Raw genomic sequence first — 201,214 nt, 5'->3', positions numbered from 1 at the left:
GCCCTCCTCCGCCTTGCATCTGCACGCACCAGACCCCGCTCGGGCCCGCCGAGACGCACCGTCACTCGGAGCCGGCCAGATCCGAAAGAAAGGCCCTAGAGCCGGTGCGGCTTGGAGCGGCGGCGCAGGAACCAGGCCGCGCCGATCACCCCGGTCCCCACCAGCGCGCCACCGACCGCCATGGTGACCGGTCCGGCGTCGCGGGCCGCGCCGCCCAGACCGCCCATGACCCCGCGCGAGGGCGAGGCCGACGCGGTGACCGTCGGGCTGGCGGTGGCCGTCGGCGTCGCCGGGGGCGCCGGTGTCGACACGATCACCGACTGGCTGCCCGCCGTGCTGCCGTTGGAGCACATGACGACCACGGTGTAGGTGCCCGGGTTGACGTCGGACCAGGCGGCGGACTGGCTCACGGTCGTCCCCGACAGCGCCACCTGCCGCCCCTGGGAGAAGTTCGCCTGACCGCCGGCCAGCAGGGACGCGGTGCCCCAACTGCCGTTGACCAGCGTGCAGGCACCGGTCACCACCGACACGGTGGTGCCCGTCGTGCTGACGGAGATGCCGGAGACCGCGGCGGCCGGTGCCGCGACGGCGAGCGGCAGCGCGGCGACCGCCGCCAGGGTCATTCCTGAGCGGGCGACGAGAAGACGGGAAGTGCGCATCGGATGTCCTCCGGCGGCACGGTTGGCGGTACATCCCTTGCGCCGCCGAGGGGTCGGGTACGCCCGTGCTGCCTCTCACGGGCAGCCAACGCGCCCCGCCGGGCCGCCGCATGCGGACCGCATCCGGGCAGGTGAACGATTCCATCGGACGGCCCAGACGGGACGGCCCCGGCGCGCGCGTCAGCCACTGGCCCCCGTGGTCACCGTCCGCAGCGCCGAGAACGCCCCCCAGGTGCCGTCCGGGAGCCGGGCCCGCAGCCGCACCCGGTGCTCGACGCCCTTCTCCCGGCCCGCGTAGAAGCTGTACGTGGCCCGCCCGCGCGGCGGGTCCCCGCCCCACACCAGCGAGGTGGCGGGCTGCCCGTCGAGCTGGATCTGGTACTCGGTGACGACCCCGTCGACCCGGGGCGCCACCCAGGACAGATCGAGGTAGTAGGCGCCGTCGGCGTCCAGGCGCGCGGTGGCGCGGAAGCCGGACGGGGCGGTGTCGGTGTTCCCGTCGGTGCCGGGCGCGGTGGTCAGCCGTAGCGGCGGTCCGGCGGGCGAGAGGTTGTCGGCCGCGTCCCGGGCCCGGACGGTGAAGGAGTACCGGGTGCCCGGCCGCAGCCCCGTGACCACGGTCGCCGTCTGCCCGCCGCCGACGCTGTGCACCTTGGTGCCGCCCTGGTAGACGTCGTACGACACCACCTTGCGGTCGTCGGTGGAGGCCGACCAGGAGAGCTGGACCGCCCGGCTCCCCGCGGCCCTGCCGGTGAGCCCGCCGGGACGGGTCGGCGCCGAGCGGTCCGCCGCGACCGCCGCCGGGGTCGTGGCCCGCACCTGACGGCTCTCGGGCCCGAGCCGCCCGTCGGTGTCGCGGGCCCGCACGGTGAACACGTAGGCGGTGCCGGGGGAGAGCCGGACCACGTCCAGCATCCGGGCGGAACCGGGCACCTCCGCGACCTTGGTGCCGCCCCGGTGGACCTCGTACGCGGCGACCGGCGGATCACCCCGGACCGCGTTCCACATCACGTGCACGCTGGTCGCGCTCCCCGCCTCGGCGGTGACCCCGGTCGGGGCGCCGGGCGCCCGCCCCTCGTCGCCGCCGCCCGCGGCACACCCGCAGGTGAGCGCCAGCGCCAGCACCGGCCCGCACAGCACCACGCGTCGCACGGCCTCGCCTCCCGGCCCGGCACGGGAATTGGTCCGGACCAATATCGCGCGTCGACGCGAACACATCAAGAGGGCGGACCCGACGGCGCCCATCGACCGGACCGCCGCGGAAACTTACGTATGCTGAAGCCCGTCCCGGCATGAACTCTCCCCGTTTCACGTCGAGTTCGTGCCGGCGGCGCGGGCCGCTGTCGTCGCTGTTCCCGCGCCGGCGGGGCGGCCGGGCGGCCGGTGCCGCACCACGCGCACCGGCCCCCGTCCCCTGTCGTCCCGTCACGGGCGTGCACCGTACGGCCCCCTCGGGGTGGCCGGGTGCGAGGACCGGCACCAGATTGGGCTGGGTGTCCGTCACCGTCCCCGGAGAGGGTCCCCCATCGTGCGCGTCCAGTCGCTGACCCTGGCCGCGGCCGGCCTCGCCCTGCTGGCCCCGACCACTTCATCCGTAGCCGTCCGCCCGGTGCCGGGCGCCCAGGGGGCCGAGGCGCCGCGTCAGGAGGGTTCGGTGCGCGCCGCCGACCTCCTGGCCCGCGTCCAGGACTGTGCCCCCGTCTCCCGCGGCCGCTACCGCACCGACGACGGCACCCCGGCCACCGTCCCCGTCTGCGGCACCCGCGAAGCGGTCTTCTGGAAGGCCGACATGGACATCGACTGCGACGGGCGGCCCGGCCCGCACTGCAACAGCGTCACCGACCCGCTGTTCTCCGACGCCACCGCCTTCACCCAGTCCGACGGCCGCTATCTGAGCGCCGAGACCCTGCCCTACATCGTGGTGCCCGGGGCCAGCGACATCTGGAACTACCGCGACCACGGGGTGCGCGGCGGCTCCGTGGCGGCGGTCGTCTACAAGGACCGGGTGCAGTACGCCGTCGTCGGCGACGTCGGGCCGAGCGACATCATCGGTGAGGCGTCCTACGCCACCGCCGAGGCGCTCGGCATCCGCCCCGACCCGCACGGCGGCGGCACGCCCTCCGGTGTCACCTACATCGTCTTCAAGAACTCCCAGGCGACCCCGATCGAGAGCCACGCCTCGGCCGTGGCGGTGGGCGAACGCCTGGCCCGCCTGTTCGCCGAGGGCGCGACGACCCCGTCCCGGGCCCCCGGAACTCCGGCCGCCCCGAAGGACACGGCGCCCACGGCACCGGATCCGGACGGCACGGCCCGGCCCGGGGAACCGGCCGGGTCCGGCACGGCGGAGGTCGTGAAGGACGCCGTCGAGGAAGCCGTGGCGGAGGCGGCGGACGAGTCCCCGGCCGAGGACCGGGCCGATGAGCAGACCGGGGAGCAGCAGGAGGAACAGCCGGAGGACGCCGCGTCCGAGGAGGAGTGACCCCCAGCGTCACACCTTCCGGTAGGAGTACGCCTCTTCCGCCGCCGCCGCCACTTCGTCCAGGCCGCCTCCGGCCGTGGCCGTGACCACCGCGGCCACCGCGCCCTCCACGAACGGCGCGTCCAACAGGCGGGACCCGTCCGGGAGTTCGTCGCCCTCCGCGAGCAGTGCCTTGACCGTGAGGACCGAACTGCCCAGATCCGCCAGGAGGGCGACACCGGCGCCCCGGTCGACGGCCGCCGCCGCGGCGGCGATCAGCTCCGCGCTGGTGCCGAGGCCGCCGTCCTCCGTGCCGCCCGCCGTGGCGACGGGGACGGTGTCGCCGCCGCCCGCGAGACCGCGCGCCAGCTCGGCGACGGCCGTGGCCACCGCCGCGCTGTGCGACACCAGCACGATCCCGACCGGCTGGTCGCCGCTCATCCCGCCGCCTCCGTCAGTGCGGCGACCAGCAGCGCGGCCGAGGTGGCGCCCGGGTCCCGATGGCCGATGCTGCGCTCGCCGAGATAGCTGGCCCGGCCCTTGCGGGCCCGGAGCGGCACGGTCGCCTCCGCGCCCCGCTCGGCCGCCGCGGCCGCCGCGCCGAAACCCTCACCGAGCGCGGCCACCGCCGGGACCAGCGCGTCGATCATCGTCTTGTCGCCGGGCGCCGCGCCCCCGAGCCGCATCACCGCGTCCACGCCCGCGTCCAGCGCCTCGGCGAACCGCTCCTCGCTCACCTCGGCCGCGTTCCCGAGCGCCTTTCCGGTCCGGCGCAGCAGCGTGCCGTAGAGCGGTCCCGACGCGCCGCCCACCGTCGAGATGAGCTGCCGTCCGGCGAGGACGAGCACGGCCCCCGGGGTGTCCGGTGCCTCCTTCTCCAGGGCGGCGGTCACGGCCAGGAAGCCACGGCGCAGATTGCTGCCGTGGTCGGCGTCCCCGATGGGCGAGTCCAGGGCCGTGAGGTGCTCCGCCTCACGGTCGACGGAGGCGGCGGTAGCCGTCATCCAGCGGCGGAAGAAGTCGGCGTCGAGCACAGGATCTCCTTGCGTGGTCGGTACGGTCCCGGCGGCGGGGCTCACATGCCCCAGCGCAGCCCCGGTGTGCGCACCGGCGCGTCCCAGAGCCGCAGCAGCTCCTCGTCGATCTGGCACAGGGTCACGGACGCGCCGGCCATGTCGAGGGAGGTGACGTAGTTGCCGACGAGGGTGCGGGCGACGGCCACCCCGCGCTCGCCCAGCACCCGCTGCACCTCGGCGTTGAAGCCGTACAGTTCCAGCAGCGGCGTGCCGCCCATGCCGTTGACCAGGACGAGGACCGGGTTGCGCGGCGTCATGTCGTCCAGGATCGCCTGGACGGCGAAGTCGGCGATCTCCCGGGACGTCATCATCGCCCGCCGTTCCCGGCCCGGCTCCCCGTGGATGCCGACGCCCAACTCCAGTTCGCCCGGCGGCAGATCGAAGGTGGGGCTGCCCTTGGCGGGGGTCGTGCAGGCGCTCAGCGCCACCCCGAAGCTGCGGGAGTTCGCGTCGACCTGCCGGGCGAGGGCCTCGACCCGCTCCAGCGGCTGCCCCTCCTCGGCGGCGGCACCGGCGATCTTCTCCACGAACAGCGTCGCGCCGGTGCCGCGCCGTCCGGCGGTGTAGAGGCTGTCGGTGACCGCCACGTCGTCGTCGACCAGCACCTTGGCGATCTGGATGCCCTCGTCCTCGGCCAGCTCGGCCGCCATGTCGAAGTTGAGGACGTCACCGGTGTAGTTCTTCACGATGAACAGCACCCCGGCCCCGCTGTCCACGGCGGCGGCCGCCCGCACCATCTGGTCGGGCACGGGCGAGGTGAACACCTCCCCGGGGCAGGCCGCCGAGAGCATCCCGGGCCCCACGAACCCGCCGTGCAGCGGCTCGTGCCCCGACCCGCCCCCGGAGACCAGCCCCACCTTCCCGGCCACCGGCGCGTCGCGCCGTACGATCACCCGGTTCTCCACGTCCACGGTCAGCTCGGGATGCGCCGCCGCCATCCCGCGCAGCGCGTCCGCGACCACGGTCTCCGGAACATTGATCAGCATCTTCACGGGTACCTCCTGGTGAGACAGCCTCCGGTCTCCACCCTTCCAGGTCGGACGGCGGCGGGCGAGCCCCGGTGCGTAGAGTGGCGTCACGTGCGCACAGGGGAGGGGTGGCCGTGTTCGGCATGGCGGGACAGAGACTGCAACGGGCTTTCGCGGACCTGGGGGACCTCACGGGCCGCACCCTGGACGACATCGTCTCGGTGGCGGGCGCCCCGGTCGCGCAGAGCATGGCCGGACCCGGCCAGACCCTGGTCCAGTGGCAGAGCGACGGCTACCACATAGGGATCCTCTTCGAGGGGGACCGGTTCGCGGGCATCCTCAGCGAGGACTCCGGACTGCTGCCCGGCGGGCGGCGGTTGGCGCAGGGCTTCGCGGGTCTCGGTGTCCTCACCGGCCGGACCAAGGGCGAGATCGTGGCGGCGGTCGGGCCCCATTCCGCGTTCAGCGTGACGGGGCCCGACCAGGTGCTCCTGCAATGGCAGAGCGACGTCTACCACATAGCGCTGCTCTTCGAGGGGGACATCTGCGTCGGGATCACGCACGAGTTCGCGATCTGACGCCCCCGGCGCCCGTGCCGGGCGCGCTACTTGAGGTACGGCCCGTCGGACCCGATCCGGCCGGGGCCGTTCAGGACGTAGACGCGCAGGTTGCCCTTGCCCGGCGCGGCCACCGACAGGGTGCCGTTGGCCACGGTCCTGGTGTCGCCCGTCACCGCGTCGGTGTACGTGCCGTTGGGGATGCCGGTGAAGGTGGCGGCACCGGTGACGGTCACGAGCGCGAAACTGTCCGTGCCGCCTGATGTGTAGCGCCGCTTGAAGGCCATCGGGCCGCTGATGCCCTCCGTGGAGTACTGGCCCATCTGGAGCGCGGGCACGGCCCGGCGGATCAGGTTCAGCCGCTGGAGATGCTTGACCAGGGGCTGCGCCAGGGTGTTCGCGACCTCACCGCTGGCACTGGCGACCGTACCGAAGCCCGAGGCGGTGACCGAACCGGCCAGATGGTCGCCGTAGTAGGCGCGGCCGGTGGAGGCGAGCGGGCAGGACGGGCCGCAGTCGATCTGCTTGCCCTTCTGGAACTCGATCTCCGAGCCGTAGTACAGGGTCGGGATGCCGCGGAAGGTCCACATCAGGGACATGTTCTCGGCCCAGGCGTCGGTGCCGCCCGCGTAACGGGTGCTCGACTTGTTGGGCCCGTAGTCGTGGCTGTCGACGTAGACGACGTTGTACGTGGCGTCGTTGACGCTGTCGTCGGAGTCCCTGCCGTTGTTGTAGGCGTTCTGCGCGTCACCGAAGTTCATGTGCATACGCATGTCGATGATGTTCATCCCGGAGAACCGGCTGTGGTCCGGGGTGCGGTAACTGTTGCCGTCGAGGAAGGCGTTGGCGGACGTCGGCTGGTCGCCGGTGCCGCGGCCGTTCTCGTAGTCGAACTGCTCGATGGCCGCCACCTCGTCGTCCGCGCTGTACTCCTTGCGCTCCTTCCAGGTGTAGAACTGCGCGGAGTGGTTGACCGAGCCCCGGTTCCACTTGTCGTTGACGAAGGCCGCGACCTCGCCGAACACGAAGAAGTTCCGGGCCGCCTCGGCGCCGAACCTCTGGGTGACCCGCTCCTGGATCGCGGGCAGGAAACGCCGGTTCCAGGTGACGCGCGGAATGTGGACGGCGGTGTCGACCCGGAAGCCGTCCACGCCCATGTCGATGTACTTGTCGTAGGCGCCGATCAGGTAGTTCTGTACGGCCGTCGACTCGGTGTTGAAGTCCGCCAGGTCCTCGTGCAGCCAGCACGAACGGGCGTCCTCGCCCTCCCAGTTGCCGATCCAGCACCGGTGGTAGTACGCCTTCGGGAACATGCCCGAAGTGGGGCTCGGCCACTGGCAGTTGTAGACCGTGTACCCCTCGGCGCTCTTACCGCCGGTGGGCACGCCCCAGTTGACGCAGGTGTTGCCGGTGGGCTCGGCGGTCGACCACAGGTCGCCGTTGTAGTACGACTTCCCGGACTTGGGCTCGACGGTCAGCCCGTCGTACTCGAAGCCCTCGCTGCGCTCGTCGTAGTACCAGCTCCACTGGCTGTCGCGGACCCCGTAGACCGTCGGCGTGAACAGGCCCTTGGCGCCCCAGCGGGAGCTGTGGTTGTAGACGACGTCCTGGTAGATCTTCATGCCCTTGGCGTGCGCCGCGTTGATCAGGTCCTGGTAGGAGGCGCCGGCCGACTCCAGGCGCGGGTCGACCTTGTAGAAGTCGTAGCCGTGGTAGCCGTGGTAGTCGTAGTCCGAGCGGTTGAGGACCACCGGGGTGATCCAGACGGCGGAGAAGCCGAGCGCCTTGATGTAGTCGAGCTTCTCCACCAGACCCTTGAAGTCGCCCCGGAACATGGGGTCGTCGTTCGCCGCGTTGCCGGACTTCACATGCTGGCTGCCGCCCCGGTTGTTGGAGCTGTCGCCGTCCTGGAAGCGGGCGGTGAGCACGAAGTAGATGGGGTCCTTGCGGGGATCGGTGCCGAGCGGGGTGCCCGGGTCCGGCGCCGGGGCGTTCGCCCCGGTGGTGGCGCTCGCCGTCGCCGAGGCCGGGGAGGTGTTGCCGGCCGCGTCGACGGCCTTCACCGAGTAGGTGTAGGCGGTGTGTTCCGCCAGTCCCGTGTCCGTGAAGACCGTCGCGGAGACATCGGTGACGACCGTGCCCGTGGTACCGCCGGTGCGGGTGACCTGGTACTTCGTCACGGCCTTGTTGTCGGTGGCGGCGTCCCAGGTCACCAGCACCGAGGTGTGGGTGGCGGCCGCCTTCACGTTCGCGGGGGTGCTCGGGGCCTCGGTGTCGGGGACCTCGGCCGCGCAGGGGTCGGCGGCGCCGGTGGCGACCACGCGGTCCTTCACCGTCGTCGTGCCGGTGGGCACGGTGTAGTCGGCGCTGTTGTTGTTGTCCCACACGCCGTTGCCGTTGTTGAAGGCGGCCTTGAGCGAGGTGGCGGTGCCGATGTCCAGGGTCCGCTTCCACCAGCCGGTGCAGGCGGCCTCCATGCCGACGCCGGGGACGGTCGTCCAGGAGCCGCCCGTCGGGGCGTAGTGGATGTTGGCGGTGGTCCAGCCGGTGGTGGCGGTGGAGTAGTAGACGGTCGCCGTGTTCCCGGAGCCGCCGCCGGTGTCGGCGCAGGGGTCGCTGTGGGCGATCACTCCGTCCTTGACGGTGATGTTGCCGGTGCCCAGGGCGTAGTTGGCGCCGCCGTTGTTGTCCCAGGTGCCGGCGCCGTTGTTGAAGGTGGCCTGGAGGCCCTCGGCCGAGCCCAGGTCGACGGTCTTCTTCACCCAGTCCGTGCACGCGGCTTCCATCGTGGTGCCGGGGACGGTCGTCCAGGAGCCGCCGTCCGGGGCGTAGTGCAGATACGTGGACGGCCAGTTCTTGGTCTTCGTGTAGTAGAAGACGGTCGCGGTGTTCGCCGCCTCGGCGGCCGTCCCCAGCGGGACGGTGCTCGACGCGGGCGGGCTCGTGAGCAGCCCGAGGACGCCCGCCGTGGCCAGGGCGAGAGCGAGCGGACGTGGGCGTGGGCGTTTGGAACGCCCGGGGGTGGGGTGCATGGCCTCTCCTGAAGCGGCTGCGGAGACGGGGGAGGTGGGGGGTGCAGCAGGAAATCCGGTGGGGCCGGGAACCGGCTGAAAGGGCAACCGGTAAATTCCTGAAAGGGCTTGCAGTCGCAGAAGCTACAGGCGCATGACAACCGCGTAAAGGGACGCGTCACGACCGGCTGCGGCGCGAATGGCAGGATGCCTCTGGGGAGTTGATCGAACGAGGGTGCGGGGGCATGTGGTGGCGGGGACGGTCCTGGCGGCACTGGACACCGTGGCGTGGGACGGGCTGGAGCCCGCGGTCGCCCTCCACCCGGCCGACCGGATGCGCCGGGCCCTGCGACGGCTGGCCGAACAGGGCGCCGCGGCGACCGAGGACGACGCCTACGAGGTGTACGAGTGCTTCGCGCCCGGCGCCCGCCGGCTGCCCGCCCTCTCGGCTGCCGCGCTGCCGTTCGTCGTCGCCCTCGCCGGGGACCCGGACCTCGGCTCCCCCGCCTCCCGCGGCGTCCTCGTGGAACTCCTCGTCGACCTGGCCGGGGTGGCGGCCGCGGCCGGCCCGGACGCCGTGGACCCCGGATGGCACGGGCAGTGGCGGAGCCTGCGGCCCCGGATCCGGGCGCTCCTCGCCGACCCGCTGCCCCGGGTGCGGCGCGAGGCCCTGCCGCTCGCGGAGGGACCCGGCGCCCTGCTGGAACGCTGGCACACCGAACCGGACCCGGCCGTACGGCTGCCCCTGCTGCTCGCCCTCGGCGCCGCCGCGCGCGGCGGGGACGGCGACACCGGACCGGTGCGGGCGGTGGTGGCCGAGGTGCTGCGGACCGGCGACCCCGTGCCGAGGGTCGCGGCCGTGCACGCCCTGGCCGCCTTCGACGCCGAGGGCGCGGTCCACGAGCAGGACGTGCTGGTGGCGGTCCTGTCCGACCCGGCCGGCGCCCCGGCCTTCGAGGAGACCTGGTACCTGCCCGGCGTCGAGCACGCCCTCACCCGCGAGGACGTCGTGGCCGCGTCGGCCGACCTGTACGGCGACCACCCCGGGGCCCAACTCGCTCTCGCCGTACGGCTCGTGACGGCCGCCCGCCGCAGCGCGGACGCCCCGCTGTGCCGGGCCGCGCTGGACGTGGGCCGGCACCTGCTCACGCTCCGGCCGTCCGCCGCGTCCGCCCTGCTCCCCCTCGCCGGGGATCTGCTCACCGACCCGGACGACGGCGTACGGTACCGGGCGGCCCATCTGCTCGCCCTGCTGGGCCGCCGGGCGGCGCCCTACGCCGACGCCCTGGCCGCGCGGCTGGACGACCCGGGCGCGGACGAGTGGTACGAGGGCACCGTGGGCGATCACGCCCGTTGGGCGCTGACCCGGATCGGTGATCCGCGCGCCCTGCCGGGGCTCGTCGAGCGGCTGTACGAGCCCTATCGGGGCTCGTGGTCCCGCGCGTACTGCACGGGCGACCCGCGGCTGCCCGAGGTCGAGGACGTCCTGCTGCCGCTGCGGGCGCACGCGGCGGCGCTGCTGCCCGCGATCCGGCGGCTCCTCCGGGAGGACGGCGTCGGCGGCACGCTGACCTGCCCCCTGCTCCGGGTGCTCACGGCGTGGGGCGAGGCGAGCGCGCCCGCGCGCCCGGAGGCCGTGGCTCTGCTCGGCGACGCCCGGAACTCGCTGGACGCCGTCCACGCGCTGGTGGCGATGGGGCCGGCCGCGGCTCCGGTGCGGGACGCGGTGCGCCGGTGCACGGTGCTCGACCATCCCGGCAACCACCGCCTCGTCGCGTGGGCCGTCTGGCGGCTGGGCGGCGACCGCGACGCGGCACTGCGCACGATCGGCGAGGCGGTGTCGGCCGCCGAACCCCCGCTGCACGGTCCCGTCGACCTCCTCGGCGCGTTCGGCCCGGCGGCCGCGCCGTACGCCGACGACGTGCGGCGGCTCATGGAGCGGGGCGACGGCTGGACGCGGCAGCGGGCGGCGCTCGCCCTGTGGTCGATCACGGGCGAGCCCGAGCCGAGCGCGACGGTCCTCGCGGAGGGTGTCCGCGCCGAGCACGTCCTGCCGGACGACAAGGATGGCGAGGGCGGCGAGCACGGCGAGTACGGCGGTCTGTACGGCGTCTTCCACGACGCGCTGCGCGGCCTCGCCCGCATCGGCCGGGCCACCCCGGAGGTGCGCGCGACCCTGCGCACGGTACGCGCGGCCGACCGGCGGCTCTCGCCGTACCGGGACCACCGGGCGGTCCTCGACGACGAGGCGATCCGGGCCACGATCGACGAGGTGCTCGCCCTGCCCTGACGCCCGCCGGGAGGTGCACTCCGACGGACGCGCGGAAAAGCGGAATGCCTGAATGATGAGCCTATGGTGATTCCGTGTGCGGAATTCCGTCGTGCGGAAGGAAGTGGGCGGATGAGAGCGCTGGGCGTCGAGGGCGCGTGGGTGGACACGCCGAAGGTGTTCACGGACGACAGGGGCCGCTTCCACGAGTGGTTCAAGGACCGCGCCTTCCGGGACGCCGTCGGCCAGGACCTTCGGCTCGCCCAGGCCAACTGCTCGCGTTCGGTGCGCGGGACGCTCCGCGGCATCCACTTCGCCGAGGTCCCGCCGGGCCAGGCCAAGTACGTCACCTGCGTCAGCGGCGCGATCCTCGACGTGGTGGTCGACCTGCGGGTCGGCTCCCCGGGGTTCGGGACCTGGGACGCGGTGCGGCTCGACGACACCACCCACCGCAGCGTGTACCTCTCGGAGGGGCTCGGCCACGCCTTCATGGCACTGGAGGACGACTCCACCGTCGTCTACCTCTGCTCACAGGGGTACGCCCCCGGGCGCGAGCACGGCGTCGACCCGCTCGACCCGAGCCTGGGCATCGACTGGCCCGAGGATCTCGTACCGCTGCTCTCCGACAAGGACGCGGCCGCGCCCTCCCTGGCGGAGGCCGAACGGCAGGGTCTGCTGCCCTCGTTCGAGGAATGCGCGGCCTATCGCAGAAGCCTGGTGGGGGACGGGCAGGAGATCGGCGGGTGACATGCGCCGGGTGAATGCGAGCCGCGCACATCACTTTCCTCCAGAGACACCTACGGCGTGCAAGGCGTCCTCGGCGGCGGGTGTCCGGTCCGCGCGCCGGGCGCGTTCCACGGCCTGCCCCCAGTAGGTGCCGACGACGATGAGGACGGCGCCGAGCGCGGCCGCCGCGGTGAGCCGTTCGGAGCCGAAGCCGATACCGACCGCGAGCGCCCAGACCGGTTCGGTGCCCAGCAGCAGACTGGCCCGGGTCGGGGAGGTGCGCTGCACCGCCCAGGTCTGCGCCAGGAACGCGAAGAGACCGCAGAACAGGGCCAGATAGAGCAACTGCGCCCAGGCCGTCGCGTCCGTCCGGGCGAGCAGCGGCAGCCCGGCCGCCGCCGGCGGCAGGAACAGCACCGTCCCGACGACGCTCTGGACGGCGGTCAGGTGCAGCGGGCGCAGCGACCGGCCCGCGGTGAGCCGCCCGACGAGCACCACATGGCCCGCCCGGACCACCGCCGCCGCGAGCATCAGGAGATCCCCGACGCCCGGCGCGCGCAGCCCCGTCCCCGAGACCAGCAGGCCGACACCGCCGACGCACAGGCCGGCCGCGAGATAGAACCGCACCGGCAGCCCGCCGCCCCGCCCGGCGCGGTCCAGGAGCGGGGTGAGGACCAGGGTGAGGCTGATGATCAGCCCCGCGTTCGCGGCACTGGTGTGCGCGACGCCGTACGTCTCCAGGACGAGGACGGCGGCCTGGGTGACGCCGAGCAGGGTGCCGCGGGCGAGTTCGTCCCGGGTCAGGGGGCCGGAGGACCGTACCGCCGCGGCGACCACGGCGACACAGGCCACCGCGGAGATCGCGTACCGCAGGAACAGGACGAGGAGGACCGAGGTGGCTTCGGTGGCCGTCTTCGCCGTCAGATAGCTGGAGCCCCAGACGACGGCGACGGCCAGCAGCACCACGTCCGTACGACGGGTGGATGGCATGACGCCACCCTCTCCGACCAGCACGTTGAAGTAAACGACGAACTACTGAAACGACCTTGTAGCGGAGCTACACTGTGCCGGTGGACGAGAGACAGCTCCGTATCCTGCGGGAGCTGGGCGAACTGGGCAGCGTCACCGCGGTCGCCGAGGCGCTGCGGGTGACGCCCTCGGCGGTCTCCCAGCAACTCCGGCTGCTCCAGCGGCCGATCCCGGTGCCGCTCACCGAACGCGACGGACGGCGGCTGGTCCTCACCGCCGCCGGACAGGCGCTGGCCGACGCCGCGATCGGCGTGGAGACGGCGCTCGCCCGGGCGCGGCACGCGGTGGACGCGTTCGTCGACCTGCCCGACGGCACGGTGTCGGTGGCCGGCTTCCACAGCGGGGCCGCCGCCTTCTTCCCGCTCCTCCTGCGCGGCCTGACCGCCCCCGGCTCGCCGCGGCTCACCCTCCACGACGAGGACGTGGCGCAGGACGACTTCCCGCCGCTCACCCGTGACTACGACCTCGTCCTCGCCCACCGCCTCGACCACGCGCCGGCCTGGCCCCGGACCACCACGGTCACGCCCCTGCTGCGCGAACCGCTCGACATCGCCCTGCCCGCCGGCCACCCCCTGGCCGCCCGGCCCCGGCTGACCCCGGGGGAGGTCGCGGACCAGCCGTGGATCACCGTCCACGACGGCTTCCCGCTGCTGGCCACCGTCGAGGCCGTCGCCGCGGCCGCCGGACGGCGCCTCGACATCGTCCATCGCGTCAACGAGATCTCGGTCGTCGCCGAACTCGTCGCCGCGGGCGGCGGAGTCGCCCTGATGCCGCGCTGGACGGCCCGCCCGCACCCCGACGTCGTCCTCCGACCGCTCGACGGCGTCCAGGCCCTGCGCCACGTCGACGTCCTCCACCGCCCCGAACGCACGGCACGCCGAGCCGTCCGCACCGTGCTCACCGCACTGGTGAACGCGGCGGAGACGGTGCGCGGCCGCGGCTAGCCCCGTTGGAGAGCGGGCCGGGGGCCTCAGGACGGCTCGGTGCCTCCGAGGGCGTCCAGGATCCGGCCGGCGGCCAGGGTCGCCGTCAACTCGCCGTCCCGCACCTGCTGTTCGAGCACCGGCGCCAGGGCCCGTACGGCCGGGTCGGAGTGCAGGCGGCCGAGCAGTTCGTCGCGGACCATGGTCCAGGTCCAGTCGACCTGCTGGTCACGCCGCTTGGCGGTGAGCCGCCCGGTCGAGTCCAGCAGGGTGCGGTGCTGTTCGAGCCGCTCCCAGACGGTGTCCAGACCGGCCGACTCCCGCGCGCTGCAACTGAGCACGGGCGGAGTCCAGACGGCGTCCGCGCCGTGCATCAGCCGCAGCGCGCCCGCCAGTTCACGGGCCGCCGCGCGGGCGTCCCGTTCGTGCGGGCCGTCCGCCTTGTTGACGGCGATCACGTCGGCCAGTTCCAGGACGCCCTTCTTGATGCCCTGGAGCTGGTCGCCGGTGCGGGCCAGGGTGAGCAGCAGGAAGGAGTCGACCATGTTCGCGACCGCGGTCTCGGACTGGCCGACGCCGACCGTCTCGACGAGGATCACGTCGTAACCGGCCGCCTCCATCACCACGATGGACTCCCGGGTCGCCTTGGCGACCCCGCCGAGCGTGCCCGCGGTGGGGGAGGGGCGCACGAACGCCGCCGGGTCGACCGCCAGGCGCTCCATCCGGGTCTTGTCGCCCAGGATCGAGCCGCCGGTCCGGCTGGACGACGGGTCGACCGCGAGCACCGCCACCCGGTGCCCGCGCGAGGTCAGCAGCGTGCCGAAGGCGTCGATGAACGTCGACTTGCCGACGCCCGGCACCCCGCTGACCCCGATCCGCCGCGCCCGCCCGCTGTGCGGGAGCAGCTCGGTCAGCAACTCCTGGGCCAGCACCCGGTGCTGGGGCAGGGTGGACTCGACGAGCGTGATCGCGCGCGCGATCAGCGCCCGCTTCCCGTCGAGCACACCCTTCACATAGGCGTCGACATCGATCACAGGCTGTGCCCCAGGCCGGTGGCCAGCCGCTCGACCAGGTCGTACGCGGCGTCCGGGATCACGGTGCCGGGCGGGAAGACGGCGGCGGCGCCCATCTCCAGCAGGGTCGGCACGTCCTGCGGCGGGATCACCCCGCCCACCACGATCATGATGTCCTCCCGGCCCTCCTCGGCGAGCTGCTCGCGCAGCGCCGGGACGAGGGTGAGGTGCCCGGCGGCCAGCGAGGAGACGCCCACGATGTGCACGTCCGCCTCGACGGCCTGGCGGGCCACCTCGGCCGGGGTCTGGAACAGCGGGCCGACGTCGACGTCGAAGCCGAGGTCGGCGAAGGCGGTGGCGATGACCTTCTGGCCGCGGTCGTGGCCGTCCTGGCCCATCTTGGCGACCAGGATGCGGGGCCGGCGGCCCTCGGCGTCCGCGAAGGCGGACACCAGGCTTCGGGTGCGTTCCACGGAGGGCGACTCACCTGCTTCGTTGCGGTACACGCCGGAGATCGTACGGATCTGGCTCGCGTGCCGCCCGTACACCTTCTCCAGGGCGTCGGAGATCTCGCCGACGGTGGCCTTGGCGCGGGCCGCGTTCACCGCCAGCTCCAGCAGGTTGCCCTCGCCGCCGGCCGCCCGGGTCAGCGCGTCCAGCGCGTCCTGGCAGGCCCGCTCGTCGCGTTCGGCGCGCAGCCGGCGCAGCTTGGCGATCTGCTGGGCGCGCACCGAGGAGTTGTCGACCTTGAGGACGTCGATCGCCTCGTCGTTCTCCACCCGGTACTTGTTCACGCCGATCACCGGCTGGCGGCCGGAGTCGATCCGGGCCTGGGTGCGGGCCGCGGCCTCCTCCACGCGCAGCTTGGGGATGCCGGCGTCGATGGCCTGCGCCATGCCGCCCGCCTGCTCGACCTCCTGGATGTGCTGCCAGGCGCGGCGGGCCAGGTCGTAGGTGAGCTTCTCGACGTAGGCGCTGCCGCCCCACGGGTCGATGACGCGGGTGGTGCCGGACTCCTGCTGGATCAGGAGCTGGGTGTTGCGGGCGATGCGCGCCGAGAAGTCGGTGGGCAGCGCGAGCGCCTCGTCCAGGGCGTTGGTGTGCAGCGACTGGGTGTGGCCCTGGGTGGCCGCCATCGCCTCCACACAGGTACGCGTGACGTTGTTGAACACGTCCTGCGCGGTCAGTGACCAGCCGGAGGTCTGCGAATGCGTGCGCAGGGACAGCGACTTGGAGTTCTTCGGGTCGAACTGCCTGACCAGCTTCGCCCACAGCAGGCGGGCCGCGCGCAGCTTGGCGACCTCCATGAAGAAGTTCATGCCGATCGCCCAGAAGAACGACAGGCGCGGTGCGAACGCGTCGACGTCCAGGCCGGCTTCACGGCCCGCGCGGATGTACTCCACGCCGTCGGCGAGGGTGTACGCCAGCTCCAGGTCGGCCGTCGCGCCCGCCTCCTGGATGTGATAGCCGGAGATGGAGATGGAGTTGTAGCGGGGCATCCGCTGCGAGGTGTAGGCGAAGATGTCGGAGATGATCCGCATCGACGGCTTCGGCGGATAGATGTAGGTGTTGCGGACCATGAACTCCTTGAGGATGTCGTTCTGGATGGTCCCGGCCAGCTTCTCGGGCGGTACGCCCTGTTCCTCGGCGGCCACGATGTACAGCGCCAGCACCGGCAGCACGGCGCCGTTCATCGTCATCGACACGGTCATCCTGTCCAGCGGGATGCCGTCGAAGAGCTGACGCATGTCGTAGATCGAGTCGATCGCCACGCCCGCCATGCCGACGTCACCGGTCACCCGGGGGTGGTCGCTGTCGTAGCCGCGGTGCGTGGGCAGGTCGAAGGCGACCGACAGGCCCTTCTGGCCGGCCGCGAGGTTGCGGCGGTAGAAGGCGTTGGACTCCTCGGCGGTGGAGAATCCCGCGTACTGGCGGATCGTCCACGGCTGGTTGACGTACATCGTGGGGTACGGGCCGCGCAGATACGGCGTGGCGCCCGGGTAGGTGCCCAGGAAGTCCAGGCCCTCCAGGTCCTGCCCGGTGTAGAGCGGCTTGACGCCGATGCCCTCCGGGGTCTCCCAGAGCAGGTCGTCACCGCCCGCCGCCCGCTTGACGGCCGTACGCCATTCGTCGGCGCCGCCGGCGGGGGTGGGGGTTCCCAGTTCGATCCCGGAGAAGTCGGGGATGGAAGGGGTGGTCATCACGACACTCCCATACGGTCGAGGGCGGCGGTCAGGACGGCGACGGCGTCACAGCCCGCGAAGACGTAGGCGTCGACATCGGCGTACGCACCGGGACGGCCGGCCAGGAGGACCTGGCGGGCACCGGCGGCCTTGAGCCGGCCGGCGACGGCGGCCGCCTCCTCCTCGTACACGGTGTCGCTGGAGCACAGGACGGCCTCGCCGGCGCCGCTCTCCTCGAAGGTGCCCTCGGTGACGGGTTCGATGCCGCCCGCCTGGAAGAGGTTGGCGGCGAAGGTCAGCCGGGCGGTGTGCGCGGCGGCCGGGCCGAGCGCGGCCAGGTAGACGCGCGGGCGGGCGCCGGTCGCGGCCAGATGGGCGTCGGAGCGGGCGCGCAGCGCCTCGTACGCCTCGTCGCGCCGCACCCGCGGCAGACCGCCGGACGGCTGTTCGGGCGCGGGAGCGCGCACCACGGGCTTCTCGCCGAGGAACGGGAACTCGCTGACGCCGGTGACGGGTTCGCGCCGCTTGGCGAGCCGGGCGGAGCGCGCCGCCCAGGTGTCGGCCAGGTCCCGGCCGAGGTCGCCGGAGCGCAACGCGGCGGCCTGGCCGCCCAGTCGCTCGATGCGGCGGAAGAACTCCCAGCCCGCGTGGGCCAGTTCGTCGGTGAGCCGCTCGACGTACCAGGAGCCGCCCGCCGGGTCGACGACCCGGGCCAGATGGGACTCCTCGACCAGGATCGTCGAGGTGTTGCGGGCGATCCGGCGCGCGAACGCGTCGGGCAGGCCCAGGTCGTGGTCGAAGGGCAGCACGGTCACGGCGTCGGCGCCGCCCACCCCGGCCGCCAGCGTGGCGATGGTGGTGCGCAGCATGTTCACCCACGGGTCGCGGCGGGTCATCATCACCGGCGAGGTCACCACGTGCTGGAGCTGGGCACCGGCGGCGGGCGCCCCGGACGCCTCGGCGACCCTGGCCCACAGCCGGCGGGCGGCGCGCAGCTTGGCGACGGTCAGGAACTGGTCGGCGGTGGCCGCGTACCGGAACTCGAGCTGGGCGAAGGCCTGCTCGACGCTCAGCCCGGCCTCGGTGAGCGCCCGCAGATAGGCCGCACCGGTGGCGAGGGACGCGCCCAGCTCCTGCGCGGCGGAGCCGCCGGCCTCGTGGTACGGCAGGGCGTCCACGGTCAGGGCCCGCAGCCCCGGGTACTCCTCGGCGCACAGCCGGGCGAGCGTGGTCGCGGCGGCGAGGTCGCCCGCGCGGCCGGTGCGGGCCTCGTGGCCGAGGGGGTCGGCGCCGAGGTTGCCGCGCGCCGCCTCCTTGGCGACACCCCGCTCCCCGTACAGCCGCAGCAGCTCGCGCGCGGCGGGCTCGGTGGCGTCGCCCGCGTCGAGGACGACGGGCGCCAGGTCGAGGAAGACGCCGTCGAGGACCGGGGCGAGCGACGACACGGGAAGGCCCGCGTCGCCGACGGTCAGCCACAGGGAGGTGACGCCGTTCTCCAGATCGGCGAGGACCGCCTCGCCGTCCGCCGTCGTGTGGCGCTGCCGTACGTCCCAGCCGCCCGCCGTGTTCCCCTCGGCGCGGCTGCCCCGTACGAAGGGGGCGAAGCCCGGGAAGCCGGGATCGGGCGCGGTGTCGCGCGCGGTGTAGAGAGGGCGGGTGCGCAACCCGTCCTCCAGCGTGGTGGACAGGGCTTCCTCGGCTTCGGCGCCCTCGACGTCCTTGCCCGTTTTGCGTAGTACGCCTGCTACCAGGCGCTGCCACTGCTCGTGGGTGGTGTCGGGGAACTCGCCGGCCAGCTCGAGCCCGTCGTCAGGCAGGACCGTCATGCTCGGATGCTAGGACAGAGAGCCAAAGGAGCAGCAGTGGGCACACTGTGACCTTGCACTCTTCGCGCTTGTGACCTTGACCTCCAGAGCCCTGAAAGGCCCGTCCGGGAGCCGATTCGGAGGCCGGTTCAGGGGCCGGTTCAGGTGGGAAAGGCGCCGCCGCGCGGACCGGGAGATCCGCGCGGCGGCTGGTCGGCCGGCCCCGTGACCGTAACGGGGCCGGCGCGTTCTGGGGTGGGGCGGGCTCAGGGGCGGGCCGTGAGGTAGCCGCCCATGGTGGTGAAGTACTCGGCGGCGCCCAGCTCCACGCCGTCCTCGGTCCGTACGCGCGTGACGGCCAGTCCGTGGTTGCGGCCGGTGCGCGCGTCGGCGCCCGCGACGATCACCACGCCGTCGCCCTCGCGGTAGAAGATCCGGCCGGGCGTGCCGCCGTAACGGCCCTCCGAGACCACGGCGCTCAGGATCTCCAGGCGCTTGCCCCGGTGGAAGGTGAACGCGCTCGGGTACGGGGCGGACTGGGCGCGCACGAGGCGCTCCAGGTCCTCGGCGGGCCAGGTCCAGTCGATCCGGCTGTCCTCCAGGGCCCGCTTGTGGAAGAAGCTGGCCTGGGAGCGGTCCTGCCGGGTGAACTCGGTGCGGCCGGAGGCGATCTGGGCGAGCGCGCCCGTGGTGACCGGGGCGATGAGGTCGACCGTCTTGTGGAAGAGGTCGGTCGCGGTGTCCGTCGGCCCGACCGCCACGGCCTGCTGGAGGACGATGTCGCCGGCGTCCAGTTCCTCGTCCATCAGATGGGCGGTGACGCCTACTTCGGACTCGCCGTTGATGAGCGCCCAGATCAGCGGAGAGAAGCCGGCGTACTTCGGGAGCAGCGAGTCATGGACGTTGAGGGTGCCGTGCCGGGGGAGGCCGTAGATGCGCGGGGGGATCCAGGTCCGCCAGTTGTTGGCGACGATGATGTCCGGGTCGGCGTCCTTGAGGCGCTCGAACAGCTCCTCGTCGTCGGGGCGGTTGCGCAGCAGGACGGGGATGCCGTGCTCCTCCGCGAGGTCGGCGACCGAGTCGCTCCAGATCCGCTCGTAGACGTGCTCGCTCTTCGGGTGCGTCACGACCATGACCACGTCGTGCTCGGATTCCAGCAGGGCCTGGAGGGTGCGGTGGCCCCAGGTCTGATAACCGAACATGACGACCCGCATGGGGGCTCCTCCTCAGGGCAGGAATAGGACGGTGCAAGTAAAGCAAGGCTTACCTAACGAGGCAATCCCGGGCACGTGAACGCGGTCTGAGGCGGTGTCAAAAATGCGGAGAACGGCAGGGTGTCCGTTTTGCCCGGTCGACAGCTTCACAAGATAAGCTTAGGCTTCCCTAAGTTATGTGGGTCTCGCGGAAGCGTGCCCTCCTCCCGCTACTTCCCGCGCCGATCACGGCTGCCCCCGCACGAATGGGAGTGACATGTCTCAGGTTCTTCCTGGCGACGCACCACTGATACACGACCTCATCGGCATCGGCTTCGGGCCGTCCAATGTGGCCATGGCGATCGCTCTCACCGAGCACAACGCACGCGTAGGCAGGCAGGAGGCCGTCACCGCCCACTTCTTCGAGCAGCAGCCGGAGTTCGGCTGGCACCGGGGCATGCTCATCGACGACGCCACGATGCAGGTGTCCTTCCTCAAGGACCTGGTGACCCTGCGCAACCCCACCAGCGAGTACAGCTTCCTGAGCTATCTCCAGAGCAAGGGGCGGCTGATCGACTTCGTCAACCACAAGAACTTCTTCCCGCTGCGGATGGAGTTCCACGACTACTTCGAGTGGGCCGCCGCGAAGGTCGACGACCTGGTCTCCTACGGCCATGAGGTCATCGGCGTCGAACCCGTCGTCCGCGACGGTGTGGTGGAGTACCTGGACGTCACCGTCCGGGCCGGCGAGGGCCTCGTCGTGCACCGCGCGCGCAACCTCGTCATCGGCACCGGCCTGCGGCCGCGCATGCCGGACGGCGTCGAGCGCACCGAGCGCATCTGGCACAACTCCGACCTGCTCGGCAAGGTCGACGCCCTGGAGGGCACCGACCCCACCCGGTTCATCGTGGTCGGCGCCGGCCAGAGCGCCGCCGAGAACGTCGCCTATCTGCACCGCCGTTTCCCGCGCGCCGAGGTCCACGCCGTCTTCTCCCGATACGGCTACAGCCCCGCGGACGACAGCAACTTCGCCAACCGCATCTTCGACCCCGAGGCGGTGGACGAGTACTTCTCCGCGCCCGAGGACATCAAGCGGAAACTGATGGACTATCACGGCAACACCAACTACTCCGTGGTGGACATCGACCTCATCGAGGACCTGTACCGGCGGGTCTACCAGGAGAAGGTCCAGGGCACGGAGCGGCTGCGCTTCCACAACGTGTCCCGGCTGACCGGGGTCGTCGAGACGCCCGAGGGGGTCCTGGCCACCGTGCGCTCACTGGTGACCGGCGAGGACACCGTCCTGGAGGCCGACGTCGTCGTGTTCGGCACCGGGTACCGGCCCGCCGACGGCCTGGCGCTGCTGGGCGAGGTCGCGGGACTCTGCCACCGCGACGACGAGGGCCGGGTCCGCGTCGAGCGCGACTACCGGGTGGCGACGAGCCCCGAACTCCACTGCGGTGTCTACCTCCAGGGCGGCACCGAGCACACCCACGGCATCACGTCCTCCCTGCTCTCCAACACGGCGATCCGGGTCGGCGAGATCCTGGACTCGATACTCGCCCGCGGTCTGAAGCCCGTCGAGCCGCTCACGGACGGCATCGGGACCACCGCGCGCTAGGTCTCCGTCACCTGCTCCGGGGCACCTCTTGCGGTGCCCCGGCGCTCCGGTGCGCCGGGGTCCGGACGCCCCGTGGTGCCTCGGTGCCGACCCGCGCCCCCACTTCACCGCCCGCCCGGGGCACGGAAGGAACACCCCGCCTTGTCCATCGCGACGCCACCCGCTGCCCTGCTCCCGGCCCGGTCCGCCGTACGGTTCGCCCGCCCGGAGGACGCCGAGGAACTCGCCGCGCTGTCCCGCCCGTTCGCCCGTACCGGCGCGCTCCGCGAGCGCCCGGTCGCCCTGTACGCCTCCCGGGCGGCGGACTTCGTCGTCACCGAGGCGCCCGACGGCACCCTCGACGGCTGCCTCGCCCTCCAGGTCCACGCGCCGGAACCGGCGGGCACCACCCACCTGTTGTCGGGTGTGCTGTACAACTTCTGCGTCGCGCCCCACCGGCAGGGCCACGGCATCGGCACCCGGCTGCTGCGCGCCGCCGTGGCGAGGGCCCGCGCGCGGTCGGTGGGCGCGCTGTTCACGGCGACCGTCGGCGGGGGCGGCCTCTTCCTGCGGCACGGCTTCGGCCCCGCCGACCCCGGCACGGCCCCGGCCGCCTGGACCGCGTCCCTGGACCCGCGCCGCAACGCCCGCGTGCTCGCACGGGTGTTGTGATGCCGGGGCCGCAAGTCCGTTACCCAGTAAGGCTGTTGTGCCGTACCGCTCAGTGGACGTCCGCGCCGATCGCCGGCACCGCCGCGCCGGGGACCACCGTCGTCCCCGGTGGTGTGTCGCCGAGGACCCCGTCGAGCACCGCGTGCGGTACCCGGCCGTCCAGCACCTGCGCCTGGCGCACCCCGGAGCGGACGGCCCGCAGGCAGCCCTCCATCTTCGGCAGCATCCCGCCCGCCAACCCGGGCAGCAGCGCCTCCAGTTGATCGGCCGTCAGCCGCTCGATCACCTCGGCGCTGTGCGGCCAGTCGGCGTACAGCCCCGCCACGTCGGTGAGCATCACGAGGCGTTCGGCGTCCAGGGCGGAGGCCAGCGCGGACGCGGCGAGGTCGGCGTTGACGTTGTAGACCTCCCCGTCCGTGCCGCGCGCCACGGGGGAGACCACCGGGATACGGCCCTGGTCGAGGAGCGCGCGCACGGTGTCCGCGTTCACGTCGACGACCTCGCCGACGAGCCCGATGTCGACCTGCCGTCCGTCCACCCAGGCCGGCCGCCGGACGGCGGTCATGGTGTGCGCGTCCTCGCCGGTCATCCCGACGGCGAACGGGCCGTGGGCGTTGATGGAACCGACCAGTTCGCGCTGCACCCGGCCGGTGAGCACCATGCGCACCACCTCCATGGTCTCCGGGGTGGTCACCCGCAGCCCCGCCGTGAACCGGGTCTCCAGGCCGAGGCGGTCGAGCATCGCGCTGATCTGCGGTCCGCCGCCGTGCACCACGACCGGGAGCAGCCCGGCCCGCCGCAGGGCGACCACGTCCTCGGCGAACGTCCGCCGAAGGGCCTCGTCCACCATGGCGTTGCCGCCGAACTTGACGACGATCACGCCGCCAGCGTGTCCCACGTGTCCCACTCCGTCCGCTCAGGCTCGTCCGTTCGAACCGGTGTTGCGCCGCTCCCGGTGCAGGAGCAGTTCACGCAGCAGTCCGTCCGTCGTACGGACCACACCGCTGCGCGCCACCCACCGCAGAGCCATGGTGTGCTCCTCGGCGGAGAAGTCGGCCACGGCGTCCGCGACCACGAAGGGCTGGAAGTCGTTCATGGCGGCGTCCGCGGCGGTGAGCAGGACGCCGAGGTGCGCGTACAGCCCGCAGACGATGAGCTGGTCGCGGCCCTGGGAGCGCAGCAGCCGGCCGAGATGGCTGCGCAGGAAGGCGTTGGGGCGCACATTGCGCAGCAGATGCTCGCCGGGGCGCGGGGCGAGCCGCTCGATGACCGCCGTGGCGTCCGGCTCGGGCTCGGGGCCCTCGGACGTCGCGGCGCGGTGCTTCACCGAGCCGTTGCGCAGTTCGACCGGCTCCGCGCTGAAGACGACCGGCATGCCCAGCGCCCCGGCGAGCCCGCGCAGGGCCGCGACGTTCTCGACGAGTTCCCGCACGGGCGAACTGCCCGCCGGGAACGCGTCGATGAACTGGTTCTGCATGCCGTGGATCAGCAGCGCGGTGCGCTCCGGGGCGATGGTCCAGGCGACATGCGGCGCGGGAAGGGAGGAACGGTCCGGCATGGGATACGACTCGATGGCCGGAAGACCCATGGACGCCCTCCTCCCCGTGCGGCGCGCCGGTGTGCCCAGCCCCTCCTGGTGTCCTTCTTAGCTTAGCCTAACCTTAGTCGTTTGTAATGGGATTGAGGGTGCCGGCCGGGACGGGGGAGCAGTCCCGGTGCGGGGGCCTACAGCGGGTTGCTGCGGGTCTCCGCCAGCAGGTACCAGGCGGTGGCGCCGGTGTGCCGGTACGGGTAGTAGCCGAACCCGAAGCCGGTGTCGATCGGACTGCTCGCCGAGACGATCCCGGACCGCTCGGCCAGGGCCCCGCCGCCGAACGTCTGCGCCCCGCCGAGCCGGTCCTGGGCGCGCTCGGCCGACGCCAGCAGCCGCCGGGCGCGCGCCTCGTCGCCCGGTGCCCGCCGCACGCGCAGGGCGAGCGCCAGATGCGCCGTGCCCTCGAACCAGACGCCGTTGCGGTTCGGCCGGGGCTGTCCGTCGGCGATCGGGCGGTCCTCGTCCGCCACCAGACTCGCCGAGCTGAAGGTGACACCCTCGTACGACTGACCCGCGGGCACCGTGCTGTTGGGGCGGTCGGCCCGGTCCAGGACGGCGAGTTCGGCCGCCGCCCAGTCCAACGACCGTGCGTGCGTGCGGGATCGGAGCGCGAGGTGGGTCCAGGTCTGGGTGTCCTCGGGGATCGGCGACTTGTTGATCGTCACCCCGTCGTCGGTGCCGGTGTAGAAGAAGCCGCCGGCCGGTTCCCACATCTTCTTGACGAACGCCTCGGCCCGCGCCTGCCGCTCCCGCCACACCCGTGCGCCGGTGAGCTGCCCCAACTGCCCGAACAGGCCGACCAGATCGGTGTTGTGCTCGGTCGAGGTGAAGGGCAGCGGGCGGTTCGCCCCGTCGACCCCGAACTTGTAGCCGCCGAGCGGTTCGTCGGTGCGTCCCGTCCGGTCGATCCATTCGCCGATCCGTACGGCACCGGTGCGGAAGCGGCGTGCGCCCGTACGGCGGGCGAGGGCGGTGAGCGCGAGCCCCGCCCAGGCCATGTCGCCCACCGCGGTGCCCGTGAAGCCGAACTGGGTGCCGACGTTGGCCGTGCCGTCCGCCCGCACGAACCCGTCCGGCTGCGGTGTGCCGTCGTAGAAGGTGTACGGCCCGACGTTGTACGCCTGGCGCAGCCGGCCGTCGTCGTGCGCCGGGTCGTGCGCCTGGGCGAAGAGCAGCGCGTCGCCGAGGGCGATCGCCCGGGCCCGGCCGCGCTCGGTGCGGGTCGCGAGCAGGGCGAGGATCGTGAGGGCGTTGTCGTAGGTGAACGCCGTGCTGAACAGGCCCGCCTGGTCGGTGTAGCTCTGGGCGAGCCGGAGCGGGCCGTGGTCGGGGTAGGCGTCCATGGCGGCGGCGAGGAAGGCGGCCGCGCGGTGCGGTGCGGGGGCGGCGGGCGCGGGGTGCGCGGGGTGCCGGGCGTCGGAGCGGGCCGGGGTGGCGCCGGCCGCGTGGGCCGGGACGGCGTTGGCCGCGGCGAGGACGGCGACACCGGCGCCGAGGCCGGTCCCGATGAGCGCGCGGCGGCTGATGGCCGGGCCTTGGCTGCCGGTCATGGGTCTCCTAGGGAATACGGATGCGGGAGTGGCGGGAGCCGACCTTCGCTTGAGAGCGCTCTCAAGCGAAGGTCGGCTCATTCTGCTGGCGGTCCGGTTGCGGGTCAACGCCTGTGCACGGAGAGGCGGTTGGGGAACGGGGACGGCCCCGCCGCCGAAGGGCGAGCGGGGCCGCTTCTGCCAGGCGGGGTGTCAGGCGGCCGGGTGGACGAGTCCGGACTCGTAGGCGAAGGCCACCGCCTGGACCCGGGCGCGGGCGCCGATCTTGGTGAGGATGTGGCTGACGTGGGACTTCACGGTGGTGGGGGCGATCGACAGCCGGGAGGCGATCTCGGCGTTGGACCAGCCGGACGCCACGGCGACGAGCACATCGCGCTCGCGTCCGGTGAGGGTGTCGAGGTCGACGTCCCGACCGGCGGTCCGGACGGTGTCCTGGCGGCGGACGGCGTCGATGAGGGCCTGGGTGAGCGCCGGGGTGATCACGGCCTCACCGGCGGCCACGTCCCGTACGGCCGCGATGAGTTCGTCCGGGGTCGCGTCCTCGGAGAGGAACCCGGTGGCTCCGGCGCGCAGGGCGGCGTAGGCGTGACGCTCGTGACCGGGCGGGGCGAGGACGAGGATCCGGGGGTGCGGCGGCGCGGGCGACGGGGGCGCGGGATGTGGGGCGGGCGACGGATGCGCGGGGTGCGCGATGCGCCGGACGGTGTCGAGGCCGTCGGAACCGGACGCGTGGGCGTCGATCAGGACGACGTCGGGCCGCAGGGCGCGGGCCAGACGGACCGCCTCGGCGCCGCTCGCGGTCTCGCCGGCCACGGTCAGCCCGGGCGCGGCGCCCAGGAGCATCCGCAGGCCGAGCCGCTGCAGGGACTGGGCGTTGACGATGAGTACGGAGACCATGTCAGTCGTTCTCCACGCTCCTGAACGAAACGGTTTCGTTCATATGAGGCTCAGGCTACCCCGTCCCGCTATCGAAACGACATCGTTTTTTGGTGGCCTGGATCACAATGCCGGACGGTATGACCGCTGTCATGATGGATCCTGCCGCCAGGGACGGTCCGGCACCGACAAGCCGAGAGGGGCACGCCGTGGGGGAGAGCGTCGCGCGGGCGATGTGGGAGCGGTTCGAACCGGTGCACGACCTGGTGTACTTCACCCCCGAGGTGCGCCAAGTCGCCGACGGGCTCGGGCTGCGCGGCTACTGGATGGGCTACTTCGCCCTGCGCGCGGCCCCGTTGGGACCCGCGTCGGCCGCCGTCGTCACCAGCTCCTTCTACGTCTTCCACCCCGACCGGGTGGCCCGCGCGCTGCCCGACGCCTGGGGCCACGCGGACCCGGCGGAGGTGCTCGCGGCCCGCGCGCGGGGCGTGGACGCGGCGATGACCGCCCTCTACGGCCCTCAGGTCGTCGCCTCCGACGCGACGGCCGAGGCCGCCGAGCTGGCGTGGACGGCGGCACAGGCGGCCGACACGGCCGGGCGGGTCCTCGGCGGCGCGAACCAGGCCCTCGCCCGCCCCGCACAGCCGCACGTCGCCCTCTGGCAGGCCCTCACCACCCTGCGCGAGCACCGCGGCGACGGGCACATCGCCGCCCTCGTCGGCCACGGGATCGGCCCGGTCGCCGCGATGCTGCTGAAGTGCGCGGCGGGCGAGTGCGACGAGGAGTTCCAGCGGCGGACCCGGCAATGGGACGCGGAGCGCTGGGAGAGGGAGAAGACGGGTCTGCGGGAACGCGGGCTGGTCGGCGCGGACGGCCGGCTCACCGCGGCCGGCGTGGGCCTCCGCGAGCGGATCGAGGCGGCGACGGACACGGCGGCGGCCGGGCCGTGGGAGGCCCTGGGCCACGAGGGCACGGCGCGGCTCGCCGAACTGCTCACCCCGCTCGCCCGGACCGTCCTGGACTCCGGCCTGATCCCGGAGGGCAACCCGGTCGGAACACCGGGCGGCACGGGGTTCTCGCCCGTCTGAGCACTCCGGGTTCTCGCCCGTCTGATGCACTCCGGTTGCACCATCATGTGCGGATGGCCCACGACATCGTGTTCTTCCTCGCCCCCGACGACAGGACCGCCGCCTCGACGCGTCTCGGGGGACCCGGGCGGGCCTTCGACTCGGTGGCCTGCCGTTTCGTCGAGCCGGACAGCGCCATCACCGAGTGGGACGTGTATTTCGAGGAGCCCTCGGCGGAGCTTCCGCCGGTCGAACGGCTCCATCGGCAGCCGCAGCCCCAATACGTCACCGCCCCCCTGAACGACGGCGTCGAGGTGTTCGCCGTGCCGCCGAGAGTCATCCGGGCGCTCGCCGCCGCGAGCCCGGCCGCACTCGAAGAACTGGCGGACCGGTGGACCGCGCGGCTCCGGTCCCAGGACGGGGACGACATGACCGACGACGATCTCCTCGCCGTCCTGCGCGGAGTCGCCCGGCTCGCGGTGGCTGCCGTGGCCTCCGGCGGCGGACTCTATAGCTGGAGCTACTGATCAGCCTCTCTGAGCTGGAGCCACTGACGGGCGTGTCCCCGTGGGCGACACCTCCCGCCCCCGGTCAGTAGGCTCGCCGGTATGCGGATCTCCGTCTCCTCGGACATGGACGAACCCGTCGCCCGCGCGCTGGTCTCGGAGCTGCGGGGGCGCGGGCACGACGTGCTGGTCTACGGCGCGCTGCGGCCCGGGACGGATCCGCAGTGGGCGGTGTGCTCGGAGGCGGCCGCGCGGGACGTGGCCGACGGGACGTCCGGGCAGGCCGTGGTCTGCTGCTGGACCGGCACCGGCGCGTCGATCGCCGCGAACAAGGTGCCCGGCGTCCGGGCGGCCCTGTGCACCGACGCGTACACGGCGGACGGCGCGCGCCGCTGGAACGACGCCAACGTGCTCGCCCTGAGCCTCCGGCTGACCTCGGAGCCGCTGCTCAAGGAGATCCTGGACGCCTGGTTCGGCGCCGACGTGAGCCCGGACGCCGAGGACCGGCGCAACATCGCCCACATCGCGCGGCTCGACCAGGGCCGCCCCTCCTGAGAGCGGCGGGAATGCGCCGGATGGGCCGTTCGGCACTGTCGGGGTACCCGATCGCGGGGCAGGGTGGGAGGTACGGACCGGCACGCACCTCCGAGCGCCCCCGACCCGGAAGGGAACCGAGATGCCCGTCGAACCCCCGCAGTCCTCCGCCGCCCCGCTCACGGACGACGAACTGCGGACCCTGAACGCGCACTGGCGCGCCGCCAACTACCTGGCCGTCGGCCAGATCTACCTCATGTCCAACCCGCTGCTCACCGAGCCCCTGCGCCCGGAGCACATCAAGCCGAGGCTGCTCGGCCACTGGGGGACCTCGCCCGGCCTCAACCTCGTGTACACCCACCTCAACCGGGTCGTCCGCACCCGCGACCTGAACGCCCTGTGCGTCTGGGGCCCCGGTCACGGCGGCCCCGCGGTGGTCGCCAACTCCTGGCTGGAGGGGTCGTACACCGAGACCTACCCGGACGTCACCCGGGACGCGGCCGGCATGGCCAGGCTGTTCAAGCAGTTCTCCTTCCCCGGCGGCATCCCCAGCCACGTCGCCCCCGAGACGCCCGGCTCGATCCACGAGGGCGGCGAACTCGGCTACGCGCTCTCCCACGCCTACGGTGCCGCCCTCGACAACCCGGACCTGCTGGTCGCCTGTGTGATCGGCGACGGCGAGGCCGAGACCGGCCCGCTGGCCGCCTCCTGGCACTCCAACAAGTTCCTCGACCCGGTCCACGACGGCGCCGTCCTGCCCATCCTGCACCTCAACGGCTACAAGATCGCCAACCCGACGGTGCTGGCCCGCATCCCCGAGCCCGAACTCGACGAGCTGCTGCGCGGCTACGGCCACGACCCGATCCATGTCACCGGCGACGAGCCGAACGCCGTCCACCGCGCGATGGCCCAGGCCATGGACACCGCCCTGGACCGCATCGCCGCCCTCCAGCGCGCCGCCCGCGAGGACGGCGCCGGCGAGCGCCCCCGCTGGCCGGTGATCGTGCTGCGCACCCCCAAGGGCTGGACCGGGCCCGCGCACGTCGACCGGCTGCCGGTGGAGGGCACCTGGCGCGCCCACCAGGTGCCGCTGTCCGCCGTCCGCGACAACCCCGACCATCTGCGCCAGTTGGAGGCGTGGCTGCGCTCCTACCGGCCCGAGGAACTCTTCGACGAGCAGGGCCGCCCCCGGCTCGACGTCCTGGCCTGGATCCCCGACGGCGACCGCCGTCTGGGGTCCACCCCGCACGCCAACGGCGGACTGCTTCTGCGTGAACTCCCGCTGCCCGGCCTGGACACCTACGCCGTCCCCGTCGACAAGCCCGGCGCCACGCTGCACGAACCCACCAAGGTGCTGGGCGAGTTGCTGGAGGACGTCATGCGGTCCACCGCCGAGCGCCGCGACTTCCGCCTCGTCGGACCCGACGAGACCGCCTCCAACCGGCTCCAGGCCGTCTACGGCGCCAGCGGCAAGGCATGGCAGGCCCAGACCCTCCAGGTCGACGAACACCTCGACCGGCACGGCCGGGTGATGGAGATCCTCTCCGAACACACCTGCCAGGGCTGGCTGGAGGGCTATCTGCTGACCGGCCGGCACGGACTGTTCTCCTGCTACGAGGCGTTCGTGCACATCGTCGACTCGATGGTCAACCAGCACGTCAAATGGCTGCGCGTGACACGGCGGCTGCCCTGGCGCGCCCCCATCGCCTCCCTCAACTACCTGCTCACCTCGCATGTGTGGCGCCAGGACCACAACGGCTTCTCGCACCAGGACCCCGGCTTCGTCGACCACATCCTCAACAAGAGCCCCGAGGCCGTCCGGGTCTATCTGCCGCCGGACGCCAACACCCTGCTGTCCGTGGCCGATCACGCCCTGCGCAGCCGCGACTACGTCAATGTGATCGTCGCCGGGAAGCAGCCCTGTTTCGACTGGCTCTCCATGGACCAGGCCCGGGCGCACTGCGCGCGCGGCGCCGGCGTCTGGGACTGGGCCGGCACCGAGAACGGCAGCCGCGAACCCGATGTCGTCCTCGCCTGCGCCGGTGACGTCCCCACCCAGGAGGTGCTGGCCGCCGCCCAGTTGCTGCGCCGCAACCTGCCCGAGGTCGCCGTCCGCGTCGTCAACGTCGTCGACATCGCCCGGCTGCTGCCCGCCGAGGAACACCCGCACGGCATGAGCGACTTCGAGTACGACGGACTGTTCACCACCGACCGGCCCGTCATCTTCGCCTACCACGGCTACCCGTGGCTCATCCACCGCCTCGCCTACCGCCGCACCGGCCACCGCAACCTGCATGTGCGCGGCTACAAGGAGATCGGCACCACGACCACACCGTTCGACATGGTCGTCCGCAACGACCTCGACCGCTACCGGCTCGTCATGGACGTCATCGACCGGGTGCCCGGCCTCGCCGTGCGCGCCGCCGCCGTACGGCAGCGGATGGAGGACGCGCGACTGCGCCACCACGACTGGATCCGGGTCCACGGCACCGATCTCCCCGAGGTCGCCGACTGGTCCTGGGACGGCTGAGACAGCAGGTCACGGCCGTCCGGCGAGGGCGCACGGGCCGGTGCGGACGGCGCAGGGCGCGGGGCAGAGCGCGGCCGGGCATGCGCCCTGTCGGTGCGCGCCGCCCGGTGCCTACAGTGGCCGCCCGGCCCCGCGACACGGAACCCGCGGGGCCCCTCGGGCCACCGGCCGTCCCCGGCCCGGCAGCCGTCCCGCGGACCCGGGACGGGCCGCGCACCCCCGCGGCCGCCGGCGCGGCGACGGACGCCAGGCCCCCCGCGCGACAGGCACCATCCGTGATCCCGCTCGGACCACGTGCCGGCCGGCCCGCGGCACGAGCGTGCGTCGACAGCCACTGGAGGCCGCTGTGTCCCGACCGAACATCGCCCTGATCGCCGATCCCAGCTCCCCCGAGGGGTGCCGGGAGTACCTCGCCGAGGCCGTGGAACTGCTCACCGGAGCCCCGCCCGTCCGGGTCGACTCCCGGCACTTCGCGACCGGAGGATCCGGCCGCTGCGCCCCGGACGGCGGCCGCTTACGCCTCCAAGTCGCCGAGGAGCGGCTGGACTTCGTCCCCGACGTCGTCCTGCTCTACGAGATCCCGCCGCACCGCAGGCGGGATCTCGCCGCCTTCCAGGAACTCCTGGAATCCCACGACGTGGTGACCCTCGCCGCCGGCCCGGAGGCATGGCGGACGGCGACGGAGAAGAACCTCACCGTCGCCCGCTTCGAGCGCGACGGCGTCGCCCAGATGGAGACCGTCGTCCTGTCGGACCCCGCCCCGGCGGAGGCGGCCGAGGCGTTCGAGCGGCTCGGCGGCGACACCTGGGCCCGGCCCGTCGTCGGCACCGGCGGCGACGACACCTTCCATGTCACCACCCCCGCACGGCTGACGGAGGCCACCGCCTACTACGCCGGGCACGGCACCGACTGGATGCTGTCGCGCGACGCGGGCAACGTCACCGCCGACGGACTGCGCCACCAGTTCCGGGTGTTCGTGCTCGGTGAGCAGGTCGTGCACGCCCGCGAGCACCTCCAGCCCGAGCCCGACACCCCGTGCAACACCTGCCGGGGCGCCACCCCCGTCCACATCGACCCCGCCGACCTTTCGCCCCGTCTCGCCGAACTGGCTGTCGCCGCCACCGCGTCGGTCGGGCTGCCCTTCGCGGGCGTGGACCTCGCCCCCGAGAACGGCGGGGTGGTCTTCGAGGTCAATGTGCAGCCCGCTTTCGTGGACGGCGCGGTGGAGGTGGCGAAGGTGGCCGTGCCGTACGTCCGGGCGCATCTGGACGCCTTCGACCTGGCCGGCGGCGGCTCGCCCCGGGGGCTCACCGCCTCGGCGTAGCGACGACGGCGCGGCGTTGTGCAGCCGCGGTGTGAGGAGCGGCGGCGGTACGGGCGCCCTACAGCCGCAGCGTGAACCAGGTCGTCTTGCCCTCGTCCGTCGGCCGGACCCCCCAGCCGGTGGCGAGGGCACGCACCAGGATCAGACCCCGCCCGGACTCCTCGTCCTGGCCGGCCATGCGCGGCTGGGGCAACTGCGGGCTGCGGTCGCTGACTTCGACGGTGAGATCGGTGGCCGTGCGGTGCACATGCAGCCCGAGCGGGCCCTCGGCGTGCTGGACGGCGTTGGTCAGCGTCTCCGACAGCAGCAGGAGCGCGTCACCGGCGACGGCGGCACAGGTCCACGAGTCGAGCGCCTTGTGGAGGAACGCCCGCCCTTCCCGCACCGAGGCCGGGACGGCCGGCAGGGCGGTGCTGACGGCGGCCAGCGGAGGCGCCGGGAGCTGCGCGAACAGCAGGGTGACGTCGTCGTTGTGGCTGTCGGGGTCCGGCAGCAGACCCGCCAGCACTTGGTCCGCCGCGTCCTCCAGGGACGGCGTCCCGGAGAAGAACTCGTCCAGGAGGAGGGAGAGTTCGTCGATCCGGAACTCGATGTCACTGCCCGGCGTCTCCACCAGGCCGTCCGTGTACAGCACCAGCGTGGCACCCGGCGCTATCTCCGAACTGGACTCCTCGTACAGCACGTCACCCACCCCGAGCGGCGCGTTCACCGGGCACGGCAGGGCGCTGACACCGCCGGCCCCGGCGACCAGCACCGGCAGATGCCCCGCCGAACAGACCGTGACGGTGCCCGTGTCGGGGGCGATCACCAGATAGCAGCAGGTGACGAGCTGATCGGGGACGTCGAGATCGGCCACGCAGCGGTCCAGCGCCCGCATGAGCTGACGCGGCTGCATCCCGGTCTTCGCCAGCGCGTGCGCCGCCGACCGCAACTGGCCCATGACGGCGGCGGCTTCGAGACCGCGGCCCATCACATCGCCGATCAGCACGCCCACCCGGTCGGCGCCCAGCGGTATCAGGTCGAACCAGTCGCCGCCCACCCCGGCGCCCTGGGTGGCCGGCCGGTAGCGGCTGGCGGTGGCCAGGCCCGGCAGGGCGGGCGGTGTGCCCATCAGGCTCCGCTGGAGGGTCAGCGCGATGTGCCGCTGCTGCTCGTACAGCGCGGTCAGTTCGGCCTCCGCGCGCTTGCGGTCGCTGATGTCCCGCACGATCGCGCAGGCCCCGACGACGGTGCCGCGCGTGTCGTGGGTCGGCCACAGCGTCACGTCCACGTCCAGCAGGGCGCCCGTGCTGGTCAGCCGTAACGTCTCGAAGTGCTCGACCTTCTCGCCGTGCCGCAGCCGCCGGAGCAGGGCGCGGATCTCGCCGCGCAGCTCCTGCGGGGCCAGCAGCGAGACGTGCCGGCCGATGACCTCCTCGGCCGTGTAGCCGTACAGGCGCTGCGCGGCCGCGTTCCAGTAGGTGATGTACCCGTCGAGGGTCTTGGCGAGGATCGCGTCCTGCGACGACTCCACCAGCGCGGCCAGTTCGTTGATCCTGGCCTCGGCCGCCTTGCGGTCGCTGACGTCGCGCACGGCCGCCGACACCAGCAGCCCGTCCGCCGTCTCCAGCGGGCTCAGGCTGATCTCGACGGGGAACTCCTCGCCGTTCTTGCGCAGCCCGTGCAGCTCCAGACCGGCGCCCATCGGACGCACCTGCCGGTTGGCCGTGTAGCCGCCCCGGTGCCCGGTGTGCTGGTCGCGGAAGCGGTGCGGGATGAGCAACTCGACCGGGCGGCCGAGGAGTTCCTCACGGCCGTAGCCGAACAGCGCCTCCGTCTGGGCGTTGACCAGACGTATGACTCCCGTGTCGTCCACGATGACCATGGCGTCCGGAGCGGCCTCCAGCAGACCCCGGAAACGCTCCTCGGCCCCGCCCGGTTCCCGAGCGTCCTCGGGTACGCCACAGGCGCACCGTTTCTGCTCCGCGGTGCTCGCGAACCGCGCCGGACCTGCCTGCATCACGTCGGCCATCTTCCACCTCATCTGCGCGACGGTTCAGGCCATCCCAGCGCTTTTCGGTCGCCTCCGCTTCGTGAAGTCGTTTACTGTCCGTTCACTTACGATCCTGAACGACCGTTCACAGGCTCGCCGCGTGATCCGGAACGTAGTTCTGCAGTTCTCGCGGGGTGCGCAGGTAACCGGTGGACTCCGGGCGCTCGGGCAGCTCCAGCACCTGCGGCGGCACGTCGTGGTAAGGCACCGAGTCCAGCAGATGGGCGATCATGTTCAGCCGGGCCCGTCGCTTGTCGTCGCTCTCCACGATGTTCCAGGGCGACTCGGGGAGATCGGTGTGCACCATCATCTCGTCCTTGGCCCGCGAGTACGCCTCCCAGCGGGTGAGGGACTCCAGGTCCATCGGCGACAGCTTCCAGCGGCGCAGCGGATCGTCCAGCCGCTTGCGGAAGCGGGCCTGCTGCTCGGTGTCGCTCACCGAGAACCAGTACTTGCGCAGCAGGATGCCGTCGTCGATCAGCATCCGCTCGAAGACCGGGCACTGGCGCAGGAAGAGCTGGTACTCCTGCTTGGTGCAGAAGCCCATCACATGCTCGACACCGGCCCGGTTGTACCAGGAGCGGTCGAACAGCACGATCTCCCCGGCGGCCGGCAGATGCTCGACGTACCGCTGGAAGTACCACTGCGTGCGCTCGCGCTCGGTGGGCTTGGGCAGCGCGGCGATCCGGGCGACGCGGGGGTTGAGATGCTCGGCGACCCGCTTGATCGTGCCGCCCTTGCCGGCCGCGTCACGCCCCTCGAAGACGACGACCAGCCGCGCGTTCTCGGCCCGCACCCACTCCTGGAGTTTGACCAACTCGGTCTGGAGACGGAGTAGTTCGGTCTCGTAGGCGGCGCGGGGCACGCGTGCCTTCGTCTTGCCGGCCTTGCTGTTCGTGCTGTCCTTGCCGTCCTTGGCCATCCGTTCGCACCCCTCGTCGACGTGTCGATCCGAGCAGTGCCACGGTACGTGATCACCCGGCTTTCAGCGGGTGCTCAGTGGGCGCCCAGTCCGCCTCCGCCGAAGGAGCCGCTGCTGCCCTTGCTCCAGCGCGGGCGGTCCTTCGAGGCGCTGGGCTTGGTCTGCATGTTGGACAGTTCGTAGGGGGTGAGGGGACGGCCGCCCTTGGGGGTGACGGGCACCTCGTCCGGCTCACGGTTCTCACGGATCTCGTGCACGGGGCCGCCGGGCGGCATCTGCGGCTGCTCCTCGGGCCGTGGCCTCGGCGACTCGCGCTGCTTGATGCGCGAACCCATCCAGAAGCCACCGGCCAGCAGGGCGATGACCGCGATGCCGACCACGAACAGCATCAGACTGAGCAGGCCGCTCGGGGCGGCGAGCTGGACGCTTGCGGTAGTCATATCGGCTGAATACCCAGGTAAAGGTGCATAAACCGCACTTCGGGTCATGTTGCTCAGCGTGTGCGGGGTGCTGCGCAGCGCTGGTTTCGTGGGGCGTGCGGCGGCTACCCGCAAGGGATGACTCCGATGACTCCTACGACGTCCGGGACCGCCCAGGCTTCCCCGCAAGAGCTGTTCCGGTTCCTGGAGGACCGCTTCGGCTGCGCACTGGCGTGCACCGAGTGCGCGCAGGCGTGTGCGCTGCGCGCGGGCCTCGTGGATCCGGACGGTTCCCGCGAACACGAACACCTGCGACGCAAGGGCATCCTGTGCGCGGAGGTCTGCGACGCGACCTGCCGCGCGCTGTCCGAGGACCACCAGATGAGCGAGGCGGCCCTCCGCGTCCAACTGGAATGGTGCCGAACGGTCTGCCTGGAGACGGCCCACGCCCTCGACGGGCACCCGGGCGCCGAGGAGACGGCGTCGGCGTGCCGGGCTTGTGCCCGGGCGTGCTCGGACTTCATGGCGAGCCTGGTCTGAAGGCGGCGGGGCGGGCGGCAGGCGGCGGGGGCCTGGGGTTGTGCGTCGTGCGCCGTGCCGGACCGTGAGTCTCCGGACCGCGCACGCCGTCGACGGGCACGCGGGTGCCGAGGGCGGGCGGCTTCCCACTCGGGGTATGCGGGGATTTCATGGCGAGCCTGGTCCGAGGGCGCCGGGGTCCGGGGGCCGGAGTCTTGCGCCGTGCCGGACCGTGAGCCTGCGAACCGCGCACGTCGTCGACCGGCATGCGGGTGTCGTGGAGACGGCGGCGGCGTGCCCTGCGTGCGCTCGGGCGTGCGCGGATTCCGCGGGGAACCTGACCTGACGCTGTACACCGTGCCGGACCGGGTGCCTGGAGACGGCGCACGCCCTCGACCGCGAGGGGACGTGCGGCTGCATGCCGCACCTGTGCCCGGGCGTGCGGGGACTTCATGGCAAGCCTGGTCTGAGCGTCGTACCGCCTCGTCGGCTACAGCGGTCGTCCGACCCGCACGTTCCACCGACCGGACCGTCCGCTGAGTTCCACCGCCGTCAGCGGGGGCACGTCCGTGCGCCAGAACGCCGACTCGGGAGCGTCCAGCGCGCGTACCACGGCCGCCCGGACCACCTCCGGCTCGGCGACCACGAGGGCCCGCCCCGCGTCCCGGGCCGTCGCCTCCAGCCAGGCGGCCACGCGGTCGCACACCGCCCGCACCGACTCCCCGCCGTGCGGTGCCGCCTCCGGGTCCGCGAGCCACACCCCGAGAGCCTCCGGCTCCCGCGCCCCTACGACCGACAGCGCCTCGCCCTTCCACCGGCCGGCGTCCAGCGCCGCCAGCTCGGGCGCGTCCACCGCGTCGATCCCGAGCGCGGCGGCCGTCTCCCGGCAGCGCGCGGTCGGCGAACACCAGGCCCGTTCGACGTTCGGCACCGCACCTGCGGCTGCCCCGGCCTGGCGCAGTCCGGCGGCGTCGAGCGGGGAGTCGTCGCCGAAGCGGGCGTCGGGGGCGGGGGTGGTGAGGGCGGGGGTGATCAGGGTGAGTCTGGTGGTCATGGGGGCGCTTCCTTCGGGCGTCGGGGCTGCCGTTCGGTGCGTGCCGGGCGCCCTGGTGGGTGACCGTCGGGCCGATGCTCGAGTCGGGCTCCGGGTGTGGAGGTGCTCAGGGTGTCATCGCGGAACGCGCTCCGCTGTCGCCGCCGCCATGCGCCGCATCACCGCCACCGGAATCGCGGGATGCCGGGCCGCCTCCTGCGCGCTCTCGAGGTCGCGCAGCAGCTTGACCAGGGTCCGCGCGGGCAGCCGGGGATGCCGGGCGGCCTCGTACCGTACGCCCTCGTGGGGATCGCTGAGCAGCCGTACGGCCGAGGCGGCCGACAGCCGGGGGGTCGCTCGCGGCCCGGCGTCGGACCTCCTCGGCCGGGTCACGGCCGAACCGTTCGACCAGCTCGGCCGTGGAGTCCGGGTCGTCCAGGGCCAGCCGGCGCATCCGCGGGCTGGGGTCGTCGGCGTAACGGAGCAGGTCGTGGCGGGGAAAGTTGCGGTGGCCGTGCGGCACGTCGGGGTGGCTGAAGCTGCCGGTCCACCAGCGCCAGACCGACAACAGCATGTCGGCGGGCGCGTCCGCGCAGGACTCGGCGAGGAAGAGTTGTACGACCCGGTCCTCGTCCCGGGCCAGCAGCTCGACCACGTCCGCCGGGAGCCGTCCGACGCGGGCGACCGCGCTCCGGACGTAGGGGTGCGCGGAGGCGGCCAGCCGGCGCAGGGCGTCCGGGTCGTCGCGCAGGTCCTCCACCCAGTCGAGGCCGCGGCGGATGAGGTCGCGGGGGAAGTCGATGCCCGCGCGTTCCTCCTCGGTGAGGACGGGGTGGACGGACGCCTGAAAACGCACCGAGGGGTCCGGGTCCGCGCCGAGCCGGAGGACCAGCTCGCGGTGGAGACGCGGATTGCCGGCGAGGACGCTGCGCTGCTCCGGCCGGGTGTCCGCAAGCCACTCGGCGAGGTCCCGCTCCAGCCGGCAGTTCGCCACGGCGTCGACCGTGAACCCCTCCGCCTCGAACACGGACCGGGGCATCGGACGGTTCTCGTGACGGCACAGCAGGGCCGCCGCCCGGACCGCGCCGTCGGGGTCCTCCAGCAGGCGCCTCCGCGCCTCCTCGTCCAGATGCGGCCAGGCGGGCCCGCACGCCGCCACCCGGACGCGGGCGTCGGGGTCGGAGACCAGACCCGTCAGCAGGGCGCCGGACAGCCCGGTGACCTGCTCCCGGACCAGGGACGACGGATCGGCGGCGAGCCGCTCCAGCACCGGGGCGGGCAGCTCGGCCCCGCGGTGCCCGGCAGCCAGCAGGACCAGCGTCGCTCGATGCCGGGGATCGTCCTCGGCCAGGATCTGCCGGGCCCGCTGCTCGCCGGTGAGGCCCCGCTGATACTCGGCCATGGCCCCCGCACCTCCCAGCTCTCATGGGCCAGCGCGGCCGCGACGACCGCGGGCGGCTGCGGCAGATACGACAGGTAGTCCGACCTCTCCAGGAGGGAGATGCGCAGGTCGTCGGGGGCGGCCGGATTCCCGCCGAGCCCGTTCGCCCACAGCGCGCGCAGCCGCCGCGAGGGCGACGGCTCCTCGAACAGCGACTCCCACGCCGCCGCCCGCTCGTCCGGGGTCTCCTCGGCCGCAGCCCGCGCGTCCGCCTCGACGCGGTCCGCGAGCCGGTCGACGACGATGATCCGGACCTCGCCGCTGTCCGCAACCGCCGTCACACCCAACACGAGATCCCCACCCACCGGCATGGTGACGAACTCCGGCTGCGGGCCAGCCCGTTCGGCGAGCACGCGGGCAAGTCCCCAGCCGGGGGTGAGCCGCACGCGGGTCCAGCTCCGCGGCCGGCGCGCGGGACGGTCACCGTCGACATCGATCAGGAACACACCGTCCGCGTCGAACAGGCCGTGTGTGAGGGCCAGTTGATGCCAGCCGGCGTCGATCTCGGCGGGCTGGTCCGCGCGGACGGTCGGCGTGGGGGCATGGGCGGCGGCCGCGGTGATCCGGCGCCAGGCGGCCCGGGCCGGCAACACCTCCTCGGTCCGCCAGTGCTCGGCGGCCACCAGCCCCGCCCGCCCCAACAGCGCCTTCAGTTCGTCTCCGCTCATGGAGGACATCCTCCCTGTCCCTCTGAGCGCCCCCGAAAGCCCCGGCACCATTCCCAATTTCTGGAACACGTTCTACGGTGTGCGCCGTCAGGACACCGGCCTTGGGAAGCCAGGAGGCGCCGTGCACCTCGACCACACGCCCGAGCAGCAGCGGCTGCGCGCCGAACTGCGCGCCTACTTCGCCGAGTTGGTGCCGGACAACGCCTACGCCCGGCACGCCGACCCGGTCGGTGCGAAGCGCTTCTACCGCGCCACCATCCGCAGGCTCGGCGCCGACGGCTGGCTCGGCGTCGGCTGGCCCACGGAGTACGGGGGGCGGGGCCTGACCCCGACCGAGCAGTTCGTCTTCTTCGACGAGGCCGCCCAGGCGGGCGTCCCGCTGCCGCTGATGGCGCTGAACACCGTAGGCCCGACGATCATGCGGTACGGCACGGAGGAGCAGAAGGCGTGGTTCCTGCCGAAGATCCTCGCCGGTGAGATCGACTTCGCCATCGGCTACAGCGAACCCGACGCGGGCACCGACCTGGCCGCCCTGAAGACCCGCGCCGTCCGCGAGGGCGACGAGTACGTCGTCAACGGCCAGAAGATCTGGACCACCAACGGCGACACCGCCGACTGGGTCTGGCTCGCCGTGCGCACCGACCCGGCGGCACCGCCGCACAAGGGCATCACCATGCTCCTGGTGCCGACCACCGACCCCGGCTACTCCTGCACGGTCATCCGCACCCTCGCCTCCCACGACACCACCGCCAGCTACTACGAGAACGTCCGCGTCCCCGTCTCCCACCGGGTCGGCGCCGAGAACCAGGGCTGGCGGCTGATCACCAACCAGCTCAACCACGAGCGCGTCACCCTCGCCGCCCACGGCACCATGGCGATCCGCGCCCTGCACGACGTCCAGCGCTGGGCCGCCGAGACCAAACTCGCCGACGGCCGCCGCGTCATCGACCTCCCCTGGGTACGCCGCCGGCTCGCCCAGACCCATGTCCGCCTGGACGCCCTCAAACTCCTCAACTGGCGGATGGTCGGCGCCCTCCAGGACGGCACCCTCACCCCCCAGGACGCCTCCGCCGTCAAGGTCTACGGCTCCGAGGCCCGCCGCGACGCCTACGCCTGGCTCCTGGAGATCGCCGCCGCCCCGGGCACCCTCCAGGAAGGCTCCCCCGGCGCAGTCCTCCACGGCGAACTCGAACGCGGCTACCGCTCCGCCGTCATCTTCACCTTCGGCGGCGGCAACAACGAGATCCAGCGCGAGATCATCTCCTGGATCGGGCTGGGGATGCCGCGGGTGCGGCGCTAGCCTGCTTGTGACTAAGCGTTTTAGTTGGCGCTTCACCGGGCTGAGCCTCGTGTCTTCGGCAAGCTGGTGACGGCCCTGCGCTGCGAAGGCGTGGAGCAGGTCCGCAACGGCCGCATGAGGTCGACGGTGATGGCGTTGACGGAGTTGCATCCGAACGGAGTGTCAGCGGGTGGCAGTACTGTCGGGGCATGACTGCATGGCCGCCAGTTGATCGCGACGATCTTCGCAAGGCACGTGGTGACGCGGGCTTCGACACCGTGCTCCCGCTGTTGGTCAGACGCTTGATAGCCGAGACCGCAAACGGGTTGGAATCCTTGGACATGCCGGGAGGCTCCGGCACCGCGGTCGGAGGCTTCGACGGCATTGTCACGACGTCGGGGCCGTCGGCGTTCGTGCCGGAAGGAACCTCGGTATGGGAATTGTCTGTTGGCGGTGGCAACAGCAAGGCTGCGGAAGACTACGAGAAGAGGACTAAGGGACCGAACGGGCTCGCGACCAAAGACGTCACCTATGTAGAAGTCATCCTCGACGCGTGGAGAGACGCTCGAACCTGGGCCGATCGCCACACCGAGGACGGTCGGTGGCGGGACGTACGCGGGTACAACCTCGACGTGATTGACGTGTGGCTGGAACAAGCACCCGCCACCACGGCATGGCTTGCTGCCCGGCTGGGGAAGGCGCAGCCGGGCGTGCGGTCGCTGGAGTCGTGGTGGGCTGACAGTTGGCTCCGATCGACGCGCATCCCACTGGGCCGGACGGTGGTGCTGGCAGGAAGAGAGACGGCGGCTGCGGACTTCAGCGCCCTACTCGCCACCGGACGGTCGGTGATCAAGCTAGGTGGCGATCTGCGCCCTGACGAAGTCTGCGCCTTCGTTGCTGCTGCGCTAGAACAAGAAGGCATCCTGGGGGCCACTCAGGTGGGGGCGCGGGTTCTGTTCGTTTCCGACAGGAGCGGTTTTGAGCAACTGCTGACGCTACGCCAGCCATTGATTTTGGTCCTCGCGGATCCGGTGCTGGCGCGGGACATTCCACAGCAGCACTCTCACCAGCTCGTGTGGGCTGCGATGCCCGGCGGCCCGTGCGACGTGAACGTGCCTAGGGTCCACAGCCAGGTCATCGAGTCCCTGCTGCGCTCTGACGGCATGCCGAGCGAGCGTGCGGCCCGGCTCGGTGCGCTCGGTCGCCGCAGCCTGCTCGCGTTGCGGCGAGCCTTGGCCCACCACCCGGAGCCACTCACACCGGAACGGGCCTCGACGCTCGATGTGGTCCGCCGGCGGCTGCTCCTGCTGAATTCCTGGAATGGGGACAATCGGGAAGACCGTCGTGTGGTTGGACAGTGCTCGGGGTTTGAATACGAAGAGTTGCAGGAACGGGCCCGGGAGCTCGCGGCTGGGACCGACATCCCTTTCCTCGGCCACCAGGCAGAGATCTGGCACGTGCTAGCTGCCGAGGATGCCTGGACCTTGCTCGGTACATCCCTCACCGGCGATGATCTCCAGTTCTTCCGAACGGCAGTCTTGGAGGTACTGACTGAAACGGACCCGATCCTCGACCTGGACCCTGGCGAACGCTGGAGGGCCGGAGTGATGGGTGTGGGGCGCCGCTTCTCCGACACCCTCCGCGCAGGGCTCGCCCAGTCGCTTGCTCTCCTGGGCACATTGGGCGCGGATCTACGGGGCCCCGGAGGCGTCACGGGAGATCGATGGGCTCGGTTGCTGGTTCGTGATCTGCTGGAACAGGCAAACAATGATGACACATACAGCCTGTGGCGTTCCCTGGGCGATGTGCTCACCTTGCTGGCTGAAGCCGCTCCGGAGGAGTTCATAGAAGCGATGCACGAGGGCCTCAGTGGCACCAGGTCTCTTCACTCCGCCATGTTCACCGACAACCAGCCTGACAACATGGGGCTTGGATCTAGCTCTCCTCACACAGGATTTCTGTGGTCCTTGGAGATCCTGGCATGGTCTCCGGAGCACATCGATGACGCAGTCGACGTACTCACTGCGCTGGCTCTCGTCGATCCGGGCGGTCGGCTGTCGAATCGTCCCCTAACGAGTCTGGTGGGAATTCTCAGTGCATGGGCCCCCAACACGACCGCCAGCGCCGAGGACCGCATCAGAGTAATCCGACGCCTGGTGCGGAGGCGGCCAGCCCTGGGCCGCAAGTTGCTTCTTAAGCTCATTCCAGACGGCCGTTCCATGCAGATGAGTCATCCTGGTCCGCGTTTCCGTGGCTGGAAAAGGGACACCGTTGTAACACCAGATATCCGACGGAGTGTAATCACCGCCGTAGCCGACCTGCTCCTGGACGAACTCAACGGCGCTCCCGAGCTGTATGTCGACCTGATCGGAAAAATCGACGTACTCCCTTCCAAGCACCGTACTGAGGTCGCGCAACGGCTGACCGAGCTGGGAGACGATTTGGAAGATGATGACCAGCGTGCGGTTCTCCACCGCGCACTGCGCGATCAGGTTTCTCGGCACCAGGAGTATGCGGACGCGGCGTGGGCCCTTTCCGCGGACGAGCTTCGCCCCCTCCAAGCCGCGCGCGAAGCGCTGGAGCCTCGGAGTCCGGTGAAGCGGTACGCATGGTTGTTTCAATCTGGCAGGATCACGCTTGGCGACATCAGACGCCGTGACGACTCCGCCGCCTACGACGCGGAAGTCTTCGCCCGGCGGGCCGTAGCGGTCGGCGAGACGGTCGCGAACGGAGGGCTGGCAGCTCTCGTCGAGCTGGCCTCCGCAAGCAGAGTCCCCGACCTGGTGGGCATCGCTCTCGCAGAGCACTCCGAGGACCATGACCAAGAGCTGCTGTCCTGGCTTGAGGAAGAGGACGCTTCGCTAGCCAAAGAGGTGGCGGCTGGGTACCTGCGTCGGCGCATGCGGGCCCAGGGGGACGATCTCCGTGACAGGCTTCTTTCCCTTACAGAGGATCCGCAGACCCAGGCAGCGATCCTGCGGCTTGCTCCGGATCCGGCCTCCTCGTGGTCCAAGCTCGCTGAACTAAGTTCGGATGTAGCGGGATTTTATTGGCGTGAATTCTCGTACTTCGGGCTCGGCTCCGATTTCCCGCGAGCGCTTGATGCGGCCCGGTCGCTGTTGAGTGCGGGCCGTCCTGCAGCGGCGCTCGACCTGATCCTCTTGTACGACAGGGAAGGGGACAGCTCGGAGGCTGCCGAGGTCGTCGTCGCCGGGCTGGAAGACCTCATCGCATGTCGGTTGAGCGACCCTGAGATCGGGCGACTCAGTGCATATTTCCAGGATCTATTTGCGCTGCTGGACCGGCACCACGAGCGGGTGGGGCGTCAACGCATCCTCAGGCTGGAGTGGCAACTTCTGCCTGCGCTCGGGTTCGATGGTGCGGCTCCAACTCTCCACAAGACGTTGGTTGAGGACCCTGAGGCGTTCGTGGATTTGGTGACGTGGGCCTTCCGGCCCAGCACCACCTCCGAAGAAGAAGCGGAAGATGCTGTCGAGCAGGAGAACAGGCGCAACATCGCGAACTATGCCTACAGAGCCCTTCACACTTTGCGTACCTGTCCAGGGCTCACGGCCGACGGGGACCTCGACCCTGTTGCACTACGTACGTGGGTCGTGGCGGCCCGGGCAGAACTGGCGGCCAGGGATCGTGCCGAGGTAGGTGACGTGCAGATCGGTGAGGTACTTGCTTTCGCCCCGCGCGATGAGGACGACTTGCAGGTTCCGGAAGCTGTCCGAGAGCTACTCGAAGAGATCAATAGCAGCGATCTTGAACAAGGTCTCAGCATCGGGATCTACAACAAACGAGGTGTGACCAGCCGGGGACTCCTGGATGGCGGAGTTCAAGAGTCGGAGTTGGCCCAGTCCTTCCGGGAGCAGGCTGAACGCGCACGCGCTTGGCCGCGAACCAGGAAGTTGCTCAAAGGGCTTGCGGAGTCGTACGAAGCTGATGCCCGGCGGGAGGATCAAGAGGCAGAGCGACGGCATCAGGGCTTGGAGTAGGCGGGACCCGCTCCGGCACAGGTGGAGTGGCTTCTCAAGGTTGCGCGGCACCTGCTGCCCGAGAATCTGTGTCAGGGGGATGAGACGCCGCCGACCGCGCAACTCCCCGGCAGATTGCCGGAGTGACGGGCGGTCCGGGTGATCAGCGGTTTCATGACTATGCGGAGTGGGTCAGGCAGGTGGTGTCACGGCTCCCGACATTGACGGCATCTGGAGCCCAATGACCTCCTGCACGGCACCACATGGGCCGCACAGGAGTCGTACAAGGGGGCATTTTGACTGCCCGGGTCAGCGGGGCTTCTCGCCGAGGGCGGTGCGTAGCCAGTCCAGGGGGTCCATGTCGAGGAGTTGGTCGGCGAGGGCGGCGCCGGATTTGGTCACGATGCGCTTGCGGCTGTTGTCGATCCATCGCTGGGCCAGCTCGTAGCCCTGGGCTTTGTACTCGATGCCCTGGAGCAGGCACTCCAGCTTGTCCGCGTCGCGGGCGCAGACCGCCTCGGCGGACTCCCGGTCCTCGTACTCGTCGACCAGGTCGCGGATCGTCTCGGCGAGGGCCTCGGGCATGCCGGCCACCTGGTCGGCGGTGACGGCCCGCGGGTCGGCCTCGCCGGCGTACCTCTTCCCGAGGTGGTTGACGTCCCCGGTCCGTGTCTCCTGGGAGTCGTGCCACACGGCCAGGAGCGCGGCGCGGGCGGGGTCCGCGCCCTCCAGCTTGGCGATGATCGACGCGAGGAGCGAGGTGCGCCAGGCGTGCTCAGCCACGCTCTCCGGGTCCCGCACACCGGCCATCCACCAGCCCGTGCGCCTGGACGACTTGAGCGTCCCCGCCTCGAACAGGAACTTCGCCACCTGGGCCAGTTGGTCGTCAGCCACCGTCGGACTCCTCTCACGCCTCGGCGAGGCGTACCGCATACCTGATGCTCTCCAGCTCGCGGCGTGCGCGGGCGGAGATCTCCCGGCTATCCAACATCACGGGCAGCCCGGCGCGCAGGGCACGGGCCGCGGTCCCCGACCGGAGGAGGTGCGGGCGGACGGTGAGGAGGGACCACAGGGTGCGGATGTTGAGATCGACGTAGCCGTGCTCCGGGGCCAGGCCCTGAGCGAGGTGGGCGAGCAGCTTGTCGCCGGGCCAGGGGCCGGGCGTGCGGGAGGCGATGAAGCCGTCCGAGAGTTCGAGATGCGACATCTCGCCGAGCCAGTACGCCCAGTAGTTGAGGTTGGCGGCCTCGCCGGCGTCGTCGGCCAGGGCCGTGTCGATGAAGTGGCTCATCCGGTCGCGGTCGCCCTGGCGGCCCGCCACGGCCGCCACGGAGCGGGAGTTGAGCCAGTCGGTGAGCCAGTCGCTGGGCCGCTCCGTCGCCTGCTGGTGGGCGAGCCAGTCCGCGGTGTCGGACTGGTCGTCGTAACCGGCCAGGTACAGGGCCTGGCGCCGTAAGAGGAACTGGCCGGGCCGCTGCGCCCGTTCGGCGGTGTCCCGCATCCGGTCGAAGAACCGGCGGCGATCGGTGTCCGAGATCTCGGGGGCCGTCGGCACGGGGCCTCGGCGCGGCCGCGCAGGCGTGGGCAGGTCTCGTACGGGCTGTGGGGGCACGCCGTTGAGCGGCCACGCAAGGACGCCGACCAGGTCGCGCTGCATGACCCAGGCGCCCAGGGGAGACTCCTCGACGTCGGCCTCCTCGTCCAGGGCACTGGCCAGGAGCACGTCCGCCTCTATCGCACGATCCAGCGCCTGGAGCAGGGCCGGAGAGGTGCCCAACTGCATGAGCCGGTGCCGGTGGACGTGCTTCTGGCCCACGGACACGGCGGTCAGCGGCCGGCGTCCGGACTCCCACCCGGCGACGGTGTCGGCGGACACGCGCAACTGCTCCGCCATGGTGTCCTGCGTGTGCCCGAGTTGCTCGCGCATCACCCGGAAGGTGTACCCGGAGATGACGCCGGAGCGGGGCCGTGAGGACGAACCCTGACTGCCGGTCCGGGGTCCTCCTGGATTCGACGGCATGGCACCCCATCCTTCGCAGCGCTTCCCGCGCCTACCCGTACCGGCGGTCACTTCAGTGGGTCGGCCCCGCTTTCTACCGTCCACGTAGTCACCTGAATTCAGAGCGTATAGGGACGGTGCAGTCGTGGATGCCGGTATGCGGGCGAGTACCCAGAACGATCACAAGCCGCGGGGACGAGCCGACGCAGTCGTGCACAGTGCCGCCGATCGGTGCCTGGCCGTCGAGCGCTGGTTGCTCTCGACATTGCCCGATGTTCGGGGACGCGAGGTGGCTCGCAAGCAGTGGCGGGAGTTGGGTGCCGCCATGCTGCCGCTGGGTGGCCTGATTTCCGCCGTGCGGATTCCCGCCCGCCTGGTGCACGCCGTCGCCGGGACCGCCGTGCCGGCCGATGTCGACGAGTTCCTTGAGCACGCCCTCGACGGCGGGCCGGTCGTCTGCGTGCTGCACGGTGGCCCGCGGTACTACGCCCTCGTGCCGGGCAGTATGCCCCGTACCTGGCACGACGCGGCCGAGGAATGGCGTGCGGTCGAGGTCGACTGTCTCGGTCGTGACGCCCTGCTGGGCGTGCCGCCGGTGACGCGGGTGGACCACGACCCCGCGACCTGGGCGTCGTACTGGTCGGTGCCTATGGCCTCCGCGGGGGAGTTGTGCGCGCCGTTGTCCGTGGCCCGGCTGGTCGCCGCCGGCGTGCACTGGATCCGCGAGGAGGAGGAAGACGCCGACGCCGATGCGTGAAGCCAACTCGCATACGGGCGGGCAACAGCCCAGCCGTCGGAGCGTCGCAGGACCGACCGGCGGTATCTTGCAGCCGTGCCGCTCTACTTCGATCCCGTGCCGCTGCTCGGTGACGCGCGCGAGTTGTTCAAGGGGCGGTGGGCCGACCGGACATGGCTCAACGTGCCCGGCCCGTTCTACGGGGCCGACACCGACAACTGCGGTACCGGCCGCATCCACGCCCCGGGGCTCGTGCTGTACGAGGGTGAGCACTTCACCGAGTACGTGTACCGCCAGCCCCGGACGACGGACGAACTCCGGCACATGCTGGCCGCCGCCGAGGAGGACCCCTTCTCCGGCTACGGCTGTGACGGTGACGAGCACTGGACGGTGGCATCGGTCCGGGAGTGGTGGAGTGAGCGAGGGCGGATCCGGGAGTATCTGGCGGACCGGCGTGACGTGTGGGAGGACGACGACGCGACGTCGGGGCAGGGCACGGCGGCCGCCGCCCGCGACTACGTCGCCTATCTCGACGGGGAACTGAGCACCCACCTGCGGATCTATCTCTTCTGGCTGGACGCACGGCGCGCTCCGACCCCGGGGGACCGTCTGCCGCGGCTCTAGGTGTCGGCCACCGCACCGTCGCCGATCGGCGACCGCCGTGTTACCAAGAACCCATGTCACCTCACGAACCCCACCCCACCTACGACGCCGTCATCGTCGGCGGCGGGCACAACGGACTTGTCGCGGCCGGCTATCTGGCTCGGGCCGGGCGGTCCGTGCTGGTGTTGGAGCGGTTGGACCATACCGGTGGGGCCGCCGTGTCGACGCGGCCGTTCGCCGGGGTGGACGCGCGATTGTCGCGGTACTCGTACCTGGTCAGCCTGCTGCCGGAGAAGATCGTGCAGGATCTCGGGCTGCGGTTCCGGGTCCAGGGGCGGACCATCTCGTCGTACACCCCCGTGGAGCGGGACGGGCGGCCGACCGGGCTGCTCGTCGGCGGGGGCGAGGAGCGCACCCGGGACGCCTTCGCGCGGCTGACCGGCGGGGAGCGCGAGTACGCGGCCTGGCGGAGGTTCTACGGGATGACCGGCGAAGTTGCGCGGCGCATCTTCCCCACGCTCACCGAACCGCTGCCCAGCCGTGACGAGCTGCGCCGTCGCATCGACGACGACGAGGCGTGGCGGGTCCTCTTCGAGGAGCCCATCGGCGTGGCCGTCGAGGAGCGCTTCGCCGACGACCTGGTGCGGGGCGTGGTCCTCACCGACGCGCTCATCGGCACCTTCGCCGACGCCCACGACCCCTCCCTCAAGCAGAACCGCTGCTTCCTCTACCACGTCATCGGCGGCGGCACCGGCGCCTGGGACGTGCCCGTCGGTGGCATGGGCGCCCTCACCGACGCCCTGGCCGCCGCCGCCCGGGACGCGGGAGCCGTCATCGCCACCGGCCACGAGGCCGTACGCATCGCCACCGACGGCCGTACCGCCGAGGTCACCTATCGGACCGGGGACGGGGAAGGGGTCGCCAGTGCCAGGCATGTGCTGGTCAACGCCTCCCCGCAGGCGCTCGCCGAGCTGACCGGTGACACCCCGCCCGGTCCCGCCGAGGGCGCCCAGCTCAAGGTGAACATGCTGCTCACCCGGCTGCCCCGGCTGCGGGACTCCGCCGTCGACCCGCGTGAGGCGTTCGCCGGTACCTTCCACATCGCCGAGGGCTACCGGCAGCTCGCCGCCGCCCACGCCCAGGCCGCGGCAGGAGAGCTGCCCACCGCACCGCCGTCCGAGATCTACTGCCACTCCCTGACCGACCCGTCGATCCTCGGCGCCGATCTCGTCGAGCGCGGCTACCAGACGCTCACCCTGTTCGGGCTGCACACCCCCGCCCGGCTCTTCGAGCGGGACAACGACGCCGTGCGCGAGGAGCTGCTGAAGGCCACCCTCGCCCAGCTCGACGCCCATCTCGCCGAACCGCTCGCCGACTGCCTGGCCCTGGACGCCGACGGCCGCCCCTGCATCGAGGCGCGCACCCCGCTCGACCTGGAGCGCGACCTCGGACTGCCCGGCGGGAACATCTTCCACCGGGACCTGTCCTGGCCCTACGCCGACGAGAGCACCGGCCGCTGGGGCGTCGAGACCCCGCACGCCAACGTCCTGCTGTGCGGGGCCGGAGCCGTGCGCGGGGGAGGGGTGAGCGGGGTGCCGGGGCACAACGCGGCGATGGCCGTCCTGGAGGCCGGCCAAGGGTGAACCACCTGTAGCCACCTCCATCGAGGAATCTGACGGTGTATCAGAAAAGGTCTTCCGTCGTCCGGAGGACTGCGGCATCCTGCGCCCATGCAGACGGAGCTGAGCAAGCAACTGGGCGTCGAGCACGCCGTCTTCGGCTTCACGCCGTTCCCGGCCGTCGCCGCGGCCATCAGCCGCGCCGGCGGCTTCGGCGTGCTCGGCGCGGTCCGCTACACCGCCCCCGACGAGCTGGAACGCGACCTCGACTGGATCGAGGCGCATGTCGACGGACGGCCGTACGGGCTCGATGTCGTGATGCCCGCCCGCAAGGTGGAGGGGGTGACCGAGGCCGACGTCGAGGCCATGATCCCCGAGGGGCACCGGCGGTTCGTGCGGGAGACCCTCGCCAAGTACGGGGTGCCGGAACTCGCCGAGGGCGAGGCGTCCGGCTGGCGCATCACCGGCTGGATGGAACAGGTCGCCCGCCGCCAGCTCGACGTCGCCCTCGGCTATCCGATCCGGCTGCTCGCCAACGCCCTCGGCTCGCCGCCCGCCGACGTCGTCGCCCGCGCCCATGAACGCGGCGTGCTGGTCGCCGCGTTGGCCGGCAGCGCCCGGCACGCGCGCAAGCACCGGGAGGCGGGCATCGACGTCGTGGTGGCCCAGGGCTACGAGGCCGGCGGGCACACCGGGGAGATCGCCTCGATGGTGCTCACCCCGGAGGTCGTGGACGCCGTCGCCCCGCTGCCCGTCCTCGCCGCCGGCGGCATCGGCAGCGGACGGCAGATCGCCGCCGCCCTCGCCCTCGGCGCCCAGGGCGTCTGGCTCGGCTCGCTCTGGCTGACGACCACCGAGGCCGACCTGCACTCACCGGCCCTGACCCGCAAACTCCTGGACGCCGGCTCCGGCGACACCGTGCGCTCCCGCGCCCTCACCGGCAAACCCGCACGCCAGCTCCGGACCGAGTGGACCGACGCCTGGGACGACCCGCACGGACCCGGCACCCTGCCCATGCCCCTCCAGGGCCTGCTGGTCGCCGAGGCCGTCTCCCGCATCCAGAAGCACGAGATCGACCCCCTGCTCGGCACGCCCGTCGGCCAGATCGTCGGCCGGATGAACGACGTCCGCAGCGTCCGCGCCGTCTTCGACGACCTCACCCGGGGCTTCGAACAGGCCGTGGACCGTGTCAACCGCATCGCCGGAAGGAGCGGCCAGTGACGAGCGCACCCCCCACGGGCTTCTGGGCCCAGGCCACCGCCGACCCCGACCGCACGGTCCTGATCGCCCCCGACGGCGAGGAGTGGACGGCCGGACGTCTGCACGCCGCGTGCAACCGGCTGGTGCACGGACTGCGCGCGGCCGGGATGGAGCGCGGCGACGCGTTCGCCGTCGTCCTGCCCAACTCGGTGGAGTTCCTGACCGCTTATCTCGCCGCCTCCCAGGCCGGGTTCTACCTCGTGCCCGTCAACCATCATCTGGTCGGCCCCGAGATCGCCTGGATCGTCTCCGACTCCGGCGCCAAAGTCCTTGTGGCGCACGAGCGTTACGGCGAACAGGCCGCCCGCGCCGCCGACGAGGCCGGTCTGCCCGCCGCCCGCCGGTACGCCGTCGGCACCGTCGAGGGATTCCGCCCGTACGCCGAACTCCTCGACGGACAAAAGGAGTCGGCGCCCGACGACCGCACCCTCGGCTGGGTCATGAACTACACCTCCGGTACGACGGGCCGCCCGCGCGGCATCCGGCGCCCGCTGTCCGGCCGGCTTCCCGAGGAGGCGTATCTCGGCGGTTTCCTCGGCATCTTCGGCATCCGGCCCTTCGACGACAACGTGCACCTCGTCTGCTCGCCGCTCTACCACACGGCCGTCCTCCAGTTCGCGGGCGCCTCGCTGCACATCGGCCACCGGCTGGTCCTGATGGACCGGTGGACGCCCGAGGAGATGCTGCGGCTCATCGACACCCGGCGCTGCACGCACACCCATATGGTCCCGACCCAGTTCCACCGTCTGCTGGCCCTCCCGGAGGCCGTCCGGGCGCGCTACGACGTCACGTCGATGCGGCACGCCATCCACGGCGCCGCCCCCTGCCCCGACCATGTGAAGCGCGCCATGATCGAGTGGTGGGGCGACTGCGTGGAGGAGTACTACGCGGCCAGCGAGGGCGGCGGCGCCTTCGCCACGGCCGAGGACTGGCTGAAGAAGCCCGGCACCGTCGGCCGGGCCTGGCCGATCAGCGAACTGGCCGTCTTCGACGACGACGGCAACCGGCTGCCGCCCGGCCGACTGGGCACCGTCTACATGAAGATGACGACCGGCGGCTTCGCCTACCACAAGGACGAGGCGAAGACCCGGAAGAACCGCATCGGCGACTTCTTCACCGTCGGCGACCTCGGTGTCCTCGACGAGGACGGCTATCTCTTCCTCCGCGACCGCAAGATCGACCTGATCATCTCGGGCGGCGTCAACATCTACCCGGCCGAGATCGAGTCCGCGCTCCTCGCCCACCCCGCCGTCGCCGACGCGGCCGCCTTCGGGATCCCGCACGACGACTGGGGCGAGGAGGTCAAGGCGGTCGTCGAACCCGCCCCCGGCCATCTGCCCGGGCCCGGCCTGGCCGCCGCCCTCCTCGCGCACTGCGCGGAGCGGCTCGCCGGCTACAAACGGCCCCGGAGCGTCGACTTCATCGCCGAGATGCCCCGCGACCCCAACGGCAAGCTGTACAAACGGCGGCTGCGGGAGCCCTACTGGGAGGGCCACGCCCGGCCGCTGTGACAGCGGAAGCCGGTTGCTGGGACAGCGGGCGCCAGCCACTGGGACAGCGGACGCCGGCCGTTGCGACAACGGACGTCGGTCGCCGTGACAGCGGGCGCGCGCCATGACTTGACCCGCCCCCGCGGCCCGCCGAAGATCATGCGCATGACCCCAGGACACGGCAGTACCGTCGACGGGGTGCTGCGGCGCAGCGCCCGCCGCACCCCGGCCCGCGTCGCGGTCGAGTACCGCGACCGCACCTGGACCTACGAGGAACTGGACGAGGCCGTCTCCCGCGCGGCCGCCGTCCTGCTCGCCCAGGGCCTCGCGCCCGGCGACCGGGTCGCCGCCTACGGCCACAACTCCGACGCCTATCTCGTCGCGTTCCTCGCCTGCGCCCGGGCCGGCCTGGTCCACGTCCCCGTGAACCAGAACCTCACCGGCGACGACCTCGCCTATCTGGTCGGCCAGTCCGGCAGCGCGCTCGTGCTCGCCGACCCCGGCCTGACGGACCGGCTCCCCGACGGCGTCCCGACCCTGCCCCTGCGCGACGCCGACGGCTCCCTGCTCGCCCTGCTCGCCGACACGGCGCCGTACGACGGTCCCGAGCCGCGCGGCGAGGATCTCGTGCAGCTCCTCTACACCTCGGGGACGACGGCCCTGCCCAAGGGCGCGATGATGAGCCACCGCGCGCTGGTCCACGAGTACCTGAGCGCGATCGCCGCCCTCGATCTCAGCGCCGGTGACCGCCCCGCGCACTCGCTGCCGCTCTACCACTCCGCGCAGATGCACGTCTTCCTGCTGCCCTACCTGGCGGTCGGCGCCACCAGCCTGATCCTCGACGCGCCCGACGGCGACCTGCTCTTCGACCTGATCGAGGAGGGCCGCGTCGACAGCCTCTTCGCCCCGCCCACCGTGTGGATCGGGCTGACCAACCGCCCCGACTTCGCCACCCGCGACCTGAGCGGGCTGCGCAAGGCGTACTACGGCGCGTCGATCATGCCGGTGCCCGTGCTGGAACGGCTGCGCGAGCGGCTGCCGAAGCTGGGCTTCTACAACTGCTTCGGCCAGAGCGAGATCGGCCCGCTCGCCACCGTCCTCGCCCCCGACGAGCACAAGGGCCGGATGGACTCCTGCGGCCGCACGGTGCTGTTCGTGGACGCCCGCGTCGTGGACGAGCAGGGCGAGGACGTCCCCGACGGCACACCCGGTGAGATCGTCTACCGCTCGCCGCAGTTGTGCGAGGGCTACTGGGACAAGCCCGAGGAGACCGCCGAGGCGTTCCGCGACGGCTGGTTCCACTCCGGGGACCTCGCCGTCCGTGACGCGCACGGCTACTTCACGATCGTCGACCGGGTGAAGGACGTCATCAACTCCGGTGGTGTGCTGGTCGCCTCGCGCCAGGTCGAGGACGCCCTCTACACCCATGACGCGGTCGCCGAGGCCGCGGTGATCGGTCTGCCCGACGACAAGTGGATCGAGGCGATCACCGCCGTCGTCGTGGCGCGCGGCGAGGTCGGCGAGGACGAACTGATCGCCCACACCCGGGAGAAGCTGACCGCGTTCAAGGCGCCCAAGCGGGTCCTCTTCGTGGACGAACTCCCGCGCAACGCCAGCGGGAAGATCCTCAAGCGGGAACTCCGGGAGCGGTTCGCCTGATGCCGCACCTCACCGCACCGGACGGCACCCGGCTCGCCTACCACCTCCGGGGCGACGGCGATCCGCTCGTCGTCCTGCCCGGCGGGCCGATGCGCGCCTCCCGCTATCTGGGCGATCTCGGCGGGCTCGCCGAGCGCCGACGGCTCGTCCTGCTCGATCTGCGCGGCACGGGCGACTCCGCGGCGCCGGCCGATCCGGCGTCGTACCGCTGCGACCGCCAGGTGGAGGACGTCGAGGCGCTGCGGGTGCGGCTGGGGCTCGAACGGATGGACCTGCTCGGGCACTCGGCGGGCGGCAGCCTCGCGACGCTGTACGCGGCGCGCTACCCGGAGCGGGTGTCCCGGCTCGCGCTGGTCACCGTCATCCCCTGGGTGATCGGCGCACCGGCGACGGCCGAGGACCGGCTGACGGCGGCCCGACTGCGCGCGGGGGAGCCGTGGTTCGCGACGGCCTTCCCCGCCCTGGAAGCCTGGCTGGCCGGCGAGAGCGAGCCCGACTGGGACCTGCTCGGCGCCTTCTTCTACGGCCGCTGGGACGACGCCGCCCGGGCGCACGACGCCGCCGCCGAGTGGGAGACCAACGAGGAGGCGGAGACACGCTTCCACGACCCGGCCGCCTTCGACCCGCCCGCCCTGCGCGGCGCCCTCGAACGGCTCACCGCGCCCGTCCTGGTCCTCGCCGGTGCACTCGACGGCGGCCCCACGCCCGCCCTGGCCCGGCGTCTGGCCGCCGCCTTCCCGCACGCGGAGTGCGCCGTGCAGCCGGGCGCGGGGCACTACCCCTGGCTGGACGACCCGGAGTGGTTCACGGCGCGGATCGCCGCGTTCCTCGGTGCCCCCGCGCGCCGCGACTGAGCCGGTCGGTCAGTCGCCCGCCGCCACCTGGCGGTGCCGGTCCGTCAGTCGCCTGCCGCCACCTGGCGGGCCCAGCGGTAGTCCGCCTTGCCGCTGGGGGAGCGGCGGATGGTGTCGGTGAGGACCAGCCGTCGCGGGATCTTGTAGCCGGCCAGCCGGGCGCGGCAGTGGGTCTGGATGGCCTCCAGAGAGGGGCGCGGCGCGCCCGTGCGCAACTGGACCACCGCCGCGACATGGCTGCCCCAGGTCGCGTCCGGCACCCCGGCCACCAGCGCGTCGTACACGTCCGGATGTGATTTCAGGGCTTGTTCGACCTCCTCGGGGTACACCTTCTCGCCCCCGGTGTTGATGCACTGCGAGCCCCGGCCCAGGACGACGACCACGCCGTCCTCGTCGACGGTGGCCATGTCGCCGAGCAGCACCCAGCGTTCGCCGTCCTTCTCGAAGAACGTCTCGGCGGTTTTCACCGGGTCGTTGTAGTAGCCGAGCGGGACGTGGCCCTGCTGGGCGACCCGGCCGACCTCGCCGGGGGCGATCGGCTCGTGGGTGACCGGATCGACCACGCGGGTGCGGGAGTTGACCCGGATGCGGAAGCCGCGCGCGGGGCCGGAGTCGTCCGTCGCCGTGCCGTTGAAGCCGGATTCGGAGGACCCGAAGTTGTTCAGGAGCAGCGCGTTCGGCAGCAGGGCCCGGAACTGGGCGCGGACCGTCTCCGACATGATCGCCCCGGAGGAGGACACGCTGAACACGGACGAGCAGTCGGTGCCGCGCAGCGGGCCCTCCAGCGCGTCGATCAGGGGGCGCAGCATCGCGTCGCCGACCAGGGAGACGGCGTTGACCTTCTCCCGGGCGATCGTGCGCAGCACCTCCTCGGGTACGAACTTGCGGTGCAGCACGACGCGTTGGCCGAAGTTGAAGCCGATGAACGCGGTGAGGGTGGAAGTGCCGTGCATCAGCGGGGGAGTGGGGAAGAAGGTGATCCCCGAGCCGCCGGCCGCGACCCGTTCGGCCAGTTCCCGGGGGGACTTGACCGGCTCCCCGGTCGGGGCCCCGCCGCCCAGGCCGGCGAAGAACAGGTCCTCCTGGCGCCACATCACGCCCTTGGGCATCCCGGTGGTGCCGCCGGTGTAGATGATGAACTGGTCGTCGCCCGAGCGGGCGGGGAAGCCGCGGTGCGGGGAGCCGGCGGCCTCGGCGTCCGTGAACGCGGTGACCGCCTTGCCGAGCCGGTCGTCGTCGTCAGGACCCACCCGGATCAGATGCCGCAGGGCCGGAGTCCGGGGCAGCGCCGCCGCCACCCGGTCGGTGAACTCGGCGTCGAAGACCAGCGCGGTGAGATCGGCGTCCCGGTAGAGGTAGACCAACTCCTCTTCCACATAGCGATAGTTGACGTTGACGGGGACGATCCGCGCCTTCAGGCAGCCCAGCACGGTCTGGAGGTACTCCACCCCGTTGTAGAGGTGCAGGCCGAGGTGTTCGCCGGGGCGGATCCCGCTGTCCAGGAGGTGGTGGCCGATCCGGTTGGCCGCCGCGTCGAGCGCGGCATAGGTCAGCCGGCGCTCCTCCCCGGTGCCGGGATGGTCGACGTACACGAGCGCCTCACGGTCCGCCGCCACGTCGACGACCGACTCGAACAGGTCGGCAAGGTTGTACTCCACCGCTCCTCCTCCACCGCTCCTCCTGACCTCGCGCACGGCCGACGGCCCGGCCACCGGCGGGATGCCGGTCATCAGAGCAAAGGGAGCGACAAGTGGGAAGGGCTCGCGCAGCCCGAATCTGATGTCCTGTCAGAAATGAATCTGACTGAGTGTCAGAAAACCCTTGAAGTGCCCTCGCGCCTCCTGCAACCTGTTCTCGTTCTGTGCGAGGGGCGACGAGCGGAGATGGCCGATGGGCGGAACCGAACACCTCACCGTGCACCGCGAGGGCGCCACCCTGGTGCTCACGCTCAACCGGCCCGAGGCGAAGAACGCCCTCTCGCCGGCGATGCTCGTCGGCCTGTACGACGGCTGGACCGAGGCCGACGAGGACGACTCGGTCCGCTCGATCGTCTTCACCGGCGCCGGCGGCTGCTTCTGCGCCGGGATGGACCTCAAGGCCCTGGCCGGGCGGGGCATGGCGGGCGACACCTACCGCGACCGCCTCAAGGCCGACCCCGACCTGCACTGGAAGGCGATGCTGCGCCACCACCGCCCCCGCAAGCCGGTGATCGCCGCCGTCGAGGGCCACTGCGTCGCCGGCGGCACCGAGATGCTCCAGGGCACCGACATCCGGGTCGCCGGCGAGTCCGCCGTCTTCGGCCTCTTCGAGGTCCGGCGCGGACTGTTCCCCATCGGCGGCTCCACCGTCCGCCTGCCGCGCCAGATCCCGCGCACCCACGCCCTGGAGATGCTCCTCACCGGCCGCCCCTACACCGCCCGCGAGGCCGCCGGCATCGGACTCGTCGGCCATGTCGTCCCGGACGGCACCGCCCTGGACAAGGCCCTGGAGATCGCCGAACAGGTCAACGCCTGCGGCCCGTTGGCCGTCGAGGCCGTCAAGGCGTCGGTGTACGAGGCCGCCGAACTGACCGAGACCGACGGCCTCGCCGCCGAACTCGCCCGCGGCTGGCCCGTGTTCGACACCGCCGACGCCAAGGAAGGCAGCCGCGCCTTCGCGGAGAAGCGGCCGCCCCGGTTCAAGCGCGCCTGAACTCCCAAGGAGGCACCGCCCGATGCCCGACGTCCTCAAGGCCCCCCTCGTCGTCGAGTTCCCCTTCACCCGCTCCCTCGGCCCCGTCCAGAGCGCCTTCCTCACCGGGCTGCGCGAGCAAGTCGTCCTCGGCGTACGGACCACCGACGGCCGCGTCCTCGTCCCGCCCGTCGAGTACGACCCCGTCACCGCCGGCGAACTGGACGACCTCGTGGAGGTCGCCCCCACCGGCACGGTCACCACCTGGGCCTGGAACCACGCCCCGCGCCGCGGCCAGCCCCTCGACACCCCCTTCGCCTGGGTCCTGGTCCGCCTCGACGGCGCCGACACCGCCCTCCTGCACGCCCTCGACGCCCCCGGCCCCGACACCGTCCGCACCGGCATGCGGGTCCGGATCCGCTGGGCGGCCCGGCGCACCGGCGCCATCACCGACATAGCCTGCTTCGAGCCGTACGACGGCGAACCCGCCCAAGTCACGGGCAGCACCGGTGCGTTCGAGGACCCCGTGACCGGCATCGTCGCGCCCGCCCGCCTCGACTACACCTACACACCCGGCCGCGCCCAGAGCGCCCACCTCGACGCCCTCACCGAGCACCGCACCGTCGGCGAACGCTGCCCCTCCTGCCGCAAGGTGTACGTCCCGCCCCGCGGCGCCTGCCCCACCTGCGGCGTCGGCACCGCCGAACAGGTCGAGGTCGGCCCGCGCGGCACCGTCACCACGTTCTGCATCGTCAACATCAAGGCGAAGAACCTCGACATCGAGGTGCCCTACGTCTACGCCCACATCGCCCTCGACGGCGCCGACCTCGCGCTCCACGCACGCATCGGCGGCATCCCGTACGACCAGGTCCGCATGGGACTGCGGGTCGAACCCGTGTGGACGCCGGGCGTCCGCCACCCCGACCACTACCGGCCCACCGGCGAACCCGACGCGGACTACGACACCTACAAGGAGCTGTTGTGACCCGGGAGATCGCCGTCGTGGCCTTCGCGCAGACCGACACCCTGCGCACCACCGAGGAACACTCCGAGGTGGAGATGCTCATGCCCGTCCTGCACGCCGTGCTGGAGCGCACCGGCCTGAAGACGTCCGACATCGGCTTCACCTGCTCCGGCTCCAGCGACTACCTCGCCGGCCGCGCCTTCTCCTTCACCCTCGCCCTCGACGGCGTCGGCGCCTGGCCGCCGATCTCCGAGTCCCACGTCGAGACCGACGGCGCCTGGGCCCTGTACGAGGCATGGACCAAACTTCTCACCGGCGACGCGGACACCGCGCTCGTCTACTCCTACGGCAAGTCCTCGCCCGGCTCGCTGCGCGACGTCCTCACCCGTCAGCTCGACCCCTATTACGTCGCCCCGCTGTGGCCCGACTCCGTCGCCCTCGCCGCCCTCCAGGCCCAGGCGCTCATCGACACCGGCGCCACCGACGAGGACGCCCTCGCCGCGATCGCCGCCCGCAGCCGCAACACCGACAACCCGCACGCCCAGCTCCGCGGCACCCGTCCCCACGGCGACTACCAGGTACGCCCCCTGCGCACCGGCGACTGCCCGCCGGTCGGCGACGGGGCCGCCGCCGTGATCCTCGCGGCCGGCGACCGCGCCCGCGAACTGTGCCCGCGCCCCGCCTGGATCCGCGGCATCGACCACCGCATCGAGGCCCACGCGCTCGGCGTGCGCGACCTGACCGACTCACCCTCCACCCGGCTGGCCGCCGAACGTGCCGGTGCCTTCGAACGCCCCGTCGACACCGCCGAACTGCACGCGCCGTTCACCTCCCAGGAGGTCGTCCTGCGCCGCGCCCTGGACCTCGGCGACGACGTGCGCGTCAACCCGTCCGGCGGCGCCCTCGCCGCCAACCCCATGATGGCCGCCGGCCTCGCCCGCATCGGCGAGGCCGCCGCCCGCATCCACCGGGGCGCCTCCGACCGCGCCCTCGCCCACGCCACCTCAGGACCGTGTCTCCAGCAGAACCTGGTCGCCGTACTCGAAGGGGATCCGCGATGAGCAAGGAACCGGTGGCCGTCGTCGGGATCGGCCAGACCCGGCACGTCGCCGCACGCCGGGACGTGTCCCTCGCCGGACTCGTCCGCGAGGCCGCCCGCCGCGCCCTCGACGACGCCGAACTGACCTGGGCCGACATCGACGCCGTCGTCATCGGCAAGGCGCCCGACTTCTTCGAGGGCGTCATGATGCCCGAGCTGTACCTCGCCGACGCCCTCGGCGCCGTCGGCAAACCCATGCTCCGGGTGCACACGGCGGGCAGCGTCGGCGGCTCCACCGCGCTGGTCGCCGCGAACCTGGTCGCCGCCCGGGTGCACACCACCGTGCTCACCCTCGCCTTCGAGAAGCAGTCCGAGTCCAACGCCATGTGGGGACTCTCCCTGCCGATCCCCTTCCAGCAGCCCCTGCTGGCCGGCGCCGGCGGCTTCTTCGCCCCGCACGTACGCGCCTACATGCGGCGCAGCGGCGCCCCCGACACCGTCGGCTCCCTCGTCGCCTACAAGGACCGCCGCAACGCCCTCAAGAACCCCTACGCCCACCTCCACGAGCACGACATCACTCTGGAGAAGGTCCAGGCGTCCCCCATGCTGTGGGACCCGATCCGCTACTCCGAGACCTGCCCCTCCTCCGACGGCGCCTGCGCCATGGTCCTCACCGACCGCGCCGGCGCGGCCCGCGCCCCCCGCCCGCCCGCCTGGATGCACGGCGGCGCGATGCGCAGCGAACCCACCCTCTTCGCCGGCAAGGACGCCGTCTCCCCGCGGGCCGGGCGGGACTGCGCGGCCGACGTCTACCGGCAGGCCGGCGTCAGCGACCCGCGCCGCGAGATCGACGCCGCCGAGATCTACGTACCGTTCTCCTGGTACGAGCCGATGTGGCTGGAGAACCTCGGCTTCGCCGCCGAGGGCGAGGGCTGGAAGCTCACTGAGTCCGGCGTGACCGAACTCGACGGCGACCTGCCCGTCAACATGTCGGGCGGTGTCCTGTCCACCAATCCGATCGGCGCCTCCGGCATGATCCGCTTCGCCGAGGCCGCGCTCCAGGTCCGCGGCCTGGCCGGAGAACACCAGGTGGAGCGGGCCCGCAGGGTCCTCGGCCACGCCTACGGCGGCGGCTCGCAGTTCTTCGCGATGTGGCTCGTGGGAGCGTGGCCACCCGAGTCCTGAAACGTCCTTTCCACGTGCTCTGTCCGCACCCGTGGGCGATCGCTAGGCTGGCCCGCGGACGACGAACCGGGAGGAGCACGGACGTGGCCGAGAGCACCATCCAGCAACAGCCGCTCACGGGCTGGGACAAGCCGGAGCTGGACCTCAGCAGCGCCGAGTGGCAGTCGAGCAGCCAGGGTCGGGGGGATGTCCAGATCGCCTTCGTCGAGGGATTCATCGCGATGCGCAACAGCGGCCGCCCCGAGAGTCCTTCCCTGATCTTCACCCCCGCGGAGTGGGGCGCGTTCGTGTCGGGCGCGCGGGAAGGGGAGTTCGACCTGACCTGAGCCGGCCCCCGAGCCGGCCCGGACCGTCCTTCGGACCGGTTTCCGGTCCCATTTTCCGGACACGCGATCACGGACGCCCTCCTGGGGCCCCGCCTGGGCAAGGCTGGCCCCAGCAGGACACCGGTCGTCTTTCCGGAGGTGAGGACCATGAGCACCCTGCCGGTCGTCGTGGCCGTCGACGGTTCCGAGCACAGTCTGCGCGCCCTGGACTGGGCCCTGGACGCCGCCCGCAGACGCGGCGCTCCGCTGCGCGTCGCCCACGTCCGCCACCACGTCGCCTGGACGCCGCCCGGCGCCCCCGTCGTCGTACCCCCGCCCGCCGACGACGACCCGGTGCTCGCCGACGCCCGCGCCCGTGTCGAGGCGGCCGGTACGGCCGGCGCCGGGCCGTCGGCGCAGTACCTGGCCCTGGACGGCGCGCCCGGCGCGCTGCTGCCCGAACTGGGCGCCGAGGCCCAGCTCCTGGTGCTCGGCTCGCGGGGCCGCGGCGGCTTCGCCGGGCTGCTGCTCGGCTCCAACGGCATGACCGCCGCCCGGGACGCCGAGTGCCCGGTCGTGATCGTGCCGCCGCCCGGCCGCGAGGTCGACGACCTGCTGCCCTCCGAGCCCGGCGCCCGGGTGGTCGTGGGCCTCAAGGCCGACGCCCCCGACGACGCGACCCTCGCCCTCGCCTTCACCGAGGCGGCCCTGCGCGACGCGCGCGTCCAGGTGATCGCCGCCTACCCGTGGCCGATCCAGACCTGGGTCGCCCCCGGTGACCTGGTGCTCCCGGTCTACGACCAGGACGCCGTCGAGCACGAGACCCGCACCCTCGCCGACGGCTTCCTCACCGCACACCGCACCCGCCACCCCGAGGTCCCGGTGGAGGTCCGCCCGGCCCCCGGCGACGCGGCCGGCCTCCTCGTCGCCGCCTCCAAGGACGCCGCCCTGACCGTCGTGGGCCGCCACCGCCGCCGCCTGCTGGCCCCCGCCCGCATGCTCGGCTCGGTCACCCACGCGGTGCTTCTTCACGCGGCGAGCCCGGTGGCCGTGGTCCCGCCTGCCGCGGCGGAGGAGTGAACGCGGAGGGGTGAGGCCCCGCACCCGAGGTCCGCGTGGCGGTCAGGTCGGTTTCCGGTGATGCCGGGGGCCTGTTCGTCGCTGTTTCCGAGGACGTGGAGCCGGCCGTCGTGGGCAGCCCCGCCAGCGCCTGCCGGCTCCCGCTCGCATGCTCGGGTCGGTCACCCACGCGATCCTCCTCCACGCGGCGAGCCCGGTAGCGGTGGTACCGCCTGCGGGGGCGGAGGAGTGACGTCGGAGGGTCCCGCACCCGGGGTCTGCGTGGAGGTCGGGCGGGTTCCCGGCGGTGCAGGTTCGGTCACCCGGGCGCGGCGGATCCGGTGGCGGTGGTGCCGCCTGTGGGGGGGCGTGAACCAGGCGAGCGAGGGTGAACCGACACCCGCCGGAGGCCCGCCCGACCTCTACGCGGACGCGGCGGGTCCGGTCGCCGTGGTGCTGTCCGCGGCGGTGTAAGAGTGAACCCGTAGGGTCCCGCACCCGGGGTCCGAGCGGACGTCGGGACCGGTCCCGGGCCGTGGCCGTCGGCCGTCCGCCGGGGTCGAGGAAGGAAACCCGGAACGGCCCCGGGCGGCGGGCCGCCCGCACGACGTTCATCGGGTCCGGGCACGTACCATGGCCGCATGTCGTTCCTCCGTCGCCGCAGCGCCACCCCCGCCGGCCCCGACTTCGACGTGCTGGCCATGGATCCGGGCGACTGGCCCGGCAATCTCGGCGCCGGGCTGCTGCCCGCCCCCGACGGCACCTGCCAGGGCGTCTTCCTGCGCTACGACCTGTTCGGCGGCCGCGGCCCCGCGATGATCATCGGCAATCTCCCCGAGGGCTCCCCGGCCCGTGAGGTCGCGGAGGGCGAGGTCCCCTTCGAGGTGGCGCAGCTCCTGCTGGCGCTGGAGAACGACGAGGAGGTCACCGTCGTCGGCGTCGAGGACATGCCCGTCATGCAGGGCGACAACCTCCTCATCGTGCGGCGGCTGAAGCTCTCCGAAAGCCGGATCTCCTGCGTGCAGTTCGACCGCAGCGACAACGTCCTGGTGACGATCGCCGCCTGGGACCGCCCCATCACCGACGACCTGTACGCCCTGCTGAAGCCGCTCCCGGCGGAGCTGTTCCAGCAGGGCTGAGGCCCCTGCGTCAGGACGCGGCCGGGACGGGATCGACGTCGGCGGCCCGGACGAACGCCACCCGGTGGCCGTACTGGATCTCGTAGTACTGCTCCTCGCCCACCACGACCCGGTGCGAGGCGGTGTCAAAGGTGACGGAGTAGTAGTACTCGCCCGCCACCTTGCCGCCGGTCACGTACCGCTGCCCCTGCGGCAGGGTGTACGGCAGCGGGGACAGCGGCTGGACGGGGACGCCGGAGGGGTAGGCGGACGCCTCCGGGTAGGCCCGCCCGTACACCGGGACACTGCCGGCCCCCGCCTTGGGGGTGATCAGCGTGCCGTCCGAGGGCACCGCCGCCGGCTGTCCGGACGGGTTGCGGAACCACGCCTTCTGGCCGAGGTACCAGATCGCCGTCCAGTCGCCCCAGGTGTCCGCGACCGCGAACTGCTGGCCGGTGGAGACCCGTGAGGACAGGTCGTTGACCCCGGTCGTCGGGGCGGAGCCCATCGCCGGGTCCTTGATCAGGGCCGATGTCTCGTCGTGGTCGGAGTACAGCCGTACCGCGCTCGACCCGTGCGCGGGACACGGCTGCCCCTGGCCCGAGCAGCCCGTGTAGGGCGGGCGGTTCGCGGCGTAGTCCGGGCGGATCGTCACCACCCCGGTGCCGCCGCCGGGCGCCGCCTCGAACGGCTTGCCGAGCAGGTCGAAGTAGTGCCGCCAGTCCCAGTACGGGCCCGGGTCGGTGTGCATGCCGGAGACGGCCGCGGTGGTCGGGCCGGGCACCGTGTCGTGGCCCAGGATGTGCTGCCGGTCCAGCGGGATCCCGTACCGGGCCGCCAGGTACGACACCAGCCGTGCCGACGAGCGGTACATCGCCTCCGTGTACCAGGAGTCCGGCTGGGCGAGGAAGCCCTCGTGCTCCAGGCCGACCGACTTGGAGTTGACGTACCAGTTGCCCGCGTGCCAGGCGACGTCCTTCGCCTTCACATGCTGGGCGATGTGCCCGTCGGTGGAGCGCAGGGAGTAGTTCCAGGAGACGTACGTCGGATCCTGCACCGACTCGATGACACCGGCCCAGCCGCCCTCGGTGTCGTGGACGACGATGTACTCGACGGCCTGGGACGCCGGGCGGTCGGCCAGGTCGTGGTTGCCGTAGTCGTCGGTGCCGAACCGCTCGTAGGGCGCCGGGATCCACTCGCAGGCCACGGTCGCCGGGCACTCGGTGTCCGCGGCGGACGCCGTGCGCAGCCCGGTCCGGCGGAGCTGGGCGGTGTCCGGCCGTACGGCGGGACGCGCGGCCAGTGCCATCGCCTGGCCGGCGTCCGTGGTGCGGCGCTGCCCGGTGCGCAGGACGTCGTACACGTCGTCGGCGTACCGGGCGGCCGTCGCCGTGTCGTCCGCGCCGGAGAAACGGGCCACCGCGCCGTACCAGTCGGCCGGGTCGGCGCTCGCCGGCTCGCCCAGGTCGCGCTGGGCGGCGGCGAGCAGGGCGGCGCCGCCGCGCACGTTGGCCGCGGGGTCGGAGCGCAGCTTCTCGGGGCTCAGACCGGTGAGTTCGGCCGCCCTCGGGAGCGTGGTCAGCCGGGCCGGCAGCGTCGCGGGCGCGGGCGTCCGGGGCGGCGCGGGGTGCAGCGGGGCGCGGGCGCTGTCACCGCGCGGGTCCTCGGCGCCCTCGGTGTGGTGGGCGGCCTCGGCGAGGGCGGTGCGGGCGTCGGTGAGATGCATGGGGCCGTAGCCGCCGGTGACGCTCGGCGCGCCGGCGTGCCCGTCCCAGCGGGACTGGAGATAGGAGACGGCGAGCAGCACGCCCGGCGGCACGTGGTACTCGGCGGCCGCGGCGGCGAACGAACGCTGGAGGGACTGCGCCGGGGGTCCGGCGGGCGGGGGCGGTCCGGCCGGGGGCCGGGCCGTGGCGGGTGCCGCGCCGAGCAGCGGCAGCAGCAGAGCCGCCGACGCCACGGCGCCTGCGGCTCTGCGCGGAGTGGGGGGTGTGCGCAAGGCGGTCTCCTGGGCCGGGGGTGGGGGAGTGCGGCGCCGGAACGCGGCGCTTGTCGCACCGGCTTGCCGACGACCCGTCAATCATGCCCACCCACGGGGGATTTCCGCCGCCGGGACACATCGCCCGGACCCGCCCACACGAAGGCCGCACACACGAGGGCCGGACACACGAAGGTCCGCGGCGCGCCGCCGTTCCGGCGCACCGCGGACCTCGGTCCCCTCAGCGAGTGCCGACCGCCGCCCGCACGGCCCGGCGGGCGAGCTGGCAGTCGTCGTGCAGCCGCCGCAGGAGCAGCCGCTGTTCCTCACCGGACGGCGCGGCGCCGGGCTGGGCCGCTCCCGGCGCCGTCGGGGTCGCGTCGTGCATCGAACGCTGCACGGCGGTCTCGTAGGTACGGATCTCCCGGGTCAGCACCAGCATCAGGTTGACCAGGAACGCGTCCCGGGACGCCGGTCCGGCCGTCTGGGCGATCTGGGCGATCTGACGGCGCGCCACCGGCGCGTCGCCCAGCACCGACCAGAGCGTGGCGAGGTCGTAGCCCGGCAGGTACCAGCCCGCGTGCTCCCAGTCCACCAGCACTGGACCGGCCGGGGACAGCAGCATGTTCGACAGGAGGGCGTCGCCGTGGCAGAACTGGCCCATGCCGTGCCGGCCCGCGGAGGTCGCGATGCCGTGCAGCAGCTTCTGGAGGTCGCCCATGTCCCGGTCGGTGAGCAGGCCCAGCTCGTGGTAGCGGGAGATACGGGACGGGTAGTCGAGCGGGGCGTCGAAGGCGCCCGCCGGCGGCCGCCAGGCGTTCAGCCGGCAGATCGCGCCGAGCGCCGCCCTGATGTCCGCGCGGGCCGGGGCCTCGGCCGGATGCCGCTGGAGTGCCGCCACCCGGCCGGGCATCCGCTCGATGACCAGGGTGCAGTTGTCCGGGTCCGCCGCGATCAGTCTCGGCGCGCGCACCGGGGGGCGCTGCCGGACGAACGTGCGGTACGCCGCTATTTCGTGCCGGATCCGCTCCGACCACACGGGCGAGTGGTCCAGTAAGCACTTCGCGACGGCCGTGCTGCGGCCGGTGGTGCCGACCAGCAGGACGGAACGGCCGCTGCGCCGCAGGACCTGGACCGGTGCGAACTCCGGACAGATCCGGTGCACCGAGGCGAGCGCGGTGCGCAGTTGGGCGCCCTGCGGGCCGGACAGGTCGAGCCGTCCGCTGAGCTGCTGCGCGCCGATCCCCGCGGGGCGGCGGACACCGGCCGCGCCGAGCGCGGGGGCCGCCGGCCGGGCGGGAGCGAGGTAGGGGCCGCCACCCCCGCCCGGGCGGGGGTGCAGCGGCCGGGGCGGGGCGGACACGGAGGACGATGCTGCGTACATGGGCGAAACAGATCCCTTCGTGTGCCTGACGTCAGAACGCTGCCCCGACCGGTCGTCCCGGGTGCACCCTGGGGAGTGTCCCTCGGCGACCTGGTCGGGGTGGCGCTTTCCTACCTGACACCCGGCGCCCACTGGCACACCATCTGGCGGGCCCTGGCGAACCCTGGCGAATAGTCGCCCGGCACCTTCCCCCGGGCTACTGTCAACTCAGCCGAGAACCTGGGGGCTTGACGTGAGCGGACAACCCAACACCCGCCTTGCGGACCTGTTCGGCCTGGCCGGCTGGTCCAAGGGTGAACTCGCGAGGCTGGTCAACCGGCAGGCGGCGGCCATGGGCCACCCCCAGCTCTCGACCGACACCTCGCGGGTGCGGCGGTGGATCGACATGGGAGAGATCCCGCGCGATCCGGTGCCGCGGGTGCTGGCGGCTCTGTTCACCGAGCGTCTCGGCCGTGTCGTGACCATCGAGGACCTCGGTCTGGTCCGGCACGGGCGTACAGGGAAACGGCCCGGCGGCGGGAGTGCGGAACATCCCGACGGCTTGCCGTGGGCGCCCGAACGGACTGCCGCGGTCCTCACCGAATTCACGGGAATGGACCTCATGCTCAACCGACGCGGCTTGGTGGGCGCGGGTGCCGCGCTCGCCGCGGGATCAGCACTCAGCACAGCCATGTACGACTGGCTCCACACCGACCCCACTCTCTCCGCCGACGCTCCCGTCATCGACCACCCCCTTCTGCACCACGCCGACCCGTCCGGGTTCGACCGCTACGAGGCCGCCCCCATCGGGACGGAGGAGATCGAGGAGCTGGAGCGCTCGGTCGAGGTGTTCCGGGCCTGGGACGCGGCCCGCGGCGGCGGGCTGCAACGCAAGGCCGTCGTGGGACAGCTCAACGAGGTGGGCGGCATCCTCGCCTACCATCACCCCACCCATCTCCAGCGGCGCCTGTGGGGCGTCGCCGCCAACCTCGCCGTCCTCGCGGGCTGGATGTCGCACGACGTCGGCCTGGAGCCCACGGCCCAGAAGTACTTCGTCATCGCCGCCCACGCGGCCCGTGAGGGCGGTGACCGGCCGCGGGCCGGCGAGGCGCTCTCCCGGGCGGCCCGTCAGATGGTCCATCTGGGCCGGCCCGACGAGGCGCTCGACCTGATGAAGCTCGCCCAGTCCGGCGCCGGTGACAACGTGCTGCCGAAGACCCGGGCGATGTTCCACACCATCGAGGCGTGGGCGCAGGCGTCCATGGGCAAGGGCCAGGCCATGCGCCGTACCCTCGGCCGGGCGGAGGATCTGTTCGTGTCCGAGAGGGGCGACATGGAACCGCCGCCCTGGATGCAGACCTTCAAGGACGAGGACCTGTTCGGGATGCAGGCCCTGGCGTACCGCACGCTGGCCGAGTTCGAGCCGCAGGCGGCCACGCACGCCCAGTACTACGCGGAGAAGGCGCTCGCGCTGCGGGTGGACGGGCGGGAGCGGTCGAAGATCTTCGACCATCTCTCCATGGCCTCGGCCTGCTTCATCGCCGACGATCCGGAACAGGCGGACCGCTACGCGCGGCTGGCGCTGGTGTCGATGGGCTCCAACTCCTCCCGCCGCACCTGGGACCGGCTGCGCGAGATGTACCGGCTGACCGCCGAGTACGCGGGCTACCCCAGGATCAGCGCCCTGCGGGAGGAGATCGCGCAGGCGCTGCCGAAGCCGAGGGGAGGCCGGGGCGGCGGCGGGACCGTGCAGGCGTAGCCGGACACGGGGAGCGGGACGGGAAGGGAGACCGGCCGGTCAGCCGGTGACCCGGGCGAGGAGGACGCAGGCGTCGTCCGTGCGTTCGCCCGCCTCGAACTCCGTCATGACCGCCCGCAGGCCGTCCTGCGCGGTGCCGGCCTCGCACAGGAGGGGAGCGAGGCCGAGGAGCCGCCGCGGTGTGTCCGCGTCCCCCAGCCCGGCGGTGTGCAGCAGGAGCACATCGCCCGCTTCGAGGGTCACTTCGGCCTGTCCGTAGACGGCGCCCGAGGTGGCGCCGAGGAGTACGCCCTCGGGGGTGTCCAGCCGTCGCCCCGTCCCGTCGCGGTACAGCAGCGGGGCGGGGTGTCCGGCCTGTGCCCAGGTCAGGGTGCGGGTGTCGGGCCGGTAGCGGCAGCAGACGGCGCCGGCCAGGGCGGGTTGCACGGTGCTGTCCAGCAACTGGTTGAGCAGGGACATCAGTTGGGCGGGGGCGGTGCCGGTCATCGCCATGCCGCGCAGGGCGCCGAGCAGCATCGCCATGCCGGAGGCGACGGCCGGGCCGTGTCCGGTGAGGTCTCCGACGCTCAACAGGGTCTGGCCGTCGGGGAGTTCGAGCGCGTCGTACCAGTCGCCGCCGAGCAGGGGGTCGGCGGCGGCGGGCAGACAGCGTGCGGCGAGGTCGAGGGAGCGGGTGCCCCGGCGCGGGAGTCGCAGGGAGCCGCGCCAGGGCGGCAGCACGGCCTCCTGCAACTCGACCGCGAGCCGGTGTTCGTGCTGCGTGTGCCGGTGGTGGCGGTGCAGCGAGTCACGGGTCTCGCGCTCCTCCCGCCGGCGGTCGCGCAGTTCGCTCACGTCGCGCAGGACCGCCCACATGGTGGCGGTGGCGCCGTCGGCGTCGAGCACCGGTTCGCCCATGACGTGCAGGGTGCGCACCTCGCCGTCGGGCCGGACGACGCGGAACTCGCCGTCGATGGGCCGGGCGTCCACGAGACAGTCCGTGACCATGGCCGTCAGCTTCGACCGGTCCTCGTCGAGGACCAGGGACGGCAGTTCGTCCAGGGTGAGCGGGGGTGCGGCCGGATCGCGGCCGAGGATGCGGTACAGCTCCGCGGACCATACGGCGTCGTCCGTCAGCAGGTTCCATTCGGCGCTGCCGACCCGGCTGAGCAGCGAACCGCGCCGGTGCACGGCCGGTGCGACGGCGGCCACCGCGGCGGGGGGCACGGGTCCGTCCCGTAACTGGGCCAAGTGCGTGTCGAGGTCGTTGAGTTGATGCAGCGCCAGATCGTAGAGCGCGCGCTGCCAGCGTCCCTGCGGGTCCGCGGTGTCCTTCGGCGCGTCCCGTCGTACGGCGTCCACGTCGCCCCGGAGCCGTCGCGTCTGCGTGATCAGCGCGTCGACCGGGCCGCGTCCCGGCGGCCGGCCGGCGGGATGGTCCGCGGAGCGAGGGGACGACATGACGCGACTCCGATGCCGGAACGGTCCGGCGGGAAGGGGACGGGGTGGAAGGGGACGTAAGGGGGACGGAAGGGCCGTTACGACTGTTGCACAGCGCGCGACGCCGTGTAAGGGATTTGGCAACACACGATTCGGTGGTGCTTCTGGCATATGCCAGAGTCCCTCGGGGGTGGTGGGAGGCAGTGGATCGTCGCTCGCGCATGGCTGCAAGTCGTAGGTGACGTACGTGACTTGAGGGACGCGTGGGGAGCCTGGAGGGGGTGTCCGGCGCCTGTTCGACGGCTGTGTGTTCGGTCCGGGGTGCGAAGTGACGCAGGTCACAAAATTTGTCGGCGGTTCCGCGTAATGCGAAGGGGCCCTTCGAGGTCGTACATGCATGGACATCACCCTCGAACAGCCGGTCCGCGCCCGCCTGATCACCGGCGAGGACCAGGAGCTGCCGGTCTCGGCCACGCTCCGTTACGCGTCGGCCGAACCGTTCGCCGTCTCCCTCGACTTCCCCGCCGAGGTCTCCCTCGCCGGGGAGCGGGTCACCTGGACCTTCGCCCGCGCGCTGCTGGAGGAGGGGCTGCGCGGGCCGGCCGGCAGCGGGGACGTGCACATCTGGCCGTGCGGCCGCTCGCGGACCGTCGTGGAGTTCCACTCGCCGCTCGGCATGGCCCTGCTCCAGTTCGACAGCCCGGCCCTGGACCGCTTCCTGCTGCGCAGCTACGCCGTGGTCGCGGCGGGCGAGGAGGACGTCGCGGCCGCCGTCGACGAAGGGCTCCAGACCCTGCTCGGCAACGTCTGAGAGCGTCTGAGACGGAGATGCGGCTGTGGGGGCCGGCGTGTGCGGCGCCGGCCCCGTCGGGCTCAGCGTCCGGCCGGCGGGTACGGATCCGGGCGTGGCGCGAGGTCCACGCTCACCCGCCGCCCGCTCTCCAGGGCGGCGACACCGGCCTCGGCGACGGCGGAGGCCGCGTAGCCGTCGTAGGCGCTCGGGCCCGTGACACGGCCGCGCCGGGTCGCGTCGACCCATGCCTGCACCTCGCGGTCGTAGGCGTCGGCGAACCGGACCAGATAGTCCTGGGGGACCTGCGTGCCGGCCGTGCCCGCGGTGGTCACCAGCGGGCCGCGCTCGTCGCCGATCCGTGCGCTGCCCCGCTCGCAGACGGCCTCGCAGCGCACCTGGTAGCCGAACCCGCAGTTGACGAAGACCTCCACGTCGACCAGCGCGCCGCCCTCGCTCTCGAAGACCACGAACTGCGGGTCGAGCAGACCCGAGGGCGCCCCGCCGGAGGGGCGCGGGCGCAGCACGCTCACCGCGGTCAGCTCCTGTCCGAGCAGCCAGCGCGCGGCGTCGATCTCGTGCGACACCGAACTGTCGATCAGCATGGCGCTGGTGAAGTCCGGCGGCGAGGAGACGTTGCGGTGGACGCAGTGCAGCATCAGGGGGCGCCCGAGGCGGCCGTCGTCCAGCAGCGTCTTCAGTCCGCGGTACTCGGCGTCGTAGCGGCGCATGAATCCGATCTGCGCCAGCCGCCGCCCGAGCCGGGCCTCGGCCTCGACCACGCGCAGGGCGCCCGCCGCGTCCGGCACCATCGGCTTCTCGCACAGGACCGGGAGTCCGCGCGCGAACGCCGCGAGCAGCGCCTCCTCGTGGGCCGGGCCGGGGGAGGCGATCAGGACGGCCGCGACGCCCGGCGCGTCGAGCGCGGCCTCGGTCTCGGTGTGGACCGAGGCTCCCTCGATCCCGGCGACGGCCTCACGCGCGCGGGCGGCGTCGGGGTCGGCCACCGCCGCGACCCGGGCGCCGTTCACCACCCGGTCCAGGCGCCGTACGTGGTCGGCCCCCATGTGTCCGGCGCCCAGCACCGCGACGCCCAGCAGGTCACTCACGCGCCCTCTCCCTCCCGGCCGGTGATCACGCCGTAGCGTACGCCGGTGCGGGGCGGAGGGCCGGTGGGCGGGGTCAGTAGCGCAGGACGCCCGCGATGCCGTCCGAGTCGGCCAGGGTGCCGTCGGGGACGAACCGCACGTCGGCGCCGGTCTCCAGGCACTGTTCGACGATCTCGTCCACGATGTCCTCGCGGGCGTCGAGGTCGTCGCTGAGGGCCGGGATCAGATGGTCGCCGTCGTCGCGGACGGTCACCCGGTAGTTCTCCTCGACGGCCAGCAGTTGGACGCGGCCCTCGCGCGCGTTCTGCCAGATCTCGTCGACGCCGGCGGCGAACCGCTTGCGGCCCAGGGCCGATTCGAGTTCCTGGTGGACCGTGTCCACGCGCCGGCGGGCCTCGGCGTCGACCACCGGACGCACCGCCTGCCACACCGCGTCGGCCGGGCCGTGCGAGAGGCCGCCGTGCGGGACGTGCACCGCGTCCCGGGTGACGGTGCCGATCTCCTCGAGCGCCGACAGCGCGGCCTGCTCGCCGGTGACGTACAGGGGACGCGGGTCGGCGCGCAGCATCCGGCCCATCGCCGTGTCCGCCTCGCGCAGGAAGTGCCGGGTGTCCTCGTCGCGGAAGGCGCTCGGATGGTCCCCGATCCGTTCCTGGCGCTCGGCGTCGAAGTTCTCGCGGTGGTCGCTGGTCAGCGGGAAGCCGCCGGAGCGCTGTTCGGTGACGCGGTCGACCCCGCCGTTCCACAGCGTGACGCGGTCGGGGGAGACCGACAGGACCCAGAACGGCCGTTCGGCGGCCTGGGCGGAGACCAGGTTGCGGGTGAGGAAGGTGTCCGCGAGCACGACCCGCTCGGGCACCGACCGGCCCAGCGACCACACCTGGTGCTCGCCCGGCGCGGCGAAGATGACCAGGCCGTCCTCGGCGTGCGCCAGGTCCACCTCGGCCAGGGCGCGGTCGAGCTGGTCGGAGACGTCGGCGCGCCGCTCGCGGGTGACCGACGGATCGGACTCCAGTTGCTTCTTCGCCTCGGCCACGACATTGCGCAGCCGGACCCGGTCCTGGGCGTTCTCCGGTTCCCTGCGGTGGGTGGGTGTCAGGACGGACACCGCTGGATAGGGGCGCGGGCGCCGCAGTTCGGAGAGGGTGGCGGGGCTGAGTGCGTGCTCCATATGAGCACCATAGGACTGATGGGACCGGTTCGCCGTTCGGGCCCGGTGTCCGGTTCGACCGTCGATCGGGTTTCCGAATCCGTCTGCGGCAACCCCGTTGGATACGTAGGGTTTACAAGTGTTCGACATACTGTGCGAGGCGAGTTGATAGGGTGTTACTCGTCAGTAGCACAATTGCACGGGGGGCACTCGGGGTGGGTCGACGCGGACCCCCGACGGTTGAAAATCGCACTAGAGTTCCCCCTTCGTTCTCCAGACAGGTGAGACTCGTCAACATGGCTCGTTCCCTGGTCGACACGCTGACCACGCACGCCACGCACCAGCCCGACCGGACCGCCTACCGCTACCTCGTCACCGGGGATCTGGACGGGGAGATCCAGGAGATCACCTACGCCCGCCTGGCCGACCGGGTCCGGGCCGTCGCGGGCCGGCTCCAGGAGGGCGGCCTCACCGGCTCCCGCGCGCTGCTGCTCCATCCGCCCGGCCTGGAGTTCATCTCCGCCTACCTCGGCTGCCTGGCCGCCGGTGTCGTCGCCGTGCCCGGCATCCCGCCGCAGGGCCACTCCTGGAACAGCCGTGCCCTGACCCGCACCAAGCGGCTGATCGCCGACGCCGACGCCCGCGCGATCCTCGGCAGCCGCGAAGTCGTCGCCTCCCTCGGCGCGTTGGCCGACCAGCTCCCCGAACTCGACGACGTGGCACGGGTGGTGACGGAGGACATACCCGACGAGGCCGCCGCGCACTGGCGCCGGCCCGACCTCACGGACGACTCCGTCGCCTTCCTCCAGTACACCTCCGGCTCCACCTCCGCCCCCCGCGGGGTCGTCGTCACCCACGGCAACCTCATGGACAACGAGCGGATCATCACCACGAGCATGGGCCACACCCCCCAGGTCATCGAGGAGTACGGCCATGAACTCCTGGTGAGCTGGCTGCCCGTCTACCACGACATGGGACTCATCGGCCCGGTCCTCAACACCGTGTACCTCGGTACCACCGCCACCCTGTTCTCCCCGCTGCACTTCCTCCAGCGGCCCGCCCGCTGGCTGGAGGCGATCAGCCGGTACCGCCCGCACACCAGCGGCGCCCCCAACTTCGGCTACGAACTGGCCCTGAAGCACGCCACACCCGAACTCCTCGACGGCCTCGACCTCAGCTCCTGGCGGGTGGCCTTCAACGGCGCCGAACCCGTACGGCCCGCCACCCTGCGCCGCTTCGCCGAGACCTTCGCCCCGGCCGGCTTCCGGCGCGCGTCCTTCTACCCCTGCTACGGCCTGGCCGAGGCGACCGTCATGGTCACCGGCGGCACGGTGGCCGAGGCGCCGGTCCTGCTGCACCGCGAGAACCGCGACGGCAACCCGGCCCCCGACGCGGACGCCCCCGACGCGGACGCCGCCGCCGTCGGCTGCGGACGGCCCGGCGAGGGCATGACCGTCGTCATCGCCGACCCCGACCGCAAGGAGGAGCGGCCCGACGGCGAGACCGGCGAGATCTGGGTCCAGGGCGCGAGCGTCGCCCACGGCTACTGGCGCAACACCCTCGCCACCCGCGAGACCTTCCGCGCCACCCTCCCCGGCCGCGAAGGCCGCTTCCTGCGCACCGGCGACCTCGGATTCCTGCGCGACGGCGAACTGTTCGTCACCGGCCGGCTCAAGGACCTCCTCGTCGTCGACGGCCGCAACCACTACCCCCAGGACCTCGAACTCTCCGCCGAGCTGTGCCACCCCGCACTCCGGCCCGGCTGCACCGCCGCGTTCTCCGTCGACAGCGGAGCCGAAGGCGAACAGCCCGTCCTGGTCGCCGAGTTGACGCCCGACGCGGCCGGTGAGACCGAACAGGTCGCCGATCTGGTCCGGGCCGCGATCGGCACCGCGCACGGCCTGACCGTGCACGACGTCGTCCTGGTCCACCCCGGCACCATCCCCAAGACCTCCAGCGGCAAGATCCAGCGCCGCGCCACCCGCGCGGCCTACCTCGACGGCACGCTCGCCCCGGTCGACGCACCCGTCGCACGCTGACGACGGCGGCTGCCGGCCCGCCCGTACGGCCCGGCAGCCCGCCCCCGGCGGACGCCAGGCGCTCCGCCCTCCCCGCGCGCCGACGACACGAAGGCGCCGGGAATCCATCGCGCACCCCCGTTCACGAGGACACCTTCCGATGCCTGCGAACGCCTCCCACTCCCCGACTCCCGCCCCGTCCCTGACGACCCCCGAGGACGTCCGCGACTGGCTGGCCTCGGCCGTGGCCGAGTCGGCCGGCCTCGACCCCACGGCCGTCGACCCGCACCGCCCCATCGCCGAACTGGGCCTGGGATCACGCCGGCTGGTCACCCTCGGCGCCGAACTGGCGGAGCGCACCGGCCGTCCCACGGACCCCTCCCTGATCTTCAACCACCCCACGATCGCCGCCCTCGCCGACGCGCTGTTCGCCCCGCAGGCCACCACCGCCCCGGCCCCCGCCCCCGAGCGCGAGGCGCGCACCGGCGACGACATCGCGATCATCTCCATGGCCTGCCGCTTCCCCGGCGGCGCCGACGACCCCGAGGCGCTGTGGCGGATCCTCGACACCGGCCGGGACGTCATCACCGAGGTCCCCGCGGGCCGTTGGGACACCGAGGGCCTCCTCGACCCCGACCCGGAGACCACCGGCACCGCGTACACCCTGCGCGGCGGCTTCCTCGACGCCATCGACCGCTTCGACGCGCCCTTCTTCGGCATCTCGCCGCGCGAGGCCGCCGCCATGGACCCGCAGCAGCGCCTGCTGCTCCAGACCGCCTGGGAGACCCTCGAACGCGCCGGACTCGTCCCCGGCACCCTCACCGGCAGCGACACCGGCGTCTACCTCGGCCTGTACGACAGCGGCTACCTCGCCGCCGCCTCCCTCGGACAGCTCGACGGGCACATCGGCACCGGCACCGCCCCCTCCGTGGCCTCGGGCCGCCTCGCCTACACCCTCGGCCTCCAGGGCCCCGCGGTCACCGTCGACACCGCCTGCTCCTCCTCCCTGGTCGCCCTGCACCTCGCGGCCCGGGCGCTCGCGGCCGGCGAGTGCGACCTCGCCCTCGCGGGCGGCGCCACCCTGCTGGTGACCCCGCGCGGACACGTCGAGTTCAGCCGGCTGCGCGGACTCTCGCCGTCCGGGCGGTGCAGCCCCTTCTCCGCCGACGCCGACGGTGTGGTCTGGGCCGAGGGCTGCGGCCTGGTCCTCCTCAAGCGGCTCACCGACGCCCGCCGCGACGGCGACCGGATCCTCGCCGTCGTCAAGGGCTCGGCCCTCAACCAGGACGGCCGCAGCCAGGGCCTGAGCGCACCCAGCGGACCCGCGCAGGAACGGGTGCTGCGGGCCGCCCTGGACGCCGCCGGACTGCGCCCCGAGGACATCGACCACATCGAGGCCCACGGCACCGGCACCCGGCTCGGCGACCCGATCGAGGGCGGCGCGCTCGCCGCCGTCTACGGCCCCGGCCGCCCCGCCGGCCGGCCGCTCGGTGTCGGCTCCCTCAAGTCCAACCTCGGGCACACCCAGGCGGCCGCCGGCATCGCCGGGGTGATCAAGACCGTGCTGGCCCTCGCCCACGAGCGCGTCCCCGCCTCCCTGCACGCCGAGCACCTCACCGAGCACATCGACTGGGAGGGCGGCGGACTCCGCGTCCAGCGCACCGCCGAGGCGTGGCCGCGCCGCGCGGACCGGGTGCGCCGGGCCGGCGTGAGCGCGTTCGGGATCAGCGGCACCAACGCGCACGTCGTACTGGAGGAGGCGCCCGCGTCGGCCGACACCTCCCCGGCCGCCGCCGGGACCCCGGCAGGGCCCACCCTGTTCCCGCTCTCCGCCCGCACCCTCCCCGCCCTGCACGGACAGGCCGAACGCCTCGCCGCGACGCTGCGCGAGCGACCCGGCACCCCGCTCGACGCCGTCGCCGCCACCCTGGCCCGCCACCGCACCCACTTCGCCCACCGGGCCGTGATCCAGGCCGCCGACACCGACGAACTGCTCGCCGCCCTGGACGAGTTGGCCGCCGGACGGCCCGACCCCGACCGCACCACCGGACCGCGGCAGGCCCTTCCGCCCGGCAAGCTGGCCTTCGTCTTCCCCGGCCAGGGCGCCCAGTGGACCGGCATGGCCCGCGACCTGCTCGCCACCGACCCCGTCTTCGCCGACGAACTCGACCGCTGCGACAGCGCGTTGCGCCCCTACACCGAGTGGTCCGTCACCGCCGTGCTGCGCGGCGACGCCGACGCGCCCCCACTGGACCGCGTGGACGTCGTCCAGCCCGTCCTGTTCGCCGTGATGGTGTCCCTGGCCGCCGTCTGGCGCGCCCGAGGGATCCGCCCGGACGCCGTGATCGGACACAGCCAGGGTGAGGTCGCCGCCGCCTGTGTCGCCGGTGCGCTCAGCCTCAACGACGCCGCCGCCGTGGTCGCCCTGCGCTCCCAGGCCCTCACCGCGCTCTCCGGCACCGGCACGATGGCCGTCGTCGGCCTGCCCCACACCGAGATCGAGACCAGGCCGGCACTGCTCGACGGCCGGGTGTCCGTCGCCGCCGTCAACAGCGGCCGCTCCACGGTCCTGGCCGGCGAGGTCGAAGCCCTCCAGGACCTGCTCGACCGACTCGACCGCGAGGGCGTCTTCGTCCGCCGGCTCGACGTCGACTACGCCTCGCACAGCGCCCAGGTCGAAGCGGTCCGCACGGAGATCCTCGACGAACTCGACGGCGTCACCGCCCACCCCGGACGGATCGCCTGGTACTCCACCGTCACCGGCGCACCCGTCACCGGTGAACTCGCCGCCGACTACTGGTACACCAACCTGCGCGAGCCCGTCCGCTTCGCGCCCACCGTGGAGCGGATGGCGGCCGACGGCTACCGCCACTTCGTCGAACTCGGCCCGCACCCCTCCCTGTCCACCGCCGTGCGTACGGTGGACGAGGACCTCGTCGCCGTCGCCTCCCTGCGCCGGGACGCCGACGGCCGCGCCTGCCTGGACCGCGCCGCCGCCGAACTCCACGTCCACGGAAGGGCGGTGGACTGGCGGCGCATCGCGCCCGCGGCCGCCCCCGCCGAACTGCCCACGTACGCCTGGGACACCCAGCGGTACTGGATCGAACCCGAGGGCACGGCGGGCGCCGGGACCGGGCTCTTCGAGCGCTCCGCGCACCCGTTGCTCGGCGTCCAGCTCCAGTCCGCCGACGCGACCCGCTGGACCTTCCGCGGCGAGTGGTCCCCGGCCACCGCCGACTGGCTGCCCGACCACACCGTGTTCGGCAGGACCGTCGTCTCCGGCACCACCCTGCTGGAACTCTGCCGCGCCGCCCTCGCCACCGCCCGCCCCGACGAACCCGCCTGCCTCACCGGCCTGTTGCTGCTCGCCCCCCTCACCCTGCCCGCCACCGGCACCGTCGAGGTGTCGGTCGAGGTCACCGGCGACGGCCCCGCGCCGGAGGTCACCGTGCACAGCCGCCCGCGCGGCCACGAGGGCACCGGCTGGACCCTGCACGCCACCGCCTCGGGCGCCGAAGGGTCCTCGCAGACGGACGGCGGCGGCACACCCCCCGCCTGGCCGCAGGACGCCGACCCCGCCTGGGACCCCGAGACCTACGAGCGGCTCACCGGCGCGGGCCTCGGCTACGGCCCCGCCTTCCAGGGCGTACGGGAGGCCGTACGCACCGCGGAGAACGAACTGCTCGCCCGGCTGTCCCTGCCGCCGGGCGCGCGGGACGTCGCCGACCCCTACCCGGTGCACCCGGCACTGCTGGACGCCGCCCTCCATGTGGCCGCCGCGTTCGAGGCGCCCGAGGGCGCGGTGCTGCTGCCGGCCGCCGTCGGACGCTGCACCCTGACCGGCACCGCCGCCCACGATCTGACCGTCTCCGTCCGGCGCACCGACGCCACCACCCTGGACGTCACCCTGTGGGACGCCGACGGCTTCCCGGCGGGCCGGCTGGAGGACGTCCGCCTGCACGCCGTGACCCCGGCGGACCTCAGCGGCACCGCGGAGAACGCCCGGCATCTGTACGAGGTGGCGTGGACGGCGGTCGAACCGACGGCGGTGTCCCAGACCGAGGCCGTGATCCGCGTCTGGGAACCCGCCGACGGGGAACTCGCCGCATCCGCACATGAGTTGGCGAAGGCGGCGGTGGCCGAGCTGAAGGAGCTGATCGCCGCCGACGCGCCCGTCCGCACGGTGTGGGTGACCCGGGGCGCGGTCGCCGCCGCCGACGGGGACCGGGTGCCCGGACTCGCCCAGTCCGTCCTGTGGGGCCTCGCCCGCAGCGCCCGCGCCGAGCACCCGGACCTGGGGCTCACCCTGCTCGACGTCGAGGATCCCGGTGACCTCGACGGTGCCGCCGCCCTCGCCCTCCCCGTCGAACCCGAACTCGCCCTCCGTTCGGGCGCGTTGCTCGCCCCTCGTCTGGTCCGCGCCCGCCCCGGTGAGCACGGCACCCTACCCGCCGACGGCACCGTCCTGATCACCGGCGGACTCGGCGCCGTGGGCCGCCACCTCGCCGGCCTCCTCGCTGAACTCGGCGTCCCACGCCTGCTGTTGACGTCCCGGAGGGGGCCCGAGGACCCGAGGGCCGCCGAAGCCGTCGCCGAACTCGCGGCCCTGGGCGCCGAGGCGGAGGTGGCCGCCTGCGATGTCGCGGACCCGCGGGAACTGGCCGCCCTCCTGGCCCGGTTCGGGGAGGAGGCGCCCCTGCGCGGTGTCGTGCACTGCGCCGGACTCCTGGACGACGGGGTCGTCGCCGACCTGACCCCCGAGCGGCTCGCCCGCGTACTGCGGCCCAAGGTCGACGGCGCCGCCCATCTGCACCGGCTCACCGCGCACCTGCCCCTGGAACTGTTCCTGCTGGTGTCCTCGGCCGCCGGTGTCGTCGGCAACCCGGGCCAGGGCAACTACGCCGCCGCCAACGTCTTCCTCGACCAACTCGCCCATCACCGGCGGGCGCACGGGCTGCCCGCCGTCTCCGTCTCCTACGGCGCCTGGGCCGGCGAGGGGCTCGCCGCCGAGCACGCCGACCTGGCCCGGATGGCCCGGCTCGGCCACCGCGCCCTCACCCCGGCGCAGGGCCGCGACCTCACCGCCCTCGCGCTGCGGCGCGGCACGGCCCACCAGGTCGCCTGGATCGTGGACCTGCCGCGCGTCCGGGAGGCCGTGGGCGACACCGCGCTGTGGCGCTCCCTGCTGCCCGCCCCGCGCGAGGCGTCCGCCGGTCCGGCGGGCGGGCTCGCGGAGCGGCTGGCCGCGCTGCCCGAGGCCGACCGCGCCGAGCGGGTCCTCGCCCTGGTCCGCGAGGAGGCCGCGCGCGTCCTCGGCCTGCGCGCGGCGGAGGCCGTCGCCGACGACCGGCCGCTGCGCGACCTCGGCATGGACTCGGTGACGGCGGTCGAACTGCGCAACCGCATCGGCGCCCGCCTCGGCACCCGGCTCCCCGCCACCCTCCTCTTCGACCACCCCACCCCGGCCCGGCTCACCCGCCATCTGCTGGACGGCGTGCTCGCCGGCGCCCCCCGCACCACGCCCGGTACCGCTTCCTCCCGCCCCGCCACCGCCGTCCCCACCGACGAGCCGATCGCCGTCGTCGCGATGGCCTGCCGGCTGCCCGGCGGTGTCCACGACCCCGAGGACCTGTGGCGCCTGGTCGCCGAAGGCCGCGACGCCGTCGGCCCCTTCCCGGCCGGCCGCTGGGACGTCGAGTCCCTGTACGACCCCGACCCGGACGCCCCCGGCAGGACGTACGCCCGGGAGGGCGGCTTCCTGGACGACATCGCCTCCTTCGACGCGGGCTTCTTCGGCATCACCCCGAAGGAGGCCGCCGCCATGGACCCGCAGCAGCGGCTCCTCCTGGAGACGGCCTGGGAGGCCCTGGAGCGGGCCGGCACCGTCCCCGCCACCCTCTCCGGCAGCACCACCGGCGTGTACGTCGGCATGTTCGGCAGCGACTACCTGTCCGGCTCCCGGCTGGACCAGCTCGACGGCTACGTGGGCACCGGTTCCGCGCTCAGCGTGGCCTCCGGCCGGCTCGCGTACGCCCTCGGCCTGCACGGACCCGCGCTCACCGTCGACACGGCCTGCTCGTCGTCGCTGGTCGCCACCCATCTCGCAGCCCAGGCCCTGCGGTCCGGCGAATGCGACCTCGCGCTCGCGGGCGGGGTCACCCTCATGGTCACCCCGGGGACCTTCGTCGAGTTCAGCCGGCTGCGCGGACTCTCGCCCACCGGCCGCTGCCGCTCCTTCTCCGACGCCGCCGACGGAGCGATCTGGGCCGAGGGCGCCGGAATGCTCGTCCTCAAGCGGCTCTCCGACGCGCGCCGGGACGGCGACGAGGTGCTCGCGGTGCTGCGCGGCACCGCCGTCAACCAGGACGGCCGCAGCCAGGGCCTGTCCGCGCCGAACGGGCCCGCGCAGGAGCAGGTCGTCCGGCGCGCCCTGGAGCTGTCCGGGCTCACCCCCGCCGACATCGACTACGTGGAGGCGCACGGCACCGGCACCACCCTCGGCGACCCGATCGAGGCGAACGCCCTGTCCGAGGTCTTCGGCGCCTCCCGGCCCGAGGGGCGGCCGCTGTACCTGGGGTCGCTGAAGTCCAACCTCGGTCACGCCCAGGCCGCTTCGGGCGTCGCCGGACTGATCAAGGTGGTGCAGTCGATGCGCCACCGGACCCTCCCGGCCACCCTGCACGCCGGAACGCCCAGCCGGCACGTCGACTGGGAGGACAGCGGCCTGCGGCTGCTCACCGAGGCCCGCCCCTGGCCGGTGGCGGGGGACCGGGTACGGCGCGCCGGGGTCAGCGCGTTCGGGATCAGCGGGACCAACGCGCATGTGATCGTCGAGGAGCCGCCCGCCGCCGAACCGGTCGCGGACGAACACCCCGCGGCGTCCGAACCCGGCGGCGGCAAGACGCTGTTCGTGCTCTCCGGGCGGTCCGCGACCGCCGTCCGCGGCCAGGCCGCGCGGCTCGCCGCACACCTGGCCGCCGACGACACCGCCCTGCCCGACCTCGCCCACACCCTGGCCCGGCACCGCAGCCACTTCGAGCACCGGACGGCGGTCGTGGCCGGCGACCGGGACGAACTGCGCACCGTCCTCGACGCGTTGGCGTCCGGCCGGGCCCCCCTGACCGCGCCCCGCGAGGACCGCGGCGGCAAGGTCGCGTTCGTGTTCTCCGGGCACGGCGGTCAGTGGCCCGGCATGGGACTGGGGACGGCCGCCGGCTCGGCGGCGTTCCGCGAGGAACTCACCCGGATCGACGCGGCCGTCGAACGGCACGCGGGCTGGTCCGTGCTCAACGCCCTGCGCGCACCGGAGGAGTTCTCCCCGCTGGAGCGCACCGAGTACCTCCAGCCGGCGCTCTTCGCCGTCAACGCCTCCCTCGCCGCCGCCTGGCGCACCCTCGGCGTCACCCCGGACGGGGTCGTCGGACACAGCCTCGGCGAGATCGCCGCCGCCTACAGCGTGGGCGCGCTCGGGCTGGACGAGGCCGTGGCCGTGGTGACCGGGCGGGCCGAGACGGTCGTCCCGCTCGTCGGACGCGGCGGCATGATCGCCGTCGAACTCCCGCACACCGAGGTCGGGGAACTCCTCGCGCCGTACGCGGGGCGGCTGTTCGTCGGCGCGGTCAACAGCGCCCGCGCGACCGCCGTCTCGGGGGACGCCGACGCGCTCGCCGAACTGCGCGCCCTGCTCACCGACCGGGGGATCGCCGTACGGACCCTGTCGACGCCGTTCGCCTCCCACAGCCCGCTCATGGAACCCCTGCGCGACGCCTTCCTCGACCGGCTCTCCGGGGTGCGCGGCGCGACGGCGGACACCCCGCTCTACTCGGCCGTGCGCGCCGCGCCGGTCGGCGGGGACGACCTCGACGCCGGGTACTGGTTCGACAACCTGAGCCGGCCGGTCCGCTTCGCCGACACCGTCCGCCGGATGCTCGACGACGGCTACCGCCACTTCGTGGAACTCAGCCCGCACCCGTCGCTGACCGCCGCCGTGGCCGCCGTCGCCGCCGAGGCCGGGGTCGACGCCGTCACCGTCGGCTCGCTGCGCCGCGGCCAGGACGGCCCGGACGTCCTGCTGCGCCGCCTCGGCGAGCTGTACACGGGCGGGTACGAGCCGGACTGGGCCGCGCTGTTCCCGCGCGGCCGCCGGGCCGCCCTGCCGACCTACGCCTTCGCCCGCGACCGCCACTGGCTCGCCCCGGCGCCCGCCGGATCGCCCGGCGCCTCCCCGCTGCTCGGCACCCATGTCGAGGCCGGCGACGAACCCGGCCGCCATCTCTTCCAGAGCGAAATCGACCTGCGCGACAGCCGGTTCGCGCACCTCGCCGACCATCGCGTCACCGGCGAGGTCTGGCTGCCGGGCGCCGCCTTCCTCGGTATGGCCCTGGAAGCCGCCGCCACGCTCACCGACGGCGACGACGAGATCCGGCTCGCCGACGTGGACTTCCTCCAGCCCCTGCGGCTGCCCGAGGACCGGCCGGTCCGCCTCCAGCTCGTGCTGCGGCCCGCCGACGGCGACGGCTCGCGTGCCTTCACCGTCTTCTCGTCCGCCGCCGAGGGGCAGCGCTGGGAACGCCATGTCACCGGCTCCGTCGTGACCGGGGGACCCGCCGCGCGGGCCCGCCTCGGCGAGCTGCGCGAGCGCTGCCCCGAGCCGGTCGAACTCGGCCCGGTCTACGCCGGGTTGAGCGCCCTCGGCATCGACTACGGCCCCGCCTTCCGCAATCTGGAGACGGCCCACCGCACGGACACCGCCGCCGTCGCCCGGCTCACGGAACGGCCCCCGGCCGGACATCTGATCCACCCGGCCGTCCTGGACGCCGCGTTCCACACCGCCGCCCTGCCCGGCGACGCCCCCGAAGGACGGGCGTTCGTGCCCGCCGGGTTCGGTCGCGTCCGGTACACCGGCCGGCGCACGCAACCCGCCTGGGCGAGCTGCGAACTGCGCTCCGTCGCCGGCGACACCGCCCTGCTCGACCTGCGCCTGTGGGACGCCGACGAGCAACTGCTCCTCGAAGCCGAGGAGTTCCGGCTCGCCGCGCTCTCCCCGCTGGACGGCGCCCTGTTCGAGACCCGCTGGCAGCCCCGCCCCGCCGCACAGGAACCCCCGGCCGACGGCTCATGGCTGATCCTCGCCGACGGCACCGGCACCGCCGAGGCCCTGACCGGCCGCCTCGACACCGACGGCGTGCCGTACGTCGTGGCCCGCAGGGGACCGGAGTTCACCGCCGAGGGCACCGGCCGCTACGTCCTCGACACCGCCGACCCCGCGCAGCTCGCCCGGCTGCTCGACGCGGCGTACCCGGACACCCCGCCCGCCCGGATCGTGCAGCTCGCCGCGCTGGACGCCCCGGCCGTCGTGGACTCCCGCACGGCCGAGGAGGCGGCCCGGCTGGCCTGCCTGGGCACCCTGCACCTGGTGCGCGCGCTCACCGGACGACGCGGCCACGCCCCGCGCCTGTTCACCGTCGTCCGGGGCACCCAGGCCGCCGGCGGCAGCGAACAGGTCGCCCATCCCCAGCAGGCCCTGGCCTGGGGCTTCGGCCTCGCGCTCGCCCAGGAACACCCCGAACTGGCCGTCACGCTCGTCGACCTGCCGCCCGTCGGCGGCGCCGACGCCCTGTGGACCCAGCTCCGGCACGCCGACGACGAACGCCTCGTCGCCCTGCGGGAGTCCGGCCGGCTCGTCCCCCGGCTGGCCCGCACCCGCCCGGACACCGACGGCGGCGGCACATCCGACGGCGTCCACCTCGTCACCGGCGGACTCGGCGGCCTCGGCCGGATCGTCGCCGAACGCCTCGTCCGGCGCGGGGTGCGCAGCCTCGCCCTGATGAGCCGGGGCGCGCCCGCGCCCGACGCCCGGGAGTGGATCGCCGGCCTGGAACGGCGCGGGGTCACCGTGCTCCTCGCCCGCGCCGACGTCGCCGACCGCGCCTCGCTCGGCGACGCCCTGGACGCCGTACGACGCGAGGCGGGACCGCTCGCCGGGATCGTGCACGCGGCCGGTGTCCTGGACGACGCCACCGTGGCGAACCTGACCGACGAACGCGTCCTGCGGGTGCTCGCCCCCAAGGTGCTCGGCACCGCCCTGCTCACCGAACTCGCCCCCGAAGCCCGGCACATGGTCCTGTTCGCGTCGGCGGCCGGACTGCTCGGCTCGGCCGGACAGAGCCCCTACTCGGCGGCCAACGCCTTCCTCGACGCCTGGGCCCACCATCTCTCCCGCACCGGACGCCGGGCGCTCAGCCTCGACTGGGGCGCCTGGTCCGGCGTCGGCATGGTCGCCGAGTCCGGCACCCGGGCCGCCGAGACCGGCCGCTCCGGACTGGTCGCGTTCTCCCCGCAGGACGGCGGCGAACTCTTCGACCGGCTGCTGGACACCTCGCGCCGCCAGCTCGCCCCCATCGCCCTGGACCGGGAACTGCTCGCGCTCGCCCCGGACGCGGTCCGCTCCCGCCCGCTCCTCGCCGACCTCGTCAGCCTCCCCACGGGCACCGGCGACGCCGACGCCCTGGTGCGCAAGGTGTTCGCCGCCACCACCGCCGACGACCGGGTCGGCTGGCTGGAGGAGTACGTCCGCGCCCGGATCGGCGAGGTCTCGGGCGGACTGGTCGACGTCTCCGCCGGCACCGCGCTCAAGGAACTCGGCCTGGACTCCCTCATGCTGGTCCGGCTGCGGAACGCCTTCGCCCGCGAACTCGGCGTCGAACTGCCCACCGCCGAGATGTTCTCCGCCGCCGATGTACGCGGTCTGGCGAACACCCTGGCCGCCGGACTGCCCGACCGCCCCGTCACCGCACCGGCCCCCGGCACCCCGGCCGAGGAGCCGGCCCAGGTCCCGGAGACCGAACTCCTCCCGGTCACCCGGGACGTCGTCCGGCTGCTGCGCAGCGCCCGCCCCGGCATGCCCCAGGCCGCCCACGCCGTCGGCCTCGCCTTCCGGCTCACCGCCCCCACCACCCGCGAGGCGCTCACCGCCCTCGTCACCCGGCTCGTCGCCCGCCACGCGGCGCTGCGGACCTCGGTGGTCACGGTCCCCGACGGCGGCCGCCGGCTCCACGTGGTCCGCGACCTCACCGCACCGCCCCTGCGCTGGACCTCCGTCACCGACGGGCCGGACGCCGGTGACCGGCTGCGCGCGCTCCTCGAACCGCCGTTCGACCTGACGGCCGCCCCGCTGTGGCGCCTCGAACTGCTCGACGGCGGCACCGACGGCCAGATCCTCCTCCTCGGCGCCCACCACGTGGTCAGCGACCTCCAGTCCCTGCTGCTTGTCGCGGCCGAGATCGACGCCGAACTGTCCGGCACCGCCCTCGACGCCGACGTCACCAACCGGGACGTCCGCCTCCTCGTCGAGGCCCAGCGGTCGGGCGAGGGCACCGCCGACGCCGACTGGCAGGCGGCCTTCGACGGCAGCGCACGCCTCGACCTCACCCTCTCCCGCCCGCGCCCCGAACAGCGCACCTACCGGGCCGGCAGCGTCACGGTGGACGTCCCCGAAGGACTCATGGACCGGGTCGCCACGGCCGCCGGAACCCTCGGCGTCACCCCGGCCGCGTTCTGCCTCGGCACCCTCACCGTGCTCCTGGCCCGGCTGCGGGAACGCGACCGCTTCGTGCTCGCCGTCCCCGTCGACACCCGCATCCACGCCGACGCCTTCGACGCCGTGGGCTTCTACGGCGTCCCCGTGCCCTTCCCGGCCGAGGCGCGGGCGGGCGAGACGGTCGAGGACGTCCTGCGCCGCACCGACACCCGGCTGCGCCGCATCCTGACCAAGGGCGCGATGTTCTCGGACGTCCTCGCCACCCTGGCCCGCCAGGGCCTCCACCGGGACCAGGCCCCGCTGGTCGAGGTGTACTTCAACTACGTCCGGCACGGCGGCCGCCTCGCGCACCTGGACGTGCTGCCGGCCGGCACCGGCTACTCCGACCTCGACCTGATGATCACGATGACCCCGGACGCCGACCGGATCCGGCTCGACCACAACCTCGACATCCTCGACCCGGCGGACACGGCCGCCCTGGCGGACGACTTCCTGCGCCTGCTCGGAGAGGCCGCGCAGGACGCGACGCACCCCGCCCGGCCCGGGGAGCGGGCGGCCGACGCCGTGCGCCCCGTGCAGGACGTCGCGCCCCCCGTCCCGGCTACCCCCGCCGGACGCGGCTCCCTGGCCCTCGCCGCCACCTTCGCCCTCGGCAACCTCCCGCTGATGTGCGCGACCGCCCTCGGGGACGACGGCCCCACGGTCGCCGAGGCGCCCTACCACCAGGTGCTCGCCGCCCTGCGCGACCCGTCCGGAGTCTTCGCCGACCCCGCCACGACCGTCGGCGTGGTGCTGCTGCGGGCCCACGACCTGGAACGGTTCGGGCCGGTGGACGACACGCTCCTCGCCGAACTGCGCACCGAGTACCCGGCCGCCCTGCGGGCCCTGGCCGAACAGACCCGCAGGCCGCTGATCGTCGGCTTCCTGCCCTCGCAGGACACGGACGGACGCCTCGCCCGCTGGGAGCGCGAGGTCGCCGCCGACCTCACCGACCGCCCCGGCATCGCGGTCCTCGCCGCCGACGACTGGACCCGCCGGCACCCCGTGACGGACCTCTTCGACGCACGCACCGAACGGCTCGCCCACCTCCCCTTCACCCCGCCCTTCCAGGCGGCCGTGGCCCTGCGTCTCGCCGACGTCGTACGGGCCGTGCTGCGGCCCGCGCCCAAGGTGATCGCCGTCGACGGCGACGAGACGCTGTGGAGCGGTGTGGCCGGCGAGATCGGCCCGGACGCCGTGGACCTGTCCGGCCCCCGCGCGGTGCTCGCGCGCCGGCTGCTGCGCTGGCGCGAGGCCGGGGTGCTGCTGGCGCTCGTCAGCAACAACGACGAGGACACCGTACGGGCCGTCCTCGACCGGCCCGACAGCCCCCTCAAGGCCGAGCACTTCAGCGTCCTGTCCGCCGCCTGGGGCCCCAAGCCCGCCCGGCTGGCGGAGGCGGCCCGCACCCTCAACCTCGGCCCGGACAGCTTCCTCTTCCTCGACGACAACCCGGCCGAGATCGGCAAGATGCGCGCGGCCCTGCCCGAGGTGCTCGCGGTGACCTGCCCGGCGGAACCCGAACTGGAGGCGTTCCTCGACCGGTTGTGGCCGCTGGTCCCGGTCGCGGGGACGGCGGAGGACGTCCTGCGGGCCCGCTTCTACGACCAGGAACGAGAGCGGGACGCCGTACGGGACAAGACGGAGGAGGCCGGGTTCGAGGAGTTCCTCGCCCAGTTGGAACTGACCGTCGACGTCCGGCCGCTCGGGGAGGACGACATCCGGCGCGCCGAACAACTCGTGCGCCGCACCAACCAGTTCACCCTGCGCGCCCGCTCCGCCGACGGCGGCGACCTCGACCGCTGGCGGAACCGCGGCGAGGTGTGGACGGCAGCGGCCCGCGACCGCTTCGGCGACTACGGCCAGATCGGCCTGCTCGCGGTCCGCGCCGAGGGCGACCGGCTCGACGTCCTCGCCTGGCTGATGAGCTGCCGTGCGCTGGGACGCGGCGTCGAGGAACGCCTGCTGGGCTGGCTGGCCGACCGCGCCGACGAACTGGGCTGCGCCAAGGTCCGGTTGACGGCCGAGCGCAGTCCGCGCAACGCCCCGGCCCGGAGGATCGTGGCCGCGCTCGGCGGCGGCGACCAGGACGACGACCTGCTGGAGGCCGTGGCGACCCCGGAACACCTGCGGGCGTTCCGGTCGTGGGAGCAGAGGTGACATCGGCTGCGGCGACGACAGCGAACGGACGGAACAGGAACGTGCACATCGTGAAGGGCTCTGATGCGTGACATGAACGAGGACCCCACGGCGAACGCCGGACAGCGGGCCGTCGCCGAGTCGATCGAGCGGGGCGGGGGAGACGCGGGCGGGCTGACGGTGACGGACCTGCTGGCCATGGTCACCCGGAAGGAACCGGAACCCGAGGCGGCCCCCGCCGACGCCCCCGTGCCGCACGGAGTGCCGGACGCGGAGGGGCTGGCCGCCGCCATCGCGGAGGCCGCCGGACGGTATCTGCCCGAGGGGCGGCTCGCCCCGGACGCCGACTTCTTCGACGCCGGCGGCAGTTCCGTGCACGCCGTCGAACTGGCGGCGGAGCTGGAGCGCGACCTCGGCGTGGAGCTGGACCTCGACGACGTCTTCGCCGACGCCCGCCCGATCGGTCTGGCCCGCCGCTGGCTGGAGACGGCCGGGGACGCGGCGAACCTGGCACTCCCGGCGCCGGCACCCGTGTCCGTGCCGGTGGCGGTGCCGGTGGCGGTGCCCGCGCCGCGTCCTGCGGTCGTCGCATCCCCGTCCACCACGGCCGCCTCCGCCCGGCAGGACGACCTCGACCAGATCCTCGCCGACCTCGCCCTCGCCGACCGGCTGCCGTTCGTCCGGCGGCCCGAACCCGTCGCGCCCCGGCGGATCCTGCTCACCGGGGCGACCGGCTTCCTCGGCGGCCATATGCTGCTCGACCTGCTCCGGCACAGCGACGCCCACGTCTACTGCTTGGTCCGCGCGGCCGACCTGGCGGCCGCGACCGCCCGGCTCGGCGAGAGCCTGCGCCGCCATCTGCTGCCGTGGAACGCGGAGATCCGCCGTCGGGTGACCGTGCTCCCCGGTGACATCCGCAGCCCGCGCCTCGGCCTCTCCGACGAGCTGTGGCACACCCTCACCGAGGAACTCGACAGTGTGGTCGGTGTCGCGGCGGCCGTGGACTTCCTGCGCGGCTACCGGTCGCTGCGCGGCAGCAACGTCATCGGCGCCCTCACCCTGGCCGAACTGGCCGCCACCGGACGCCCCAAGCCGCTGCACCACATCTCCTCGATCGCCGTCTTCAACGAGGTCGGCATCACCTCCCTCGGCGAGGACGACCCGCTGGCCCATGTGGACCGGCTCGTCGCGGGCTACGACCAGTCCAAGTGGGCCGCCGAGGTGGCCCTGCGGCGCGCCCGCGATCACGGTCTGGTGGTCTCCGCGCTGCGCCCCGGCGGCATCGGCGGCCACAGCAGGACCGGCGCCCACAACCCGCAGGACCTCAGCAGCGGTCTGATCGCCGCGTTCGGCCGCTTCCGGACCGTACCGGCGTTCCGCCACCTCAACGTGGCGCCCGTGGACTGGGTGAGCCGGGCCGCCGTCGCCGTCGTCTGCGAACCGGATGCCTGGGGCTTCGACTACAACCTCACCGGCGTCCCGCAGACCCTGGACGACGTGGTGCGGGACATGGCGTTCGGCGGGATGCACGTGCGCGTCCAGGACTGGGAGGAGTGGCGCACCGACACCCTGGCCCGTCTGGAGGCCGAGCCCGTCCCCGAACTCACCTTTCTCACCCGGGTGTTGAACAGCCCCACCGCGCTGAAGCTGTGCGAGGCCACGCTGACCGGACCCGCCGCCGAGGGCACCCGCACCGCCGCCCTCGTCGAGGCGCTCGGGCTGCCGCCCGCCGCCCGCTACGACGCCCGGGCCCAGTTGAAGACGTTCGAGCAGCTCGCCGACGACGGACTCGCCCGGCTGCCGCACAAGGACGACCAGCCCTACCTGTGGTTCTCCGAGACCACGGAGGGCGGTGTCCGCCCCGTCGACGGCAGCACCGGCGGCACCCCCTGCTCGATGGCGCTCACCCTGTCCCTCGCGAGCATGTACCAACTCGTGCGCGAACGGCGGCTGGACGTCACCGGCACGCTCGACTGCCCGGCCGCCCACCCCGAACCGCTCACCGTAGTCCGCGGCGACGTCTGGGTCCGCCCCGAGGAGGGCATCCCGCAGAGTCACGGCCTCAAGCACCAACTCCTGCGTTACCGCCTCCAGTTGCGGGACGTCGAGGGTGAACTGTGGTGGCTGGAGGGGCACAAGTACGCCCGCGCCCGCCGTGACCTGTGGCGCCAGACCCGCGCCCTCACCGTCGAACTCGGCCGCGAGGGCGCACCGGCCGCGTTCACCGGGGAGGTCGTCGTCCCCGCCGACTCCTACGTCCGCGACCAGGTCGACGGCATCCGGGTCGCCCCGCACCTCACGGCGCAGGAGAAGCGCGCGGCCAAGCTGACCTGGCTCGCCTGGTTCGGCGTCGAGATGGGCCGGGGACTGCTCGGCCCGTTCGCCCGCGCCGGTGCCGACCTGCTGGACCTGCGCCGCACCACGAACCCCACGGAGCACCGCCGATGATCTTCCGAACCGCCTCCGCGACGGCCCGCCCGGCGCTGCGCAGGGTCAGGACCGAGCCCGCCCTGCGCCCGCTGCGCCACCGCCTCGACCCGGCCCGCGTCGAGGACATCCCCTTCCGCGCGCCGGACGGCGTCCGCCTCGGCCTCACCCGGATCGACCCCGGGGAGAGCGGCCGGCCCGTCGTGCTCCTGCTGCACGGCCACACCGCCTCCGCCGACATGTTCCTGCTGCCCGAGACCCGCAACCTCGTCGACTCGCTGCTCGACGACGGCTACGAGCCCTGGCTCCTGGACTGGCGCGGCAGTTGCCGGCTGCCCTACAACGAGACCGGGCAGCGCTACACCTACGACGACGTGGCGCTGTACGACATCCCGGCCGCCGTGTCCCGGATCCGTGAACGCGTCGGCGAGCGGCCGCTGTTCGTCGTCGCCCACTGCGTCGGCGCGCTCGCGCTGTCGCTGTCCCTGACGGCCGGACTGGTGCCAGGACTGGCCGGCGTGGTGACCCAAGGCGTCTTCCTGACACCGAAGTTGAAGGGCAGCACCTCGCTGCGGATGTCCCTGGCCGGGGAGTTGCTCCGGTCCCGGATGGACCACATCCCCGTCGACTTCCGCAAGGTCGGCCTGCGCTCCCGCTACACCCCGCTGTTCGCGCTCGCCTCGCGCAAGGCGGGCTGCCCCGACCCGACCTGCCAGATCCTGCACAACTCGGCCTGGGGGACCGGCGCCTCGCTCTTCGTGCACGAGAACCTCACCGAGGCCACCCACGACCGGCTCGCCGAACTCCTCGGCCCGGCGCCGCTGTGGATCCTGCCGCATCTGCGCCGGATCGAGCTGGCCCGCACGGTGGTCCGCTGGCACGACACCGACCACCGCTACCGGGCGCTGCCGGCCAACGCCCTGGACGCGGCGGGGCGGATCGACACCCCGCTGCTGCTGCTCTCCGGCAGCGAGAACGGCCTGTGGGGGGACTCCCAGCGGCTCTGCCACGACGTCCTCGCCCACCGGCAGCCCGGACTCGACGTGCGCTACACCGAGATCCCGGGCTACGGCCATCTCGACGCGTTCCTCGGCCGGGGCGCCGCGCTCGACGTCTTCGGTCACATCCTCGAATTCCTCGGCGAACGACGGTGACGGCCGGCCCGCTCGCCCGTTACCGTACGCGTCAGTAACCAGGACCCGCCGCACCACACCCCGGACACACCGCAGGAGGCACCCATGCCGCAGCTCGAAGTCGACGGCGCCGCACTGACGTACGACGACGAGGGGCCGCGCGACGGCGGCGGGGTGCCGCTGGTGTTCGTGCACGGCTGGACGGCCAACCGGCACCGCTGGGACCACCAGCTCGCCCACTTCGCGGAGAAGCGCCGGGTGGTCCGGTTCGATCTGCGCGGCCACGGCGAGAGCGGCGGCGCCGGTGTGAAGACGGTCGCGGAGCTGGCCAACGACCTGATCGCCCTGCTGGACCACCTCAAGATCGAGCGGTGCGTCCTGATCGGCCACTCGATGGGCGGGATGATCTCGCAGACCGTCGCGCTCACGCATCCCGAGCGCGTGGAGCGGATGATCCTGGTCAACTCCATCGCGAGGATGACCTTCAGCCGGGGCCGCGGTCTGCTGATGGCCGCCTCCACCCTGGTGCCGTACAAGCTGTTCGTGGCCACCAACATCCAGCGCGCCTTCGCCCCCGGCTACCCGCGTGACGAGGTCCGCGCGTACATCAAGTCCTCGGCGGACACCCCGCGCGAGGTCGTCATGACCCTGTACGGCGCCATGCGCGCGTTCGACGTCCTGGACCGGGTGGGGGAGATCCGCACGCCCACGCTGATGATCCACGGCTACCACGACGTGCAGTTGCCGGTGTCGCAGATGCTGCGGATGGCGAAGGCGTACCCGGACGCCACCGTCCGCATCATCGACGCCGGGCACGAGCTGCCCGTCGAGAAGCCGGCCGAACTGACCGCGGCCATCGACGCGTTCGTGACCGCGGGCTGATCGCCGGCCGACCGCTCCGGGCTCGGGGGAGGCGCGTCAGTCCGTCTCCTCGGCCCCGCAGGAGCTGCCGTCGGGCGGCAGGGAGCCGTACAGCAGGAAGTCGTCTATCGTGCGGTGCACGCACTTCGAGGAGCCGTACCCGGTGTGCCCGTCGCCCTTGTTGTCCAGGACGACGGCCGAGTCCCCGAGCCGTTCGGCCGTCTCCTCGGTCCAGCGGTACGGGGTCGCCGGGTCGCCCCGGGTGCCCACGAGCAGCATCCGCGGGGTGTCGACGTCCTTGACCTCCTCCCGTATGAAGTCGGTGCCCTTCGGGCGGCCGTAGCAGAGCAGGACCTCGGAGAGGCGGTACCGGCCGAAGACCGGTGACGCCTCCTCGTAGGCGGCCCGCAGCCGCTGGAGGTCACCGGTGATCTGCTCGGCGGTGGGCCGGTCGGGGTCGTCGGCGCAGTTGATCGCCATCAGCGCGGCGGGCAGGTTGTCGAGGGGGACGTCCTCGGGCTCCACCAGCGGGGAGGGCTCGGCGGCGCCCGGCCGCCCCGCCGGGAGCGCCGGGAACGCCATGCCGCCCGTCGCGAACGCCATCACCCCGCTCGCGTCGCCGTCCTCCACGAGCAGGGCGAGCGCCCGCTCCAGCGACGGCCACAGCTCCTTGCTGTACAGCCCCTGCCCGAGCGCGGCCACCAGGTCCTGGCCGGTGAAGTCGTCCCCGTAGTCCGACGGGAGCGGGTTCTCGTCCAGCGACCACACCAGCCGGACGACTGCCTCCCGGGCCGTGCGGGCGTCGTGGCCGAAGGGGCAGGCGATGTCCCGCACACACCAGTCGACGAAGTCGTCGAGCGCGGTCTGCTGGCCGCGGGCGCCCGCGACGCCCTGCTCGGTGAGCGGCTCGGTCAGCGTGTCCACACCGTCCAGGACGACCCGGCCGACCTTGCCGGGGAACTGGGCGGCGTACACCGCGCCGAGCCGGGTGCCGTAGGAGAAGCCGAGGTAGTTGAGCTTCTTGTCGCCGAGGGCCGAGCGCAGGACGTCCAGGTCGCGGGCCGCGTTGACGGTGCCGATGTACGGCAGGACGGGCCCGGAGTTGCGGACACAGGCCGCGGCCGCCTCCCGCAGCCGGGCCAGCACCGTCGCGGGGTCGCCGAGGGCATCGTCGTCGTCCAGCGCGGACAGCCCGCCCTGCTCCTCGTCGCCGCAGCTCACCGGCGAGGAACGGCCGACGCCGCGCGGATCGAACGAGACCACGTCGTAGCCGTCGGTCAGTTCCATGAACGGCTTTCCGCCGTAGGCCAGTTCGGGTACGCCCGCACCGCCGGGACCGCCGAAGTTCAGCACCACCGAGCCCCGCTTGTCGCCGGTCGCCCGGTACCGGGCGAGCGCCAGGTCGAGCGAGCCGGACCCGGGGCGGGCGTAGTCGAGCGGGACGCTCACCGTGCCGCACTGGAGGTCGTCGGGCACGCCGTCGACGTCGCACTTCGACCAGGAGATCTTCTGGTCGTAGAAGCGGGACAGGCCGGGATCGTCGTCGCCGTCGGCCCGTGCCGTCGGCAGGCTCGCGCACCCCAGCGTCAGGGCCGCGGTCGCGGCCGCCGCGACGAGCGCGCGGCGGCGCGGCCCGGACCGGGTGGACAGCATGGCCTGCATGGATGCCTCCAGGGACGCCTCTCAGCGGACCGGGAACGGCGCCTCGGCACCCCACGATAGGTGGCACCCGCCGGGGCCGCCTCCGGAGCCCCGGCGGCCCGGGAAACGGCCCCGGCACCGTCGTCCACCCACAAGATCGAAGGCATATGGGGTGCTTTTGTGATGAGTTCGCGGTTGTGGCACCCGATGGGGTGAAAGGTTGTTTGGCCATTACTTGGTCGGTTCGCCCGCGTTTTAACGGATGCGGGTGAGTGCCCGCGACCAAGTCTGGAAGGCAGGGACCCATGAGACGGGTTACCCGAAACGGTGTGCTCGCCGTCGCAGCCGCATCGGGCGCGATGGCGGCAGTGACCATGCCGGCGTTCGCCGACTCCGCAGCGACCGGCACCGCGGCAGGTTCGCCCGGTGCGGTCTCCGGAAACGGAATCCAACTGCCGGTGAACCTCCCGGTGAACCTGTGCGGCAACACCGTGAATGTGGTGGGCGCGCTGAACCCCGCGATGGGCAACGCCTGCGCCAACAAGGGCGGCGGCGGGGGCGCGACCTCGTCGTCCGGCACCTCGTCCACGTCCTCCACCGGGTCGACGGCCGAGGGCGACACGGTCGGCTCGCCCGGCGTCGTCTCCGGCAACGGCATCAAGCTGCCGGTGGACGTCCCGGTGAACGCCAGCGGCAACAGCGTCAACGTCGTCGGCGTGCTGAACCCCGTGTTCGGCAACGAGTCGGTCAACGGACCCGGCAAGAAGCCCCCGGTCACGCCGCCCGTCAAGCCCGCCCCGCCGGTGCGTCACACCCAGCCCGCCGAGCCCCAGCCGGCCGGGCCGAAGGCGCCGCCCGCCCACGAGCCCCAGGCCCCGGGTGTCCCCTCGCTGGCGCAGACCGGCAGCGACGCCGCCCTGCCCGCGATCCTGGGCAGCACGGCCATGCTGCTCGGCGGCGCGCTCCTGTACCGCCGCTTCCGCGTCGGCGCGCAGAGCTGAACCACCGCCGTCGCGGAGTTCCGCGGGCCCCCGCCGGTCGCACCGGTCAGGGGGCCCGCGGCCGTGTCAGGCCCCGTGGAACCGCAGATGCAGCGCCCGCACCTCCTCCACCAGCTCGGGCACCGGCCCCTCCACGGTCACCCCCGGGGCGACCTCCCGGACCGGCAGCGCCCGGACGGGCGAGGCGGGCACCCCCAGCTCGGCCAGCCAGCCGCCGAGCTGCTCGGACGACGCGACGTACACGATCCGCCCCAGACCCACCCACGCGTGGGCGGCCGAACACATCGGACAGTGTTCGCCCGAGGTGTAGACGGTGGCCGCCGCCCGCTCCCCGGGCGACATCCGCTCCGCCGCCCAGCGGGCCAGCTCGAACTCCGGGTGCCGGGTCTCGTCCCCGGCGGCCACGACCCGGTTGCGGTCCTCGGCGAGGACCGTGCCGTCCCCGCCGACCAGCACCGAACCGAACGGCTCGTCCCCGGCCCGCACCGCCTCGTCGGCCAGCTCGACACAACGACGCAGATACGGCAGCTCGGCGGCCTCGACCATGGCGTACGGCTCCCTCGGCGCTCTTCCCGTTTCCCTGGACACCGATCACCCTAGGCACGCCGCTCCGTCCCCCGCCCGGCCGGAAACGCGTGCCGCCGGCCCAGCGCGACCGCCGTCAGGGCCGCCGCGAGCAGCGGGAGGGCCGCCCAGGGCAGGGCCGCCGGGCCCAGGCGGTCCAGCACCAGACCGCCCGTCAGGGACCCGCCCGCGATGCCGGCGTTGTAGACCGTGGTCTGGAGCGAGGTCGCCACGTCCGCGGCGGACGGCCCCGAGGCGTCCACCAGCGCCGTCTGGATCAGCGTGGGCGCCCCGCCGAACGCCGCTCCCCACAGCGCGACCGACACCAGGAGCACCGCGGGCACGCGCGCGTACCCGCCCAGCGCGAGCATGACGGCCGCGCACAGGACGAGCGCGCCGAGCAGCGTGGCCCGCGGGCGCCGGTCGACCAGCAGCCCCGTCGCCCAGATCCCGGCCACCGTGGACGCGCCGAACATCAGCAGCACCACGTCCGTACGGCCGAAACCCGCGTGCGCCGAGAACGGGGCCACGTACGTGTACATCACCTGGTGGCCCAGCAGCAGGAACAGCGTCACGGAGAGGATCACCGGGATCCCCGGGAGCAGGGCCACCCGGGCGAGCGGCACGCGCGTGGCCCGCTCCTCGCCGGGGAAGCCGGGCACCCGCCATCGCACCCACGCCGTCAGCAGTGCCGCCACCCCGGCCAGCAGCGCGAACGCCGCCCGCCAGCCGGTGATTCCGGCCAGCGCGGTGCCCGCCGGGACGCCCAGCGACAGCGCCAGGGTGATCCCGGCGAGCACCACCGCGATCGCCCGCCCGCGCCGCTCGGGCGGCACCATCCGGGCCGCGTACCCGGCGAGCATCGCCCACAGCGTGCCGCCCATCACCCCGGCCAGCAGCCGCGCCGCGAACGTGACGCCGTAGGACGACGACAGCGCGACCACCGCGTTGCTCAGCGCGAAGCCCAGCAGCGCGCCGATCAGCACCGGCCGGCGCGGCAGCCCGCGCAGCAGTGCGGTCACCGGCACCGCCGCGACGAACGAGGCGGCCGCGTACCCCGTGACCAGGAAGCCCACGCGCGCCTCGGACACCCCGAGCGCGGGTGCCATGCGCGGCAGCAGACCGGCGGGCAGCAGCTCGGTGACGACGGCGGTGAAGGCGGCCGTGGACAGGGCGAGCAGCCCCGACCAGGGCAGGGCGGCGGGCACGGCGGCGCCCTTGACCAGGGAAGACGTGGACATGCGACCATGGTCGGACGTTCACATCAGTGTGAAGGCAAGCATGAAGGCAAGCGTGCGGGCGTGCGTGCCCCGGAGGTCGGCGTGAAGATCGGCGAACTGTCCCGCCGCACCGGCGTCCCCACCCGTCTGCTGCGCTACTACGAGGAGCAGGACCTGCTCCACCCCGAGCGTGGCGAGAACGGCTACCGCGTGTACGGCGAGGCGGCCGTCCGGGACGTCGGCCAGATCCGCGGGCTGCTGGACTCGGGGCTGACGACCGAGATGATCCGCGCGATCCTGCCGTACCTCTCGGGTCCGGAGGAGATCCTGCTGCCCGCCGGGCATCTGAGCCCCGAGACCGCCGGCCTCCTCCAGGGGCACCTGGACCGTATCCAGGCCCGGATCGACTGCCTGGCCCGCAACCGCGACCGGCTCGCCGCGTATCTGGAGGCGGTGCGCCCGGGCACGGAGCCGGGGGAGCGCGGCTAATTCCGTTGTGGGGCCCGCGCCGGGGTGCTGGAGTGGGGGCCATGGATCACGCCTCCGTACTCGCCCTGTACGACCGGGACATGCGCGAAGGCGCCCGCCCGGAGAGCCCCGACGCCCGCGTCGAACGCACCGGAGGCGTGGTGCGGCACATCGGCGGCGAGGGCGGCTGGAACGGCGTGCTGTGGTCCGGTCTCGACCCCACGGGCGCCGACGCCGACGCGGCGATCGCCGCCCAGATCGGCTTCTTCACCGGCCTCGGCCGCGAGTTCGAGTGGAAGCTGCACGGCCATGACCACCCCGCCGACCTCGGACGACGCCTGACGGAGGCCGGTTTCACGGCCGAGCCGGAGGAGACGCTGATGATCGGCGAGACCGCCGGCCAGCTCACCGGCGGCGAGCCTCCCGAGGGCGTCCGGATCGTCCCCGTCACCGACCGCGCGGGCGTCGACCTCATGGTCGAGGCGAACGAACGCGCCTTCGGCCGCGACGGCGCCTGGCTGCGGGACCTGGTGCTCGCCCGGCTCGCCACCGACCCGGACGGCATCGTCGCCGTGGTCGCCCTCGCCGGGGACGTACCGGTCAGCTCCGCCCGGATGGAGATGATCCCCGGCACCCGCTTCGCCGGTCTGTGGGGCGGCGGCACCGTCGAGGAGTGGCGCGGGCGCGGCGTCTACCGCGCGCTGATCGCCCACCGCGCCCGGATCGCCGCCGAACGCGGCTACCGCTACCTCCAGGTCGACGCCTCCGACCGGAGCCGCCCCATCCTGGAACGCCTCGGCTTCGCCGCACTCACCACGACGACGCCGTACACGTACGTGCCGTAGCCGCGCATAGAGGTCCTGCGGCAGTCACGTCCTCGGGTTGCTCCTCGCCGTCGTGAGGGCGCACAGGGCTCCGAGGCAGATCGCCAGGGCGCCGATGACGATGTTGTTCACCACGACGCCGGCGTCCGGGCTGTCGCCGACGATCCACGGTGCGACGATCATCCAGATGCCCAGCGCGCACATGGCCCAGCTCAGGCCGTACATACGGGCGGGGGCGGCGGTGAACCCCAGACCCAGCAGGCCGATCGCGATCCCGACGATCAGATTGTGGGTCACGAGGGCGGGCTGACTGGTGGTGTAGTGCAGGATCCACGGGGACACGGCGCAGTACAGACCGAGCAGGAACACCGGTCCGTCCACGAGCGCCACATCACGACCGCCGAGCATGCGGTCGTACCGTGCCCGCATCTCGGAAACATCGGGGTGGGTCGACATGTCACCCCGGGTGGGCGAGACGTTGGCCATGACTCGACTCCTTCGACTCGCTGGCCTGACCGCGTGGTGCGGTGTGCGGTGAAAAGCCGCGCATATGTATGGTGCTCTTATTTTTCCCTTATGTGTAGGGGTGCGGGGACTCGGTCGTGGTGCGGCGCCGATATCGTCGTGGTGTGAGCGAACCCGCGCGCCCCGCCGAGACCGACGGCCTCGGTGACACCGCCGACACCGGACTGACCACGGGGTCCCTGGCCCGGCGGCTCGGCGTGGCGCCCACCACCCTGCGGTCCTGGGACCGGCGCTACGGCATCGGACCCGCCGTCCGCGCCGACGGCAGGCACCGCCGCTGGCGGCCGTCCGACGTGGCCGTCCTGGAGGCGATGTGCCGGCTGACGTCCTCCGGTGTGCCGCCCGCCGAGGCCGCCCGCGCCGCACGCGAGGGCGCCGGACGGACGGCCGGCGAGAGCGACGGCGGGCCGCGCGACCGCTCCCGGGCCGCCGGGGCGCTTCCGCTGGGCGCCGACGTCCGCCAGGAGTGCCGGGGCCTGGCCCGCGCCGCCGTACGACTCGACGCGCCGGCCGTCGCGGACCAACTGGACGCGGCCGTCGAACGCCACGGACTGACCGTCGCCTGGCAGGAGGTGATGGTGCCGACCCTGCACGCCGTGGGACGCAAGTGGGCCTCGTCCGGCGACCGTTACGTGGAGGTCGAGCACCTGCTGTCCTGGCATGTCTCCACCAGCCTGCGCCGCGCCACCCGCCCCTCGCCGGCCGCGGGCGCGGCGGGCGGACCGGGCCCGGGGCCGGTGATGCTGGCCTGTGTCCCCGGCGAGCAGCACACCCTGCCGCTGGAGGCGCTCAACGCGGGACTGAGTCGACTGGGCGTCCCCACCCGGATGTTCGGCGCCGCCGTGCCCGCCGAGGCGCTGACCGCGGCCGTGCGGCGGCTGGGCCCCGCGGCCGTCGTCCTGTGGGCCCAGGCCCGCACGACCGGCAGTCCGGCCCTCGCCCAGCAGCTCGCCGGCGCCCGCTGGGGCGTCAGCGGCGCCCGGCGCACCCCGGCCGTGCTGCTCGGCGGCCCGGGCTGGGCGGGCCGCTCGGCACCGGGCCTGCTGCGCCCCACCGGCCTGCGCGACGCGCTCGACACACTGGCGGGGCTGTACGGGGCGGGGTGAGACCCCGGGGGGGACCGCCGGTTCTCAGCCCAGCTTCTTCAGCAGTTCCGCCGCCAGCGGTGCCGAGGACGCCGGGTTCTGGCCGGTGACCAGGTTGCGGTCGACCACCACGTTCGGCGCCCACGGCTCGCCCACCGCCACCTCGACGCCCGCCGCGGTCAGCCGGTCCTGGAGCAGCCACTTCGCCCTCTCGCCCAGACCGGCCGCCAGCTCCTCGGCGTTGGTGAAGGCGGCCACCCGGTAGCCGGCGAACGCGTTGGAGCCGTCCGGCGTCACCGCCGCGAGCAGCGCGGCCGGGCCGTGGCAGACGACACCGAGCGGCCTGCCCGAGGCGAGGGTGTCGGCGAGCAGCCGGCCGGAGGCCGCGTCCACGGCCAGGTCCTCCATCGGGCCGTGGCCGCCCGGGTAGAAGACGGCCGCGTAGTCGGCGAGGTCCACGTCCTCCAGCCGGAGCGGCCGCTCCAGCTCCGTCATCGCGGCGAGCCCGGCGGCGATCCGGTCGGCGTTCTCCCGGCCGCCGTTGGCCTCGGCCGACAGGCTGCCCTTGTCCACCGGCGGGACCACACCGCCGGGCGTGGCCACGACGACCTCATGACCGGCCGCCCGGAACGCCTCGTAGGGGGCGACGGCCTCCTCCGCCCAGAAACCGGTGGGGTGCAGGCTGCCGTCGGCCAGCGTCCAGTGGTCGGCGCCGGTCATCACAAAAAGGATCTTGGCCATGGAGTGTCTCCGGAAGAGTCGTGGCCGGAGGCTCCCGGTGGGGAGCCCCGGCGTGCGGACACCGTCGAGCGTAGGTCGCCGAGACATAGGGAACCAATGAGGAAACCGATCCCGGACATAGGAATTCCTATGGAGGATCATGGCGGCTCCGGGAATACTGGGAGCCGTGGAACACGCCGGTCACCTGGACCTGAACCTGCTGCGCACCTTCCTGGCCGTCTACCGCTCGGGCTCCTTCACCGGGGCCGCGCAGCTCCTCGGACTGTCGCAGCCGACCGTCACGACACAGATGCGCACGCTGGAGCGGCAGGCCGGACGGGAGCTGTTCGAACGGCTTCCGCGCGGAGTCGCCCCGACGCCCGTCGCCGACGCGCTGGCCACCCGGATCACCGCGCCCCTCGACGAACTCGCCGCCGTGGCCGGACCGGACCCCGCGGCCACCGGCCGGACCGACCCCGTCCATCTCGCCGGCCCCGCCGAACTGCTCTGCGGCCGGGTGCTGCCCGCACTGGCGCCCCTGGTGGCCGACGGCGTGCGGCTGCGGGTCGCGCCCGGCCTCACCGACCCCCTCCTGGAGGAGCTGCGGGCCGGTCGGCACGACCTGGTCATCGCCACCACCCGCCCGCGCGGCCGCACCCTGACCGCGGTCCCGCTGATGGACGAGGAGTTCGTCCTGGTCGCCGCGCCGGTCTGGGCCGACCGGCTCCGGGAGCGGCTGGCCGCCGAGGGGCCCGCGGCGCTGCACTCGGCGCCGCTGGTGACCTACGCCGAGGATCTGCCGATCGCCCGCCGCTACTGGCGGCACGTCTTCGGCCGACGGCTGTCCGGGCCGGCCGCGCTGACGGTGCCCGACCTGCGGGGCGTGCTCGCGGCGGTCGTCGCGGGCGCCGGCTTCACCGTCCTGCCCCGCTACCTCTGCCTCGCCGAACTGGCCTCCGGCGCGCTGGTCCCGCTCCACGAACCCGACGACCCGCCCATCAACACCGGCTATCTCGTCCAGCGTCCAGGCGCCCAGGAGAACCCCGACGTGCGCCGGGTCCGCGAGCGACTGCTGAGCGTGGCGCCCACATGGTGAGCACCCCACAGGACCACTTATCTGATTAGTCAAAAAACTGAGTAAGGTGGGGCGGCAGACCGAGGACAACCACGGAGACCGCTTCTCGAACGGGGGCCGGCCATGGCCGACACGGAGACCACCCACGACGCCGTCCCGCGCTACGCCCGCTACGTCGCCGTCGGCGACAGCCAGACCGAGGGGCTCGGCGACGGCGACGACACCACCGGGCTGCGCGGCTGGGCCGACCGCCTCGCCGAGACGCTCGCCCGGCACAACCCCGGCCTGCGGTACGCCAATCTGGCCGTACGCGGCCGGACCGCCGAGCAGACACACGCCCGGCAACTGGCTCCCGCCCTCGCCCTGCGGCCCGACCTCGTCACCGTCCTCGCCGGGATGAACGACCTGCTGCGCCCCCGCTTCGACCCCGACGAGGTCGACGTCCATCTGCGGGCCATGTTCGCCGCGTTCACCGGACAGGGCGCCCTGGTCGCCACGCTCACCTTCCCGGACGTCGCCCGGATCTCCCCGCTGGCCCGCCCGCTCAGCCCACGGGTCGCCGCCCTCAACGCCCGGGTCCGGCGCTCGGCCGAGGAGTACGGCGTGGTCGTCGCCGAGACCGCCGGCCATCCCGTGGTCACCGACCCGCGGCTGTGGAGCCAGGACCGGCTGCACGCCTCCCCGCTCGGCCACGCCCGGATCGCCGCCGCCGTCGCCCACGCCCTCCGGATCCCCGGCAGCGACGACAGTTGGAGCGGCCCGCTGCCCACCGCGTACCCGGCACCGAGGGGCTGGCGGGCCGCCCGCACCGAACTCCGCTGGGCGGGCACCTTCCTGGGCCCCTGGCTCGGCCGACGGCTGCGCGGCCGCTCCTCCGGCGACGGCCGCACCGCCAGACGCCCCGAACTCCTGCCCTGGACAACCGAGTCGGGACACAGCGTCGGCGTCGACGACCGGAGCTAGTCCCGTTCGCGGGCCCGTCGGAAGCGGGCCAGGCCGTCGGAGAGTTCGATCAGGGGGTCCGGGTAGTCCGGCGCGGGATCGTCCGGCTTCCGCAGTTTCCAGGGCTCGTGGACGGCGGGCCCCGCCACCTCCGCCAACTCCGGCACCCAGCGCCGTACATACGCCCCGTCCGGGTCGTAACGCTTCGCCTGGGTCACGGGGTTGAGGACCCGGTTGGGGCGGGAGTCGGTGCCGGTGCCGGCCATCCACTGCCAGTTGAGCTGGTTGTTGGCCACGTCCCCGTCCACCAGCAGGTCCAGGAAGTGCCGGGCGCCCACCCGCCAGTCGACGTACAGCGTCTTGGTGAGGAAGCTCGCGGTCAGCAGCCGGCCCCGGTTGTGCATCCAGCCCTCCTGCCGCAACTGCCGCATCGCCGCGTCCACCACCGGATAGCCGGTACGGCCCTCCCGCCACGCCTCGATGTCCTCGCCCGCCGTCCGCTCGGTGCGCCAACGGTCGTGCTTGGTGCGGTAGTCGGCGCTCGCCGCGTCCGGCCGGGCCGCCAGCACCTGACGGTGGAAGTCGCGCCAGGCGACCTGCCGTACGAACGCCTCCGCGCCCGGACCGCCCGCGGCGCGCGCCCGGTGGACCAGTTCGACGGGGGACAGGGTGCCGAAGTGCAGATGCGGCGAGAGCCGGGAGGTCGCGTCGCCCGCCAGATCGTCGTGCCGGTCCTCGTACGCCGCGACACCCGAGCGCAGCCAGGCGGTGAGCCGCTTGCGGCCCTCGGTCTCGCCCCCGGCGGCCAGGTCGGGCGACAGACCGGCCAGGCCCCGGCGCGCGGGCAGCTCCTCCGAGCTGACGCCGTCCGGCACCGCCACCTTCCGGGGCGCGCCCAGCACCTCGCGCAGTCCCCGCCGCGACCAGTGCCCGAAGTACGGCGTGAAGACGGCGAAGTGGTCCGAGGAGGCCGGGGCGACCGCCCCCGGGTCGACCGCCGAGGTCACCGTGTCGTGGACGTGCAGCCGGACGCCCTCGGCCTCCAGCGCCCGCCGCAGCCGGGCCTCGCGGCGCTGCGCGTAGGCGCTCGCGTCGGCGGCCAGATGCACCTCGTCGGCGTCCGCCTCGGCGGCCACCCGGCACACCTCCTCCACCACGTCCCCGGAGCGCACCACGAGCCGCCCGCCCCGCTCGCGCAGCCCCGCGTCGAGGTCGCGCAGACAGTCGGCGAGGAACGCCAGCCGGTTGGGGACCGCGAACCCGGCCCCGTCCACCGCCCGGTCGCGCACGAACAGCGGCACCACCTGCCGCGAGCCCTGAAGGGCCGCGCGCAGCGGCGGATGGTCGTGCAGCCGCAGATCGGAGGTGAACAGGACGACCGAGACGTTCATGAGCGGGCTCCGCTGAGAGGAGAAAGGGCGTACGTGTGTCTTCCGGGCGGCGGGGCGCGGCGGATGCGCCGGACACCGCCGCCCTCGTCAGCCGTCCCCGGTGGCCGCCCCCTCCCGCACCGGCCGACCCGCGTCCGCCTCGGCCGCGCGGGCGATGTTGCGGGCCATGCCGCCGAACACGACCGCGTGGAACGGCGAGACGCTCCACCAGTACGCGTGCCCGAGCAGCCCGCGCGGATGGAACAGGGCACGCTGGCGGTACCGGGTGCGCCCCGTGCCGTCGGTCTCCGCGTACATCTCCAGCCAGGCCGGGCCCGGCAGTCGCATCTCCGCCCGCAGCCGCAGCAGATGCCCCGGCTCGATCTCCTCCACCCGCCAGAAGTCCAGCGAGTCGCCGACCCGCAGCCGGGCGGCGTCCCGGCGCCCCCGGCGCAGGCCCACCCCGCCGATCAGCCGGTCCAGCCAGCCCCGTACGGCCCAGGCCAGTGGGAAGGAGTACCAGCCGTTGTCGCCGCCGATGCCCTCCACCACCCGCCACAGCGCCTCGCGCGGGGCGTCCACGGACCGTTCGCGGCAGTCGGTGTAGAGGCTGCCGCCCGCCCAGTCGGGGTCGGTGGGCAGCGGGTCGCTGGGCGCGCCGGGCAGCGAGGCCGACGACCAGCGGGTGGTGACCTGTGCCTCGCGCACCCGGCGCAGCGCGAGCCGTACCGCCTCGTCGAAACCGAACGGACGGCCGGGCGGATCCGGCACGTACCGCGCGATGTCGTGCTCGTGGCAGACCACCTCGTACCGCAGCGACTCGGTCAGCGGCCGGGCGATCGAGGCCGGCACCGGCGTGACCAGGCCCACCCAGTGGCTGGACAGGCCGGGGGAGAGCATCGGGACCGGCAGGATGAGCCGCTTCGGCAGCTCGGCGACGGCCGCGTAACGGAGCATCATCTCCTGGTAGGTCAGCACGTCGGGGCCGCCGATGTCGAAGGTCCGGTTGACGTCCGCGGGCAGTCCGGCGCAGCCGACCAGCGCCCGCAGCACGTCCCGGACCGCGACCGGCTGGATCCGGGTGCGCACCCAGCTCGGGGTGACCATCACCGGCAGCCGTTCGGTGAGATGGCGCAGCATCTCGAAGGAGGCCGAGCCCGAACCGATCACCACCGCCGCCCGCAGCACCGCCGTGGGCACCCCGGAGCCCAGCAGGATGCGGCCGACCTCGGCGCGGGAGCGCAGATGCGGCGACAGCTCCCGCTCCGGCACACCGCGTGGGGTGAGGCCGCCCAGATAGACGAGGCGGTGCAGCCCCGCCGCCCTGGCGCGCTCCCCGAAGATCCGCGCGGCCCGCCGGTCGGTCTCCTCGAAGTCGTCGCCGGTGCCCAGCGCGTGCACCAGGTAGTAGCCGACGCCGACGCCCCTCATCGCCCGCGCCACCGAGTCGGCGTCCGTCACGTCCCCGCGGACCACCTCCACGTCACCGGCCCACGGATGGTCCCGCAGCCGCTCCGGGGAACGGGCCAGACAGCGCACCCGCAGCCCCGCCGCCAGCAGTTCCGGAACGAGCCGGCCGCCGATGTAGCCGGTGGCCCCCGTCACCAGACAGAGCGGCCCGGTGCCGCGGTCGTCCTCCGTCATCACTGCTCGGCCCTTTCGCGTCGGTGCCCCCACGGATCCCTGCCACGCATCACCCTCCGTGGATCACTTCCACCCCGGGGGCGGTCCCGGATGCGCCGGCCGGCAGGTCACGCGCGATCGGGTGAACGACGGGGTGCGGAAGCGGACGGCTACGCTGGCCGCGTGGCCACAGTGAACGACCGGGAGCGGCAGTCGGGGGACGGGGGGTCCGGCGCGCCCGCGGCACGCGGCGACCTGCACGCCTTCGCCGTCGCCCTGCGCCGGATGAACGGCGAGATCAACCGGCTGGTGTACGCGTTCGCGGGGGACCAGGGACTGCATCCGACGGACGTCCAGGCGCTCGCCGCGATCCTGGACGCCGACACCCCGATGACGCCGAAGGGCCTGCGCGAGCACCTCGGACTGACCTCCGGGGCCGTCACCGCCTGTGTGGACCGGCTGGAGCGGGCCGGACACGTGCGCCGGGTCCGGGAGAGCGCCGACCGCCGCGTGGTCCACCTGTACTACGCCGCCGACGCGCGGTCGGCGGCCCGCAGCTACTTCCGGCCGCTGGCCGAGGCGGTGGAGGGGGCGCGCGCCCGGTTCACCGAGGAGGAGCGGGCGGTGGTGCTGCGCTTCCTCGCGGCGATGAACGACGAGTTGACGCGCCCGCCGGTCTAGCCGGGGGTGCATCCGGGGGCCGGGTGACGACGGAAGAGAAGGTGACCTCTATGATCAACGCCGTCAACAATGTCAATCATTGAGATTGTTCACCGTCGAGTCTTCGTGACTCCTCCCGTGATCCTCTTCGCCCGGAGCCTGGAGCCCCATGTCCACCACCCCGCGACGCGCCCGCCTGCTCGTCCCCCTCCTCCTGATCGCCGTATGGCTCGGCGTCGGCGGCGTCCTCGGCCCCTACGCCGGACGCCTCGGCGAGGTCGCCACCAACGACCAGGCCGCGTTCCTGCCGCGCAGCGCCGAGTCCACCGCGGTCGTCACCGCCCAGCGCGCCTTCCGGCAGAACGAGACCCTGCCCGCGATCGTCGTGTGGACCGGCACCGGCACAGGCACCGACACCGGCACCAGTACGGACACCGGCACCGGCCTCGCCGGGCGGCGGGCCGACGCCGACGGCGTCCTCGCCTCCCTGGCGGACACCCCCGGCGTCGCCGGACAGGTCTCGCCCGCCCTGCTCTCCGAGGACGGCGAGGCCCTCGAAGGCGTGGTGCCCCTGCGGACCGACCTCGGCGACGACCTCGCCGGCACCCTCGACCGGATCCGCGCCGCCGCCGAACGCGTCCCCGGCACCACCGTGCAGCTCGCGGGCCCCGCCGCCGCCCAGGCGGACCTCTCCGACGCCTTCGCCGGCATCGACGGCCTGCTGCTCGTCGTCGCCCTGGTCACCGTGCTGGTGATCCTGCTGCTCGTCTACCGCAGCGTGCTGCTCCCCCTGGTGATCATCGTCGCCGCGGTCCTCGCCCTCGGCCTGGCCTGCGCGATCGTCTACGCGCTCGCCGACCACGACCTGGTCCGCGTCGACGGACAGGTCCAGGGCATCCTGTCCATCCTCGTGATCGGCGCCGCCACCGACTACGCCCTCCTCCTGACCGCCCGCTACCGGGAGGAACTCGCCGCCCGCACGGACCGGACCGACGCCATGCGGGCGGCGCTGCGGCAGTCCTGGGGTGCCGTCGTGGCCAGCGCGGCGACCGTCGTCCTGGGGCTCCTCGCCCTGCTGCTCAGCGACCTCACCAACAACCGGGCGCTCGGGCCGGTCGGCGCCATCGGCATCGTCTGCGCCGTCGTCGCCACGCTGACCTTCCTGCCCGCCGTCCTCGTCGCCCTGGGCCGCGCCGCCTACTGGCCCGCCAAGCCCGGCGCCCGGCCCGCCTCCGGGGGCACCGGCGAAGGGGTGTGGCGGCGGGTCGCGGACCTGGTCGACCGGGCGCCGCGCCGGGTCTGGGCGGTGACCCTCGCCGCGCTCCTGGCCGGCGCCGCCTTCGCGCCGATGCTGACCTCCAAGGGCGTGCCCCTGGACGAGACGTTCGTCAACGACGCCCCCTCCGTAGCCGCCCAGCGCACCCTGAGCGAGCACTTCCCCGGCGGCTCGGGCAACCCCGCCGTCGTCATCGCCGCCGCCGACCGCCTGGAGCCGGTCCTCGCCGCCGCCCGCCGCACCGAGGGCGTCGCCGGGGCGGCCGGGACGACCGCCTCGGGGCGGCCCGGCGGCGCACCGCTGGTCGTCGACGGCCGGGTCCGCGTCGACGTCACCCTCGACGACGCCGCCGACAGCGAGGCCGCGCAGCGCACGGTGGCCCGCCTGCGGACCGCCCTGCACGCCATACCCGGCGCGGACGCCCTCGTCGGCGGCTACACGGCCCAGCGCCACGACACCCTGCGCACCGCCGAACGCGACCGCACGCTGATCGTCCCCGTCGTCCTCGCCGTCATCTTCCTCATCCTCACCGGGCTCCTCAGGTCCCTGCTGCTGCCCGCCCTGCTCGTCGCCACGGTCGCGCTCAACTTCCTTGCCACGCTCGGCGTGTCCGCGCTGGTCTTCCGCCATGTGTTCGGCTTCGGCGGCACGGACCCGTCAGTGCCGCTGTACGGGTTCGTGTTCCTGGTAGCGCTGGGCGTCGACTACAACATCTTCCTGATGTCCCGGGTCCGCGAGGAGTCCCTGCGGCACGGCGTACGGCAGGGCGTCCTGCGCGGCCTGGTCACCACGGGCGGGGTCATCACCTCCGCCGGCGTGGTGCTCGCGGCGACCTTCGCCGCGCTGGGCGTGATCCCGCTGGCCTTCCTCGTCCAGATCGCCTTCATCGTGGCCTTCGGCGTGCTCCTCGACACCCTCGTGGTGCGCTCGCTGCTGGTGCCGGCGCTGGTGCGGGACATCGGCGCGCCGGTCTGGTGGCCGAGCCGCCTCGGCCGCTCCGACCGCTCGGACGGATGAACATGCTCGTACGGATCCGGGGCAGGCGGATCCGTACGACGCTGTCCGCCGCGGGGGCGGAGGGCGCGAGGACGGAGGTGCCACGGCCATGGGTGCGAAGGTGCTGGAACGGTTTCCCGCGGGGTCCCCGCGCGGTTCATGGCCGGCGGAGGAGTACGCGGCCCGGCGCCGCGCCGAGGGCCTGCCCGCCACCGTGGTGATGGATCTGAGGTCCGACGCCTTCCTCGTGGTCGTCCCGGCGAACGACGAGGACTGAATTCCCTGGTCATTCGCTGGTCCGGGATGCGAGACCGGTCGACTCGTCCTTGACTGCCGCGGCCGGCGGCTGCCACGATCGACGACATGATGATGCGACTGGACCTCACGCGGCGACGCCATGTCGATCTCGCGCGCGTCTCCAGCAGCTCCTGTCGCAGCGCGGCCTGATCACGCTTTTCCCTTCCGGATCCGCCGCCCTTCTCGCCTTCCTTCCCTCCCGTGCGCTCGACGCGCACACCATCAACTCGCCCTTCCGCGCCCGGACTTCGGCATGCGTGCGGTGCGAGCGGAAGGAACCGGACCACGGGCCCCGACTACGGAACCCAGACCGCCGCCACCACCGGAACGCCCCCGCACGGGCGCCCCCGGCACCTTCGAAAGAGGACCCATGGCCACCGTCCTGTCCGTCTCCGGCAGCCCCTCCGCCTCCTCCCGCACCGGCCGACTGCTGCGCCACCTCGACCAGCGACTGGCCGCCCAGGGCCACCGGGTGATCCCGCTGGACGTCCGGACGATCCCGGCCGAGGCCCTGCTGGGCGCCGACTTCCGCCACCCGGCGATCGTCGAGGCCACCGAACTCTTCGCCCGCGCCGACGGAGTCGTCGTCGGCACCCCCGTCTACAAGGCGTCCTACTCCGGTGTGCTCAAGGCGCTCCTCGACCTGCTCCCGCAGTACGCGCTCACCGGAAAGACCGTGCTGCCGCTGGCCACCGGCGGCACCACCGCCCATGTCCTCGCCATCGACTACGCCCTGCGGCCCGTCCTCAACTCCATGGGCGCCGCCCACATCGTGCAGGGCTGGTTCACCCTCGACAAGGACATCACCGCCCACGACGACGGCACGGTCACCGTCGCCCCCGCGGCCGCCGAGGCGCTCACCCAGGTCGTCGACCAGTTCTCGGTCGCCCTCGGGCACACCCCGTACCTGGCGGCGGCGAGCTGAAGGCGATGACAGCCCCCGCCCCCGGCGCCCATGTCATCGCGGACGACGCCGAGGCGCTCGCCGTCGCCCGCGCCCTCGCCGCCGAGTTCCGCCCCGGCGCCTCCGCACGGGACGCCGAACGACGGCTGCCACGCCCGGAGTTGGACCGGCTCTCCGCCTCCGGGCTGCTCGCCGTCACCGTCCCCGCCGAGCACGGGGGCGCGGACGTCTCCGCCCTGACCCTCGCGGAGATCTTCCGGCTGCTCGGCGCCGCCGACGCCAGCCTCGCCCAGATCCCGCAGAGCCACTTCGCCTACGTCAACGTGATCCGCCGCCAAGGCACCGAGGAACAGCGGAAGTTCTTCTTCGCCGAACTGCTCGCGGGCCGCCGCTTCGGGAACGCCCAGTCCGAGGCGGGCACCCGGCACGTCCAGGACATCCGCACCCGCCTGGAGCCCCGGCCCGACGGCTCGTTCACCCTGACCGGCGTCAAGCACTACTGCACGGGCGCCCTGTTCGCCCACTGGATCCCGGTCCTGGCCCGCGCGGCGGACGACCGGCTCCATGTCGCGTACGTGCCCGCGGACGCGCCCGGGGTGACCGTCGTCGACGACTGGGACGGGCTGGGCCAGCGCACCACGGCGAGCGGCACCGTGCGGCTCGACGCCGTACAGGTGCCCGGCGACCGCGTCCTCCCGCACCACCTCACCTTCGAAGGCCCGCAACTCCACGGCGCGGTGGCCCAGTTGCTGCACGCCGCGATCGACGCCGGTCTCGCCGCGGGCGCGCTCGCGGAGGCGGCGGAGTTCGTACGGACGACCAGCCGGCCCTGGTTCGAGAGCGGCGCCGAGACGGCCGCCGAGGACCCGCTGCTGATCCAGCGGTTCGGTGAACTCTCCCTGGAGGTGAGGGCGTCGGAGGCGCTGCTGCGGGAGGCGGCCCGCACGGTCGACGCGGCCGCCGCCGGCCTGGACGACGACACGGCCGCCGAGGCGTCCCTCGCGGTCGCCGCAGCGAAGGTCCAGGCCGCCCGGGCCGCCGTCGAGGTGTCCAGCGCCCTGTTCGAGGTGTCCGGCACCCGCTCCGCGCTCGCCTCCCTCAACCTCCACCGGCACTGGCGCGACGCCCGCACCCACACCCTGCACGACCCCACCCGCTGGAAGATCCAGCACCTCGGCCGCCACACCCTGAACGGCACCCGGCCGCCCCGCCACGGACTTCTCTAGCGCCCCGATCGGAGAGCCTCCGCATGTCCCTCACGTTCCACTGGTTCCTGCCCACCAACGGCGACAGCCGGCATGTCGTCGGCGGCGGCCACGGCACCCCGGCCACCGCCTCCGGACGGGACCGGCCGCCCACGGTCGCGTACCTGAGCCAGATCGCCCGCGCCGCGGAGGACCTGGGCTTCCTGGGTGCGCTCACCCCGACCGGCGCCTGGTGCGAGGACGCCTGGCTGACCACGGCCATGGTGAGTCGGCACACCGAGCGGCTGAAGTTCCTCGTCGCCTTCCGGCCCGGCTTCGTGTCGCCGACGCTGGCCGCGCAGATGGCGTCCACCTTCCAGCGGCACTCCGGCGGACGGCTCTTCCTCAACGTCGTCACCGGCGGCGAGAGCCACGAGCAGCGGGCCTACGGCGACTTCCTCGACAAGGACGACCGCTACCGCCGTACGGGCGAGTTCCTGGAGGTCGTGCGGGGGCTGTGGGAGGGCGGGACCGTCGATCTGAAGGGCGAGCATCTGCGGGTGGAGGACGCGCGGCTGGCCCGGGTGCCCGAGGTGTACTTCGGGGGGTCCTCGCCGATCGCCGGGGAGATCGCCGCCCGGCACGCCGACGTCTACCTCACCTGGGGCGAGCCGCCCGCCCAGGTCGCCGAGAAGATCGAGTGGGTCAGGGGGCTCGCGGCCCGGCACGGGCGCGCGCCGCGGTTCGGGATCCGGCTGCACGTGATCACCCGGGACACCTCCGAGGCGGCCTGGGCGGAGGCGGACCGGCTGCTCGCCGGGTTCGACCCCGAGACCGTACGGTCCGTGCAGGCCGGGCTGGCGCGCAGCGAGTCCGAGGGACAGCGGCGGATGCTCGCGCTGCACGGCGGCGGCCGGGACGGTCTTGAGATCCACCCCAATCTGTGGGCGGGCATCGGACTGGTGCGGGGCGGCGCGGGCACGGCCCTGGTGGGCAGCCACGCGGAGGTCGCCCAACGGATCCGGGAGTACGCGGCGCTGGGCATCTCCGAGTTCGTGCTGTCCGGCTACCCGCATCTGGAGGAGGCGTACTGGTTCGGCGAGGGCGTCCTGCCGCTGCTGGCCGGAGCCGGGCTGTGGCGGCACCCCGACGAACGGCGGGACACCTCGGTGCAGGTGCCGTTCGCCGGCTGAGACGTCCTCAGGGGGCCAGTGCGTCGAGGTGCGACCGGCGGGACTCGCGGGTCTGGCCCTGGACCATCAGGAACAGGGCCTCCCGCGCGAGCCGTTGGGCCCGGTGCGACAGGAGCATCGTGCGGCCGCCGCCCGTCACCACGGCCGCGGTGGTCGCCGCCTGGAGGACCTCGTACGCCTGGGTCCGCAGGGCCAGCCGGTCGGCGAGGTGCTCGTCGGGTGCCGCCTCGTCGGCGAGCGCGTAGGCGTCGCGGCGGACCCGGGCCAGCCGGTCGCGCAGGGCGGCCGCGTGGTCGTCGTCCACCAGGCCGAGGGCGGCCTCCGCGACGCCGAAGACGGCGGGGTTGGCGTTCACGGTCTTCAGCCGGTCCGCCGCCGCCCAGGTCGCCAGCGGCGTGCGCAGGGCCACCGCCTCCTCCGGCAGCCGCAGCCCGTCCAGCTCCAGGGAGACCGTGCGGGCCGCGGTCAGGGCGGCGAGGCGCATCGGCTCGGACGCCCGCAGGCCCGGCTGGTCCCGGGCCTCGGTGACGGCGAACAGCGCCTCGTCCTCGTCCGTCACCCCGGCCAGCAGCATCACGTCGTTCAGGCCCCACCCCGTGTACCAGGGCACCGTGCCGTCGAAGCGCCACCCGGTGCCGTCGCGGGTGACCCGGACGGGCCTGCGCGGGGCGGCCCGCAGATGCGCGTAGGCCACCCCCGAGAGCAGCTCGCCGCTCGCCAGCCGGCGCAGCAGCCGCTCGCGCACCGGGCCGTCGCTCCCGGCCACGGTCTGGACCGGGGTGTGGTGCTGGGTCTGCACGAACCAGGTCGAGCAGCAGGCCCCGGCGAGGATCTCCGCCGTCTCGCGGAACACCGCGCCGGACACCCCCGTCCCGCCGTACGCGACGGGCGCGTTCAGCCCGAGCAGACCCGAACGCCGGATCTCCCGCAGATGGCTCTCGGGCACCTGCGTCCGGTCGACCTCCTCGGCGTACGGGGCGAGAAGGTCGTCGGCGAGACGGCGGGCCCGGGTGACGAGGGGGTGCGGTGCGGTCGCTGCGGTCATGACCAAGATTCTCGGCCAGGACTCCCGAGAAGCACCGCACGCCTCACAGGTGAAGCACCGGGAGCCTCACACGCTGAGCGCCTCCCGCACCGACCGTTCTGCCTCCCGGCCGCCCGCCCCGGACGAGGTGACCCGGCCGGCCTCCAGGACGCAGTACCGCTGCGCGGCCCGCATCGCGAAGCCCACGTGCTGTTCCACCAGCAGCACCGACAGGCCGCCCCGGGCCGCCAGAGCGAGGATCGTCTCCTCGATCTCGGCGACCACCGACGGCTGGATGCCCTCGGTCGGCTCGTCCAGGAGCAGCACCCGGGGTTCCGTCACCAGGGCGCGGGCGATGGCCAGTTGCTGCCGCTGGCCGCCGGAGAGCAGCCCCGCGCGGCGCCCGGAGAGGGCCCGCAGCGCCGGGAACAGGTCCAGCGCCTCGGCCACCGCCGCCCGGCCCCGCCGCCGCCCGTCGGCGACCAGTTGGAGGTTCTCGGCGGTGGTGAGATGCCCGAACGACTGCTGGCCCTGCGGGACGTACGCCATCCCGCGCGCCACCCGCTCGTGCGGCCGGCGCCGGGTGATGTCCTCCCCGTCGAGGCGGACCGTGCCCGCGGTGGGCGTGAGCAGTCCGACGGCGGCGCGCAGCAGGGTGCTCTTGCCCGCGCCGTTGTGCCCGAGCACCGCCGTCACCCCGTCGGACGGCACCGTCACGGAGACGCCGTGCAGGACCGTGCTGCGGTGGTAGCCGGCCCGGACGTCCTCGATCTCCAGCATCACGCCTCCTGCCCGGCCATGTCACCGGCGTCCTCGGTGGCCGTGTGCCCGAGGTACACCTCCTGCACCTTCGGATCGGCCTGCACCTGCGCCACCGTGCCCTCGCTGAGGACCCGGCCCGCGTGCAGCACGCTGACGCTGCGCGCGAAGGACCGCATGAAGTCCATGTCGTGCTCGATGACGACGACCGTGCGCTCGGCGCTGATCCGGCGCAGCAGTTCGCCGGTGGCCTCCCGCTCGTCGTGGCTCATGCCGGCCACCGGTTCGTCGAGCAGCAGCAGCCGGACGTCCTGCACCAGCAGCATGCCGATCTCCAGCCACTGCTTCTGTCCGTGCGCCAGCGTCCCGGCGGGGGAGTCCGCCAGCTCGGTGAGTCCCACGGTCGCCAGCGCCTCGGTGACCTCCGGCGGGACGCTCCTGCGGCGGCGCAGCATGGTCCACGCGCCGCGGCCGGCGCCCGCCGCGATGTCCAGGTTCTGAAGGACCGTCAACTCCTCGAAGACGGTGGCCGTCTGGAAGGTGCGCCCGATGCCCGAGCGGGCGATCCGGTGCACACTGCGCCCCAGCAGCTCCGCGCCGCCGAACCGCACCGAGCCCTGGGCCTTCACCAGTCCGGTGACGGCGTCCACCAGGGTGGTCTTGCCGGCCCCGTTGGGTCCGATGAGGAACCGCAGATCGCCCGCGCGCACCTCCAGGTCGACGCCGTCGACCGCGGTGAACCCGTCGAAGGTCACCCGCAGTCCACGAATCTCCAGCTCGCTCATGCCGCCTCTCCCACCGCCACGACGGGCGCCTTGTCCGGGGCAGTGGCCCGGCGCCGCCGTACCGTCTTCGCCAGTGAGGCGAGGCCGCCCGGCAGGAAGGCCAGCGCCACGATGAACAGCAGGCCCTGGAAGTACGTCCAGCCCGCCGGGAACTCCTCCGACAGCGCGGTCTTCGCCCAGGCGACCGCGAGTGCCCCGAGGACCGCCCCGACCAGGCTGGCGCGGCCGCCGACCGCCGCGCCGATCACGAACTCGATCGACGGGACGATCCCGATGAGCGCCGGCGAGATGATGCCGACGGCCGGCACGAACAGCGCGCCCGCCAGACCCGCCATCCCGGCGGCGACCACGTACGCGACCAGCTTGACGTTCGCCGGGTCGTACCCGAGGAAGCGCACCCGCTCCTCCGAGTCCCGTACGGCGACCAGGAGTTCGCCGTAGCGGCTGTGGATGAGCTGGCGGGCCACCGCGATCAGCAGGAGCAGGGCGGCGGCGATGACGAGGTACACCATCCGCTGGTTGACGGGATCGTCCAGGGCGTAGCCGAAGAAGCCCTGGATGTCGGTGAGTCCGTTGGTGCCGCCGGTGGTGGCCTGCTGGCCGACCAGCCAGATCGCGAAGGCGGCGGCGAGCGCCTGGGAGAGGATCGCGAAGTAGGCGCCCCTGACCCGGCGGCGGAAGATGAACAGGCCGAGCAGCGCCGCCACCGCCATCGGCAGCAGCACGGTCGCCGCCAGCGCGAACACCGGGTTCGCGAACGGCCGCCACCACCAGGGGAGTTCGGTGGCGGTGCCGTAGAGCTGCATGAAGTCGGGCAGATTGCCGGGGCCCGCGTCGGCGAGCTTGAGGTGCATCGCCATGGCGTAGCCGCCGAGGCCGAAGAAGACGCCCTGGCCGAGGGTGAGCAGCCCGCCGCGGCCCCAGGCCAGGCAGATGCCGACGGCGACCATGGCCATGCACAGGTACTTGGCGAGCAGCCCGAGCCGGAAGTCGGACAGCAGGGCCGGGGCCACCGCGAAGAGCAGCACCGCCCCGGCGGCGAACCCGGCCCAGGCGGTACGTCCCTTGAGAACTTTCACACCAGACTCCTCGTGCGCAGCGTGTACAGCCCCTGGGGCCGCCACTGGAGGAACGCGACGATGCCGACCAGGACCAGCACCTTGGCCACCGACACGGTGGTGGAGTACTCCAGCACCGACTGGAGGACGCCCAGCACGAAGGCGACGATCACCGTGCCCTTGAGCTGTCCGATGCCGCCGACCACGATCACCAGGAAGGCGTCGATGATCACGTTGGTGCCCATCGTCGGCCCGATCGGACCGACCAGGGTCAGCGCCACCCCGGCCACCCCGGCGAGCCCGGAGCCGAGGAAGAACGCGGTGCGGTCGACCCGCGCGGTGGAGATGCCGGACACCTCGGCGAGGTCCCGGTTCTGCACGACGGCCCGGATCCGGCGGCCCAGCGGGGTCAGCCGCAGGGTCAGCGACAGCGCGACCACGGCCGCGACGGCGAGGCCCAGGATGAACAGCCGGCTGGTGGCGAAGGTCAGCGGATCGGCGCCGCCGATCACGGTGATGTTCCCGGTGAGCGCGTCCGGCGCCCGGGTCTGCACATTGGGCGCGCCGAAGACGTCCCGGGCGAGTTGCTGGAGCATCAGGGAGACGCCCCAGGTGACGAGAAGCGTGTCCAGGGGCCGCAGATACAGCCGGCGGATCAGCAGCCATTCCAGCAGCGCGCCGAGCGCCCCCGACACGAGAAATGCGACGGGCAGCGCGACGAGCAGCGAAATTCCGGCGCTGGAAATGGACTTCTGAAGGACGTATGTGGTGTAGGCGCCCGCCATGATGAACTCGCCGTGGGCCATGTTGATGACGTTCATCTGGCCGAAGGTGAGCGACAGACCGAGCGCGATGAGCAGCAGGACGGCACCGATCGAGATGCCGGTGAAGGTCTGACCGAGGATCACGGTCATACGGCGGCTCCGAGGGGAGACGGGGCGGCGGGGGACCCGCGGCTGGACGCGGGTCCCCCGGTGACGGGCGGTCAGGACAGGCCGGCGGCCCAGGGGTAGCCCTTGAGGAACGGGTCCGGCTTGACGGGCTCGCCGGAGTTCCACACCTCGGTGATCAGTCCGTCGGTGCCGATCTTCCCGATGCGCGCGGTCTTGTGGATGTGCTGCGAGGCGCCGTCCACGGTGACCTTGCCCTCGGGCGCCTCGAAGGTGATGCCGTCGGAGGCCGCCTTCACCTTCTCCGGGTCGAAGGACTTCGCCTTCTCCACCATCGCCTTCCACAGGTAGACCGAGGTGTACGCGGCCTCCATCGGGTCACTGGTGGGCTTGTCCGCGCCGTACTTCGCCTTGTACGCCTTCACGAACTTCTCGTTCGCCGCGCCCGGGGTGGTCTGGTAGTAGTTCCACGCCGTCAACTGGCCCGCCAGGTACTGCGGTCCGATGGACTTGACCTCCTCCTCGGCGATCGACACCGAGACGACCGGCATGGACTTCGCGGTCAGGCCCGCGGACTTGTACTCCTTGAAGAACGCCACGTTGGAGTCGCCGTTGAGGGTGTTGAAGACGGCGTCCGCCTTCGACGCCTTCACCTTGTTGGCGATCGTGCTGAACTCCGTGGATCCCAGGGGCGCGTAGTCCTCGCCGAGGACCGTCATGCCGTTGGCCTTCGCGTACGCCTTGATCTCCTTGTTGGCGGTGCGCGGGAACACGTAGTCGCTGCCGACCAGGTAGATCTTCTTGAGGCCCTCGGCCTTGAGGTAGTCGAGCGCCGGGATGATCTGCTGGTTGGTGGTGGCGCCGGTGTAGAAGATGTACGGCGACTCCTCCAGGCCCTCGTACTGCACGGGGTAGAACAGCAGCGACCTGTTCTTCTCGAAGACCGGCTTGACGGCCTTGCGGCTGGCCGAGGTCCAGCAGCCGAAGGTGGCCGCGACCTGGTCCTCCTTGATGAGCTTGGCCGCCTTCTCGGCGAACGTCGGCCAGTCGGAGGCGCCGTCCTCGGAGACCGGCTCGATCTTCTTGCCGAGCACCCCGCCGGAGGCGTTGATCTCGTCGACGGCCAGCAGCAGCGAATTGCGTACGGTCACCTCGCTGATCGCCATGGTGCCGGAGAGCGAGTTGAGCAGACCGACCCTGACCTTGTCACCGCTGACGTCGATCTTCGCGGCCTTGTCGGACGACGAGCCGGACGCGTCGGTCTTGGCGCCGCAGGCGGAGAGTGCGACGACCGCCGCGAGCGCGGCACCGCCGGCCAGGAAGCGGCGGCGGGGAAAACGTGAACCGCTGGACAAGACAACCCCCTCGGGTGTGCTGGAGAGAAACCTCCCCAAGTGCGGTCCACAGCCTCAAGTCGCCCTGTTTCCACGGTGTTTCACGCGACTTTCCCGGAGGCAACAAAAAACGCCCCGCGGCGTTGTGACATGCATTCGAACCACGTTGAGCATCCGAATTCACAATTCGCCCGAGGCATTCTAATTACTTTCCGTGGGAAGTATCTTGACGGTCTGAGGAACTGTCAAGGGCGGGTGCCGTGGGGATCCAGTTCGGTGAGCACGTCGAAGTCCAGTCCGTCCGCGCGCGCCAGATAGATGCGCTGGCGGACATGACCGCCGCGCAGCCGCAGCAGCCCGCGCGGCCCCTCGTACGACACCGAGTCCGCGGCCGCGCCGATCGCCGCCACGTCCACCGTCCCCGCCCGGCGCAGCAGCGCGGCGAGCAACAGGACGCCCTCGTGGCAGGATTCGCCGAGACTGCCCGGGGCCGGCGCCTCCACGCCGAACCGCGCGGCGTACCGGCCGTGGAAGTCGAGGGTGTCCGCGGTGGCGAGCGAGGCGAAGAATCCGGCGGTGCTGTAGAGGTCCACGGTCGCCGAAGGGCCGCTGGCCAGCAGCATGTTCTCGTCCATCAGGGTGCTCAGCCGCAGACAGCGCGCGTGCAGCCCGTACGCGGCGAACGCCCGGTTGAAGCGCACCGCGTCGCTGCCCACCAGCAGCAGGAGCACCGCGTCCGCGTCGGAGCGCTCGATGCGCCGCAGCACCGGCTCGAAGTCGTGGGTGCCCAGCGGCAGATACACCTCGCCGCCGATCCGGCCACCCGTCTCCCGGGCGTAGGCGTGCGCCGCCCGTGCCGTCCGCCGGGGCCACACATAGTCGTTGCCCACCACGAACCACCGGCGCACCCGCCGCTCGTGCGCCAGCAGCACCATCGCGGGCCGCAGTTGGTCGCGCGGCGTCTCGCTGGTCAGGAACACCCCGGCGGTGTGCTCGCCGCCCTCGTACAGCGCCGTGTACACATAGGGCACCCGGTGCGCGATCCGCGGCGCCAGCGCCTGCCGCACCGAGGAGATGTGCCAGCCCGTGACGCCCTGCACGACCCCCAGATCCACCAACGCCTCGACCTGGTCGGCCACTTCGCGCGGCGGCGCGCCCCCGTCGACCGGCACCAGCCGCAGCTCGCGGCCGAGCACCCCGCCCGCCCGGTTGACCTCCTCCGCCGCCAGCCGCGCGCACAACTCGCAGGCCGGCCCGAAGATGCCCGCCGGTCCCTGCATCGGGAAGACCAGGGCCACACCGAGCGCCGACGCGTCGGCCGTGAACCAGTCGGAGGCGGGGGAGTCGTGCCGGACCATGGCGACATGCTTCCGGCTCGGCCCGCCGAACTCCAGTGTGTCTCCTACGATGTACGCACCCCGTGACCTAGGAGCGGATGCCCGGATGCCCACCTCCTCGACTCCTCGCAGGCCGCAGGATCTGATGCGGCTCCTCACCCGGGCCGAGCGGCTGGCCGAACGCAGGCTCCGGACCGCCCTGGAGGAGGAGGGCTGCTCGGTGGACGCCTGGCGGGTGCTCGCGCTGCTCTCCGACGGCACCGGACACCACATGTCGGCGATCGCCGAGGCCGCGTTCCTGCCGGCTCCGACGCTGACCAAGCTGGTCGACCAGCTCGTCGACCAGAACCTCGTGCACCGCCGCGTCGACCCGCTCGACCGGCGCCGCATCCTCGTCTACCTCACCCCGCGCGGCCAGGACCACTGGCGGCGCGCCGACCGCGCGGTCCGGGCCGCCTGGCCGGCCGGGAGCCCGGCCGACGAGGACCTCCTCGGCGCCCTCCTCGACCGGCTCGCCGAGAACCTGGACGACTCCTCCCGGGTGTGACCGGGCGCCCCCGTATCGGACGTACCGTGCGCAGAGTGGACTGGTCACCTGTCCGGCAATTCCCGTCTGCCCCGCGGCGTCATGTAGGCCTCCCCACTGCCTCAGGGTGTGGGAAATACCATCCCTCGCCGCACCGGGCGCAGACCCAAGTGTGTCCAGTGCGAGGGACTACGCCCGTTGCGGCGAGAGCACGCACCTGACGCATCGTGGAGCACTGCCTTACGCCGCTGCGCGCCTCCGCGTAACTGCCGACCGGACCGCCCCGCGACCCGCAGTCCGGTCCATGTCGATCCGTAGCCCAACGACGGCGGCCCTCGGCAACCACAGCGCGTATACCTGCTCTACCTCAGCGAACCGATGCAGGCAGACCTCCCTCGACGGCTCTGCCCCTCCTAGCCCGGCGCGGGCTGAGCGGATCGTCGTCACCCTCGAAGAGTTGGCCGAAGTACACGTCGGAGTGGACGCTTTTGCTGCTCCCGTGCATGAGGGCGTGGTTGATGCTTCCGGTGAACTCCTGTCGGCCTGTTGTTGATTTGCCCCTTAGATGAGACCAGCCGTCGTAGGATCTTGGCGATGCAGCTTCGCTACAACTACCGGGCCTACCCGGACGCTTCACAGCGCCGTGCGCTGGCCAGCGCGTTCGGGTGTGTTCGCGTGGTGTGGAACGACTGCCTGCGTGACCGCAGGGAAGCGCACGCGGCGGGGCTGCCCTACGTCAAGTCGGCCGAGCTGTCCCGGCTTCGCATCACACAGGCCAAGCGCACCGTGGAACGCGCCTGGCTCGCAGATGTGTCGGCGGTCGTTCTGCAACAGTCCCTGCGGGACCTGGACACCGCCTACAAGAACTTCTTCGACAGCCTCAAAGGCAGGCGGCAGGGCCGCAAGGTCGGCCCTCCGCGCTACAAGTCGAAGAAGGACCCCCGGCAGTCGATCCGCCTCAACACCAACGCCTTCTCCCTCCGGGACGACGGCACCGTGTACGTGGCCAAGGTCGGCAACCTCAAGGTCAAGTGGTCGCGCCGGCTCCCGGCAGCCGCGACTTCTCTGACCGTCACCAAAGACAGTTGCGGCCGGTACTTCCTCAGCTTCGTCGTCGACACCGAGCCGAACATCCTCCCGGAGCTGGACGTGGAGTCCGGTATCGACCTCGGGCTGTCGGCCTTCGCCGTCCTGTCCGACGGCCGCAAGATCGACAGCCCGCGTTTCCTGCGGCGGGCGGAGAAGAAGCTCAGGCGCCTTCAGCGGGAGCTGTCCCGCAAGGCCAAGGGATCGAGGAACCGGGCCAAGGCCCGCGTCAAGGTCGCACGCCAGCACGCGCGTGTGGCGGACCGGCGCCGGGACTTCCACCACAAGGCATCCACACAGATCATCCGCGACAACCAAGCGGTGTACGTGGAAGACCTCGCGGTGTCCGGTCTCGGACGCACCCGGCTCGCCAAGTCCGTGCACGACGCGGGATGGTCCGCGTTCGTCGGCATGCTGGAGTACAAAGCGGCTCTGCACGGCCGTACCTTCGCCAAGGTGGACCGTGCCTTCCCCTCCTCTCAGGTCTGCTCGGCCTGCGGATTCCGGGACGGCCCCAAACCCCTGCACGTCCGTGAGTGGGCCTGCGCCGAGTGCGGCACGGTGCACGACCGCGACCACAATGCAGCCCGCAACGTCCTCTTCGAAGGACGCCGTATCGTCGCCGCCGGACGGGCGGAGACACCAAACGCCTGTGGAGCGCCGGTAAGACGGGCACGCGTGCCCGCGCAGCGCGGCGAAGCAGGAAGCCCCCGGAAGGGTCGGACGACCCAGGCCGGAATCCCTGGACTTTAGGCCAGGGAGCACGTCAACCCAGCGGCGAGGACGGACTTCACCCACCAGGTCTCCTTCCTGCTCCAGGTGAAACGTGGCGCGGCCAGCTCGGCTTCTTCGGACAGGAGAACTAAGCGGATCTCTGCCGCACTCAACTGGCCTGCGGTGACGTGCCGTTGTCGGACCTCGTCATGGTGGTGGCCAACGCTGACGTCAGCCTGTCCCCGGAGGCGGCGCTCGACGGAGGCGACCCATGAACCGGACGACCCGCGTCGACCGCCGGCACCCGGCCTGTTTCATCCTGCTCCTCGACCAGTCGTACTCCATGTCCGCCCCCATGCTGGGCGCCGTCGGCCGCTCCAAGGCCGAGGCCCTGGCCGACACCACCAACCGGCTGCTGATGCAGCTCGTCCAGCGCTGTGTGGTCGACGACAAGGGGCCCCGGCACTACTTCGACATCGCCCTGATCGGCTACTCCGACCGGGTGCGGCCGCTGCTGAAGAACGGCGACGGATTCGCCAACCCGATGGTCTCCACACCCCAGTTGGCGGACTCGTTCCTGCGGATCCACGAGGAGCCGGACGGCCAGTCCTGGCCCGTCTGGCTGGAGCCGGTCGCCGACGGCCAGACGATGATGTGCGCCGCCCTCGACCTGGCGCACGACTTCGCCGCCGGATGGGTCGCCGCGCACCAGGACTCCCCGGCGCCGGTCGTCATCAACATCACCGACGGCGAGGCGACCGACGGCACCCTGGACGACGTCGCCGGGCGTGTCGACCGGCTGGTGGCGCTGCGGACGACCGAGGGGCCGCTCAGCATGTTCAACGTGGCCGTGGCCGCGCGGGCGGCCGAACCGGTCCTCTTCCCCAGCGACCCGGCCGGACTGCCGGACCGCTACACGGCGGGCCTGTTCCACACCTCCTCCGTCCTGACCTCCCGGATGCTGGAGTACGCCAGGACCGACGCCGAACGGCACGGCCAGTCCCGCCCCGGGGAGGGCGCGCGCGGGTTCGTCTGCAACGCCGACCTCGCCGCCGTCGTCAAGGCGCTGAACGTCGGCACGCTGTGAGCGAGCCGGGGGTGGGCGTGGGGGCGGGCACCGGCGTGGACGTGCATGTGTACCGGGTCCCCGCCACCCCGGAGTGCCCGGAGGAGTGGCGGGACGCGGTGGCCGTCTCCGGCGACCGCCGGGCCTTCGCCCTCTGCGACGGGGCCAGCTCCGCCTTCCGGGCCGGACCGTGGGCCCGGCTGCTGGCGCGGGAGTACGTCACCGAGGGCCCCGACCACTCCCCGGAGTCCCTGGTGCACTGGGTGGACCGCTGCCGCGAGAAGTGGAGCGAGCGGGAGGCCGAGCGCCGCAAGGGGAACGCGGCCGCCGCCGTCATGGGCGCCGACGGCCAGGAGACGCACCGCAGGCCGGCCGACTTCTGGCTGGAGGACGCCGAGGCCCGGGGCGTCGCCAAGGCCACCTTCCTCGGCGTGCGGCTGCGGCCGGCGCCCGAGGGGTGGAGCTTCGAGGCGGTGGCCGTCGGCGACTCCTGTCTGCTCCACCTGCGGGGGGACGCGCTGCTGCGGGCCTTCCCGCTCGGCGACGCCGCCCTGTTCGGCTCGCACCCCGACCTGCTCAGCGCCGCCGAACCCCTCGCCGCCGACCGGATCCACCACTACCGGGGCCGGCTCGACGGCCAGGACACCGTCCTGCTGGTCTCCGACGCCCTCGCCGAGACCCTGCTCACCCACGGCCACACCGGCGCGGGGCCGGGCGCGGCGGCCTGGTGGCAGGTCGTCCGGCAGGTGGACGAGCCCGCCTTCGAACGCCTGGTCACCGAGTTGCGCGAGGCCCGCGCGATCGAACGGGACGACACGACGATGATCAGGATCCGCCCGCGGCCCGAGCACTGAACCCCGAGCACGGCGGCAGGGGCCGTAAGGGATTGGCATGCCGTACGTTTTACGTATAACCTCTCCCGTCAATCACCTCAGTGCACGCACTGCCCGCAGGCTCACGGAAGGCCCCGATGTCACGCATCGCCCTGGTCACCCTTGTCGTCGACGACTACGACGAGGCGATCCGCTTCTACACGGAGGCGCTCGGGTTCGCGCTCGTCGAGGACGCGCCGCGCCCCGACGGCTCCCGGTGGGTCGTCGTGCGCCCCGGCGCGCACCAGGAGGGCACCGGTCTGCTGCTCGCCCGCGCCAAGGACGACGCCCAGCGGGCCAGGGTCGGCGACCAGACCGGCGGCCGCGTCGGCTTCTTCCTGCACACCGGGGACTTCGCGGGCGACCACGCCCGGATGCTCGCCGCCGGGGTGACCTTCCTGGAGGAGCCCCGGCACGAGCCGTACGGCTCCGTCGCCGTCTTCCAGGACCTCCACGGCAACCGCTGGGACCTGCTCCAGCCCGCCACCGCCTGACCGGCCCACGCCGCCACGCCCCCGCACCGCCGCACCGCCGCACCACAGCCCAGCACCACTGCCGAGGAACACGCACATGAGCGCACCGACCGCCCCCGCCACGCCGACCGCCACCCGCCCCGACGCCGACACCCTCCGCCGGCTCCCCAAGGCCGTCCTGCACGACCACCTCGACGGCGGTCTGCGTCCCGCCACCGTGGTCGAGCTGGCGGAGTCCGTCGGTCACACGCTGCCCACCACCGATCCCGGTGAGCTGGCCGCCTGGTACGTGGAGGCCGCCGACTCGGGCGACCTGGTGCGCTACATAGCCACCTTCGAGCACACCCTCGCCGTGATGCAGACCCGCGAGGGCCTGCTGCGCACGGCCGAGGAGTACGTCCTCGACCTGGCCGCCGACGGCGTGGTCTACGGCGAGGTCCGCTACGCCCCCGAGCTGATGCTGAACGGCGGGCTCACCCTCGCCGAGGTCGTCGAGACCGTGCAGGAGGGCCTCGCGGCCGGTATGGCCAAGGCCGCCGCGGCGGGCACCCCGGTCCGGGTCGGCACCCTGCTGTGCGGGATGCGGATGTGGGACCGCACCCGAGCCACCGCCGACCTCGCGGTGGCCTTCCGGGACGCGGGCGTCGTCGGCTTCGACATCGCCGGCGCCGAGGACGGCTTCCCGCCCGCCGACCACCTGGACGCCTTCGCCCACCTGCGCCGCGAGAACGTCCCGTTCACCATCCACGCCGGCGAGGCCCACGGTCTGCCCAGCATCCACCAGGCGCTCCAGGTGTGCGGCGCCCAGCGCATCGGCCACGGCGTGCGCATCACCGACGACATCGTGGACGGCAAGCTCGGCCGCCTCGCCGGCTGGGTCCGCGACCGCCGTGTCGCGCTGGAGATGTGCCCCACCTCCAACCTCCAGACCGGCGCCGCGGCCTCCATCGCCGAGCACCCGATCACCGCGCTGAAGGACCTCGGCTTCCGGGTCACCCTCAACACCGACAACCGTCTGGTGTCGGGCACCACGATGACCCGCGAGATGGCGCTGCTGGTCGAGGAGGCCGGCTGGGGCGTCGAGGACCTGCGCACCGTCACGGTGAACGCCGTGAAGAGCGCGTTCCTGCCGTTCGACGAGCGCAGGGCCCTCATCGAGGACGTCGTCCTGCCGGGCTACGCCTCCGCGCTCTGAAGCAGCCCGCGCACATAGGCGGCCTGTCCGACGTGCTGGAGATCGTCGGACAGGACGCTGACCAGCCGTACGCCCAGGGTGACCGGCGGATCCCAGCGCTCGTCCACGACGCGCTCCAGGTCCGCCGCGGTCACCGCGCGCAGCGCCCGGAGGCTCTGGGCGTGCACGGCGTCGTGGTAGCCCGTCAGCAGGGAGCCGTCGGTGACGCGCACCTTCGCGACCTGCTCCGGGGTGTGCCCGTAGCCGGTGTCGTGGCGCGGCAGGTCCAGTCCGAGGCGTTTCTCCCAGTCCTGGGCGAGCCACACCTGCTCCAGCCCGAAGGCGTCGGCGACATGGTCGTCCTGGACCCGGGTGAGATGCCAGACCAGCCAGGCGACGGAGTTGGCGCCGGGGGCGGGCCGGGCGTCCAGGACGTCGGGGCCGAGGCCCTCGACGACGGCGTGGACTTCTTCTTGGACGCGGCCGTACCCGTCGATGAGGATGTCCTTCGCATGCATACGTCCACCATCGCGCAGCCTCCGCCGTCCCGCGCCCGTTTCACCCCTGCCGAGGGACGTCCGGTCCCGCATCGCCGGTCTCCAGCAAGGTCATCAGGGCGCGGGCGGCCGGGCTGGTGGAGCGGGCGGGCGGCAGCAGGGCGACCGTCTCGTAGACCACCTCGCCGGTGCCCTTGAGGGGCAGCGCGGTGAGCGTCTCGCGCTTGTGCCGGAAGTGGCGCGGTACGACGGCGATGCCGAGGTTCTCGCCCACCAGGTCCAGCAGGCTGTGCACGTCGTTGACCTCCAGGGCGACCGTACGGCGGACATCCGCCGCCGCGAAGGCCGCGTCGGTGGCGCGGCGCGGCCCCCAGTCCGGGTGGAAGTCGACGAACACCTCGCCGGCCACGTCGGCGGGCGCCGGCGCGACCGCCCCGCGGGCCAGCGGGTGCCCGGGATGGCACAGCACGTACATCGGCTCGCCGGCCAGCGGTACGCACCGCAGTTGGTCGGTGTCCGCCTGGGTGCGGTAGGCGAAGGCCAGGTCCAGCCGGCCCGCCGCGACCTCCTCGCCGAGCGCGCCCGAGCCGGTCTGCCGCAGCCGGATCTCCACGTCCGGATGGCGGCGCCGGAACGCCGCGAGCAGCCCCGCCACGTCCACCCCGGCGATGCACTGCTCGGTGCCCACCGAGAGCGTGCCGCGCACCACGCCCTGTACGGCGGCCACCGCCTCGTGCGCCGCCCTGACCTGCGCCAGGATCCGCTCCGCCTCCGCCAGCAGCGCCCGGCCCGCCTCCGTGAGCGTCACCCGGCGGGTGGTCCGTACGAACAGCGGCGCGCGCAGCTCGCGCTCCAGCGCCCGGATCGACGCGGACAGACCCGACTGGGACACCATCAGCCGTTCGGCGGCCCGGGTGAAATGCTGGTCCTCGGCGACGGCGACGAAGTGCTGAAGATGGCGTAGCTCCATGATTGAGAAGAGTATCCGCTGAATATCATCGGATTCTTCTGTTGGACCACTACCCGCAGGTCGGGCCAGAGTGGTCAGCGGTTCCCTCCGTGCCAACCCCCCCTGGAGTCGCGTTGTACACCGCACACCCCGACCGTTACGCGGACATGCCCTACCGGCGCACCGGCCGCAGCGGTCTCAAGCTCCCCGCGCTGTCGCTCGGACTGTGGCACAACTTCGGACCGGACCGTCCGGCCGAGACGCAGCGGGCCATCCTGCGCCGCGCCTTCGACCTCGGCATCACCCACTTCGACCTGGCCAACAACTACGGCCCGCCGCCCGGCGCCGCCGAGTCCGCGCTCGGTGCGTTCCTGAAGACCGACTTCGCGCCCTACCGCGACGAACTGGTGATCTCCACCAAGGCCGGCTATCTGATGTGGCCCGGCCCGTACGGCGAGTGGGGCTCGCGCAAGTACGTCCTGTCGTCCCTGGACCAGAGCCTCAAGCGGCTCGGCCTGGACTACGTCGACGTCTTCTACTCGCACCGCCCCGACCCGGAGACCCCGCTGGAGGAGACGATGGGTGCGCTGCACTCCGCCGTCCAGCAGGGCAAGGCGCTCTACGTCGGTGTCTCCAACTACTCGGCGGAGCAGACGCGGGAGGCCGCCCGGATCCTCGGCGAGCTGGGCACCCCGCTCCTCATCCACCAGCCGCGCTACTCGATGCTCGACCGCCGCCCCGAGAGCGAGGGCCTGCTCGACGCGCTGGACGAACTCCAGGTCGGCTCGATCGTCTTCTCCCCGCTGGAGCAGGGCGTGCTGACCTCCCGCTACCTCGACGGCATCCCGGAGGGCTCCCGCGCGGCGAGCGACAGCCCGTTCCTGAACTCCGACGCGCTCACCGAGGAACTGGTCGGCAAGCTGCGCGCCCTCGACGACATCGCGAAGTCCCGCGGCCAGTCCCTCGCCCAGCTCGCGCTGGCCTGGGTGCTGCGCGGCGGCCGGGTGACCTCCGCGCTGGTCGGCGCGAGCAGCGCCCGCCAGATCGAGGACAGCGTGGGCGCGCTCGCCCACCTGGACTTCGAGGAGGACGAGCTGGCCCGGATCGACGCGGTGATCAACGGCTGAGAAGCGGGGCGGCGGCCGACCTCGCACCCGGCCGCCGCCCCCCTTTCTCACGCCCCGGCCGGCACCCGGTCCAGGAAGCCGAGGACCGAGGTGATCCGGCCGTCCGCGTCCAGCGTGACGACGTCGGACCCGGCCACCGGTGCCGAGCCGTCGGCCTCGTGCACCAGCTCCCAGGAGAAGCGGGCGGTGTCGTGGTGCCCGTCCACCCGGCCGGTGAGCCGGAAGGCGAACCCGGGGAACTGCGCGTGCGCCGCCGACACCACGGCCGCGATCCCCTCGTGCCCCCGCACGTCGGCCAGAGGGTCGGTGTAGCCGCCGTCCACCGCCCACGCGGCGGCGACGGCCTTCGCGAGCGCCTCGGGCTGCCGAGCGTTCCAAGCCTCGAAGTAACGGGCGACGGCGTTCTCGTAACGGTCGGTGGTCGCGGACATGGTGAATCAGCCCCCAGAGAGGTCGTCGGTACTGGTCAGGACCCGGATCGCGGTCGGTGCCGATCCGGTGCGACCACCTTGCCCGCCCGCCGCCGCGCGGGTCGATTACCCCTCGGGTAATGAAGACGGGCCACGGGCCCGCCGCAATCCGGTCATGAGCGTCGATGGAATATGCCAACAGACTGGCCGGAAAGTCATGGTGACAGTGTTTCAGCAGTCAACATACTCGAAGGTCAGGGGCAGTTCGTCCCCCTACGTACGTACCGAAAGCGAGGCCCGGCGGGCGGAACGGACAGCGGGGGAGAGAGACGTGCACGACGAATTCCTGTGCCATGTCACCGCGTACGGTGTCTGCGACGGCCGGCGCATCGGCGTACCGCTCGGCACCTACCGCGCCCCCACCCTGGCCCTCGCCCTGTGGTGGCTGCGCGACCGGGCCTCCTGGATGGCCGAACGCCTCGATCCACGGCCCGAGAACGAGCACTTACCGCCCAACTCGCTTGTCCCGGTGTCCCCCACGGTGCCGGACGTCCCCGAACTGCTCCGGGCCTGGTGCGCCGACCTGGACCAACAGGAGCTGGTGGCCGACGAGTTGGCGGGCGGCCGACTGGTCCGGATAGCGGTCAGCGACGACACCACCGAGTACGAACTGCTCGCCGAGTCCGTCGACGCCCTGCGGATGCAGCGCACCCTCCCGGCGCTCGTCCTGCCCGTCGGCTGAGACCCGTCGGCGAATACGTCATCCGCCGTAGAGCGGGCAAACGGGTGAATCTATAGAATTCGACCATGGTGGACCGATGGCCCGCTGCCCCGACGGCGCCCGAACTCGTGCTGGAGACCGATACGGGCTCCACGGTGATCGACCCGACGCGCGCCTATCGCGTGGGACGGGACCCCAACAGCGACATCGTCATCGAGGACGCCCGGGTGAGCTGGCACCACGCCGTGCTCAGACCCGACGGCGACCACTGGACCCTGGAGGACGCCCAGAGCACCAACGGCACCTGGGCCGACGGCCACCGGATCCGCCGGTGGACCGTCGGCCCCGGCAGCGTCATCCGGTTCGGCAGCCCCTCCGACGGCCCGTGCGCCGTCCTCGCCGACCGCCCCGCCCCCGCCCCGCAGCGCCCCGCCTCCGTGTCGATGCCCGCCCACACCGTCACCTTCCGCAGCCCCGCCACCGTCCACCCGCTGCCGACCCGCACCGTCCGCATCGGCCGCGCCGCCGAGAACGACCTGGTCGTGGACGACCTCGTGGTCTCCCGCCGGCACGCCGAACTGCGCGCCCTGCCCGGCGGCGGCTACGAGATCGTCGACCTCGGCAGCCACAACGGCACCTATCTCAACGGCGCGCCCGTCAGCCGCGCCCCCGTCGGCCCCGGCGACATCGTCGGCATCGGCCACTCCGCGTTCTCCCTGGTCGGCGACGAACTCCAGGAGTACGTCGACACCGGCGAGGTCTCCCTCGACGTCCAGGACCTCACCGTCGCCGTCGACCGCGGCCGCAAGGTCCTGCTCGACCACGTCTCCTTCCCCGTCGGCGGGAAGTGCCTGCTCGCCGTCGTCGGGCCCAGCGGCGCCGGCAAGTCCACCCTGCTCAACGCCCTCACCGGGCTGCGCCCCGCCGACCAGGGCACCGTCGTCTACGACGGCCGCGACCTCTACCGCGACTACGCCGAACTGCGCCAGCGCATCGGACTGGTCCCGCAGGACGACATCCTGCACGCCCAGCTCACCGTGCGCGCCGCCCTCGGCTACGCCGCCGAACTGCGCTTCCCCCAGGACACCGCCAAGGCCGAACGCCGCGAGCGGGTGGAGGAGGTCATCCGCGAACTGGGCCTCGAACAGCGCGCCGACCAGCATGTGCACAGCCTCTCCGGCGGCCAGCGCAAACGCGTCAGCGTCGCCCTCGAACTGCTCACCAAGCCCTCGCTGCTCTTCCTGGACGAGCCGACCTCCGGCCTCGACCCCGGCATGGACCGCTCGGTGATGCACATGCTGCGCGACCTCGCCGACGACGGCCGAACAGTCGTCGTCGTCACCCACAGCGTCCTCAGCCTCGACGTCTGCGACCGGCTCCTCGTCCTCGCGCCCGGCGGCCGGATCGCCTACTACGGCCCGCCCGACGAGGCGCTCGGGTTCTTCGACTGCGAGCACTGGCCCGAGGCGTTCGAGGCGTTCGAACGCGACCAGGGGCGGGACTGGGCGGGAGAGTACCGCCGCTCACCGCAGCACCGGCAGTACGTCCTGGACGACGACGCCCAGCCCCGGCTGAACCGGTCGGGACCGGTCGTCATGCTGCCGCCGCCCCGGCCCCGCAGCCGCGGCGCCCAGCTCGGCACCCTGGTCCGCCGCTACGCCGCCGCGCTCGCCGCCGACCGCACCTTCCTGGCCGTCATGATCGCGCTGCCGTTCGTGATGGGCGCCATGGCCCGCGCCCTGGCCGGCGGCGAACTCACCCGGGAGACCGCGCTGAACGCCCTGCTCATCCTGTGCGTCGGCGGCGTCCTCACCGGCGCCGCCAACGCCGTGCGCGAACTCGTCAAGGAACGGGTGATCTACCAGCGCGAGCGGGCCGTCGGCCTCTCCCGCTCGGCGTATCTGATGTCCAAGGTGGTCGTCCTGGGCGCGGTCACCGTCGTACAGGCGGTGGTGCTCACCCTCGTCGCCCTGCTCGGCGTCGACCTCGGCGCACCGGACGGCAAGGGCGTCCTGCTGCCACCCCTCATCGAGATCGCCGTCGCCGTGGCCCTGCTGGCGTTCACCGCGATGATGCTCGGCCTGGTCATCTCGGCGCTCGTGCGCAAGGAAGAGGTGACGATGCCGCTGCTCGTGCTGCTCGCCATCGTCCAGGTGGTGTTCTGCGGCGCCCTGCTGAAACTCGACGGTGTGGTCGGTCTCGAACAGGTGTCCTGGCTCGTGCCGTCCCGCTGGGCGCTCGGCGCGATGGCCGGCACCATCGAGCTGTCCCGGACGGTCCCCGGCGACCTCACCGCGGACCCGATGTTCCGGCACGCGACCGACGTCTGGCTGCTGAACATCGGGATGCTCGTGGTGCTCTCGGCGGTCCTCGCCTTCGTGGTCTCACGGCTGCTGCGGCGCCGCGAACCGGCCGTCATGCGCAGGTCGTGACCGGCCCGCCCCGGCAGCCGTCAGGACGGAGGGACCTCGCCGCGCCGCCGCAGCCGCCGCGCGGGCAGCGCGCCCAGGAAGCCCGCGACCAGCCCCCACAGCACGGCCAGCCCCAGCATCGGCCACACGTCGGGGTTCAGCACCAGTTCGCCGGAGAGCCCGCCGACCTCGCTGATGCCCAGCACGGTCAGACCGTAGTGCGCGGAGATCCGGCAGACCAGACAGATCATCAGGACGGTGAGCGGCAGCGCCGCCGCCATCCGCACGGCGTGCACCCACAGCCGGGTCCCGGCCGGGGACCGCGCCGCCGCCACGAACCCGGCCGCCAGCAGCAGGACGACGTTCACGGCGACGAGCCACCACACCCGGCCGTCCTGCTCGGCGAGCGAGCGCAGATTCACCGCGGCCGTGTCCTCACCGCGCAGCACCTCGTCCAGGACATGCGGCATCGGCAGCCCGAACGGGCCCTCGACCCGGCCGTTCCAGGTCCCGCCCATACCGATCGTGAACGCCGGCCACACCACGTTGGGCAGCCCCAGCAGCGCGACCGCGAAGGTCTCCGCGACATGCCCCCGGGTCGCCGCCGCCACCAGCGTGACGACGACCCCCACCACCACCCAGGCCAGCAGCAGCGCGACCATCGCGTACGCGGCCGGCCGCACCGACGCCTGGAGACGCAGCAGCCCGCCCGGCAGCGGGGCCCAGCGCGCGACCAGCAGCGCCAGCAGCAGCACCCCGGCCAGCCACACCAGCCCCATCACGAGGGTGAGCGGCACGTCCGCGGCGAAGCCCACCTCCGGGTTGATCCCGAAGAGTTCACCGAGGCTGTTCAGGGTGTCGTCACCGAGGGAGACCGCGAAGGTCTGCCGGGCCGCGAGGGCGAGGGCCAGCAGCCCCAGCAGCCACAGCACGGCGATCCGGGCCGCCCAGCCGGCCAGCTCACCGGCGCCCGCGACCGCCCGGTGCCGCAGCGGCCGCAGAAATCCGGCGCCGACGACGAGCGCCCCGGCGAGCGTGACCGACAGTGGCAGCAGGGTCATCCCGGTGTCCGCGCCCGCGAGGTCACCCGCGTCCCCGGACAGCTCCACCGTGCCGCCGACGGCCGTCACCACGGTCGCCGCGACCACCCGGGGGAAGGCGCCGTCGGGCAGATCCGCGGCCCCGGCCGCCCACAGACCCAGCGCGGCCACGGCCGGCATGACGAGCAGCGCGGCCAGCGCCGTACCGAACGCCGCGACCCAGCCGTGCCGGGCGAAACGGGCGGTGGGAGGAGCGGTGCGGGCCTGGTCGGAGGGGCGGTGGGGGCTCACCCTGCCACGCTAAGCAGCACCGGCCCCGCCCGCCCGCCGGGAGCGGCCTTCCGCGCCCGCACCACCGGTCCTCGGCGGCCCGCCACGCCCGGGGTGAAGGTGACGGGACTGCCGGGCGCGCCACGGGGTACGAGGACAGATGCAGACACGTCCGGCCAGACGTCCGGCCAGTCCGGCTTCGGAGAGAGAACAGCATGACCGACCATCTGGACGGGGCAGTGATACCGACCGGTTTCGACGTCCCCGTGGAACCGCTCCGGCGGGCGGCCCATTTCACCGGCGAGTCCGGTTCCATCGCGGAGGCCCGCGGCTTCGCCGCCCGCTTCGTCGAACAGCTCAGGACCGAATGGTGCGCGCGGATCGGCGACCGCGAGAGCGGCGCGGTACTGCTCGTGGTGAGCGAACTGGTCACCAACGCCGACCGGCACAGCAACGGCCCGTACATCCTGGAGCTGGAGGGCACGGCCGAGTCCGTCACGGTGTGCGTCTACGACAGCAGCGACGCCCTGCCGCTGCGCTTCCCCAAGGACCCGGAGCGGATCGGGCGGCACGGTCTCGAGATCGTGCACGCGCTGGCGGAGGAGGTCACCGCCGAGCGCGTGCCGGTCGGCAAGCGGGTCCGGGCCCTGCTGCGGCTGGACGGGTGACCGGGCCCGTCGGATCCGTCAGACGTGGTCGGGCCCGTCAGACGTGGTCCAGTTCCCGTCAGACCCGGTCCAGCTCGCCCAGCATCCCTTCCCGCAGCCGGGCGATGATCCGCTTGATCAGCCGGGAGACATGCATCTGGGAGCAGCCGAGCCGCTCGCCGATCTCCGCCTGGGTGGCCTCCTCGACGAACCGCAGATGCAGGATCTGCCGGTCGCGCTCGCTCAGCCCGGCCATCAGCGGGGCCAGCGCGTGGAAGTCCTCGACCAGCCGCAGCCCGTCCTCCTCCACACCGATGAAGTCGGCGAGGACCGACTCGCCGTTCTCGGGGCCGTCGCCGGTGAGCGCCGCGTCGAGGGAGGAGGAGTTGTAGCCGTTGGCGGCGATCTGCGCCTCCACGACCTCCTTCTCCGTGATGTTCATCAGCGTCGCCAGCTCCGTCACCGTCGGCTCCCGGTCCAGCCGGCCCGCCAGCTCGTCGCGCGCCTTGGCCAGCTCCACCCGCAGCTCCTGGAGCCGCCGCGGCACATGGACCGCCCAGGTGGTGTCCCGGAAGAACCGCTTGATCTCACCGACGATGTACGGCAGGGCGAAGGACGTGAACTCCACCTCGCGCGAGATCTCGAACCGGTCGATCGCCTTGATCAGGCCGATCATCCCGGTCTGGACGATGTCCTCCATGTCGTCACCGCGGTTGCGGAACCGTCCGGCCGCGAACCGCACCAGGGACATGTTCATCTCGATGAGCGTGTTGCGCGCGTACTGGTAGTCGTGGGTGCCCTCTTCGAGCACGGCGAGCCGCTGGAAGAACTGGCGGGACAGCTCCCGGGCGTCCCGGGGTGCGACGGTCCGCGGGTCGTCGACTCCCGGCAGGGGTGCGGTGTGGACGACGGCCTGTGCCTCCGACCGGATCACGGCGGTCTGCATTGCCACTCCCAAGAAAAGTCACGGTGCCACGGCTGCTGCTCTCAGGGGGCGCGTACCCCGAGTCGGCCGGGGCATGCGTGCGAATCCCGATGGAATTCCACCGAGAGCGCAACGCCGGGGACTTTCGGTGGCGGCGGGGACTCCTAGGCTGGGAAGGTGACCGAACCGACGACGAAGCCGAACACCCCGAGAGAGCCGCTCTGGCGCGACCTGGTCGGAGACGTCCTGCGCCGTGAACGCCAGGCGCAGGACCGCACGTTGAAGGACGTCGCCGACGAGGCCAGGATCTCCCTGCCCTATCTGTCGGAGGTCGAGCGCGGCCGCAAGGAGGCGTCCTCGGAGGTCCTCGCGGCCGCCGCCCAGGCCCTCGGCCTGAGCCTCGGCGACCTGCTGGCCCGGGCGCACGGCGAACTCACCCGCGCCACCGGCCGACGCCCCGCCCGGATCCGTACGACGACCGCCGTGCCGCTGCGTACGATGACCGCCGCGCCGCACGACGGGCTGTGCCTGGCCGCCTGACGACAGCCCGGCCCGGCTCGTCCTGGGGCGAGCCGGGCCGGGTCCACCCCGAGGTGGACGGGACGGGTGGACCCGGCCCGGCGGTCTCATGCGCCGACCGGGCGCCGTTTCAGCACCTCGTCGGCCAGTCCGTACGCCACCGCCTCCCGCGCGGTGAACACCTTGTCGCGGTCCATGTCCGCGCGCAGGGTGGCGATGTCGTGGCGGGTGTGCCGGGCGAGCACCTCCTCCACCTGGGCGCGGATCCGGATCATCTCCTGGGCCTGGAGCGCCAGGTCGGAGATCGTGCCCCGGCTGCCGCCGCTGGCCGGCTGCCCCAGCAGCACCCGGGCGTGCTCCAGCACGAACCGCCGCCCCGGGTCACCGCCCGCCAGCAGGACGGCCGCCGTGGACGCCGCCTGGCCGACACAGCAGGTCGACACGGGCGCCTGCACGAACGTCATCGTGTCGTAGATCGCCATCAGCGAGGTGAACGAGCCGCCGGGGGAGTTGAGGTAGATCGCGATCTCCTGGTCGGGCGCCTCCGACTCCAGATGGAGGAGTTGCGCGATGACGACATTGGCGACGCCGTCGTCGATCTCGGTGCCGATGAAGATGATCCGCTCCGACAGCAGCCGGCTGAACACGTCGTAGGACCGCTCGCCGCGCGGGGTGCGCTCGACGACGTTCGGAATCGTGTAGGTCCCCATGTCACAGCCCCGCCCGTCGTCGCGCGGAGGCCGGGCGGACGTCGGCGAGCGACTCCACCACCCGGTCCACCATGCCGTACTCCTTGGCCTCCTCGGCCGTGAACCAGCGGTCGCGGTCGCCGTCGCGGGAGACGGTCTCCGGGGAGCGGCCGGTGTGCTCGGCGGTGATCCGCTCGATGGTCCGCTTGGTGAACTCCAGGTTCTCCGCCTGGATCTCGATGTCCGCGGTGGTGCCGCCGATCCCGGCCGACGGCTGGTGCATCATGATCCGCGCGTTCGGCAGCGCGAACCGCTTGCCCGGCGTGCCGACGCAGAGCAGGAACTGCCCCATGCTGGCCGCGAACCCCATGGCGAGCGTCGAGACGTCGTTGGGGATCAGCCGCATGGTGTCGTAGATGGCCAGACCCGCGTGGACCGAGCCGCCCGGGCTGTTGATGTACAGGGCGATGTCGGTGCGCGGGTCCTCCGCCGACAGGATGAGCAACTGGGCGCAGACCCGGTTGGCGGAGACCTCGTCGACCTGGGTGCCGAGCAGGACGATGCGCTGGCCGAGCAGTTGGGCGGCGAGATGGTCGTCGAAGCGGGTGGGCGCGGTGTCGCCCTCCTCGGCCCGTGGGGCGAGCGGGGTCGTCGGGGTCATCGGAACTCCTCGTCGTCCGGGGAACGTCGTCGGATCCACTGTCGGCCCGGCGTGGCGTCCGAACGCCGTTTCTCTGCCCGCGGCAGATTCGCCACGGGCGAAGCGATGAGTTCCGCGCCGCCCCGGAGTCGACATTGACGACCGCATCGGACCGCATCGGCCCGCGTCCCGCGCACAGGAGGTACTCATGAGCACCGACGGATTCACCACGTGTCTCTGGTTCGACGGCCAGGCGGAGGAAGCCGCCCACCACTATGTGTCGATCTTCAAGAACTCCCGGATCGGGGACGTGACCCGCTACACCGAGGCCGGACCGGGACCCGCCGGCACCGTGCTCACCGTGGAGTTCACCGCGAACGGCCAGAAGTTCGTCGCGCTGAACGGCGGCCCCGAGTTCCGGTTCAACGAGGCGATCTCCTTCCAGATCGACTGCGCCGACCAGGCCGAGATCGACTTCTACTGGGACCGGCTCCTCGACGGCGGCGGCGAACCCGGCCCCTGCGGCTGGCTCAAGGACAAGTACGGCGTCTCCTGGCAGGTCGTCCCCACCGCGCTCATGGAGATGATCACCAGCGGCGAGCCGGAGAAGGGGGCCCGCGCCATGAAGGCCATGTTCGGCATGGGCAAGCTCGACCTGGCCGCCCTGCGGAGCGCCTACGACGGCTCCTGACCGCGGTGGTGCTCCCGCCTCGTGGGACGGGAGCACCACCCCGGACGCTCACCCGGCCCCTGGGGGCGCCGGCTGCCTCAGATCCGGTCCGCCGCGATCAGCAGATACTGGAAGCTGCCGTTCCGATACGCCGTCAGGAACGTTTCCTCGATGCCCGTGACGAGATGCGCGGCCTCGCTGCGCAGCTCCCAGTACGGGATCGTCGCCTCGGTGAGGTCCTCCACATGGACCGGCACCAGCCGGTTGCGGGCCATCGCCTTGAAGTACTCCGACCGTGGGTGGATGTCGCAGATGTAGTGGGCGTTGATCTGCGACACCTCCCGCGAGGCCCGCCCGTAGGTGTCGTTGTAGCAGCCGGTGACCACGACGTACCGCCCGCCGCGGCGCAGCAGCCGGGCGTGCTCGGCGAAGAGCAGGTCCAGCTCGACGTACATGCTCGACTCGTTGTTCCAGGACGCCGCGTACGCGCCCGTCTCCAGGCCGGTGTCCAGCATGTTGCGATGGTGGTAGCGCACCTTGCCGTCGATGCCCCGCTTGCGCGCCTGCTCATTGGCGAACGCGGCCTGCTTGGCGGAGATGGTCACCCCGTCGGCATGGCAGCCGTACCGCAGATGGGCCGTGACACTGCCGCCGCCGCGCCCGCAGCCGGCGTCGAAGACCCGGTCGTCCGGGGTGAGCGGGCCGAGCCGGGAGGCGAGCACCTCGGCCTGGGCGTGTTCGAGGCGGTGCAGTTCGGCGGTGACCCGCTCCTTGCGCAGACCGGGGTCGGGCTCGTCGAGCACCGTCCGGTCGGCGGCGCCGATGCCGTAGTGATGGTGGTACAGGTCGTCGATCCGGCCCAGTTCGAGGTTGACCGGGTTCTCCTCCGCGTTCCAGTAGTCCGCGACCCGGTTCTGGTAGACGGACTGGGTCGGCACCTGCACGGTCGCGGCGAGGGCGTCGGGGGTCAGGGTCAACGGTTGCTCCTTGCGTGTTCTGTGGGACATGTCGTCGGTGACGCGCTCGTCACCAGTAGTCGGGCAGGTGGTAGCGGTGGGTGTTGGTCGCGTGCCACTCGTGGTTGCCGGCCACCCAGTCCGACAGACCGCGCAGATAGCGCTCGACGAGCGGCGAGAGGGCGGCGAGGACGGCGGACTCCTCCTCGAACGCCGCCATGATCTGGTTGTGGATCTCCACCGACCGCAGATAGGCGGCCTTCAGACCGCACCGGTCGGCGGCCGCGACGACCTGCGGCAGATTCAGATGGGTGGGGTCGGACGCCAGCTCCTTGGTGAAGGAGTACAGGTCGTTGACGATCGTGGTGGCGTTGCAGGCGAGCGCCGTCACCCGCTGGATCTCCGGGCGGGCGTAGAGCTGCTCGGGCAGTTCGTAGCCGTCGACCGCGTCGACGATCGACAGACACGGCCGGAAGTTGTTGAACTGCCGCATCACCAGGTACTCCCAGATCCGCGGCACGTACCGGGTCTCGCTCCAGGCCGCCTCGGCGAGATAGCCGAGGTGCAGCCGGGCGATGTCGTGCACGAACCGGTCGGTCTGGCTGGGCGTGGCCAGCGCGGCGAAGTCCTTCAGCGCCCAGTGGTAGGAGCGCAGCGGGCCGTCGGCCTGCATGCCCCGCGCCCACTCCTCCTGGAACCCGGGCGGCCCCTGGTACGGGTCGAGCGCGGACTGCGCGAGGATCAGCCGGCCGCCGAGTCCGCTGCGGGACGCGCCCCGGCCCTCGTCCTCCTCGCAGTAGCAACTGTCGACCATGTTCTCGGCCAGCAGCAGTCTGCCCGCCGCCGTGAGCCGCTCCAGGTCGGCCGCGCCGGGATGCTGGAGCACCACGGCCCGCCCGAACTGGAACCCGGCGAAGTCGCCGTTCCACGCGGCCGGGAACAGATCGAGGCCGCGCGCCCACTCCTCCAGCCGGCGGTCCACCTCCGCGGCCTTCTCCGGGTCCGCCGGGGCGACCTCACGGTGGTGCAGCCCGGGGATCGCGCCGCCGCGCCGGACCCCGGCCCGGGCCTTGACGCTCGCGGCGAGATTCGGCGGGCCCGGCAGGGACGTCCTGCTCGTCGTGCCGTGCGTGGTCGTCGTGCCGTGGGTGGTTGTCGTGTCGTGCGTGGTCGTCGTGTCGTGCGCGGTCACGGGCGTCACTCGGCCGTCCGGCCGAGCTGGACGTTCTCCAGCACCCCGGCCGCGTCGGGCACCAGCAGCGCCAGCGAGTAGTACGCGGTGACCAGGTAGCGGACGATGGAGGTGCCGTCGATCCCCATGAAGCGCACGTTCAGACCCGGCTGGAACTCCTCCGGGATGCCCGTCTGGTACAGGCCGACGGCGCCCTGGGAACTCTCCCCGGTGCGCAGCGCGATGATGCTGGTGGTGTACCGCTCGCTGACCGGGATCTTGTTGCACGGGAAGATCGGCACCCCGCGCCAGGCGGGGATCTCGTGCCCCTCGACGTTCGCCGTGCCCGGTGTCAGACCGCGCCGGTTGCACTGCCGGAAGAACGCGGCGATCGCCTTCGGATGGGCCAGGAACAGCTTGGTCTTCCGCCGCATGGACAGCAGTTCGTCCATGTCGTCCGGGGTCGGCGGCCCGGTGAAGGTGCTCACCCGCTGGCCGTGGTCGATGTTGGGCAGCAGCCCGAACTCCCGGTTGTTCACCAGCTCCCACTCCTGGCGCTCCCGGATCTCCTCGACCGTCAGGCGCAGTTGCTGCTGGGTCTGGTTCATCGGGTCGTTGTAGAGGTCGGCCACCCGGGTGTGCACCTTCAGCACGGTCTGGGTCAGCGACAACTCGTACTCGCGCGGCGAGAGTTCGTAGTCGACGAAGCCCGCGCCGATGGTCGGCTCGCCCACATGGCCCGCCTGGAGCGGCAGTTCGGCCTCGCCCTTGCGGTTCATCGGCCGCCGCTGGCGCTCCGCGTACGCGGTCAGATGCGCGGCGAGGGAGGGCACCCGGCCGGCGAACGCGCGCAGTTCGTCCCAGGGCACCGCGAGCAGCACCCCCGCGGTCTCGGCGCGCACCGAGGTGAGCCAGAGCGGATCGTCCCGGCCGATCGCCTCCTCGCCCAACTGGTCGCCGCCGGAGACGACTCCGGTGATCGCCTCCTCGCCGTACGGTCCGCCGGTGAAGCGGGTGAACCGGCCGTGCACGACGAGATACGCCTCGGTCACCGGCCGGCCCGCCTCGGCGATCACCTGACCGGCCCGGACCTCCCGCGCCCGGAACCGCGAGGACAGTTCCGTGAGGGCCTCGTCGTCGGAGTAGCCGCGCAGGGCGGGCAGTTCGGTGAGGGTGCGCGGGACGACCCGGACGTCGTCCCCGCCGTTCTGCTCGAACTGCACCCGCCCCCGGCCGACCTTGAGCTGGAGCCGCCGGTTGACCCGGTACGTGCCGCCCTTGACGTCCACCCAGGGCAGCATGCGCAGCAGCCAGCGCGAGCTGATGGCCTGCATCTGGGGCTCGGACTTGTGCGTGGTGGCGAGCTGCCGGGCCGCCTGCGTGCCGAGGCTGGTGAGCTGTCCGCCGGCGGCGGTCTCGGGGGCGGGTTCGTCGAGGGCGGGACCGGTGGCGCTGTCCACTGTGGACACATTCCCTCCAGGAAGATCGGTTCGCTGATCCGCGGCATCAGCCAAACACCCTCCGTGACGGATGGGTACGGCGTGCGAGGGGCGGCTTCGTGCGCCGTGAGGTGCGGGTCCGGACCGACGGGGCGCAAGGTGCACCCTGGGCACAACCACGGCCGTCCCGTGCTTCCGCACGCCCGCGATCATGGGGCATGGCCCGGCGTTCACCTGTTCGGGGGAACGCGGCGTCGAAACCCGGACAGCACGTCCCGTGGTTCGGCGAGCGGCCCGACGGGCGGGTGACTAGCGTGAGGAACCGGACAGAGTCATATCAACGCAGTCATCTCAGCGGAAGGCGCGGTCATGGCCGTACAACCAGAGGGAACCCCTTGCTGGGCCGACGCGATGTTCAGCGACGTCGAGGGCGCCAAGAGCTTCTACGGCGACGTCCTGGGCTGGACCTTCGGTGAGTCGTCGTCGGAGTACGGCAACTACACCCAGGCGTACGCCGACGGAAAGGCGACCGCCGCCGTCGTCCCGCCGATGCCCGGGCAGGAGGGCCAGTCGCAGTGGTGTCTGTACTTCGCCTCCCCGGACGCCGCCGCGACCGCCGCGAAGATCCGCGCCGCCGGCGGCGAGGTGCTGATGGAGCCGATGCAGGTCGGCGACTTCGGCACGATGTGTCTGGGCCGTGAGCCCAGCGGCGCCGTCTTCGGCGTGTGGCAGGCCGGCACCCACGAGGGCTTCGAGACGGACCAGACCCCGGGCGGTTACGCCTGGGCGGAGGTCTTCACGCGTGAACCCGAGCGGGCGGACCGCTTCCTCACCACGGTCTTCCCCTACACGGCGCGGCAGATGGAGGACGACGCGATCGACTTCCGTCTCTTCGACGTCGGCGAGAACACCGTGCTGGGCCGGATGAAGATGACGGACGAGTTCCCGCCCGAGGTGCCGTCGTACGTCAACGTCTACTTCGCCGTCCCCGACTGCGACGACGCCGTGGCCAAGGCGACCAAGCTCGGCGCCGTCCTGCGGTTCGGGCCGATGTCCAGCCCCTTCGGCCGGTTCGCCGCCCTGACCGATCCGCAGGGCGCGAACTTCTCGGTGATCGACCTGACGACGACGGAGGGCGACCTCCCGGAGACGACACCCGTCTGAGACCGGAGCCCCCGCGCGGCCATGGCATGATCGTGCGCATGCGTGAACGTGTTGTGGCCGCGTGCGACGGGGCTTCCAAGGGAAACCCGGGACCGGCCGGCTGGGCGTGGGTGGTCGCCGACGACGCGGAGGCACCCGCCCGCTGGGAGGCGGGGCCGCTCGGCCGGGCCACCAACAACGTCGCCGAACTCACCGCCCTGGAACGCCTGCTGGCGGCGACCGACCCCGCCGTACCGCTCGAAGTGCGGATGGACTCCCAGTACGCCATGAAGGCCGTCACCACCTGGCTGCCCGGCTGGAAGCGCAACGGCTGGAAGACCTCCGGGGGCAAGCCCGTCGCCAACCAGGAGCTGGTGGTGCGGATCGACGAGCTGCTCGACGGCCGCTCGGTGGACTTCCGCTACGTCCCCGCCCACCAGGTCGACGGCGATCCGCTGAACGACTTCGCCGACCGGGCCGCGAGCCAGGCGGCCACCGTCCAGGAGACGGCGGGCAGCGAGCACGGCTCGCCCGCACCGCCGCCCTCGCCGGACACCCCGAAGCGGTCCACCCGCCCCTCCGGGGCCAAGGCGCCCCGGAAGAGCGGCGGTTCGTCGTCCCGCACGATCAAGGCCAAGTTCGCCGGGCGCTGTGTGTGCGGCCGCCCCTACGCGGCCGGCGAGCAGATCGCCAAGAACCCCCAGGGCTGGGGCCACCCGGAGTGCCGTACCGCGGACGCCTGATCAGACGTCGAAGGTGTAGTGCCGGGTGTGGTCGAGCAGGGCCGCCGGGGTGGTGTCGTTCCACGGCTTCATCGTCTCGTTGAGGTCGACGACGTTCGGCGTGCCGCCGCCCGGCAGATACGGGGACGAGGGGTGCCGCCGCTGCCACTCGGCCCACAGCTTGTCGATGTAGGCGTGGTGCAGCCAGAACACCGGGTCGTTGGGGGAGACCCCGGTCGCCATCTGGCCGCCCACCCAGACGTGCACGCGGTTGTGCAGATTGACCCCGCGCCACCCTTCGAGATGGTTGCGGAAACCGTCGGAGCCGCTGTTCCAGGGCGCCATGTCGTACGTCGCCATCGCCAGCACCGAGTCGACCTCGGCACGGGTGGGCAGTTCGCTCACGCCCGCGCCGAGCGCCCGCCGCAGGAAGGTGCGGCCGTCCACCCGCACGTTGATCGGCCAGTTGCCGGCCGACGCGGCGAACGGCCCGTCCATCACCTGGCCGTCCCGGCTGCGCCCGGTGCCGCCGAGGAAGTCCGGCGCCCACAGCGAGGACCGCGCGGAACGGTCGGCGGACCAGTCCCAGTACGGCAGCGCCACCGACGCGTCCACCGACTGGAGCGCCCGCTCGAACTCCAGCAGGAATCTGCGGTGCCAGGGCAGGAAGGACGGCGAACGGTGGCCGGTGCGCTCGCCGTTGTCGGTGTCGCCCAGGATGAACGCGTTGTGCGTGGTGACGAAGGAGTCGTAGCGGCCGGTGCGCTTGAGTTCGAGCAGGGCGGCGACGAAGCGGCGCTTCTCCTCGGCGGTCAGGGACGCCTGGTTCTTGCGGACGGTCATGTGCGGGTGCTCCAAAAGTGCGGGGGAGAAGGTCAGTTGGCGGGGAAGGGGAGGAGCCGGGCGCCCTGGAGCTCGTCGACCGCGGCGCGCGCGGCGGCCCGCGGGGTCTCCACCGGGTCGTAGTGGCTGACGACGCTGATCCACGAGCCGTCGGCGTTGCGCATCACATGCAGCTCGACGCCGTCCACGAACACGGCGTAACCGCCGCCGTGATGGCCGTCTCCGTGACTGTCACCGCCGTGACCGCCGCCGTGGTGGCCCCCGCCGTCGGTGACCGTCCGGCCCTGTATCCGGCGGCCCTTGTAGATCTCGTCGAAGGCGGCGGGGGCGCCGGACGCGGCCGGGGTCCCGGGGACCTCGGGGGTGTGGTGCCCCCGATCGTCCGCGCGGGCGGCGGGCAGGGCGACCAGCGGGACACCGGCGGCGACGACGGCGGCGGCGCCGAGCGCGCGACGACGGGTGAGTTCCGGCATGCGGGACCTCCTGGGGTGCGTGGGGTCGGGGTGCGTCGGGTTGACGACCCCGCATACCTATCGACCGCGGGAGAAGGGGAGAAATCGGCCCGGACCGGTTGGCCGCGATCCGGACAATTAATGATCTGTCGTGCAATGTTGAACAAAGATGATCTTGCTCGGGGCGGCCTCGCCCGACCGGCGGAAGGGGCAATTCCTTGCCGCGCGGACGCCCCTTCCGGTGGTCTTTCGCGCGGATGCGCCCCGCCGGTGGCGTGGCTCACGTGCGAAAACTGACGTGATCAAGGACCCGGGGCGCGTCGGCGGCACCGCCCGCACTGCTACCCTGCGTCGTCAATCCATCACGTCTGGTAACTCCTAGGGGTGTCCGTGAAGGTCGCCTGTGTCGGCGGCGGGCCCGCCGGCCTGTATCTCTCGATCCTGCTCAAGCTTCAGGACCCGTCCCACGACGTCACCGTCCACGAACGCGACCCGGAGGGCTCGACCTACGGCTGGGGCGTCACCTACTGGCAGGGACTCCTCGACCGCCTCCACGCCTACGACCCCGAGTCCGCCCGTGCCGTCGCCGAGCACTCCGTCCGCTGGAACCAAGGCGTCGCCCACGTACGGGACCTGGCGACCCGTCAGCCCGGCGACGAGGGGCACGGCATCGGCCGCCACAAGTTCCTCGAGATCCTCGCCGAGCGCGCCCGCGCCCTCGGCGTACGGCTGGAGTTCGAGCACGAGATCACCCCCGACGCCCTCCCGGACGCCGACCTGGTCGTGGCCGGCGACGGAGTCCACAGCGCCCTGCGCACCCGGCACGCCGACCGCTTCGGCGCCGAACTCCGGCCGGGCCGCAACTCCTACGTCTGGCTCGGCACCACCAAGGTCTTCGACTCCTTCACCTTCGCCTTCGTGGAGACCGGGCACGGCTGGGTCTGGTGCTACGGATACCCCTTCAGCGCCGAGCGCAGCACCTGCGTCATCGAGTGCGCCCCCGAGACCCGCGACGGGCTCGGCCTCGGCGAGGGGAGCGAGGTCGACGCGCTGGCCCATCTGGAGAAGCTTTTCGCGCACATCCTCGACGGCCACCCGCTCATCGGCCGCGCCCCGGCCGGCGGCCCCGCCCAGTGGCTGACCTTCCGCACCCTGACCAACCGGTCCTGGTACGACGGCAATCTCGTCCTGCTCGGCGACGCCGCCCACACCACCCACTACTCCATCGGCGCCGGCACCACCCTCGCCCTGGAGGACGCCATGGCCCTCGCCGACGCGCTGCGGGACTGCGCCGACCTGCCGCGGGCGCTCGCCCGCTACCAGCGCGAACGTCAGTCTGCCCTGCTCTCCCCGCAGAGCGCGGCCCGCTACAGCGCCCAGTGGTACGAGAACCTCACCCGCTACATCGACCTCCCGCCGGACCACATGTTCGCCCTGCTGGGCCAGCGTCACTCACCCCTGCTGCCCTACGTCCCGCCGCAGCTCTACTACCGGCTCGACCGGGCCGCCGGCCGCCTCGAGGCACTGCGCCGCCTCAAGCGCTGGCTGGGCCCGAAGATCGCCCGGAGCGCGCACACCCGGGTGCTGACCTCCCGCGAGTAGCGGAACCCCGCCGGGAGCCGTGCCGCGAGCCGTGCCAGGGGCCCCGCCCGGCCCCCGGTTGGGTGAATGGCCATTCACTGTTACGGTGAATCGCCATTCACCCTCATTTTCTTCCGTGCCGGCCGCAGGAGTCCCCCATGGCGTCGCCCGCTCCGATATCCGGCCCGGACCGGGGCACCACCGGCCTGCGGGCCCGGCTCACCGTCCCGGTCCTGGCCTACTGCGGCATCCTCATGGCCGTCATGCAGACGGTCGTCGTCCCGCTCCTGCCCGACCTGCCCCGGCTCACCGGCGCCTCCCCGGCCGCCGTCTCCTGGATGGTCACCGCCGCCCTGCTCTCCGGTGCCGTCCTCACCCCCGTCCTCGGCCGCGCCGGCGACATGTACGGCAAGCGCCGGGTCCTGCTGCTCTCGTTCGCCCTGATGACCGCGGGCTCGGTGGTCTGCGCCTCGACCTCACAGATCGGCGTGCTCATCGCCGCCCGCGCGCTCCAGGGCGCCGCCGTCTCCGTCGTCCCGCTCTCCATCAGCATCCTGCGCGACGAACTCCCCGCGGAACGGCGGGGGTCGGCGGTCGCGCTGATGAGTTCCACCGTCGGCATCGGCGCCGCGCTCGGACTTCCGGCGGCGGCCGTCGTCATCCAGTACGCGGACTGGCACACCATGTTCTGGGTGACGGCCGTCCTCGGCGCCACCGGGGTCGCGCTGGTCCGGTGGGCGGTGCCGGAGTCGCCCGTGCGCGAGCCCGGCCGGTTCGACGTGACCGGCGCGCTGGGCCTGGCCGCCGGACTGATCTGCCTGCTCCTCGCCGTGTCCCAGGGCGGTCAGTGGGGCTGGGGGAGCGCCCGGATCGTCGGCCTGCTGCTGGCCGCCGTCCTCGTGCTGGCCCTGTGGTGGTGGCAGCAACTGCGCGCCGAACGGCCCCTGGTGGACCTGCGGCTGGTGTCCCGGCCGCGCGTCGGCCTCGCCCATGTGGCCGCCCTGCTGACCGGCTTCGCCTTCTACGCCAACTCGCTGGTCACCGCGCAGCTCGTGCAGGCGCCGAAGGCCACCGGCTACGGGCTCGGGCTGTCCATCGTGCAGACCGGACTGTGCCTGCTGCCCGGCGGCGTCACCATGCTGCTGTTCTCCCCGCTCTCCGCCCGGATCTCGGCGGCCCGGGGCCCCAGGATCACGCTCGCCCTGGGCGCCGCCGTCATCGCCGCCGGGTACGCGGTGCGCATCGCCGACAGCCGCTCGCTGGCGATGATCATCGTGGGTGCGGCGGTCGTGGCCACCGGCACCACCCTCGCCTACTCGGCGCTGCCCGCGCTGGTCCTGCGCGCCGTCCCGGCCGGCCAGACCGCCTCCGCGAACGGCGTCAACGTCCTGATGCGCACCATCGGCCAGGCCGTCTCCAGCGCCGCCGTCGCGGCAGTCCTGGTCCACCACACCGTCCCGGTGGCCGGGGTCCCGGTGCCGACCCTGCACGGCTATCTGGTGGCCTTCGCCGTCGCGGCGGCCGTCGCCCTCGCCGCCTGCGCGGTGGCGCTCACCATCCCGGGCGACCCGGCACCGGGCACGGCGTCCGAGGCCGCGTCCGAGACGGCACCCGAGGCGGCGTCCGGGGTCCCGGCACGCGCCGCGGACGGCCCCCGGACGGTCAAGGGCGAGGCGATGGAGGGAGCATGAACCCCGTGAGCACCCCACCCCCACCGCCACCCCCGTCCGGCCCCGGCGCTTCCCCCGCACCCGGCCGCCGTGACGCCGAGGCCACCAAGGCCGCCATCCTGCGCGCCGCCCGCTACTTCCTCGCCCGCCACGCCCACGCCGACATCACCCTCAAGGCGGTCGCGGAGCGCGCCGGAGTGAGCGCGCCCCTGGTGCTGAAGTACTTCGGCAACAAGGACGCCCTGTTCGCCCGCGTGATGTCCTTCGAGGAGGACGCGGAGACGTTCCTCGACGCGCCCCTGGAGGACCTGGGCCGGCACATGGTCCGCCAGATCCTCACCGGGCAGCGCGAGCGCGGCGCCGACCCCGTGCTGCGGATCGCCTTCGCCCCCCTGCACGGCGACCACGGCGACGTCCTGCGCGCCAACTTCCGCGCCCAGGTCCTCGACCGCCTCGCCGCCCGGCTGCCCGGCCCCGACGCGGCCGTCCGCGCCGAACTCGCCCTGGCCACCGCCCTCGGCCTCAGCATGATGCTGGGCATCGCGCGCGGCCCGGAACTGCGCTCCCTGCCCGTCGAGGACGTCGTCGACCGCTACGGCCCCACGGTCCAGGCCCATCTGACCGGACCCGCCCGACCGGTGGGGACCTGACCGGACCCGCCGATTCCGCACCGGCCGCCGGCGGATGATTGACTGACGCCATGGACGAGCGCGAATTCCCCCGGTCAGGTCAGCACGCATCCGTCGTCGGTCTCGGCACCTGGCAACTGGGCGCCGACTGGGGCGACGTGGACGACAAGGAGGCCCTCGCCGTCCTGGAGGCGGCCGCCGAGTCGGGCGTCACCTTCTTCGACACCGCCGACGTCTACGGCGACGGACGCAGCGAGCAGACCATCGCCGCCTTCCTCGCGGGCCGGCCCGATCTGCACGTCCTGGTCGCCACCAAGATGGGCCGCCGCGTCGAGCAGATCCCCGAGAACTACGTCCTCGACAACTTCCGCGCCTGGAACGACCGCTCCCGCCGCAACCTCGGCGTCGACCGGATCGACCTGGTGCAGCTCCACTGCCCGCCCACCGCCGTCTACTCCCGCGACGAGGTGTACGACGCCCTCGACACCCTGGTCGAGGAGCAGCGCATCGCGCAGTACGGCGTGAGCGTCGAGACCTGCGCCGAGGCCCTCACCGCGATCGCCCGCCCGGGCGTCGCCAGCGTGCAGATCATCCTCAACCCGTTCCGGATGAAGCCCCTGTACGAGGTGCTCCCGGCGGCCCGGGAGGCCGGCGTCGGCATCATCGCCCGCGTCCCGCTCGCCTCCGGTCTGCTCTCGGGCAAGTACACCAAGGACACCGTCTTCCCCGAGAACGACCACCGCACCTACAACCGGCACGGCGAGTCCTTCGACCAGGGCGAGACCTTCTCCGGCGTGGACTACGCCACCGGTGTCGAGGCCGCCGTAGAGTTCGCCGCCCTCGCCCCCGAGGGGTATACCCCGGCCCAGCTCGCGCTGCGCTGGATCGTGCAGCAGCCCGGTGTGACCACCGTGATCCCGGGCGCCCGCTCGCCCGAGCAGGCCCGCGCCAACGCGGCCGCCGCCAAGCTGCCGCCGCTGTCCGAGGAGACCCTCGCGGCGGTCCGCGACCTCTACGACCGGCGCATCAAGGAGCGCGTCGAGGACCGCTGGTAGGGCCCACCGGGCGAACGGGCGGGCACAACAGTTTGAACGGCGTACGGCCCGGATACCCGGGCCGTATGGAGCAGGAGAGCCGAAGAACAGGCCGGGACGAGACCGAGGACGAGCGCGCCGACCGGATGTGGGGCGACCTCATCCAGGAGGTCCGCGTCGCCCAGACCGGCGTACAGATCCTCTTCGGCTTCCTGCTGACCGTCGTCTTCACCCCGCGGTTCACCACCCTGAGCGACACCGACGAGGCGATCTACATCGTCACCGTCGTCCTGGGGTCCGCCGCCACCGGCGCCCTGATCGGGCCGGTGGCGCTGCACCGCCTGGTGTCGGGGCGGCGGATGAAACCGCAGGCCGTGCAGTGGGCCTCCCGGCTGACCTTCGTCGGCCTGGTGCTGCTCCTCGCCACCATGACGGCGGCCCTCCTGCTGGTCCTGCGCGTCGCGACCCACGACGACTACGTGCCCTGGCTCGTGACGGGCGTGGTCCTCTGGTACGTGCTGTGCTGGTTCGCGCTGCCCCTGTGGACGCGCTCCCGCTACACGACGCGGTAGCCGGTCACCGGTCCTGCCGCAGGGCGGCCAACTGCCGGTCGTGCCACCGCCCGAGGACCAGGACGGACACCGTCGCGCCGATCAGCGCGCAGAACATGTCCCACTGGGTGTCCCACACATCGCCCTGGGTGGCGAGGAAGGCGTCGGCCGCCTGACCGCCGATCACCGCCGCCGCCCACTCGAACATCTCGAACACCGCGCTGAACGCGAGGCACGCGCACACCGTCAGCGGCGCCAGCCAGCGGCTGCCGCGCAGCGGGGACGTACGGCTGAGCAGCTCCCGTACCAGGATCGCCGGTACGAACCCCTGCATGAGGTGGCCGAACCGGTCGTACGGATTGCGGTCGAGGCCGAACCAGTCCCGCACCCAGTCGCCGAGCGGCACGCGCGCGTACGTGTAGTGGCCGCCCAGCGCCAGCACCAGCGCGTGCACCGCGAGCAGTACGCACAGCAGGCCGGTGAGCGGGAACCGCCGCCAGGTCAGCACGATCACCGGCAGCCCCACGAGGACCCACACCGTCTCCAGCAGCCAGGTGGTGGGGTCGTGGGGCCGCCAGGCCGACAGCGCCAGGCCCGCGACCACCAGCCCGGCACACAGGACGGGCAGCGTCCGGCGGGACGCGGGCACCGCGGCGGACGGGCCCGCGGAGGGACCGGTGGAGACGTCGGCGGACGGACCGGCAGCGGACATCGGGCGCTCCTCGGAGAAAGGGACGGTGTGGAGCACCCATGGTGGGGCCGGCCGCCGGACGGCGGCATGAGTACCGCTACTCAGCTCCCCCTGAGGTGCCGCGGGCCCCGCGCAGGGCCGTGATGCAGCTCCCGATCGCCTGCTGGAGTTCCTCCAACTGCTGGACCATGTCGTCCTCGTAGAACTCCTGGGCGTCGTCGAAGGTCAGCTCCTCGAAGACCTTCGTCGCCCGCTGGAGGCTGCTGTAGAACTTGGTGCGCCGCTCCTGGACCCGCAGTTCGGGATCGGCCTCCACGGTCTCCAGGACGAGGCTCTTCATCGTGTCGTACGCCTCGCTCGCCCACTCGCCGGCGTCCTCGTGCTCGTCCAGCTCGTCGATCAGCGACAGATGCCGCTCGGCCTCCTGACGCAGCTCGGCGGGGGCGTCGATCGTCTGCCCCGCCGGGGTCTTGACCTGCCCGGACTCGGCGATCTGACGGACGTACCCGATCCGGTCGGCCGAGCGGCTCTCGGTGGCGACGGCCTTCTTCAGGTCGTCGGTGCGCACCACGTCCCGGGCCAGCTCGGCCTGAAGGTCGGGGTCCTCGCGGACCCGGTCCAGGAGGGCGGCGCGGGCCGCGCGGGCGGTGGAGGGATCGGCGAGGATCGCGGCGCGCAGGGCGGTGGGGTTCTCCGCGACCTCCAGGGCCTTCGTCGGGCGGATGCCCTCCGCCTCGGCGGCCTCGGCGATCGCCGTGCCGCGCTCGGACGTGGCGCTGGAGCGGGAGACGTAGTAGGTCAACCACACGTCGGCGTCCGGCAGTTCGACCTCCTGGCCGGGCGCCAGCTCCTCGAAGTGCGGGACGAGACCGTCGTCGGCCGCCCGGTCCCACGCCTTGTAGTACCGCAGCACGCGCTCGGGCGAGCAGCCGGCCAGTTCCGCGAACTCCTTCGCCGACACCTTCGGGGTGTCGTCCGCGCTCTGCCCGCCCGGCCGGACGCTGCGGGCCACCAGCAGCCCGAAGGCCCAGCCGCCGGTGCGGGCGTACACCCCGAACTCCCGCGCGTCCCGCGCGACCAGATCCGACAGGGCCGACGGTGCCGAGGGCGCCGAGGATTCCGACGGGGGCGCGGGGGGCGTCTCGGGACGGTCGATCGCCAGGGTCACGGCTGACTCTCCTCGGAGGGTGGGGACACGCGGACGTGCGGACCGCAGCAGCCTATATGCACCATTGGCACGGCTTTGACGCACCTCACGCCGATGAGCCCGTCCCCGGCCGGAACGTGCGCAGGAAGGTGTCCAGGGCCTGGCGGTTGGCCTTCTTGTCCCAGTCCGCGGACGGGGTCGTCCAGCGCAGCGAGAAGCCGCGCGTCCCGCCGAGCAGGAACCCCCGGCCGAAGGTGCGGACCGGGGCGCCGTCGACGTCGACGACCCACTCCATGTCGGCCGCCTTGTACCCCTGGTACGTCGTGGCCTCGATCGCGCCGATCCGCCGGTAGCCCTCCTGCTCGCTCAGCCCCGGTTCCACGTCCTCGCGCCAGACGGCGACCGGGTCAGGACCCACCCGCTCGGTGTAGGTCACGGCGAGGGTGCGCGGATCGCCGTCCGCCCCGAACGTGACCCGGTAGGCGTTGTCCGCGTCGGTCGCCGTGTCCAGCCGCTTCCAGCCGGCGGGCAGGGCCACGGAGAAGCCCTCGGGGGCGCGGAAGACACGGAAACCGGCCGGCAGACCGCCGCCGGAGGGCGAGGCCGAGGGGGAGGACGGGGTGGGGGAGGGCTTCGGCGGGGTGACCGGCGCGGAGGGCGAGGGCGAGACGCCGGCCGTCGGTGTGGCTCTGTCGCCGATGTCGCCCGGGTCCTCCCCGGGGGCCGGGGCCGTCGCCGGGGCGGTGGCCGCCCCGCCCTCCGCCGCCGTCTCCTCGGTGCCCGGCAACTGGTGGGCGACGGCCAGCGCGGCGACCGCGACCGTGACGACCGCGAGCGCCGTCCCGACGGCCATCGCCCGCCCGGTCCAGTGCGGGCCCGCGTTGCGGACGGTGGTGTAGGCGCGCCGCAGCCGGGGCGGCGGCGGGACGGGCTGCGGGTCCTCGTCCAGCACCCGGGTGAGGGACTGGCGCAGGGCGGCCCGGGTCATCCGCTCCCGGGAGTCCTTGCGCAGCAGGCCCAGCAGGGCCGGGGTGAGCGCCCCGGCCCGCACCGGGGTGCGCAGCGGCAGCCGGTCCACGCTCTTGAGGGTGGCCTCGGGCCGGTCCCGGTCCCGGTACGGGGGCCGCCCCTCGGCCATCGAGTAGAGGATCGCGCCCAGTGCCCACAGATCCGCCGCCGGGCCGATCCGCTCGTCCCTGGCCTGTTCGGGCGAGGCGTACGCCGGTGCCGCGAGCCGGGGCACGAGCGTGGCGCCGGCCAGCCCGAACCCGGTGACCACCACCGGCCCCTTGGCCCGGACGAACACCTGGGCGGGGCTGAGTTCGCCGTGGGTGATGCCCTCGCCGTGCGCGGCCTCCAGGACGTCGAGCAACTGGAGCCCGACCGTCGCCGTCCGGGCCGCACCGAACGAGCCCTTCCGTTCCAGGAGTTGCCCGAGCGGCAGCCCGTCGATCCACTCGGTGACGGTCCACAGCCACCCCGCCTCGGCGAGGGCGTCGACGACCCCGGCGATCCGGCCGGGGCAGAGCCGGGCCATCGTCGCCGACATGTGGAGGACCCGTTCGGCCGCCCGGCAGGCCACGTCCTCGCCGAGGTCCGGGGGCAGACCGATCCGGGTGACCAGGCACGGGCGGCCCGTCTCCAGGTCCTCCCCGTACCAGCCGACGCGATTGGTCTCCCGGTGGACCACATCGAGGAGCCGGTACCTGCCGGCGACGGCTTCGTGCGTGGAGACGTGCGCCTTGACCATGGTCATCCCTCGCTGAACCCCCGGAGCTCTCCCTTTCCCAGGAGTACGGGGGGTGCGCGGGCCTGCGTTCAATGCGACCGCGACTCCGCCATGATTTCTGTCTTTCATTCAAGACCGAAGGTCAAGCGGAGGTCAAAGAGTCAACCTTTGAGCCGGTCAACGGCCCTGGCATAGCGACGGGGAATGAAATTGCCGTGACCGCGGAAAGGCCCTCGGCGGACACAGGGGACATTCCCCTTTTCGACGCGGTGTCTTATACCCCGTCACAGCTCCCGGTGTACGGCGAACCCGACCAGGGACCGCAGGTCGCGTACGGCACCGGCGGCGAGCGGCACCTCGGCCAGCGCCTCCTCGGCCGCGCCGACGAGCCGGTCCGCCTCGGCGAGCGCCGCCGCCCGGCCCCCGGCCTCCTCGACCAGTGCCGCCGCCTCGGCCGGATCGCCGCCCCGGTCGAGCAGCACGGCCAGCCGGTGCGCCGCCGGGGCCGGCGAGGCGAGCGCGGCCAGCACCGGGAAGGTCTTCTTCCGCTCGCGCAGATCGGCGTGCACGGCCTTGCCGGTGACCGAGGGGTCGCCCCAGATGCCCAGCACGTCGTCGACCACCTGGAAGGCCACCCCGAGCCGCCGCCCCGCCCGGTCCAGCGCGGCCACCGCGGCGGGCGGCGCGCCCGCGAGGAGGGCGCCCAGCGCCGCCGAACAGCCCAGCAGCGCACCGGTCTTGCCCTCGGCCATCGCCCGGTACGCCTCCGGGGACACCCGCCCGGGACCCGCCCAGGGCCGGCCGGCGAACAGCAGATCGTCGGCCTGCCCGCGCACCAGATCGCCCAGCGCCCCGGACAGCAGCCGTACGGCGGCCGGGCCCGCGGGCGGCGGCTGGACGGCGAGGGTCTCCACCGCGAGCGCGAACAGCGCGTCCCCCGCCAGCACCGCGGGTCCCGTGCCGTACGCCTTCCACACCGTGGGGCGGCCGCGCCGGGTGGTGTCGCCGTCCATGACGTCGTCGTGCAACAGCGAGAAGGCGTGCACCAGTTCCACGGCGACCGCGGCCGGCACCCCGGCCCGCGCGGGCGCCCCGACGGCCTCCGCGCCGAGCACCGCGAGCGCCTGCCGCACCCCCTTGCCGCCGGAACCGGCGGCGGGCGCCCCGCCCGCCTCGCACCAGCCGAAGGAGTAGGCGGCCATCTCCCCGACCCATGGATGCAGCCGCCCCACCGCCTCCGCCAGCGCGGGGCGCACCAACGCCCGGCAACGGGTCAGCAGTCGGAGTGCGTCCGGTGCCGCCTCCGTGGTGGTTCCGGCCGCGCGCACCGGCGCGTCGAGCGGGGTCACCGGGTGGCCCCGGCCGGCTCGACGCCCAGCTCCGCCTGGGCCCGGCTCACCATCTCGCGGGCGTGCCGCAGCCCTATCCGCTCCAACACCCCGGCCAGGTCGTCGAGTTCGGCGGCCGTCTCGGTGCGGTCGCGGCCCAGCCGGGCCAGGGACTTGGCGAGCCCGAGCCGGGAGAGGGCCTCGCCGCGCGGCTCCCGCATGGCACGGAACTCGTCGAGCGCCTGCTCGTACAGCGCCCGCGCCTCGGGGTAACGCCCGGCGCGGTAGAAGACGTTGCCGCGCATCTTGTGGTTGTAGGCCAGCGCGCCCGACAGCTTCATCGCACGGCAGGTCTCCTCCGCCTCCGACAGCAGGGCGAGGGCCCGCTCGGTGTCGCCGTCGCGCACCGAGACGATGTCCGCGAGGCCGCGCAGCGCCCACGCGTGCCCGCGCCGGTCCTCGGCGCCCGCGGCGATCTCCGCCGCCTCCTCGAACAGCGCGAACGCGGTGTCGTAGGAACCGGAGTTGCGGTGGATCTGCGCGATGCCCTCCAGCGCCCACACCGTGTGCCGGGCCTCGCCGCGCCGGCGTGCCTCGGCGAGCAGTTGCTCGTGCAGACGCGCGACCGCCTCGTAGTCGCCCTGGATCCGCCCGGTCTCGGCGAGCCCGGCCAGCGAGTAGCCCCGTACGACGATGTCGCCGCCGTGCTCGCCGAGTTCGGCCGCGAGGCCCAGCAGCCGCCGGGCCAGCGGGAACGCGCCGCGCTGCCGGGCCAGGGTGCCGCCGCTCCACAGCGCCCACGCCATCGCCGCGAGATCGTCCGCGTCCCGTGCCGCCCGGTAGCTCGCCTTCCACGCGCGGTCCGCCTCCCGGACCTGGCCGAGCCGCCGGTGCGCCTCGGCGACCGCGAGCCCGGAGCGGGCCGCCTCGCCGTGCTCCCCGGCCTCCTCGGCGGCACGCAACTGCTCGGCGCCGGCGGCCAGGACGTCGGTGAGGGAGGAGTTCACGGACAGGGTGGTGAGGGCGCCCTGGTACTCCGGGGCGAAAGCCTTGCCGTACATGGATTCCTTTCGGCTTCCATGTATACACTCTGTGTATACATGACGCGCATAGTGCCTGCTTGCCGATCAAGACGCGGGTCCCGGGGCCGGGGTTGCCTGTGAGGCGCAGATCACTTCCGGGTCAACGGGCCTCAGGCGCCGAAGAGTTGAGTCCAGTAGGTACCGGAGGGGCCGCCGCCCGCGAAGCCGGCACCGATGTGTGTGAAGGCCGGCTTGAGGATGTTCGCGCGGTGTCCTGGGCTGTTCATCCAGCCCTCCACCACCTCGGCGGCGGTGCGCTGACCGCAGGCGATGTTCTCCCCGACGGTCCGCAGCGGCGACCCCGCGGCGGCCGCCCGGTCCCAGGGCTGACCGCCCTCGGGCGAGGTGTGGGAGTAGAAGCGGCGCGCCACCATGTCCGCGCAGTGCGCCTGGGCGGCGGCGGTGAGCCGGGCGTCGGCCGTGAGCGGACGCAGTCCCGCCGCCGCCCGCTCGCGGTTGGTGAGCGCGACCACGTCGGCCGCGGTCCTGGCCAGCCCGTCCGCCGTGAACGGGCTCGCCCAGACGGCCGTCCAGTAGATGTCGCCCCGCCGGTCCGCGGCACGGCCCAGGGCGGCGTGGACGAACGCCGGGTCGTGCAGGGTGCGGCGGGCCTGCCCGGTGCGCAGACAGGAGGCGACGAACTCCTCGGGGGTGCGCGGTCCGGAGACCAGGTGCTCGCCCACGGCCAGGAACGCGTATCCGGCCGAGGCGATGCGCTGGTGCAGCGAGACGCCGTCCCGGTCCTGTGCGCCGAGCCGTCCGGCGTCGGCCATCCGCGCCGCGTGCTCCCGCGCCGCCGAGGCCAGCCGGGCGTCGAACGCGACGGGCCCCGCGCCGGCGGCGGCGCGGGCGGGGTTGACGAGGGCGAGGAAGCCGTCGGGGTCGGATGCCGTGCCGACGGGTGCGATGTCGGCAGGCGCCGTGTCCTCCAGGACGTCCACCCCGAAGTCCCGGGCCAGGCCCGCCAGTCCCTCCGCGTACCCCTGGCCGAGGGCTCGCAGCTTCCAGACCCCGGCGCGCCGGTAGACCTCCGCGAGCAGCAGGACCGTCTCCTGCCGGGGGCGCGCCGGCGCGAAGCGGGCGAGCGGGCGGCCGCGCGCGTCGGTGACCTGGAGCACGGGCGCGGGCAGCCGGACCAGGGGAGTGCCCGGCTCGGCGGCGCCGACGACCACGGTGACCCGCGTGGCCCCGGCGCGCAGCCGGCCGGGGTCCAGGGTGAGCGTGTCGCCGTTCAGCCGGGCGCCCGGTGCCGACGGCTGGTTGTAGAACACGAAGTCGGAGTCCCCCCGCACCCGGCCGCCGTCGTCGGTGACGAGCGCGCACACGTCGAAGGGGCCGGGGACCCGGATCGTCAGGGTGCCGCTCGGCAGGGGCAGATTGCCGCCGGGGACCAACTCGCTCACCCCACGACAACGCGCACCGGCGCCCCCGGGGTTCCCGGCCGGGCCGAGGGCTCCGTCAGTGCCGGACCAGGTCCGGGGCGCCGTCCTCGGAGTGCTCGTAGGGTGCCCTGATTTCACGGGTGCTCGTGGTCCTGCCGCAGAACGCCGACTCCAGGGTGCGCAGCATCGTGTTGTGCACGGTGCCGTTGTTGGAGGCGTTGGCCAGTGCGGTCAGGGTGCGCTTGCCGTCCTGCGTGGTGAACGCGTAGGTGTAGTAGCCCTGGACGGCGCCCGTGTGGCCGTACACCGACACGCCGCAGGACAGGTCGCGGCGGCGCAGTCCCAGGCCGTACGCCTGCTGGGTGCCCGCCGGGACCCAGCGCCGCATCTGGGCCAGCGCGCCGGCGGAGGTGAGCTTGCCGCGCGTCAGCGCCGAGAGGAAGACGCCGAGGTCCCGGGTGCTGGAGACCAGCGCGCCCGCGCTCTGCGCCCAGGAGGCGGTCTGCCGGGTGGCGTCGACCAGGGCGGCGCCCCGGGTGTCGGGGGTGAGATAGCCGCGGGCGAACCGGCCCGGGATCGCGGTGTCCGGGTGGACGTAGAAGGTGTCGCGCAGCTTCAGCGGCTCGATGATGCGGCGCCGGTACTCCGCGCCCACGCCGCGGCCCGTCAGCTTCTCGATGAGCAGCCCGGCCACGACGAAGTTGGTGTTGGAGTAGGAGTAGGCGCCGCCGGGCGCGGTCGTGCGCGGTCGGCTCAGCGAACGGGCCACCAACTGGCGGTAGGTGAACACCTTGGTGCGGACCGCCTCGAAGCCGGACACGGACGACGCGAACATGTCGTTGCTGTAGTCGTACAGCCCGCTGCGGTGGCTCAGCACATGGCGGACCGTGATCCGGTCGTCGGGCAGCAGCCCCGGCAGATAGCGGTTCACCGGCGCGTCCAGGACGAGCTTGCCCTCGTCGACGAGTTGGAGCAGCACGACGGCGGAGAACGTCTTGGTGACACTGCCGATGCGGAACCGGTCCTTGTTGCTCAGCGCCTGCCCGGTCCGCCGGTCGGAGGTGCCCACGGTGAGGTGGTGCAGGGTGCCGTGGTCGTCCAGCCGCGCCATCGCACCGGGCGCGCCCTGGCTCACCGCCGTGCGCAGCACCCCCTTCAGCCCGGTGACATCGGGCTTCGGCGGCGCGACGGCACCGACGGGTGCGACGGCCTCGGCGGGTGCGACGGCTTCGGTGGGGGCGAAGGTGGCGCCGCGCTCGTCGGGCGCGGTGGCCGTCGGAGGCGGTGGCGCCGTCTGCGCGGCCGCCGGGAGCGGCAGCAGGGCCAGCAGCGTCGCGCCCGCGCCGACGGCCGTCGCGGCCCGGAGCCACCGGGGCCGGGAGGGTGTCGAGCGTCTCGGCCGGTCGGGCGGCGCTGCGAGATCGGTCACATTCACGCGAGGCAACCTACTTCCGTCACGTCACATCTCCACGAGCGACGCACAGTTGGACGCCCTGCGGCCACCGTGCGTCGAGGACGTGCCCAGTATCGCGACGAACACGGCATTAGTCGGTGATTTCCGCTTTACGTGCACATGACTCATCCGTAAGGGTCGTCGGCGGGGGCCCGACCAGCCCCCTCGGCGCCCGACGGAGCCTTTGAACGCCGCCTCCCGAACGAAGGAACCCTCACCAGTGCGCAGAGCACACATACGCACCCTGGCGATCGCCGTCGCCGTGACGACGGCCGCCACGGGTCTGACCGGCACGGCCCTCGCGGGGGAGGACCGGGCCCCGGCCACCACGGCCGTCGCACAGAGCACCGACATCGTGCGGGCCGCCCGCGCCGCCGCGTTCGCGCACGGCGCCGCGACCGGCGTCGGCCGCGGCGACGCGCTCCAGGCGCAGGACGTCCTGATCGACCCCGAGGGCGCGCGCCACGTCCGCTTCCAGCGGACCCACCGGGGCATGCCCGTCCTCGGCGGCGACCTCGTCGTCCACCTCACCGCCCGGCTCACCTACGCGGGTGTCACCCGCGCCGCCGGCCACACCGTCGCCCCCGCCCGCGCCGAGGCCGCGCTGACGGCACGCCAGGCCGAGGCGAAGGCCGCCGCCGTGGCACAGGGCGACGCGCGCGACGCCGAACTCGTCGTCGACGCCCGCCGCGGCGCCTCGGCCCTCGCCTACCGCATCCAGGTCACCGACAGCGCCACCGCCGAGGGCGGCGGCTCCCGTACGGTCGTCGTGGACGCCCGCACCGGCACCGTGCGCAGCAACCTCCCCGACAGCGACGAGTTCCTGTCGCCCACCCTGGTGGACGAGCTGCGCGAGCGCGGCGAGAGCCTCGACCCGGCCACGCACAACGCCCCGGTCCCCAGCGGCCTCATGGGCTCGTCCGCCGCCGCGGCCGCCGCCCGCTACCCGGCCACCGCCAAGGGCACCGGCAGCTCCCTGTTCGCCGGCAAGGTCCCCCTGACCACCACCCGCACCGGGCGCAGCAGCTACCTGCTCAAGGACCCCACCCGCTGGGGCACCGAGACCCGCGACGCGAAGAACCTGGAGCTGGAGAACTTCTCCCGCGGCAAGAAGTTCACCACCACGAACAACAAGTGGGGCAACGGCGCCGTCTCCCACCGCGCCAGCGCCGCCGTCGACGCCCAGTACGGCATCACCAAGACGCTCGACTTCTACAAGAAGAGCTTCGGCCGCAAGGGCATCGCGAACAACGGCAAGGGCGCCCGCGCCATGGTCCACTTCGGCAAGAAGGTGGACAACGCCTTCTGGGACCCGGCGTGCGGCTGCATGCTCTACGGCGACGGCGACGGCCGGACCATCAAGAAGCCGCTGGTCGTCCTGGACGTCACCGGCCACGAGCTGACCCACGGCATCGTGGACGCCACCGCCCGCCTGGAGCCGACCTACGTCGACGACGAGGGCAACCAGTACGGCGAGCCCGGCTCCCTCAACGAGTCCCTCGCCGACATCTTCGGCTCCGCCGTCGAGTTCAGCGCGAACAACCCCAAGAACCCGCCGAACTACCTGATCGGCGAGAAGCTGGGCCTGCGGCAGAAGTTCCTGCGCCGCCTCGACAAGCCGTCCCTCGACGTCCTCGAAGGCGCCATCGACTACTGGTCGCCGCGCACGGACGACGCCGAGGTGCACGCCGGCTCCGGCGTCTCCTCGCACGCCTACTACCTGCTCGCCGAGGGCAGCGGCCGCAAGAAGATCGGCAGCGTCACCTACGACTCGCCCACCTACACCGGGGCGCCCGTCAAGGGCATCGGCCGCACCAAGGCCACCGCGATCTTCTACCGCGCCCTGACCCGCTACATGGTCTCCTCGACCGGCTTCCACGACGCGCGCGTCGCGACGCTGAAGGCCGCCCGGGACCTGTACGGCCAGAACAGCACGGAGTTCACGACGGTCAACAAGGCATGGGCCGCCGTCAACGTCACCTCCGCGAACGTACCGCCCCGGCGCTGACGGCCCCCGGCCCCGGGCGACCGGCACCACCGGCCGCCCGGGGCCGGGCCGTCACCCGGTCCTCGGTTCCTCGCCCGCCCCGGCCAGCAGCCCCTCCCGGTAGGCGATCGCCACCGCCTCCGTCCGGCTCGCCGCGCTCAGCTTGCCGAGGATGTTGGAGACATGGACGCTCGCCGTCTTCCCGCTGATGAACAGCTCCTCGCCGATCTGCCGGTTGCTGCGCCCCAGCGCCAGCAGCCGCAGCACGTCCCGCTCCCGCGCGGTGAGCGCCACCGCCCGGTCCCCGGCGGCCGCCGCCGGGGCGTCCCCGAGCCGGCCCCGCCGGATCAGCGCGTCCACGCTCTCCCGCAGCGGAACGGCCCCCAGCCGCACCGCCGTCTCCCGGGCCGCGCGCGCCTCGGCCGCCGCCTCCTCGCGGCGCCCCGCCGCGAGCAGCGCCTCCGCGAACCGCGCCCGGCAGCGCGCCAGTTCGTACACGTCCCCGAAGCCGAACGCGCTCACCGCCCGCTCCCACGCCACCGGGTCCGGGCCCGTCGCGGCCCGGACCGCCTCCGCCTCGGCCCGCGCCAGCCACGCCCGGCCCTCCGGCCCCTGCGGCGGCCCGCTCCCACCGCGCAGCGCCACCTTCCGCGCCGTCTCCAGCAGGTCGCCCGCCACCTCCGACCACCGGCGCACGGCCGCGTCGTCACCGCCGGCCCGGGCCGTGACCGCGGCGTCGGCGACCCCCGCCAGGGCGAGCCCGGCCAGCCGGACGGTGACGTCCGGGGGCGTGCCCGCGTCGTCGGTGAGGACCTCGACGAAGGACCGGAACCGGGCCACCGCCTCCTCGGCGTCACCGCGCCCCGCCGCCTCGTCCGTCAGCACGATCGACGCCACCAGCGTCGCCATCCAGTCGAAGCGGCCCGACGTCAGCGCCCGCGCCCGCTCCACCGCCTCCTCGGCCGCACCGCGCGCCAGCGTCACGTACAGCGCGGGACCCACCCGATACCCGGCCGCGGCGGGCAGCACGGCCAGATCGGCGACGGCCGTCCGCGCGCACTCGTCCCAGTGGCCCAGCGTGTACAGCAGCACCAGATGCAGATAGCGCATCTCCAGCGGATACGGCGACGACAGCAGCCCCGCGCGGCGCGCCCGGTCCAGGCCCTCGCTCAGCCAGGGCAGGCACTCCTCCAGCTCCCCGGCCTCGTAGCAGCCGATCGCCAGCGAGAACAGCGCCCGCATCTCCACCGGCGCGTTGCCCGCCCCACGGGCCAGCTCCCGGGCCTCCTTCAGCCGCTCCCTGGCCTCGGGGGACCGGCGGCCCTCGCCCTCCATGTTGGCCAGCGAGATCAGCAGATCCGCCCGCGCGTCCGCCAGGTTCAGCCGTTCGGCCATGACCAGGGCCCGCCGGGCGACGCTCAGCGCGGTCGCGTTGTCACCGACCTGACGGGCCGCCAGGACATGCGTGGCCGCCGCCCACACCCAGGTCGGCGACGGCGGCTCGGCGGGGATCAGCGCCAGCGCCTCACTGCTGTAGGAGAACGCCGAGGTCAGGTTGTCGACGTTCATCAGGGTGCCGGCCAGGGTGTAGCGCACCCGGGCCGCGAGTTCGGAGTCGGCGTCCTGGCCTATGCCGGCCAGCGCGGCCCGGGTCAGCGAGACTGCCCGGTGCGCCTCACCGGCGTGCGCGGCGGCCGCCGAGGCCCGCAGGATCAGCGTGACCCGGTCACAGCCCTCGCCCGACGGGCGGGCCGCCGGGTCGACCGCCGCCCACAGATCGAGGGCCGCCTCCAGATGCCGCAGCTCCTCGGCGGGCGCCCGCAGCCGCTGCGCGTGGTCGGCGGCCTCCAGGGAGGCGGCGAGGGCCTCCGCCGTGTCATGGCTCTCGCGGTAGTGGTGGGCGCGCTCCGCGGCGGTCTCCGGACGCCGGCCGCGCTCCGCGAGGAGGCGGGCGAACGTGCCGTGCAGCCGCGAGCGTTCACCCGGGAGGAGATCCGCGTACACCGCCTCCCGCGCCAGCGCGTGCCGGAACGCGTACGTGCCCCCGTCGCCCGCGACGAGCAGTTGGCGGCCGACCGCCTCGCGCAGCACCGCCTCCAGCTCCGCCTCGGGCAGGTCCGTGGCGTCCCGCAGCAGGTCGTGCTCCACCCGCCGCCCGGCGACGGCGGCCGTGCGCAGCACCCGCTGGGCGGTCTCGGAGAGCTGCTCGACCCGGATCAGCAGGACGTCGGCCAGCCCGCTCGGCACCCCGCACGCCTCCGCGTCCGTCGCGGCGACCAGCTCCTCCGCGTAGAAGGCGTTGCCCTCGGCGCGCTCCACGATCCGGCGCACCGTGGCCTCCGGCAGCGGCCGGTCCTCCAGGGAACGCACCAGCCGGGTCACGTCCGCGTCCGGCAGGGGCCGCAGGTCCAGCCGGTCCACGGCCGGCAGCCGCACCAGCTCGGCGAGGAGCGGGCGCAGCGGATGACGGCGGTGCAGATCGTCCGCGCGGTAGGAGGCGACCACGGCGAGACGGCGGGCGGGGGAGCCGCCCGCGGGGCGTTGCAGCAGGCCCCGGCTGAGCAGGAAACGCAGCAGGTCCCGCGACGACTGGTCGGCCCAGTGCAGATCCTCCAGGACCAGCAGCAGCGGCGCGACGTCCGACAGGTCGGCGAGCAGCCCCGCCATCCCCTCGAACAGCGTCAGCCGGCCGTCCCCGCCGCCGGCCCGCGGGCCGGGGCCCGGGTCCTCGCCCGCCGGGTCCGGGCCCGCGTCCAGCAGCCGGTCGGCCACGGGATGCCCGGCGACGACCTTCGCGAACCGCTCGTCGGCGGCGAGCGCGCCCAGGATCTCCGTGAACGGCAGATACGGCAGGCCCACGTCACCGAGGTCGACGCAGTGCCCCGTGAGCACCGTCATGCCCAGCCGGGCGCCGCGCGCCGCGACCTCGTCCAGCACACGGGTCTTGCCCACGCCCGCGTCCCCGGCGAGGAGCACCGCGCGCGCCTCTCCGTCCCGGGCGCGCTCCAGCACACCGGAGAGCCGGGTGACTTCCTCTTCCCGGCCGACGAACGGGCCGGCGAACACAGTCTGCGACACCCCTCCATCCTGGCACGCGTGTCCGACAACGCGGCCCGCGACCAGGGCGGAAGCGCCCGTACACGATCATGTGACGTGCAGGATCACATGACGCGCGGGTTCACTCGTCGCGCCGGCTCACTGGTGCAGGGCGCGCGCCCAGTCCGCCGGGACCCGTCCCGCCGGTCCGGGGGCCGGCTGGTTCGCCGGATGGTGGGCCGGAGGCGTCAGTTCGGGGCCCGTCTCGTACAACTCGTCCCGGGAGTAGTCCCAGAACCACTCCTCGCCGGGCTCGAAACTGCGCACGACGGGATGGCCGGTGGCCTTGTAGTGGGCGGTGGCGTGCTGGGCGGGGGAGGAGTCGCAGCAGCCGACATGGCCGCAGCTCGCGCACCGCCGCAGATGGAACCACCAGCCGCCCGCCGCGTCGCACTCGACGCAGCCGGCGCCGCTGGGCGGGACGTTCGGGTCGATCGCGTCGACGTCGGTCATACCGTCTCCTCTGCGGGATCGGAGGGTGCTTCGGAGGATGGATCGTCGGTGTCGGTCTCCGCGTCGGGTTCGGGCGCGGTCAGGGGCAGCAGGACCTGGAAGCGGGTGTCGCCCGGCACCGACTCGACGTGCAGGCCGCCGTGGTGCTTGTTCACGACGATCCGCCAGGAGATGTCCAGGCCCAGACCGGTGCCCTCGCCCACCGGTTTGGTGGTGAAGAACGGGTCGAAGATCCGGCCGCGCACCTCCGGCGGCACCCCGGGCCCCGTGTCCCGGAACTCCACCAGCAGCCGATCGCCCTCCCGCGCCGTCCGCACGGTCAACGTGCCTTCGCCTCCGGCGCTGTTGATGGCGAACACGGCGTTGTCGACGAGGTTCGTCCACACCTGGTTCAGCTCCGCCGGGTACGCCGGCACCTCCGGGAGCGTCCGGTCGTAGTCCTTCACGACCTCGATGCGCCGCCCGATCTTCCCGGAGAGCATCAGCAGGGTGCTGTCGAGGAGTTCATGGACGTCCACGACCCGGAAGGGGGCGCGGTCGAGCTGCGAGTACTGCTTCGCCGCGTCCACCAGCCGGGAGATGCGGTTGGTGGAGTCGTCGATCTCGTCCATCAACAGCTCGGTCTCGACGGTGTAGTTGAGCCATCCGATCGCGCCCGGCAGCATGTCCGTGTCTGTCGCGGCCACCGTGTCCGCGACCTGCTCCAGCCAGTCCACGTCGAGCCCCGCCTGCACGAAGGTCGGGGCGATCCGCCAGCCCTCCTGGATGCCGTGGTCGTCCAGCCAGTCGCCGAGCGCGTCCTCCCGGTCGGAGGCTTCCAGCGGGCTCAACACCTGGGCCTTGGCGACGAGTTCGGCGGTGCGCTCCTGGATCTCGATGAGCCGGGTGAGCGCCTGCGGGTCGTAGCCGCCCCCGGCGATCACGGAGAGCTTGTGCCGCATCTTGGCCACCCGCTCGCGCAGCGTGGCCGTCGCCCGCACGGCCGCCGCAGCCGGGTTGTTCAGCTCGTGCGTGAGCCCCGCCGACAACGAGCCCAGGGCGAGCAGCCGTTCACGCTGACCGATCGCCCGCTGGGTGTTCTTGGAGCCGAAGAACAGCCCCTCCAGCAGATGCGCGGCCATCGGGAACCACTCCCGCATGACCGCCGCGAACGACTCGGCGGGCAGCACGAAGAACCGCGTCGGCTCCGTCACCCGCATCGAGTTGGTGTAGAGCTGCGGCACCCGGTCCCCGAGGTACGCCTGCATCGCGCCCGCGTACACCCCGCGCTGGGAGGTCCTGCTGACCTCGACGTCGTCCCCGCCGACCCGCCGGTACAGCACGACCGTGCCCTCCAGCATCACGTAGAAGCAGGTGGCCGGCTCGCCCTCGGTGTACACCGGGCCGGGCTCGAACGCCTCCACGCCGCCCTCGCCGCACAACCGTCCGAGCTGCTCGGGGGTGAGCTTCTCGAACAGGAACAGCGAGCTGATCTCCGCCGGGCTGCACGGCATCGCCCGCCCGCTCACGACTGCTCCAGATACCGGTGGACGAGCATCACGGCCATCGCTCCCTCTCCTACGGCGGACGCGACCCGCTTCGCGGACTCGGCGCGCGCGTCGCCCGCCACGAACACGCCCGGCACACTGGTCTCCAGGTGGTACGGCGGCCGGTCCAGCTCCCAGTCGCCCGGCGGCCGCCCCTCCGGGGTCAGATCGGGCCCGGCCAGGATGAAACCGCGCCCGTCGCGCAGCACGGTCCCGTCCAGCCAGTCGGTCAGCGGGGCCGCGCCGATGAACACGAACATCCACTGCGCGTCGACCCGTTCGGTCTCCCCGGTCGTCACGTCCCGCAGGGTCAGATGCTCCAAGTGCCCGTCGCCATGGGCCGACTCCACGACCGTGCGGGCCCGTACGAAGATGTTGGACGACTCCTCGATCTGCTGGATCAGGTAGTACGACATGGATGCCGCCAGCGACTCCCCGCGCACCAGCAGGGTCACCGACTTGGCGCCGCGCGCCAGGTACATGGCCGCCTGTCCGGCCGAGTTGGCGCCGCCCACGATGTACACGTCGTGCCCGGTGCAGGCGGGCGCCTCGGTGAGCGCCGAGCCGTAGTACACCCCGCAGCCGGTCAGGTCGTCGCAGCCGGGCGCGGTGAGCTGCCGGTAGGACACGCCCGTCGCGAGGATCACGCTGTGCGCGGCCACCGCGGAGCCGTCCGAGAACCGTACGACCCGCGCGGAGCCGTTGATCTCCAGTCCGGTCACCTCGCGCGCGGTGAGGATCTCCGCGCCGAACTTGGCCGCCTGACGGCGGGCCCGCTCGGTGAGCTGGGCGCCGGACACACCGTCGGGGAAGCCGAGGTAGTTCTCGATGCGGGAGCTCTGCCCGGCCTGTCCGCCGGTCGCCGACCGCTCCACCAGCACCGTGCGCAGCCCCTCGGACGCCCCGTACACCGCGGCGCCGAGCCCGGCGGGGCCGCCGCCGATGACCACCAGGTCGTAGAACTCCGCCGTCGGCGTCGTCGCGAGGCCGACCTTCGCGGCCAGCTCGGGCGGCTCCGGCGCGACGAGCGGGGTGCCGTCCGCGGTGATCACCAGGGGCAGCCTCCGCTCGTCCTGCCCGGCCGCGGCCAGCAGCCGCTGTCCCTCGGGCTCGTCGGCGGAGTACCAGCGGTACGGCACCTGGTTGCGGGCCAGGAACTCGCGCACCTCCGACGAGCGTGCCGACCAGCGGTGCCCGACGACCTTCGTGGCCGGCACCGGACGGTGATCGCTGGCCCGCCATGCCTCCAGCAGGTCGTCCAGGACCGGGTAGAGCTTCTCCTCGGGCGGGTCCCAGGGCTTGAGCAGATAGTGGTCCACGTCGACGACGTTGATCGCGTCGATCGCCGCGTCCGTGTCCGCGTAGGCGGTCAGCAGTACACGCCGGGCGCCGGGATAGACGTCGAGGGCCTGCTCCAGGAACTCGATGCCGTTCATCTGCGGCATCCGGTAGTCGGCCAGGATCACGGCCACCGGATCCCCGCGCAGCTTCAGCTCGCGCAGCGCCTCCAGCGCGGACTCCCCGGACTCGGCCCGCACGATCCGGTACGAGCCGCCGTAGCGTCGCCGCAGGTCACGGGCGACGGCACGGGAGACCCCCGGGTCGTCGTCCACGGTGAGGATGACACTCACGGATGCTTGGGGACCACCAGCCATACAAGAACCGTACGGGGCGGGCGGAGCCATGGCCACGGCTGGCCGTACCGGGGTCCGTTCCCCGGCTCACGCGGGCAGCCACCCGGGCCACCACGGCGGGACGTTGTCCGGGGGACAGTCGCCGTTGGTGTCGTTGCCCACGCCGAGCGGGGTCCCCAGCCAGGCGAAGTGCACCAGCGTCAGCGCGATCAACGTGGTCAGGAGGACCGCGGACGGTATCAGCACCCGCACGTACCGGCGCTCGCCGTGCCGCAGCGCGGCCGCCGGCAGCGCCCACGCGATCAGGCCCGCGAAGGCCCCCGCGAGGACCGTCAGCGGTGCCTGCCAGGTCCACAGGTCGAACAGGCTCGGGTGTTCCCGCGCGATGACCGCGCAGGTCCGGCGTGCCGCGCGGGACAGCCGGTGGGCGCCGTAGCCCGCCAGCGCCCCGGCGAGCAGTGTCGAGCAGCCTGCCGCCCAGGGCGGGTCGGTCCGTCGTTCCATGTCAGGGCCAGACGCACCGCGCCGCCGCGAGGTTCCCCGCCCGGCCGGTCAGGCCGGGCGGCGGCCGGACAGCACGCAGAACTCGTTGCCCTCCGGGTCGGCCAGCACGACCCAGCTCTGCTCGCCCTGCCCGACGTCCGTGCGGCGGGCGCCCAGGGACAGCAGCCGGGCCACCTCGGCGGCCTGGTCCTCGGGGCGGAAGTCCAGGTGGAGACGGTTCTTGACCTGCTTGCCCTCCGGGACCGGGGTGAAGAGCAGGCCGGGGAGACGGTCCCGGGCCGGCCGGATCTCGTACTCGTCGGGCGCGTCGTTCACCACGACCCAGCCCAGCGCGGCCGCCCACCAGCGGCCCAGCGCCACCGGGTCGGCCGCGTCCACGACCACTTGTTCCCATACCAACGCCATACCGTTCAGCGTAGTGGTGAAGACTGGGCCGGGTACGAAGTGATCACGACAAGTGGAGGCAGCGAGATGACGGGCCCGATCACGGCAGGGGTCGACGGGACGGACGAGAGCCTCGCCGCGCTCGCCTGGGCGGCCAGGGAGGCCGTCCGGCGGGATCTGGCGCTGCGGGTGGTGCACGCCTGGCGGTTCCAGCCGGACACGGCGCCGGAGGTGGCGGACCGGGAGGCGCAGGAACGCTGGGTGCGGGAGGCGGCGGAGCGGGCCGTCGCGACGGTCACCGAGCGGCACCCCGGACTCACGGTGACCACCGACGTCCTGGAGGGCCGGCCCGTCGAGACGCTGGTCGAGGCCGCGGCCGGCGCTGACACGCTGGTCCTCGGCTCGCGCGGCCACGGCTCGGTCGTCGGGTTCCTGCTCGGTTCCGTGGGACAGCAGGTGCTCGCCGAGGCGACCTGCCCGGTCGTGCTGGTACGGGCGGGCGACAAGGCGTCCTCGGAGGTCGCCGGGCACGAGATCGTCGTCGGCCAGCAGGGCGACCCCGAGGACAGCGCGGCCACCCTGCGGTTCGCCTTCGAGACGGCCGCCGCGCGCGGCGCGACCGTGCGCGCGGTCCGCGCCTGGACGCTGCCGCCGGTCTTCGCCTACAGCCCCGCCTCGCTGAAGCTCCTCGACGACGCGGGCGGCCTGGAGCCGTACGAGAAGAAGGCGCTCGCCGACGCCCTGCGGCCCTGGCGGGAGCGGTTCCCGGACGTGCACGTGGTGGAGCACGTCGAGATGGGCAGCGCCGGACAGGTGCTGCTGTCGGTCTCCGGGCGGGCCCAGCTCATGGTGGTGGGCCGCCGCGCCCACCGGACCGCGGTGGGCGCCCGGATCGGCTCCGTGGCGCACGGCGTCCTGCACCACGCGGACTGCCCCGTGGCCGTCGTCCCGCACGACTGACGGCCGCGTATCCGCTCACTCGGGCACGGTGGGCTCCAGCGTCTCCCGTGCCCGGGGCAGGATGTTGACGATGTAGTCGTCGACGACGGTGTCGAGGTCGATGTCGTGCTGCGCGCGCTCCGACAGGTACCAGCGGTGCTCCAGCAGCTCGTGGTAGATCTCCGCCGCGTCCATCGAGCCGCGCAGCTCGAACGGCACCGAGCGCACGGTGGGCCGGAACACGTCCCGCACCCAGCGGTGCGCGAGCACCTCGGGGCGGGCGGCGAGCGGATCGCCCGGCTCGTAGTCGTCCTGGGTCGCCATCCAGCTCTCCAGGTCGTTCAGCAGCCGTCTGGCCTGGTTCTCCTCGGTGTCCAGACCGGTCAGCCGCAGCAACTGGCGCTGATGGTGGCCCGCGTCGACCACCTTCGGCACGAAGGTCACCGTGTCGCCGTTGGAGGAGTGCTCGATCTGCATCTCGGCGACGTCGAAACCGAGGTCGTTGAGCCGCCGGATACGGCGGTCGATGTAGTGGTACTTGCCCGCCGGGTACACCGAGGTGCGGGTCAGCTCCTGCCACAGCGCGCCGTACCGGGCGCAGATCTCCGTGCCGAACTCGACGGGGTCCACCGAGGGGTGCAGCGCCCCGGACGCCTCCAGGTCGAGCAGCTCGCCGCTGATGTTCACCCGGGCCAGATCGAGGTCGTAGTCGCGCTGGCCGGGGCTGAGCTGCGGGTGCAGGTCGCCGGTCTCGGCGTCCACGAGGTAGGCGGCGTAGGCGCCCGCGTCCCGCCGGAAGAGCGTGTTGGACAGCGAGCAGTCGCCCCACGCGAACCCGGCGAGGTGCAGCCGCACCAGCAGCACGGCGAGGGCGTCCATCAGCCGGTGCATGGTCGCGGGACGCACGGTCGTCTCGAACATCGAGCGGTACGGCATCGAACCGCCGAGATGCCGGGTGACGAGCACCGGCTCCAGCGGATGACCGGTGCCGTCGGTACGGCCGGTGACCACCGCGAGGGGGTCCACGGCCGGGATGCCGAGCCGGTCCAGATCGCGCAGCAGCTCGTACTCGCGCAGGGCGGGGCGCTGCGCCAGCTCCTTGACGGCGATCACCTCGTCGCCGGCCCGCGCGTAGCGCACCACATGGCGCGAGATGCCGCGCGGCAGCGGGACGAGGACCTCCTCGGGCCACTCCTCCAGGGGCAGGTGCCAGGGCAGCTCCAGCAGGAGTGCCGGGTGCTCCGGGTTCGTGGCGCTGATCTGCAAAGCCATGGCCCGAACATTACGGCCTGCGGGAGTTCCGGCTCAGCGGGCGTTCGGGGGCCGAGACGCCCGCTCCCGGGCCAGCTCGGCCGCCGCGCGCACCGAGCCGTGGTGCACGGGACCGTGGCCGGGCAGCAGGGTGTCCGCGTCCAGTGCGGCGAGCACCCCGAGCGAGGCGACCGCCCGGGCGCGCTCGTGGTGGAACATGTCCGGCAGCAGTTGCGGCCCCTGGACCCGGGAGGTGGCGTGACCGCTCGCCAGGGCGTCGCCGGAGACGACGATCCCGGCGTCCGGGAGGTGGAACGCCGCGTGCCCGTCGGTGTGGCCCGGCGTGTGCACCGGGACCGGACGGCCGGGCAGGTCCAGCGGCCCGTCGGCCACCGGGAACGCCTCGGGCGCCGCGACCGGATGCTGTTCGGTCCCGCCGGCCCGCAGTACGTGCACCGCCCACGGCAGCACACCGGGCCGCCAGGCGTTGCGCAGCACCTCGGGCGTGGACACCTGCTGGAGGAAGTCCCGCCGGGCGTGCGGCACTTCGGCCTCGTGGAGATAGACCGGGGTGCCGTAGGTCGTCCGCAGATGCTCGGCGGAGCCCAGATGGTCGTTGTGCGCGTGGGTGATGAGCACGGCGGTGATCGCCTCCGGCGCGGCGCCCACCGCGGCGAGGGACTCCAGGACCAGCCGCCGGTCCTTGGGATAGCCGGTGTCGATCAGGGTGACCGCGTCCCCGTCGGTGAGGATCACCCAGTTGGTGTGGGAGCCGTGCACCAGATAGATGCCGTCCGCGACGTGCCGTACATCCGCGCCCATGAGGTCGTCCCGTGTGGTGAGGTGGCCGTCCGACCGGCACAGCAAAGCAGATCGGGCGGCCGGCGCCGGAGGCGGGGCCGCGCCCTGGCCGAAGAGACACCGGCGTATCGCCGCACGCCGGACGTTCAGCGCACCCCGTGCGGCCGGAACTGGACGCTGATGCGCGGCCCGGCGGCGCGCGCCGACTTCGGCACGCAGTGCTCCCAGGTGCGCTGGCAGGATCCGCCCATCACGATCAGGTCGCCGTGCCCCAGCGGGCGCCGGACCGCCTCGCCGCCACCCGCGGGGCGCAGCAGCAGATCGCGGGGCGTGCCGACGGAGAGGATGGCGACCATGGTGTCCTCGCGGGCGCCCCGCCCGGACCGGTCGCCGTGCCAGGCCACGCTGTCCCGCCCGTCGCGGTAGTGGCACAGCCCGGCGGTGACGAACGGCTCGCCCAGCTCGTCGGCGTAGTGCGCGGACAGGGCCGCGCGGGCCTCCTCCAGCACCGGGTGGGGCAGCGGCCGGTCCGGCCCGTAGAACGCGAGCAGCCGGGGGACGTCCACCACGCTGTCGTACATCTCCCGGCGCTCCGCCCGCCAGGGGACCTCGGCGGCCAGGTGCTCGAACAGCGCGTCCGAGCCGCTCAGCCAGCCCGGCAGCACGTCGATCCAGGCGCCGGCGCCGAGCGTGGTCCGGCGCAGCCCGTCGAGGGGGCCGAGGCGCAGGTCGTCGGCCTGGTCGAAGAGGGAGCCCTGGAGGTGGTGCGCGGTCATGGGTCCAGCGTAACGCCGTATTCGAAAATGTGTTCGCTTATCGTGCCCGCCTCTTTCGATACACCGGTGTATCCGATACATTCGCGTATCGAACGGAGGTCCGACCATGGCCGCACCGCGGACGACGGGACCGCGCGTCACCCGGCGCCGCGTGCGCACCCGGGCCAATCTGCTCGACGCCGCCTTCGCCGTGTTCGCCGCCAAGGGCTTCGGGCGGGTCTCCATCGAGGAGGTCTGCGAGGCCGCCGGCTACAGCCGGGGCGCCTTCTACTCCAACTTCGCCAGCCTGGACGAACTGTTCTTCGCGCTCTACCGCGAGCGCGCCGACCTGATCGCCCGGCAGGTCGCCGACGCCCTCGCCGGGGACGGCCCCGACCTCGACGTACCGGCCTCCGTGGACCGGGTCACCGAGGTGCTCCTGCTCGACCTCGACTGGCTGCTGGTGAAGACCGACTTCCTGGTGCACGCGGCCCGCGATCCGGCCGTCGCCGCGACCCTGCTCGACCACCGGGCCCGGCTGCGCGGCGCGATCGCCGACCGGCTCGCCCGGGCCCGCGGCCACACCGCCCTGCCCGCCGTGCTCGGCGACACCGACTCCGCCGCCCACGCCGTGGTCGCCGCCTACGACGGTGTCACCACCCAGCTCCTGCTCGACAAGGACGTGGCCCGTGCCCGCGCCTGGCTCAAGCAACTCCTCACCGCGCTGCTGACGGACGGCAGCGCCCACCCCGAATGAGAAAGGCAACGGTCGCCATGGACGCGGACGTCATCGTCGTCGGAGCGGGCCTCGCGGGCCTCGTCGCGGCGCACGAACTCACCAGCAGGGGCCGGCGGGTCGCCCTGGTCGACCAGGAGAACGCCGCCAACCTCGGCGGCCAGGCGTTCTGGTCCTTCGGCGGGCTCTTCCTCGTCGACTCCCCGGAACAGCGCCGGCTCGGCATCAAGGACTCCCTCGACCTCGCCTGGAACGACTGGCAGGGCAGCGCTGCCTTCGACCGCACGGACGACGAGGACTCCTGGGCGGTGCGCTGGGCCCGCGCCTACGTCGAGTGGGCGGCGGGGGAGAAGCGGGAGTGGCTCACCGGGCACGGCATCTCCTTCGTGCCCACCGTCGGCTGGGCCGAGCGCGGCGATCTGCGCGCCGACGGGCACGGCAACTCCGTCCCCCGCTTCCATGTCGCCTGGGGCACCGGCACCGGAGTCGTCGAGCCGTTCGTCCGCTACGCCAAACAGGCCGCGAAGGACGGGCTGCTGACCTTCCACCACCGCCACCGCGTCGACGCGCTGGTCCGGGACGGCGAGGCCGTGCGCGGGGTGCGCGGCACGGTCCTGGCCCCCGACGACTCCCCGCGCGGCGTCGCCTCCAACCGTGACGCGGTCGGCGCGTTCGAACTCACCGCCCGGGCCGTCGTCGTCACCAGCGGCGGCATCGGCGCCGACCACGAGATCGTGCGCCGCTACTGGCCCGAACGGCTCGGCACCCCGCCCGCCGAGATGGTCACCGGCGTCCCCGCCTACGTCGACGGCCGGATGCTCGACATCACCGCCGAGGCCGGCGTCCGCCTCGTCAACCGCGACCGCATGTGGCACTACACCGAGGGCATCCAGAACTGGGACCCCATCTGGCCGGGACACGGCATCCGCATCCTGCCGGGGCCGTCCTCGATGTGGTTCGACGCGCTCGGCCGCCGGCTGCCCGACCCCTGCCTGCCCGGCTACGACACCCTCGGCACGCTCCGCCATCTGCGCACCACCGAGGACATCGCGCCGTACGACCACTCCTGGTTCGTGCTCAGCCGGAAGATCGTGGAGAAGGAGTTCGCGCTCTCGGGCTCCGAGCAGAACCCCGACATCACCGCCAAGGACCGCAAGGCGGTGCTGCGCGACCGGATCCTCGGCAAGGGCGCCCCCGCGCCCGTCCAGGCGTTCCTGGACCACGGCGCCGACTTCGTCGTCGCGGACACCCTGGACCGGCTCGTCGAGAAGATGAACGCGCTCACCGAGAAGCCGCTGCTCGACGTGGAGGGGCTGCGCCGTCAGATCCGGGCCCGGGACCTCCAGATCGACAACGCGTACAGCAAGGACGCCCAGGTGCAGGGCATCCGCAACGCCCGCCGCTACATCGGCGACCGGCTCGGCCGGGTCGCCACCCCGCACCGGATCCTCGACCCGCAGGCGGGCCCGCTGATCGCCGTCAAGCTGCATGTCCTCACCCGCAAGACGCTCGGCGGCATCCAGACCGACCTGGACTCGCGCGCCCTCGGCGCCGACGGCAGCCCGGTCGAGGGCCTGTACGCGGCGGGCGAGGTCGCGGGCTTCGGCGGCGGCGGCGTCCACGGCTACAACGCCCTGGAGGGGACCTTCCTCGGCGGCTGCCTCTTCTCCGGCCGCGCCGCCGGACGGGCGGCGGCGGAGGAGACGGGCTGAGCCCTCAGGCGCTCAGCAGGCGCGCGAGCACGGACGCGTGGCTCTCCTCGGGGTGCTTCACCGCCGTCACCAGCGTCACCGCCCCGGAGCGGGCCGACTCCCTCAGGTGATCGAGGAGTCCGGCCGCCTCCGGGGCGGCCAGCTCCGCCTCGTAGCGGCGCGCGAACTCGTCGTAGGACCCCGCGTCCGAGTGGTACCAGTGGCGCAGTTCGGTCGACGGGGTGAGGGCCTTCGGCCACTCGTCGATGTGCGCCTCGGCCTTGGACACCCCCCGCGGCCACAGCCGGTCGACCAGCACCCGCACCCCGTCGGCGGACTCGGGCGGTTCATAGACGCGGCGCACACGGACACTCACGGACGGGCCTCTCCTCAGGGGGCGGACGCTGTCGACGCTAGGGCCTTTCTTTCGGATCTGGCCGGCTTTGAGCGACGGCGTGTCTCGGCGGGCCCGAGCGGGGTCTGGTGCGTGCAGCTGCAAGGCGGAGGAGGGCGGCAACGCGGAGCGTTGACAACCGACGACAACGCGGCAGATGTGCGTGCCAGGGCCCGCGACCCCCGGCAAGATCCGAAAGAGAGGCCCTCACCCCGGAACGGCGCAGTGTGCCGCGTGGCTTGACCTGAACGTGGGCGAACCCGCGGGCCTCGCTGCCTAGGGTGAGGTGATCCGATCACCGACCACCCCCCGCAAGGAGCACATGTGACGCACCCCCAGATCCGCAGACGCCCCGCCCTGCCCGGCCGCCGCGCCGTCGCCGTCACCGTGCCCGTCGTCGTCGCGGCCCTGCTCGCCATGGCCGGGCCCGCCACCGCGGCCGGGCCGGTGGGCGCGCCCGGCGTCGGCGACCCCTACTTCCCGCTCGCCGGCAACGGCGGCTACCACGTCTCGCACTACGACCTGACCCTGCGTTACGACCCGGACAGCGGGCACCTCGACGGCAAGGCCGTCCTCACCGCCCGCGCCACCCAGAAGCTGACCCGCTTCGACCTCGACCTCTCCGGCCTGAAGGTCACCGGCCTGACGGTCGACCGGGCCCGCGCCGCTTACCGGCGCGACGGCCAGGAACTCGTCGTCACACCCCGCCGCGCGCTGCGCAAGGGCCAGTCCTTCCGCGTCACCGTCACCTACCGCGGCACCCCGGCCCCGGTGACCGACCCCGACGGCTCCCTCGACGGCTGGATCCCCACCGACGACGGCGCCTTCGTGGCGGGCGAACCGCAGGGCGCCATGACCTGGTTCCCGGCCAACAACCACCCCCTGGACAAGTCCGCCTACGACTTCACGATCACCGTCCCCCAGGGCCGCACCGCCGTCGCCAACGGCGTCCTGCTCGGCCGCAGCACCAAGCACGGGAAGACCACCTTCCGCTGGCGCCAGTCCGAGCCGATGGCCGCCTACCTCGCCACCGCCACCGTGGGCCGCTTCCAGGTCAAGCAGTACAAGACCCGCAGCGGCATCCAGGTGTACGACGCCGTCGACCCGCGCGAGGCCGCGGCCGCCGCACCCGTGCTGAAGAAGCTGCCGTCCGTGCTGGAGTGGGAGAGCAAGCTGTTCGGGCCCTACCCGTTCCGCGCCGCCGGCTCCATCGTCGACCACGCCCCGAACGTCGGCTACGCCCTGGAGACCCAGACCCGGCCCGTCTACGACAGCGCGCCCGATCTGAGCACCCTGGTGCACGAGAGCGCCCACCAGTGGTTCGGCGACTCCGTCTCCCTCACCTCCTGGAAGGACATCTGGCTCAACGAGGGCTTCGCGACCTACGCCGAGTGGCTCTACGCCGAGCAGCACGGCGGCGACAGCGCCCAGAAGACCTTCGACGCCCTGTACGCCACCCCCGCCGACGACGAGCTGTGGGAGTTCCCGCCCGCCGACCCGGGCAGCGGCGCCAACATCTTCGGCACGCCCGTCTACGCCCGCGGCGCCATGGCCCTGCACGCCCTGCGCACCGCCGTCGGCGACCGTGTCTTCCTGCGCGTGCTGCGCGCCTGGGCGGACCGGCACCGGTACGGCCACGGCACCACCGCCCAGTTCCAGCGCCTCGCCGAGCGGGAGTCGGGCAAGAACCTGACCGCGCTGTTCCGGACCTGGCTGCACACGGACGGCAAGCCCGCCGCACCCTGACGGGTTCCACACACCTGTCGGTCATCATCGTCCGGCCATGACCGGGCGGTGGGCGGGATCCACCGGACCCCGCCCACCGCTTTTCACCGAGGGGGGAACGACCCACGTGTGCGCACATGTCCTGGTCGCCGAGGACGACGCGATGCAGGCCGAGCTGATCCGGCGTTCCCTCCTCGCCGAGGGACACACCGCCACCGTCGTCCACGACGGGCCCGCCGCCGTCGCCGCGGCCCGGCGGATCGGCCCCGACCTCGTCGTGCTCGACCTGATGCTGCCGGTCCTCGACGGCATCGCGGTCTGCCGGGCGCTGCGCCGCGAGGACGACATCCCCGTCCTGATGCTCACCGCCCGCGCCGGCGAGGAGGACGTCCTGCTCGGCCTGGAGGTCGGCGCCGACGACTACATGACCAAGCCGTACAGCCCGCGCGAGCTGATGGCCCGGATCCGTACCGTGCTGCGCCGCAGCGGCCGCACCGCCGCCCGGCGCGAGGAGCCGGTGGTACGCGCCGGGGGCGTCGTGGTCGACCCGGTACGGCACGAGGTGACGTGCGACGGGGTGCCCGTCGAGTGCACGCCCGCCGAGTTCCAGATCCTGCTCGCCCTCGCCGGTGAACCCGAACGGGTCTTCTCCCGGCGGCAGTTGCTCCAGTGCACGCGCGGCTTCGACCGCTCCTCCACCGAACGCGCCGTCGACGTGCACATCATGAACCTGCGCCGGAAGATCGAGACCGACCCGCGCAGACCCGTCCGCCTGGTGACCGTCTTCGGCGTCGGCTACAAGCTCAGCGGCGGCCGCATATGAGACCGGCGAGCCGCATACCCCTGCGCAAACGGCTGCTGGTCCGGCTGCTGTTCGCGTCCGTCCTCATCGCCGTGTGCTCGGTGGCCGCCACCGCCTGGCTCGCCGTGACGACCACCACCCGCGCGCTGCGCGAGGAACAGGGCCAGGCCCTCGCCGACGACATGGACGTCCTCGCCGAACTGAGCGGCTACGCCGCCACCCACCCCGACTGGAAGGGCGTCGAGACGGTGGTGCGCGTCCTGTCCGCGCGGACCGGCCGGCGCATCGCCCTGACCACCACCGACCGGGTGCCGATCGCCGACTCCGCCCGCCCCGGCACCTCCCTGCCCCCGCGCGCCGCCGCGGGCATCGACCCGCTGCGCACCGACACCTACACCGAGCGTGGCGCCCAGCTCGTCGGCATCGACCCGCGGGCCGTCGGCCCGTACCGCCTCACGGCAGCGGAGCGCGGCAGGCTCGACCGGTACGCCGAGACCCAACGCGGCTGCTACGCCCGCCTGGGCTACGACATGACGGTCACCCGCATCCCCAGCGGCCGCCCCGTCCTCACCCACGAGGAAGGGGGCCTCGAACTCGCCTACGGGCGCGACGTCTGCGACGACGGGCGGCTCGTCACGCCCACCCCCACCGAGGACCGGGCGCTGCGCGCGCTCCAGGAGCGGGCCGTGCCCTGTCTGCGGAGCACGGGCCTCGAAGGACTCGACAAACTCGACGCCTCCCTCGGCCTGGTGGTCGACATGGGCGACGGCAGCCTCACGCCCCCGATCGTCACCAAGTACTACAAGATGGGCGGCGCCCGGGCGCAACGGGCCGTCCAGAGCTGCGTGGACGACGCCCGCCGCGCCCAGCTCGACCCCTACGTCGCCCCGGCCGCCGAACTCTTCCTGGGCGGCGGGGACAACCGCCCGGTACCCCGCTGGAACCTGTCCCCGGCCAACCAGGCGAAGGTCGCCGGCGCGGCCGGGCTGGTGCTCGCCGTCACCCTCGCCGTGACCGCGGTCGTCGCCACCCGGCTGGTCCGCCCGCTGCGCGCGCTCACCGAGGCCGCCCAGCAGCCCCCGGACCGGCACGCGCGCGTACCCGTCACCACCCGCGACGAGACCGGGATCCTCGCCGAGGCGTTCAACGACCTCGCCGAACGCCGCGAACGCCTGGAGGCCCAGCGCAAGGCCCTGGTCGCCGACGTCGCCCATGAACTGCGCAGCCCGCTCACCAACATCCGGGGCTGGCTGGAGGTCACCCGGGACGGCCTGGTCGACCCCGACCCCGAACTCCTCGGCGCCCTGCACGAGGAGGCCCTGCTGCTCCAGCAGATCATCGACGACCTGCGCGACCTCGCCGCCGCCGACGCCGGCACCCTGAGCCTGCACCGCGAGCCCGTGCCCGCCGGCGAACTGCTCGCCCAGGTCGCCGCCGCCCACCGGGTCGCCGCCGACACCGCCGGCGTCACCCTGCGCACCACCGCCGAGGACACGCCCTGGCTGGACGCCGACCCGGTCCGGCTGCGCCAGGCCCTCGGCAACCTCGTCACCAACGCCGTACGGCACACCCCGCACGGCGGCACGGTCACCCTGAGCGCCCGGCGCGACGGCGACCGGGTCGTCCTGGCGGTCGCCGACACCGGCGCCGGGATCGCCGCCGAGGACCTGCCGCACGTCTTCGACCGGTTCTGGCGCGCCGAGAAGTCCCGCAGCCGCCGCACCGGAGGCAGCGGCCTCGGCCTGAACATCGTCCGCCATCTGGTCGCCGCGCACGGCGGGACGGCCGAGGCGGCGAGCGAGCCCGGCACCGGCAGCGTCTTCACCCTGCGGCTGCCGGCCGCGGCGGCCCCTCCGGACGACTGAGCGCTGCCGCCGCCGCCCCGACCGGCGTCACGAGCCCCGGCGGGCCCGGGCGCGCCGCTTGATCGCGCGCCGTTCGTTCTCGCTCGTGCCGCCCCACACGCCGAGCGTCTGATCCGTGTTCATGGCCCAGTCCAGGCACGCCTCCCGCACCGGGCAGCGACGGCAGACCGCCTTCGCCTGTTCGGTCTGGAGCAGCGCCGGGCCCGAGGTCCCGATCGGGAAGAAGAGGTCGGGGTCCTCATGGCGGCACTCGGCGCTCTCTCGCCAGTTGTCCATCGAAGTCACCTGCGATCGAAGTCGTTCGGGCGGATTTCCGGATGTTCGCTCCGAGGCGGGTGACCAGACGGGCCGGGGACGAAACGGCCCGGGGACGAAACGGCGCGAACGCCGCTCACTGCTCCCGCAGACCCCACGGGGAGCCGTACGCCGTCAGCAGATCCAGGAAGGGACGGGCGTCGAACGCCTCGGGTCCGAGCACTCCCGCGCCCGACCAGGCGCCGGTGGCCAGGAGTTCGAGCGCGACGACCGGGTTGACGGCCGTCTGCCAGACCACGGCCTGACTGCCGTACTCGGCCATCGACCACTGGTTGTCGACCACGTGGTACAGGTACACCTCGCGCGGTGCCCCGTCCTTGACGCCCTTCACCCAGGTGCCCGCGCAGGTCTTGCCGTGCATGCGCTCGCCGAGCGTGGCCGGGTCCGGCAGACAGGCGGCGACCACGTCCCGCGGGGACACCGCCACCGGGCCCGACGCGCTCGGCACGGTCACCGGCGTGGTGCGGTCCAGGCCCAACTGGTGCAGCGTCTTGAGGGTGTCGACGAACTCGCCGCCCAGGCCGTACTTGAAGGTGACCCGGCGCGCGTCCACCCAGCGCGGCATCAGGAGCACCTCCTCGTGCTCGACGTTCACGCACTCCACCGGGCCGATGCCGTCGGGGAAGTCGAACACCTCGGGCTCGCTGAACGGTTCGGTGGTGAACCAGCCGCGGTCCTCCTCGTAGACGACCGGCGGGTTCAGACACTCCTCGATCGTGGTCCAGATGCTGAAGGAGGGCGCGAAGTCGTAGCCCTCCACGGTGAGGTTCGCGCCGTCCCGGACGCCGATCTCCTCGATCTCGTCGAAGAGTTCGTCGGCGGCGTACCGCGCGAACACGTCCGACAGACCGGGCTCCACGCCCATCCCGACGAGCGCGAGCGCGCCCGCCTCCTCCCACTCCCGCGCCAGCGCGAACTGCTCGTCGCCGAGCTTGACCCCGCACTCCTCGTACGGCTTCTCGGGATGCGGCCGGGACAGCGACATCGCCATGTCGACATAGGTGGCCCCGGCGGCCCGGGCCGCGCGGAACAGCGGCATCACGAACCGCGGGTCGGTGGCGTTGAGCAGCACGTCGCAGCGGTGGCGGGCGAGCAGCTCGGTCACCGCCGTCTCGTCGCTCGCGTCGACGCGCGCGGCGTGGAAGCGGTCGTCCCCGCCGAGCGCGGCGACGGCCGCCTCGGCGCGGGCCGGGTCGTAGTCGGCGACGACCATCGCCTCGAAGAACGGACGCCGGGCGGCGATCCGGGTGACGGCGGTACCCACACCGCCGGCGCCCACGAGCAGGACACGCATGACGAGAACTCCCTCGGTCGAAGACTGGAGAAGGTGCGGAATGCGGAAAGGGGGCCCTGCCGGAGATCCAACGCCCCGCACCAACGTAAGGTCAATGGCGTTGGCATAAGCGTCGTGACACGGGAGGGGTCATGCCGAAGGCGGTGGTACCGGAGGAGAAGAGGCGCCGGCGCCGGCCCACCCGGAGCGGCACCGTGCTCTCCGAGGGGCTGATCGTCGAGACCGCGCTGCGGCTGCTGCGCGAGCACGGCAGCACCGGGCTCACCGCACGCCGGCTCGGTCTCGCTCTCGACTGCGACCCGAGCACCCTGTACCGGTACTTCCGCGGCATGGACGATCTGACGCTGGCCATCGGCGACGCGCTGATCGGCGAGGCGCTGCGCGGCTGGACGCCGACCGGACGCTGGCGGGCGGACCTGCACGCGATCGGGCTGCGCATCCACGCCGCGTACGTCGCCCATCCGCAGGCCGCCCAGCTCACCGCGAGCCGGGTCAGCGGCCGGGCCAACGAACTCGCCGCCGACGAGGCCGTCCTCGACGTACTGCGCACCGCCGGGTTCCCGCTGCCCGAGACGGTCCGCGTCTACCACGCCTTCATCGACCAGACGCTGGCCTTCGCCGCCCTGGACGCCGCCTCCCTGGCGCTGCCCCGGGCCTCGCGGCGCGCCGACGACGCGATGTGGCACTCGACGTACGCCCGCCTCCCCGCCGCCACCCACCCCCGGATCGCCGAGGCGGCCCCGCTGCTGTCGGCCCGGATGGTCACCAGCGCCTATCCGACGGCACTGGAGATGCTGCTCGACAGCGCGGAGGCGAGGCTGCGGGAGCTGCGGGGCCCGGAGGCCCGGCCGGGGCCGCCGCTCAGTTTCTGAGGGCCCGGGCCGCCTCCTCGGCCACCGCCCGGGACAGCGCCGCCAGGGCGGGCGAGTCGAGCTTCCACTGCTGCCAGTACAGCGGGACGTCCAGGGGCCGGTCCGGCGCCAGCGAGACCAGGCCGCCCGAGCGCAGCAGCGCGTCCGCCTGGGCCTCCGGGACCATGCCCCAGCCGAGTCCGGCGGCGACCGACGCCGCGAACCCCTCCGAGGAGGGCACCGCGTGCCGTACACCGCTCGCCTGCCCGGTGCCCCGGCTCAGCTCGCGCACGAACCCGTCCTGGAGGTCGTCGCTGCGATCGAAGATGATCACCGGGGCCCCGGTCAGCGCCTCGGCGAGCGGAAGGCCGTCGAGATACCGGACGACGAACTCGGGGCTCGCGGCGGCGAGGTAGCGCATCGTGCCGAGCGCCCGCACCGAGCAGCCGGCCACCGCGTCCCGCGAGGAGGTGACCGCGGCCATGACGACCCCCTCCCGCAGCAGCTCCGCCGTACGCGTCTCGTCCTCCCGGAACAGTTCGAACCGCAGCGGCGGCTCGCGCGGCACCCGGGACAGCGCGGGCAGGAACCAGGTGGCCAGCGAGTCGGCGTTCACCGCGACCGTCACCCGGGCCGGTTCACCTGCGTCGCTCATGCCCAGCTCGGACCGGGTGTCGCGCTCCAGCCGGGCGAGCTGGCGGGCGAACCGCACCACGATCTCGCCGGACTCCGTCGGCCGTACCGGCTTGGTGCGCAGCAGCAGGACCCGGCCGGTGCGCTGCTCCAGGGCCTTCACGCGCTGGCTGACCGCCGACGGCGTCACGTGCAGGGCGGCCGCCGCCGCGTCGAAGGTGCCCTCGTCGACCACCGCGAGCAGGGTCCGGACGAGGTCGAGGGGCAGGTCGCTCACCACTGGGTCACCTGTGTCATCACGAATGCTAAGGATACGTAAGAATCTTTAGCTGTACCCGCGATGATCGTCTGCCTAGCGTGGGAGTCATGTCCACCGCACTCGCCGCCGCGGCCGCAGGCTTCGGCACCGGTCTCTCGCTCATCGTCGCCATCGGCGCCCAGAACGCCTTCGTCCTGCGCCAGGGGGTCCGCCGGGACGCCGTCCTCGCCGTGGTCGGGATCTGCGCCCTGTCCGACGCCCTGCTCATCGCCCTGGGCGTCGCCGGGGTGGGCGCCCTGGTGGTGGCCTGGCCGGACGCGCTCACCGTGGTGGGCTGGATCGGCGGCGCGTTCCTGCTGGCGTACGGGGTGCTCGCGGCGCGCCGGGTGCTGCGGCCCGGCACGGACGCGCTGCGCACGGACGGCGACCCCGCCGGCTCCCGGCGCCGGGCGGTGCTCACCTGCCTCGCGCTGACCTGGCTCAACCCGCACGTCTACCTCGACACCGTCTTCCTGCTGGGCTCGATCGCCGCCGACCGGGGCCCGCTGCGCTGGACCTTCGGGCTCGGGGCCGCGTTCGCCAGCCTCTGCTGGTTCGCCGCGCTCGGCTTCGGCGCCCGGCTGCTCGGCCGCTTCCTCACCCGCCCCGCCGCCTGGCGCGTCCTGGACGGACTCGTCGCGGCCACGATGATCACCCTGGGCGTGCTGCTCATCGCAGGTGCCTGAGTCTTTCCTGGGCGCCATTTATGTCCATCATGTGAGATCTGATGTCCACGGAGGCCGCAACACCACGGAAGATGCTGGGATAGTGGCTCCCGCACCCGAAAGATGTATCGAGCACCCAGGAACTCCGTGGACACCAGCGAGAGCAGCACCGCACCCGAGGCCGGCCCCGACGACGACCCAGCCACGGAGGCCGGCCCCCGGCGCGGCTGGCGCCGCTGGGGCATGGACACCCGCCCGCTGCGCCGCCCCGCCTACCGCCGGCTGTGGTCCTCCACCATCGTCACGGCCGTCGGCAGCCAGCTCACCGCGGTCGCCGTGCCCAAGCAGATCTACGACATCACCGGGTCCTCCGCGTGGGTCGGCTACGCCAGTCTCGCCGGACTGCTGCCGATGGTCGTCTTCGCCCTGTGGGGCGGCGCGATCGCCGACACCATGGACCGGCGCCGGCTGCTGCTGATCACCAACACCGGGATCGCCGTCACCTCGGTGCTGTTCTGGATCCAGGCCGCCACGGGTCTCGACTCGGTGGGCGTGCTGGTGGTGCTGCTCGCCGTCCAGCAGGCGTTCTTCGGTCTCAACGCGCCCGCCCGCAACGCCTCCATCGCCCGGCTGGTCCCGGCGGAGGAGCTGGCCGCGGCCAACGCGCTCGGCTCGACCGTCATGCAGACCGGCCTGGTCGCGGGCCCGCTGCTGGCCGGTGCGCTGATCCCGGTGATCGGGCTGCCCGAGCTGTACCTCATCGACGCGTTCGCGCTGTGCGTGGCGTTGTGGGCGGTCGTCCGGCTGCCCGCGCTGCCGCCGCTCGCGGGCGCGGTGGCCCGGCGGGCCGGCCTGCGGGAGATCGTGGAGGGCTTCCGGTACATCGCCCGGCACAAGGTGCTGCTGCTGTCCTTCCTCGCCGATGTCATCGCCATGGTCTTCGGCATGCCCCGCGCCCTGTTCCCGCAGCTCGCCGCCGAGACGTACGCCTCCTACGGGGAGGGGCTGGCCTACGGGCTGCTGTTCGCGGCGATCCCGGTGGGCGCGGTGCTGGGCGGGCTGTTCTCCGGCACGTTCGCGCGGGCGCGGCGGCACGGCTGGATGGTGATCTGGGCGGTCGTCGCGTGGGGCGCGGCGATCGCCGCCTTCGGACTGAGCGCCGGCCTGTGGTGGGCGGTGGCGTTCCTGGCCGTCGCCGGGATCGCCGACATGGTCTCCATGGTCTTCCGCGGCGCGATCCTGCTGTCCGCCGCCACGGACGAGATGCGCGGCCGCATGCAGGGCGTCTTCACGGTCGTGGTCGCAGGCGGCCCCCGCCTGGCCGACGTCCTCCACGGCACGGCAGGCGCCACCTTCGGCCCCCGCGCGGCGGTGGCGGGCGGCGGCCTCCTGGTGATCGTCCTGATGCTGGGCCTGGCAGCGACGGTACCGGCTTTGCGGCGGTACCGGATCTGACGGGGGCCCGGATCTGACGTGGGCCCGGATGTGGCCTGGTCCCGGACGCGACGTGGCTTTGGACGGGGCCGGGCTTGGCGCGGCCTCCGACGCGACCAGGGCCCGGCACGGATCCTGACACGGCACGGCACGGCACGGCACGGCCCGAGACGCGGGCGCGGATCCGGCCTGGCGCCTGAGGTGGTGCGTGCTGGATGGGGGCGTGGGCGGTGATGCGGCGCGGGTCCCTGCGTGACCTGGAGTTGGCGCGGCGCGGATGTGGCCTGGCCCCGGCCCGGACCCAGGCCCCGATCCCGCCCGGCACGCGGCGCGGCGCGTGGTGGACGGGGCGCGGACCGTGACGCGGCGCCGTGTCACGGTGTGACCTGGGTCCTTGCGCGGCGCGGTCCTGGCTGGCGGGGACCCGGTCCGGCCCTGGTCCTGGTACGTCCCGCGCCGCTGGGTCCCGCGCCTGGACTCGGCCGGCTCGAGCAAGACGACGGTGATGCCGCGCGCGTGGTCCGGCTGGTCGGCACCAGCCAGGTCGCCCTGAGCAGGTCATCAACCTCACCCCCCGATGTGATCGACCCGGACAACCCGCCGGGTGACCCGGTGATCTCGACGTACCACGCCTTCGCGGGCCGGCTGCTGACCGACCACGGGCTGCGCATCGGCCTGGAGCCGACCGCCCGGCTGCTCGCCGACGCCACCCGCTACCAGCTCGCCGCGCGCGTGCTGCGCGAGGCCCCCGGCCCCTATCCCTCGCTCACCCTCGCCTTCGCCGACCAGGTCACCGGCCCGGACGCGAGCCTGGATTCGCCTGAGCTGCGATCCGGCCCGGTTCCGGCTCGGTCAGGCTCCCGGCCCGGGGCTAGGGCCTCTCTTTCGGATCTTGCCGGGGGTCGCGGGGGCTGGCACGCACTCCCCCAGAGGGGGGACCCCCAGCCGCGTTGTCGTCGGTTGTCAACTCCCCCACGCTCGGCTGCGCTCGCGCGGGGGGACCCCCATCGCGTTGCCGCCCTCCTCCGCCTTGCATCTGCACGCACCAGACCCCGCTCGGGCCCGCCGAGACACACCGTCGCTCGAAGCCGGCCAGATCCGAAAGAAGGGCCCTAGTACACCCCCCGCCTCTGCGTCCCGTACTGGTCCATCAGGCGGTTGCGGGTCATTTCCAGGCGGTGGGCGAGGATCTCGGCCACCAGGCGGACCAGGGTCATGCCGAGTGCCGGGTCCTCCTCGCAGAGTTTTGTCACGGGCTGGGCCTCGAACTCGTAGGCGCGGACCGGGCTGAACGCCTCCGCGCCGAAGTCCCAGCGGTACGGCGGGAAGAGCCAGGACCAGCCGAGCAGATCGCCCGCGCCCAGGCTGGCGACGGTGACCCGTTGGACCGTCGTCACCTCCTGGACCAGGGAGACCGCGCCGGAGCGGACGACCCAGAAGCGGTCGGCGACGCCGCCCGCCTCGAAGATCCGGGTGTCCTCCGGGAACGAGACCTCCCGGGCCAGCTCCATCAGTCGTCGGCGCTGGGGCGGGGGAAGGGCGGTCAGGAGTTTGGTCGCTTTTGTCATGGCGCGGTGCTCCTCGCCGGAGAACGGTCGCGGTGCTTTTCTCCTCAGCCCATTTCAGCCGCTACCGGCGCCCCGGGCACCTCGGCGGCACGGATATTTCCGCGGGAGGGCAAAGAAAAGCCCTGGCTGGACGGGGGAGGCCAGCCAGGGCGGTCACAGGGTGGTGCCGGGAGGGGAGGAGTCCTCCGACCCGCTCACCACGTATGTATGAACGGTAAACCATTCAGGGGGCGTTCGTGTAATCCCGACTGGGTCAAGTGACCTGTTTCACTTTCAACGGTTGCCGGGAGGCCCCGCCAGGTTTGGGGCGGGCCCTGACGGTCAGGCGAACTACGAGGACCACACCACTGTGGGGAGCGAAGGGATGCCTGTAGACGACACGACCGACACGACCGACACGCCCGTGGTGACGGGGCCGTACCGGCCCTCCGACGTCCGCGGAGCCGTACGGCGCGCGGTGGCGGGGCGATGCGCGGCCACCGGCCGCCCGTACGACGAGCGGACCTGCACCGACGCGCTGCTCGTCGCCTCCGAACTCGCCACCAACGCCATCCTGCACGGCGGCGGACTCACCGGCTACGACGTCGAGGCCGACGAACGGACCGTCCATGTCTCGGTGAGCGACCGCAGCGAGCGGCTGCCGCGGACCACCGGGCCCCTCGACGAGCGGGGCCGGCACCGCCTCGGAGGGCGCGGCTGGCCGATCGTACGGCGGCTCGCCCGGGACGTCCGGGTGGCCGGACTGCCCGACGGCGGCAAGCGCATCACCGCGGTCGTACCGATCGCACCGGTCGCAGCGCCCGCCATGCCCACCCCGGCTCTCTGAGCCCCACGCCGGCGGCCACGCGCCCGCCCCTCGCGAACACCGTTTCGCCGCACGGAGTTTGTTCCTCCAGGTGTCGGGCAGACGGAGTTCGTGCTTCGGACCGGAGGCGCGCCGACGGGAGCGGTATGCCCTGTCCAGGGCGCTCCCCGGTGCCCGGACGGGCACCCTTCCTCCCGCGGTCATTCCCTGGAACCCGTCTTCAGGAGCGATTCCGCATGCCCATCGACATGTCGACAAGCCGTGCCGCAGCGGCCCCCCGCACCACCACCGCTCCGCGGCGCACCCACGACGACGCCCCCGACACCGCGAGCAGGTTCGCCCGCCTCGCCGCCCTCCCGGACGGACCCGAGAGGGACGCCCTGCGCGACGAACTCGTCACCGCCTGGCTGCCCATGGCCCACCGCATCGCCGGCCGCTTCCGCGACCGCGGCGAGGCCGTGGAGGACCTGCGGCAGGTGGCCGCCCTCGGCCTGGTGAAGGCCGTGGACCGCTACGAGCCCGAGCGCGGCGCTTTCGAGAGCTACGCCGTCCCCACCGTCACCGGCGAGATCAAGCGCCACTTCCGCGACCGGATGTGGGCGCTGCGCGTCCCTCGCCGGGTCCAGGAACTCCGCAACAAGGTCCGCGTCGCCCGCCGCGAACTCACCGAGAACCCGGGTACCCGCGAGCCGTCCGTCGCCGACATCGCCGCCCACACCGGCCTCACCGAGGACGAGGTCAGCGCCGGCCTGGAGGCGCTGGAGAGCTACAGCACCCTGTCGCTCGACGCCGAACTGCGCACCGGCGACGACGGATACAGCCTCGCCGACACCCTCGGCGGCCCCGACACCTCCTTCGACGTCGTCGTCGACCGCGAGTCCGCCCGGCAGGGCCTGCGCCGGCTCCCCGAGCGCGAGCGGGCCATCCTCTACATGCGCTTCTTCGAGGACATGACGCAGAGCCGGATCGCCGACCGGCTCGGCATCAGCCAGATGCACGTCTCCCGGCTCATCAGCCGGAGCTGCGCACGGGTCCGCCAGGAAGCCCTGGACATCGACCGGGACCGTGACACGTCGGGGGCCTGAAACCGGCAGGCCGGGGCAGGCGAACCCGGGACCGCCGAGTCGCGGTCGCAGGACGGCGAGCGGACGGAGGTCTCATGACCGCGGCGGGACCCGGAGCGGCGCGCGAGACGCCGGGGGAGGGCACGGACCCCGACGACGAACTGACCAGACTGCGCGGCGAGGTCCGGGCGCTACGGGCCCGGGTCCGGGCGTACCCGCTGATCTCCCAGGCACAGGGCATGCTCCAGGAGCGCTACGCCCTGCCCGACGCGGACGCCGCGTTCACCCTGATGCGCCGGGCGTCGCAGCGGTTCAACGTCAAGATGCGCACCCTGGCCGGGGCCCTGGTGACCACGGTCCGCCCGGACGAGCGGACGGCGGTGTGGTTCCCCCGGCGGGTCCGGCACCCCGAACCGGCGCTGGGCTTCCTGCCGCCGGGCACGGAGGGCGCCCGCAGCCGGGGCGCGGTGCTGGCCGCCGTACTGGACCGCACCCTCGACGTCGTCGGCACCGGCATGGGCAACGTCCAGACGGTGGACCGGGTCAGGGGCGGGCTGCGCATGGAACGGCACACCGGACTGAGCGAGGAGTTCGTCGACTTCTTCGAGCACGTCGGCGCGGACGGCACCTCCTGCGCCCGGGCCGCCCGTGACCTCAGCCAGGTCACCGTCCGGGACGTGGAGAGCGACCCGGTGTTCAGCGAGCCCGCCCGCGAGGCGATCCTCGCCGCAGGCAGCCGGGCCTGCCACAGCGTGCCCCTGACCACGTCGGCCGGTCACTGCGTCGGCATGGTCTCGGCCCACGCCGACCGCCCGCTCCCCGAACTGGACCGCACCCGCATCGAGGCCCTGGACGCCCTGGGCGCCCAGGCGGGCCGCTGGCTCGCCTGGTACGAACGCACGGTCCTGCTGGACGCCCTGGAGTACCTGCACGCCCTGGGCCGCGAGAGCCGCGGCGCCCACCGCCCGGCGCACCGCCCCGCCTGACCACTGAGGGCACAGCGGCAGCCCCCGCCCCCTCACCCCGGCACCTGCAACGGCCGCGCCACCGGCAGCCCCCGCCCCCTCACCCCGGCACCTGCAACGGCCGCGCCACCGGCAGCTCCAGCGGCCGGGCGAGGCCGAGCACCGCCTCGTCCAGGCGCTGGAGATGCCGTAGCACCCGGTCGGTGACCTGGCCGTAGCGGGGCGTCCCGGGCACCCCCGGCTTCAGCAGTGACGCGATGCTCGGCCCGGCCAGCACCTCGACGTCCGCGGGCTCCTCGGCCGCCCCCGCCGCGAGCGCCCGGATGTTGTGCAGGATGCGCTGCCCCACGTCCCGCAGCCGGGGGTCGGCCGCGATCGACGGGTTCGTGGGCAGCAGCTCGGCCGTCGCCGCAAGCGACCGGGCGTGGTACGCGCAGGTCTCCAGCAGGGCGACGACATAGCGGGCGGTGTCCCGCCGGCTCCGCAGCGGGGTGACCGGATGCGTGAGCGGCTGGGTCGCCGCCCGCAGATCCGCCAGCGCCTGGTCCAGCTCCCGGGCCTGGTCCAGCAGATCGACCGGCGGCCCGCCGCTGAGCTGGTCGACGGCCGCCTCCGTGACGTCCGCCAGCCGGTCGAGGACGGTCACCAGCAGCTCGTTCGTCCGCCGGTCGGTGTGCACCGGCAGCACCAGCGCCGCCGCGAAGATCCCGCAGGCCGCACCGAGCGCCGTCTCCTCGATCCGCAGCACCAGCACCGACAGGCTGTAGGTGTGCAGCAGCGTGTACAGCACCCCCAGCGACGCCGTCACGAAGAACGACATCAGCGTGTACGACAGCGGCGCCGTGTAGTACGTCGCGAACACGCACAGCAGCACCACCGCGAACGCCGTCCACGTGTGCTGCCCGACGACACCCGCCAGCCCGATGCCCGCGACCACGCCCAGCACGGTGCCCAGCAGCCGACGGGAGCCCTTGACCAGGATCTCCCCGGTGGAGGAGGTGTTGATGAACACGATCCAGCAGGTCAGCACCGCCCAGTACCAGCGGTGCTCGGACAGCAGCTCGCCGCCCACGATCGCCAGCGACGACCCGACCGCGACCTGCACCGCCGTCCGCGTGGTCGGCCGCCGCAGCCCGGTCTCCTCCTCCGCCGCCGTCTCCTCCTCCTCGGCGCCGATCGCCACGTCCTCCGCGTCCAGCTCCTCCCGGGACCGCGCGGTCTCCGGACTGTCGTCGGACTCGTCCTGCGGCCCGTCCAGCGCGGTCCGCAGCCCCAGCACCGCCCGCGCCGCCTCGCCGACCGCCCGGAACACGTCCTGCACCGGCTCCGACGCCTCCGGCAGGTTCTCCTCCTCCCGGTAGCCCAGCAGCCGGTTGCGCACCTGCGCGTTCACCGCGGCCTGCGCCCCCGTCACCCCCGGGTACCGGACGAGCATCCGCAGCGCCGTCAGATCCCGGCGCAGGGTGTCGATCGCGGGGTCCCGCACCGGCAGCAGCCCGGCCTCCGGCACCGGCGCGCCCGGCAGATGCAGGGTCAGGGTGTCGGCCCGCTCGGCGCCGCGCGCGGTGAGCAGCCGCAGCCCCAGCCGCTCCGCGGCGATCTCCGCGTCGGCGACACGCCGCTGCACCAGGCCGGCCATCGAGGCGTCCGGGGTGCCCTCGTCCAGCCGGCCCTGGATCATCAGGGCGCTCTCGTGCAGCCGGGCGTTGCCCTCCCGCACATGGGCGAGGGCCTTCTCCACGTCGTGCGGACCGGCGTCCAGCAGCTCCAACTGGGCGTCCAGGAGCTGCGCCAGGCGCGCCCGGAACGCCTGCCGCAGCCGGTCGAGGATGCCCGCCGAACTCTGCGGCACCAGCACGAACCGGGCCAGCGCACTGCACGCGAAGGCGACCGCGATCACCCGCCACAGCCCCCACAGGCTCTCGTGCGAGGCCGCGACGAACAGCGACAGGAAGTAGACCTGGAAGCCGATCAGACCGAGCGCCGTGCCCCGGTCGCCGAACCGGCGTCCGTACACCGCGCAGAAGATGAACACGACGAAGAAGACGTCCCCGATCACCACCCGTGAGCTGAGCAGCGAGGCCAGCGACACCGACACCAGCGCCACCACCAGGCCCAGCGCCAGCGTGATCGCCTGCCCGCCGCGCTTCTTCTCGCGGACCGCGAAGGTGGCGACCATCGAGGCGACCGCGCCGGCGACGAGCTGGTCGACATCGGCCCCCAGCAGCGACAGCACGGCCAGCGTCAGCGAGATCGCGCCCACCGTCCGCAGCCCGGCGGTCAGCCGCAGGAGCCCGGGATCGGACGCGGCGACCCGGTCCTTCCACCGGGCCACCGCCCGCGACCCCGCGCCGGTCACCCGGACCCGGTGCCCGTGCCCTCGACGCGCGCCCTGACCTGCTCGGGCGTCAGGTAGGCGTCCGTGTACTCGAAGTCCTTCAGCTTGGCGGCCCGCCGGGTCTGGAAGCCGGTGCGGACGAAATCGTCGCCCGCGATCGCGTTCAGCGTCCAGTTCGTCAGCACCCGCGCCTTGGCCACGCCCGTGCGCAGCGCCGACCAGTGGTAGCCGCGGGCCACGACCTGCGCGGGCAGCCCCCGCAGCTCGATGCCGAGCGGCTTGGACACGGCGTCCGTGCCGCCCAGGTCGACCACCAGACCGAGGTCCTTGTGCTCGTACGGCCGCAGTTCCTGCCCGCGCAGCGTCGCGATGACGTTGTCGGCGACGACCTTGCCCTGGCGCATCGCGTGCTGGGCGGTCGGCGGGCAGACGGCGCTCTCCTCGCCCCGGGCGGCCTTCACCTCGTCCGGTACGGCGGCGGCGTCGCCGAGTGCGAACACCCCGTCGTGTCCCGGCAGGTTCATCTTCGAGGTGACGGCGAGCCGGCCGCGGACCGTCTCCGCGCCGAGCGTGCCGATCAGCGGGCTCGCCACCACCCCGGCCGTCCAGATCAGGGTGCGGGTCGGCACCACCCGGCCGTCGGTGAAGGTGACCTCCTCCGCGCCCGCCTTGGCGATGGAGACCCCGAGCGAGATGTCGATGCCGCGCTTGCGCAGCACCTCCTGGGCGCTGCGGCCCAGCTTGTCGCCCAGCTCGGGCATCAGCTTCGGCGCGATGTCGATCAGATGCCACTTGATGAGGCCCGGGTCCAGCCGGGGATAGCGCTTGACCGCGTTGTGGGTGAGCAGTTGGAGGCAGGCGGCGGTCTCGGTGCCCGCGTAGCCGCCGCCCACCACCACGAACTGGAGCCGCGACGCCCGCTCGGCGGGGTCCTGGCTGGCGTCGGCCAGGTCGAGCTGGGTGATGACGTGGTCGCGGATGTACGCGGCCTCGGCGAGCGTCTTCATCCCGAAGGCGTGGTCGGTCAGCCCCGGGATGTCGAAGGTGCGGGTGACGCTGCCGGGAGCCAGCACGATGTGGTCGTAGGGTTCGTCGATCATCTCGTCGGTGATGGTGCGGATGACGCAGACCTTCGCACGGAGGTCCACGCCCACGGCACCGCCCGGGATGATCCGGGTGCGGTACTTGCGGCTGCGGCGCAGGGACAGGGCGATCGACTGGGGTGTGAGCACCCCGGAGGCGACCTGCGGCAGCAGCGGCAGATAGAGCTGGTAGGCGAACGGTGTCACCAGGGTGATCTCGGCCTCGTCCGCGGAGAGCCTGCGTTCCAGACGCCGCACGCACTCCACTCCCGCGAAGCCCGCGCCCACCACCAGGATCCTGGGTCGTGTCACGTTGTCCATCCCTTTCTGCGGCTCCAGGCGGTCTGCCCGACCTCTGGCGCGTGCCCCGCCTCGGGCGGTTCGCACCTCAGTCGATCCCACCGCGCCGGGCCGGGTTGCGCCAGCCGGGCGAGGCATGCAGACGAACGTTTCTCGAATGCGTGCTCCCCTCGGGGGTAGGGAGCTGAGCAAGACCGAGGAGGGGAAACACCGTGACCATCGACGACGGAATCTGGTCGTACGCGCCGGGCAGCGGTCATGCCGAGGGACTGGATCTCACCGGGTACACCGTCCAGGCGGCCGACGGGGCGCTCGGGGAGGTGGAGCGCGAGGCCGCGCCGCACGGGCTGCGGCACCTGGTCGTCGACGCGGGTCTGTGGGTGTTCGGCCACAGCGCGGTCGTCCCGGTCGGCGTGGTGACGTCCGTCGACCCCGAGGCCCGGAGGATCACCCTGTCCTGCACCCGGGACGAGGCCAAGCAGGCCCCGCGTTTCCGTACCGACAGCGAGACCCAGGACCCCTCGTACCTGGCCGGGGTCGGCGCCCACTACCGCCGTCCGACCTCGCACGGCACCCCGCCCGCCTGAGCGGCCGGCGGGGCGGACGGGGGGGGCGGACGGGGGCGGCCGGATCACCAGGGCAGGAACACGTGCACGTCCTTGCCGGAGCCGCTGGGCACCACGCTGACCTGACGGCACAGCGCGTGGACCAGATGCCAGCCGATGCCGCCGCCCCCGCTCTCCGGCCGGAAGGCGCGCGGCTCCGGCAGCACGGAACTGGTGTCGGACAGCGTGACGTGCACCCCGTCGAACGTGGGCCGCAGCCGCAGCTCGAAGGGGCCCGGCGCGTACTGCACGGCGTTCGCCGCCAGCTCGGTCACCACCAGCACGATGTCCGGGGCGCACTCCGGCGCCGAGGGCGGTGCGCTGCGGGCCAGCACGCGCAGGAACTCCACCGTCGCCAGCCGGGCACCCGTCACGTCCTGCGGCTCGCCGGTGAAGCGGGCGGTCCGTTCCGGAACCGCCCAGGAGGTCGATGAGTCGTTGCCCCGCGGCTCGGTTGACATGGTGGTGTGCGGCCCCACAGCCATCGGTGGACCGGCTTCCTTTCTCGTACGGCTCTGTCGCGTCGCCCCCTTGCAGGGTTCCCGGCGCCACGAGCCCTACGCGTACGATCCGGGATCACCTCAGCGGAACACGTCGTCCGTGTCGTCCCAGGTCAGTACTTCCTCCTGCGGGCTCTGCCGGGGCATCCGCGCCCGGGCCTGGTACATCGCCTCGATCTCCGCCGCGTAGTGCGCCACGATCGAGTCCCGGCGCAGTTTCATCGACGGCGTCAGCAGCCCGTTGGACTGGTCGAACGGCTGGGGCAGGATCCGGAAGGCCCGGATGGACTCCGAGCGGGACACGGCGCTGTTGGCCGCGGCCACCGCGCGGGCGATCTCCTCCCGCAGCGCGTTCTCCTCCCGCGCCTCCCGGCTCGACGTGTCGCCGTGCAGCATCAGACCGCCGCGCCAGTGCGCCAGGAACTCGGGGTCCAGGGTGATCAGCGCGCCCACACAGGGCCGGTTGTCGCCCACCACCACCGCCTGGTGGACCAGGGGATGCATCCGCAGCCGCTGCTCCAGCGCGGTCGGCGCCACGCTCTTGCCGCTGCTGGTGATGATGACGTCCTTCTTGCGCCCGGTGATCGTCAGATAGCCGTCGGAGTCCAGGAACCCCAGGTCGCCGGTGGCCAGCCAGCCGCCGCGCAGCGCCGCCCGGGTCGACGCGTCGTCGTTGACGTACCCCTGGAACACCGAGGGGCCGCGCACCAGGATCTCCCCGTCGTCCGCCACCCGCAGGTCCATGCCCGGCAGGACCTGTCCGACCGTGCCGGACTTCTCCTGGCCCAGCGGCTGCATGGTGATCCCGCCGCTGGTCTCGGTCAGCCCGTAGCCGTCGTGGACGTAGATGCCGATGCCCTCGTAGAACAGCGACAGATCGCGGGTGAGCGGGGAGCCGCCCGAGGTGCCGCGGTGCACCCGGCCGCCGAGCGAGGCGCGCAGCTTGCGGTAGACGGTCCGCTCGAACACGGAGTGCTGGAGCCGCAGATCGAGTCCGGGCCCGGACCCCCGGCCCAGCCGGTGGCGTTCCACGGCCGCCGCGAAGTCCCGGGCCGTCTCCGCCGCCCGCTCGAACAGCGCCCCGCGGCCGGCCTCCTGGGCGGACCGCAGGAAGTTCTTGTAGATCTTCTCGTAGACGGAGGGGACCGCGTACAGATACGTCGGCCGGAACGTGCGCAGCGCCTCCGCCAGCGCCTCGGTGCTCAGGTCCGGCTCATGGCCCATCATGATGCCGCCGCGGATGCACAGGCCCTGGATCATCAGCCCGTACACATGGGAGAACGGCAGGAAGGCGAGGACGCTGCCCTGCTCGCCCGCGGGCGCCGCCGTGTGGCCCCAGCCGGCCAGCAGGGTGTCGCAGGGGCTGGCCAGACCGGCGTGGGTGAGCGCGCAGCCGAGAGGGCGGCCCGAGGTGCCGGAGGTGTAGGCGATCACCGCCGTGGAGTCGGGCAGCACGATCCGGCGCAGCGAGTCCACCGTCGTCAGCGGGACCCGCTCGCCGCGCCGGGTGAGGTCCTCGAAGGCGCCCGCGTCGAGCTGCCAGACATGGCGCAGCGTCCGCAGCGTCGCACACACCGAGCCGACGGTCATCACGCTCTGCTCGTCCTCGACGACCACGCCCACGCAGCCGGAGTCCCGCAGGATCCATTCGACCTGCTCGCGCGACGACGTCGGGTACACGGGGACGACCTCGGCGCCCACCGCCCACAGCGCGTAACTGAGAACGGTCCACTCGTACCGGGTGCGCGCCATGATCGCGACGCGGTGACCGGGGGATATCCCGGACGCCACGAACCCCTTGGCCAGGTCGACGACCTCGTCCCGCAGCTCGACCGCCGTCACTTCCTCCCAGGTCACGGAGGCGGGGTCACGCCGGCGGGCCAGGACGGGCAGGGTCGGCGTACGGGCGGCTGTGTCGAAGACGCTGTCGGCGAGCCCTCCGGTCAGGGGCGAGACGGCTGGGGGAGCGAGAGCGAAGTCGCGCATACGCTGCTCCTGACGTGTACGAAGGGTGACTCCGTCGATGAGAACTGTTATCGACCGTGGCGAATGTAGCCCAGGTGGGACCGGTTGTGGCCGGGAACGGAGTAAGTAAAGCGCGTTGATGATCTCAGCGTGTCCGGAGCGTCATCCCTGCGTGAGCCGCACACAGGCGGCGACGACCTCCCGCAGACTCCCCGTCCGCTCCCACACCTCGCGCTGCACCCGCGCCCCGTCGCCCTCCCGCAGCAGCGCCGCGCAGGACGCGCGCGCCCGCTCCAGGTCACCGCTGTCGGCCAGGGCGTCGCCCACGTGCTCCAGCAGATCCCCGACCACCCGCTCCGCGGGGGCGTGCCGCATGGTCACCGGATGCACCAGATCGCCGGTCAGCCCGGAGCGGGCCGCCCGCCAGTCGGCGAGCCGCAGCAGGCTGATGCTGTGGTCCACCGGCTCCTCGCCCGCCGCCCACGCCCGCGCCGCCGTCTCCACCAGCGCCCGCACCAGAACGGCCATCAGCACCGCGGTGTCGGCGCGCAGACACACGTCCGCCACCCGCACCTCCACCGTCGGATAGCGCGCCGACAGCCGGGCGTCGAAGTACACCATCGCCTCGTCGAGGACCGTGCCGGTGGCCACCATGTCCGCCACCCGCCGGTGGTACGCCCCGGCCGTGCCGAAGAGTTCGGTCGGACCGGCCGAGGGCCAGCGCAGCCACACCCGCCGCCGGTAGCTGGCGTACCCCGTCTCCCGCCCCTGCCAGAACGGCGAGTTGGCGCTCAGCGCCATCAGCACCGGCAGCCACGGCCGGATCCGGTCGAGGACCGCGACGCCCTCCTCGTCCGAGTCCACCGACACATGGACATGGCAGCCGCACACGATCTGCTCCCGCGTCGCGATGCCGTACTGCTCCGCCATCCACCGGTAGCGCCGCCCCACGCTGACCGAGGGGCGCACCGCCAGGGGCGAGGTGGCCAGCGCGGCCACCGCGCACCCCGCTTCCTCGGCGTGCCGCGCCGCCTCCCCGCGCAGCCGCGTCAGTTCGGCGGCCAGCTCGTCCGTCCGCGACTGCGGACGGGTGGCGAACTCGACCATCTGCGCGTGCAGTTCCTTCTGGAAGGAGGGCTCCTCCTCGGGCTCCTCGCGCCGCGCGGCGCGCGCCAGGACCGCGGCGGACAACGCCCGCGGTTCCCCGGTCTCCGGGTCCACGAGGAGGAGTTCCTCCTCCACTCCTACGGTGCGCACGGGATGCGGCCTCTCTGCGGCGGGCGGTACGGCGGGTGGTACGCCCCCGACTTCCCAGCCGGCGAGGGTTCACACGGCCGACGGCACCAGCCAGACGGTGGCCAGCGGCGGCAGCGTCAGCCAGACCTCCCCGTTCGCGGCCTTCACCGGCCCGGACGGCCCGACCCCGCCGCCGCCGAAGCGGCCGTCGTCGGTGTTGAGGACCTCCGCCCACGCCGGCACCTCCTCGGGCACCGCGAGCCGGTAGTCGTGCCGCACCACCGGCGAGAAGTTGCTGACCGCCAGCAGCGGGACCCCGCCGTCGCCGTAGCGCAGGAACGCGAAGACGTTGTCGTCGGCGGCGTCGCCCACCACCCACCGGAAACCGCCCGGGTCCGTGTCCCGCTCCCACAGTGCCGGCGTGGCCCGGTACACGGTGTTCAGCTCACGGACCAGGTCCCGCACCCCGCGGTGGTCGCCTGCCGAGGCGTAGTCGTCGTCGAGCAGCCACCACTCCGGGCCGTGGGCCTCCGACCACTCCGCGCCCTGCGCGAACTCCTGCCCCATGAAGAGGAGTTGCTTGCCCGGGTGGGCCCACATGAAGCCCAGATAGGCACGGTGGTTGGCGCGCCGCTGCCACCAGTCGCCGGGCATCTTGGAGACCAGCGCCTGCTTGCCGTGCACCACTTCGTCGTGGGAGATGGGCAGCACGTAGTTCTCGCTGTACGCGTACACCATCGAGAACGTCATCTCGTGATGGTGGTACTTGCGGTGCACCGGCTCCTTGGCGATGTACTGGAGCGAGTCGTGCATCCAGCCCATGTTCCACTTCAGCCCGAAGCCCAGACCGCCGCTGTCGGTCGGCCGGGTCACGCCCTCCCAGGCCGTCGACTCCTCCGCGATCGTCACCACCCCGGGATTGCGCCGGTAGACGGTGGCGTTCATCTCCTGGAGGAAGGCCACCGCGTCCAGGTCCTCCCGGCCCCCGAACACGTTCGGCGCCCACTGCCCCGAGTCCCGCGAGTAGTCCAGGTAGAGCATCGAGGCGACGGCGTCGACCCGCAGCCCGTCGATGTGGAACTCCTCGCACCAGTACGTGGCGTTGGCTACCAGGAAGTTGCGCACCTCCACCCGTCCGAAGTCGAACTCGAACGTCCCCCAGTCCGGGTGCTCCGCCCGGCGCGCGTCCCCGGGCTCGTACAGCGGATCCCCGTCGAACCGGGCCAGCGCCCAGTCGTCCTTCGGGAAGTGCGCCGGCACCCAGTCCACGATCACCCCGACACCCGCCCGGTGCAGCGCGTCCACCAGGAACTTGAAGTCGTCCGGGGTGCCCAGCCGGGCCGTCGGCGCGTAGAAACCGGTGACCTGGTAACCCCAGGAACCCGAGAACGGGTGCTGCGCCACCGGCATCAACTCCACATGCGTGAAGCCGAGATCGGTGACATAGGCCGGCAGCACCTCGGCCAGCTCACGGTAGGAGAGCCCCGGCCGCCAGGACGGCAGATGCACCTCGTACACCGAGAACGGCGCCACATGCACCGGCACGTCACCCCGGTGCGCCATCCACTCCGCGTCGCCCCAGGTGTAGTGCGAGGCGTGCACGATCGACGCGGTGTCCGGCGGGACCTCCGCGCGCCGCGCCATCGGGTCCGCCTTCAGGAACCGGCCGCCGTGCCGCGAGGTGATCTCGAACTTGTACCGGGCGCCCTCGCCGATGCCCGGCAGGAACAGCTCCCACACCCCGGCCGCGCCCAGCGAGCGCATCGGGAACGCGGTCCCGTCCCAGCAGCAGAAGTCGCCCGCCACCCGCACCCCCCGCGCGTTCGGCGCCCACACCGTGAACCGGGTGCCGGTCACGCCCTGGTGGGTCATCGGCTCCGCGCCGAGCGCCCGCCACAGCTCCTCGTGCCGGCCCTCCCGCACCAGATGCAGATCCAGGTCGCCGAGCGCCGGCAGGAACCGGTACGGGTCCTCCACCTCCCGCTCGTCCCCGCCGTATGCCACCCGCAGCGTGTACGCGGGCACCGCGTCCAGCGGCAGGACGGCCGCGAACAGGCCGTCCTCCTCCGACACGAGCGGGGTGGACACACCGTCGACGACGACCGCCACCGACTCCGCGAAGGGCCGCAGGGCCCGGAACACCACCCCGCCGGGCACCGGATGCGCGCCCAGCAGGGAGTGCGGGTCGTGATGGGCGCCCGCCAGCAGTCGCGCACGGTCGGCGGGGTCGAGCGCGGGCGCCGCGAGCGGCCGGGGACCGGCCGCTTCGGGGAGGGCGGTGTCGCGCAGGGCCATGGGTCAGCCTCCTCGGACGGCGAGTCGTTCGATCGCCGCCATGGGTACGGGTAGCCAGTCGGGCCGGTTGCGGGCCTCGTACAGCACTTCGTAAACGGCGCGATCCGTCTCATAGGCACGCAAAAGGGCGTGCTTCTTGCGCGGATCCCACCCGGCCCGGGCCGCGTAGCCCGCGCAGAACGCCTCCCGGCAGCGGCGCGCCCACTCCGGACGCCACGGCCGGCGCTGCCGGGCCGCGTAGTCGAAGGACCGCAGCATGCCCGCGATGTCCCGCACCGGCGAGTGCGCGAGGCACCGCTCCGCCAGCGGCCGGGACGGCTCGCCCTCGAAGTCGATGACGAACCAGTCGCGCCCGGCCCGCAGCACCTGCCCGAGATGCAGATCGCCGTGGATCCGCTGGGCCGGCGGACCCTGGTCGCACACCGCGAGCGCGGCGAACGCCGTGGTCAGCCCCGGCACGAACGGCCGCAGCGCCGGGACGTGGTGGGCGGCCGCCTCCAGCCGCTCGGTCATCGCCGCCGCCGTCCGCCCGTCCTCGGCGTCCGGACCGGCCGGCAGGGCCGCGGCCAGCGCCAGATGGACGTCCGCCGTGGCCCGGCCCAGCTCCGCCGCCTCGGACGTGAAGTCCTCACCGCGGGCCAGCGCCTTCAGCGCCAGCGTCCAGCCGTCCGAGGCGTCCGGCAGGAACGGCTGGAGCACCCCGAGCGTCGCCTCCTGCGGATGCGTCGTCCGGAACCAGGCCACCGGCGCGGGCACCCGCCGGCAGCCCTGCCCGGCCAGCGCGACCGGCACCTCCAGATCGGGGTTCACCCCGGGCTGGATCCGCCGGAAGATCTTCAGGATGAACGCGTCGCCGTACACCAGCGAGGTGTTGGACTGCTCGGCCTCCAGCAGCCGCGGCGCGAGCCCGGCCGGCACCGGCACCGACGGGTCCGACTCGAAGCACAGCGGACCCAGCGTGCCGGGATGGCGCATCCGCTCCAGGAGCAGATGCGCCGACCGGGGGTCCTGCAACGCGTCGTGCACCGTCAGCCCGGCCAGCGGGCCCTCCTCCACCCTGCCGATCAGGGCCCGCCCCAGCCGGGGCGACAGATGCTCCTGGAGACCGAGGAGGAGCTGATAGCAGTCACCGGCCGGAGGGGTGTTGCCGGGCGTCGGCACACCCGACTGCCCGGCGTGCACCAGCAGATGCAGACACCCCGGATACAGCTCCGTCATCGACAGCATGCGCAGATCGGTGAGGGGCCGGTCCTTGCCGGCGAACCAGCGCTGCCGCGGCAGCCACTCCCGCAGGAGGGCGGCCAGCGGCCCGACCGAGCGGACCTCGCTCGCGGTGCTCGTTCGCAGGGGGGCGGTCTTCGTCACGGTGACCCATCCTTTCCTCGGCGCGCACTCACCGGCGTCGGCCGGCCCGGGCCACGGCTCGGGTGAGCCGGAACCAGTAGAAGCCGTGCCCCGCGAGCGTGAGCAAGTAGGGCAGCTCGCCGATGGCGGGGAAGCGCACCCCGCCGAACAGCTCCACAGGGTGGCGGCCGTCGAACCGGCGCAGGTCGAGTTCGGTCGGCTGTGCGAAGCGGGAGAAGTTGTGCACGCACAGCACCAGGTCGTCCTCGTACTCCCGCAGGAACGCGAGGACGGCCGGATTGGAGGACTGCAACTCCGTGTAGGAGCCGAGCCCGAACGCCGGGTTCTGCTTACGGATCTCGATCATGCGGCGGGTCCAGTGCAGCAGCGACGACGGATCGGACATCGAGGCTTCGACGTTGGTGACCTGGTAGCCGTAGACGGGGTCCATGATGGCGGGGAGGAAGAGGCGTCCGGGGTCGCAGGAGGAGAAGCCGGCGTTGCGGTCGGGGGTCCATTGCATGGGGGTGCGGACGGCGTCGCGGTCGCCGAGCCAGATGTTGTCGCCCATGCCGATCTCGTCGCCGTAGTAGAGGATCGGTGAGCCGGGGAGGGAGAGGAGGAGGGCGGTGAAGAGTTCGATCTGGTTGCGGTCGTTGTCGAGGAGGGTGGCGAGGCGGCGGCGGATGCCGATGTTGGCGCGCATGCGGGGGTCTTTGGCGTATTCCGCGTACATGTAGTCGCGTTCTTCGTCGGTGACCATTTCGAGGGTGAGCTCGTCGTGGTTGCGCAGGAAGATGCCCCATTGGCAGCGGCTGGGGATGGCGGGGGTCTTGGCGAGGATTTCGGAGACGGGGTGGCGGGATTCGCGGCGGACGGCCATGAAGATGCGGGGCATGACGGGGAAGTGGAAGGCCATGTGGCATTCGTCGCCGCCGGAGGCGTAGTCGCCGAAGTAGTCCACGACGTCCTCGGGCCACTGGTTGGCCTCCGCCAGGATCACCGTGTCGGGGTACTGGGCGTCGATCTCACGCCGCACCCGCCGCAGGAACTCGTGCGTGGCCGGGAGATTCTCGCAGTTGGTGCCCTCGGCGGCGTACAGATACGGCACCGCGTCGAGCCGGAAGCCGTCGATGCCGAGGTCCAGCCAGAACCTCAGGGCGGCCAGGATCTCTTCCTGGACCGCGGGGTTCTCGTAGTTGAGGTCGGGCTGGTGGGAGAAGAAGCGGT

Annotated in this window: 164 protein-coding genes and 4 pseudogenes; 85 read left to right on the top strand and 83 right to left on the bottom strand. The window is 73.0% G+C overall.

The genetic code is table 11. The annotated features are described in order from the left end of the window. Window positions 1-95: 95 nt before the first annotated feature. Together G6W55_RS15550 and G6W55_RS15545 are read right to left on the bottom strand one after the other, a co-directional pair. On the bottom strand, window positions 96-659 hold the full coding sequence (locus tag G6W55_RS15550) for a hypothetical protein (protein ID WP_030787311.1): 564 nt from the start codon (window positions 657-659) through the stop codon (window positions 96-98). A gap of 180 nt (window positions 660-839) precedes the next feature. Next, window positions 840-1,796, bottom strand: coding sequence for a fibronectin type III domain-containing protein (locus tag G6W55_RS15545; protein WP_244369571.1), 957 nt, complete (start codon window positions 1,794-1,796; stop codon window positions 840-842). Between the two features lie 391 nt (window positions 1,797-2,187). Here G6W55_RS15545 and G6W55_RS39240 point away from each other — a divergent pair. Beyond that, window positions 2,188-2,886 (top strand): annotated as a pseudogene (locus tag G6W55_RS39240) (glycoside hydrolase family 75 protein); the annotation flags it as partial. 261 nt (window positions 2,887-3,147) lie between these two features. Here the strand turns inward: G6W55_RS39240 and G6W55_RS15535 are convergent. The 3 genes from G6W55_RS15535 to dhaK are packed head-to-tail and all read right to left on the bottom strand — an operon-like array spanning window position 3,148 to window position 5,185. Beyond that, a complete protein-coding gene (locus tag G6W55_RS15535) occupies window positions 3,148-3,558 on the bottom strand; it encodes a PTS-dependent dihydroxyacetone kinase phosphotransferase subunit DhaM (RefSeq protein WP_175521422.1) in 411 nt (136 codons plus the stop codon). Continuing rightward, window positions 3,555-4,151: a dihydroxyacetone kinase subunit DhaL gene (gene dhaL, locus G6W55_RS15530; RefSeq protein ID WP_175521421.1), complete on the bottom strand. Its 597-nt coding sequence runs from the start codon at window positions 4,149-4,151 to the stop codon at window positions 3,555-3,557. The genes G6W55_RS15535 and dhaL overlap by 4 nt, the downstream gene beginning before the upstream one ends. A 41-nt stretch (window positions 4,152-4,192) precedes the next feature. Next, window positions 4,193-5,185 (bottom strand): dihydroxyacetone kinase subunit DhaK, encoded by a 993-nt coding sequence (gene dhaK / locus G6W55_RS15525; protein WP_175521420.1) that lies wholly within the window; start codon window positions 5,183-5,185, stop codon window positions 4,193-4,195. A 119-nt stretch (window positions 5,186-5,304) separates the two neighbouring features. Between dhaK and G6W55_RS15520 the strand changes: the two genes are divergently transcribed. Further along, window positions 5,305-5,739 carry a hypothetical protein gene (locus G6W55_RS15520; RefSeq protein WP_175521419.1) on the top strand — a complete coding sequence of 145 codons (435 nt, stop codon included), beginning with the start codon at window positions 5,305-5,307 and terminating at the stop codon, window positions 5,737-5,739. 26 nt (window positions 5,740-5,765) lie between these two features. Here G6W55_RS15520 and G6W55_RS15515 read toward each other — a convergent pair whose 3' ends face one another. Beyond that, window positions 5,766-8,750 carry a carbohydrate binding domain-containing protein gene (locus G6W55_RS15515; protein WP_175521418.1) on the bottom strand — a complete coding sequence of 995 codons (2,985 nt, stop codon included), beginning with the start codon at window positions 8,748-8,750 and terminating at the stop codon, window positions 5,766-5,768. 229 nt (window positions 8,751-8,979) lie between these two features. Here G6W55_RS15515 and G6W55_RS15510 point away from each other — a divergent pair, with 229 nt between their 5' ends. Together G6W55_RS15510 and rfbC are read left to right on the top strand one after the other, a co-directional pair. Beyond that, a complete protein-coding gene (locus tag G6W55_RS15510; protein ID WP_175521417.1) occupies window positions 8,980-11,019 on the top strand; it encodes a hypothetical protein in 2,040 nt (679 codons plus the stop codon). A 111-nt stretch (window positions 11,020-11,130) separates the two neighbouring features. Continuing rightward, window positions 11,131-11,745 carry a dTDP-4-dehydrorhamnose 3,5-epimerase gene (gene rfbC / locus G6W55_RS15505; protein ID WP_175521416.1) on the top strand — a complete coding sequence of 205 codons (615 nt, stop codon included), beginning with the start codon at window positions 11,131-11,133 and terminating at the stop codon, window positions 11,743-11,745. A gap of 30 nt (window positions 11,746-11,775) precedes the next feature. Here the strand turns inward: rfbC and G6W55_RS15500 are convergent, their stop codons facing one another. Continuing rightward, a complete protein-coding gene (locus G6W55_RS15500) occupies window positions 11,776-12,714 on the bottom strand; it encodes a DMT family transporter (RefSeq protein WP_175521415.1) in 939 nt (312 codons plus the stop codon). An 80-nt stretch (window positions 12,715-12,794) separates the two neighbouring features. Here G6W55_RS15500 and G6W55_RS15495 point away from each other — a divergent pair, with 80 nt between their 5' ends. Then, window positions 12,795-13,697, top strand: coding sequence for a LysR family transcriptional regulator (locus tag G6W55_RS15495; protein ID WP_175521414.1), 903 nt, complete (start codon window positions 12,795-12,797; stop codon window positions 13,695-13,697). A 26-nt stretch (window positions 13,698-13,723) separates the two neighbouring features. On the opposite strand, the gene meaB is transcribed toward G6W55_RS15495, so the two are convergent. From meaB to G6W55_RS15475, 4 genes are all read right to left on the bottom strand, one after another. Beyond that, entirely contained in the window at window positions 13,724-14,710 is a 987-nt protein-coding gene (gene meaB / locus G6W55_RS15490) for a methylmalonyl Co-A mutase-associated GTPase MeaB (RefSeq protein WP_030787344.1), read from the bottom strand. Next, the gene (gene scpA / locus G6W55_RS15485; RefSeq protein WP_175521413.1) at window positions 14,707-16,890 is read right to left on the bottom strand and encodes a methylmalonyl-CoA mutase; all 2,184 of its coding nucleotides are present in this window, start codon (window positions 16,888-16,890) and stop codon (window positions 14,707-14,709) included. The genes meaB and scpA overlap by 4 nt, the downstream gene beginning before the upstream one ends. After that, window positions 16,890-18,698, bottom strand: coding sequence for a methylmalonyl-CoA mutase family protein (locus G6W55_RS15480; RefSeq protein WP_175521412.1), 1,809 nt, complete (start codon window positions 18,696-18,698; stop codon window positions 16,890-16,892). The genes scpA and G6W55_RS15480 overlap by 1 nt, the downstream gene beginning before the upstream one ends. Window positions 18,699-18,943: 245 nt before the next feature. Next, window positions 18,944-19,891 (bottom strand): methionyl-tRNA formyltransferase, encoded by a 948-nt coding sequence (locus G6W55_RS15475; RefSeq protein ID WP_175521411.1) that lies wholly within the window; start codon window positions 19,889-19,891, stop codon window positions 18,944-18,946. Between the two features lie 256 nt (window positions 19,892-20,147). On the opposite strand from G6W55_RS15475, the gene G6W55_RS15470 reads away from it, so the two are divergent. Together G6W55_RS15470 and G6W55_RS15465 are read left to right on the top strand one after the other, a co-directional pair. Continuing rightward, a complete protein-coding gene (locus G6W55_RS15470) occupies window positions 20,148-21,491 on the top strand; it encodes a lysine N(6)-hydroxylase/L-ornithine N(5)-oxygenase family protein (RefSeq protein WP_175521410.1) in 1,344 nt (447 codons plus the stop codon). A gap of 141 nt (window positions 21,492-21,632) precedes the next feature. Next, a complete protein-coding gene (locus G6W55_RS15465) occupies window positions 21,633-22,142 on the top strand; it encodes a GNAT family N-acetyltransferase (protein ID WP_175521409.1) in 510 nt (169 codons plus the stop codon). A gap of 49 nt (window positions 22,143-22,191) precedes the next feature. On the opposite strand, the gene argB is transcribed toward G6W55_RS15465, so the two are convergent. From argB to G6W55_RS15445, 4 genes are all read right to left on the bottom strand, one after another. Beyond that, window positions 22,192-23,040, bottom strand: coding sequence for an acetylglutamate kinase (gene argB / locus G6W55_RS15460; RefSeq protein ID WP_309243721.1), 849 nt, complete (start codon window positions 23,038-23,040; stop codon window positions 22,192-22,194). A gap of 18 nt (window positions 23,041-23,058) precedes the next feature. Further along, window positions 23,059-23,730: an isochorismatase family protein gene (locus G6W55_RS15455; RefSeq protein ID WP_175521408.1), complete on the bottom strand. Its 672-nt coding sequence runs from the start codon at window positions 23,728-23,730 to the stop codon at window positions 23,059-23,061. Between the two features lie 137 nt (window positions 23,731-23,867). After that, a complete protein-coding gene (locus G6W55_RS15450) occupies window positions 23,868-25,286 on the bottom strand; it encodes a Tat pathway signal sequence domain protein (protein ID WP_175521407.1) in 1,419 nt (472 codons plus the stop codon). Window positions 25,287-25,478: 192 nt separating this feature from the next. Continuing rightward, entirely contained in the window at window positions 25,479-26,183 is a 705-nt protein-coding gene (locus G6W55_RS15445; RefSeq protein ID WP_175521406.1) for a response regulator transcription factor, read from the bottom strand. 188 nt (window positions 26,184-26,371) lie between these two features. Here G6W55_RS15445 and G6W55_RS15440 point away from each other — a divergent pair, with 188 nt between their 5' ends. The 5 genes from G6W55_RS15440 (at window position 26,372) to G6W55_RS15420 (ending at window position 32,123) form a co-directional block, all read left to right on the top strand. Next, the gene (locus G6W55_RS15440; RefSeq protein WP_175521405.1) at window positions 26,372-27,250 is read left to right on the top strand and encodes a hypothetical protein; all 879 of its coding nucleotides are present in this window, start codon (window positions 26,372-26,374) and stop codon (window positions 27,248-27,250) included. Window positions 27,251-27,303: 53 nt separating this feature from the next. Then, window positions 27,304-27,756, top strand: a complete 453-nt coding sequence (locus G6W55_RS15435) for a hypothetical protein (RefSeq protein ID WP_175521404.1) — start codon at window positions 27,304-27,306, stop codon at window positions 27,754-27,756. 81 nt (window positions 27,757-27,837) lie between these two features. Further along, window positions 27,838-28,290: an RpiB/LacA/LacB family sugar-phosphate isomerase gene (locus G6W55_RS15430; protein ID WP_175521403.1), complete on the top strand. Its 453-nt coding sequence runs from the start codon at window positions 27,838-27,840 to the stop codon at window positions 28,288-28,290. Between the two features lie 121 nt (window positions 28,291-28,411). Next, the gene (locus G6W55_RS15425; protein ID WP_175521402.1) at window positions 28,412-30,799 is read left to right on the top strand and encodes a phosphoketolase; all 2,388 of its coding nucleotides are present in this window, start codon (window positions 28,412-28,414) and stop codon (window positions 30,797-30,799) included. 346 nt (window positions 30,800-31,145) lie between these two features. Further along, a complete protein-coding gene (locus G6W55_RS15420; RefSeq protein WP_175521401.1) occupies window positions 31,146-32,123 on the top strand; it encodes a RimK family alpha-L-glutamate ligase in 978 nt (325 codons plus the stop codon). A gap of 58 nt (window positions 32,124-32,181) precedes the next feature. Here G6W55_RS15420 and G6W55_RS15415 read toward each other — a convergent pair whose 3' ends face one another. From G6W55_RS15415 to G6W55_RS15405, 3 genes are all read right to left on the bottom strand, one after another. Further along, on the bottom strand, window positions 32,182-34,146 hold the full coding sequence (locus G6W55_RS15415; protein ID WP_244368765.1) for a PAS domain S-box protein: 1,965 nt from the start codon (window positions 34,144-34,146) through the stop codon (window positions 32,182-32,184). Window positions 34,147-34,240: 94 nt separating this feature from the next. Next, window positions 34,241-35,077, bottom strand: a complete 837-nt coding sequence (gene ppk2 / locus G6W55_RS15410) for a polyphosphate kinase 2 (protein WP_175521400.1) — start codon at window positions 35,075-35,077, stop codon at window positions 34,241-34,243. Window positions 35,078-35,151: 74 nt separating this feature from the next. Then, complete coding sequence (locus tag G6W55_RS15405) at window positions 35,152-35,517, bottom strand: DUF6479 family protein (protein WP_030787399.1); 366 nt, start codon at window positions 35,515-35,517, stop codon at window positions 35,152-35,154. A gap of 126 nt (window positions 35,518-35,643) precedes the next feature. Between G6W55_RS15405 and G6W55_RS15400 the strand changes: the two genes are divergently transcribed. After that, the gene (locus G6W55_RS15400) at window positions 35,644-36,036 is read left to right on the top strand and encodes a ferredoxin (protein WP_175521399.1); all 393 of its coding nucleotides are present in this window, start codon (window positions 35,644-35,646) and stop codon (window positions 36,034-36,036) included. Between the two features lie 469 nt (window positions 36,037-36,505). On the opposite strand, the gene G6W55_RS15395 is transcribed toward G6W55_RS15400, so the two are convergent. After that, window positions 36,506-37,069 carry a histidine phosphatase family protein gene (locus G6W55_RS15395; protein WP_175521398.1) on the bottom strand — a complete coding sequence of 188 codons (564 nt, stop codon included), beginning with the start codon at window positions 37,067-37,069 and terminating at the stop codon, window positions 36,506-36,508. A gap of 106 nt (window positions 37,070-37,175) precedes the next feature. Further along, complete coding sequence (locus G6W55_RS38665) at window positions 37,176-38,450, bottom strand: PE-PGRS family protein (RefSeq protein ID WP_254876262.1); 1,275 nt, start codon at window positions 38,448-38,450, stop codon at window positions 37,176-37,178. Between the two features lie 828 nt (window positions 38,451-39,278). Here G6W55_RS38665 and G6W55_RS15385 point away from each other — a divergent pair. The 3 genes and pseudogenes from G6W55_RS15385 to G6W55_RS15380 all read left to right on the top strand — a co-directional run bounded on the left by G6W55_RS15385 (window position 39,279) and on the right by G6W55_RS15380 (window position 44,437). Continuing rightward, window positions 39,279-40,457 (top strand): acyl-CoA dehydrogenase family protein, encoded by a 1,179-nt coding sequence (locus tag G6W55_RS15385; protein WP_175521397.1) that lies wholly within the window; start codon window positions 39,279-39,281, stop codon window positions 40,455-40,457. Window position 40,458: 1 nt separating this feature from the next. Continuing rightward, window positions 40,459-40,571: pseudogene (locus tag G6W55_RS39560) on the top strand (IS5/IS1182 family transposase); the annotation flags it as partial. Window positions 40,572-40,645: 74 nt separating this feature from the next. Beyond that, the gene (locus G6W55_RS15380; protein WP_175521396.1) at window positions 40,646-44,437 is read left to right on the top strand and encodes a hypothetical protein; all 3,792 of its coding nucleotides are present in this window, start codon (window positions 40,646-40,648) and stop codon (window positions 44,435-44,437) included. 288 nt (window positions 44,438-44,725) lie between these two features. On the opposite strand, the gene G6W55_RS15375 is transcribed toward G6W55_RS15380, so the two are convergent. Together G6W55_RS15375 and G6W55_RS15370 are read right to left on the bottom strand one after the other, a co-directional pair. After that, window positions 44,726-45,310, bottom strand: coding sequence for an HD domain-containing protein (locus G6W55_RS15375; RefSeq protein ID WP_175521395.1), 585 nt, complete (start codon window positions 45,308-45,310; stop codon window positions 44,726-44,728). Between the two features lie 13 nt (window positions 45,311-45,323). Then, window positions 45,324-46,436: a DNA-binding transcriptional regulator gene (locus tag G6W55_RS15370; protein ID WP_175521394.1), complete on the bottom strand. Its 1,113-nt coding sequence runs from the start codon at window positions 46,434-46,436 to the stop codon at window positions 45,324-45,326. Between the two features lie 268 nt (window positions 46,437-46,704). Here G6W55_RS15370 and G6W55_RS15365 point away from each other — a divergent pair, with 268 nt between their 5' ends. The 7 genes from G6W55_RS15365 to G6W55_RS15335 all read left to right on the top strand — a co-directional run bounded on the left by G6W55_RS15365 (window position 46,705) and on the right by G6W55_RS15335 (window position 54,636). After that, on the top strand, window positions 46,705-47,172 hold the full coding sequence (locus tag G6W55_RS15365) for a hypothetical protein (RefSeq protein ID WP_254876261.1): 468 nt from the start codon (window positions 46,705-46,707) through the stop codon (window positions 47,170-47,172). 75 nt (window positions 47,173-47,247) lie between these two features. After that, complete coding sequence (locus G6W55_RS15360; protein ID WP_175521393.1) at window positions 47,248-47,775, top strand: ferredoxin; 528 nt, start codon at window positions 47,248-47,250, stop codon at window positions 47,773-47,775. Between the two features lie 53 nt (window positions 47,776-47,828). After that, window positions 47,829-49,397, top strand: coding sequence for an NAD(P)/FAD-dependent oxidoreductase (locus tag G6W55_RS15355; protein WP_175521392.1), 1,569 nt, complete (start codon window positions 47,829-47,831; stop codon window positions 49,395-49,397). A gap of 87 nt (window positions 49,398-49,484) precedes the next feature. Next, window positions 49,485-50,594 (top strand): nitronate monooxygenase family protein, encoded by a 1,110-nt coding sequence (locus G6W55_RS15350; RefSeq protein ID WP_175521391.1) that lies wholly within the window; start codon window positions 49,485-49,487, stop codon window positions 50,592-50,594. After that, on the top strand, window positions 50,591-52,144 hold the full coding sequence (locus tag G6W55_RS15345) for an acyl-CoA synthetase (RefSeq protein WP_175521390.1): 1,554 nt from the start codon (window positions 50,591-50,593) through the stop codon (window positions 52,142-52,144). Before G6W55_RS15350 ends, G6W55_RS15345 begins: the two co-directional genes overlap by 4 nt. Window positions 52,145-52,288: 144 nt before the next feature. Further along, on the top strand, window positions 52,289-53,782 hold the full coding sequence (locus G6W55_RS15340; protein WP_175521389.1) for an acyl-CoA synthetase: 1,494 nt from the start codon (window positions 52,289-52,291) through the stop codon (window positions 53,780-53,782). Continuing rightward, a complete protein-coding gene (locus G6W55_RS15335; protein ID WP_175521388.1) occupies window positions 53,782-54,636 on the top strand; it encodes an alpha/beta fold hydrolase in 855 nt (284 codons plus the stop codon). Before G6W55_RS15340 ends, G6W55_RS15335 begins: the two co-directional genes overlap by 1 nt. A gap of 44 nt (window positions 54,637-54,680) precedes the next feature. On the opposite strand, the gene G6W55_RS15330 is transcribed toward G6W55_RS15335, so the two are convergent. Next, the gene (locus tag G6W55_RS15330; protein WP_175521387.1) at window positions 54,681-56,294 is read right to left on the bottom strand and encodes an acyl-CoA synthetase; all 1,614 of its coding nucleotides are present in this window, start codon (window positions 56,292-56,294) and stop codon (window positions 54,681-54,683) included. A 232-nt stretch (window positions 56,295-56,526) separates the two neighbouring features. On the opposite strand from G6W55_RS15330, the gene G6W55_RS15325 reads away from it, so the two are divergent. The 8 genes and pseudogenes from G6W55_RS15325 (at window position 56,527) to G6W55_RS15295 (ending at window position 62,997) form a co-directional block, all read left to right on the top strand. Next, window positions 56,527-57,327: a crotonase/enoyl-CoA hydratase family protein gene (locus G6W55_RS15325; RefSeq protein ID WP_175521386.1), complete on the top strand. Its 801-nt coding sequence runs from the start codon at window positions 56,527-56,529 to the stop codon at window positions 57,325-57,327. Window positions 57,328-57,349: 22 nt separating this feature from the next. After that, window positions 57,350-58,291 (top strand): Zn-ribbon domain-containing OB-fold protein, encoded by a 942-nt coding sequence (locus G6W55_RS15320; RefSeq protein ID WP_175521385.1) that lies wholly within the window; start codon window positions 57,350-57,352, stop codon window positions 58,289-58,291. Then, complete coding sequence (locus G6W55_RS15315; RefSeq protein ID WP_175521384.1) at window positions 58,288-59,331, top strand: thiolase domain-containing protein; 1,044 nt, start codon at window positions 58,288-58,290, stop codon at window positions 59,329-59,331. Before G6W55_RS15320 ends, G6W55_RS15315 begins: the two co-directional genes overlap by 4 nt. Continuing rightward, a complete protein-coding gene (locus G6W55_RS15310) occupies window positions 59,328-60,494 on the top strand; it encodes a thiolase domain-containing protein (RefSeq protein ID WP_175521383.1) in 1,167 nt (388 codons plus the stop codon). Before G6W55_RS15315 ends, G6W55_RS15310 begins: the two co-directional genes overlap by 4 nt. 83 nt (window positions 60,495-60,577) lie before the next feature. After that, window positions 60,578-60,820: a DUF397 domain-containing protein gene (locus G6W55_RS15305; RefSeq protein ID WP_030787453.1), complete on the top strand. Its 243-nt coding sequence runs from the start codon at window positions 60,578-60,580 to the stop codon at window positions 60,818-60,820. Between the two features lie 147 nt (window positions 60,821-60,967). Continuing rightward, window positions 60,968-61,879, top strand: a complete 912-nt coding sequence (locus G6W55_RS15300; protein ID WP_175521382.1) for a universal stress protein — start codon at window positions 60,968-60,970, stop codon at window positions 61,877-61,879. Window positions 61,880-62,015: 136 nt separating this feature from the next. After that, window positions 62,016-62,111, top strand: a pseudogene (locus G6W55_RS39555) (universal stress protein); the annotation flags it as partial. Between the two features lie 388 nt (window positions 62,112-62,499). Continuing rightward, on the top strand, window positions 62,500-62,997 hold the full coding sequence (locus tag G6W55_RS15295) for a hypothetical protein (RefSeq protein WP_175521381.1): 498 nt from the start codon (window positions 62,500-62,502) through the stop codon (window positions 62,995-62,997). Window positions 62,998-63,007: 10 nt separating this feature from the next. Here G6W55_RS15295 and G6W55_RS15290 read toward each other — a convergent pair whose 3' ends face one another. Both G6W55_RS15290 and G6W55_RS15285 read right to left on the bottom strand, forming a co-directional pair. Continuing rightward, complete coding sequence (locus G6W55_RS15290) at window positions 63,008-64,975, bottom strand: N-acetylmuramoyl-L-alanine amidase (protein ID WP_217686952.1); 1,968 nt, start codon at window positions 64,973-64,975, stop codon at window positions 63,008-63,010. Window positions 64,976-65,195: 220 nt separating this feature from the next. Further along, the gene (locus G6W55_RS15285) at window positions 65,196-66,338 is read right to left on the bottom strand and encodes an aminoglycoside phosphotransferase family protein (protein ID WP_175521380.1); all 1,143 of its coding nucleotides are present in this window, start codon (window positions 66,336-66,338) and stop codon (window positions 65,196-65,198) included. Window positions 66,339-66,570: 232 nt separating this feature from the next. Between G6W55_RS15285 and G6W55_RS15280 the strand changes: the two genes are divergently transcribed. Further along, window positions 66,571-68,076: a hypothetical protein gene (locus G6W55_RS15280; protein ID WP_175521379.1), complete on the top strand. Its 1,506-nt coding sequence runs from the start codon at window positions 66,571-66,573 to the stop codon at window positions 68,074-68,076. Window positions 68,077-68,115: 39 nt separating this feature from the next. Here the strand turns inward: G6W55_RS15280 and G6W55_RS15275 are convergent, their stop codons facing one another. After that, window positions 68,116-69,516, bottom strand: a complete 1,401-nt coding sequence (locus G6W55_RS15275; protein ID WP_175521378.1) for a PP2C family protein-serine/threonine phosphatase — start codon at window positions 69,514-69,516, stop codon at window positions 68,116-68,118. 376 nt (window positions 69,517-69,892) lie between these two features. Between G6W55_RS15275 and G6W55_RS15270 the strand changes: the two genes are divergently transcribed. After that, window positions 69,893-70,306 (top strand): SsgA family sporulation/cell division regulator, encoded by a 414-nt coding sequence (locus tag G6W55_RS15270; protein ID WP_030787467.1) that lies wholly within the window; start codon window positions 69,893-69,895, stop codon window positions 70,304-70,306. A 62-nt stretch (window positions 70,307-70,368) separates the two neighbouring features. Here G6W55_RS15270 and G6W55_RS15265 read toward each other — a convergent pair whose 3' ends face one another. Further along, window positions 70,369-71,394 carry a Gfo/Idh/MocA family protein gene (locus tag G6W55_RS15265; protein ID WP_175521377.1) on the bottom strand — a complete coding sequence of 342 codons (1,026 nt, stop codon included), beginning with the start codon at window positions 71,392-71,394 and terminating at the stop codon, window positions 70,369-70,371. Window positions 71,395-71,467: 73 nt separating this feature from the next. Beyond that, the gene (locus G6W55_RS15260; protein ID WP_175521376.1) at window positions 71,468-72,565 is read right to left on the bottom strand and encodes a chemotaxis protein; all 1,098 of its coding nucleotides are present in this window, start codon (window positions 72,563-72,565) and stop codon (window positions 71,468-71,470) included. A gap of 275 nt (window positions 72,566-72,840) precedes the next feature. Here G6W55_RS15260 and G6W55_RS15255 point away from each other — a divergent pair, with 275 nt between their 5' ends. The 5 genes from G6W55_RS15255 (at window position 72,841) to G6W55_RS15235 (ending at window position 92,721) form a co-directional block, all read left to right on the top strand. Continuing rightward, window positions 72,841-74,583: a fatty acyl-AMP ligase gene (locus G6W55_RS15255; protein ID WP_175521375.1), complete on the top strand. Its 1,743-nt coding sequence runs from the start codon at window positions 72,841-72,843 to the stop codon at window positions 74,581-74,583. Window positions 74,584-74,722: 139 nt separating this feature from the next. Beyond that, window positions 74,723-88,300, top strand: coding sequence for a type I polyketide synthase (locus tag G6W55_RS15250; protein WP_175521374.1), 13,578 nt, complete (start codon window positions 74,723-74,725; stop codon window positions 88,298-88,300). A gap of 72 nt (window positions 88,301-88,372) precedes the next feature. Next, the gene (locus tag G6W55_RS15245) at window positions 88,373-90,727 is read left to right on the top strand and encodes a thioester reductase domain-containing protein (protein ID WP_254876260.1); all 2,355 of its coding nucleotides are present in this window, start codon (window positions 88,373-88,375) and stop codon (window positions 90,725-90,727) included. Continuing rightward, the gene (locus G6W55_RS15240; RefSeq protein WP_175521372.1) at window positions 90,724-91,860 is read left to right on the top strand and encodes an alpha/beta fold hydrolase; all 1,137 of its coding nucleotides are present in this window, start codon (window positions 90,724-90,726) and stop codon (window positions 91,858-91,860) included. The genes G6W55_RS15245 and G6W55_RS15240 overlap by 4 nt, the downstream gene beginning before the upstream one ends. 84 nt (window positions 91,861-91,944) lie before the next feature. After that, window positions 91,945-92,721 carry an alpha/beta fold hydrolase gene (locus G6W55_RS15235; protein WP_175521371.1) on the top strand — a complete coding sequence of 259 codons (777 nt, stop codon included), beginning with the start codon at window positions 91,945-91,947 and terminating at the stop codon, window positions 92,719-92,721. Between the two features lie 36 nt (window positions 92,722-92,757). Here the strand turns inward: G6W55_RS15235 and G6W55_RS15230 are convergent, their stop codons facing one another. Further along, a complete protein-coding gene (locus G6W55_RS15230; RefSeq protein ID WP_175521370.1) occupies window positions 92,758-94,362 on the bottom strand; it encodes an alpha/beta hydrolase in 1,605 nt (534 codons plus the stop codon). A gap of 308 nt (window positions 94,363-94,670) precedes the next feature. Here G6W55_RS15230 and G6W55_RS15225 point away from each other — a divergent pair, with 308 nt between their 5' ends. Further along, window positions 94,671-95,342 carry a chaplin gene (locus tag G6W55_RS15225; RefSeq protein WP_375372452.1) on the top strand — a complete coding sequence of 224 codons (672 nt, stop codon included), beginning with the start codon at window positions 94,671-94,673 and terminating at the stop codon, window positions 95,340-95,342. Window positions 95,343-95,408: 66 nt separating this feature from the next. Here G6W55_RS15225 and G6W55_RS15220 read toward each other — a convergent pair whose 3' ends face one another. Together G6W55_RS15220 and G6W55_RS15215 are read right to left on the bottom strand one after the other, a co-directional pair. After that, window positions 95,409-95,888, bottom strand: a complete 480-nt coding sequence (locus tag G6W55_RS15220; RefSeq protein ID WP_175521368.1) for a nucleoside deaminase — start codon at window positions 95,886-95,888, stop codon at window positions 95,409-95,411. Window positions 95,889-95,938: 50 nt separating this feature from the next. Next, complete coding sequence (locus G6W55_RS15215) at window positions 95,939-97,147, bottom strand: MFS transporter (RefSeq protein WP_175521367.1); 1,209 nt, start codon at window positions 97,145-97,147, stop codon at window positions 95,939-95,941. An 81-nt stretch (window positions 97,148-97,228) separates the two neighbouring features. On the opposite strand from G6W55_RS15215, the gene G6W55_RS15210 reads away from it, so the two are divergent. Both G6W55_RS15210 and G6W55_RS15205 read left to right on the top strand, forming a co-directional pair. Further along, a complete protein-coding gene (locus tag G6W55_RS15210) occupies window positions 97,229-97,615 on the top strand; it encodes a MerR family transcriptional regulator (protein ID WP_175521430.1) in 387 nt (128 codons plus the stop codon). Between the two features lie 41 nt (window positions 97,616-97,656). Beyond that, the gene (locus G6W55_RS15205; RefSeq protein ID WP_175521366.1) at window positions 97,657-98,439 is read left to right on the top strand and encodes a GNAT family N-acetyltransferase; all 783 of its coding nucleotides are present in this window, start codon (window positions 97,657-97,659) and stop codon (window positions 98,437-98,439) included. A 24-nt stretch (window positions 98,440-98,463) separates the two neighbouring features. Here G6W55_RS15205 and G6W55_RS15200 read toward each other — a convergent pair whose 3' ends face one another. Then, window positions 98,464-98,904, bottom strand: coding sequence for an SPW repeat protein (locus tag G6W55_RS15200; protein WP_175521365.1), 441 nt, complete (start codon window positions 98,902-98,904; stop codon window positions 98,464-98,466). A gap of 143 nt (window positions 98,905-99,047) precedes the next feature. Between G6W55_RS15200 and G6W55_RS15195 the strand changes: the two genes are divergently transcribed. Then, complete coding sequence (locus G6W55_RS15195) at window positions 99,048-100,049, top strand: MerR family transcriptional regulator (protein ID WP_175521364.1); 1,002 nt, start codon at window positions 99,048-99,050, stop codon at window positions 100,047-100,049. A 24-nt stretch (window positions 100,050-100,073) separates the two neighbouring features. Here G6W55_RS15195 and G6W55_RS15190 read toward each other — a convergent pair whose 3' ends face one another. After that, the gene (locus tag G6W55_RS15190) at window positions 100,074-100,769 is read right to left on the bottom strand and encodes a type 1 glutamine amidotransferase domain-containing protein (RefSeq protein WP_175521363.1); all 696 of its coding nucleotides are present in this window, start codon (window positions 100,767-100,769) and stop codon (window positions 100,074-100,076) included. Between the two features lie 139 nt (window positions 100,770-100,908). On the opposite strand from G6W55_RS15190, the gene G6W55_RS15185 reads away from it, so the two are divergent. Then, on the top strand, window positions 100,909-101,844 hold the full coding sequence (locus tag G6W55_RS15185) for a LysR family transcriptional regulator (RefSeq protein ID WP_175521362.1): 936 nt from the start codon (window positions 100,909-100,911) through the stop codon (window positions 101,842-101,844). Between the two features lie 102 nt (window positions 101,845-101,946). Beyond that, on the top strand, window positions 101,947-102,786 hold the full coding sequence (locus tag G6W55_RS15180; protein WP_175521361.1) for an SGNH/GDSL hydrolase family protein: 840 nt from the start codon (window positions 101,947-101,949) through the stop codon (window positions 102,784-102,786). Here the strand turns inward: G6W55_RS15180 and G6W55_RS15175 are convergent. Together G6W55_RS15175 and G6W55_RS15170 are read right to left on the bottom strand one after the other, a co-directional pair. After that, window positions 102,783-104,156, bottom strand: a complete 1,374-nt coding sequence (locus tag G6W55_RS15175; protein WP_175521360.1) for a deoxyribodipyrimidine photo-lyase — start codon at window positions 104,154-104,156, stop codon at window positions 102,783-102,785. The two genes, G6W55_RS15180 and G6W55_RS15175, sit on opposite strands and share 4 nt — an antisense overlap. An 87-nt stretch (window positions 104,157-104,243) precedes the next feature. After that, entirely contained in the window at window positions 104,244-105,779 is a 1,536-nt protein-coding gene (locus tag G6W55_RS15170) for an SDR family oxidoreductase (RefSeq protein WP_175521359.1), read from the bottom strand. A 162-nt stretch (window positions 105,780-105,941) separates the two neighbouring features. Between G6W55_RS15170 and G6W55_RS15165 the strand changes: the two genes are divergently transcribed. The 7 genes from G6W55_RS15165 to G6W55_RS15140 all read left to right on the top strand — a co-directional run bounded on the left by G6W55_RS15165 (window position 105,942) and on the right by G6W55_RS15140 (window position 112,268). Further along, window positions 105,942-106,439 (top strand): helix-turn-helix domain-containing protein, encoded by a 498-nt coding sequence (locus tag G6W55_RS15165; RefSeq protein ID WP_309243720.1) that lies wholly within the window; start codon window positions 105,942-105,944, stop codon window positions 106,437-106,439. Between the two features lie 148 nt (window positions 106,440-106,587). Then, complete coding sequence (locus G6W55_RS15160; protein ID WP_175521357.1) at window positions 106,588-108,711, top strand: MMPL family transporter; 2,124 nt, start codon at window positions 106,588-106,590, stop codon at window positions 108,709-108,711. An 88-nt stretch (window positions 108,712-108,799) separates the two neighbouring features. Continuing rightward, complete coding sequence (locus tag G6W55_RS15155) at window positions 108,800-108,967, top strand: hypothetical protein (protein WP_167797146.1); 168 nt, start codon at window positions 108,800-108,802, stop codon at window positions 108,965-108,967. 86 nt (window positions 108,968-109,053) lie between these two features. Continuing rightward, a complete protein-coding gene (locus tag G6W55_RS39550) occupies window positions 109,054-109,137 on the top strand; it encodes a putative leader peptide (RefSeq protein WP_353962397.1) in 84 nt (27 codons plus the stop codon). A gap of 220 nt (window positions 109,138-109,357) precedes the next feature. Beyond that, complete coding sequence (gene ssuE / locus G6W55_RS15150) at window positions 109,358-109,912, top strand: NADPH-dependent FMN reductase (protein ID WP_175521356.1); 555 nt, start codon at window positions 109,358-109,360, stop codon at window positions 109,910-109,912. Window positions 109,913-109,917: 5 nt separating this feature from the next. Next, window positions 109,918-111,117: an SfnB family sulfur acquisition oxidoreductase gene (locus G6W55_RS15145; RefSeq protein ID WP_175521355.1), complete on the top strand. Its 1,200-nt coding sequence runs from the start codon at window positions 109,918-109,920 to the stop codon at window positions 111,115-111,117. Window positions 111,118-111,140: 23 nt separating this feature from the next. Beyond that, window positions 111,141-112,268 carry an LLM class flavin-dependent oxidoreductase gene (locus G6W55_RS15140; RefSeq protein WP_175521354.1) on the top strand — a complete coding sequence of 376 codons (1,128 nt, stop codon included), beginning with the start codon at window positions 111,141-111,143 and terminating at the stop codon, window positions 112,266-112,268. 7 nt (window positions 112,269-112,275) lie between these two features. Here the strand turns inward: G6W55_RS15140 and G6W55_RS15135 are convergent, their stop codons facing one another. The 7 genes from G6W55_RS15135 to G6W55_RS15105 all read right to left on the bottom strand — a co-directional run bounded on the left by G6W55_RS15135 (window position 112,276) and on the right by G6W55_RS15105 (window position 119,476). After that, on the bottom strand, window positions 112,276-113,313 hold the full coding sequence (locus tag G6W55_RS15135; protein ID WP_175521353.1) for an acyl-CoA dehydrogenase family protein: 1,038 nt from the start codon (window positions 113,311-113,313) through the stop codon (window positions 112,276-112,278). 66 nt (window positions 113,314-113,379) lie between these two features. Then, a complete protein-coding gene (urtE, locus tag G6W55_RS15130) occupies window positions 113,380-114,072 on the bottom strand; it encodes an urea ABC transporter ATP-binding subunit UrtE (protein WP_175521352.1) in 693 nt (230 codons plus the stop codon). Beyond that, window positions 114,072-114,836: an urea ABC transporter ATP-binding protein UrtD gene (urtD, locus tag G6W55_RS15125; RefSeq protein ID WP_175521351.1), complete on the bottom strand. Its 765-nt coding sequence runs from the start codon at window positions 114,834-114,836 to the stop codon at window positions 114,072-114,074. The genes urtE and urtD overlap by 1 nt, the downstream gene beginning before the upstream one ends. Further along, a complete protein-coding gene (urtC, locus tag G6W55_RS15120) occupies window positions 114,833-115,915 on the bottom strand; it encodes an urea ABC transporter permease subunit UrtC (RefSeq protein WP_175521350.1) in 1,083 nt (360 codons plus the stop codon). Before urtC ends, urtD begins: the two co-directional genes overlap by 4 nt. Continuing rightward, complete coding sequence (gene urtB / locus G6W55_RS15115) at window positions 115,912-116,808, bottom strand: urea ABC transporter permease subunit UrtB (RefSeq protein ID WP_175521349.1); 897 nt, start codon at window positions 116,806-116,808, stop codon at window positions 115,912-115,914. Before urtB ends, urtC begins: the two co-directional genes overlap by 4 nt. Before the next feature lie 71 nt (window positions 116,809-116,879). Beyond that, window positions 116,880-118,139, bottom strand: a complete 1,260-nt coding sequence (gene urtA, locus G6W55_RS15110) for an urea ABC transporter substrate-binding protein (RefSeq protein WP_175521348.1) — start codon at window positions 118,137-118,139, stop codon at window positions 116,880-116,882. Window positions 118,140-118,363: 224 nt separating this feature from the next. After that, window positions 118,364-119,476, bottom strand: coding sequence for a substrate-binding domain-containing protein (locus G6W55_RS15105; RefSeq protein WP_175521347.1), 1,113 nt, complete (start codon window positions 119,474-119,476; stop codon window positions 118,364-118,366). A gap of 85 nt (window positions 119,477-119,561) precedes the next feature. Here G6W55_RS15105 and G6W55_RS15100 point away from each other — a divergent pair, with 85 nt between their 5' ends. The 6 genes from G6W55_RS15100 (at window position 119,562) to G6W55_RS15075 (ending at window position 125,387) form a co-directional block, all read left to right on the top strand. Continuing rightward, on the top strand, window positions 119,562-120,002 hold the full coding sequence (locus tag G6W55_RS15100) for a MarR family winged helix-turn-helix transcriptional regulator (RefSeq protein ID WP_175521346.1): 441 nt from the start codon (window positions 119,562-119,564) through the stop codon (window positions 120,000-120,002). A 573-nt stretch (window positions 120,003-120,575) separates the two neighbouring features. After that, window positions 120,576-121,820 (top strand): RNA-guided endonuclease TnpB family protein, encoded by a 1,245-nt coding sequence (locus tag G6W55_RS15095; RefSeq protein WP_175521345.1) that lies wholly within the window; start codon window positions 120,576-120,578, stop codon window positions 121,818-121,820. Between the two features lie 232 nt (window positions 121,821-122,052). Further along, window positions 122,053-122,868, top strand: a complete 816-nt coding sequence (locus tag G6W55_RS15090; RefSeq protein ID WP_175521344.1) for a vWA domain-containing protein — start codon at window positions 122,053-122,055, stop codon at window positions 122,866-122,868. Continuing rightward, window positions 122,865-123,701: a hypothetical protein gene (locus G6W55_RS15085; protein ID WP_175521343.1), complete on the top strand. Its 837-nt coding sequence runs from the start codon at window positions 122,865-122,867 to the stop codon at window positions 123,699-123,701. Before G6W55_RS15090 ends, G6W55_RS15085 begins: the two co-directional genes overlap by 4 nt. Before the next feature lie 116 nt (window positions 123,702-123,817). Next, window positions 123,818-124,213, top strand: coding sequence for a VOC family protein (locus tag G6W55_RS15080; protein WP_175521342.1), 396 nt, complete (start codon window positions 123,818-123,820; stop codon window positions 124,211-124,213). A 76-nt stretch (window positions 124,214-124,289) separates the two neighbouring features. Next, entirely contained in the window at window positions 124,290-125,387 is a 1,098-nt protein-coding gene (locus tag G6W55_RS15075; RefSeq protein ID WP_175521341.1) for an adenosine deaminase, read from the top strand. Here G6W55_RS15075 and G6W55_RS15070 read toward each other — a convergent pair. Together G6W55_RS15070 and G6W55_RS15065 are read right to left on the bottom strand one after the other, a co-directional pair. Beyond that, window positions 125,369-125,884: a DinB family protein gene (locus G6W55_RS15070; protein ID WP_175521340.1), complete on the bottom strand. Its 516-nt coding sequence runs from the start codon at window positions 125,882-125,884 to the stop codon at window positions 125,369-125,371. The two genes, G6W55_RS15075 and G6W55_RS15070, sit on opposite strands and share 19 nt — an antisense overlap. Window positions 125,885-125,924: 40 nt before the next feature. Beyond that, a complete protein-coding gene (locus tag G6W55_RS15065; RefSeq protein ID WP_175521339.1) occupies window positions 125,925-126,833 on the bottom strand; it encodes a LysR family transcriptional regulator in 909 nt (302 codons plus the stop codon). A 113-nt stretch (window positions 126,834-126,946) separates the two neighbouring features. Here G6W55_RS15065 and mgrA point away from each other — a divergent pair, with 113 nt between their 5' ends. Continuing rightward, window positions 126,947-127,939, top strand: a complete 993-nt coding sequence (gene mgrA / locus G6W55_RS15060; protein ID WP_175521338.1) for an L-glyceraldehyde 3-phosphate reductase — start codon at window positions 126,947-126,949, stop codon at window positions 127,937-127,939. 47 nt (window positions 127,940-127,986) lie between these two features. Here the strand turns inward: mgrA and G6W55_RS15055 are convergent, their stop codons facing one another. Then, on the bottom strand, window positions 127,987-128,370 hold the full coding sequence (locus G6W55_RS15055; protein ID WP_175521337.1) for a nuclear transport factor 2 family protein: 384 nt from the start codon (window positions 128,368-128,370) through the stop codon (window positions 127,987-127,989). Window positions 128,371-128,680: 310 nt separating this feature from the next. On the opposite strand from G6W55_RS15055, the gene G6W55_RS15050 reads away from it, so the two are divergent. Next, window positions 128,681-129,091 carry a hypothetical protein gene (locus G6W55_RS15050; RefSeq protein ID WP_175521336.1) on the top strand — a complete coding sequence of 137 codons (411 nt, stop codon included), beginning with the start codon at window positions 128,681-128,683 and terminating at the stop codon, window positions 129,089-129,091. 65 nt (window positions 129,092-129,156) lie between these two features. Then, window positions 129,157-131,502: an FHA domain-containing protein gene (locus tag G6W55_RS15045; protein ID WP_175521335.1), complete on the top strand. Its 2,346-nt coding sequence runs from the start codon at window positions 129,157-129,159 to the stop codon at window positions 131,500-131,502. A 20-nt stretch (window positions 131,503-131,522) separates the two neighbouring features. On the opposite strand, the gene G6W55_RS15040 is transcribed toward G6W55_RS15045, so the two are convergent. Continuing rightward, window positions 131,523-132,812, bottom strand: a complete 1,290-nt coding sequence (locus G6W55_RS15040; RefSeq protein ID WP_175521334.1) for a streptophobe family protein — start codon at window positions 132,810-132,812, stop codon at window positions 131,523-131,525. A 194-nt stretch (window positions 132,813-133,006) separates the two neighbouring features. On the opposite strand from G6W55_RS15040, the gene G6W55_RS15035 reads away from it, so the two are divergent. Next, window positions 133,007-133,459, top strand: a complete 453-nt coding sequence (locus tag G6W55_RS15035; RefSeq protein ID WP_175521333.1) for an ATP-binding protein — start codon at window positions 133,007-133,009, stop codon at window positions 133,457-133,459. Window positions 133,460-133,517: 58 nt separating this feature from the next. Here the strand turns inward: G6W55_RS15035 and G6W55_RS15030 are convergent, their stop codons facing one another. Next, window positions 133,518-134,384 carry an RNA polymerase sigma factor SigF gene (locus G6W55_RS15030; protein ID WP_175521332.1) on the bottom strand — a complete coding sequence of 289 codons (867 nt, stop codon included), beginning with the start codon at window positions 134,382-134,384 and terminating at the stop codon, window positions 133,518-133,520. A 156-nt stretch (window positions 134,385-134,540) separates the two neighbouring features. On the opposite strand from G6W55_RS15030, the gene G6W55_RS15025 reads away from it, so the two are divergent. After that, complete coding sequence (locus tag G6W55_RS15025; RefSeq protein WP_175521331.1) at window positions 134,541-134,903, top strand: helix-turn-helix domain-containing protein; 363 nt, start codon at window positions 134,541-134,543, stop codon at window positions 134,901-134,903. Between the two features lie 86 nt (window positions 134,904-134,989). On the opposite strand, the gene G6W55_RS15020 is transcribed toward G6W55_RS15025, so the two are convergent. Together G6W55_RS15020 and G6W55_RS15015 are read right to left on the bottom strand one after the other, a co-directional pair. Beyond that, window positions 134,990-135,592 carry a ClpP family protease gene (locus G6W55_RS15020; RefSeq protein ID WP_175521330.1) on the bottom strand — a complete coding sequence of 201 codons (603 nt, stop codon included), beginning with the start codon at window positions 135,590-135,592 and terminating at the stop codon, window positions 134,990-134,992. A gap of 1 nt (window position 135,593) precedes the next feature. Next, on the bottom strand, window positions 135,594-136,232 hold the full coding sequence (locus tag G6W55_RS15015; protein WP_175521329.1) for an ATP-dependent Clp protease proteolytic subunit: 639 nt from the start codon (window positions 136,230-136,232) through the stop codon (window positions 135,594-135,596). Between the two features lie 187 nt (window positions 136,233-136,419). On the opposite strand from G6W55_RS15015, the gene G6W55_RS15010 reads away from it, so the two are divergent. Further along, a complete protein-coding gene (locus G6W55_RS15010) occupies window positions 136,420-136,902 on the top strand; it encodes a VOC family protein (protein ID WP_175521328.1) in 483 nt (160 codons plus the stop codon). 77 nt (window positions 136,903-136,979) lie between these two features. Here the strand turns inward: G6W55_RS15010 and G6W55_RS15005 are convergent, their stop codons facing one another. From G6W55_RS15005 to G6W55_RS14995, 3 genes are read right to left on the bottom strand one after another with little or no spacing between them, the layout of a single operon-like run. Continuing rightward, window positions 136,980-137,858, bottom strand: a complete 879-nt coding sequence (locus tag G6W55_RS15005) for a geranyl diphosphate 2-C-methyltransferase (protein ID WP_244368343.1) — start codon at window positions 137,856-137,858, stop codon at window positions 136,980-136,982. Between the two features lie 49 nt (window positions 137,859-137,907). Beyond that, window positions 137,908-139,029 (bottom strand): family 2 encapsulin nanocompartment cargo protein terpene cyclase, encoded by a 1,122-nt coding sequence (locus G6W55_RS15000; RefSeq protein WP_375372451.1) that lies wholly within the window; start codon window positions 139,027-139,029, stop codon window positions 137,908-137,910. A gap of 5 nt (window positions 139,030-139,034) precedes the next feature. Continuing rightward, the gene (locus tag G6W55_RS14995) at window positions 139,035-140,477 is read right to left on the bottom strand and encodes a family 2B encapsulin nanocompartment shell protein (RefSeq protein WP_175521326.1); all 1,443 of its coding nucleotides are present in this window, start codon (window positions 140,475-140,477) and stop codon (window positions 139,035-139,037) included. A gap of 339 nt (window positions 140,478-140,816) precedes the next feature. Here G6W55_RS14995 and G6W55_RS14990 point away from each other — a divergent pair, with 339 nt between their 5' ends. Then, window positions 140,817-141,611 carry a VOC family protein gene (locus G6W55_RS14990; protein WP_175521325.1) on the top strand — a complete coding sequence of 265 codons (795 nt, stop codon included), beginning with the start codon at window positions 140,817-140,819 and terminating at the stop codon, window positions 141,609-141,611. 26 nt (window positions 141,612-141,637) lie between these two features. Further along, window positions 141,638-142,333: a ribonuclease H gene (locus G6W55_RS14985; RefSeq protein ID WP_175521324.1), complete on the top strand. Its 696-nt coding sequence runs from the start codon at window positions 141,638-141,640 to the stop codon at window positions 142,331-142,333. Here the strand turns inward: G6W55_RS14985 and G6W55_RS14980 are convergent, their stop codons facing one another. Beyond that, window positions 142,334-143,155 (bottom strand): tyrosinase family protein, encoded by an 822-nt coding sequence (locus tag G6W55_RS14980; RefSeq protein WP_175521323.1) that lies wholly within the window; start codon window positions 143,153-143,155, stop codon window positions 142,334-142,336. 32 nt (window positions 143,156-143,187) lie between these two features. After that, complete coding sequence (locus G6W55_RS14975) at window positions 143,188-143,628, bottom strand: tyrosinase cofactor (RefSeq protein WP_175521322.1); 441 nt, start codon at window positions 143,626-143,628, stop codon at window positions 143,188-143,190. A 369-nt stretch (window positions 143,629-143,997) separates the two neighbouring features. Here G6W55_RS14975 and G6W55_RS14970 point away from each other — a divergent pair, with 369 nt between their 5' ends. From G6W55_RS14970 to G6W55_RS14950, 5 genes are all read left to right on the top strand, one after another. Beyond that, window positions 143,998-145,209 (top strand): FAD-dependent monooxygenase, encoded by a 1,212-nt coding sequence (locus G6W55_RS14970; protein ID WP_175521428.1) that lies wholly within the window; start codon window positions 143,998-144,000, stop codon window positions 145,207-145,209. Window positions 145,210-145,346: 137 nt separating this feature from the next. Continuing rightward, entirely contained in the window at window positions 145,347-146,879 is a 1,533-nt protein-coding gene (locus tag G6W55_RS14965; RefSeq protein WP_175521321.1) for an MFS transporter, read from the top strand. Further along, complete coding sequence (locus tag G6W55_RS14960; RefSeq protein ID WP_175521320.1) at window positions 146,876-147,508, top strand: TetR family transcriptional regulator; 633 nt, start codon at window positions 146,876-146,878, stop codon at window positions 147,506-147,508. The genes G6W55_RS14965 and G6W55_RS14960 overlap by 4 nt, the downstream gene beginning before the upstream one ends. Window positions 147,509-147,558: 50 nt before the next feature. After that, window positions 147,559-148,542, top strand: a complete 984-nt coding sequence (locus tag G6W55_RS14955) for an aldo/keto reductase (RefSeq protein ID WP_175521319.1) — start codon at window positions 147,559-147,561, stop codon at window positions 148,540-148,542. A gap of 65 nt (window positions 148,543-148,607) precedes the next feature. After that, a complete protein-coding gene (locus G6W55_RS14950) occupies window positions 148,608-149,093 on the top strand; it encodes a DUF6328 family protein (protein ID WP_175521318.1) in 486 nt (161 codons plus the stop codon). 4 nt (window positions 149,094-149,097) lie between these two features. On the opposite strand, the gene G6W55_RS14945 is transcribed toward G6W55_RS14950, so the two are convergent. The 7 genes from G6W55_RS14945 to G6W55_RS14915 all read right to left on the bottom strand — a co-directional run bounded on the left by G6W55_RS14945 (window position 149,098) and on the right by G6W55_RS14915 (window position 157,860). Further along, a complete protein-coding gene (locus tag G6W55_RS14945; RefSeq protein ID WP_175521317.1) occupies window positions 149,098-149,784 on the bottom strand; it encodes a DUF2238 domain-containing protein in 687 nt (228 codons plus the stop codon). A gap of 76 nt (window positions 149,785-149,860) precedes the next feature. Beyond that, window positions 149,861-150,931, bottom strand: coding sequence for a hypothetical protein (locus G6W55_RS14940; RefSeq protein ID WP_175521316.1), 1,071 nt, complete (start codon window positions 150,929-150,931; stop codon window positions 149,861-149,863). Between the two features lie 85 nt (window positions 150,932-151,016). Continuing rightward, window positions 151,017-152,666 carry a serine/threonine-protein kinase gene (locus G6W55_RS14935; RefSeq protein WP_175521315.1) on the bottom strand — a complete coding sequence of 550 codons (1,650 nt, stop codon included), beginning with the start codon at window positions 152,664-152,666 and terminating at the stop codon, window positions 151,017-151,019. Window positions 152,667-152,923: 257 nt separating this feature from the next. Next, entirely contained in the window at window positions 152,924-153,988 is a 1,065-nt protein-coding gene (locus G6W55_RS14930; RefSeq protein WP_375372450.1) for a polyprenyl synthetase family protein, read from the bottom strand. Further along, window positions 153,985-155,028, bottom strand: coding sequence for a tetratricopeptide repeat protein (locus G6W55_RS14925; RefSeq protein WP_175521314.1), 1,044 nt, complete (start codon window positions 155,026-155,028; stop codon window positions 153,985-153,987). Before G6W55_RS14925 ends, G6W55_RS14930 begins: the two co-directional genes overlap by 4 nt. A gap of 131 nt (window positions 155,029-155,159) precedes the next feature. Then, window positions 155,160-156,452 carry a CAP domain-containing protein gene (locus G6W55_RS14920; RefSeq protein ID WP_175521313.1) on the bottom strand — a complete coding sequence of 431 codons (1,293 nt, stop codon included), beginning with the start codon at window positions 156,450-156,452 and terminating at the stop codon, window positions 155,160-155,162. Window positions 156,453-156,507: 55 nt separating this feature from the next. Further along, on the bottom strand, window positions 156,508-157,860 hold the full coding sequence (locus G6W55_RS14915; protein ID WP_309243719.1) for a serine hydrolase domain-containing protein: 1,353 nt from the start codon (window positions 157,858-157,860) through the stop codon (window positions 156,508-156,510). Window positions 157,861-158,104: 244 nt separating this feature from the next. Between G6W55_RS14915 and G6W55_RS14910 the strand changes: the two genes are divergently transcribed. After that, entirely contained in the window at window positions 158,105-159,892 is a 1,788-nt protein-coding gene (locus G6W55_RS14910) for a M4 family metallopeptidase (protein ID WP_175521312.1), read from the top strand. A gap of 51 nt (window positions 159,893-159,943) precedes the next feature. Here the strand turns inward: G6W55_RS14910 and G6W55_RS14905 are convergent, their stop codons facing one another. From G6W55_RS14905 to G6W55_RS14880, 6 genes are all read right to left on the bottom strand, one after another. Beyond that, a complete protein-coding gene (locus G6W55_RS14905; protein WP_175521311.1) occupies window positions 159,944-162,949 on the bottom strand; it encodes a helix-turn-helix transcriptional regulator in 3,006 nt (1,001 codons plus the stop codon). Between the two features lie 117 nt (window positions 162,950-163,066). Further along, window positions 163,067-163,420, bottom strand: a complete 354-nt coding sequence (locus G6W55_RS14900) for a UBP-type zinc finger domain-containing protein (RefSeq protein WP_175521310.1) — start codon at window positions 163,418-163,420, stop codon at window positions 163,067-163,069. Further along, entirely contained in the window at window positions 163,417-164,913 is a 1,497-nt protein-coding gene (locus G6W55_RS14895; RefSeq protein WP_175521425.1) for an ATP-binding protein, read from the bottom strand. The genes G6W55_RS14900 and G6W55_RS14895 overlap by 4 nt, the downstream gene beginning before the upstream one ends. Window positions 164,914-164,924: 11 nt before the next feature. Beyond that, complete coding sequence (locus G6W55_RS14890) at window positions 164,925-166,601, bottom strand: FAD-dependent oxidoreductase (protein WP_175521309.1); 1,677 nt, start codon at window positions 166,599-166,601, stop codon at window positions 164,925-164,927. A 66-nt stretch (window positions 166,602-166,667) separates the two neighbouring features. Beyond that, window positions 166,668-167,084: a hypothetical protein gene (locus tag G6W55_RS14885; protein WP_175521308.1), complete on the bottom strand. Its 417-nt coding sequence runs from the start codon at window positions 167,082-167,084 to the stop codon at window positions 166,668-166,670. 48 nt (window positions 167,085-167,132) lie between these two features. After that, the gene (locus G6W55_RS14880; RefSeq protein ID WP_175521307.1) at window positions 167,133-167,489 is read right to left on the bottom strand and encodes a VOC family protein; all 357 of its coding nucleotides are present in this window, start codon (window positions 167,487-167,489) and stop codon (window positions 167,133-167,135) included. Between the two features lie 66 nt (window positions 167,490-167,555). On the opposite strand from G6W55_RS14880, the gene G6W55_RS14875 reads away from it, so the two are divergent. Beyond that, window positions 167,556-168,428 (top strand): universal stress protein, encoded by an 873-nt coding sequence (locus tag G6W55_RS14875; RefSeq protein WP_175521306.1) that lies wholly within the window; start codon window positions 167,556-167,558, stop codon window positions 168,426-168,428. Window positions 168,429-168,443: 15 nt separating this feature from the next. Here G6W55_RS14875 and G6W55_RS14870 read toward each other — a convergent pair whose 3' ends face one another. The 3 genes from G6W55_RS14870 to G6W55_RS14860 all read right to left on the bottom strand — a co-directional run bounded on the left by G6W55_RS14870 (window position 168,444) and on the right by G6W55_RS14860 (window position 171,235). Next, window positions 168,444-169,679, bottom strand: a complete 1,236-nt coding sequence (locus G6W55_RS14870) for a DUF4032 domain-containing protein (RefSeq protein ID WP_175521305.1) — start codon at window positions 169,677-169,679, stop codon at window positions 168,444-168,446. A gap of 33 nt (window positions 169,680-169,712) precedes the next feature. After that, window positions 169,713-170,480 (bottom strand): MBL fold metallo-hydrolase, encoded by a 768-nt coding sequence (locus tag G6W55_RS14865; RefSeq protein ID WP_175521304.1) that lies wholly within the window; start codon window positions 170,478-170,480, stop codon window positions 169,713-169,715. A 125-nt stretch (window positions 170,481-170,605) separates the two neighbouring features. Then, window positions 170,606-171,235, bottom strand: coding sequence for an alpha-ketoglutarate-dependent dioxygenase AlkB (locus tag G6W55_RS14860; RefSeq protein WP_175521303.1), 630 nt, complete (start codon window positions 171,233-171,235; stop codon window positions 170,606-170,608). Between the two features lie 106 nt (window positions 171,236-171,341). On the opposite strand from G6W55_RS14860, the gene G6W55_RS14855 reads away from it, so the two are divergent. Continuing rightward, a complete protein-coding gene (locus G6W55_RS14855) occupies window positions 171,342-171,971 on the top strand; it encodes a TetR/AcrR family transcriptional regulator (RefSeq protein WP_175521302.1) in 630 nt (209 codons plus the stop codon). A 17-nt stretch (window positions 171,972-171,988) separates the two neighbouring features. Further along, a complete protein-coding gene (locus tag G6W55_RS14850) occupies window positions 171,989-173,662 on the top strand; it encodes an FAD-binding dehydrogenase (RefSeq protein WP_175521424.1) in 1,674 nt (557 codons plus the stop codon). Between the two features lie 4 nt (window positions 173,663-173,666). On the opposite strand, the gene G6W55_RS14845 is transcribed toward G6W55_RS14850, so the two are convergent. Next, the gene (locus G6W55_RS14845; RefSeq protein ID WP_175521301.1) at window positions 173,667-174,017 is read right to left on the bottom strand and encodes a DUF488 domain-containing protein; all 351 of its coding nucleotides are present in this window, start codon (window positions 174,015-174,017) and stop codon (window positions 173,667-173,669) included. Between the two features lie 435 nt (window positions 174,018-174,452). Here G6W55_RS14845 and G6W55_RS14840 point away from each other — a divergent pair, with 435 nt between their 5' ends. The 3 genes from G6W55_RS14840 to G6W55_RS14830 all read left to right on the top strand — a co-directional run bounded on the left by G6W55_RS14840 (window position 174,453) and on the right by G6W55_RS14830 (window position 178,427). Next, complete coding sequence (locus tag G6W55_RS14840) at window positions 174,453-175,781, top strand: M1 family metallopeptidase (RefSeq protein ID WP_254876265.1); 1,329 nt, start codon at window positions 174,453-174,455, stop codon at window positions 175,779-175,781. Between the two features lie 106 nt (window positions 175,782-175,887). After that, window positions 175,888-176,583, top strand: a complete 696-nt coding sequence (locus G6W55_RS14835; RefSeq protein ID WP_175521299.1) for a response regulator transcription factor — start codon at window positions 175,888-175,890, stop codon at window positions 176,581-176,583. Next, complete coding sequence (locus tag G6W55_RS14830) at window positions 176,580-178,427, top strand: cell wall metabolism sensor histidine kinase WalK (protein WP_175521298.1); 1,848 nt, start codon at window positions 176,580-176,582, stop codon at window positions 178,425-178,427. The genes G6W55_RS14835 and G6W55_RS14830 overlap by 4 nt, the downstream gene beginning before the upstream one ends. Before the next feature lie 27 nt (window positions 178,428-178,454). Here G6W55_RS14830 and G6W55_RS14825 read toward each other — a convergent pair whose 3' ends face one another. After that, window positions 178,455-178,703, bottom strand: a complete 249-nt coding sequence (locus tag G6W55_RS14825) for a WhiB family transcriptional regulator (protein WP_175521297.1) — start codon at window positions 178,701-178,703, stop codon at window positions 178,455-178,457. A gap of 115 nt (window positions 178,704-178,818) precedes the next feature. Then, window positions 178,819-180,036 carry a saccharopine dehydrogenase family protein gene (locus G6W55_RS14820; protein WP_175521296.1) on the bottom strand — a complete coding sequence of 406 codons (1,218 nt, stop codon included), beginning with the start codon at window positions 180,034-180,036 and terminating at the stop codon, window positions 178,819-178,821. 131 nt (window positions 180,037-180,167) lie between these two features. Between G6W55_RS14820 and G6W55_RS14815 the strand changes: the two genes are divergently transcribed. Beyond that, a complete protein-coding gene (locus G6W55_RS14815; RefSeq protein ID WP_175521295.1) occupies window positions 180,168-180,908 on the top strand; it encodes a TetR/AcrR family transcriptional regulator in 741 nt (246 codons plus the stop codon). Here the strand turns inward: G6W55_RS14815 and G6W55_RS14810 are convergent. Next, entirely contained in the window at window positions 180,898-181,800 is a 903-nt protein-coding gene (locus G6W55_RS14810) for a LysR family transcriptional regulator ArgP (protein WP_309243718.1), read from the bottom strand. The two genes, G6W55_RS14815 and G6W55_RS14810, sit on opposite strands and share 11 nt — an antisense overlap. An 86-nt stretch (window positions 181,801-181,886) precedes the next feature. Between G6W55_RS14810 and G6W55_RS14805 the strand changes: the two genes are divergently transcribed. The 3 genes and pseudogenes from G6W55_RS14805 to G6W55_RS38655 all read left to right on the top strand — a co-directional run. After that, the gene (locus tag G6W55_RS14805; protein ID WP_175521293.1) at window positions 181,887-182,504 is read left to right on the top strand and encodes a LysE/ArgO family amino acid transporter; all 618 of its coding nucleotides are present in this window, start codon (window positions 181,887-181,889) and stop codon (window positions 182,502-182,504) included. Between the two features lie 102 nt (window positions 182,505-182,606). Next, window positions 182,607-183,938: an MFS transporter gene (locus G6W55_RS14800; RefSeq protein ID WP_175521292.1), complete on the top strand. Its 1,332-nt coding sequence runs from the start codon at window positions 182,607-182,609 to the stop codon at window positions 183,936-183,938. Between the two features lie 460 nt (window positions 183,939-184,398). Continuing rightward, window positions 184,399-184,712: pseudogene (locus tag G6W55_RS38655) on the top strand (hypothetical protein); the annotation flags it as partial. Between the two features lie 317 nt (window positions 184,713-185,029). Here the strand turns inward: G6W55_RS38655 and G6W55_RS14795 are convergent. After that, window positions 185,030-185,485, bottom strand: coding sequence for a cyclic nucleotide-binding domain-containing protein (locus G6W55_RS14795; RefSeq protein WP_175521291.1), 456 nt, complete (start codon window positions 185,483-185,485; stop codon window positions 185,030-185,032). A 364-nt stretch (window positions 185,486-185,849) separates the two neighbouring features. Here G6W55_RS14795 and G6W55_RS14790 point away from each other — a divergent pair, with 364 nt between their 5' ends. The 3 genes from G6W55_RS14790 (at window position 185,850) to G6W55_RS14780 (ending at window position 188,340) form a co-directional block, all read left to right on the top strand. Continuing rightward, window positions 185,850-186,311 carry an ATP-binding protein gene (locus G6W55_RS14790; RefSeq protein ID WP_175521290.1) on the top strand — a complete coding sequence of 154 codons (462 nt, stop codon included), beginning with the start codon at window positions 185,850-185,852 and terminating at the stop codon, window positions 186,309-186,311. 215 nt (window positions 186,312-186,526) lie between these two features. Then, the gene (locus G6W55_RS14785; protein WP_175521289.1) at window positions 186,527-187,375 is read left to right on the top strand and encodes a SigB/SigF/SigG family RNA polymerase sigma factor; all 849 of its coding nucleotides are present in this window, start codon (window positions 186,527-186,529) and stop codon (window positions 187,373-187,375) included. 74 nt (window positions 187,376-187,449) lie between these two features. Next, window positions 187,450-188,340 carry an ANTAR domain-containing protein gene (locus G6W55_RS14780; protein WP_175521288.1) on the top strand — a complete coding sequence of 297 codons (891 nt, stop codon included), beginning with the start codon at window positions 187,450-187,452 and terminating at the stop codon, window positions 188,338-188,340. A gap of 79 nt (window positions 188,341-188,419) precedes the next feature. Here the strand turns inward: G6W55_RS14780 and G6W55_RS14775 are convergent, their stop codons facing one another. Both G6W55_RS14775 and G6W55_RS14770 read right to left on the bottom strand, forming a co-directional pair. Beyond that, window positions 188,420-190,678 (bottom strand): FUSC family protein, encoded by a 2,259-nt coding sequence (locus tag G6W55_RS14775; RefSeq protein WP_175521287.1) that lies wholly within the window; start codon window positions 190,676-190,678, stop codon window positions 188,420-188,422. Next, the gene (locus G6W55_RS14770; protein WP_175521286.1) at window positions 190,675-192,060 is read right to left on the bottom strand and encodes an NAD(P)/FAD-dependent oxidoreductase; all 1,386 of its coding nucleotides are present in this window, start codon (window positions 192,058-192,060) and stop codon (window positions 190,675-190,677) included. Before G6W55_RS14770 ends, G6W55_RS14775 begins: the two co-directional genes overlap by 4 nt. Before the next feature lie 191 nt (window positions 192,061-192,251). Here G6W55_RS14770 and G6W55_RS14765 point away from each other — a divergent pair, with 191 nt between their 5' ends. After that, window positions 192,252-192,626: a PRC-barrel domain containing protein gene (locus tag G6W55_RS14765; RefSeq protein WP_175521285.1), complete on the top strand. Its 375-nt coding sequence runs from the start codon at window positions 192,252-192,254 to the stop codon at window positions 192,624-192,626. 44 nt (window positions 192,627-192,670) lie between these two features. Here G6W55_RS14765 and G6W55_RS14760 read toward each other — a convergent pair whose 3' ends face one another. The 6 genes from G6W55_RS14760 to G6W55_RS14735 form a co-directional block, all read right to left on the bottom strand. Next, window positions 192,671-193,105 (bottom strand): ATP-binding protein, encoded by a 435-nt coding sequence (locus G6W55_RS14760; RefSeq protein ID WP_175521284.1) that lies wholly within the window; start codon window positions 193,103-193,105, stop codon window positions 192,671-192,673. Between the two features lie 120 nt (window positions 193,106-193,225). Next, the gene (locus G6W55_RS14755) at window positions 193,226-195,130 is read right to left on the bottom strand and encodes a long-chain fatty acid--CoA ligase (protein WP_175521283.1); all 1,905 of its coding nucleotides are present in this window, start codon (window positions 195,128-195,130) and stop codon (window positions 193,226-193,228) included. Between the two features lie 141 nt (window positions 195,131-195,271). After that, on the bottom strand, window positions 195,272-196,366 hold the full coding sequence (locus G6W55_RS14750) for a glutamate--cysteine ligase (RefSeq protein WP_175521282.1): 1,095 nt from the start codon (window positions 196,364-196,366) through the stop codon (window positions 195,272-195,274). Window positions 196,367-196,435: 69 nt separating this feature from the next. After that, window positions 196,436-198,640: a 1,4-alpha-glucan branching enzyme gene (gene glgB, locus G6W55_RS14745; RefSeq protein ID WP_175521281.1), complete on the bottom strand. Its 2,205-nt coding sequence runs from the start codon at window positions 198,638-198,640 to the stop codon at window positions 196,436-196,438. 3 nt (window positions 198,641-198,643) lie between these two features. Further along, window positions 198,644-200,005 carry a maltokinase gene (locus G6W55_RS14740; RefSeq protein WP_085209180.1) on the bottom strand — a complete coding sequence of 454 codons (1,362 nt, stop codon included), beginning with the start codon at window positions 200,003-200,005 and terminating at the stop codon, window positions 198,644-198,646. Window positions 200,006-200,033: 28 nt separating this feature from the next. Beyond that, on the bottom strand, window positions 200,034-201,214 hold a 1,181-nt coding region (locus G6W55_RS14735), incomplete at its 5' end, for an alpha-glucosidase C-terminal domain-containing protein (RefSeq protein WP_175521280.1).

Origin of the sequence: Streptomyces sp. CAI-85, assembly GCF_013363615.1 — a bacterium.
Lineage (GTDB): Bacteria > Actinomycetota > Actinomycetes > Streptomycetales > Streptomycetaceae > Streptomyces > Streptomyces antibioticus_B.
This window is presented reverse-complemented; position numbering and strand designations above follow the sequence as displayed.

Coding starts and splice junctions, on each gene's coding strand:
- G6W55_RS15550 (WP_030787311.1), bottom strand. CDS start 659: ATGCGCACTTCCCGTCTTCTCGTCGCCCGCTCAGGAATGACCCTGGCG.
- G6W55_RS15535 (WP_175521422.1), bottom strand. CDS start 3,558: ATGAGCGGCGACCAGCCGGTCGGGATCGTGCTGGTGTCGCACAGCGCG.
- G6W55_RS15520 (WP_175521419.1), top strand. CDS start 5,305: ATGGCGGGACAGAGACTGCAACGGGCTTTCGCGGACCTGGGGGACCTC.
- G6W55_RS15515 (WP_175521418.1), bottom strand. CDS start 8,750: ATGCACCCCACCCCCGGGCGTTCCAAACGCCCACGCCCACGTCCGCTC.
- rfbC (WP_175521416.1), top strand. CDS start 11,131: ATGAGAGCGCTGGGCGTCGAGGGCGCGTGGGTGGACACGCCGAAGGTG.
- G6W55_RS15500 (WP_175521415.1), bottom strand. CDS start 12,714: ATGCCATCCACCCGTCGTACGGACGTGGTGCTGCTGGCCGTCGCCGTC.
- scpA (WP_175521413.1), bottom strand. CDS start 16,890: ATGACCACCCCTTCCATCCCCGACTTCTCCGGGATCGAACTGGGAACC.
- G6W55_RS15480 (WP_175521412.1), bottom strand. CDS start 18,698: ATGACGGTCCTGCCTGACGACGGGCTCGAGCTGGCCGGCGAGTTCCCC.
- G6W55_RS15475 (WP_175521411.1), bottom strand. CDS start 19,891: ATGCGGGTCGTCATGTTCGGTTATCAGACCTGGGGCCACCGCACCCTC.
- G6W55_RS15470 (WP_175521410.1), top strand. CDS start 20,148: ATGTCTCAGGTTCTTCCTGGCGACGCACCACTGATACACGACCTCATC.
- G6W55_RS15455 (WP_175521408.1), bottom strand. CDS start 23,730: ATGGGTCTTCCGGCCATCGAGTCGTATCCCATGCCGGACCGTTCCTCC.
- G6W55_RS15450 (WP_175521407.1), bottom strand. CDS start 25,286: ATGACCGGCAGCCAAGGCCCGGCCATCAGCCGCCGCGCGCTCATCGGG.
- G6W55_RS15445 (WP_175521406.1), bottom strand. CDS start 26,183: ATGGTCTCCGTACTCATCGTCAACGCCCAGTCCCTGCAGCGGCTCGGC.
- G6W55_RS15435 (WP_175521404.1), top strand. CDS start 27,304: ATGGCCCACGACATCGTGTTCTTCCTCGCCCCCGACGACAGGACCGCC.
- G6W55_RS15430 (WP_175521403.1), top strand. CDS start 27,838: ATGCGGATCTCCGTCTCCTCGGACATGGACGAACCCGTCGCCCGCGCG.
- G6W55_RS15425 (WP_175521402.1), top strand. CDS start 28,412: ATGCCCGTCGAACCCCCGCAGTCCTCCGCCGCCCCGCTCACGGACGAC.
- G6W55_RS15415 (WP_244368765.1), bottom strand. CDS start 34,146: ATGAGGTGGAAGATGGCCGACGTGATGCAGGCAGGTCCGGCGCGGTTC.
- ppk2 (WP_175521400.1), bottom strand. CDS start 35,077: ATGGCCAAGGACGGCAAGGACAGCACGAACAGCAAGGCCGGCAAGACG.
- G6W55_RS15405 (WP_030787399.1), bottom strand. CDS start 35,517: ATGACTACCGCAAGCGTCCAGCTCGCCGCCCCGAGCGGCCTGCTCAGT.
- G6W55_RS15400 (WP_175521399.1), top strand. CDS start 35,644: ATGACTCCTACGACGTCCGGGACCGCCCAGGCTTCCCCGCAAGAGCTG.
- G6W55_RS15395 (WP_175521398.1), bottom strand. CDS start 37,069: ATGACCACCAGACTCACCCTGATCACCCCCGCCCTCACCACCCCCGCC.
- G6W55_RS38665 (WP_254876262.1), bottom strand. CDS start 38,450: ATGGCCGAGTATCAGCGGGGCCTCACCGGCGAGCAGCGGGCCCGGCAG.
- G6W55_RS15380 (WP_175521396.1), top strand. CDS start 40,646: ATGACTGCATGGCCGCCAGTTGATCGCGACGATCTTCGCAAGGCACGT.
- G6W55_RS15370 (WP_175521394.1), bottom strand. CDS start 46,436: ATGCCGTCGAATCCAGGAGGACCCCGGACCGGCAGTCAGGGTTCGTCC.
- G6W55_RS15355 (WP_175521392.1), top strand. CDS start 47,829: ATGTCACCTCACGAACCCCACCCCACCTACGACGCCGTCATCGTCGGC.
- G6W55_RS15350 (WP_175521391.1), top strand. CDS start 49,485: ATGCAGACGGAGCTGAGCAAGCAACTGGGCGTCGAGCACGCCGTCTTC.
- G6W55_RS15340 (WP_175521389.1), top strand. CDS start 52,289: ATGACCCCAGGACACGGCAGTACCGTCGACGGGGTGCTGCGGCGCAGC.
- G6W55_RS15335 (WP_175521388.1), top strand. CDS start 53,782: ATGCCGCACCTCACCGCACCGGACGGCACCCGGCTCGCCTACCACCTC.
- G6W55_RS15325 (WP_175521386.1), top strand. CDS start 56,527: ATGGGCGGAACCGAACACCTCACCGTGCACCGCGAGGGCGCCACCCTG.
- G6W55_RS15320 (WP_175521385.1), top strand. CDS start 57,350: ATGCCCGACGTCCTCAAGGCCCCCCTCGTCGTCGAGTTCCCCTTCACC.
- G6W55_RS15310 (WP_175521383.1), top strand. CDS start 59,328: ATGAGCAAGGAACCGGTGGCCGTCGTCGGGATCGGCCAGACCCGGCAC.
- G6W55_RS15300 (WP_175521382.1), top strand. CDS start 60,968: ATGAGCACCCTGCCGGTCGTCGTGGCCGTCGACGGTTCCGAGCACAGT.
- G6W55_RS15295 (WP_175521381.1), top strand. CDS start 62,500: ATGTCGTTCCTCCGTCGCCGCAGCGCCACCCCCGCCGGCCCCGACTTC.
- G6W55_RS15285 (WP_175521380.1), bottom strand. CDS start 66,338: ATGTACGCAGCATCGTCCTCCGTGTCCGCCCCGCCCCGGCCGCTGCAC.
- G6W55_RS15275 (WP_175521378.1), bottom strand. CDS start 69,516: ATGTCGTCCCCTCGCTCCGCGGACCATCCCGCCGGCCGGCCGCCGGGA.
- G6W55_RS15270 (WP_030787467.1), top strand. CDS start 69,893: ATGGACATCACCCTCGAACAGCCGGTCCGCGCCCGCCTGATCACCGGC.
- G6W55_RS15260 (WP_175521376.1), bottom strand. CDS start 72,565: ATGGAGCACGCACTCAGCCCCGCCACCCTCTCCGAACTGCGGCGCCCG.
- G6W55_RS15255 (WP_175521375.1), top strand. CDS start 72,841: ATGGCTCGTTCCCTGGTCGACACGCTGACCACGCACGCCACGCACCAG.
- G6W55_RS15250 (WP_175521374.1), top strand. CDS start 74,723: ATGCCTGCGAACGCCTCCCACTCCCCGACTCCCGCCCCGTCCCTGACG.
- G6W55_RS15245 (WP_254876260.1), top strand. CDS start 88,373: ATGAACGAGGACCCCACGGCGAACGCCGGACAGCGGGCCGTCGCCGAG.
- G6W55_RS15240 (WP_175521372.1), top strand. CDS start 90,724: ATGATCTTCCGAACCGCCTCCGCGACGGCCCGCCCGGCGCTGCGCAGG.
- G6W55_RS15235 (WP_175521371.1), top strand. CDS start 91,945: ATGCCGCAGCTCGAAGTCGACGGCGCCGCACTGACGTACGACGACGAG.
- G6W55_RS15230 (WP_175521370.1), bottom strand. CDS start 94,362: ATGCAGGCCATGCTGTCCACCCGGTCCGGGCCGCGCCGCCGCGCGCTC.
- G6W55_RS15220 (WP_175521368.1), bottom strand. CDS start 95,888: ATGGTCGAGGCCGCCGAGCTGCCGTATCTGCGTCGTTGTGTCGAGCTG.
- G6W55_RS15215 (WP_175521367.1), bottom strand. CDS start 97,147: ATGTCCACGTCTTCCCTGGTCAAGGGCGCCGCCGTGCCCGCCGCCCTG.
- G6W55_RS15205 (WP_175521366.1), top strand. CDS start 97,657: ATGGATCACGCCTCCGTACTCGCCCTGTACGACCGGGACATGCGCGAA.
- G6W55_RS15200 (WP_175521365.1), bottom strand. CDS start 98,904: ATGGCCAACGTCTCGCCCACCCGGGGTGACATGTCGACCCACCCCGAT.
- G6W55_RS15190 (WP_175521363.1), bottom strand. CDS start 100,769: ATGGCCAAGATCCTTTTTGTGATGACCGGCGCCGACCACTGGACGCTG.
- G6W55_RS15185 (WP_175521362.1), top strand. CDS start 100,909: ATGGCGGCTCCGGGAATACTGGGAGCCGTGGAACACGCCGGTCACCTG.
- G6W55_RS15180 (WP_175521361.1), top strand. CDS start 101,947: ATGGCCGACACGGAGACCACCCACGACGCCGTCCCGCGCTACGCCCGC.
- G6W55_RS15175 (WP_175521360.1), bottom strand. CDS start 104,156: ATGAACGTCTCGGTCGTCCTGTTCACCTCCGATCTGCGGCTGCACGAC.
- G6W55_RS15170 (WP_175521359.1), bottom strand. CDS start 105,779: ATGACGGAGGACGACCGCGGCACCGGGCCGCTCTGTCTGGTGACGGGG.
- G6W55_RS15160 (WP_175521357.1), top strand. CDS start 106,588: ATGTCCACCACCCCGCGACGCGCCCGCCTGCTCGTCCCCCTCCTCCTG.
- G6W55_RS15155 (WP_167797146.1), top strand. CDS start 108,800: ATGGGTGCGAAGGTGCTGGAACGGTTTCCCGCGGGGTCCCCGCGCGGT.
- G6W55_RS39550 (WP_353962397.1), top strand. CDS start 109,054: ATGATGATGCGACTGGACCTCACGCGGCGACGCCATGTCGATCTCGCG.
- ssuE (WP_175521356.1), top strand. CDS start 109,358: ATGGCCACCGTCCTGTCCGTCTCCGGCAGCCCCTCCGCCTCCTCCCGC.
- G6W55_RS15145 (WP_175521355.1), top strand. CDS start 109,918: ATGACAGCCCCCGCCCCCGGCGCCCATGTCATCGCGGACGACGCCGAG.
- G6W55_RS15140 (WP_175521354.1), top strand. CDS start 111,141: ATGTCCCTCACGTTCCACTGGTTCCTGCCCACCAACGGCGACAGCCGG.
- G6W55_RS15135 (WP_175521353.1), bottom strand. CDS start 113,313: ATGACCGCAGCGACCGCACCGCACCCCCTCGTCACCCGGGCCCGCCGT.
- urtE (WP_175521352.1), bottom strand. CDS start 114,072: ATGCTGGAGATCGAGGACGTCCGGGCCGGCTACCACCGCAGCACGGTC.
- urtD (WP_175521351.1), bottom strand. CDS start 114,836: ATGAGCGAGCTGGAGATTCGTGGACTGCGGGTGACCTTCGACGGGTTC.
- urtB (WP_175521349.1), bottom strand. CDS start 116,808: ATGACCGTGATCCTCGGTCAGACCTTCACCGGCATCTCGATCGGTGCC.
- G6W55_RS15105 (WP_175521347.1), bottom strand. CDS start 119,476: ATGGTCCGGCACGACTCCCCCGCCTCCGACTGGTTCACGGCCGACGCG.
- G6W55_RS15100 (WP_175521346.1), top strand. CDS start 119,562: ATGCCCACCTCCTCGACTCCTCGCAGGCCGCAGGATCTGATGCGGCTC.
- G6W55_RS15095 (WP_175521345.1), top strand. CDS start 120,576: ATGCAGCTTCGCTACAACTACCGGGCCTACCCGGACGCTTCACAGCGC.
- G6W55_RS15090 (WP_175521344.1), top strand. CDS start 122,053: ATGAACCGGACGACCCGCGTCGACCGCCGGCACCCGGCCTGTTTCATC.
- G6W55_RS15080 (WP_175521342.1), top strand. CDS start 123,818: ATGTCACGCATCGCCCTGGTCACCCTTGTCGTCGACGACTACGACGAG.
- G6W55_RS15075 (WP_175521341.1), top strand. CDS start 124,290: ATGAGCGCACCGACCGCCCCCGCCACGCCGACCGCCACCCGCCCCGAC.
- G6W55_RS15070 (WP_175521340.1), bottom strand. CDS start 125,884: ATGCATGCGAAGGACATCCTCATCGACGGGTACGGCCGCGTCCAAGAA.
- G6W55_RS15065 (WP_175521339.1), bottom strand. CDS start 126,833: ATGGAGCTACGCCATCTTCAGCACTTCGTCGCCGTCGCCGAGGACCAG.
- G6W55_RS15055 (WP_175521337.1), bottom strand. CDS start 128,370: ATGTCCGCGACCACCGACCGTTACGAGAACGCCGTCGCCCGTTACTTC.
- G6W55_RS15045 (WP_175521335.1), top strand. CDS start 129,157: ATGGTGGACCGATGGCCCGCTGCCCCGACGGCGCCCGAACTCGTGCTG.
- G6W55_RS15035 (WP_175521333.1), top strand. CDS start 133,007: ATGACCGACCATCTGGACGGGGCAGTGATACCGACCGGTTTCGACGTC.
- G6W55_RS15030 (WP_175521332.1), bottom strand. CDS start 134,384: ATGCAGACCGCCGTGATCCGGTCGGAGGCACAGGCCGTCGTCCACACC.
- G6W55_RS15020 (WP_175521330.1), bottom strand. CDS start 135,592: ATGGGGACCTACACGATTCCGAACGTCGTCGAGCGCACCCCGCGCGGC.
- G6W55_RS15015 (WP_175521329.1), bottom strand. CDS start 136,232: ATGACCCCGACGACCCCGCTCGCCCCACGGGCCGAGGAGGGCGACACC.
- G6W55_RS15010 (WP_175521328.1), top strand. CDS start 136,420: ATGAGCACCGACGGATTCACCACGTGTCTCTGGTTCGACGGCCAGGCG.
- G6W55_RS14990 (WP_175521325.1), top strand. CDS start 140,817: ATGGCCGTACAACCAGAGGGAACCCCTTGCTGGGCCGACGCGATGTTC.
- G6W55_RS14985 (WP_175521324.1), top strand. CDS start 141,638: ATGATCGTGCGCATGCGTGAACGTGTTGTGGCCGCGTGCGACGGGGCT.
- G6W55_RS14980 (WP_175521323.1), bottom strand. CDS start 143,155: ATGACCGTCCGCAAGAACCAGGCGTCCCTGACCGCCGAGGAGAAGCGC.
- G6W55_RS14975 (WP_175521322.1), bottom strand. CDS start 143,628: ATGCCGGAACTCACCCGTCGTCGCGCGCTCGGCGCCGCCGCCGTCGTC.
- G6W55_RS14965 (WP_175521321.1), top strand. CDS start 145,347: ATGGCGTCGCCCGCTCCGATATCCGGCCCGGACCGGGGCACCACCGGC.
- G6W55_RS14960 (WP_175521320.1), top strand. CDS start 146,876: ATGAACCCCGTGAGCACCCCACCCCCACCGCCACCCCCGTCCGGCCCC.
- G6W55_RS14955 (WP_175521319.1), top strand. CDS start 147,559: ATGGACGAGCGCGAATTCCCCCGGTCAGGTCAGCACGCATCCGTCGTC.
- G6W55_RS14950 (WP_175521318.1), top strand. CDS start 148,608: ATGGAGCAGGAGAGCCGAAGAACAGGCCGGGACGAGACCGAGGACGAG.
- G6W55_RS14945 (WP_175521317.1), bottom strand. CDS start 149,784: ATGTCCGCTGCCGGTCCGTCCGCCGACGTCTCCACCGGTCCCTCCGCG.
- G6W55_RS14935 (WP_175521315.1), bottom strand. CDS start 152,666: ATGACCATGGTCAAGGCGCACGTCTCCACGCACGAAGCCGTCGCCGGC.
- G6W55_RS14925 (WP_175521314.1), bottom strand. CDS start 155,028: ATGTACGGCAAGGCTTTCGCCCCGGAGTACCAGGGCGCCCTCACCACC.
- G6W55_RS14900 (WP_175521310.1), bottom strand. CDS start 163,420: ATGACCGACGTCGACGCGATCGACCCGAACGTCCCGCCCAGCGGCGCC.
- G6W55_RS14895 (WP_175521425.1), bottom strand. CDS start 164,913: ATGCCGTGCAGCCCGGCGGAGATCAGCTCGCTGTTCCTGTTCGAGAAG.
- G6W55_RS14890 (WP_175521309.1), bottom strand. CDS start 166,601: ATGGCTGGTGGTCCCCAAGCATCCGTGAGTGTCATCCTCACCGTGGAC.
- G6W55_RS14885 (WP_175521308.1), bottom strand. CDS start 167,084: ATGGAACGACGGACCGACCCGCCCTGGGCGGCAGGCTGCTCGACACTG.
- G6W55_RS14880 (WP_175521307.1), bottom strand. CDS start 167,489: ATGGCGTTGGTATGGGAACAAGTGGTCGTGGACGCGGCCGACCCGGTG.
- G6W55_RS14875 (WP_175521306.1), top strand. CDS start 167,556: ATGACGGGCCCGATCACGGCAGGGGTCGACGGGACGGACGAGAGCCTC.
- G6W55_RS14870 (WP_175521305.1), bottom strand. CDS start 169,679: ATGGCTTTGCAGATCAGCGCCACGAACCCGGAGCACCCGGCACTCCTG.
- G6W55_RS14865 (WP_175521304.1), bottom strand. CDS start 170,480: ATGGGCGCGGATGTACGGCACGTCGCGGACGGCATCTATCTGGTGCAC.
- G6W55_RS14860 (WP_175521303.1), bottom strand. CDS start 171,235: ATGACCGCGCACCACCTCCAGGGCTCCCTCTTCGACCAGGCCGACGAC.
- G6W55_RS14855 (WP_175521302.1), top strand. CDS start 171,342: ATGGCCGCACCGCGGACGACGGGACCGCGCGTCACCCGGCGCCGCGTG.
- G6W55_RS14850 (WP_175521424.1), top strand. CDS start 171,989: ATGGACGCGGACGTCATCGTCGTCGGAGCGGGCCTCGCGGGCCTCGTC.
- G6W55_RS14840 (WP_254876265.1), top strand. CDS start 174,453: ATGGCCGGGCCCGCCACCGCGGCCGGGCCGGTGGGCGCGCCCGGCGTC.
- G6W55_RS14830 (WP_175521298.1), top strand. CDS start 176,580: ATGAGACCGGCGAGCCGCATACCCCTGCGCAAACGGCTGCTGGTCCGG.
- G6W55_RS14825 (WP_175521297.1), bottom strand. CDS start 178,703: ATGGACAACTGGCGAGAGAGCGCCGAGTGCCGCCATGAGGACCCCGAC.
- G6W55_RS14820 (WP_175521296.1), bottom strand. CDS start 180,036: ATGCGTGTCCTGCTCGTGGGCGCCGGCGGTGTGGGTACCGCCGTCACC.
- G6W55_RS14815 (WP_175521295.1), top strand. CDS start 180,168: ATGCCGAAGGCGGTGGTACCGGAGGAGAAGAGGCGCCGGCGCCGGCCC.
- G6W55_RS14805 (WP_175521293.1), top strand. CDS start 181,887: ATGTCCACCGCACTCGCCGCCGCGGCCGCAGGCTTCGGCACCGGTCTC.
- G6W55_RS14800 (WP_175521292.1), top strand. CDS start 182,607: ATGTATCGAGCACCCAGGAACTCCGTGGACACCAGCGAGAGCAGCACC.
- G6W55_RS14795 (WP_175521291.1), bottom strand. CDS start 185,485: ATGACAAAAGCGACCAAACTCCTGACCGCCCTTCCCCCGCCCCAGCGC.
- G6W55_RS14790 (WP_175521290.1), top strand. CDS start 185,850: ATGCCTGTAGACGACACGACCGACACGACCGACACGCCCGTGGTGACG.
- G6W55_RS14785 (WP_175521289.1), top strand. CDS start 186,527: ATGCCCATCGACATGTCGACAAGCCGTGCCGCAGCGGCCCCCCGCACC.
- G6W55_RS14780 (WP_175521288.1), top strand. CDS start 187,450: ATGACCGCGGCGGGACCCGGAGCGGCGCGCGAGACGCCGGGGGAGGGC.
- G6W55_RS14770 (WP_175521286.1), bottom strand. CDS start 192,060: ATGGACAACGTGACACGACCCAGGATCCTGGTGGTGGGCGCGGGCTTC.
- G6W55_RS14760 (WP_175521284.1), bottom strand. CDS start 193,105: ATGTCAACCGAGCCGCGGGGCAACGACTCATCGACCTCCTGGGCGGTT.
- G6W55_RS14755 (WP_175521283.1), bottom strand. CDS start 195,130: ATGCGCGACTTCGCTCTCGCTCCCCCAGCCGTCTCGCCCCTGACCGGA.
- glgB (WP_175521281.1), bottom strand. CDS start 198,640: ATGGCCCTGCGCGACACCGCCCTCCCCGAAGCGGCCGGTCCCCGGCCG.